This is a genomic window from Paenibacillus sp. sptzw28 (assembly GCF_019550795.1).
Taxonomy (GTDB): domain Bacteria; phylum Bacillota; class Bacilli; order Paenibacillales; family Paenibacillaceae; genus Paenibacillus_Z.
Genome location: NZ_CP080545.1, coordinates 2,444,632 through 2,675,317, shown reverse-complemented (window position 1 = coordinate 2,675,317; position 230,686 = coordinate 2,444,632). Strand labels below are relative to the sequence as shown.

222 protein-coding genes, 4 tRNA genes, 1 pseudogene and 1 other annotated feature (2 of these 228 running past the window's edge) are annotated in these 230,686 nt (G+C 50.6%); of the genes and pseudogenes, 35 read left to right on the top strand and 192 right to left on the bottom strand.

The genetic code is table 11. From position 1 onward, the window contains the following. Together KZ483_RS11915 and KZ483_RS11910 are read left to right on the top strand one after the other, a co-directional pair. Positions 1–633, top strand: partial view of a YqhG family protein gene (locus KZ483_RS11915; protein WP_220352849.1) — the 3' portion only. 363 nt of this gene lie to the left of the window's left edge; only the last 633 of its 996 coding nucleotides appear in the window; the start codon falls outside the window, past its left edge; its stop codon occupies positions 631–633. 165 nt (positions 634–798) lie between these two features. Next, the gene (locus tag KZ483_RS11910; RefSeq protein ID WP_220352848.1) at positions 799–1,695 is read left to right on the top strand and encodes a hypothetical protein; all 897 of its coding nucleotides are present in this window, start codon (positions 799–801) and stop codon (positions 1,693–1,695) included. Positions 1,696–1,707: 12 nt separating this feature from the next. Here KZ483_RS11910 and KZ483_RS11905 read toward each other — a convergent pair whose 3' ends face one another. After that, positions 1,708–1,905, bottom strand: coding sequence for a YqzE family protein (locus KZ483_RS11905; RefSeq protein WP_220352847.1), 198 nt, complete (start codon positions 1,903–1,905; stop codon positions 1,708–1,710). A gap of 140 nt (positions 1,906–2,045) precedes the next feature. Here KZ483_RS11905 and KZ483_RS11900 point away from each other — a divergent pair, with 140 nt between their 5' ends. Continuing rightward, positions 2,046–2,807 (top strand): N-acetylmuramoyl-L-alanine amidase family protein, encoded by a 762-nt coding sequence (locus tag KZ483_RS11900; RefSeq protein WP_220352846.1) that lies wholly within the window; start codon positions 2,046–2,048, stop codon positions 2,805–2,807. A gap of 67 nt (positions 2,808–2,874) precedes the next feature. Here KZ483_RS11900 and KZ483_RS11895 read toward each other — a convergent pair. The 8 genes from KZ483_RS11895 to KZ483_RS11860 all read right to left on the bottom strand — a co-directional run bounded on the left by KZ483_RS11895 (position 2,875) and on the right by KZ483_RS11860 (position 13,999). Further along, positions 2,875–2,961, bottom strand: a tRNA-Leu gene (locus KZ483_RS11895). Between the two features lie 88 nt (positions 2,962–3,049). Next, positions 3,050–4,012, bottom strand: a complete 963-nt coding sequence (locus KZ483_RS11890; RefSeq protein ID WP_220352845.1) for an MraY family glycosyltransferase — start codon at positions 4,010–4,012, stop codon at positions 3,050–3,052. A 205-nt stretch (positions 4,013–4,217) separates the two neighbouring features. Next, positions 4,218–4,895 carry a DUF1961 family protein gene (locus KZ483_RS11885; protein WP_220352844.1) on the bottom strand — a complete coding sequence of 226 codons (678 nt, stop codon included), beginning with the start codon at positions 4,893–4,895 and terminating at the stop codon, positions 4,218–4,220. 62 nt (positions 4,896–4,957) lie between these two features. Further along, entirely contained in the window at positions 4,958–7,579 is a 2,622-nt protein-coding gene (locus KZ483_RS11880; protein ID WP_258881663.1) for an exo-rhamnogalacturonan lyase family protein, read from the bottom strand. A 197-nt stretch (positions 7,580–7,776) separates the two neighbouring features. Continuing rightward, positions 7,777–10,095, bottom strand: a complete 2,319-nt coding sequence (locus KZ483_RS11875) for a helix-turn-helix domain-containing protein (RefSeq protein ID WP_220352842.1) — start codon at positions 10,093–10,095, stop codon at positions 7,777–7,779. Positions 10,096–10,414: 319 nt separating this feature from the next. Continuing rightward, complete coding sequence (locus KZ483_RS11870; protein ID WP_220352841.1) at positions 10,415–12,028, bottom strand: extracellular solute-binding protein; 1,614 nt, start codon at positions 12,026–12,028, stop codon at positions 10,415–10,417. 101 nt (positions 12,029–12,129) lie between these two features. Further along, positions 12,130–13,014 (bottom strand): carbohydrate ABC transporter permease, encoded by an 885-nt coding sequence (locus tag KZ483_RS11865; protein WP_220352840.1) that lies wholly within the window; start codon positions 13,012–13,014, stop codon positions 12,130–12,132. A gap of 19 nt (positions 13,015–13,033) precedes the next feature. Further along, positions 13,034–13,999: an ABC transporter permease gene (locus KZ483_RS11860; RefSeq protein ID WP_220352839.1), complete on the bottom strand. Its 966-nt coding sequence runs from the start codon at positions 13,997–13,999 to the stop codon at positions 13,034–13,036. Positions 14,000–14,418: 419 nt separating this feature from the next. Here KZ483_RS11860 and KZ483_RS11855 point away from each other — a divergent pair, with 419 nt between their 5' ends. The 5 genes from KZ483_RS11855 to KZ483_RS11835 all read left to right on the top strand — a co-directional run bounded on the left by KZ483_RS11855 (position 14,419) and on the right by KZ483_RS11835 (position 20,407). Then, positions 14,419–16,020, top strand: a complete 1,602-nt coding sequence (locus KZ483_RS11855; RefSeq protein WP_258881662.1) for a spore germination protein — start codon at positions 14,419–14,421, stop codon at positions 16,018–16,020. 18 nt (positions 16,021–16,038) lie between these two features. After that, positions 16,039–17,190, top strand: a complete 1,152-nt coding sequence (locus tag KZ483_RS11850) for a Ger(x)C family spore germination protein (RefSeq protein ID WP_220352838.1) — start codon at positions 16,039–16,041, stop codon at positions 17,188–17,190. A gap of 36 nt (positions 17,191–17,226) precedes the next feature. Next, positions 17,227–17,472: a hypothetical protein gene (locus KZ483_RS11845; protein WP_220352837.1), complete on the top strand. Its 246-nt coding sequence runs from the start codon at positions 17,227–17,229 to the stop codon at positions 17,470–17,472. Further along, complete coding sequence (locus KZ483_RS11840; RefSeq protein WP_220352836.1) at positions 17,469–18,617, top strand: GerAB/ArcD/ProY family transporter; 1,149 nt, start codon at positions 17,469–17,471, stop codon at positions 18,615–18,617. The genes KZ483_RS11845 and KZ483_RS11840 overlap by 4 nt, the downstream gene beginning before the upstream one ends. A gap of 101 nt (positions 18,618–18,718) precedes the next feature. Then, positions 18,719–20,407, top strand: coding sequence for a GMC oxidoreductase (locus tag KZ483_RS11835; RefSeq protein WP_397376170.1), 1,689 nt, complete (start codon positions 18,719–18,721; stop codon positions 20,405–20,407). A 150-nt stretch (positions 20,408–20,557) separates the two neighbouring features. Here KZ483_RS11835 and KZ483_RS11830 read toward each other — a convergent pair. The 5 genes from KZ483_RS11830 to KZ483_RS11810 form a co-directional block, all read right to left on the bottom strand. Next, positions 20,558–20,644 (bottom strand) — tRNA-Leu (locus KZ483_RS11830). A 124-nt stretch (positions 20,645–20,768) separates the two neighbouring features. Beyond that, complete coding sequence (locus KZ483_RS11825) at positions 20,769–21,152, bottom strand: TFIIB-type zinc ribbon-containing protein (RefSeq protein ID WP_220352834.1); 384 nt, start codon at positions 21,150–21,152, stop codon at positions 20,769–20,771. Between the two features lie 90 nt (positions 21,153–21,242). Next, complete coding sequence (locus KZ483_RS11820) at positions 21,243–21,485, bottom strand: hypothetical protein (RefSeq protein WP_220352833.1); 243 nt, start codon at positions 21,483–21,485, stop codon at positions 21,243–21,245. Between the two features lie 94 nt (positions 21,486–21,579). Further along, complete coding sequence (locus tag KZ483_RS11815; protein WP_220352832.1) at positions 21,580–21,900, bottom strand: hypothetical protein; 321 nt, start codon at positions 21,898–21,900, stop codon at positions 21,580–21,582. Between the two features lie 125 nt (positions 21,901–22,025). Then, on the bottom strand, positions 22,026–22,595 hold the full coding sequence (locus KZ483_RS11810; protein WP_220352831.1) for a xanthine phosphoribosyltransferase: 570 nt from the start codon (positions 22,593–22,595) through the stop codon (positions 22,026–22,028). A 182-nt stretch (positions 22,596–22,777) separates the two neighbouring features. On the opposite strand from KZ483_RS11810, the gene KZ483_RS11805 reads away from it, so the two are divergent. Next, positions 22,778–23,488, top strand: coding sequence for a hypothetical protein (locus KZ483_RS11805; RefSeq protein ID WP_220352830.1), 711 nt, complete (start codon positions 22,778–22,780; stop codon positions 23,486–23,488). On the opposite strand, the gene KZ483_RS11800 is transcribed toward KZ483_RS11805, so the two are convergent. Beyond that, the gene (locus KZ483_RS11800; RefSeq protein WP_220352829.1) at positions 23,462–24,754 is read right to left on the bottom strand and encodes an ArsB/NhaD family transporter; all 1,293 of its coding nucleotides are present in this window, start codon (positions 24,752–24,754) and stop codon (positions 23,462–23,464) included. The genes KZ483_RS11805 and KZ483_RS11800 overlap by 27 nt on opposite strands. Before the next feature lie 102 nt (positions 24,755–24,856). Between KZ483_RS11800 and KZ483_RS11795 the strand changes: the two genes are divergently transcribed. Further along, on the top strand, positions 24,857–25,900 hold the full coding sequence (locus KZ483_RS11795; protein ID WP_220352828.1) for a YkvI family membrane protein: 1,044 nt from the start codon (positions 24,857–24,859) through the stop codon (positions 25,898–25,900). Between the two features lie 5 nt (positions 25,901–25,905). Here KZ483_RS11795 and KZ483_RS11790 read toward each other — a convergent pair whose 3' ends face one another. From KZ483_RS11790 to KZ483_RS11775, 4 genes are all read right to left on the bottom strand, one after another. Next, positions 25,906–27,504 (bottom strand): ATP-binding protein, encoded by a 1,599-nt coding sequence (locus KZ483_RS11790; RefSeq protein ID WP_220352827.1) that lies wholly within the window; start codon positions 27,502–27,504, stop codon positions 25,906–25,908. Next, positions 27,480–29,366 (bottom strand): AAA family ATPase, encoded by a 1,887-nt coding sequence (locus tag KZ483_RS11785; RefSeq protein WP_220352826.1) that lies wholly within the window; start codon positions 29,364–29,366, stop codon positions 27,480–27,482. Before KZ483_RS11785 ends, KZ483_RS11790 begins: the two co-directional genes overlap by 25 nt. A 1-nt stretch (position 29,367) precedes the next feature. Further along, the gene (locus KZ483_RS11780) at positions 29,368–30,702 is read right to left on the bottom strand and encodes a metallophosphoesterase family protein (RefSeq protein ID WP_220352825.1); all 1,335 of its coding nucleotides are present in this window, start codon (positions 30,700–30,702) and stop codon (positions 29,368–29,370) included. A 269-nt stretch (positions 30,703–30,971) separates the two neighbouring features. Then, complete coding sequence (locus tag KZ483_RS11775; protein ID WP_220352824.1) at positions 30,972–32,114, bottom strand: glycosyltransferase family 4 protein; 1,143 nt, start codon at positions 32,112–32,114, stop codon at positions 30,972–30,974. Between the two features lie 151 nt (positions 32,115–32,265). On the opposite strand from KZ483_RS11775, the gene KZ483_RS11770 reads away from it, so the two are divergent. After that, positions 32,266–33,468 (top strand): GGDEF domain-containing protein, encoded by a 1,203-nt coding sequence (locus KZ483_RS11770; protein WP_220352823.1) that lies wholly within the window; start codon positions 32,266–32,268, stop codon positions 33,466–33,468. Between the two features lie 74 nt (positions 33,469–33,542). On the opposite strand, the gene queC is transcribed toward KZ483_RS11770, so the two are convergent. The 54 genes from queC to KZ483_RS11500 form a co-directional block, all read right to left on the bottom strand. After that, positions 33,543–34,250 carry a 7-cyano-7-deazaguanine synthase QueC gene (queC, locus tag KZ483_RS11765; protein ID WP_220352822.1) on the bottom strand — a complete coding sequence of 236 codons (708 nt, stop codon included), beginning with the start codon at positions 34,248–34,250 and terminating at the stop codon, positions 33,543–33,545. 16 nt (positions 34,251–34,266) lie between these two features. Then, entirely contained in the window at positions 34,267–34,983 is a 717-nt protein-coding gene (locus KZ483_RS11760; protein WP_220352821.1) for a 7-carboxy-7-deazaguanine synthase QueE, read from the bottom strand. Next, positions 34,973–35,455, bottom strand: coding sequence for a 6-carboxytetrahydropterin synthase QueD (gene queD / locus KZ483_RS11755; protein WP_220352820.1), 483 nt, complete (start codon positions 35,453–35,455; stop codon positions 34,973–34,975). The genes KZ483_RS11760 and queD overlap by 11 nt, the downstream gene beginning before the upstream one ends. Positions 35,456–35,526: 71 nt before the next feature. Next, positions 35,527–37,299 (bottom strand): SulP family inorganic anion transporter, encoded by a 1,773-nt coding sequence (locus KZ483_RS11750; RefSeq protein ID WP_220352819.1) that lies wholly within the window; start codon positions 37,297–37,299, stop codon positions 35,527–35,529. Then, the gene (locus tag KZ483_RS11745; RefSeq protein ID WP_220352818.1) at positions 37,296–37,895 is read right to left on the bottom strand and encodes a beta-class carbonic anhydrase; all 600 of its coding nucleotides are present in this window, start codon (positions 37,893–37,895) and stop codon (positions 37,296–37,298) included. Before KZ483_RS11745 ends, KZ483_RS11750 begins: the two co-directional genes overlap by 4 nt. A gap of 138 nt (positions 37,896–38,033) precedes the next feature. After that, positions 38,034–38,753 (bottom strand): LytR/AlgR family response regulator transcription factor, encoded by a 720-nt coding sequence (locus tag KZ483_RS11740; RefSeq protein WP_220352817.1) that lies wholly within the window; start codon positions 38,751–38,753, stop codon positions 38,034–38,036. After that, entirely contained in the window at positions 38,738–40,075 is a 1,338-nt protein-coding gene (locus KZ483_RS11735; protein ID WP_220352816.1) for a sensor histidine kinase, read from the bottom strand. The genes KZ483_RS11740 and KZ483_RS11735 overlap by 16 nt, the downstream gene beginning before the upstream one ends. A 198-nt stretch (positions 40,076–40,273) precedes the next feature. Further along, positions 40,274–40,990: a metallophosphoesterase family protein gene (locus KZ483_RS11730; protein ID WP_220352815.1), complete on the bottom strand. Its 717-nt coding sequence runs from the start codon at positions 40,988–40,990 to the stop codon at positions 40,274–40,276. A 79-nt stretch (positions 40,991–41,069) separates the two neighbouring features. Next, positions 41,070–41,873 carry a PhzF family phenazine biosynthesis protein gene (locus tag KZ483_RS11725; protein ID WP_220352814.1) on the bottom strand — a complete coding sequence of 268 codons (804 nt, stop codon included), beginning with the start codon at positions 41,871–41,873 and terminating at the stop codon, positions 41,070–41,072. A 51-nt stretch (positions 41,874–41,924) separates the two neighbouring features. Further along, on the bottom strand, positions 41,925–42,890 hold the full coding sequence (locus tag KZ483_RS11720; RefSeq protein ID WP_220352813.1) for a DMT family transporter: 966 nt from the start codon (positions 42,888–42,890) through the stop codon (positions 41,925–41,927). 45 nt (positions 42,891–42,935) lie between these two features. Further along, positions 42,936–43,388 carry a GyrI-like domain-containing protein gene (locus KZ483_RS11715; protein WP_220352812.1) on the bottom strand — a complete coding sequence of 151 codons (453 nt, stop codon included), beginning with the start codon at positions 43,386–43,388 and terminating at the stop codon, positions 42,936–42,938. Positions 43,389–43,510: 122 nt separating this feature from the next. Beyond that, positions 43,511–44,509, bottom strand: a complete 999-nt coding sequence (locus KZ483_RS11710; RefSeq protein ID WP_220352811.1) for a phosphotransferase enzyme family protein — start codon at positions 44,507–44,509, stop codon at positions 43,511–43,513. Between the two features lie 127 nt (positions 44,510–44,636). Then, the gene (locus KZ483_RS11705; RefSeq protein ID WP_220352810.1) at positions 44,637–45,296 is read right to left on the bottom strand and encodes an HAD family hydrolase; all 660 of its coding nucleotides are present in this window, start codon (positions 45,294–45,296) and stop codon (positions 44,637–44,639) included. A 17-nt stretch (positions 45,297–45,313) separates the two neighbouring features. Then, positions 45,314–45,610 (bottom strand): antibiotic biosynthesis monooxygenase family protein, encoded by a 297-nt coding sequence (locus tag KZ483_RS11700; protein WP_220352809.1) that lies wholly within the window; start codon positions 45,608–45,610, stop codon positions 45,314–45,316. A gap of 11 nt (positions 45,611–45,621) precedes the next feature. Beyond that, positions 45,622–45,864, bottom strand: a complete 243-nt coding sequence (locus tag KZ483_RS11695; RefSeq protein ID WP_220352808.1) for a DUF2164 domain-containing protein — start codon at positions 45,862–45,864, stop codon at positions 45,622–45,624. Positions 45,865–45,904: 40 nt separating this feature from the next. Beyond that, on the bottom strand, positions 45,905–46,393 hold the full coding sequence (locus KZ483_RS11690; protein WP_220352807.1) for an NUDIX domain-containing protein: 489 nt from the start codon (positions 46,391–46,393) through the stop codon (positions 45,905–45,907). A 135-nt stretch (positions 46,394–46,528) separates the two neighbouring features. Next, positions 46,529–46,897, bottom strand: coding sequence for a VOC family protein (locus tag KZ483_RS11685; protein WP_220352806.1), 369 nt, complete (start codon positions 46,895–46,897; stop codon positions 46,529–46,531). 136 nt (positions 46,898–47,033) lie between these two features. Continuing rightward, positions 47,034–47,795 carry a phosphoribosylformimino-5-aminoimidazole carboxamide ribotide isomerase gene (gene hisA / locus KZ483_RS11680; protein ID WP_220352805.1) on the bottom strand — a complete coding sequence of 254 codons (762 nt, stop codon included), beginning with the start codon at positions 47,793–47,795 and terminating at the stop codon, positions 47,034–47,036. 146 nt (positions 47,796–47,941) lie between these two features. Continuing rightward, positions 47,942–48,637: a YjjG family noncanonical pyrimidine nucleotidase gene (locus KZ483_RS11675; RefSeq protein WP_220352804.1), complete on the bottom strand. Its 696-nt coding sequence runs from the start codon at positions 48,635–48,637 to the stop codon at positions 47,942–47,944. A 25-nt stretch (positions 48,638–48,662) separates the two neighbouring features. Further along, positions 48,663–48,842, bottom strand: a complete 180-nt coding sequence (locus KZ483_RS28475; protein WP_258881661.1) for a VanZ family protein — start codon at positions 48,840–48,842, stop codon at positions 48,663–48,665. Beyond that, positions 48,820–49,536: an HAD family hydrolase gene (locus KZ483_RS11665; protein WP_220352803.1), complete on the bottom strand. Its 717-nt coding sequence runs from the start codon at positions 49,534–49,536 to the stop codon at positions 48,820–48,822. Before KZ483_RS11665 ends, KZ483_RS28475 begins: the two co-directional genes overlap by 23 nt. Further along, positions 49,514–50,332 carry a GNAT family N-acetyltransferase gene (locus tag KZ483_RS11660; protein ID WP_220352802.1) on the bottom strand — a complete coding sequence of 273 codons (819 nt, stop codon included), beginning with the start codon at positions 50,330–50,332 and terminating at the stop codon, positions 49,514–49,516. Before KZ483_RS11660 ends, KZ483_RS11665 begins: the two co-directional genes overlap by 23 nt. A 71-nt stretch (positions 50,333–50,403) precedes the next feature. Further along, on the bottom strand, positions 50,404–50,910 hold the full coding sequence (locus tag KZ483_RS11655; protein WP_220352801.1) for a GNAT family N-acetyltransferase: 507 nt from the start codon (positions 50,908–50,910) through the stop codon (positions 50,404–50,406). After that, the gene (locus KZ483_RS11650; RefSeq protein WP_220352800.1) at positions 50,907–51,722 is read right to left on the bottom strand and encodes a DUF817 domain-containing protein; all 816 of its coding nucleotides are present in this window, start codon (positions 51,720–51,722) and stop codon (positions 50,907–50,909) included. Before KZ483_RS11650 ends, KZ483_RS11655 begins: the two co-directional genes overlap by 4 nt. Next, the gene (locus KZ483_RS11645; RefSeq protein ID WP_220352799.1) at positions 51,719–53,695 is read right to left on the bottom strand and encodes a dihydroorotate dehydrogenase; all 1,977 of its coding nucleotides are present in this window, start codon (positions 53,693–53,695) and stop codon (positions 51,719–51,721) included. The genes KZ483_RS11650 and KZ483_RS11645 overlap by 4 nt, the downstream gene beginning before the upstream one ends. Positions 53,696–53,737: 42 nt before the next feature. Beyond that, positions 53,738–54,223 (bottom strand): TcaA NTF2-like domain-containing protein, encoded by a 486-nt coding sequence (locus KZ483_RS11640; RefSeq protein WP_220352798.1) that lies wholly within the window; start codon positions 54,221–54,223, stop codon positions 53,738–53,740. A gap of 146 nt (positions 54,224–54,369) precedes the next feature. Beyond that, complete coding sequence (locus KZ483_RS11635; protein ID WP_220352797.1) at positions 54,370–55,092, bottom strand: IMP cyclohydrolase; 723 nt, start codon at positions 55,090–55,092, stop codon at positions 54,370–54,372. Positions 55,093–55,100: 8 nt separating this feature from the next. After that, the gene (locus tag KZ483_RS11630) at positions 55,101–55,832 is read right to left on the bottom strand and encodes an alpha/beta fold hydrolase (protein WP_220352796.1); all 732 of its coding nucleotides are present in this window, start codon (positions 55,830–55,832) and stop codon (positions 55,101–55,103) included. 37 nt (positions 55,833–55,869) lie between these two features. After that, positions 55,870–56,430, bottom strand: coding sequence for a nucleotidyltransferase family protein (locus KZ483_RS11625; protein ID WP_309568663.1), 561 nt, complete (start codon positions 56,428–56,430; stop codon positions 55,870–55,872). Next, positions 56,430–56,888 carry a GNAT family N-acetyltransferase gene (locus tag KZ483_RS11620; RefSeq protein ID WP_220352795.1) on the bottom strand — a complete coding sequence of 153 codons (459 nt, stop codon included), beginning with the start codon at positions 56,886–56,888 and terminating at the stop codon, positions 56,430–56,432. The genes KZ483_RS11625 and KZ483_RS11620 overlap by 1 nt, the downstream gene beginning before the upstream one ends. 25 nt (positions 56,889–56,913) lie before the next feature. Continuing rightward, positions 56,914–57,570, bottom strand: coding sequence for an HAD family hydrolase (locus KZ483_RS11615; RefSeq protein WP_220352794.1), 657 nt, complete (start codon positions 57,568–57,570; stop codon positions 56,914–56,916). A gap of 19 nt (positions 57,571–57,589) precedes the next feature. Further along, a complete protein-coding gene (locus KZ483_RS11610) occupies positions 57,590–57,928 on the bottom strand; it encodes a hypothetical protein (protein WP_220352793.1) in 339 nt (112 codons plus the stop codon). A gap of 47 nt (positions 57,929–57,975) precedes the next feature. Next, on the bottom strand, positions 57,976–58,767 hold the full coding sequence (locus tag KZ483_RS11605) for a lipid II flippase Amj family protein (RefSeq protein ID WP_220353398.1): 792 nt from the start codon (positions 58,765–58,767) through the stop codon (positions 57,976–57,978). 14 nt (positions 58,768–58,781) lie between these two features. Then, positions 58,782–59,267: a GyrI-like domain-containing protein gene (locus tag KZ483_RS11600; RefSeq protein ID WP_220352792.1), complete on the bottom strand. Its 486-nt coding sequence runs from the start codon at positions 59,265–59,267 to the stop codon at positions 58,782–58,784. A gap of 310 nt (positions 59,268–59,577) precedes the next feature. Then, entirely contained in the window at positions 59,578–61,041 is a 1,464-nt protein-coding gene (locus KZ483_RS11595; protein WP_220352791.1) for an ATP-grasp domain-containing protein, read from the bottom strand. A 43-nt stretch (positions 61,042–61,084) separates the two neighbouring features. Beyond that, positions 61,085–62,344, bottom strand: coding sequence for an ATP-grasp domain-containing protein (locus KZ483_RS11590; protein ID WP_220352790.1), 1,260 nt, complete (start codon positions 62,342–62,344; stop codon positions 61,085–61,087). A gap of 39 nt (positions 62,345–62,383) precedes the next feature. Then, on the bottom strand, positions 62,384–63,319 hold the full coding sequence (locus tag KZ483_RS11585) for a DMT family transporter (protein ID WP_220352789.1): 936 nt from the start codon (positions 63,317–63,319) through the stop codon (positions 62,384–62,386). A 43-nt stretch (positions 63,320–63,362) separates the two neighbouring features. Beyond that, positions 63,363–64,634, bottom strand: a complete 1,272-nt coding sequence (locus KZ483_RS11580; protein ID WP_220352788.1) for an MDR family MFS transporter — start codon at positions 64,632–64,634, stop codon at positions 63,363–63,365. Between the two features lie 30 nt (positions 64,635–64,664). After that, positions 64,665–65,342, bottom strand: coding sequence for a B3/B4 domain-containing protein (locus KZ483_RS11575; protein WP_220352787.1), 678 nt, complete (start codon positions 65,340–65,342; stop codon positions 64,665–64,667). A 53-nt stretch (positions 65,343–65,395) separates the two neighbouring features. After that, the gene (locus KZ483_RS11570; protein WP_220353397.1) at positions 65,396–66,724 is read right to left on the bottom strand and encodes a nucleotide sugar dehydrogenase; all 1,329 of its coding nucleotides are present in this window, start codon (positions 66,722–66,724) and stop codon (positions 65,396–65,398) included. 46 nt (positions 66,725–66,770) lie between these two features. Continuing rightward, on the bottom strand, positions 66,771–67,160 hold the full coding sequence (locus tag KZ483_RS11565) for a DUF6917 domain-containing protein (protein ID WP_220352786.1): 390 nt from the start codon (positions 67,158–67,160) through the stop codon (positions 66,771–66,773). Continuing rightward, positions 67,157–68,077, bottom strand: a complete 921-nt coding sequence (locus KZ483_RS11560; RefSeq protein ID WP_220352785.1) for a Gfo/Idh/MocA family protein — start codon at positions 68,075–68,077, stop codon at positions 67,157–67,159. Before KZ483_RS11560 ends, KZ483_RS11565 begins: the two co-directional genes overlap by 4 nt. Positions 68,078–68,114: 37 nt before the next feature. Beyond that, positions 68,115–69,224 (bottom strand): Ldh family oxidoreductase, encoded by a 1,110-nt coding sequence (locus KZ483_RS11555; RefSeq protein WP_220352784.1) that lies wholly within the window; start codon positions 69,222–69,224, stop codon positions 68,115–68,117. Next, a complete protein-coding gene (locus KZ483_RS11550; protein WP_220352783.1) occupies positions 69,208–70,542 on the bottom strand; it encodes a M20/M25/M40 family metallo-hydrolase in 1,335 nt (444 codons plus the stop codon). The genes KZ483_RS11555 and KZ483_RS11550 overlap by 17 nt, the downstream gene beginning before the upstream one ends. Continuing rightward, positions 70,539–71,444 carry a sugar phosphate isomerase/epimerase family protein gene (locus KZ483_RS11545; RefSeq protein ID WP_220352782.1) on the bottom strand — a complete coding sequence of 302 codons (906 nt, stop codon included), beginning with the start codon at positions 71,442–71,444 and terminating at the stop codon, positions 70,539–70,541. Before KZ483_RS11545 ends, KZ483_RS11550 begins: the two co-directional genes overlap by 4 nt. Next, on the bottom strand, positions 71,437–72,564 hold the full coding sequence (locus KZ483_RS11540; protein WP_220352781.1) for a DegT/DnrJ/EryC1/StrS family aminotransferase: 1,128 nt from the start codon (positions 72,562–72,564) through the stop codon (positions 71,437–71,439). The genes KZ483_RS11545 and KZ483_RS11540 overlap by 8 nt, the downstream gene beginning before the upstream one ends. 3 nt (positions 72,565–72,567) lie before the next feature. Then, positions 72,568–73,629: a DegT/DnrJ/EryC1/StrS family aminotransferase gene (locus KZ483_RS11535; RefSeq protein ID WP_258881660.1), complete on the bottom strand. Its 1,062-nt coding sequence runs from the start codon at positions 73,627–73,629 to the stop codon at positions 72,568–72,570. Positions 73,630–73,700: 71 nt separating this feature from the next. Further along, positions 73,701–74,756 (bottom strand): Gfo/Idh/MocA family oxidoreductase, encoded by a 1,056-nt coding sequence (locus KZ483_RS11530; protein WP_220352779.1) that lies wholly within the window; start codon positions 74,754–74,756, stop codon positions 73,701–73,703. Between the two features lie 92 nt (positions 74,757–74,848). Continuing rightward, positions 74,849–75,667, bottom strand: coding sequence for a tryptophan synthase subunit alpha (gene trpA, locus KZ483_RS11525; protein ID WP_220352778.1), 819 nt, complete (start codon positions 75,665–75,667; stop codon positions 74,849–74,851). Beyond that, positions 75,664–76,857: a tryptophan synthase subunit beta gene (gene trpB / locus KZ483_RS11520; protein ID WP_220352777.1), complete on the bottom strand. Its 1,194-nt coding sequence runs from the start codon at positions 76,855–76,857 to the stop codon at positions 75,664–75,666. The genes trpA and trpB overlap by 4 nt, the downstream gene beginning before the upstream one ends. A 16-nt stretch (positions 76,858–76,873) precedes the next feature. Continuing rightward, a complete protein-coding gene (gene trpC / locus KZ483_RS11515; RefSeq protein ID WP_220352776.1) occupies positions 76,874–77,698 on the bottom strand; it encodes an indole-3-glycerol phosphate synthase TrpC in 825 nt (274 codons plus the stop codon). Positions 77,699–77,862: 164 nt separating this feature from the next. Beyond that, positions 77,863–78,675, bottom strand: coding sequence for a helix-turn-helix transcriptional regulator (locus KZ483_RS11510; RefSeq protein WP_220352775.1), 813 nt, complete (start codon positions 78,673–78,675; stop codon positions 77,863–77,865). 393 nt (positions 78,676–79,068) lie between these two features. Continuing rightward, on the bottom strand, positions 79,069–80,709 hold the full coding sequence (locus tag KZ483_RS11505; protein WP_220352774.1) for a sensor histidine kinase: 1,641 nt from the start codon (positions 80,707–80,709) through the stop codon (positions 79,069–79,071). Then, on the bottom strand, positions 80,658–81,353 hold the full coding sequence (locus KZ483_RS11500) for a response regulator transcription factor (RefSeq protein WP_220352773.1): 696 nt from the start codon (positions 81,351–81,353) through the stop codon (positions 80,658–80,660). The genes KZ483_RS11505 and KZ483_RS11500 overlap by 52 nt, the downstream gene beginning before the upstream one ends. A gap of 253 nt (positions 81,354–81,606) precedes the next feature. Here KZ483_RS11500 and KZ483_RS11495 point away from each other — a divergent pair, with 253 nt between their 5' ends. The 4 genes from KZ483_RS11495 (at position 81,607) to KZ483_RS11480 (ending at position 85,912) form a co-directional block, all read left to right on the top strand. Further along, on the top strand, positions 81,607–82,404 hold the full coding sequence (locus tag KZ483_RS11495) for a carbohydrate ABC transporter permease (protein WP_258881659.1): 798 nt from the start codon (positions 81,607–81,609) through the stop codon (positions 82,402–82,404). Continuing rightward, positions 82,401–83,273, top strand: coding sequence for a carbohydrate ABC transporter permease (locus tag KZ483_RS11490; RefSeq protein ID WP_258881658.1), 873 nt, complete (start codon positions 82,401–82,403; stop codon positions 83,271–83,273). Before KZ483_RS11495 ends, KZ483_RS11490 begins: the two co-directional genes overlap by 4 nt. Before the next feature lie 85 nt (positions 83,274–83,358). Further along, positions 83,359–84,447: an efflux RND transporter periplasmic adaptor subunit gene (locus tag KZ483_RS11485; RefSeq protein ID WP_220352772.1), complete on the top strand. Its 1,089-nt coding sequence runs from the start codon at positions 83,359–83,361 to the stop codon at positions 84,445–84,447. Positions 84,448–84,478: 31 nt separating this feature from the next. Next, positions 84,479–85,912, top strand: a complete 1,434-nt coding sequence (locus tag KZ483_RS11480; protein WP_220352771.1) for an ABC transporter substrate-binding protein — start codon at positions 84,479–84,481, stop codon at positions 85,910–85,912. A gap of 59 nt (positions 85,913–85,971) precedes the next feature. On the opposite strand, the gene KZ483_RS11475 is transcribed toward KZ483_RS11480, so the two are convergent. From KZ483_RS11475 to KZ483_RS11460, 4 genes are all read right to left on the bottom strand, one after another. Continuing rightward, a complete protein-coding gene (locus KZ483_RS11475) occupies positions 85,972–86,427 on the bottom strand; it encodes an NUDIX domain-containing protein (protein WP_220352770.1) in 456 nt (151 codons plus the stop codon). Beyond that, entirely contained in the window at positions 86,424–87,002 is a 579-nt protein-coding gene (locus tag KZ483_RS11470; protein ID WP_220352769.1) for a hypothetical protein, read from the bottom strand. The genes KZ483_RS11475 and KZ483_RS11470 overlap by 4 nt, the downstream gene beginning before the upstream one ends. Positions 87,003–87,047: 45 nt before the next feature. Continuing rightward, positions 87,048–87,521, bottom strand: coding sequence for a VOC family protein (locus KZ483_RS11465; RefSeq protein WP_220352768.1), 474 nt, complete (start codon positions 87,519–87,521; stop codon positions 87,048–87,050). A gap of 153 nt (positions 87,522–87,674) precedes the next feature. After that, positions 87,675–88,235 (bottom strand): TetR/AcrR family transcriptional regulator, encoded by a 561-nt coding sequence (locus tag KZ483_RS11460; protein ID WP_220352767.1) that lies wholly within the window; start codon positions 88,233–88,235, stop codon positions 87,675–87,677. Between the two features lie 311 nt (positions 88,236–88,546). On the opposite strand from KZ483_RS11460, the gene KZ483_RS11455 reads away from it, so the two are divergent. Both KZ483_RS11455 and KZ483_RS11450 read left to right on the top strand, forming a co-directional pair. Beyond that, positions 88,547–89,119 carry a cysteine hydrolase family protein gene (locus tag KZ483_RS11455; protein WP_220352766.1) on the top strand — a complete coding sequence of 191 codons (573 nt, stop codon included), beginning with the start codon at positions 88,547–88,549 and terminating at the stop codon, positions 89,117–89,119. 35 nt (positions 89,120–89,154) lie between these two features. Further along, positions 89,155–90,246 (top strand): MFS transporter, encoded by a 1,092-nt coding sequence (locus KZ483_RS11450; RefSeq protein WP_258881657.1) that lies wholly within the window; start codon positions 89,155–89,157, stop codon positions 90,244–90,246. A gap of 480 nt (positions 90,247–90,726) precedes the next feature. Here the strand turns inward: KZ483_RS11450 and KZ483_RS11445 are convergent, their stop codons facing one another. From KZ483_RS11445 to KZ483_RS11415, 7 genes are all read right to left on the bottom strand, one after another. Further along, positions 90,727–91,194: a GNAT family N-acetyltransferase gene (locus KZ483_RS11445; protein WP_220352765.1), complete on the bottom strand. Its 468-nt coding sequence runs from the start codon at positions 91,192–91,194 to the stop codon at positions 90,727–90,729. 19 nt (positions 91,195–91,213) lie between these two features. Continuing rightward, the gene (locus tag KZ483_RS11440; protein WP_220352764.1) at positions 91,214–91,699 is read right to left on the bottom strand and encodes an NUDIX domain-containing protein; all 486 of its coding nucleotides are present in this window, start codon (positions 91,697–91,699) and stop codon (positions 91,214–91,216) included. Between the two features lie 36 nt (positions 91,700–91,735). Further along, on the bottom strand, positions 91,736–92,203 hold the full coding sequence (locus tag KZ483_RS11435; RefSeq protein ID WP_258881656.1) for a GNAT family N-acetyltransferase: 468 nt from the start codon (positions 92,201–92,203) through the stop codon (positions 91,736–91,738). A 29-nt stretch (positions 92,204–92,232) separates the two neighbouring features. After that, positions 92,233–92,547 (bottom strand): hypothetical protein, encoded by a 315-nt coding sequence (locus tag KZ483_RS11430; protein ID WP_220352763.1) that lies wholly within the window; start codon positions 92,545–92,547, stop codon positions 92,233–92,235. Positions 92,548–92,985: 438 nt separating this feature from the next. After that, the gene (locus tag KZ483_RS11425) at positions 92,986–93,540 is read right to left on the bottom strand and encodes an NUDIX hydrolase (protein WP_220352762.1); all 555 of its coding nucleotides are present in this window, start codon (positions 93,538–93,540) and stop codon (positions 92,986–92,988) included. Between the two features lie 97 nt (positions 93,541–93,637). Then, positions 93,638–94,195 (bottom strand): GNAT family N-acetyltransferase, encoded by a 558-nt coding sequence (locus KZ483_RS11420; protein WP_220352761.1) that lies wholly within the window; start codon positions 94,193–94,195, stop codon positions 93,638–93,640. 228 nt (positions 94,196–94,423) lie between these two features. Further along, the gene (locus tag KZ483_RS11415; protein ID WP_220352760.1) at positions 94,424–94,822 is read right to left on the bottom strand and encodes a hypothetical protein; all 399 of its coding nucleotides are present in this window, start codon (positions 94,820–94,822) and stop codon (positions 94,424–94,426) included. A gap of 72 nt (positions 94,823–94,894) precedes the next feature. On the opposite strand from KZ483_RS11415, the pseudogene KZ483_RS11410 reads away from it, so the two are divergent. Continuing rightward, positions 94,895–95,396: pseudogene (locus KZ483_RS11410) on the top strand (IS630 family transposase); the annotation flags it as partial. On the opposite strand, the gene KZ483_RS11405 reads toward KZ483_RS11410, so the two are convergent. The 4 genes from KZ483_RS11405 to KZ483_RS11390 all read right to left on the bottom strand — a co-directional run bounded on the left by KZ483_RS11405 (position 95,393) and on the right by KZ483_RS11390 (position 98,589). Then, complete coding sequence (locus KZ483_RS11405) at positions 95,393–96,127, bottom strand: class I SAM-dependent methyltransferase (RefSeq protein ID WP_220352758.1); 735 nt, start codon at positions 96,125–96,127, stop codon at positions 95,393–95,395. The pseudogene KZ483_RS11410 and the gene KZ483_RS11405 overlap by 4 nt on opposite strands. Positions 96,128–96,359: 232 nt before the next feature. Then, positions 96,360–96,902, bottom strand: a complete 543-nt coding sequence (locus tag KZ483_RS11400) for a hypothetical protein (protein ID WP_220352757.1) — start codon at positions 96,900–96,902, stop codon at positions 96,360–96,362. Positions 96,903–97,462: 560 nt separating this feature from the next. Then, a complete protein-coding gene (locus tag KZ483_RS11395) occupies positions 97,463–97,930 on the bottom strand; it encodes a tyrosine-type recombinase/integrase (RefSeq protein ID WP_258881655.1) in 468 nt (155 codons plus the stop codon). Beyond that, on the bottom strand, positions 97,915–98,589 hold the full coding sequence (locus tag KZ483_RS11390) for a tyrosine-type recombinase/integrase (RefSeq protein WP_220352756.1): 675 nt from the start codon (positions 98,587–98,589) through the stop codon (positions 97,915–97,917). Before KZ483_RS11390 ends, KZ483_RS11395 begins: the two co-directional genes overlap by 16 nt. Before the next feature lie 242 nt (positions 98,590–98,831). Between KZ483_RS11390 and KZ483_RS11385 the strand changes: the two genes are divergently transcribed. Together KZ483_RS11385 and KZ483_RS11380 are read left to right on the top strand one after the other, a co-directional pair. Further along, the gene (locus KZ483_RS11385) at positions 98,832–100,250 is read left to right on the top strand and encodes an RsmB/NOP family class I SAM-dependent RNA methyltransferase (RefSeq protein ID WP_220352755.1); all 1,419 of its coding nucleotides are present in this window, start codon (positions 98,832–98,834) and stop codon (positions 100,248–100,250) included. 222 nt (positions 100,251–100,472) lie between these two features. After that, positions 100,473–100,571 carry a dihydroorotate dehydrogenase gene (locus KZ483_RS11380; RefSeq protein WP_220352754.1) on the top strand — a complete coding sequence of 33 codons (99 nt, stop codon included), beginning with the start codon at positions 100,473–100,475 and terminating at the stop codon, positions 100,569–100,571. Between the two features lie 160 nt (positions 100,572–100,731). Here KZ483_RS11380 and KZ483_RS11375 read toward each other — a convergent pair whose 3' ends face one another. The 12 genes from KZ483_RS11375 to KZ483_RS11320 all read right to left on the bottom strand — a co-directional run bounded on the left by KZ483_RS11375 (position 100,732) and on the right by KZ483_RS11320 (position 114,076). After that, positions 100,732–101,526, bottom strand: coding sequence for a Cof-type HAD-IIB family hydrolase (locus KZ483_RS11375; RefSeq protein ID WP_220352753.1), 795 nt, complete (start codon positions 101,524–101,526; stop codon positions 100,732–100,734). Further along, positions 101,516–102,367: a pseudouridine synthase gene (locus KZ483_RS11370; protein WP_220352752.1), complete on the bottom strand. Its 852-nt coding sequence runs from the start codon at positions 102,365–102,367 to the stop codon at positions 101,516–101,518. The genes KZ483_RS11375 and KZ483_RS11370 overlap by 11 nt, the downstream gene beginning before the upstream one ends. Before the next feature lie 31 nt (positions 102,368–102,398). Then, positions 102,399–102,905, bottom strand: coding sequence for a DUF309 domain-containing protein (locus tag KZ483_RS11365; RefSeq protein ID WP_220352751.1), 507 nt, complete (start codon positions 102,903–102,905; stop codon positions 102,399–102,401). Continuing rightward, the gene (locus KZ483_RS11360; RefSeq protein ID WP_220352750.1) at positions 102,906–103,709 is read right to left on the bottom strand and encodes a GTP diphosphokinase; all 804 of its coding nucleotides are present in this window, start codon (positions 103,707–103,709) and stop codon (positions 102,906–102,908) included. It lies immediately after the preceding gene. A gap of 18 nt (positions 103,710–103,727) precedes the next feature. Further along, a complete protein-coding gene (locus KZ483_RS11355; protein ID WP_220352749.1) occupies positions 103,728–104,825 on the bottom strand; it encodes a quinone-dependent dihydroorotate dehydrogenase in 1,098 nt (365 codons plus the stop codon). Positions 104,826–105,158: 333 nt separating this feature from the next. After that, positions 105,159–106,562, bottom strand: coding sequence for a L,D-transpeptidase (locus KZ483_RS11350; protein WP_220352748.1), 1,404 nt, complete (start codon positions 106,560–106,562; stop codon positions 105,159–105,161). Positions 106,563–106,645: 83 nt separating this feature from the next. Next, a complete protein-coding gene (locus tag KZ483_RS11345; protein ID WP_220352747.1) occupies positions 106,646–108,238 on the bottom strand; it encodes a stalk domain-containing protein in 1,593 nt (530 codons plus the stop codon). Between the two features lie 15 nt (positions 108,239–108,253). After that, complete coding sequence (locus KZ483_RS11340; protein ID WP_220352746.1) at positions 108,254–110,152, bottom strand: FecR domain-containing protein; 1,899 nt, start codon at positions 110,150–110,152, stop codon at positions 108,254–108,256. Next, on the bottom strand, positions 110,152–112,050 hold the full coding sequence (locus KZ483_RS11335) for a CHASE2 domain-containing protein (RefSeq protein ID WP_220352745.1): 1,899 nt from the start codon (positions 112,048–112,050) through the stop codon (positions 110,152–110,154). The genes KZ483_RS11340 and KZ483_RS11335 overlap by 1 nt, the downstream gene beginning before the upstream one ends. Positions 112,051–112,224: 174 nt before the next feature. Further along, entirely contained in the window at positions 112,225–112,461 is a 237-nt protein-coding gene (locus tag KZ483_RS11330) for a ferredoxin (protein WP_220352744.1), read from the bottom strand. Positions 112,462–112,529: 68 nt separating this feature from the next. Next, positions 112,530–113,834: a DNA polymerase IV gene (locus KZ483_RS11325; protein ID WP_258881654.1), complete on the bottom strand. Its 1,305-nt coding sequence runs from the start codon at positions 113,832–113,834 to the stop codon at positions 112,530–112,532. Further along, positions 113,810–114,076, bottom strand: a complete 267-nt coding sequence (locus tag KZ483_RS11320) for a hypothetical protein (RefSeq protein ID WP_220352743.1) — start codon at positions 114,074–114,076, stop codon at positions 113,810–113,812. The genes KZ483_RS11325 and KZ483_RS11320 overlap by 25 nt, the downstream gene beginning before the upstream one ends. Positions 114,077–114,096: 20 nt before the next feature. On the opposite strand from KZ483_RS11320, the gene cimA reads away from it, so the two are divergent. After that, on the top strand, positions 114,097–115,713 hold the full coding sequence (gene cimA, locus KZ483_RS11315; RefSeq protein WP_220352742.1) for a citramalate synthase: 1,617 nt from the start codon (positions 114,097–114,099) through the stop codon (positions 115,711–115,713). Positions 115,714–115,789: 76 nt separating this feature from the next. On the opposite strand, the gene KZ483_RS11310 is transcribed toward cimA, so the two are convergent. After that, on the bottom strand, positions 115,790–116,353 hold the full coding sequence (locus tag KZ483_RS11310) for a TlpA family protein disulfide reductase (protein ID WP_220352741.1): 564 nt from the start codon (positions 116,351–116,353) through the stop codon (positions 115,790–115,792). A gap of 131 nt (positions 116,354–116,484) precedes the next feature. Between KZ483_RS11310 and KZ483_RS11305 the strand changes: the two genes are divergently transcribed. Together KZ483_RS11305 and KZ483_RS11300 are read left to right on the top strand one after the other, a co-directional pair. Continuing rightward, positions 116,485–117,789 carry an MFS transporter gene (locus KZ483_RS11305; protein ID WP_220352740.1) on the top strand — a complete coding sequence of 435 codons (1,305 nt, stop codon included), beginning with the start codon at positions 116,485–116,487 and terminating at the stop codon, positions 117,787–117,789. Between the two features lie 84 nt (positions 117,790–117,873). Then, complete coding sequence (locus KZ483_RS11300) at positions 117,874–118,374, top strand: M67 family metallopeptidase (protein ID WP_220352739.1); 501 nt, start codon at positions 117,874–117,876, stop codon at positions 118,372–118,374. Here the strand turns inward: KZ483_RS11300 and KZ483_RS11295 are convergent. The 3 genes from KZ483_RS11295 to KZ483_RS11285 are packed head-to-tail and all read right to left on the bottom strand — an operon-like array spanning position 118,348 to position 121,587. After that, a complete protein-coding gene (locus tag KZ483_RS11295) occupies positions 118,348–119,082 on the bottom strand; it encodes a 3'-5' exonuclease (RefSeq protein WP_220352738.1) in 735 nt (244 codons plus the stop codon). The two genes, KZ483_RS11300 and KZ483_RS11295, sit on opposite strands and share 27 nt — an antisense overlap. 20 nt (positions 119,083–119,102) lie before the next feature. Further along, positions 119,103–120,173 carry a DUF294 nucleotidyltransferase-like domain-containing protein gene (locus KZ483_RS11290; protein ID WP_220352737.1) on the bottom strand — a complete coding sequence of 357 codons (1,071 nt, stop codon included), beginning with the start codon at positions 120,171–120,173 and terminating at the stop codon, positions 119,103–119,105. Between the two features lie 43 nt (positions 120,174–120,216). Further along, positions 120,217–121,587: an ammonium transporter gene (locus KZ483_RS11285; RefSeq protein ID WP_258881653.1), complete on the bottom strand. Its 1,371-nt coding sequence runs from the start codon at positions 121,585–121,587 to the stop codon at positions 120,217–120,219. 396 nt (positions 121,588–121,983) lie between these two features. Between KZ483_RS11285 and KZ483_RS11280 the strand changes: the two genes are divergently transcribed. Then, complete coding sequence (locus KZ483_RS11280; protein ID WP_220352736.1) at positions 121,984–122,424, top strand: MerR family transcriptional regulator; 441 nt, start codon at positions 121,984–121,986, stop codon at positions 122,422–122,424. 24 nt (positions 122,425–122,448) lie between these two features. Next, a complete protein-coding gene (locus KZ483_RS11275; protein ID WP_220352735.1) occupies positions 122,449–123,132 on the top strand; it encodes a zinc metallopeptidase in 684 nt (227 codons plus the stop codon). Positions 123,133–123,327: 195 nt separating this feature from the next. On the opposite strand, the gene KZ483_RS11270 is transcribed toward KZ483_RS11275, so the two are convergent. From KZ483_RS11270 to cymR, 14 genes are all read right to left on the bottom strand, one after another. Further along, on the bottom strand, positions 123,328–125,481 hold the full coding sequence (locus KZ483_RS11270; protein WP_258881652.1) for a methyl-accepting chemotaxis protein: 2,154 nt from the start codon (positions 125,479–125,481) through the stop codon (positions 123,328–123,330). Positions 125,482–125,699: 218 nt separating this feature from the next. Next, positions 125,700–126,953 carry a peptidase U32 family protein gene (locus KZ483_RS11265; RefSeq protein WP_220352734.1) on the bottom strand — a complete coding sequence of 418 codons (1,254 nt, stop codon included), beginning with the start codon at positions 126,951–126,953 and terminating at the stop codon, positions 125,700–125,702. 38 nt (positions 126,954–126,991) lie between these two features. Further along, complete coding sequence (locus tag KZ483_RS11260; protein ID WP_220352733.1) at positions 126,992–127,948, bottom strand: peptidase U32 family protein; 957 nt, start codon at positions 127,946–127,948, stop codon at positions 126,992–126,994. Next, entirely contained in the window at positions 127,938–129,089 is a 1,152-nt protein-coding gene (gene mltG / locus KZ483_RS11255; RefSeq protein WP_258881651.1) for an endolytic transglycosylase MltG, read from the bottom strand. The genes KZ483_RS11260 and mltG overlap by 11 nt, the downstream gene beginning before the upstream one ends. A gap of 118 nt (positions 129,090–129,207) precedes the next feature. Then, a complete protein-coding gene (locus tag KZ483_RS11250; RefSeq protein ID WP_258881650.1) occupies positions 129,208–129,591 on the bottom strand; it encodes a DUF1292 domain-containing protein in 384 nt (127 codons plus the stop codon). Continuing rightward, positions 129,536–129,850 carry a DUF1292 domain-containing protein gene (locus tag KZ483_RS11245; RefSeq protein ID WP_220352731.1) on the bottom strand — a complete coding sequence of 105 codons (315 nt, stop codon included), beginning with the start codon at positions 129,848–129,850 and terminating at the stop codon, positions 129,536–129,538. Before KZ483_RS11245 ends, KZ483_RS11250 begins: the two co-directional genes overlap by 56 nt. Before the next feature lie 8 nt (positions 129,851–129,858). Continuing rightward, entirely contained in the window at positions 129,859–130,275 is a 417-nt protein-coding gene (ruvX, locus tag KZ483_RS11240) for a Holliday junction resolvase RuvX (protein ID WP_220353387.1), read from the bottom strand. Between the two features lie 31 nt (positions 130,276–130,306). Further along, positions 130,307–130,570, bottom strand: coding sequence for an IreB family regulatory phosphoprotein (locus KZ483_RS11235; RefSeq protein WP_220352730.1), 264 nt, complete (start codon positions 130,568–130,570; stop codon positions 130,307–130,309). A 49-nt stretch (positions 130,571–130,619) separates the two neighbouring features. Next, positions 130,620–133,256 carry an alanine--tRNA ligase gene (gene alaS, locus KZ483_RS11230; protein ID WP_220352729.1) on the bottom strand — a complete coding sequence of 879 codons (2,637 nt, stop codon included), beginning with the start codon at positions 133,254–133,256 and terminating at the stop codon, positions 130,620–130,622. Positions 133,257–133,617: 361 nt separating this feature from the next. After that, the gene (locus KZ483_RS11225; protein WP_220352728.1) at positions 133,618–134,688 is read right to left on the bottom strand and encodes an AI-2E family transporter; all 1,071 of its coding nucleotides are present in this window, start codon (positions 134,686–134,688) and stop codon (positions 133,618–133,620) included. Positions 134,689–134,879: 191 nt separating this feature from the next. Continuing rightward, positions 134,880–135,074 carry a hypothetical protein gene (locus KZ483_RS11220; RefSeq protein ID WP_220352727.1) on the bottom strand — a complete coding sequence of 65 codons (195 nt, stop codon included), beginning with the start codon at positions 135,072–135,074 and terminating at the stop codon, positions 134,880–134,882. Then, positions 135,071–135,622, bottom strand: a complete 552-nt coding sequence (locus KZ483_RS11215; protein ID WP_220352726.1) for a PRC-barrel domain-containing protein — start codon at positions 135,620–135,622, stop codon at positions 135,071–135,073. The genes KZ483_RS11220 and KZ483_RS11215 overlap by 4 nt, the downstream gene beginning before the upstream one ends. Before the next feature lie 16 nt (positions 135,623–135,638). Beyond that, complete coding sequence (locus tag KZ483_RS11210) at positions 135,639–136,796, bottom strand: cysteine desulfurase family protein (RefSeq protein ID WP_220352725.1); 1,158 nt, start codon at positions 136,794–136,796, stop codon at positions 135,639–135,641. A 56-nt stretch (positions 136,797–136,852) separates the two neighbouring features. Further along, positions 136,853–137,272: a cysteine metabolism transcriptional regulator CymR gene (cymR, locus tag KZ483_RS11205; RefSeq protein ID WP_220352724.1), complete on the bottom strand. Its 420-nt coding sequence runs from the start codon at positions 137,270–137,272 to the stop codon at positions 136,853–136,855. Between the two features lie 219 nt (positions 137,273–137,491). Between cymR and mnmA the strand changes: the two genes are divergently transcribed. Beyond that, on the top strand, positions 137,492–138,625 hold the full coding sequence (gene mnmA / locus KZ483_RS11200) for a tRNA 2-thiouridine(34) synthase MnmA (RefSeq protein ID WP_309568662.1): 1,134 nt from the start codon (positions 137,492–137,494) through the stop codon (positions 138,623–138,625). Between the two features lie 106 nt (positions 138,626–138,731). Here mnmA and KZ483_RS11195 read toward each other — a convergent pair whose 3' ends face one another. The 17 genes from KZ483_RS11195 to KZ483_RS11115 form a co-directional block, all read right to left on the bottom strand. Continuing rightward, the gene (locus tag KZ483_RS11195; protein ID WP_397376196.1) at positions 138,732–140,015 is read right to left on the bottom strand and encodes a hemolysin family protein; all 1,284 of its coding nucleotides are present in this window, start codon (positions 140,013–140,015) and stop codon (positions 138,732–138,734) included. Between the two features lie 308 nt (positions 140,016–140,323). Continuing rightward, positions 140,324–141,634: a replication-associated recombination protein A gene (locus KZ483_RS11190; RefSeq protein ID WP_220352722.1), complete on the bottom strand. Its 1,311-nt coding sequence runs from the start codon at positions 141,632–141,634 to the stop codon at positions 140,324–140,326. Between the two features lie 176 nt (positions 141,635–141,810). After that, positions 141,811–143,154: an Nramp family divalent metal transporter gene (locus KZ483_RS11185; RefSeq protein ID WP_220352721.1), complete on the bottom strand. Its 1,344-nt coding sequence runs from the start codon at positions 143,152–143,154 to the stop codon at positions 141,811–141,813. Between the two features lie 210 nt (positions 143,155–143,364). Next, positions 143,365–144,033 (bottom strand): YdeI/OmpD-associated family protein, encoded by a 669-nt coding sequence (locus KZ483_RS11180; RefSeq protein WP_220352720.1) that lies wholly within the window; start codon positions 144,031–144,033, stop codon positions 143,365–143,367. Then, positions 144,030–144,785, bottom strand: a complete 756-nt coding sequence (locus KZ483_RS11175) for a tRNA threonylcarbamoyladenosine dehydratase (protein ID WP_220352719.1) — start codon at positions 144,783–144,785, stop codon at positions 144,030–144,032. The genes KZ483_RS11180 and KZ483_RS11175 overlap by 4 nt, the downstream gene beginning before the upstream one ends. A gap of 229 nt (positions 144,786–145,014) precedes the next feature. Then, the gene (gene aspS, locus KZ483_RS11170; protein WP_220352718.1) at positions 145,015–146,829 is read right to left on the bottom strand and encodes an aspartate--tRNA ligase; all 1,815 of its coding nucleotides are present in this window, start codon (positions 146,827–146,829) and stop codon (positions 145,015–145,017) included. Between the two features lie 43 nt (positions 146,830–146,872). Further along, on the bottom strand, positions 146,873–148,120 hold the full coding sequence (gene hisS / locus KZ483_RS11165) for a histidine--tRNA ligase (protein ID WP_220352717.1): 1,248 nt from the start codon (positions 148,118–148,120) through the stop codon (positions 146,873–146,875). Between the two features lie 1,229 nt (positions 148,121–149,349). Then, entirely contained in the window at positions 149,350–150,888 is a 1,539-nt protein-coding gene (locus KZ483_RS11160) for a coproporphyrinogen III oxidase (RefSeq protein ID WP_220353385.1), read from the bottom strand. A gap of 81 nt (positions 150,889–150,969) precedes the next feature. Then, positions 150,970–151,146: a hypothetical protein gene (locus KZ483_RS11155; RefSeq protein ID WP_220352716.1), complete on the bottom strand. Its 177-nt coding sequence runs from the start codon at positions 151,144–151,146 to the stop codon at positions 150,970–150,972. Positions 151,147–151,285: 139 nt separating this feature from the next. After that, on the bottom strand, positions 151,286–151,729 hold the full coding sequence (dtd, locus tag KZ483_RS11150; protein ID WP_220352715.1) for a D-aminoacyl-tRNA deacylase: 444 nt from the start codon (positions 151,727–151,729) through the stop codon (positions 151,286–151,288). 27 nt (positions 151,730–151,756) lie between these two features. Continuing rightward, on the bottom strand, positions 151,757–153,943 hold the full coding sequence (locus KZ483_RS11145) for a RelA/SpoT family protein (RefSeq protein WP_220352714.1): 2,187 nt from the start codon (positions 153,941–153,943) through the stop codon (positions 151,757–151,759). A gap of 287 nt (positions 153,944–154,230) precedes the next feature. Beyond that, the gene (locus KZ483_RS11140) at positions 154,231–154,743 is read right to left on the bottom strand and encodes an adenine phosphoribosyltransferase (protein ID WP_220352713.1); all 513 of its coding nucleotides are present in this window, start codon (positions 154,741–154,743) and stop codon (positions 154,231–154,233) included. After that, a complete protein-coding gene (recJ, locus tag KZ483_RS11135) occupies positions 154,740–157,226 on the bottom strand; it encodes a single-stranded-DNA-specific exonuclease RecJ (protein WP_220352712.1) in 2,487 nt (828 codons plus the stop codon). Before recJ ends, KZ483_RS11140 begins: the two co-directional genes overlap by 4 nt. Positions 157,227–157,267: 41 nt before the next feature. Next, the gene (locus KZ483_RS11130; protein ID WP_220352711.1) at positions 157,268–158,179 is read right to left on the bottom strand and encodes a cation diffusion facilitator family transporter; all 912 of its coding nucleotides are present in this window, start codon (positions 158,177–158,179) and stop codon (positions 157,268–157,270) included. 40 nt (positions 158,180–158,219) lie between these two features. Next, on the bottom strand, positions 158,220–159,143 hold the full coding sequence (gene secF, locus KZ483_RS11125) for a protein translocase subunit SecF (RefSeq protein WP_220352710.1): 924 nt from the start codon (positions 159,141–159,143) through the stop codon (positions 158,220–158,222). Continuing rightward, on the bottom strand, positions 159,133–160,395 hold the full coding sequence (gene secD / locus KZ483_RS11120) for a protein translocase subunit SecD (protein ID WP_220352709.1): 1,263 nt from the start codon (positions 160,393–160,395) through the stop codon (positions 159,133–159,135). The genes secF and secD overlap by 11 nt, the downstream gene beginning before the upstream one ends. Before the next feature lie 88 nt (positions 160,396–160,483). After that, positions 160,484–160,744 (bottom strand): post-transcriptional regulator, encoded by a 261-nt coding sequence (locus KZ483_RS11115; RefSeq protein WP_258881649.1) that lies wholly within the window; start codon positions 160,742–160,744, stop codon positions 160,484–160,486. Positions 160,745–160,934: 190 nt separating this feature from the next. Between KZ483_RS11115 and spoVB the strand changes: the two genes are divergently transcribed. Further along, on the top strand, positions 160,935–162,524 hold the full coding sequence (gene spoVB, locus KZ483_RS11110) for a stage V sporulation protein B (RefSeq protein ID WP_220352708.1): 1,590 nt from the start codon (positions 160,935–160,937) through the stop codon (positions 162,522–162,524). Positions 162,525–162,576: 52 nt separating this feature from the next. Here spoVB and KZ483_RS11105 read toward each other — a convergent pair whose 3' ends face one another. After that, complete coding sequence (locus KZ483_RS11105) at positions 162,577–163,284, bottom strand: DUF421 domain-containing protein (RefSeq protein WP_258881648.1); 708 nt, start codon at positions 163,282–163,284, stop codon at positions 162,577–162,579. A gap of 267 nt (positions 163,285–163,551) precedes the next feature. Here KZ483_RS11105 and KZ483_RS11100 point away from each other — a divergent pair, with 267 nt between their 5' ends. Together KZ483_RS11100 and KZ483_RS11095 are read left to right on the top strand one after the other, a co-directional pair. Then, positions 163,552–163,962, top strand: coding sequence for a TIGR04086 family membrane protein (locus KZ483_RS11100; protein WP_258881647.1), 411 nt, complete (start codon positions 163,552–163,554; stop codon positions 163,960–163,962). A 109-nt stretch (positions 163,963–164,071) separates the two neighbouring features. Further along, a complete protein-coding gene (locus KZ483_RS11095) occupies positions 164,072–164,941 on the top strand; it encodes a phosphatase PAP2 family protein (protein ID WP_220352706.1) in 870 nt (289 codons plus the stop codon). A 332-nt stretch (positions 164,942–165,273) separates the two neighbouring features. On the opposite strand, the gene yajC is transcribed toward KZ483_RS11095, so the two are convergent. The 20 genes from yajC to rplU all read right to left on the bottom strand — a co-directional run bounded on the left by yajC (position 165,274) and on the right by rplU (position 183,969). Then, positions 165,274–165,585, bottom strand: coding sequence for a preprotein translocase subunit YajC (gene yajC, locus KZ483_RS11090; protein WP_220352705.1), 312 nt, complete (start codon positions 165,583–165,585; stop codon positions 165,274–165,276). Positions 165,586–165,603: 18 nt separating this feature from the next. After that, on the bottom strand, positions 165,604–166,737 hold the full coding sequence (gene tgt / locus KZ483_RS11085) for a tRNA guanosine(34) transglycosylase Tgt (RefSeq protein ID WP_220352704.1): 1,134 nt from the start codon (positions 166,735–166,737) through the stop codon (positions 165,604–165,606). Between the two features lie 17 nt (positions 166,738–166,754). Continuing rightward, the gene (gene queA / locus KZ483_RS11080) at positions 166,755–167,801 is read right to left on the bottom strand and encodes a tRNA preQ1(34) S-adenosylmethionine ribosyltransferase-isomerase QueA (RefSeq protein WP_220352703.1); all 1,047 of its coding nucleotides are present in this window, start codon (positions 167,799–167,801) and stop codon (positions 166,755–166,757) included. 10 nt (positions 167,802–167,811) lie between these two features. Continuing rightward, positions 167,812–169,866, bottom strand: a complete 2,055-nt coding sequence (locus KZ483_RS11075; RefSeq protein WP_258881646.1) for a SpoIID/LytB domain-containing protein — start codon at positions 169,864–169,866, stop codon at positions 167,812–167,814. Positions 169,867–170,004: 138 nt separating this feature from the next. Further along, positions 170,005–170,451, bottom strand: a complete 447-nt coding sequence (locus KZ483_RS11070; protein ID WP_220352701.1) for a thiol-disulfide oxidoreductase DCC family protein — start codon at positions 170,449–170,451, stop codon at positions 170,005–170,007. Between the two features lie 53 nt (positions 170,452–170,504). Beyond that, complete coding sequence (gene ruvB / locus KZ483_RS11065) at positions 170,505–171,548, bottom strand: Holliday junction branch migration DNA helicase RuvB (protein WP_220352700.1); 1,044 nt, start codon at positions 171,546–171,548, stop codon at positions 170,505–170,507. A 20-nt stretch (positions 171,549–171,568) separates the two neighbouring features. Beyond that, positions 171,569–172,204, bottom strand: a complete 636-nt coding sequence (gene ruvA / locus KZ483_RS11060) for a Holliday junction branch migration protein RuvA (RefSeq protein WP_220352699.1) — start codon at positions 172,202–172,204, stop codon at positions 171,569–171,571. Next, a complete protein-coding gene (gene ruvC / locus KZ483_RS11055) occupies positions 172,201–172,704 on the bottom strand; it encodes a crossover junction endodeoxyribonuclease RuvC (protein WP_220352698.1) in 504 nt (167 codons plus the stop codon). Before ruvC ends, ruvA begins: the two co-directional genes overlap by 4 nt. Before the next feature lie 221 nt (positions 172,705–172,925). Continuing rightward, complete coding sequence (locus tag KZ483_RS11050; RefSeq protein WP_220352697.1) at positions 172,926–173,615, bottom strand: BofC C-terminal domain-containing protein; 690 nt, start codon at positions 173,613–173,615, stop codon at positions 172,926–172,928. Positions 173,616–173,758: 143 nt separating this feature from the next. Further along, the gene (locus tag KZ483_RS28900; RefSeq protein ID WP_220352696.1) at positions 173,759–175,720 is read right to left on the bottom strand and encodes a LysM peptidoglycan-binding domain-containing protein; all 1,962 of its coding nucleotides are present in this window, start codon (positions 175,718–175,720) and stop codon (positions 173,759–173,761) included. Between the two features lie 199 nt (positions 175,721–175,919). Further along, on the bottom strand, positions 175,920–176,801 hold the full coding sequence (ilvE, locus tag KZ483_RS11040) for a branched-chain-amino-acid transaminase (protein ID WP_220352695.1): 882 nt from the start codon (positions 176,799–176,801) through the stop codon (positions 175,920–175,922). A gap of 30 nt (positions 176,802–176,831) precedes the next feature. Beyond that, on the bottom strand, positions 176,832–177,701 hold the full coding sequence (gene pheA, locus KZ483_RS11035) for a prephenate dehydratase (protein ID WP_220352694.1): 870 nt from the start codon (positions 177,699–177,701) through the stop codon (positions 176,832–176,834). After that, on the bottom strand, positions 177,698–178,678 hold the full coding sequence (gene thrB, locus KZ483_RS11030) for a homoserine kinase (RefSeq protein ID WP_220352693.1): 981 nt from the start codon (positions 178,676–178,678) through the stop codon (positions 177,698–177,700). Before thrB ends, pheA begins: the two co-directional genes overlap by 4 nt. 130 nt (positions 178,679–178,808) lie before the next feature. Further along, positions 178,809–180,095 (bottom strand): homoserine dehydrogenase, encoded by a 1,287-nt coding sequence (locus KZ483_RS11025; protein ID WP_220352692.1) that lies wholly within the window; start codon positions 180,093–180,095, stop codon positions 178,809–178,811. Between the two features lie 22 nt (positions 180,096–180,117). Beyond that, entirely contained in the window at positions 180,118–180,555 is a 438-nt protein-coding gene (locus KZ483_RS11020; protein WP_220352691.1) for an ACT domain-containing protein, read from the bottom strand. 206 nt (positions 180,556–180,761) lie between these two features. Next, positions 180,762–182,084, bottom strand: a complete 1,323-nt coding sequence (obgE, locus tag KZ483_RS11015; protein WP_220352690.1) for a GTPase ObgE — start codon at positions 182,082–182,084, stop codon at positions 180,762–180,764. Between the two features lie 15 nt (positions 182,085–182,099). Further along, a complete protein-coding gene (locus KZ483_RS11010; protein ID WP_220352689.1) occupies positions 182,100–182,837 on the bottom strand; it encodes a Spo0B domain-containing protein in 738 nt (245 codons plus the stop codon). A 141-nt stretch (positions 182,838–182,978) separates the two neighbouring features. Then, a complete protein-coding gene (gene rpmA / locus KZ483_RS11005; RefSeq protein WP_220352688.1) occupies positions 182,979–183,290 on the bottom strand; it encodes a 50S ribosomal protein L27 in 312 nt (103 codons plus the stop codon). Between the two features lie 14 nt (positions 183,291–183,304). Continuing rightward, on the bottom strand, positions 183,305–183,646 hold the full coding sequence (locus tag KZ483_RS11000; RefSeq protein WP_220352687.1) for a ribosomal-processing cysteine protease Prp: 342 nt from the start codon (positions 183,644–183,646) through the stop codon (positions 183,305–183,307). A gap of 11 nt (positions 183,647–183,657) precedes the next feature. Then, a complete protein-coding gene (gene rplU, locus KZ483_RS10995) occupies positions 183,658–183,969 on the bottom strand; it encodes a 50S ribosomal protein L21 (RefSeq protein ID WP_220352686.1) in 312 nt (103 codons plus the stop codon). A gap of 293 nt (positions 183,970–184,262) precedes the next feature. Between rplU and KZ483_RS10990 the strand changes: the two genes are divergently transcribed. The 3 genes from KZ483_RS10990 to KZ483_RS10980 are packed head-to-tail and all read left to right on the top strand — an operon-like array spanning position 184,263 to position 186,481. Beyond that, positions 184,263–184,412: a hypothetical protein gene (locus KZ483_RS10990; RefSeq protein WP_220352685.1), complete on the top strand. Its 150-nt coding sequence runs from the start codon at positions 184,263–184,265 to the stop codon at positions 184,410–184,412. A gap of 36 nt (positions 184,413–184,448) precedes the next feature. Next, positions 184,449–185,819 carry an arsenic transporter gene (locus KZ483_RS10985; protein ID WP_220352684.1) on the top strand — a complete coding sequence of 457 codons (1,371 nt, stop codon included), beginning with the start codon at positions 184,449–184,451 and terminating at the stop codon, positions 185,817–185,819. Between the two features lie 20 nt (positions 185,820–185,839). Further along, positions 185,840–186,481 (top strand): DUF2642 domain-containing protein, encoded by a 642-nt coding sequence (locus tag KZ483_RS10980; RefSeq protein ID WP_220352683.1) that lies wholly within the window; start codon positions 185,840–185,842, stop codon positions 186,479–186,481. 31 nt (positions 186,482–186,512) lie between these two features. Here the strand turns inward: KZ483_RS10980 and KZ483_RS10975 are convergent, their stop codons facing one another. From KZ483_RS10975 to KZ483_RS10805, 35 genes are all read right to left on the bottom strand, one after another. After that, the gene (locus KZ483_RS10975; protein ID WP_220352682.1) at positions 186,513–187,757 is read right to left on the bottom strand and encodes an Rne/Rng family ribonuclease; all 1,245 of its coding nucleotides are present in this window, start codon (positions 187,755–187,757) and stop codon (positions 186,513–186,515) included. Between the two features lie 42 nt (positions 187,758–187,799). Further along, a complete protein-coding gene (locus KZ483_RS10970) occupies positions 187,800–188,684 on the bottom strand; it encodes a site-2 protease family protein (RefSeq protein WP_220352681.1) in 885 nt (294 codons plus the stop codon). Further along, on the bottom strand, positions 188,677–189,639 hold the full coding sequence (locus KZ483_RS10965; RefSeq protein WP_220352680.1) for a M23 family metallopeptidase: 963 nt from the start codon (positions 189,637–189,639) through the stop codon (positions 188,677–188,679). Before KZ483_RS10965 ends, KZ483_RS10970 begins: the two co-directional genes overlap by 8 nt. 187 nt (positions 189,640–189,826) lie before the next feature. Beyond that, entirely contained in the window at positions 189,827–190,975 is a 1,149-nt protein-coding gene (locus KZ483_RS10960; protein ID WP_220352679.1) for an FtsW/RodA/SpoVE family cell cycle protein, read from the bottom strand. Positions 190,976–190,982: 7 nt separating this feature from the next. Next, positions 190,983–191,774 carry a septum site-determining protein MinD gene (gene minD, locus KZ483_RS10955; protein WP_220352678.1) on the bottom strand — a complete coding sequence of 264 codons (792 nt, stop codon included), beginning with the start codon at positions 191,772–191,774 and terminating at the stop codon, positions 190,983–190,985. A gap of 81 nt (positions 191,775–191,855) precedes the next feature. Further along, complete coding sequence (locus tag KZ483_RS10950) at positions 191,856–192,515, bottom strand: septum site-determining protein MinC (RefSeq protein ID WP_220352677.1); 660 nt, start codon at positions 192,513–192,515, stop codon at positions 191,856–191,858. A 63-nt stretch (positions 192,516–192,578) separates the two neighbouring features. Beyond that, the gene (gene mreD, locus KZ483_RS10945; protein ID WP_220352676.1) at positions 192,579–193,103 is read right to left on the bottom strand and encodes a rod shape-determining protein MreD; all 525 of its coding nucleotides are present in this window, start codon (positions 193,101–193,103) and stop codon (positions 192,579–192,581) included. After that, positions 193,100–193,963, bottom strand: a complete 864-nt coding sequence (gene mreC / locus KZ483_RS10940) for a rod shape-determining protein MreC (protein WP_258881645.1) — start codon at positions 193,961–193,963, stop codon at positions 193,100–193,102. Before mreC ends, mreD begins: the two co-directional genes overlap by 4 nt. A 56-nt stretch (positions 193,964–194,019) precedes the next feature. Next, complete coding sequence (locus tag KZ483_RS10935; protein WP_220352674.1) at positions 194,020–195,051, bottom strand: rod shape-determining protein; 1,032 nt, start codon at positions 195,049–195,051, stop codon at positions 194,020–194,022. Between the two features lie 43 nt (positions 195,052–195,094). Next, on the bottom strand, positions 195,095–195,784 hold the full coding sequence (gene radC, locus KZ483_RS10930) for a RadC family protein (protein ID WP_220352673.1): 690 nt from the start codon (positions 195,782–195,784) through the stop codon (positions 195,095–195,097). Positions 195,785–195,820: 36 nt separating this feature from the next. Beyond that, on the bottom strand, positions 195,821–196,450 hold the full coding sequence (locus KZ483_RS10925) for a Maf family protein (RefSeq protein ID WP_220352672.1): 630 nt from the start codon (positions 196,448–196,450) through the stop codon (positions 195,821–195,823). A gap of 78 nt (positions 196,451–196,528) precedes the next feature. Beyond that, positions 196,529–196,771 (bottom strand): DUF4321 domain-containing protein, encoded by a 243-nt coding sequence (locus KZ483_RS10920; protein ID WP_220352671.1) that lies wholly within the window; start codon positions 196,769–196,771, stop codon positions 196,529–196,531. Positions 196,772–196,833: 62 nt separating this feature from the next. Next, a complete protein-coding gene (locus KZ483_RS10915) occupies positions 196,834–198,234 on the bottom strand; it encodes an SPOR domain-containing protein (RefSeq protein ID WP_220352670.1) in 1,401 nt (466 codons plus the stop codon). Between the two features lie 752 nt (positions 198,235–198,986). Continuing rightward, entirely contained in the window at positions 198,987–200,375 is a 1,389-nt protein-coding gene (murC, locus tag KZ483_RS10910; RefSeq protein ID WP_220352669.1) for a UDP-N-acetylmuramate--L-alanine ligase, read from the bottom strand. Positions 200,376–200,382: 7 nt separating this feature from the next. Further along, complete coding sequence (locus KZ483_RS10905; RefSeq protein WP_220352668.1) at positions 200,383–201,759, bottom strand: bifunctional folylpolyglutamate synthase/dihydrofolate synthase; 1,377 nt, start codon at positions 201,757–201,759, stop codon at positions 200,383–200,385. A gap of 45 nt (positions 201,760–201,804) precedes the next feature. Next, positions 201,805–204,465 (bottom strand): valine--tRNA ligase, encoded by a 2,661-nt coding sequence (locus tag KZ483_RS10900; RefSeq protein WP_220352667.1) that lies wholly within the window; start codon positions 204,463–204,465, stop codon positions 201,805–201,807. Positions 204,466–204,584: 119 nt separating this feature from the next. Continuing rightward, positions 204,585–204,825, bottom strand: a binding site (T-box leader). Between the two features lie 149 nt (positions 204,826–204,974). Continuing rightward, positions 204,975–206,669, bottom strand: coding sequence for a LysM peptidoglycan-binding domain-containing protein (locus KZ483_RS10895; protein WP_220352666.1), 1,695 nt, complete (start codon positions 206,667–206,669; stop codon positions 204,975–204,977). A 94-nt stretch (positions 206,670–206,763) separates the two neighbouring features. Further along, positions 206,764–207,756, bottom strand: coding sequence for an RluA family pseudouridine synthase (locus KZ483_RS10890; RefSeq protein ID WP_220352665.1), 993 nt, complete (start codon positions 207,754–207,756; stop codon positions 206,764–206,766). Positions 207,757–207,766: 10 nt separating this feature from the next. Further along, the gene (hemL, locus tag KZ483_RS10885) at positions 207,767–209,068 is read right to left on the bottom strand and encodes a glutamate-1-semialdehyde 2,1-aminomutase (protein WP_258881644.1); all 1,302 of its coding nucleotides are present in this window, start codon (positions 209,066–209,068) and stop codon (positions 207,767–207,769) included. Positions 209,069–209,137: 69 nt separating this feature from the next. Next, complete coding sequence (hemB, locus tag KZ483_RS10880; protein ID WP_220352663.1) at positions 209,138–210,133, bottom strand: porphobilinogen synthase; 996 nt, start codon at positions 210,131–210,133, stop codon at positions 209,138–209,140. A 41-nt stretch (positions 210,134–210,174) separates the two neighbouring features. Next, positions 210,175–211,749, bottom strand: coding sequence for a uroporphyrinogen-III C-methyltransferase (gene cobA, locus KZ483_RS10875; protein ID WP_258881643.1), 1,575 nt, complete (start codon positions 211,747–211,749; stop codon positions 210,175–210,177). A gap of 5 nt (positions 211,750–211,754) precedes the next feature. After that, entirely contained in the window at positions 211,755–212,726 is a 972-nt protein-coding gene (hemC, locus tag KZ483_RS10870; RefSeq protein WP_220352662.1) for a hydroxymethylbilane synthase, read from the bottom strand. Next, positions 212,726–213,388 carry a precorrin-2 dehydrogenase/sirohydrochlorin ferrochelatase family protein gene (locus KZ483_RS10865; protein ID WP_220352661.1) on the bottom strand — a complete coding sequence of 221 codons (663 nt, stop codon included), beginning with the start codon at positions 213,386–213,388 and terminating at the stop codon, positions 212,726–212,728. Before KZ483_RS10865 ends, hemC begins: the two co-directional genes overlap by 1 nt. Positions 213,389–213,440: 52 nt before the next feature. Further along, on the bottom strand, positions 213,441–214,259 hold the full coding sequence (locus KZ483_RS10860; RefSeq protein ID WP_220352660.1) for a cytochrome C assembly family protein: 819 nt from the start codon (positions 214,257–214,259) through the stop codon (positions 213,441–213,443). 102 nt (positions 214,260–214,361) lie between these two features. Then, complete coding sequence (gene hemA / locus KZ483_RS10855; protein ID WP_220352659.1) at positions 214,362–215,768, bottom strand: glutamyl-tRNA reductase; 1,407 nt, start codon at positions 215,766–215,768, stop codon at positions 214,362–214,364. A 160-nt stretch (positions 215,769–215,928) separates the two neighbouring features. After that, complete coding sequence (speD, locus tag KZ483_RS10850) at positions 215,929–216,327, bottom strand: adenosylmethionine decarboxylase (RefSeq protein WP_220352658.1); 399 nt, start codon at positions 216,325–216,327, stop codon at positions 215,929–215,931. Positions 216,328–216,662: 335 nt separating this feature from the next. Next, a complete protein-coding gene (locus tag KZ483_RS10845) occupies positions 216,663–217,253 on the bottom strand; it encodes a non-ribosomal peptide synthetase module (protein ID WP_220352657.1) in 591 nt (196 codons plus the stop codon). 183 nt (positions 217,254–217,436) lie between these two features. Further along, on the bottom strand, positions 217,437–218,039 hold the full coding sequence (yihA, locus tag KZ483_RS10840; RefSeq protein ID WP_220352656.1) for a ribosome biogenesis GTP-binding protein YihA/YsxC: 603 nt from the start codon (positions 218,037–218,039) through the stop codon (positions 217,437–217,439). A 15-nt stretch (positions 218,040–218,054) separates the two neighbouring features. After that, positions 218,055–220,397: an endopeptidase La gene (gene lon / locus KZ483_RS10835; protein ID WP_220352655.1), complete on the bottom strand. Its 2,343-nt coding sequence runs from the start codon at positions 220,395–220,397 to the stop codon at positions 218,055–218,057. 86 nt (positions 220,398–220,483) lie between these two features. After that, a complete protein-coding gene (lonB, locus tag KZ483_RS10830; RefSeq protein WP_220352654.1) occupies positions 220,484–222,187 on the bottom strand; it encodes an ATP-dependent protease LonB in 1,704 nt (567 codons plus the stop codon). A gap of 136 nt (positions 222,188–222,323) precedes the next feature. Further along, positions 222,324–223,442 (bottom strand): flavodoxin-dependent (E)-4-hydroxy-3-methylbut-2-enyl-diphosphate synthase, encoded by a 1,119-nt coding sequence (gene ispG / locus KZ483_RS10825; RefSeq protein ID WP_220352653.1) that lies wholly within the window; start codon positions 223,440–223,442, stop codon positions 222,324–222,326. 98 nt (positions 223,443–223,540) lie between these two features. Beyond that, positions 223,541–224,797, bottom strand: coding sequence for an ATP-dependent protease ATP-binding subunit ClpX (gene clpX, locus KZ483_RS10820; RefSeq protein ID WP_220352652.1), 1,257 nt, complete (start codon positions 224,795–224,797; stop codon positions 223,541–223,543). Positions 224,798–224,822: 25 nt separating this feature from the next. Further along, positions 224,823–225,443: an ATP-dependent Clp endopeptidase proteolytic subunit ClpP gene (gene clpP, locus KZ483_RS10815; RefSeq protein WP_258881729.1), complete on the bottom strand. Its 621-nt coding sequence runs from the start codon at positions 225,441–225,443 to the stop codon at positions 224,823–224,825. 203 nt (positions 225,444–225,646) lie between these two features. Further along, entirely contained in the window at positions 225,647–226,948 is a 1,302-nt protein-coding gene (gene tig, locus KZ483_RS10810; RefSeq protein ID WP_220352650.1) for a trigger factor, read from the bottom strand. A 93-nt stretch (positions 226,949–227,041) separates the two neighbouring features. Continuing rightward, positions 227,042–227,941: a hypothetical protein gene (locus KZ483_RS10805; RefSeq protein WP_220352649.1), complete on the bottom strand. Its 900-nt coding sequence runs from the start codon at positions 227,939–227,941 to the stop codon at positions 227,042–227,044. 194 nt (positions 227,942–228,135) lie between these two features. Between KZ483_RS10805 and KZ483_RS10800 the strand changes: the two genes are divergently transcribed. Both KZ483_RS10800 and KZ483_RS10795 read left to right on the top strand, forming a co-directional pair. After that, positions 228,136–228,209 (top strand) — tRNA-Gly (locus KZ483_RS10800). 249 nt (positions 228,210–228,458) lie between these two features. Continuing rightward, positions 228,459–228,535 (top strand) — tRNA-Arg (locus KZ483_RS10795). A 67-nt stretch (positions 228,536–228,602) separates the two neighbouring features. Here KZ483_RS10795 and KZ483_RS10790 read toward each other — a convergent pair. Then, positions 228,603–230,057 carry an aminotransferase-like domain-containing protein gene (locus tag KZ483_RS10790; RefSeq protein ID WP_220352648.1) on the bottom strand — a complete coding sequence of 485 codons (1,455 nt, stop codon included), beginning with the start codon at positions 230,055–230,057 and terminating at the stop codon, positions 228,603–228,605. Positions 230,058–230,361: 304 nt separating this feature from the next. Here KZ483_RS10790 and KZ483_RS10785 point away from each other — a divergent pair, with 304 nt between their 5' ends. After that, positions 230,362–230,686, top strand: partial view of a DJ-1/PfpI family protein gene (locus tag KZ483_RS10785; protein WP_220352647.1) — the 5' portion only. The gene runs 263 nt beyond the window's last position; the window shows 325 of its 588 coding nt (coding positions 1–325); it begins with the start codon at positions 230,362–230,364; its stop codon lies beyond the right edge, outside the window.

The following is a 230,686-nucleotide window of genomic DNA, read 5'->3' as shown; positions in this document are numbered from 1 at the left end:
GTTCATGGCAAATTGAACGCCGTCGGCCGCGTCCCCCGGGAAGACCTCTACTTCGGCTCACGCAGACTTGAGCAGCTGTTCGAGTCTTCCAAGCTGGGCGGAAGCTATGTCTGCCTCTTTCAGGAACCGGAGAAGCGCAGCGCTCATCCGCTTCAGTCCACGGCATATACAGCTTGGCTTGGAGTGAATATGAAAGTTGAATTCGTTTGCGATATGAAGCGCGAGGAAATCCATTCCTTCGGCGTGTCGCTGGCGACCGGCCAATGCGTCGAACGATTCTACGACTCGTTAACTCAGTGCCGTATGACGCCGAAATTGCCGCCCAACATCCATACCGCAAAAAACGCCCTCTCGCTCAATAAAGCGGCAACAATCGCCGAGCAAACGCTTGAGAGGAAGCTTAGGACATACGATTATTCATGGGCGCAAGCGGCAGCAGCACGCCTCGCGGATGAGCTGGCGACCATCCGGCATTACTATGAACCGCTGATTTCATCGCTGGAAGATGAGAACCGCACTCTGATCATCGAGCAATTCGAGCGCCGGCAGGAGGAAATACGCTGGCAGTATGAACCGCGCGTGACGGCTTCCGCCATAAACTGCGGTATCTTTTATTTGGAAGGTATCGGATAGCGATAAAGCGACACGAACAATAATTTCGCACGTTGGTTCGCATCGATACGGCAAAATTAGAACGGACTTGTCCGCTTAATCGCGACAGGTTCTTACACCCTTTTCGGAGCATCTTCGTTACAATGGCGTTACGACAACAATAAGAAGAAGAAGGTGAGAAGCCTTATGCGCAAATGGGTTCCGCTATATGCGGCTGTGCTGTTATTGCTCGCCGGCAGTCAGGTTTCAGCCGCAGCCGGGACAAGCCCGGCAATCCCTCAGGAATTGAAATCGAAACTTGAGATACACGTTCAGTCTTGGATCGAGATGCTGTCCGCACAGCCTCAGTTCCAGACGTGGAAGAAAGCAGCGCCGGTTATTGTGCCGATCGGTCCCGGTCAGCATGGTTGGTTGGTTTCATTGTCGGTTGACCGTAAGCCGGTCGGCTATATGATTGTTAACGCATTGGAGAATGGAGGCTTCTCACTCGGGGAATATGGGGTAGGAAGTCACCCGGCCTTTGATCCGAATACTCTGTACCAGTCGCTGGTACGGCAGGGCTTATTCGATACTTATTCAGACGCGCTGAAGAAACCGCTCAAGCTGGAGCGGTTATATGTTCACCCTTTGCTGGCGGTATGGAAATGGTCGGCGCCTGACGGGCAGATCCGTTATTTGGACGCGTGGTCTGGTGAAGCGCTGCCAATTAACAATGAGTTATGGGAGCGCCAGCTGACTAAGCAATCCTTTGGGCCGACACAGTCTACAAGCGGTGAAGAGGAAACAAAGCTTTCCTCATCCCATCTCAATAAAGCTTTCGACCCGTATGAAAGGATGCCATGGTTGACTAAGTCCCCGCTCACTCATACACAGCTGAGCCGTCTCCCCGAGCTTCTTGACAGCAAAGCGGAAATTCGGTTTACGGCCGAGCTCTACGATGGGACCGTGCTGTTCGTTTGGCCGACAATCGGCTATCACCGGTGGAATAATCAAACCGACTATGTTGCGTTCGAGCAAGACCAAGGCGGTACCCGTTTCGTGCCGTTCAATACGATCTCCGGGGGCGGACGCTTCTACCGCTAAGCGCAGATCCGATTATCGTTGTCTCCGTCCCCGGGTTCGCCACCATAAAGCAACCCCGAAAGGCGCAATACCGAACCATCTCGTCAGCCAGGGCTCTTTAGCCGCCTTGGCTGTTTCGCGTTTTTGCTTTCTGACCTCCTGAGGCATCTCCATGAAATTGACAAACCGCTCCGTCATGTATTTAACCCATTCATCGCCCTTCTCAGCCATCCGAAGCTTCCCCCTTTCTCCATTGCCTGTAACCCGCTCTTAATCAGTGTCCCCGGAATTATTTTTGTTCAAACATGAATGAGTTTCCTTGGTGCAAGCAACGATAAAGAGAAGAATGTTCAGACGGAGGGATATTGCAGATGTTCTATCGTTTACCCGCAGGGAATCGTTATTATTGTTCAGCTCTGCTAATATTCGCTTGTATTGCAATCAGCGGGGCCGGCAGTTCTCCCATACATGCTTCCCCAAATGACGTATCGGTTTCGTCTTTTCATAAGCTGAACGCAACAACGGCTCCCCTTGATTACAAGAGGTCGCTGCCTGCGTCTGATGTCATCATAGATGTAGGACACGGGGGCATAGACGGCGGTTCCCATCATAACGAGCTTCTTGAGAAGGATATCAATCTTGCGATTGGCAAGAAACTGTATCTTCTGCTTAACAGCAAAGGAATCAGCTCGATTCTTAACCGTAACAGCGATTATGCACTGAGCGATGACAACCGCTGGGCCCGGACCCGTTCAAGACATCAACGCGACTTGTCGCAGCGCGGCGGGTTGCCTGACGAAATTCAGACCCAGGTTCTGGTTAGCCTTCATGTCAACTGGGCGAAGGACGAGAAGCACCGCGGTCCGCTCGTCCTTCATCAGCAGGAAGGGGAAAGCGCGCTGCTTGCCTTCCTGATCCAAGATGCACTGAACCGTCAGCAGCATATATTTCGTTTGCCGAAAGTAGGAAAACCGTATTACTTGCTCAATGTCGTGAAACAGCCGTCAGTCATTGTCGAGATAGGTTTTATAAGTAATGAAGGGGACAGGCAGATGATGACCGATCCCCGTAAACAGCTTGAAATTGCCGACGCCATCGCTTCCGGGGTGAGAAATTACATTCTGCTCCGTTGAAGCCGCGGCCGAAATACTACAACAAAAAAGGAAAGCCGGTTCGGCTTTCCTCTGTCATGTGTATGGTTGGTGCGGTCGAGAGGACTCGAACCTCCACGGCTGTTACACCACTAGAACCTGAATCTAGCGCGTCTGCCAATTCCGCCACGACCGCACATTTAGCGTCAAAATCATTTAGAAAGTGATTTTGTGCTCAATATCCAATACTATACCGTTTTGATCGCTATAAGTCAATATTAAATTTATCCATTACTAATCAATAACAAAATAATCGAGAAAAGACCTGTGCAAATATTGATAAGATATAGAAATGAAACGACCTGAACAGGCTTCATGCCGGTTTTCAGCAGCACGTAGTGCGCCTGGGAAGCATCGGCCTTGTACACCGGAACACCCTTTATAAGACGGCTTATAACGACGCGGACATTGTCAAGGATCGGCACGCTTAGCGCTAAGACCGGGATAAATAACGAAATAACCGTCGCCTGTTTGAAGGCCCCGTCAAGTGCGATGACCGCCAGGATAAAGCCAAGGAAGGTCGCCCCCGCATCACCCATAAACACCTTGGCGGGCGGTTTGTTGAACTTCAGATACCCGAGCGCTGCGCCAACCAGTATTGTCGCCATCATCGCGGATTCGGTCTGGCCCATAACAAGTGCGACGACGAGCAGCGTTCCGCCCGATATCGCAGAGAGGCCGCTTGCAAGGCCGTCTATGCCGTCTGTGAAATTAATGACGGTAGTTACGCCGAATATCCAGAGCACCGTGAAGAGAAACTGCAGCGCTTCGGGAAGCGCGTAATAACTGCCTGTTATCGGATTCTCGAACCCGCTGAACACAATGCCCGAAGCATAAACAAGTACGGCGGCGCCCATCTGCACAACAAACTTCGGCAGCGCAGGAAACTCCTTGCCGTGCGTTTTGTACCAATCGTCGACGAGGCCGATTACAAGAATCAATAAGCCTCCTCCAAGGATTGCACCCGATTTCGCCCAGTTATCGTGCACAAAAATCAAGTACAAGACGACAAATGCCGCAAAGATCGCAATACCTGCCGTCAATGGGATCGGCTCCCGATGAATCTTTCGTTCATTGCTGGACTGGGGCTTGTCTACAAAACCTATTTTAAGCGCCAGCGTCCGAAGCGGCGGAATAAGTACTATGACAATAACAATTGCGGAGATAAACGCTGCTATATAACTCATACATCCTCCTTGTAAACGGGTTTGAGGTTCCGTACGTCCTGCGTCCTGTGAATTCAATAAAAAGCCGCAACTATTGGAAATTATAATCATGTAAAAGCTTAATTGCAATGCCTGGCGCTCGCTGAACGACAAAGAGGCCCCGGCATCTAAGCCGGGAGCCCAGTAAGCAAAGCGAACTCGCGCGTTAATTAAAATTTCTACAGAATTATCGTCCATATACCTTCAGGTTAGCGTATTCGGCGATGAGCGGCGACATTTGGCGGAAGCCGAGCTTCCCTTCGGCCAGAGGCGGACCGAACGATCTGTCGTTGTCCTCCCATGAGAATATCGGCAGGTCGTTTATCTGGAGGCCGATCCGCCGTCCGAGCTTTACGATGAGGAGCTTGTATGATTCAGCCGAATCGGATACGTCCGGGATCGGATCGCCGCCCTGCGCCACAAGATGAAACCCATGACTTTTGCGCAAATTGCAGGTGTGAAACTGCCGTTCCTCTGTCCACCGCCTGCGAAAATACGACATATGAAACGCATTCATATCGCCCGAATGATACTGCCCGTACTCACCGGTTCTCAGAGACAGCCCCGAGTCAAACAAATCCTGCCCGCCTATCCCCGCCGCAGCGAAGAACAACATGGCCAGACCGGGTTCCTGGAGAGCCCTGAACTCCCACTCGATCGCCAGATCTGAAGGGAAGGTCTCGGAACACCAGAATACGAAATTGGACATGCCTTCTTCTCCCGGCCGAAGTTTGCTCTCAAGCCGCATTCGGCCAAGCGGAAACGAAACCGCTGCATCTCCTTCCATTCGGAACGAACTAACATCCTCGGGACATGCGAGCGGGTTATTATAAATGAGCGTCCACCCTTCCCCTTCTAGGCTCATCCGTTTTCCTCCACTTCGCCTGTAATGATAATGAATAATTGCACAACGGATTTCCCCTTAGGTTAGCCCTGCCTTTCCGCCGCCGCGGGTATCGCAGCAAGGTCATCCTGCTCCAGCCGTTCGGGGATGAAGCCCCCTATCAATTCAAGGCTTATAATCGTATTTAGCGACCACTGCGCCGCCTCATTTGTATTTATCCAAGGTATCTCCTTAAGGGGAGCCATATAGCGCCGATCTGCAGCCTCTTCCTGTAAATTGATCCGGGCATATGCGTTTTCCAGCAGAATCGACCATACCAGCTCGGCCGTCCGCTTATCGTTCTTGTAATAAGCTCCAAATGCGGCAATTCCAGTTGAAAGAACGGGGTGGTGGAAGCTGTCGTGGCTGATCGCTCCGCCGGTCGCCTTCTCCTTCTCTTCCCGGGGCAAATTATAGAACACGCCGAATTCGGCCAGCATATCCTCCCACTCCGGGTCCCTCAGCATCATTGCAAGCTCAAACCACACCTGTGGACCGCCCATGCAGATTGCCAAATGCCGTCCCCAATTGTCATCTCCCATCGGTGAGAGCTTGCCGCTTGTTGGGTCGTAACCATAAGTTGGCCCCGATAATAGCCTGAACCGCGCCCTCTTGATGCAGTCCAGGCCAACCAGTATTTTGTCGCGGTAAACCTTGTCTTCGAAGCGCTCCCAACGCGTCATCCAGTTCGAGCTGAAAGCCGCCCAATCGGGACCTACACGAATATGAGTCGGGTGCTCGTCTTTGGGAAAATAAGCCCGCATCGGATCGATATTTACCGTTGTGAAGTCCGAGTCCTTGACCTCATCCATGATATCGCCGATTCTCTCGTCGGCCGTCAAATAATAATAGTACCGGTGAAGCCCCGCCATTCCGATGCGCGCCTCCTTGCAGCCGCAGCCCCAATGGACCACGTTATGCCGGGAGCCCAGTCCCGCATATTCGCCGAAATGATAGACGTCCACCTCGCTCGTGTGCCGGGTCATCGCTTCAGCCAAACGGAAGATATCCGCTCGGCCGGAACGCAGGAACATGTACCACAGCCACATATTCGGTGCAAGCTCCGTATTTTGCCATGCACAGCCGCCCAAATCGTAGTTCCATACGTGTCGGACCGGGTCGTAACTGTGCATAAAGTCGCCGTAATCCCAGAAGCCGTACCAGTCCCTCTGCTCTACCTCGCTTTGGTAAAAGGCGATAATGCCTTCCAGCCTATCTTCCAAATAGGCTTTTACCGGTGTGTTCCTCTCGGGCAGGCTCCAGTATCCGAATGCCCGCGTCTTATAATAATGCTCCGGTTCGCAAACAAGGAGGGCCGGCTCCTGCGTCCGCCGCACCATTTCGTTCAGTGCGTCTAAATCCGGCGTTCGGGGCTCGCACCAAATACTGATCTCGCTGGTGTTAGCGACGCCATAAGGTGTCGCACGCATTTCCACCGCGCCTTCATAGGCCGATTCCACATGCGTCAACGTATCGTAATGGCGCATGTCCATCGCCTGGCAGTCCGGCGACCAGAACCACACTGTCAGATCCGCCTGATTCTGTGCCGCACCTGTGATATTAATGGATGCGGGATGCTTCTGCCAGAAATTCCTTAGACCGGCGGCAAGACCTCCTCCTTCGCCGCCCACATAACCGAGGCCGCCCGCTCTGCGTCCCGAAGCGGCCTTCAGCCAGCAGCATTCCTGCTTCGTACGCTTGGAGACCCGGAACTGCCCCGATGATTCCTGTACGAGCTTGAAATCGTCCCATACTGCCGATTCCTCCAGCAGACTGAGAAACGAAGAGTCCTCATCCCGGTTAAAGGCCACCTTCCCGCCGTCTGCCTGCCGGGTATGGAGATCGGAATACCGGCCCTTAGTTCTCCGCGTTTGCAGCGATTTGGGTGATTCCGTGAAAAAACCATCGTCCCCGGCAAACCGTACGTGACGGTTGTACAAGCTCCCCCTCATCGGAACGGTAAAGGCGATCCCGACTCCCTTGATAAAATCCTCATGCGGATTGCCGTCATAGAATAGCGTGTGAACGGCCTTGATCCGCCCTTCTCCCGCATAGAAATACAGACGCAGCGAGAAAGGCAGCCATTCCGCCCCGGAGCCTTCCGAAGCAGCATGTCTCCCGTCGAATTTGATTACACTGCGCACCGGACCGCTCTGCTCGACCTTGACAGAGTGAATCCTGCTCCGAAAAGAGGTTTCCTTAAGCGTCCTGCCTCCGCTGGTTATGAACTGCTCCTCCTTGACGGCGACGAGCCGGCCGCCGCTGCAGATCTCGGTGCCGCCGCAGGTTATAGCGGCAATGAGATCAGCGCCTTGCTTATTAAGCGTGCACACAATACGTCCCGTATCGACGACTATCTGATATGCGGTCTCCACGACGGAAACAGGTGCAGCACTCTGCGCAGGGTCGCCCTTGGATAGGCGGTAATCGGATGCACCGGCTTCCGGACAAACCGCCGCATGGGCCGACCATTTGACGCTGCCGTCAGGCCAATAAGCCGCGGGCCAGCTCTGCAGCGGAACAGCGGCGCCCGAGCCGCTTATCATTGTAAGCGAATCGCTCCGCTGCAGCACGCCTTCCTCCCATGGCACTCCCCAGGTGATTCCGCCTGCAAGCGGCTTATCAAGCGTAAGTCCGCGCAGGCTGATGACGGGAAAATCAGTCATTTGAAAGCCCACTCCCCTATAATGAGACTTGATCAATCTCATGATAGAAGAGCGGCCTTTTGCCCGCAATTGCACATTTTTGCCGCATCTGCATCCATCTATTGTCATTTTTTGATTTGTTCGCACTTTTTTGCAGCTCCCGAATCAATCCGGCGGGACACGTCAAACCACGACGCTGCTCCGCGCCATGAGCTTCTTCAATTGGCCCGGCTGAGCTCACGGTACTGGGTTGGCGTCATGCCCTCCTGCTTGCGGAATATCCGATTGAAATAGCTGTGCTGGTAGCCGACCGTTACCGCAACGTCATTGATCTTCAGCTCCGATTCACGAAGGAGCTCCTTCGCCCGCTCCATGCGAAGCTCGGTCAAATAGTCGATAAAATTTTTGCCGGTTACCTGCTTGAACGTCTTGCTGAGAAAATACGGATTTGTCCCGGTAAGGTCGGCGCAGTTATCCAAAGAGATATCCCGCATGAAATTTTGCTGTATATAGATCATCGTCTCCTCGACCATCCGCTTCACCTGAGCGCCTGAGCGCTCATCAAGCTCGCGCATGAAGGGACGGATAACTTTATCCCTGAACCAGGCGAGGATCCGTTCGGGCTCCCTGATCTGGGACAGAAGCTCATACATATTCGCCCCTTTGAACAAACGGTTCGGATTGATGCCGGAGATGAGTATCGCATGCTGGATGCTCCCGAGCAGGTGAAGCATCCCCTGCTGGACGTCGATCTCCTTCGCGCCGTTTACCGACAGCGCTTTCAGAAATTCGCAAAGATGGGATTCGGTCTCTGCCATTCTGCCCACCCGCATCGATTGAATGATATCGCGTTCCTGAGCAAACGGATATCGGGGCTCCTGCGCATCCTCGGCGGAATTCACCCGATCCATATCGATCAGCTGATTGTCATTGTCGAAAATGCGGTAGCTGACCGCCAGCTTCGCTTCCTCGAACAGCAGCGGAATGCGTGAGATTGAAGGCGTGGGATTACTGACAGCTATCGTCACATGCATGTGCAGGATATGATTGATCGCCTGTGTTATCCGATCGCATAAATCGCGAAGTGGCTGCAAATAGGAATCGTCTTTCCGCGTGGTTATCAGCAGTCCTGCCGACAAGTCGTGGAAATTGAGCACATTGGACTGATTGAACCTCTCGGCTGCAAGCTCTTCGATAATATTAACCGCTGCGAAGGTTGCCAGCCCTTCGTCTCCCTGCGAAAACCGGCCGTCAGGCAGGGTAAAGCCCGTAAACCGGATATATAGAATAACAAACTGCCTCTCATCCACTTCCCACCTGTAAAGCCTCATCCGGTCGATTAAATCCTGCTCGGAATAGGCGTAAAGATAGCCTTGAATGAGCTGCAGCAGAAAGCTCTCCTTGACGTGGGGAAGCTGATGCTCCAAACGGTTGTGAAGCTCGAGGCTTTCCCGGTTCAAATGCGTCCATTCCCGCTCGATCAGCATAAATTCGTCTTCATGGCGGTGCCCGCCGCCCAGTCTGCTTACGAGCCGCTCGATCGGATAGTATATGCTTCGCGAGGCGAGCCACGCCAAGACCAGCGCGAGCAGCAGAACGGCCGTGCTGACGAACAAAATCACTTTGGATATAATGAGGACCGGTGCGGTAATTGCCGTTATCGGCGCAGCCGAGACGTACATCCAGTCGCTTCCGATTCTGGTAAACGTACCATAAGAGACCGAGTAGGTCACATGATTCCAATCGAAATAAAACAATCCTTGGCCTTTTCCGTATGAGGCAATTTGTGCTTGAAGGCTTCGCATAAACTCGCTGCTGCCGTTCTCGGATGCAATCAGGCTTCCCGACTCGTGGAAAAGAAACGTTTTCCCGTCATCGTAAGGCGACATCGATTTGAGAAGTCCGCTCATCTTTGCCTGATCAAGCCGGATGATTATGGCCCCCGCCGCCGGCATGCTCCCGCCCGGAATCTTATGTACAAGCGTTAAATCCTTACTTTCGGGGCGGCTCGGATCGAACGCCCACAAGCGCCAATACATCGAGGAGCCGGAATTCAGCAATTCCTCGTAACGCTTCACCGCACCAGGCTGCTCCACCACACCGTACTCCGGATTAAACAAAATATGACGGCCATCCTGAACATACATCTCGACACGTTTGGTCAGCGTGTTAGAACCCTGCATCACAAGCAGTGTTTTCGTTAAATCCCGCGATTTCTCGTAACCGGCGATAAAGTCGAACCCGCTGAGGCTGTAATCGAACTGCGGATCGAATGCCCAGTGGGCAGCCGTCATTTCCAGGTTGGTCAGCTGCACATCGAAATCATGAGCCCGCTGCTCGATTTGCCGGTTGTGCAGCTGGTGCAGCTCGCTTTCAATTCGGCCGCCCGCCCAAAAGTATACAATGGCGCCTATGATAAGACCCGGAATGCCTGAGACGAATAAAATCAAGATCAGGCTTTTCCGGTAATGCTTGCCGCGGCTTCCCGATGCAGGCCGGAAGCGGCCGCCCCATTTGAATTTCAATTCGCTTATCATCTTCTCACCAACCGAATCAAAAAATTAAATTCACGGCTTGCTCTCCATACGGGCTTACATTTGTCGATTTACTCGGACAAATAAGAAGTGGTTACTAAGCAGCCTACACTCACCTTAACCCAGCAGTTCCCTGCAAAACAAGTGCTTTATGAACCTTAATGCGGTTGGACTTTTTTACGTTCCTAGTATTTTTTTGATTGCAGCCCGCTAAATCACCGGATTCTGAACGTTAAGAGCGGTTACCTGCGTTCATTGGGCGAAAACAGCACAAAAAAACACCCGCTTGCTCTCAGCGGGTGTTCCGGTCAACGGCTGTTCATTATTTATTATTGGAAGCTGCGTACAACTCATTCATTTCCTTGATCAGATCGTCTCCGCCGGTCTTTCGCCAAACATCGATCGCCGACCGGAAGGCTGCCTCGTCGATTTGACCGACGACATATTTAATTCTAGCATCGTTGATTATATTATCAAGCTGCGCACCTTTTTGCGAATAAACGGTTGACAGGAGCGGTTCAGCCGGATTGGCGACTACGATCGCCTCATTAGCCTTCATAGCTTCCGTCTGCTTGACGCGAATCGGCGTCTGGACGACCTTGAGTCCATGGTCCTCCGGAATAAACGTGAGCATCTGGTTCAGACCTTCCACTTCGGATTCGAGCAGCGTAGGGTTCTTGACAGGCTCGATACCTCCTTCCACTTTCGTATAATGCTTGCCTTCGATACCATAGCCGGCCAGCGTCTGCAGCTCCGGTTCGCTCATCTGATCGATGAATGTCAATATGCGGCGCAGCTCATCCTCCGTCTTGACGGAGGTTTTGGAAATCGCAAGCATTCCGGCATAACCGCTGGTTGGCCGGGCACGAAGGCCTTTGGGCCCTTCCAGCGAATTCACGACGTCCGTGTACATCTTATTCGGCTCATCATTACCCGTCTGCTTGAGCGCCGCTTGAATTTTGTCATTAATCCGGGCCGCGTTATCAAGCACATCCACGATTGCGCCAGACTGGCCGTTTACGATCGGATCAGTCCATTTCGCAGAATCCATGACTGCAAAATCGGCGTTGATCAGCTTCTCGTCATACAGCTTCTTCATAAACTTAAGCGCTTCGAAATATTCCGGTGTCAGGAAGGCCGGCATCAGCTTGCCGCTCGCGTCCTCGCCCCACCCGGTCGGCGCGCCGAACCAAGTGGAAATAATATCGAAGCCGCTTGCCCAGCCGCCCGTCCATTTGACGAGCGTCATTCCATACGTATCCTTCTTTCCGTCCTTGTCAGGGTCATCGTTCGTAAACGCTTTCAGCATGTTGTAGAAATCGTCGATCGTCTTCGGCTCCTGAAGGCCCAAATTCTCAAGCCAATCCTTTCGGTAAACGAGGCCGTTGCGGCCGAGCGCCCGTCCCCGGTAAATGCCGTACACCTTGCCGTCGATTGTCGTGTTATTGAGTATGATCGGATTCGCTTTGCTGAGATTCGGATAATCCTTCAAATACGGACCTACCTCCCAGAATGCTCCCGCTTTCACCGCATTGACGAAGCTTGGCGACTTGACATCGGGCACGTACATCACCGTAGGGAGCTTTCCCGAAGCGAGCGTTATATTAAATTTATCTCCGTAAGAGGAGTTCGGAACCCATTCCAAATGGAGGTTCGAGTTCGTTTTCTTCTCGATTTCCGCTGCGACGGGGCTGTCGTCCTTCGGATAATTTGTTTTGAATATAGGGAGCATGATGTCAATGTTGACCGGCCCTTCCTTAGCAGCCCCTCCCGCATTGCCTTCTTTATCCGTTCCGGTTTCGGATACGGCGGGCTTCGTTCCCTGATTATTGCCGCCGCTTTGCGGCGAGCATCCGGCGACCGACGTTAAGGCGAGCGCACCGGCCAACAGTATGTAAGTCCACCGCTTCGTCTGTTTCTGTGTACTGAGCACCATAATAAAACCTCCCTTAAAATGATGGAATTTGTATAATATACGACCGCACCGCCTTCTTGACTGCTCTCTTATCCCTCCTTCCAGGCGCTGCGAACAATAACCTACCCTTTGATCGAACCGATCATGACCCCCTTGGCAAAATGCTTCTGCAAGAAAGGGTAGACAAGCAGAATGGGCACGGTTCCCACAACGATAACAGCCATCTTGATCGATTGCTCCGGCGGCTGCACAAAGTTCGGATCCATCTCGTTCATGTTACCTGCCGCAGCTTGAGAGAGCAAGACGATCTGCCGAAGCATCACCTGCAAAGGCCATTTGGCCGGATCGTTAATATATAGCAGAGCCGAGAAGAAATTGTTCCAATGCCCTACCGCATAGAATAAAGCGAATGTCGCAAGCACCGGCTTCGACAGCGGCAGAACGATTCGCCAGAGCAGCCCGAGCTCCGTACAGCCGTCAATCCGGGCCGCTTCCTCCAGACCCGGAGGCAGTTCCTGGAAAAAATTTTTGACGATGATCAAGTTGAAGGCGCTGATCGCTCCGGGAAGGATGAGCGCCCAATAGGAATCGAGCAGTCCGAGCTCCCTCACCACCAGATAGGTTGGGATCATTCCCCCGCCGAACAGCATCGAGAATACGACCAGATTGAGGATCGTATTGCGGCCCATCAGGCTGCGCCTTGCAAGCGGGTAAGCCATTGTCACTGTGAAGAACAGGTTGACGATCGTACCGACGGTCGTTACATACATTGAGACACCAATGCTGCGTATAATCGTATCGGTCGAGAATATGAATGTGTACGCATTGATCGAGAATGTCTTCGGAATGAGGAAGAACGAGCGCTGTGTCAGTTCCACATCGGTCGCGAAGGATCCGGAAATGACGTACACGAACGGGATAATCGCGCAAACGGCAAACCCCGCAAGAAAGACGTAATTGAACATGTCGAACACCGTTCCCGAGACGCTTCGGTATCGTTTGCCCATCGATAATCTGCTCCCTTCTTCAATAAATGCCGGATTGACCAAACCTTTTGGCCAAATAGTTTGCCGAGAGTACGAGAATGACGCCCACTATAGCTTTGAACAGTCCTACGGCGGTGCTGTAGCTGAACGCTCCCTGCGTAATCCCCATTATATAGACATAAGTATCAAAGACCTCGGAGACTTCCCGGTTCAGCGCGTTTTGCATCAAATAAATTTGCTCAAAGCCGTTCTCCAGAATATCCCCCATCCGCAGGATGAGCAGAATGACGATCGTGCTTCGAACCGCCGGAAGCGTGATATGCCATAACTGCCTCCACCGCCTGGCGCCGTCGACGGTTGCCGCTTCATACTGCTCAACATCGACACCCGACAATGCGGCCAGGAAAATGATCGTGCCCCAGCCGGACTCCTTCCATATAGTCTGCAGAATAATCATCGGCCTGAACCATTCCGGACTGCCGAGGAAATTGATTTTCTGCCCGGTATATTGGAAGAGCAGCTCGTTAATCACTCCGCCCTCCGTTGTCAGAAACACATAGCTGATACTGGCCACAATAACCATCGAAATAAAATGCGGCACATAAATTAGCGTTTGGACGGTTCGTTTAAACAGAGCCAACCGGATTTCATTCAAAAGCAGAGCCAGTATGATCGGAGTGGGAAAGAAAAAGACCAGATTGTAAAAGGACAGCACCAGTGTGTTTCTGAGCAAATTGTAGAAATCGGGATTCTGGAAGAACACCTGAAAGTGTTCCAATCCGACCCATTCACTCTTCCAGAAGCCAGTAAACGGCTGGTAATTTTTGAAGGCAAGCAGAATGCCCCACATCGGGACATATTTGAATATGATAAAATACAAAATCCCCGGCATGAGCAGCAGATACATCCATTTATCCCGCTTCAGCCTCCCGAACGCGCTCGTCCGAAACACCTGCCGCTGCTCATTCGGAATCCGCGTTTTACTTCCCGTTGTCAGGTACCTCATAGCCCGTTCACCTCCGATTTGGATAACACCGCCCCCAAAGCGGTATAAACCAATTGTGGAGGAACCGCTATTTTCCATCAATCAGACATTTTTGAATGCACCTTAATGCGTGGCCCGCATGTTTTGCCGGATTTGCACTTTGTTGCAATCCGCGGGAAAAGTGCTCATGGCCATGCTTTCCTTCAAGCTCCAGACAACAAAAAAAAGCCCCAGCCGCCAGCTGAAGCTTAAAAAACATTACAAGGGCGATCCTCTGACTCGCCGAATAATATGGTCAGCTGTACGAATGGCCAGGGCGACCATCGTGAGCCGCGCCCGATTTCCATTTGCACATGAACGTTTCACCCTTCGGCTGAAGGCGCGGACTCCGCATAAATGTTACCAAGCTTCCGCATACTAGTTTACAGGAGGTGATAATCTTGCCTAATAATACCACATCCTCAAATGACAGCGGCAGCATGGGAGCGGCACCTAATAATACCGCACAAAGTACAGAAGGAACTGACCAGAATTCCGGTGAGGATTCGCCTCCTAAAACGCCCATATCGACGAAGCTCGAAGATAATAAACAGCGTCTTGAAGAGATTTTCCGCAACTGTACCGACATGACTTTTTTACCCTGGAAATTTGGTCCCGACATGTCGAGGCAGGCTATGTCTATTTATTTCGACACGATCATTCAGAGAAAGAAAGTCAATTATATGAAGTCCGTGCTCCAGGACCTTGTCACGCATGAGGTGGGACCGGGGACGGAAGTAACGACGGAGAGCCTCATCCAGTATTTCGAAGAGAGCGGGGTTTCGGAAGAGTCGGCAATAATGGTCTACGATTTCGAATCGGTCGTGGATAAGGTACTGAGTGGATATTTGGCTATATTCTACGACGGTTGGGACAAAGCGCTTGTTTTCGAAGCATCCGGAGTGGAAACGAGACAGATTAGTGAACCGACCAATGAAGTAGTGGTGCAAGGTCCAAGAGAGAGCACAGTAGAGAATTTAAAGAAAAACATTGGTCTTCTGCGCAATCGGCTGAAAAGCACGAAGTTTAAATTGGAAAAGACAAACGGCGGCGGCGAAACCAAAACGACTGTTGTTTACGGTTATCTGGAAGGCATCGTCGATGATGAGCTGTTGGCGGAGTTCAAACGCCGCATTACGAATGTGAAAGAAATAGAAGTGCTGGAGACATCTTATGTAGAAGAGATACTTCAGGATTCGATATACTCACCGTTTCCCCAGTTTCGTGTTACAGAGCGTCCGGATGTAGCGGTCGCCGCGCTGCTGGATGGAAAAATCGTTGTATTGGTGCAGGGAACCGGAACTATGCTCATTTGTCCGGGTTTGTTCGTAGAGCTTCTCCAGTCGAGCGAAGATTATTATCAGCGCACGGTATACTCCACGATGATACGTTGGCTTCGAATCGTAGCCTTTTTCCTTGCCTTGACGCTCCCCAGTATTTACATAGCGCTGACAACGTTTCATTCTGAAATGATCCCTACGGTATTACTTCTCACCATCCTGGATACTCGTGAAGGTATACCGTTTCCGGCATTTGTCGAAGCGCTGGTTATGGATTTCTTCTTCGAGCTGCTTCGGGAAGCCGGGATCAGGCTCCCGCGCCCCATCGGTTCAGCCGTGAGCATCGTAGGTGCTCTCGTTATAGGGGAAGCGGCGATCAATGCGGGACTCACTTCGCCGATTATGGTTATTATCGTGTCATTGACGGGAATTGCATCATTCGCAATCCCTCAATATAACATGGCGATCGCCCTGCGTATTCTGCGGTTTCCGCTGATGGCGTTATCGGCCGCACTGGGAGGTTTCGGACTTATGTTCGGACTATTGGCGATATTATGGCATATGTCGAACATGCGCTCGCTTGGCCAGCCATATCTGGCTCCGCTCCAGCCGCTGCGTCCTCTCCAGATTCTTGATGTTTTCGTTCGCATACCGCTGAAATATACAAATCGAACACTTCGCCGAGAACATAAATCCAAAACGACGCCACAACATTCCGAATGAAGAAGGAATGATATCCTGATGAAACGGCTTCAGCTGTCTCTCATTCTTCTGATTCTCTCGATAACGCAAACCGGCTGCTGGAACAGAGTGGAATTACCTGACAAAGGGTTCATTATGGGGGTCGCGATTGACCAACAGAGTCCCGGAACACTGAAGCTTAGTGTCCAATTGTATAGGCCTGGACAAAAGGCCGGCGGTCAGGGCGGTAAACAAGGGACATCCTTTGTCAACATAAATACCAGAAGCCAATCGGTATTTGATGCCGTCCGCGATATAACGCTGCATCTCGGACGAAAGGCGCAATGGAGTCATATGCGCGTCATCATTATCGATGATAAAACAGCAAAGAGGGAAAACCTGATTTCCCTGCTCGAATTTTTTTACCGTGATCATGAACCGCGCTTGAATACAAAGATACTGATCTCGGAAGGTGCTGCAAGCAAATTCCTGAACATTAAGCCTTTAATCGAACAAACGGTCACTCACCAGCTAAACAGAATGCAGGAAAGCGGAGAATATGTAACGGGAAAAGTCCCCAGCATTAACCTGCTTCAATTAGCTCACGCCCTCAAAAGCCAGGTTCCCAATATCGGCCTTCCTTTAGCATCCATAAAGAAGGACATCGTGATATTACCCGGCATGGCGATGATCAAAAAAGGCAAAATGATTGGAACGTTATCGGGTAAACAAACAGAAAATGTGCTTATGCTCTCGGGCGTGTACAAATCAGGGATCCTTCAAGTCCCCTGCGCGAAACGAGCCAAGGATGCCGAAAACTACGAATCCATCGAAATCCAATCGGTCTCGACCAAATTAAAACCGGAGCTGAAATCAGCGCCTCTTACAGTGAAAGCTTTCGTGAGGATTAGAGGTAATATTGGGGAATTAAAATGCACGAAGCTTGAGAAACGTGAGGATCTGGCGAAATTCGATAAGAAAGTCAGAAAACTGGTGGAAAAACAGCTTCAGGAGACGATTAAACTTACCCAGAAAGAAAAAATTGATTTGATCGGACTTGGAAATCAAATATACCGAAATGATCCAAAGTTATGGAAGGTCTGGAAGAAAGATTGGGACAAACGCTACTCGGAAGCCAAGTTTGAGATCAAGGTCGATATTATTATCGGCAATACATTGACCGTTGTTGGAAAACCGGTATCCGCCAAGTAGTCCATAAAGCAGCCCCGTTCTGTGAGGAGGAAAAACATGCTGGAGAAAATAATTGTTTTGCTAATCATGTACACCCTTGCCTTTTCCACGGATGTTAAGATATTAAGGGATGCTATGGTACGTGGAAAGAGGCTCTATTTCGGGATCATGTTCTTTACACTGTATCTGAGCGCCGATTATATCATGAAGGCCGAGCTGCCGGATTTACATTCGATTATCGATATTGTCTTCACCAAACCATCTAGGATGATCGTCGAATATTTGACTGTGAAGCCGACATGAAGGATCAGGAAACGGTCAGCATCACCCAAATGGGCACACTGTATTTTGCTTATGTAACCGGTTCAGCCTTGATTATCATACCCGGACCGCTTGTCACCATGGCATTGAACGCCGCATGGGTGTCGATTCTGATTTCGCTCTCCGTCGGCCTTCTACTGCTAAATATCATGTTTTACCTGCATCGTCTCCATCCAGGATTAACCTTTATCGGATACAGCAACAAGACGATCGGGCGATGGCCTACCGTTATTCTTGCCTGCTTGATTTTAACTATGGCGTTTCATATGGCTTCGGGCATTATTATCGACGTTTCCGCTTTTATGACCAGCATGATGCTGCCGGAAACGCCCGACTACGTGTTCATGGGGCTGCTTTACCTGCTTGTCGCATTTCTGATTCGCGGTGGTATCGAGTCCATGGCTCGCATGTTCAGCATGTTAGTTATAGTCGTAATGATCTTTTGGGCGTTGGTATTGCTTCTATTGCTTCCTCAGTACCATCCTGAATTTCTGCGTCCTGTGTTTCCAGAAGGCTTAAAGCCGGCTCTATTGGGAAGTTATCTGACGTTCGGCTTTCCATACGGAGAAGTGGTATTGTTCACGATGCTGCTGCCATTCGCCCGGGCCAAGCAGTCAAAGCCGCTCAAAAAGGCTCTCATCTGGGCGATGCTGGCAAACGGCGCCGTTCTGATCATTTCGACTCTGTGTACGATTATGGAGCTGGGTCCGATGGCCTCGGAAAAGAAGTACTCCATATTCGTGACCGCGCAAATGGTCGAGGTCGGCGATATTATTGAAAGGATCGAAGCCGTTGTCGGGATGGCCATGATTGCGGGTTCTCTTATGAAAGCAACGATTACGGTTTACATTATTCAACTGATCATTACGGAAGTGTTCAAGCTTCGCAACGATCGTTTACTTACAAATCCGCTTTGTGTAACTACCTTTTTACTGGCGCTAACCTTACCTGATTCGCTGCAGGAATGGGAGGAGATGGTTCTCGTCGTCCATCCGCTCTGGGTGGCCGGGGTTTATGTTCTCCCGCTTCTTATCGTGGCAGCAGCCGCGTTCTACAAAGATATGTTCACCGACCCCGATAAGGAAGCGGTTGCTTCCAAGAACATACCTGAAGGAGGCGGCGCATAACGGGAGCGCATATCCGGCTGTCATTAACGCGGAATGTTTGAAATATAAATAATTGTTCAAACAAACTGCGGCAAGCACAATTCGGATGAGGAGTGAATGCCTTGAGAATATGGATCGCTCACGAGAAGGAGACACTCCGAAGCATCGCGCTCAATTTACTCATACCCCCTCAGAACCTGGTCAGGCTCAATCCACACATCGAAGACCCCGATCAGGTCATCGCAGGTTCGCAAGTCATTCTGCCGGATTCAGTTGGATCCGACAGGATATTCAATCCATTCGTACAATTGAACAATACGATCCCGATATGCCCGACAGGGCCCAGCCCCATACTAACGAACTGGATCCCGCTTACGCCGATTGAACAAATGGCGAGGACCGAATACGACGTACTCATTGTAGGCTCCGGTGCAGGAGGGGGAGCGGTGCTGTGGAGATTGTGCGAGCAATGGAAGCGTGAGAGAAAACGGATTGGAATCATCGAGCGTGGAGGGCAGGTCCTGCAAATGCATGCACGGAACCTGCCGACCATGAATCAGGATCGTCTTACCGCCTACTTCAATTACATCTCCAGCCCGTTACCCGGAGCAATCCCGGAATATCCCGACGCAAGACAGGTATTTGCGCTCGGCGGGAGAACGCTGTTCTGGTATGCGTTCTCACCACGGATGCATGAATGGGATTTGGCAAAATGGCCTATTCCTCTACAGGAGTTGGAAAGCTATTACGGCGTAGCGGAGCTGGTTATGAACGTCACCCCTTCTTTCGCCGAGGGCTCTTCGTTTACTGAGATTCTGCTGGAGAGACTCTGGATGCGCGGCTACTCCAAAGCCTCGCCGCTTCCGGTCGCTGCCGATATTGAGCCCCACTCGTTCGGGCGGATTCATACCGACATGTTTACCAGTTCCATCTCTTTATTGGCCAGAGCGCTGAATGAGCGGCCGTTCGATTTGGCGGTGAACGCGCGTGCCGTTCAAATTCTGCACAGCCAAGGGAGAGTCGCCGGCGTCAAAGTGATGACTCCGGATAAACAGGCTTACAATTTGCGGGCAAAAACTGTTGTTGTATGTGCGAGTACTTTTGAAACACCCCGCCTTCTGCTCTCTTCCGGAATTCAAACCGGGGCTATCGGGCACTATCTGACGAATCAGACGTTTATTCAGGCGACGGGACGAATAAACACGAATCAGTTCCCTGTCCCGCTCGGGCCATTGAACATTATGATCCCGCAAACGCCAGTCAATCGCTACTCCGTCCTGCTTACGGGACCGGAAGCGTTTTATTGGTACCCGGTAGCCATGGAAAGGCCACCCGAGACGGAAACGGACGCCAACATGTATGGATACGGTAAAATTCAATCCCGTTATGAGAACCGGATCGAGCTTGATTATGCTAATATCGACGAATATGGCGTGCCCCAGATAAAGGTGCATTTCTCATTAAGCCCGGACGACTGGAGTGTGGTTCGGGAAATGGCGGACGGGATCCGTCGCTTAGCCGCGGACGCAGGTATTCGTTTGGCTTCACGGGACAATAGGCCGGCAATATGCCTTACTCCATTCGGCAATTTGCATCATGACGCAGGCACGTGCAGAATCGGGAACGACCCTTCCGTATCAGGCGCGGATCCTTATGGGCAAATCCATGGAATTTCCGGGTTGTTTGTGGCCGATAACAGCGCCCTGCCCGACACCGGCGCCGAAAATCAGACATTAACGACGATTGCCCTTGCCATAAGAACGGCGGACTACATTGCCCGTTGTAATGCGGCCATTCCCAATATAGTTTGATTTATATTAATATCATGAAGGATGTGTTTCGGCGGACACCCTACACCCCGATAAAGAATGTCAGTCTCAGAGTAATAGCGTTCCGGTTTATGTAGAAGCGCCCGCAAAAATAAAAAATCCAGCCCGAAGGCTGGAATCCGTTAATAAGTATGGTGCGGTCGAGAGGACTCGAACCTCCACGGCTGTTACACCACTAGAACCTGAATCTAGCGCGTCTGCCAATTCCGCCACGACCGCATATGCTATTGCTGTAGAAGGTTCCTTCCCGCAATCACGTTTCTTATCTTAGCATCGCGTCAATTTGTAGTCAATAATGACCGGTAAAGTTCTAATTTTCTAATAATATGTCCGAAGTATGAAGTTACTCAAAGAGATCGCCCAACACGTCGAACATCGTTTTCTTCTTCTTATACGGCCTGCCGTGTTTGTCGTACCCGCTGTTTCCGTGAGAATAATCGCCGGCGCGATATTCCCACTGTCTGTCGTCGCTGCCGACATGCCGCTCCACACGGTCATATCTGTCATCGCTGCCGACATGCCGCTCCATTCGGTTATACGTGTCATCGCTGCTGACATGCCGCTCCATACGGTCATATTGGGCCTGCATTTCGCGCATTCCCTGCATTAACTTGTCGAGTTCTCCCCGGTCCAACCACACTCCTTTACAAGAGGGGCAAACATCAATGAGCACGCCGTCCTTCTCCACTTCCCGCATACGGCTGTCTTCACATACCGGACATTTCAAAGTCATCATTCTCCTTTCGGGTTACGGCGTCAGCTTAACCGCACCTTATGCTATACGAATAATCGCACGGCCGGTTTCATGGAACCTTGGTTAACCGGGCTGCCCATTGCTGCCGCCGTCTTCCAGGATGTTGGTCCGGGGCTGTGAAGCCGGCTCATACACATACCTGCGGCTAAGCTTTACGACTCGTCGGTTAGGCCTGCGAATAACTACGCTTTCCTCATCCCAGGCAACGACGATACCGACGATATCGTTCGTTTCCATCGCGTCGCGCACAACACGCACTTGTATTCCTTCCACGCGGTAATCGTCCAATTGCTGCTCAGAAATCACGCTCGTCTCTTCCTCCTGCTCCAACAGCTATATACAAAAGACCTCAATGCTGCAGCCTGCACATTCATTGAGGTCTTTATGCCTGGTATATTTATTAGCTTACATGCTCTTTCGAATCATTTGTTTCATACCATTCGTCGAGTACGCGTGAAGACATAACACGGCTTGTAATGTACTCAGCCTGTTTCTGTGAAAATTGCGGCTTCCAGTCCATTTCAAGCTCCTCGGACAATTTGACGATTGTTAATAATTCTGACCAGGCAACATACCGTTTATACCAGAAAAATTGCGGATGCTCGATCATATAAGGATATAAGTCATCAAATTCCGTATGCTTGCAATCGAGCGCGCGCTCAAAATGAGTTTTAGCGTCTGACAATTTGCTTTGTAAAAAATCTGCCGATAGATTCCCCATGCTCTTGTGCCTCCTCTCGGTCACTATGAACATTATAAGTCAAAACAAGGTGCTCGAAAAGATGCTGATTGTGGAACATTTTGTTGATTGTGAAGATATCGACTGACACTGCGCAAGTGACGAAGTTAAAGAAAGCGAATCTGACCGCCTTCTAGCGATGCGATTTGTACGAGTGATTCGACGCGGATTCCCTGTTCGCGTATAGTCCTGGCACCGGCTTGAAACGATTTTTCCACAACGATGCCAAGCCCCGCAAGCTTCGCGCCTGAGCGTTCAATGATCTTAATAAGACCCCGGGCGGCGTCGCCGTTGGCAATGATATCGTCAATAAACAATACGGTATCATCCGGCGTCAAGAATTGACGGGATACCATAATGTCGGTTACAATCCCTTTCGTAAACGACGGTACACGCTCGGTCAACGCGTCCGGGTCGGCGATCAACGTTTTCTTGCGGCGCGCGAAGAGAAGCGGGACCCCCATGGACAAGGCGGTTGTGAATGCTACCGGAATACCGGACGATTCTACAGTTATAACCTTCGTTATGGCCTGCTCGGCGAACCGGCGTGCAAACTCCTTACCCATCTCTGACGTCAGCATCGGATCAACCTGATGATTCAACAAAGCATCAAGCTTCAGCACATCGTTGTTTATAACGGTAGCTTCGCGTAAAATGCGTTCTTTTAACAGTTCCATCGCTTTCCCTCCACCGAGTACCCTTTTCCGTTAACGTACCATAAGCGGGGCAGGCTTCGCAACCTGACCCAAAAAATGAAACGAAATTTAACTTAAACTGCAACTTTTTACCATCCTTTGCGTCTAATTGTATATTGGATGCCCAAGGGCCACTTTGGCATCACTCCGCAGGAGGTGTGTTTATGTCGCAATCTTACTCCAACAGCCGTCTGGCTGCCCGCTGGGCTGCCATCGCTTTGTTATCCGTTATTATAGCCGGTTGCCAGATTGAGGCCCATACTCCGTCTTCGGTAACCGTCAGCGGCAATTCACAGCCGGGACAAGCAGACAGCGATTCCGGCAACCGAGCCGAAAGTCCTCAGCAAACCTTCAATAACAACAAGAACACAGGTGACATTCCCGTCGTCAACGCAATTGCCAATGAAGAAAAAACCGGTATCGCAGACGCCAAAATGGAGTCTTCTCCGGGTAAAGCTTCCCAGAAAGAAGAAAAGAAATGGAACCCGGAGGCGCCAAAGCTTCACGGCATATCCATCGGCGACGCGCAATCGGGCCTTGCAGAGAAACTTGGGAAACCAATCGACAGCTACTCGTTCGAGGATGAAGATGAAACGCTGATCGTGAATGAGTACAGCGGATTTTCCGTGGGACTTGGGCAAAACAAGAAAGTGAAGTTCGTCGAGGTCTTCGATAGCGGCGCGATGACCGGCTTGAACGGATTGCGCGTAGGGCAAGATGTGAACTCAGCCGTCAAATTACTCGGAAAGCCGGATACCCATACCGCCAGCCTGCTCGCATACAATGCATCGGGAGCACTTCTCAAGCTTGATCTGGACCCCGATGATAATACAATTGTCTCGATAAAATTATTCTTGAATTCCGATCAGCCATAAAGCGACAAGAGCGCAAGCCAAGATGGGAAACGTAAATAGCAGCCCGTACTTCATATATTCACGCCATGTCATTGTTATTCCACCCCTGTACAGAAGCTGTAGCCATAGCAGCGTAGCAAGCGACCCGATCGGCGACAGTTTGGCTCCGACGGACGTTCCTAGAAGACTGGCAAACGGTAAATACGCCTGTCCGTGAATCTGCTCAATCGCAAGAGACGAGACGAGCACAGCAGGTAAATTATTGACTCCGGCAGCCAATAACGAGAATAATATTCCTGAACCGAGAATACCGGCAAGCTGACCATGCGACACCACCGATTCCAGAACGCGCGGAAACCAGTCGACCGCACCGTGAATGTACATACTGTAAACAATTAATTTCATCGAAAGCGCGAATACGATAATCAGCCAAGGAGCCCTGGCAGCGGTCTTGCGGAAATCCGTCTGTCCCGCCCAGGCGCTTGCCGCCCACTGAACGGCTGCCGATGCCAGCGCTATAGCGGAAACCGGAATATGCACTTTACTCGAGAATAAATATCCCGCCATCATCATCCCGATAATCATCCACGAAATCTTGAACAAACGGCGGTCTACGATTGCCGACGCCCCATCCGGAAATGTTTGTGGCGCTGCATCCCGCCTCTCCTCCGCACGAATTCTTCTTCCGAAAAACATGACCGTCACTGCTATGGTCGCCGCAATGGCGGTCATGCCGGGTATGAGCATGTGACGCGCGTACTCTCCGAATGAAATATGAAAGAATTCCGCCGTAATAATGTTTGTTAAATTGCTCATCATCAGCGGCGCGCTTGCCGTGTCCGCCATAAGCCCGATACCCAGAAGAAAAGCGATTTTCGCTGTACGGGAAAGCTGGAGCAGCGCCGTCACTTCCAGCACGATCGGAATCATAATAAGAATTGTACCATCGTTGTTAAAGAAAATGGTGGTACAGGCCGTTAACAATAAAAGTCCTATAAGAAGCCTCACCTGCTTGTGGTGGAACCGGTTAACTATATGCAGCGCCGCCCAGCGAAAAAAACCGTTACGGTCAAGCAGCGAGGTAAACAGCATAATGCCGATCAACGAGAAGGTGGCATTCCAAACGAAACCCCATATGTAAGCCGCGTCTTCAGGTGTGAGCAGCCGGGCGGCAAATAACAGTAAGGCACCGGCCAGAGCGGTAATCGCTTCGTGAATGCCTTTGGGCTTCCATACTATTAAAGCAAGCGACACCGAGAAAACGCCAAGCGTAATATAAATCGCCATGAGTTCGAATCAACCGCTTTCTGTCTATGTTGTCATGCCTGTCCATCTTCGCACATACCTTAGTACTATTAAGTGCGAACGAAAGGCAGGTTTGACGCCCTCATGAAAAGATTCGGTAAAGTTCTTCAAGTCGCATTTACTTATATGGGCACCGTCGTCGGGGCCGGTTTTGCGACAGGACAAGAGATTTTGCAGTTTTTCACCCGTTTCGGATACTGGGGGGCCCTCACCATTGTCCTGTCAACCGTACTGTTTGTTTGGCTCGGTGCGAAAATGATGCTCATCGCAAGCGATATTTCCGCCAAATCGTATGAAGATGTAAACAAAGCGCTGTTCGGTGAGCGCTTCGGTCGCTGGGTCAGCCATTTTATGATTATTGTCCTCTTCGGCGTGAATGCCGTTATGCTTGCCGGCGCGGGATCGATTTTCAACGAGAACTGGAACATATCGTATCAGTCGGGCCTATTGATTACACTGGTCGGCTGCTTCTTCCTGGTGCGTAAAGGGATGAGTGCGATATTGACCATCAATTCGATTGTCGTGCCGGTGATGCTTTTGTTCACGGTCATTATTATTATGGATACGATAAATACGCCGGGCTCAAACAGGTGGATGCTGCTCACAAGCGAATATTCCCCTTTCGCCGCCTGGGCATCGCCATTCCTGTACGCGGCCTTCAATCTGTCCATGTCGCAGGCCGTGCTTGTGCCTCTGGGAGCGGAAATCCGCGACCGCAAAATAATTGTCGCCGGAGCCTGGGTTGGCGGCATCGGAATCGGATTTATGCTTCTTGTCGGACATATCGCATTGTCGCTCTATATGCCGGGCATACAGCAATTTGCGATTCCAATGGGCGGCATCGCCCGAGAGCTTGGCCAAGGAGTTCAATTGATTTACGTTTTCCTAATTTTCTCCGAAATCTTCACGACGCTGGTCGCCGACATTTACGGCTTGACACTGCAGCTTCAGGAACGGTTGAAAGTGTCGCGGACGCTGATCACGCTCGCCGTGCTTGCGGTTTGTTACCTTGCCAGCCAAATCGGGTTTGGGCCGCTGTTGTCAACGCTGTACCCCCTGTTCGGACTGTTCAGTCTCGGCTGGCTTGTGCTTCTGATGCAAAAGAGGCCGCCGATCGGGCAGCAATAAACCATTTAAGACAGCCGGACAAGCTCGGCACCCGGCAGCTTCTCCGCCAGCAGGTCGCACACATGATCGTGGCAGGTGAGCAGTACAAGCTGTCTGCGTGACGAGAGCTCCTTCAGAACATGAATGGCCCCTTCCAGGCGGGGGCGGTCGAAGTTGACAAACAGGTCATCGAGAATCATCGGCAAATCCGCCGTTGCCGCCGCTTCATCCGCCAAGGCGAACCGCATGGAGAGGTACAGCTGCTCTGCCGTTCCGCGGCTTAGAAAGATGCTGTCGACACTCTGGCCGTCCGCCGTTTCAAGACGAATCCGTTGTTCGCCATGCTGCACGGAAATTCGGATGTATTTACCTCCGGAAATAGAATTCAAATAACGCGACGCTTCCCGCAGCACCGCCGGCTGCCGTTGTTCTTCCATAATCCGTTTCGTTCTTTTGATCATAGTCATTGCAACCGACATTACCGCATATCGGTGCATGAGCTGCTCAAGCGCCGCCGTTGTTTGTTCCCGCTCGCCGATGAGTCTCCGCCTGTCGTTATCGCGCATCAGCTGCTCAAGCCTTTGCCGCTGTCTTCCGCTCTGCTCAAGGAGGACGCTTCTTCGTTCCTCCTCTGCCGAATAAGCTATTTCCGCTTCCGACTTCATCAGCTCCAGTTGATGTGCGTCGAACTCTTCATACCACTGCGTGATCCGTTCTCTTTGCAGGGCGGATACTCCGGCTGTCAGCTGGGCATCAAGCTTATACAATTTGGAATCGATGAGGCAGAGGCGCTCCGACTGTTCTATCGCTTCAAGCCATCGCGTCTCGCCCTCCGCCTCCACTATATCAAACCACTGCTGCTGACGGCTGTATAGACGATCAAGCGCGGCTTCCTGCGTCAGCGCCTGCAGGTTTAATTGAGCAAGCTTTTCATTCAGCTCTTCCGATCGGCTGCGGGCCGCTGTATGCTTTAGCAATTCGGCTTTAAACAGCTTAAGTGCAACCGCCATATCGCCGCTGCCGCTGCCGCCGTGAGCGGCCGGAAAAGAAGCATGAAGCGATTTGACCGCAGTTTCGAACAAGCCTACCTCGCTGCCGAGAACTGCGGATTTCTCCGCTATGCGATCGCGAGCCTGCAGTCGCATCATACCTTGCTCGGCCAGATCGAACGTCTCCATCGCCGCCTCGGGCGATAGCGAGGTCGGCAGAGCTCTGTCGGCAAGCCAGCCGCGCCACCTCACCGCGACAGCATCGGCCCGCCCGGCTGCTTCCGCTGCCGCTGCTTGCCGCTCGGCTTCCAATGAGCGAAATCGCATAAGCCTGCGTGAAAGCTCCTGTCTTGCATTCAGCCGGTGTTCGCTGAAAAGCAGCTCGTCAAGACGTGCGTCAATTAAAGCGCGAAGCCAGTGGATGAAAGCCGGCTTTCTGTCGGCCGACGAGGTGGCCGCCGCTTCTTGCATATATGCTTGCATGGCTGCCTGCTGTGCGGCGTGAGCTTTGCTCCCGCCCTCCGGGTGGAATACCGCCGGGCGGCCTGAGCGGCTGCCCGGCGCGTCAAGCAGCCCTGGGCCCGCCGCAGGGTTGGCCGCGAGCAGCGCGGCTAGCGCCGCCTCCGGCTCGCGCACAAGCGCGCTAAGCGCAGCCGCGACGCGGCGCTCGGCGGCGGCAAGCCGCGCTGCCGCGGCTGCGGCCGCTTCAGCGCCGGCTGCGCTGCGCGGCGGCTGGCCGCGCCGGCCGGCGATTGCGCCGCCGGCCCCGGCGCAGCCGGTCGCGCTGCGCGCCGGCGCAGGCGCGACAGCAGCGCCGGCGCGGCTAGCGCCGCTGCGGCTGCGCCGGCAGCGACCGCTGCAGTGCGCCAGCCGGCCGCGCCAAGCAATACCGCTGCCGCGGCCATTGCTCCCGCGGCCAACCACAGCGCGGCGCGGCCTCGTCGGTTCGCCGACTCTGAGCCGCTATCGACAACTGCCGTCTGCGGCGGCGTATCGCGCTCGGTACGCAGCCGCTCAAGCTCAAGCTCCCGCCAGGCGTCCTCGAATGCCCGCGCGGCGAGCCGCAGCGCCTCAGGCGTCTCCGGCAGCAGCTCCAGCCGTTCCGCCGCCGCTCGGCGGTCGTCTTCTTGCGCGCTAGCCGGCCGCACCGACTCATCACCATTCCAACGGCTGTCGACCGTTCCGGCTGCGGCCTCAAGCTCCGCAATCTGCGCCGCCGTCTCGCTTGCCTGCTCGCGAACCTTGCGAAGCTCCGCTTCAGCGCGTTCAAGCCCTCTGTCCGCCTCCAGCATTGCAGCCCTTGTCTCTCGAACCGTTTCGCGATCGGCAACGGTTACACGCAGCGAGCGAAGCTGCTCTTCCGTCCAATCCGGCGAAATGCGCATCGTCAGACGTGCAAGGGCATCGTTGTGCTCGCGAAGCTCAGCCTCCATTTCCTTGCGTTCAAGCCGAATAGAGCTTATCCGATCAACGGACATTAGAAGCGTTTCAATTTCATCGGCACGCGCTATAACCTTATCATCATAAGAAAGTAAGGCGATTTCCCGTTCGATGCTTTCTATCGACAGCCGTAAGCCTTGAAGCTCTCCCTGCAGCCTCTCCCGATCAGCAGTGTGCAGGTCCCATCTCACACGAATATCCGCCGGAAGCCGTGCCGCCATTGCAAGGGTTTCTTTCTCCTTCATCATAGCAAGCCGCTCAACCCAAAGCGGCCAATTGTCACAGGCGCGTGCAAGCAGCATCGCACTCTCGCGAAGCCCGGGAAGCCGCCCTTCCGCCTCCTGCAGCTGAGATTCGGTAGCTGAGAGCGCCTGAGTCAGTTCATTGTATTTACTGATTCCGTCTTCCAGTCCGCGCAGCTCCGTCTCCGTTTTCTCGAGAGATTTAAGCAGCCGGTTAATTTGCTGGTTGCTCCCCCTCGGCCGAAACAGATCGTCAAGGCTGCTCCCTAGCTGCTTCTCCGTCCTGGCGATTGCCGCGCCTCCGCCCCATCCGGCGTGGTAAAGCTGTTTACCCAGCTCATCCCCTTCCAGCATTCCGATCGCCTGCAGCTCGGTAAGCGTAATTGCAAAAAGCTGCCGAAACACCCTCTCGCTCACGCCTCCAAGAAATCTTTGTTCCCAGGCCGTCTGTGGAAGCGTCTCTGTCGAGGACGAGTATTCAAGCCGGCTATCGGTTCCAGCTGCCTCATGGGCTCCGAAAAATGGACGCACGATCACCCTACCCGGCGCGTTTGCATAACGTTCCAGTACATACGATTCGCCTTCAGAGCCGCGAAAGAACAACCGCCCGCCGTGTCGTCCGCTTGCAGCAGGCTCCAGCCGCTCCGAAGGATTGGCCCGGGTCGCAAAACCGTACAGCATAGTTCGTATAAAGCTTAAAGTCGTGCTTTTTCCAGCCTCATTCCGACCGTAAATGACAGTAATCGGCGCATCAAAGCTGCACCGAAAATCACTCAGCTTGCCGAAGCCGTCCACATGCAGCCCAATCAATCTCACGTTATGTCTCTCCCTCTCCGGTATTCTGTTTGCCGGCGGATATTTCCATCTCTTCCGTCAGCAGACCGGCGGCGAGCTCCCGCGCCTGCTCAAGCCAGGACAGCGAGTACTGGTCCATATGTAATTTAATTATGCTCCGCATGCGCGGATTTGTCAGAAGAGGCGCCATCGCTTCCTCCATCAATTGCAGCCGCAGCGACTCGTCGCTTTCCATAATTTCGCTGCCGCGGATAAGCTCGCCCGAGAAGCTGTCCTCAGAGGCAATCATGCGCAGATCAAGCTCGGCGCCTGTCATCGTTTCAACCGCATAAATCCAGCACCACTGACGCCCTTCCGACTCGGCGCGCCAAGAAACGTGATTGAGCCGTTCCCGCACGCCTTCCAGCAGCTCCCGGACAACTGCGGCATCCGTAAGCTTGCCGTGCAGCCGGCCTCTGCCTTCCAGCCGTATTTTCACCATCGCCGGTCTGCCGCTGGTGCCCGAGAGTACAGCCAGCGCCGCCGCTTCCATCGAATCGATCAGCTCCTGCTCGGACTCAAGACCTCCGATAGGGACGTCCGCTGCTTCCCACCTTACTGTATCAAGGGGAACAAAGGTAAGCTCAGTTGCCTTGGACGGTTTTACGTCAACCACATAGCAGCCCTTCGCGCCGGTTTCGCGTGAATGTCTGCCCTGAGTATTGCCCGGATAGACCACATGCGGATATGTATGCAGTACAGTCCGGTTGTGGATATGTCCAAGCGCCCAATAATCAAACCCTGCTGAGGCCAGCTCCGTCAGCGTGCATGGAGCGTACGGGTCGTATGAGGGGTCTCCGTCCACATTTGCGTGAAGCAGCGCAATATGGTATGGCCCGTCCGGTTTCGGTTTATATTTGGCCGCTATATTGTCCGTTATCGCACGCGCGCCGTAAGATAGTCCGTAAACGTAAGCCGCAAGCTCGCCGTCTCTCCGGTAAGCGGGCATACTTTCTACCTGCTCAGCGCCAAAAGTAACCACGGACTCCGGCCACGACAAATTCGCCCGGCTCCCTGATAAATGATCGTGATTGCCGTGAATAACAAACAACTGCACACCATGGGCGTGCAGCTGCTGCCATTCCCGCTGCAGCGCAAGCTGAGCGCGCAGCGACCGGTCGGAGGAATCATATAAATCTCCGGCAATAACGACAAAATCCACTTTCATGTTAATAGCGGTTTCCACCAGCCGGCTGACCGCGTCAAAGGTCGAAGACATAAGCGCATCTCGCACATATGCAGGCGTATCCGTAAGCCCCCGGAACGGACTGTCTACATGCAGATCCGCTGCATGAATAAAGCGAAACGGGACGCTCATTTTTTTCCTCCTAAAATTTTTCGCCAGAAAAATACTTCGAAAGCCAATGCTGAGTTATTCGTGATCTTCTCCGGTAAGCTTCTCCGAATTAACGAATAACTCACCTCGGAAGCATAACCATAATTTTTCGCCAGAAAAATACTTCGAAAGCCAATGCTGAGTTATTCGTGATCTTCTCCGGTAAGCTTCTCCGAATTAACGAATAACTCACCTCGGAAGCATAACCATAATTTTTCGCAAGAAAAATACCGGCATTTCTGAAGCATTCTTCACGGCGACTCCTGCGCTGCCGGATTAGTTTCGGTATAAACCTGCTTCAGCTGAGCGATAACCCGCTGCAGAGAATATACTTTCTTTGCCTTATTCCATGCAGCCCGTGCGAGATTGTACCGGAAGCTCGGATCCGTTACAACTTTCTCCAAAGCGTCGCATAGCGCCGCCGGATCCTCCGAAGGCACCAACAAACCGTTAACTCCGTCATCGATCTGCTCCGCGATACCGCCGACATTCGTTCCGACTAATGCAAGCCAGCATAAGGCCGCTTCGGCAAACACCGATCCGAACGCCTCGGCACGCGACGGCAGTACGAATACATCGAAGAACGGCATAAATTCCTCGGGATGGAGCATGTAACCGTAGAAAATGATATCATCATATAAGTTCAACTGAAGCGCAAGCTGCTCAAGCTCCTGACGAATCGGTCCGTCTCCGATGATATGAAGCACGAACGTATGGCCGCGCGCATTTAATTCCGCACATGCATGCAGCAGTATATCAAGCCCTTTCGCTGGGACAAGGCGGCAAACGGTGATCAGCTGTACAACTTCATTCTCATGCGAGATGGGCTTGAAGCGTTTCTCATCGAACCCGTTCGGGATTACCTGAATCGCGTCTGCCTTCTTCACATAAGGGCTCATATACTGCCGAAAGGACTCCGAGACCGTCAAGAGACGGTCCGCTTTGGCTTCCAGCTCGCCATATACAGACGTAAGGAAGCGGTGCTCGAGCCCGTCTTCGGCAATTCTGCCATTCAGCATGAGCTCCCGCTCATAGCTTGAATGAATGGTCATAATAAGCGGGGTATCCGGATAAAGCCGCTTCATAACAAGCGCTGCGATCGGGTGGTGCGCGTGAATCAGATCGTACGTTTTGTTGATACGCAGCTTTGTCCACCACACATAATCGCGATATGTTTGCAAATATTTATCGACAACCGGGTTTCCTTCATATAACCGAACGTCAAATGTGTCAAAGGTCACCTCTTCCTGACCTTTTCCCCGGACACGCTTGGGCAAGGAAAATAGTTCCATGTGCCAACCGATTCTATTAAATCTCTCCTGTACATAAGGAATCATAGAGGACACCCCGCCCGGCTGTTCCGGCGGAAAAAACAAAGCTTGCAATATATTCATGTCCTGCCCTCCTCGGCAAACACGCTTCTGACTCTTCTTTTCGACCTGCCAAAAACATGATATACTAGAACGTATGTTTCTGTAAAGCTGCTCTCTAGAGGCATTGAAACCTTACCAAGTAAAATGACACTCTCATCCAGGTGGTTAAAACATGACGATAATCCAATGGCTCGCCGGCTCAACCGGGCAAACTTTCGCTTCCGCTTGCGTGATGACGATTCTCGTCCTTATGCTGTTTGTTTCCATCCGGCTGTATAAAAGCTACCGAAGAAACAAAACGCACCGCTTACTTATAATCGCGCTCCCTATCGTCATTTTACAACAAGCGGCGCTTGTCAGTCTCTCCTTCCCGGGATTATCGCGATCGCCATATTTGCATTTGACTTATCCGGTAACGGGACTTCTTTCATTTATTATTATAAACTTTGTTTTCATGAAATTGTATACTCAGCCGTCATCCCGGCTCAAAGGCATGCCGTTTCTGTTCATGATTGCCGGACTTATCGCCGTTACGGCGGGACAGATTACACTGACGCCGGACATGATGAACCATGCCGTGGATGAGAACGGGCTGCCGATTCTCGCTTTGGATTTCTACGGGCTGGTGCTGAATTTGGCTATCCTGCTTAATTCCCGCGGCATTCAGCAGCGCCTGAGTTACTCTGCGAGCCTGATCGTTTATTTTTTATATCAGCTCTCCGACCTTGCCGATAATTATGTCTTTCACAACAGCGTCCCGATGCTTGTTATCTTGGGCAATCTGCTGCCTGTCATCTATTATACGCTGTTATTCCTGCTCCTGTTCGACTGGGTGCTGGAGCGGCTGCTGATGACGTTCCAATCGTCTATCACGGACGGGCTGACGAGCTTATATAACCGCCGTTATTTCAATAAGAAAGCCGAGCAAATGCTTCGGGAAACGAAACGAATTGCGATTATCTTCTGCGATATCGATAATTTCAAGAAGCTTAACGATACACAGGGCCACCATAAAGCTGACGGCGTGCTTAAGCAGATTGCCGATATCATTAGAGAAGAAACCTCCGGTATTGGCAGTGCCGGACGTTACGGAGGCGAAGAGCTTCTCGGGCTTGTGGCCGCTCCCGGGGTGAAGGCCGAGGAAGTGGCCGAAACGATACGAAGCCGCGTAGAGAAGGAGAGCCCTGTAACGATCAGCGTCGGCGTAAGCATTTCAAGAGAAGGGTCGGGAGTCGAGGAGGTCGTCAAACAAGCTGACGAAGCCATGTACCAATCCAAAATATCCGGAAAAAATAAAGTGACCCTGCATCAATCCATGCAGCGCAGCCGCTCACGCGGTGGCGACGGCTCCTCTAAAAAGAATATACAGTCCTAGATATTCGATTATCGTTCCTTCCATTAAAAAAAGCTGCTCACCGCCGGAACTAAATACGGGAGAGCAGCTTTATATTATTTTCTCTTATAAGCAATCGGATCTTCCAGACCCGCCTCGGCAAATCCTTTAAGCCGCAAGCGGCAGCTGTCGCATTCTCCGCAGGCTTCAGCTTCGCCGTTATAACAAGAGGTTGTCAGGCGGTAAGGTACTTTCATTCTCGTCCCCTCGCGGATAATATCCGCCTTCGTTAATCTTATGAGCGGAGTCTCAATAGTAATCGGCTTCCCTTCAACCCCGACCTTCGTTGCGGTCGCAATCACCTCTTCGACTTTGGCGATGAACTCCGGACGGCAGTCCGGGTATCCGCTGTAATCAAGTGCGTTCACACCGATGTAAATCGCTTCCGCTCCTACCGCTTCCGCATAGGAAGTAGCGATCGAGAGGAAGAGCAGATTCCTCCCAGGAACGTAAGTAACCGGAATTTCACCTACCTGCTCTACCTCAGGCAATTCGCCAGTCAGCGGAACGTCAATAGAATCATCGGTAAGCGCGCTGCCTCCGAAGTCGCGTAAAAAGCCAAGCTCAATCAGCTTTAGCCGGTCTAGGACACCATAATGCTCCGCTACGCTTCTCGCGTTATTCAGCTCAATCCGGTGCCGCTGACCATAGTCGAAGGTAATCGGGTACAGCTCGAACCCTTCTTCCCTCGCATAACCCATACATGTCGTGCTGTCTAATCCGCCGCTTAATATAATGACCGCTTTCTTTGTCGTACCGTTCATTGATGAAACTCCTTTCCTATACACCGCGCTTCGCCGGGTCCCAAATGATTTTATGCAGCTGCATGTTCAGCTTTACTCCTGATAAACCGCCGGCAAGCATCTTCTCGACAAGCCGCGCCGGGGGCATCGTCTCCCACACGGGACTGAAAAGCGGCAGTGCCGCGGTCGGATAAGCGCGCAGCGTTTCCACCGCCGCATCGAAGTCGCGATCGCTTGCAATGACGAATTTAACTTCGTCCCGGGCTCGCAGCAGCGCGAAATTGCCATGCAGCATGGCTTCGTTCTCACCGGAATCCGGCAGCTTATAATCCATTATATATCTCGCCTTCTCAGACTCTACTTCAGAGAGAAAAGGCTTCAGATCAATCGCTCCGTTCGTCTCCACATGCACATCCTTCACACGGTCGATCGCACAGAGCGCCTTCAGAAGCGATGCCGAGCGCTCGCCGTATAGAAGCGGTTCCCCGCCTGTCAGGCAAATATGCTCGGAACGGTACTGTTCTTCCACCTGCCGTACGATATCTCCGATCTGCATCGTAAACTCCGCTTCCGCAGGCGGATAGCTGTACTTCGTATCGCACCAGACACAGCGCAGATTACAGCCGAATAAACGTACAAAAACGGTCGGAAACCCGGCACGCGTGCCTTCGCCCTCGACCGTTTCGAATATCTCCACCATTGGCAGCCGGATTGACATCGGATCGCGGCTTTCCCGCTCATTGTCAGTCTTCATGGTCATACGCCTCCATCATCGACCTTGTGACTGCCGCATAGCTGGTCGGCGTTTCCCACAAACGAATTTCTTCAATGCGAATATTCGGGTAATGGCCCTCCTCAAGCAATGCCGCATCGAGCTGTTCGTACATCCATACGACCATATTCTCGGCGGAAGTGTTCATCGGAGGCAAAGCTTCGTTCAAATAACGATGATCGAGTTGATCAAGAATCCGCTCCTTGGCGATCCGCTTCATATCGGCAAAATCTATCGTAATGCCCCGCGCATCCGTTTTGCCGGAGAGAATCGTCTGCAGCTTGTACGTATGTCCGTGCAGGCTCTTGCATTTGCCCTCGTATAAATGAAGGTGGTGCGCGCTGTCAAAAGTAAATTCCTTGGAAACCAGGACCCGCTTGTTATGATAGCGGAGCTGATGTTCTTCAATATCTTCGCCGAACCGTTGTATGCGTTTCGAAATATCGTACGTCACGTTTCACACCTCACCCTATGCAATAAGGCCATTATAGCATGGGAGATAAGCAGCGACAATGAGAGGGGCATTCAGGTTTGACTTAAAGCGCGTACGGGTTCTTTCTTCCGTGCGTCAGCATTCGTTTTGTTGATTGGCTGGCATAACTCCGCGCATTCCCGAAATGCGAAATGTCTGCAGCCCTTACATAGATCCTTATCCAGCCGGTTTAACGCATAATTGAGTCCTTGGCCGGTATGTTCAAAGTAATTCCCTGCGCCGATTTTATCATACAGTCCGGATTTGATCATCATGTCCTTCGGCTGCTGCCGGATACCGGTTACCAGTAGCTTACCGCCATTCTTCTTAATCCGTTCCGTAATCCCGGCCAATATGTCATTACCGCTTGTATCCAGGTAAGGAACCTTACTCATGCGAAGGATCACTGTCTTGGAACCGGATTTCAATTCGTGATCGATCGATTCTTCGATCGCTTGAGTCGTGGCGAAGAAAAGGGGACCTTCCAACGTGAGCATGCTGATTTGCGGGCATCCCCTGCCATTAGCAATCCGTGCAGGTACAACCTTCTCTTTTACCGGATCCGGCGATACTTTGACAACAGCATGTACCGAAATCATTTGCTTGATAAACAGAATGATAGCAATGGCCAGTCCGAATTCAACTGCGGTCACCAAATCGACGAGCACCGTCAATACAAACGTCAGCACCAATACTATCGAATCGTAAGATTTCACTTTTAAAATGTGCGCAAATTCCTTGCGCTCGCTCATATTCCATGCTACAACCATCAAGATCGGCGCCATGCTTGCCATAGGAATGCTTGATGCGAGTGGTGCGAACAGCAGAAGCACCGCCAGCACGACCAAGCTGTGCACCATTCCCGCTACCGGAGACACACCGCCGTTCTTAATATTGGTGGCCGTCCGGGCTATTGCTCCAGTTGCTGCAATTCCGCCAAATAGCGGTGTAATCATATTGGCAATGCCTTGACCGATCAGCTCGCGATTGCTGTTATGCTTCTTTCCCGTCATCCCATCTGCAACCACTGCGCAAAGCAGCGATTCAATCGCTCCGAGCATCGCAATAACAAAAGCCGGAGGAATCAAATAAATGATCGTGTCCAAGGTTAAATGCGGAATCTGAAGGGTTGGCAATGAACTCGGGATACCGCCGAATTTGCTTCCGATAGTCGCTACTTGCTCCGGATAGAAGAATGCTGCGATCAGTGTGGAAACGAGAAGTCCGAGAAGCGCCCCCGGAACCTTTGGCAGAAACCGCATCGATAGAAGAATTACCCCGAGACAAACCCCTGCAGTCAGGAGACTGTACCCGTTAACGGTACCGATATGCCTGAAGATCTCGACTATATTCTGATGAAAATATTCATGCTTCTTTACGCCTTCCAGACCAAAAAAATCCGATATCTGCCCGGAAAAAATGATGACGGCGATACCGGTCGTAAAACCGACTGTCACCGGTTTAGGAAAGAATTTAATGATCGTTCCGATTCTGAGCAGCCCCATAAGGACAAGCATAACTCCTGCCATAAAACCGGCTATGATCAAATTCACATATCCGTATTGCATTACTATACCAAATAATACCGGAACAAATGCACCGGTCGGCCCGCTGATGGAAAACCTCGAACCGCCCAGTAATGAGGTCAGAAACCCGGCGATAATCGCCGTATAGATGCCATATTCCGGTTTCACTCCGCTGGCGATGGCGAATGCCATAGCGAGCGGAATTGCAATGATTCCCACAATCAAACCGGCCAGGAGATCTTTCCGCAGATGAACGTACGAGTAGTTTTTGAACCTGTCGCCCAGCAGTAACTTAATCATAAGACCCCATCCAGCTTAAACCTATATTGATATCCGTTCACGACTTGTTCCAATTTTCCGTTATGGGGGTTGATAACCAGCCCGTGCACAGGAATGCCGCATTCTGCCAAAAGGGGGTGATTGGCGATCGTATTTGCAGAGGCCACCACGTTGTCATATACATTATCGAAATTATCCAGCCACCGGTTAAATTTGATTCCGGTTCTCTCGGCCAATTGTATCGAGTGTTCGGAAACCCCGCGCTCCTTAAGCTTTTCTATAAACGCATCCTGATGCAGACATTGCATTCCGCAGTCATGGTGTGCGACTACTACGACTTCATCAGCCTGCAGCATATGAACCGCGACAAGAATGGATTGCATGACGGAGCCGAAGGGATCACGCACTTGCCCGCCGGCTACCTTGATCATAATGGCTTGTCCCTGTTCGATTCCCATCGCCTGCTCAAGAAGGCCGACCAGCCGGGTATCCATACAAGAGAGGATGACTAACCTTTTGTCGGGGAATTTGGTAGTTTGATACTTTTCGTACTCTTTGGCGTCAATGAAGTTACCATTTACTTGCAATATTTCATCTAACCTATTGTTTCTATCCACTCCTAATTCCTCCCATTCATAGTTATTCGCTTATACGTTATCAACCCCTGAACCCACTGTCTATCGTTTCAGGACGACTGGCTGCTTGTAACGGATAAACAAAAGGATTGAGCGGACGAGCGGATCGATCGCTGACGCCTAGTGGATCTGCAGCCTCTTATATAAGCTGGATAAATGATTCCGGCTTACAAAGGCCATTTTCGAGGTATTTTTAAAAAACACCACATAGGTTTGGCCCGAAGGCTCAATGCGGCTGATGTGCTTGATATTGATAATGTAGCTCTTGTGGGTACGCAAAAAAATGGACGGGTCAAGTCTTGCTTCGAGAGTTTTAAGCGGCTCCAACGTCCTGATTTCTACCGTCGGTTTTCTCCCTAACATAATTTGTGTAGATTTATTCTGCGCACTGACGAAGATGATTTCTTCCTGGTCTATGACTTCCACGATGTTCCGGTTTCGTATGCTTAACCGGGGAAGGGACTGCGTTTGCGCGGCAGTAAAGGATTTGTCAATAAGCTTTAGGCATTGGTATAACCGCTCTTCAGAAAAGGGTTTTACAACATAATCAACAGCTTCGATGTCATAGGCAAGAGACGCAAAATCAGAAGTGCCTGTAATAAACACGATACGCAATTCAGGAAATTGCAAACGCAGCTCCTTGGCAGCCGTGTAGCCGTCTCCACCCGGCATATCAATATCCGCAAACAAAACTTGGGGCCGCAGGCTTTGGACCTGCGTTTTCGTTTCTTTTCCCGACTCAGTTTCGGCGAGGATATTAAATCCGTTTTCATCCAGGAAAGCAGCCAATTGTTTACGTATTTTCTCGTTGTCTTCGGCAATCACTACGTTGTAGGACATTTCTTCTCCTCCTTAAATCTCTTCTTTTCCGAAAAAGGAATAAAAATGGAAAATGTTGTGCCACAGCTCCGGTCGCTTTCAATTTCGATATGTCCCTGGTATTTGGAAACGATACGTTTAACGGTAAGCAGACCAAGACCTTGATGACCTTCCTTAGTTGTATAGCCTTCCTGAAACACTTTATCGGTGCTGTTTTCCTCAATCCAGGAATTAGGGTTAAGTATACGAAACACAAGGAACGAGTTAAGCATTCGGTCTATCGTGACATGAATGATTCGCCTGCCGGGTGGAGCTTTCATTTCCTCCTCGATCGCGTTATCAAGCAGATTTCCCAAAATTTGAACCAATTCGAAAGAGATCATCTCAATGGCGGGGATTGATGTAAATGCCTGAACATTTATCGTGACGTGATGAACCTGTGCGATTTCTTTTTTTGCCTGCAACAGCGCGGCAACCGGAGCGTGATTTAGATGCAGCATTGCCTGCTGGGATTGCAGTTCGATATTCAATTCTTTCAGATACCCGGATACCTCCTCATATTCCTTCCGATGAACTAATCCGGAGATAACCTGCAGATGGTTGTGGTGATCATGCCGCTGAGCACGGACCGAGGAAATTAATTCCTCTATATTCTTCAAATAAACACCTTCCGTTTGTTCGGTGGTTTGAAGTTCAAGTCTTTTTCCAAATGAATTAAGCAAATATATGGTTATTGCCATAATTCCGATCGAAATGAGCGACACGACAAGAAAATAATCGTCAAAATGTTCTTCTAAATTTGAATTTCGAATGCTGGTCAGGTTGATCAGATTTTGTATGACGAACATAATCATGAGCGCGACTACGTAATTCGTGTACTCTGTATGACGGGCTGTAAACCATTTTAGAAAGGTAATTTTTTTCACATAGAAGTAAAATCCGATTGCAAACAGCAAAAAGTCTGCGCCTAACGTGATTAACAGTTCTCGTATCGAATATTCTAATAACTCCTCTCGGTAATGAGGCGAAGTAATATCTCTGAAATGGATCATCATGCTCTCCATCATGGTATGAACGGCCGACTGGGAGAGGCTCATAAGAGCAGCGACACTCCAAGAGAAGGGAAAAAGATTTTTGAATAAGAACATATTGAAAACGATGGTGGCTATCACTGACAATTCAATTGGAACTTTGAAGATGAGCATTGAATGCGTGAATAGAGAGACAAGAAAAATAAACCAGACGATCTGCTTCTTGAATCGGGTCCAATCGATGCCAAATAAGGAAAAACTCAAAAACAAATAAACAAACACTTCGGGTATGGAGAGCAAAAACGCCGTCAATCCGGTTCCTCCTACTGCACATGAAAATGGCCTACTACTCATTACATACCAAAAATTCACATGATAATAGGTATTTTAGTCCTAAATATCTTACATTTTCATTACATTATGTCTGATTCCACTTGAGTATTTTCCCGCTTGAACGAAAAAAGCGGGCTCCACTTGACGTGAAAGCCCGCATGTATGAGTAGAAAAAAATTACTTTCCAATGTTGTAACTCCGATATTGTCCGTCTATACCGATTTCCAAAGCGTTAAGCTGCATACCAAAGGCGCATCCGCCGTCGATCCCGATTTTACCGTTGCCGAACCAAATATCCGGTACCCCGTGAATGTCTTTTGTTCTCGTATGTCCGAATATAACCGTTTTACCCACTACCGTAGGTTTGCTGAGGAAAGGCTCTTTCAAATACAAAAAATCATGCGTTGGCTGCCGCTTCCAGTCGGGATACTCGGGGTTTATTCCGGCATGCACGTAAATATGATTGCAATCCTCTTCGTAATAGGGAAGGCTGTTCAAAAATTCGATATGGTGTCTATAATGTTTGTTAATAGCAGCAATCGCTTCCTTAACCATTGCGGCATCCACTTCATTCTCGTCGTAATCGCAGTCCAAATAACTTAAGACCGTCGCCTTTCCTCCATGGGCGAGAAACTTCTCAGTGATGGACGAGCTTCCGTCCCTCACGAGGTCGACAAGTCTCTGATCGTGATTCCCTTTCAGTACAATCGCTCCATGCCCGTCCCTAAGCGAAATAAGCCGCTCGACAACCTCCTTACTGTGAGGGCCGCGATCGACGTAATCGCCGATAATGAGGAGTTGATCCTCCAGGGAATTATATTCCACCTTCTCCAACAGGTTGACAAACTCCTTAAAGCATCCATGTATATCGCTAATGACCAGCTTCCGTTTCATCAATAATTCCGCCTTTCACTCACGACAGTGACCGGATCCACCAACTATGCCCTGAGTTCAATCGTTGAAAAAATAATCGTTAGATCGTAAGCCGTCCGTCTAAGACTGTCACGGCTTGGCCGGTAATGTATACGCGATCGGCAGAGGCGCGAATAAGGAGGGTGCCTCCTCTTGCAGAGGCTTGAAACGCTCTCAGCACATCCTTGTGCAGCCGGCGCTGCCAATAGGGGGCGAGAGCACAGTGGGCTGATCCCGTCACCGGATCTTCGTTAATTCCAACGGCAGGGAAAAAAGCGCGGGAGACGAAGTCGCAGCTCTCACGCGAACCGGCGTCGGACCGGCTTGTTACGATCACGCCGCGCGAATCAACCTTTGAGAGCAGCGTATAATCAGGCCGAAGCGTCCTTACCGTATTCTCGCTATCCACTTCGACCAGGTAATCCATTCGGTTCCGTCCTACGAAACGCGGAATGAGACCGAGCGCTTCCACAAGCTCTTCCGGCGCTGTCGTCTGTTCCACCGGCTCAGACGGGAAATTCATCGTTATTCCATCATTCGAACGCTCCGCGGTCAGCAGCCCGCTCTTGGTGTGGAAGGCAGCTTGCTCATCGTACTTGAGATGACCATTCTCCCACAAATAATGCGCGCTGGCGAGCGTCGCATGGCCGCACAAATCGACTTCGGAGATAGGCGTAAACCATCGAAGATCGTACCCTCCATTCTTGCTCAGAACAAGAAAGGCCGTTTCTGAAAGGTTCATTTCCGCGGCAACCTGCTGCATCCATCCGTCCTCCGGCTCGTTCTCAAGCAAACAGACCGCGGCCGGATTGCCTTTAAATTTCTCAGACGTAAAAGCATCGATAATGGCAAGTGGTATGGACATTGGCTGAAACCTCCTATATTAGCCGGGATATGGACGTAAGCGCCCGAATTGCTATGATTTAATTGTTGCGCCTGACTCACGGGCGCCGGCCGACCGGCTTCCTCCGATTTTTCGGTTTACGATGATAATGCCTAAACTGACGAGCGTTAATGCTGCCAGCACTACCGCATGGAGCGGCTCCGACAGCAGCATCGCCGATTCCAATACGCCGAAAACCGGGATAAGAAAGAGATACATCGATACGCTGCCTACACGGTTATACTTCATGACATTATTCCAAAGCATGAACCCCGCCGCGGATACGAAGGATAAGTGAAGGAGCATAAGAGACGAGCGCCAATCGAAATCGAACGGCGCGAGTCCGGTTTTCCATGCCGGAATCGCGCACAATATTATTCCGCCTATGATCATTTGATAGCCGTTCAGGTAGGAGATGCTGTAAGTCGCCGCACCCCGCCTCGAGAGCAAATTCGCACACGCATTGAACAGTGCCGAACCCATAAGCAGCAGCTCTCCCGGTGAGAAGGCCCACCCGCTGCCGGCCTCCCTCGAGATGCCAAGCACCGACAGGCCTGCAAAACCAACAAGAAGTCCAACTCCTTTATATCCGTTCAACCGGTCATCACGATAAAAAAAATGGGCCAGCACGATTTGAAAGAACGAAATCGTTCCCGCAATCACTGCACCCACCACACCTGCGCTCATCGACATGCCCGTATAAAAAAACGTGTACTGCAGCACCGTTTGAAGCAGTGCGATGGCAGTAAGCATCTTCCAGCTCCCCGGCAGGTAACTCAGACTTTCACGCCTGAAGAACATGTACACAAAAATAAGAATGCCTGCCAAGGTAAACCTGTAGCCCGCAAACATTAACAGCTTCAGCGTTTCACCGGCCTTAATATCGAGTGCCGCATAGCTTAATTTAAGAAAAGGATACGCGCTGCCCCACAGCAGCGTCGCGCTCACGGAAGCCGCGATGATGCCAAGGGGATGCGTAAAAAACCGGGCTGCAGTCATTGATGTCTGTTTCTCCTTCTGTTAGCGCGGAAGGCCGCTCGCTCATTACTGCTCTTCAATCGGAATGAGCAGATCGACCGGTTCCTCCTCCAAATGCTCGTCAATATAAAATATTTCGATCGCAACGGCGTTGTCCCGTTTAACCAGCTTCTGCTCCTGCATCCAGGCCGACAAGGTTTCGTAGCCTTCGCCGATTCGTTTATTGGTGCATGTAATCATGGCATATGTCCGTTCAGGAATTGTAAACTGAACCATGCCCTTCGGAATAATCTCCATACGGGCGATCTCAAAGCTGGCCCAATAGGTAGCGAAAACCTCGTTACCGAAGTAAGGACTGTACAGCGCGGTAGATCTCACTTCTCCGTTTAACTCGTGTTTTCTAGAGAGAAACTCGCTATGCAAAAGGATCGCTTCATCCGGAAACGTCGAATACGGACCGCAATAACTGATACCGACCAGGTTTAACGCTGGTTTAGTAACTACCGTGCAATTGTCCATCGCGAATTACCTCCCACTTGGATTGGTGAAGATAAAGGCACGCTGACATTGGCCTACGCTTATACATACCCTTTTTTAGTGTACCATGACCATGCCCTTTTATGGTATATTTTTTCTTTTCGTCAATAGACCAGATGAATCAGAGTTTGCTTAAGATTATCTTTGTTCTCCTTCAGCCAATAATCTCTGGCTGACATTTGTGCGATAATAAAGGTAAAATGATCCTTCACGGCTTTTCCTGAGTAATACTGTCCAATATAAATACATAACAAAGAAAGATAATATAAACGTATCAGATTCGGAATCATGTCGATTTCCGCCATAGATAATTTCATATATGCAGAATAGGCTTTTAAAAAAATCTCCAGATAATCTAACGTACGGTCTTCAAACTGCAGCAGATGATTGATACAGATTGCAGGCTCGAACGCCCGGATATCGATAGAAGCAAAATCAAAATCCAGTACTCCGTTCATTTTACCATTATTACCGATGAGTAAATTAAAAATCAGCAAGTCATGATGAACGATTTGATGAGGTAGATGAGACAGAAGAATATGTTCAGGCTGGAATTGATCGAGGAGATTTCTGAATAGTGCCATATGAGAGTCATCAACAACAAACGGCGGGTTCAGAAGAAATTGTGCAACTGTCTCCTCGCTGCTCAGCGGATGAAGATCATAGAACCGGCTGAACTGAATCGCCGGTGTGTGCAAATCCGTTTGAAACTCCTCAAACGCTTTGGAGATTTCACCGACTGTCCTTCCCATTTCCTTGACATCATTCGAAGAATTTATATCGGGTATAACCCCTTCAATGAACGGAACGACCGAACCTAACCGGTTACCCTGCAACTCCACATATTTATGTCCACTTCGAGTTGGTAGAAAGCCCGGTACTTTAAACGATAAATCACAGTTTTCCAGAAATGTAACAAGCTCGATCTCAAAAAGCAGATTTTCCAGGTTTTTTGTATGCCTGTCATATATTCTCGCTATGTATTTGCGGTCTTTTACCGTGATGATTCGGGAGAAATTCGTTAATCCAAAAGGCACGGGTTCAGTACTGTAATCAAGATCGCCAAAATATTTGGAGATAAGTTCCCGAAACAAAGATTCCACAGTTAGTTCCTCTTTCTACCGTCTGTTAATAAGAGATTCTACTTCAAGATTCAAATCGCGGTCAGCAACTGAATCACTATTCATTCTATTGACCGCTCTCATAAATGCCACTTTTTTGCAAACGTTATTAATTGATACACGCCGTATGCAGCGCTGATACTGTCGGTACGTAGTAAGCGGCTCCTGCGCCTCTTAGCTCCTGTTCGTCTCCATATCCATAGCCGACACCGATTGCCGGAATCCCATTGTTCACGGCCCCGATCACATCGTGCTTACGGTCGCCGACCATTATCGCCTGCGAACAGTCAATGTTATGATTTTTGACAAGATAAGCGATAAGTTCAGACTTATCCGAACGTACACCGTCCAGCTCACTGCCGCCAATATATTCGAAATAAGTATCGATTTTGAAATGCTCGACGATTTTCTTGGCGAAAACCTCCGGTTTCGATGTTGCCACCAGCAGACGCTTTCCTTGACCTTTCAACAACGTCAACAAATCCGTAATCCCCGCGTAAAGTTCGTTCTCATACATTCCATGTTCTACAAAATACTCGCGGTAATACGCTACAGCCTGCTGCGCTTGACCTTCAGTAAAACGATAAAACTCTTGAAAAGACCCCAAAAGCGGAGGTCCGATAAAAGGCTTCAATACGTTTAAATCCCCTACCTCAATGTCAAATCTCCGCAGGGCGTATTGAATGGATTTGGTAATTCCAACCATAGGGTCCGTCAGTGTTCCGTCCAGATCAAACAGCCATGTCGAATAATGCGATAATGGTTTCATTTTGCGAAAGCTGCCCCCTAAATCAAATCAATATTCTCGTAGTGCTCGACAACTGGAAAAGGTTCGTAATAATGGTGCAGCAGCTTCTTCCATTCTTGATACTCCGCAGAAGTGCGAAAACCGACGACATGATCGTCGAGCGTCTCCCACCATACAAGCAGCGCATACTGGTTATCCCGCTCAAGGCACCGCTGAAGCTCATGCTTCACATAGCCTTTCATTGAGGAAATGATGGCTGAGGCTTGTTTAAAGCTGGAAACGAAGGTGGAATCAAGCTCAGGCTTTACATGTAAAATGGCTATTTCCAAGACCAATGGTTGTCCTCCTAAACTTTGCGTTCCAACGCGTACAGTTCTTCCTCAAGCGAAGCGCTCTTCTCGAGAACGACCTGTCTCGCGTCATGAATCGCCCGGTTATATACATACGGCGCAATCTCGCGCAGCATGAAATCAACAATCTGCTCGGCTCCAATACTTCCAAGCTCCTCGGACCGCTCCAATTGATAATAACTGATAAGACTTTCAATAATGCGTTCCTTCTCTTCACGAGGCAATTTGATCGGAATCATCGTTATATCTCCCTCCCGGTTTAACTTTATTAACTCCTTCTCAACGTGCATGTATATAACAATCCAGACTGTGGTCTTCAATAAGGTCAATCGATTGAGGCCGCTTCGCGTATTGCTTGATATGCTCCTTGATATTCGGAAACAATATAATATCATCAAGCCCGGAAAGGGGAATCCATTTCACAGCCGACTGTTCGGGATCGGGATGATCCGGCATCCGGGGTACTGATCCAGCCTTTAACCTGCAATGGAAAATAAGGTTTAGCGAATGCGGCGTATCCGGCGGATACTGTCCGGACTGATTGTGCGGCGCGCACTCATAAACGAAAGCCAGCGGACCGACTACAGCTTCCGCCATCGCCTCTTCCATCAACTCGCGCTTGACGCCTTCAATAATCGTCTCGCCCGGTTCAGCTCCGCCGCCCGGCAGGTTGTAGTGGATGCCGTCCGCATCTTCGTACTCGACAAGCAGTACCGCGTTATTTTCAATAATAAGCGCAGTTGGCCGGACCCGAATATGATAGTTCATAGCAACCTCCTTATCACTTGAAAACCCTGTGCGTAGCTAATAATTTAGCATGGTTTCAACTTGCTGTAAATTGAATCAGGAATATAAATATGATAAAGAGAGCGGAGTATTTCCGCTCTCTCAGATAAATCTCAGTTACATATTCGGTGTGTCTATTTTCTTGGGTTGAATAAGCCCGAAACCGATCCCCACCGGATCGATCATATAAGCCAAATAAAATTCGGCGAAGTCCATTTTCGGCCGTAGTACATTAGCGCCATTCTGCTTGGCGTTCTCGATCGCCGCATCGATGTCATCGACTTCAATCGTGATTCGGGTCCCATGCGGGAAGTCCGTCGGTCCTACTGAAATGCCTCCATCGATGCCGGCACTCTCTGTACCGGTAATGACCGGGTGATATCCCCAGTTGGGTTCTCCAACCTTCCAACCGAAAACACTCGAGTAAAATTTCGCCGCAAGGTCCGGGTTTTGACTGCTTAGTTCAAAGGATACCATTCGTCCCATTATTCCACCAACCAATCTTTCTGATTTATTGCTCCAGACCATCATACCAAACACATGTTCTTATTGTAAACAAAAAAATGGCTAGTCCTGGAACTAGACCATGGTCATCGCATTTTTGTCAGATATAGCCTTGTAATTACGCCAAGCGGCTGCAGTAGGCGACAACAGCTTCATAAGATAAATTCCCGCCGAAGATATCAAGCGCACTGCCGATCGTTATGTCCAGCTTTCCGCCTGTAAGCTTATAAAACAGCTCCAAATCTTCAAACGACCTCGCTCCGCCCGCATATGTGGTCGGCAGAGACACCCAACCGGCAAGCTGTTCGACCAAGCTCTCCAGAATTCCTGTGCGTTTCCCTTCCACATCGACCGCATGAACGAGAAATTCGCTGCAGTAGCCCGCCAGCTCAATCAGATTAGCCTCATTCACTTCAAATTCGCTGAATGTCTTCCATTGGTTCGTTACAACAAACCACCGGCCGTCACGCTGCTTGCAGCTTAAGTCGATAACGAGCTTGTCCTTCCCGACTTCCGAGACGATCCGGTTTAAATGATCCATATCGAGCCGGCCATCGCGAAAAATATACGAGGTAACAATCACCTGCGATGCCCCCGCTTCCAGATAACGGGCCGCATTGTCAGCGTTGATGCCTCCGCCGATCTGCAGGCCGCCGGGGTACTCGCGAAGAGCTTTAAGAGCTGCTTCCTCATTGCCGCCGCCCAGCATAATGACATGGCCGCCGGTCAGCTTGTCCCTTTTAAACATTGATGCATAATATGCAGAGTCGTGCTCGGATACGAAATTTTCGATTACATTTTGCTCATTGGCATCGAGCGTCTCGCCGACGATTTGTTTAACTTTGCCGTTATGCAGGTCGATACAAGGTCTGAATTTCATGGTATCTCCTCATCTTTCCGAGAGCTGGTGATTCCTATTGTAGCAGAATTTGATTGCGAAACGGAACCGAGTATGCTCCGGACAAACTCTGTCTTTGCGTTCGTATAGGCTTCCCGGTCATGTAAGGGATCGCCTTCCAGATCAAATTAAACAATTGCTGTAAGTTCCGTCAAAGCTCGAATCGAATATTTTGGCGGCAGTAGCGAATGGTCCAGCGGTTCCCCGGACGGATTGTAATAGCAAAAATCAATTCCCGCCCCCGCCGCGCCATGGTAATCATCCTGCAGTGAATCGCCTACGAAGAGAGCCTCCGAGCGGTCGACCCCGAGCGTAAGGACGGCGGTATCGAAAATTTCGCGGCGGGGCTTCCAGAACCCAACTTCATCCGAAATGAAAAGATGGTCGAAGAAATGTTCTAATCCTCCCGTCTTTAAGCGGCTGCGCTGCGCTTCCCCTATACCGTTGGAGATAATCCCCATTCGGTAACGCTCATGCAGCTTGCCGAGCAAGTCGACGGCCCCGTCCATCAGATGGCAGGTTGAGCAAAACATACGCCAATAAGTGTCCGCCAGCATCGCGGATATCGTATGATCATGCCCCATCCTCTCAAGCGTGTCCCGGAATGAGTAGTGCAGCACTTGCCCGATATGAAGGTTGCGTTCAACCCGTTCGATCCAATAGGTCCAGTTAATAGGAGCGAATATCGTTCTGAACGTCTCCCATTCGAAGCCGACTGCCTCCGGCAGCCGGTGATGTTCGATCGCTCTGCGCATCGCATCCTGCTCGCTGAAGGTATAATCCAGAAGCGTATTATCAAGGTCGAACAGAATTGCTTTGTACATCGCGTTCAACGCCCTTTCTATATTCCTAGTGCAATCTCTTCCCGATACGGTAAACGGTATAACCGATCACTGCGCCAATTGTATTAAGCAGCACATCGTCGATATCAAAGCTGCCCCGGCGCAGTATGAGCTGCATCAGCTCCAGAATCAACAGAGCGACGATACTAAACGTCTCCTTGTGTTCAATCTCCGCGCAGAATATCAAGCAGCTCGCGAAGCGTCTCCACCGTGACAAGCGGTACTGCCGTTACCGACTCCGTCCATGGCTGATTGCGGCGCAGCCAAATCGTCTGCATACCGACAGCAGCAGCGCCGCCTATGTCGTTAACCGGATGGTCCCCTATGTAGACGGCCTCTTCCGGATTCACTCCAAGGCTTTCCAGCGAGTGCTCATATATGCGCCGATCGGGTTTTTTGACGCCCACCTCTTCCGATACGGCGATATGATCGAAGCTGGTACGCAGCGACAGAAGTTCGATTTTGCCGTACTGAATTTCAATAAGACCGTTGGTGATCAGCCCAACCTTATAATGCTTCCGGCAGTAAGCGAGCAGTTCGGCAGCAGTCTCCATCAATTGGGCGCTCTTTACATATTCTCGCTTGTAGAAAGCCAGGAGCTCTTCCGGAGCCGGCTTCGGGTCCCAGGCAAACAGTTTGTGCTCACTAAGCTCGGCGAACAGATCCGGCTTGTTCTTATAGCCGTCCTGATCGGCAACCCGGATATATTCGATTCTCGCTTCACGCTCTTGGCCCGACAAACCTTTGAAATATCGGTCAACCAGCTTCTCGGAAAATCTGCGGAATGTTGCGGTACGGTCCAGCAGCGTATTATCCAGATCGAAAATAACCGCTTTCGCATGTAAACGTTTAGCCTGTTCATGTACGGTTTCGTTGTTCAAAAATATTCTCCTCCGATTGTTCGTGCAGCTCAGGCTGAGCGGCGCAAATCTCTTCTTTACTTTTGGTGCGGTACCAGTACGTATAAATTTCTTTAAAGCCTAGCTTCTCATATAGTCGAACAGCCGGAATATTGTCAGCGGCGACCAACAAGTAACAGTTTCCGGCTCCGTTCGCCCGTCCCCATTGCAGCAAATGAAGAATGAGCTGTTCACCGAAACCCCGGTTGCGAAAGGCGGGATCTACAACGATGTCATACAGCCCGATAAATCCGCGCTCAATCACTCCAACACCGCAGCAGGCCGGTACGCCATTCAGGTACAGTGTAATAAAGCTTTGCCTTAGCCTCGAGACCGAGAGCATTTTGCGGGTCGTATTCACAGCTGAATCCGTCAGCTGCTTCATGCCTGCCATCATCTTCAGCCAATCCTCGGAAAGCGACTCCTCCACTTTGGCATCCTTCAGCTTCGGCTCCGGTAAACCGTCCAGAGAGCGCAGCAATACCTTGGATAGATCGCACCTTCGGTAGCCGCTATGCGCCAAGGTATCATCCAGCGACACCGGGTGCACGAACGGCGTTATTTTAAAAATAACATCCTGTCCTGCCGCCAAATAATAACGCTCCGCTTCCCGGATTTGATCGTTAACGGTCCACGAATAAACACCTGGATAGATCGGATTAACGGAATTCGCACGGGATGTGTACCCGTCAGCAGTCCGCAGCAGCCATCCGTCCATCACGGTTGTCTGTAAAGCCGGCCAACCGTTCAAAGCAAGTTCCTCAACTAATTTGTACATTTATTCTATCCTCCCTGATCGGTTCGATATGAATAAATATACGGCCAAATATGTTTTTATACAACACTCTATTATTCAAGAGTCTTTATTATCTTCTGGTACGAGACGATGTCAAGCCATCGCCCGAATTTATACCCTACCTCTTTGAAGTGGGAGACGCGCTCATATCCTAGTCTCTCGAATAACCGGATACTTCCCTCATTCTCCTCGCAGATCGTGGCAACAAGCGAATGGAAGCGAAGCTTCCGGGCAACGTCTTCCATGAAAGAGACGGCGCGGGGACCGATCCCTCGTCCCGTCTGGTCAAGCTCGAGATACAATGTCAGTTCACCGGTAACGTTATAAGCGGGCTTCTTCTTGTGCTGGGTGATAAGCACATAGCCTGTATATATTCCCTCCACGAGTATCACGAATGACCGGTAGCTCTCATTCAAAGGAATGATAACCTGCCGCATTTGGTCTGGTGTAAAGGGCTCCAAATCGAAAGAAAAAGTCGTATGCTCGATATAATAGTTGTAAGTCCGGAGAACAGCATCCAAATAATCCTCGGTATACTCCACAAATGCTAGTTCGCTCATAATTGCCGCACCCCTTCTTTGGAATCATATTCATGCTGCTGCAGCTTGTACTTGACATGCTTAAGCTGTACAACAATCATAATGCTGATGATAACAAGCATAAACCATGAAGTGACTTTCCCCCAGTGTACGAGCCGCCATGCTCCCTCCTGATCCGGATATGTCCAGGCGCCAAAAAGGGTCAAAATATTTTCCGCTACCCAGATAAAGAATGCAATAAGCAGGAATGAGATCAATATCGGCTGCTTTAATTGGACCGTGCCGACTTTGAACGTGACAGAGGTTCTTATAAACACCACCGCCAAAGCAGCCATAATGACATATCGAAAATCGTATATGTAATGATGGGTGAAGAAGTTGGCGTATATGAGAACGGCCAAGGTCACTGTGATTGCCGCTCCCGGCCATCCGTGAAATTGAAGATGGAAACGGCGCCATGCCTGGCATATATAACTGGCGATACTCGCATACATGAAGCCGCTGTACAGCGGAGCTCCCCAGAACTTGGTCCACGCCGGCTCCAGATAGGCCCATGATCCCATGTTCACCTTGAACACCTCAAGACCAAGGCCGATAATGTGGAACAGCGTGATGACTTTAAGCTCATCCACCGTCTCCAGCTTATACCTAACCATGAGAATTTGAGTGATGATGCAAATAATCAATATGAGATCATAGCGGGGAATAAAGGGAATCGTCACCACCTTGGTAATCGCCATAGAGGCGAAAATAACAACGGCGAACACGCAGCAAAGCGCTTGATTCCATGTGAACAACAGTAATGTTCGCAAGAATTTTCGTAAAAGTGTCATCTGTCTGCTCCCTCTGCCACGAATGTCCGGTACCGCTGCATAGCAGCCGGCGAACGCATTAGATACGGATAAAGCCAAATTAAACCAAGCGTATAAAGCAGCAGCGCAAATACTGCCGGTGACAAATGCCACAAATCCGTATAGCCGATATGGAAATGAACGCTGAAACCGGCGATAAACGCAGGCAGGCCGCCAGCGAGAAAGGTCCACCAAACCCAGCGCTGGCCCTGCTGAATTCCCCAAAGCGCCATTGCCAGAAGTGCAATCGCATCAGATAACAGTGCGCCGCCAAACCCGGCGCGGTCATGAGCAATGAGTGCCAGAAGATTGCCGTTTGCAGCATCCAGCGCAGCAGGACTCGTCATAAGAAACGATAAATCTTCAGGGACAAAGACCTCCGTCACCCCGATGTAAGAGATTATAATACCTCCGACAGCCAGTGCAAAACCGAGAGCAACCATCATGAACTGGCCGCGCTGCGCCATTAGCCACACCCGGTCGTTACTTGTATTCGGCGGCTCCCGAAGCGGCCAATCGGTCCGGTCACGCATGGCGAGTACAAACATCGGGAGAAGGATCGCAGCAGCCGCTGCATGGAGAGGATCGAAAAATCCGTATCCCAGGTAGAGCAGAAAGCTGCTGAAGCCGAAGACACCGGACGTCATGAGCGCGGTTCGCGCCCAATGCAGCCGCCGCCGGAGCCCATACCGGCCAAGCTGGGTATATATAATGCCGATTGAAATCATCGTACCGGCAAGAGTGATTCGGTCGTGCGACATGAAAGGCAGCAGCCGCTCATTGATCCGGTTGATTTGCTCCGGGCTTGCGCAGAGGAAAGCGATATCGTATGGAAGCACCACCGAGGTAGCGGCAATGATCCATGCCATTATACCGCCGATGATCATTCCGATGCCAAGAAGACACATCCCTCCCCACCCTGACCAAAATGAGAGCGGAACAGGCGTCTGAGTATCCTTAATGATGCGGTAAAGGATGGCCTCGTTTATCCGTTTAGGCAGCCCTGGACCTGAATAAACCAGTCCGCTGTGGAGCTGCACGAAGTCCGCACCCTCTTCGATGCAATCAAGGGCATTCTGCGGTTCATGAATACCACCGGACACAATTAGTGTGAACCGATTGCAATATAACTGTTTCAGCCGCTGTAATTTTCCGATGGTAAACGATAAGCCGTTTCGGCCGATCTCATATCCTCTATCCGTTCGAACAGCATCGCCGATTACAATGCCGTCTACTTCCGCGTTATTCCGGTCAAGCTCTTTGGTAAGGGTAAGAAGCCGTTCATTGTCCATATCAAGCGGAACATAAAGAAACAGCGGCTTGCGCGGCGCCGCCTCACGGGCCGCTGTAATCGATTGAACAACAAGGTACAATGCTTCGATCTCGGTTAGATCCGGATGCTGATCAATGATATCGAGGTAAAAACCAGCTGCACCAGGCTCAAGACTTTGCAGTAGATTTCTTATTTCAGCCAACGCTGCTGGCGGCTTCGTCTTCGGCATATGCCGTATGCGGAAGAAGACAGGCAGTTGATGTCCCTGCCTGCACCTGGTTCTCTTCAAAATGGCATCCAGGCCATCATTTGCATACAGACCTGGATAAATCAGTGCTTCTTGGTTGATATCTCTCTGGACAGGCTCTTCGGAAACAACCGGCTGAATCGTAACCGGTCCAATTTCCACAAAACCGAACCCGAATTGGGCAAGTGCCTGTTGCGCGGTTCCATGAGGATCGACTCCGCCGCTAATGCCGACCGGGTATGTAAAATTCACACCGTGCCGTTCTTGCCTTAGCAGCGGTGATACTTCCATATGGCCAAGTGTCCGAATAAGCAGAGACCCGCCGGGAATTTTGCTGAGTCCGCCCATTGCATGAAGAGTTATGCCCCGTGCAGCTTTTGCCGGCAGCCGAAAGAGCAGCGGTCGGAATAGGGTGTGGTAAGACCAATCCGGCATGCAGCGACCTCCTCCCATCAGCTTTAACTGCCGGATTCCGGTTTATCGATCCCATTTCTCGATACTATGGACCTTTGCTTCCTTCTTCTCCGGATTCTCAATTACGGTATAGATCCAATAATATTCATTTACTTCTGGCTCTCTGTCCGGATGGTACAGTTCAGTGTTCTCAACAACATAAAATTTGTACACTCCGTTTGTTTTCTGAATGCTGCGGATTTGGTAGCGAATCAGCTTTTCTTTTATTTTCTTCTCATTTAAATGTTTGACAAGTTTTTGCTGATCTTGATACAGGGGGCCGTCCTCATCGAGCAGCCCTTCAACAAGCGAAAACTTATTTTGATTAATTGCTTCTATGATGGACTGCTCGTAAGCAATCATAACTTCCTTCGCGTAATACCCGTCAGGTTTACCATATCCGTCCTTATAATCATCGACCATTGTGCCGCTGCCGCCTTTCACATAGGAACAGGCCGTTACGATTTGAAGGCAGCCGGCGAATAAACAGAGGATAATGAATCTGCGCATCTATGAATTCTCCAGTCTTGGTCATTTAAAGCCCTTATTTATTATAAATCCTGAAACCTTGATTAAGCCAATAAATAATTCCTTAATCTTTAAAATCAGTAAAAGCCATCTCTCATGAGATGGCCCCGGCGTCGATGCCGCTAAACCTAATAATTCTTATTAACGATCGTTATGCTCGTTTCACAATCGGTTGTCCGAATGAATTTTACCAATAGCGATATTCTGTTAGCCGGGTTAAGCAAATTCCAGTAATACTCCTTGACTTCCTGTAACCCGTCGAACAATGGAAGAATGAACGGCTCTCCATTAAATGAGATCAGCCTCCCATTAAGCTCACCGTCATAAGTATGGATGCAGTGACCTTCACCCGGTATGAATGCATTGTAGCTGTAGAAATTTCTTACGCACACCTGCGGACGGCCTTGGGCACTCTTCAAAATCGATAATTTGTAACCCCGTTGTTCCGTGTTTATAATCCCGGATATCCTTGGTGTAAAATGCGGGGGATCCGGCTCGTATTCCCGTTTGAATAAGGAACTCTCAAATGTTTCATTATCGTTCAGTCCGTTATATATCGTATCGGTCTGGTCCCCGTTGGTAATAATATGCATCCCGCTTGTACTCTTTAAGGGATAGTAGATGATTAAGGAAGGATCGGTCATTTTGGCTTCGTCATAGGCCTTGTTTTTCACAAAATCCCCTTCGAGCTCGAAGATCCGGTTTCTGCTGTTCTCGCTTCTCCCCATGATCCAGTAAACTTGGACATAATGCTCCCCGGAGGGCGTCATGCCAATAATTATCCCTCTGCCCGGGTAGCTGTTGGCTTGAAGCTTCTCCTTGTTTGCCTGCAATATTTCATTCATATTCATCGCTTTTACTAACCACCTTTCTCCGAACTGCTCAGAAAATCAGCTATTGACTTTTCGAGCTGCTCTTTCTCTGAGGTCCTTATATTGTGGCCGGAGTTTGCAAATTCGTGTACGGTAAGGTTTCGGAAGATTTCCTTATATTTGTTCAGATCGTGGTCCGATATCAGGGAGCCCTCGAGCAGCCCTCTGATAACAAGCGCTGGAAGCTTCATTTTATGATCCAATGCTATTTGGGCCGAATCTCGTTGAATTCCCCATACGGCTTCCGCACGAATGTTGCCTAGCCTGTCAAAAGGAATCAAATAATTGTTTATGTAATCCTCAGCCCATCCCGGCGGCATCTGTCTATGCTCAGGCGGATAATCAATTAAAGTGAGCGAAAGCACATGATTAGCCTGTTCTCGCTCTTGTGCGAACTTCAAAGCATAAGAAGCTCCTCTGGAGTTCCCGAGCAAGTGGTATTTAGTCAGGCCCGCGTGTTGAATGACCCTGCCTATATCTGTAATATGATCCTGGAGGTCGTAACCTTCTAATGGTGTATCGCTCTTCCCCCTACCACGGAACGAGAGAACTACACCTCTTCTCGGAAGCAAATACTCAAGCAGATCCAAATATTCCTCCGCCGTTTCCGATAAGCCGGGGCAAATCAGTACGGGAGCCAGAGATTGGCCCGAACCAACCGAATCATAATAGTTGATGTTTATCCCATTGTTGTTTGCTGCTCCTGATAAAAACGCCATCTATTATCACTCCCAGAAGAAATGGACAGACCCGGACTCACTCTTCCACTATGGTTATCAAAGGCCAATTCTTCTTCCAATCTTTTTTAGCTATTCGTTCCAGATAATGATGTCTATTCTTGAATAACGGGCTTCGCCTTACAATCATATTAAACAGATCGTCCAACCCATAGGGAGCGCATATCTCAATATTGCCCTCTTCATTAATTCTTGCTCCTATAGCAGTGACCGTTTCCGGCCATCTGCTTATCGCATCTTCCGTTGATCCATATGGATTCTCATCATTTCTAACATGCATTCTGGCTTGGTTCTTCACCGACCATTTAGGATTCCCGGTTTGCCTGATAAGCTCGAGCTCCAATTCCTTCTCGCGGTCTTCCGATCGAACAGCGGTATCGTAATAGACAACATCGATATCATTATGTATCTCCCGGTGCGTAATCCCGTGCAGTCGATCCCAGATATAACTTCTTATATAACCTGCCCCGATAAAGCATTGAGGTAAATTCATACCCCTTACCAGTCGTAAGTCCCTCAAGATAGCTTCATTCTCCGACAAATATTGTTTCAACCTGTTTTCCAGCATGATGTCTCCCACTATATCCGTTTCTCGTAACAAAGACTCGATTCACATTCTATGTATTCACCGAATTTATCTATTTCATAGTAGCCGTGCTTGATATAAAAACTTAGAGCTTCCGGCTGTTTCGTCCCCGCTTCCAGCCGTATGCAGTTAAACCCCAGTCCTTTGGCTTTTGCTTCTAATGCGGATAATATCTGCTTTGCTATTCCTTTGTTTCGATATTCCCGTTCAACGAAAAACCTCTTTAATTCAGTGCTGTCATCGTCAATCGGCCGAATCGCACCGCACCCGACAGGAATTTCACCGGAATAAGCAATTATGAAGGCAACTTCATTAATATTCGGATCGTCAAAGTCTACCCCGAATATCTCATCCGCCGGGTATCTCTGCAGGAGATCCTCATCAAGCTTCTTGATCAACCGAGCCAAATCGGTGTTGTCCGGGGCTGCATCGACTAATTTCAGCTCTCTCATGGGCTATTCCTCCGTTCAACAAATCCTATATCATTTCCCTTGAAATAATTGAGACATTCAAATCTCTGACCGATCTTATAATTAAATCCGCCCCCGATAGATCTTGATTTCCGGAATTCGGATTAATATAACCTACACAGCGCATTCCGGCAGCCTTTGCAGCCGCAACTCCATTCCTGGAGTCCTCGAGGACCATACAATTTCTTGGGCCGGCACCTAAAAGTTTGGCAGCTTCAAGATATATATCCGGCGCAGGCTTACCCTTGTTCACTTCTTCCCCACTGATTATGCAATCAAAGAATTCGGAAATGGTAAATTTCTTTAGCACTGCTTCAATAAATACTCTAGGTGAAGACGAGGCAAGCCCTATAGGGATATTATTTTGCTTGAGCTCAATAATCAACTCCCAGATTCCATCGATCGGCTCGATATTCAATGTTTGCAATATGGTGATTTTATTCGCTAATTGATACTCAATAATTTCATCGACAGACTGCATGATATTGTATTCCTGCCTGATCAACCCCCACATCTCCGGGTTAGTCATCCCCACGTATTTCTCCAATGCCTCTTTCTTAATAGTCGTTCCAAAGTAATCTAAAGTCTGTACATCAACGTCAAAATGGATAGGTTCACTGTCGATAATGACGCCGTCCATATCAAATATAAAAGCTTCAATCATATGGATGCTCCTTGTTTCTTTAATTGTGCGTCAGAATACCAATAATGTAAAACACGATTAGAAATAGTACCGTTCCGATGATAAGCGATTTTATGATTCCTAGCACAAATTGTTTAATACTATATTCACCTTTTGGCAGACTTTTATAATATTCAACCAAGGCCGCGACTATTATAGAAGCAAAACAGATCTTGATCGCAGTACGTAATACTTTAAACATATACTCTCTCATTGGCACAACATAACCCGAATAAGCACCATTATTATTAAGACTTATGATGTCCGGGTGGTATATTATTGAAAATAAAAGGCCGAGAAGTAAACCGTATATTCCTGCTTTAACTAACTTTCTTTCCATGCGTTACCTCCGGTAAATGACTTCTGCGTTTTTCTTGTTTGTATTATTCAAATAAGCTTCACAACCATGCTAATAAAGTAAGCTGCAGGGATCAATATAAATTGTGCCAGCAACGTCCCAAGAAATCTGGAAACCATTAACAATATGTATATTCTGCCTAGCTGATCCCGGTATTGTTCGTTATTGATTGCTTTATCTGTAATTAGGCCTAACTGAGGATCAATAAAGATGGTTAACAGAATCGTTGCAATCCCATTGATGATCCCTGACGCTTGCGAAGCCGTTGTGCTGAACTGCGGTAATAAATGCGCGGCATACAGAGAGGATAATACTCCTACCGTATAAAATGCGGTTGCAAATATATTGAATGCAAGGAATCTCTTAGGGATGTCCAGATACCTGAAATAATGAAGTTTAAATGATGGCCGCTTTATATAATGTTTGGTTTTAATCAGTTGGCCGATGGTGACACCCGTTATTAATTTAGGAATGGAACCTGCAACTTCCAACCTTGAAATTATTCTTCCAAACACACTTATAAACGTTGGAAACAGAACGATGGCAAGCAATGTTCCCACAGATGAAGCCAATATAATGAATCTCAGATGGCTGATTAAATGAAACGATGGATCGACTTTTGCATGGTCAACAAATTTTGCCGTTAATGGAGCTTGGATGAGGTTTGCCGTTCTTGAAACCAGGACAATGATGCCTGTAAGTGATAAAGCAACAGCAATTTTGTTTAGCTTTACCCCGGCAAAACGTACGGAATAAGACAATGTTTCGGCAGTGTGGATGACCATCGTTAGAATAAATACGACAATTAGACTATAAGTCATATTAGCTAGCAAATTTATGAAATCTTAATTGGCGCATAGACATCAAAATCAAAACGATCAATCTCATCTGCCGGAATGAGAAACGGATTGGTTGGTTTAAGCCGATTCACCTCTAGGCTGAATGATCCCTCCGCCACATCTCTTTCACACCCATTGTCCTTAAACCATTCATTCAAATAGTTGTAAGCGGAATTCATCTCTTCACGTCCACCATTGACAGTAAGTTTGGCGTATTTTCTTGAAGGAATGATAAATCTCTCGACTTCAATTGGAACATATTCAAAAGAGTCCACCTCAACGCCGACCCAAAGTGTATGAACTCCCGTAGACCACTGCCATTCCGGAATAAAAACATAACCGTACTCTTTATTATATCTGGTCGGATAACCAATTAATAATTCCTGGATTTGCTTCCAGGCTTGTCTTACATCACGGCCGTTCTGATTTGATTTTAACACAATGGCTTTAACCTCAGGCTTTTCGATAATTGCGACGTTCATACAAACTACCTCCTGATTTTAATCGTCTTTTGTGTTTATTTATACAAAAATGAGCCTTAGGCAAATCCGTCCCCGCCTTCAGCTCACACCTACTTCTAACTATATCACACTATACAATTGTTGGTGATAATTCCAGTCGGATTTATGACGCTAAAATCACCAAGAAGGGGCGCTCAAGCCGAAAACACCCCATGGTGACGGCTCGCCCCTTATTCTGCTCCAAGTATTATCCCATGATCAACAAGACGAACTATTAACGCATAAAATAACCAACGTTCCCACTCATGGCGGGAACGTTGGAATGTTGTTGTTATTTGGCCAGCTGCGTTACCTTCTCTCCTTGCTGCTTCGACGAATCTGTCAGAGCCTCTTCGGATTCCAGTTCGGTGACTTTCAACTTGATACCGCGGCGGATATTACGGACCGTCCTGCTGAGAGACCACGTGTCCGGTGCCTCCAGATCCAGAGTGGAAACAAAGCTCATTGCATTCTGCTGCGGGATGCAGCTAACAACTGTACCCATGGGAATTTCGACTTCGGTGCTGACCTTAACATCAGGCTCAAGTAAACTGTCCAACCTTTCATGTCCAAAGTATCGATATTTCTTCCGGTTATCGGTAAATGGATCGTCCTCCAGATAGATACGGACATTGCAGCGGGATTTATCGGCATAGGTCAACAGCTTGTCCGGCATCTCCGATGTGCTGCCATGAAGAAGCGTTTCGGCCCATGCCTTTGTCAGGTCAAGACCAAAAACGTCATTAATTTGAGGAATAATATTCCAGCCACCGAAGCGGGCAGCGGTTTCAATAATGCCTACTTGCCTGTTTTTCATCAGTTTGATCTCCGTATGGGTCGGGCAAAATCGAAGACCGAGACTCTCATTCGCTTTGCGGCAAGCATCCACGATGATCGCTTGGGCTTCAGCATCCAACACGCTGGGCACGATATGCGCAGCTTCCGTAAACGACGAAAGCAAAGGAGTCTTGTCCGTAATCGCAATAGGGTAGTAACGACCGTCAATCATCATCCCCTCCACTGAGACGTAATCAGCAAAGTTGGGATTGTCGTACCAATCCTCATTGCAGCCTTCCATGTATTCTTCGACAAGAAACAGGCATTCTTCGTTGAACAACAGCAAGTCGCAGGTGTTTGCCCGAATACTCTGCTGTACCTCGCGGAACACTTCGACCGGGTCGCGACTACCGTCAAGCAGCGTCACGCCGATGGAGCAGGCCAAGTAGGTCGGCTTCAGTATCAGAGGATAACCAAGCTCCAGTACGGCGGCAGCCAAATCCTCTTCATCGTATATGGGGCGAAATGCCGGTGACGGTACGCCCGCATGACGGAACGCCTCCCGCATAGAAAACTTGCTCCTTGCCCTCTGGGCCGCACTGGCATCTGCAGAGCGAAAACCGAGCTCATCCGCCGCGCGTGCCGCGGAGAGTACCATATTTTCCGCACCGCCGAAGATGATGCCTTCCGCATCAAAAATCATTGCGGCTCTGATAATCGCTTCCACCATTTGGTCATCGGATAACGAATAAGGCTGAGCCCCGGTGAAAGTGACGCGATCAGGATGGTTATATCCGCCGGAAGCATAGGCCGTGCTTTCTTTCAGAACCCCGTGGGCATATCGGTTGATTGTTTCTAAATATGGTTTGGTTACGGCACTGGGACGAGGAATATAGACATAAACATTCGCCAGCTTCGATAATGATTCCAGTGACGGGGGAAATCCTCCCAGATCGCTAACAAGCAAAATATTTTTCAAACCGCTTCCTCTCCTCTTCGGTATGAAGTGAAGCAACGGGCTCTTAGGCCTTCATGGGTTCCAAGGGCCTCGCTTCAATTCGGAATAGCTCAATTGCCCAATGAATGGCCTGTTCGACCTTGGCTTCGCTCTCACCGCGGAACATATACCTGCCGCTGATATGGTAGTAGGAGCCGCTGCCGTCCATAATCTCACCAGGTTCTGGAATGCGTTCATGAAAAATTTCCGGGACGCGGTCTATGATGCTTGTCACACTGATCACTTCCGCCGGAACACACGGAGGCTCGGGGAACTGCAGCAGCCCGCCATGTATACCGGTTTGCGGGACATCCAATTCAGTGAAGGTGCCCAGCTCAATCTTAATCCATTCTTCACACAGGTTGACGCCATAAAGTTCCAATGTAAGGAAAGGGGTTTCGGCACCTCCCATGCGGGCTCCGATTTCCAGGAAGACGGCTTCGACACCTTCCCGATCGATTACTTCCAAGTGAAAGCAGCCGTCCCGCAGCTCTAGTGCCCGGAGAACGTCTTCGGTGAACAGCGTCATCCGGTTTTTTAATTCCGTCCGGTCCGTTATGATGAAAGAACCGTTTGGAAGACCTTGAGAGAAAGCCAAGCAGCCGTTCACATACTGCGACACCGTAATAAACTTCAATTGACCATGCCGGACTAATCCGTCAATATGAAAAATCGGTCCGTTAACGAATTCTTCACACTGGTAATTTGCAGTTTCGTTTGCCCTTTCAATGGCTGTGAGTGACTGAATCAGTTCCTCCCAGTTGGAGACACGCAGCACGCCTTTACTGGCTGCGCCAAGCTTTGGCTTCAAAATAAGTGGAAAACCGGCCTTCTCGGCAAAGGATATGGCATCCTCCACCGTTTCATAATCCAGAAAATTCGGTACCCGAAGCCCGTCTGATTGGAGACGTTCCTTCATAACGATTTTGTTCCGGTATAAGGCGATTTTCTGTTCCGATGTTCCAGGTATGCCGAATTTCGTTCGCAGTTTGGCCGCTTGAATTAAATCATATTCCGACATGGCGATAATATAATCGATGATGCCGTACGACTCTATTACTTCCTTCGCTGCATCTTCCAAAGCTGCATAGTCTTCCAAGTCGGGGAACTCGTATATCGCAGCCGCCTGATCCTTATACGCATTGATATCCTGATGCCCCCTGGCGTTGACGAAATAAACCACTCGATGCTCCGAATGATCGATCACTCGGTTGTAGTTGACGAAACCGCCGAGAATATAATCCCCGAAACGATGGATAACGACGATCACCTTATCTTGTGCCATCCTTTATACCTCCTGTGAACTCTTAATTAATTTTTGTTCTCAATTAGAGACGCTGGAACCGGGATCCATGCTGCTCGATCTTTGTTCCGCCCGGGCGCTATATAATATGGCGGCTACAACTAGTGCCATCCCCACTCCATGACCCAAACGGATCGGTTCCTCAAGGAGCCAATACGAAAACATTAGCGAAGAGACAGCGATGATTCCGGTGAACGCGGCGGATGTGCCTGTCGAAACAATGGAAACACCGTAATACCAGAGCATAAATCCGACTACGGTCACGATAATGGCCAGGTACACGACCCAGAGCCAGTCTGAAGAGGAAGGTTGTGAAAAGTCGAAAGTGACAGCTTCATAAGCAGCCAACGGCATAAACAGAACAAATCCCCACACGGAAACAAAAGTCGTGATCGCAAGCGGAGATAATTGTCTGGAGAGTCTTTTGCCGATCAGTGTAAACAACGATTCCCCGACCACAGCGCACATCAGAAGCGCATTACCGAGCCAAGGAAAACCTCCGCCGGATATACCCCCATCAGCAATAGCAGAGTCAAACAAGTGGATCGCTGCAATACCGAATACGGCCATGACCACCCCAAGCCACTGTCGAATCGAAATCCGTTCCTTGAAAAGTAAAAACGAAAGCAGTGAAATCACCAATGGACTTGTGCTCGTTATGATGCCGCCTTCTACGACGGTTGTCATTTGTAATCCGTACAGAACACAGACGTTAAAGAGAACGACACCTGTCAGCGACTGAAGAAAAAGCAGAATACATGCATTACGTTCGAGCTTGGGAAATCCTTCTTTCAAATACAGGAGCAGGAGAAGAAGCGCAGAAGCGATCCCGAATCGTAAGAACGAAGCGAGAAATACGGGAATTGCATTCGTTACCCACTTGCCTACGATAAGCGAACTTCCTACAAGGGTCATGGCGATTATCATGGCTGCGTACGCGTTCGTGTTTCGTATCAAGTGCTGTACTCCCCTCTTCTCCGACGCTGCTCCTGGCTATTCCTTAATGAATTGAAACACTTTCACCGCTTCCTTTTCCGATTAACCGACGGTTACTTTCTTGAAGAGCTTCATTCCGCCGCTTCAACCAACGGATTAACATGACCTGTGCAGCACCTGACAGAAGGAACAGTATACCGACCAGTGAGAACAAAACTTTTCCATCGTAAGCCGTGTACAGCAGACCGCCGATCACAGGACCGAAGGCAAGTGGCAATTGCAGGTGGAGCCCAAAGATTGAAAAATAAAAACCGCGCTTATCAGGTGGAGCAAGCTGAGAGACAGCTTTCTGCAAATGCGGCCCTACCAGCATTTCGCCGATAGAGAATATGAATTCAAAGAAAAACAAAAGGGCCACATAGTGAGAAAATCCATACCCGAATGATACCGCGGCGTACATCGCATAGGAAAGTCCTATAATCCGGTATGCCGCAAAATGCTCTGTCCGTTTAATCAACCATAACTGCAACGCGATGACAAAGACGCCGTTAAAGGTCATTAGAGAAGCCAGAAGATCTTCCGGCCTGGCAAAATGGTCCCCTAAATGAAACGGTAAAATGGAAATGACCAGAGCATAGATAAGCCCTAGAGGCATCGCCAATAGCGTCAACCCATACAATGCTTTATGCGCAAACCATCGGTGATATGTTGGATTATCCGGAATTGTCCCAGCATGCGATTGCACTTGCGCCAGCGATTCCGGCACCTTCCAGAGAACGAGCGTCAAATAAGCCAACAGCATAACCGAACCTGCCAAGAAAACGATGTTTGAGTTCCATTGGAACAGGAGTATTCCAATAACAGGACCGAACGCAGCGCCGACGTTGGATGCTGTATGCAGCAGAGCGAATACCTCTGCCTGCCGGTCGGAATGAACCACGTCTGAAACCATCGCGTTGGCCGCCGGGGTGAATAAGGCTGTACCGACGCCGAGCACTGCGGTGATGATGGCAAAGAGCCATACACTGTTCGCCATTGAATAAGCGCCAAGACTGAATACTTGGATTAGAAGCGCTGCAATCATGACGGGTTTACGTCCGAAGCGGTCGCTCAGACTTCCCGCGAATACCCCGGTAATCATACTCGCGAAGGGCTGAAGACCGATGACCATCATGGTGTATAGTATGGAACCTTCCAGCTTGTCAAACAGATACAGGGCGAGAAACGGCCGAATAATAAAGGTCGTCATCGCATTCAGCGCATTTCCTAATACACGGATCCAAATGGCAGTATCGTAACGGCGTAAGAACACCGTGAATCTGTTTGCGGTTACCATACGGGTGGATGCCCCCTTCCAGGCATGCGATTAAGAGACAAGCTCATAACGGTAACGCCGTCCCAATAGTTCGAGTGCCGTCAGGAGCGAAAGCTTTACTGTCTCTTCTTCCACGCCTGGGACCTGGCAGCCTAACAGCCATATATTGCGTGTCGCTTCCGTTACTTTCTGGGCTTCGCTATCCCGGTAACAAAACCGTGAAAGTGTTTTTTCCTCATCAGCCAGCACCAGCAGGCCCTCCGGCAGCAGTTCCGATTGAGACTCTCCAAGCCCCTGAAAAGGCTCCCCTCCCCGGGTAAAGGCAAGATGAATTCGCCCACGGACGCATTCCGCATCGAATACACCCAGCGGAATAAGGTGCCGAAGGGCCGCTACATTAACAGCGTCAACAATAGGATGAATGAGAGGGACTCGATCCAGCTCCTCCTTAATGAAGAACCTTTGGATCAAATTTTGAACGGATGGCGGATTTTTCTTCGGATTCAGCCCGATTCGGGTATAAAACGTATGGTATGCTGCGACAACCGGGGCTTCCGCAACGTCCGCTTTACTTTTTCCCCGCCAATCGGAGTGGATTTGCCGCCAATCCTCCGCATAGTCCGGATTCGAATCCGCTCCCTTCGGATTAAGCTGGAGACGGCAGCCATATACTTCAACTCCGTCAAGATGGGCTTGAACCTGCCCGATCATATCGATTCGACTGAACATGACTTTTCCTCCTGTAAGGTTGTAATAACTTATCAAACTGGCGGGCTTCCTGCTCAAACGACGATAAGCGTTCGTTCATCGAAGGAGGGCATTACGTCGCCGATTCGAATCACGCTTGGAGTATCAATTCCGGCAAACGCATTGCGAGTGTCGAGAACCGGCACGCTCGAGGAGGCAACCATCTGCAAATCGTAGCAGGAATGTGCCGTGAGCAGCACGATGCAGTCATAGGATGTGAGTGCTTTCTTGTCAATCGCACGCTCAATATGAACCAAATCTCCTGTTTCTGTGCGAATGTAGTCGCAGAACGGATCGTTGGCGGTCAGCATCGCCCCTTTCTCTTCTAGTAAATCATAGATTTCCAGGCTTGGCGATTCACGCCAATCATTTACATTCGGCTTATATGCCATGCCCAGCAGCAGAATCCGTGAGCCGTTGATACACTTGCCCTTGAGGTTCAATATATCTCCGATCTTCTGGACGATATACCGCGGCATGTTCCGGTTTAAATCTTGGGAAAGCTCGATGAACCGGCTAAAGAAGTTTTCGCCCTTCGCCTTCCAGGACAAATACATCGGGTCGAGCGGGATGCAGTGACCGCCGATTCCCGGTCCGGGGTAGAAGGGCATAAACCCGAATGGCTTCGTTGACGCGGCCTGAATGACTTCCCAGACACTTACGCCGAGCCTGTCGCACAATAGCGCAATTTCATTAACAAAGGCAATATTAATACTTCTGAAAGTATTTTCCAATAACTTCGACATTTCGGCCGCCCGGGTCGTAGACACTTTTACGGTTCGTTCAACGACGGCACCGTATAACAGTTCCCCGTACTTAAGACACTTCGGTGTCATGCCGCCGATCACCTTCGGTGTATTTCGAATCGTGTACGTTGTGTTACCCGGATCGACGCGTTCCGGTGAATAACATAGGTGGTAATCGACTCCTGCGTGCATGCCCTGCAGCGCGAGCTCACCTCCGATTAATTCCTCAGTCGTACCCGGGTATGTCGTACTTTCTAAAACAACCAGCGTATTGGGCTGTAGATACTTCTTCAATTCATCAACAACGGCCCGGATACAGGACAGATCGGGATCGTGATTTTTACTGAGCGGTGTCGGTACGCAGATACAAACGGCGTCCAGTTCTCTAATAACCGAAAAATCAGTCGTGGCGCGGAACAATCCTCTAGCCACAATATCCTGGATGCCATCGATTCCCGAAATATAACAAACCCCATTATTTAACGCGAGGACCTTTTCCTCGCTCAGGTCGATTCCCGTCACAGAAAAGTTCGCCCGGGCAAACTCGATGCCGAGCGGCAAGCCGACATATCCCATGCCGATAACGCCAATTCGGGCCTGTCGATTGTTGATTTTCATTTCGAGGTTCAAACGATTCCCTCCTCCATCCTCATTCACACTGATTTCATCCAAATGCGATTCCCATTTCAGCGGCCAATTCCAGGTCACCGGCAGCAAGTACTTCCGCGGTAGCAATCAGAATATTGTAATGATTGGGATAATGGCATTCGTCGAATCCAAGCACGGTCCCTATTGTTTTCCCGCCCACCTTAACCGCATCTCCCCGTTCGATAACGCCTCCGCAGCGCATCTCTGCAAATCCCAGAAAACCTACGCGGTCAATTCGATCTCCACTCTTTGCGTCATGATGGGTCGTTGTAACGATTTCGTGAATTTCCCCCTGTCTGACGCAGCGGGTTTCAAACTCAATCAATCGCATGCCCCGCTGTTCCTGTTTGTGAAATAGAAGCTTGACGAATACCCCTTCCACAAAACGTTTTTCGTTATGGTTCATGCTTTTATCGCTTCTGCCTGATAGGTCTCATACACAAGTCGAACGGCATCGAATCCGTCCTCGCCATGGCAACCTCCCGTCTTAATACGGGTGGTAAAGTCTTTTAAAATCTCTTCATACTCGTGATAGAGGGAAGATTTGAATGCCGTGAATCCCGCAAGCATATCCGCTTCAATCGTATGACCGTTCTTCAAATGAATGCGAATATCTTTTTTCTCGCCATGGAGGTAAGCCCAATCCAGATGAACGGATACCGGAATGCCGGAACCGGTCAACAGCTTTACGCGGGCTTCAATGTCCACATTGCGCTCGTTTCTTGTAATGTCGGCGGAGATGACACGCATTTTACCCAGAAAGAAAGCAAGCGTATCGAAGACATTGGGTCCGTTGTCTGCAACGCAGCCGCCGCCGCAGCGCTCGGGCTGCAAATACCAGCGGTCTTCTCCGGCGTGTTCTTCAATTTTTTCCAAGTAACCGGCCGAAACGGAATGGATATCTTCAATAGAATTCAACTGCTCCAGAGCATTCACGAAATGAACGTTGTAACGTCGGTGGAAGGCGGTAAACATCGTCCGTCCGGTAGTCCGGGATACGGAGACCAGCTCTTCCGCTTCCTGGAGAGTCAACGTCATCGGTTTTTCGCAGCAAACGTGCTTTCCTGCAAGCAAGGCGTCCCGGCAGATCTCGAAATGCTTATCGTTCGGCACATTGACGATGACCGCATCAATATCGTCACGCTTCAGAAGTTCCTTATAATCCTTAAAACCAGGAAGCCCGTCCTCCGTAAAAGGAACCATTCGTGCGTCGCTTAAATCGCATACTGCCGCAAGCACCGGGTTGTCCAGTCGCTGCTGAAGCGCATGGACGTAGAACTTCGAAATGACGCCTAAACCGATCATGCCCGCTCGTAATTTCATAACATCATTCACTTCCTCCCATTTCATAGAACGTAAGTCATGCCCATTCCATCACTAGGACAGGCGCAGGAACGTTCAATCGTTCCGCCAATTGTTCAAGCTGATTGAATACCGCTTGATCGAGCGCTACCGTATCACCGGTCCGCTGCTTAAGTGCTTCCGGGTAACCGGGGTACTGCACTTTGTTCGCCGAAGAATTTGGGGGACAATGGAGCAAGGTTTGCAGCATCCGGTCCATACCCGAGACGAATTCGCCGTAAGGGCGGAACGCTTCCACGTTGATCGCCAGAAAGAAGTGCCCGATGTTCTGGTCTTCCTGCGCGTATTGTACGCCACCCGGCTGCAGTACACGCGGGTCCGGCCCGACATTCGCACCGGATAGCATGCCGCAAAGAATATCAACCATGAGCGCAAGTCCATATCCCTTCGCTCCGCCCGTTTCATAAGAACCTCCAAGCATAAGCAGATGCCCTGTACCTTCATCATAGGCTTCGGGATCCGTTACGGCCTTTCCGTTATCGTCAATTAACCAACCTTCCGGAATCGATTCCCCTTTACGCTGAGCGGCACGGATTTTGCCTGTGGCAACGACGCTCGTACTCATATCAAGGACGAATGGTGGAAGTACACCGGCCGGTGAACTCATTGCTATGGGATTGGTGCCCAGCATGTTGACCGTTCCGTTCAAGGGCCGGGCAACGGTTTGGGACCCGAGGTTGGTCATCGCGATTCCGATCATCCCGGCCTGCAATGCTTGACTTGTATAATAGCCGGCGCTGCCAAAGTGGGATGATTGACGGACGACGACACACCCGATCCCGGTTCCGCGTGCTTTCGTAATCGCCATATCCATTGCCTCTGCACCGGCTGCCAAGCCAAGACCATGATCGGCATCAAGAACGGCAGTAGACGCCGTCTCAGCTTTAACGATAAATTCCGCAGCAGGGTTGATACGGCCGTCCTGAAGCCGGGCTACATAAAGCCGCTCCAAATTTATTACACCGTGCGTGTCAAATCCGTTCTCATCCGCGTAACAGAGCACATCGGCGGCGGTACGGCTGTTGTCTTCGCTGACACCGCAGGCGTTAAACACCTCGGCGACAAATCGGCGGAGATCCTCTCGCTTGACTTCATACGACTGATTCATCTCTTATTCCCGCTTCCTTTCCCTTCTGGTTTCGCCGATGGGCACCGTATCCAGTCAGAAGTGTCATGATGTCACCTGCATACCGTTCCAATTCCTGCAGCCTGATGAACTCTCCTTCGGCATGCGCCAAATTACCTCCGAGACTACCGGGGCCGTATACAATCGTATAGCTTCCTGGCCGCTGCGCCCACATCGCGTCACAGGTGAACGCCTGCTCGACATGATCATCCGGATTTCGAACCCACCCTATATGTTCAAGGAAGGCTTCCCATTCCGGATCGCGGTTGCCTAGCACGGGTAGTCCCTCCTTGACCCAGGTCAAGCTGCAAATTTCTGCTGCCGCCTCCGCTGTAAACCGGGCAGCTGCCGCTTCCCGGAATTCATCGCTAAACTTTCCGATCAACCGGATGAAGGCTTCATCCATCAAACTGCGAATTGTTCTTCCGGAATCGGTTGATCCATATGCAAAGTTCAAAAGCAGAGTACCGCTGCCGTATACTTTGTTATGCATATATCCGGTATGGATACCGGCAAGGCACATTTTGCCCCCGTCTTTTTCAATGGGACCCGACAGTTCCGCCAGCAGCCGCTCTGCCAGATAACCGAGGAGGAGGGTTGCATTATGACCTTGATGCGGAGCATCATCGGTCGCGTCCTGTCCATTAACCTCGATCCGTGCCGTCATGGAGGTGGTCGATCTATCAAAATAGATGCTCCCCGACGGCTCTGCAAAAATATTCAGACGGCCCAGCCACCCCTGCTCTGCCAACAGCTTGGTTCCGTAAACGCCCATGGCACCGCCTTCTTCCCCCGACACGCACTGGATCAGCACACTGAACTCGTCCAACCAAGACGGATCGTTACGTAGTGCCCCTTCTATGCCGGCCAGCAGTGCGACACCGGGTCCTTTCATGTCCGCGGCGCCGCGGCCCACAAACGTCTCCCCGTCATAGGATACCGGAAACGTACCGTCCACGGTGTCCATATGGAAATTGAACATTACAGTGTCATCAGACGGCCGCTCCGGTCCAAGCCGCAGTACCAGGTTCGGCTGGCATGCCCAGAAGTCCGACCCCATTCTGTCAGCACGTTCGTGCACGCTTAGCGGCACAACGGCGCCTTCCAGGTTATCCGGTATCGGCGGGGCGTGAAATACTACTTCGCAGTCGAGCCGCTCCGTCGCGAAGCGGGCGTAATTATCCTGTGCGTCAGCAATATCGGCAGGTCGACCCGTCTCCATTGGCGTGACCGTGTTTAATTGAAGCAAGCTCAACAGCAGATCGATGTGATCCGACGTAAAGAGGGTACGTTTCATCATAGGCTGCTCATCCTTTGCGCCGGTTCTCTACAGTCCTTTTCCGGGCGGGAATCTACGGTCATTTCTTCCAACAGGGTACCCAGATGACGCCCATAGTCGATATAAGAGTCAGTCAGGTTCTTCCTGTCACCGGCTTTTCTAAGATGCGGAATCAGGTGAAGGTGAGGTTCAATCGCCAATATACCCTTATAGTCGTGATCGAGCAGCCAACGCAGACATTCCCGGACTTTTGATTCCCCTTTACCGGGAAGTGTGTATACCGCTTCACCGTTCAGCAGCACACCATCCTTAACGTGGACGTGCGCCACATAAGGCCAAACCTGCTGCAAATATTCATACGTATCGTAGCGGTAAGCAATTCCGTTCCCCGTATCGAACAACAGGCGTAAGTTCGGGCTGTCGATCTCCTTCAACAGGTCAATCGCGCGTTCCGGCCGTGTTCCGGCCCAACCGGAGCAATTTTCGTGAAGCAGCACAATACCCGCTTCAGCAGCCGTTTCGGTCAACCGGTGAAATCGTTCGAGCACCCTGTCGCGCCACTCATTATCGGACAAACCATCGTTTGGATATGACATGATACGTACATATTTGGCTCCGAGCAGCTGCATTCGTTCGGCAACCCGCAACAATTCCTCAAGATCAAGTTGAAAGGAGCCGGTTATGGGCCGCTCCCAATTGCCGATTCGCGATGCAACGACGGTCACCAGCAACCCTGCTCTCACAACGGCGCGTCTAATCTTATGGAAAAATTCCGGCTCCCAATCGGCTATCGCTTGACCTTCTACAGAACGCAACTCGATTTCTTGCCACCCCAGTGACAGATGGGCTTGCAGCTGCGTCTCTAACAATGGCCCGGCCTCATCGCTCAAGCCGGACAGCATAACACCAAGCGGATCAGACATGAACGTTCACCTTCGCGTAAAAGGATGTCACCGCTTCGATTACCTGTTCCACATGATCATCCGGTATTTCCGCGTACAGCGGCAGCGCCAGCGCCTTCCGGGTAATCAGTTCCGCGTTCCGGAAATCGCCCTGTCGATGGCCTAAGTACGCAAATGCAGGCTGCAGCGGAAGCGCTAACGGATAATAGATCTGCGTCTCTACCCCCCGATCGGTGAGATATTGCCGCAATGCTTCCCGATTCTCCGCTTGTACGACGTAGGTGTAGTAAACCCGCTCGTCATGATGATCGGTCACGATCTTCATCATCGGGGCCAATCCGGCGAAAGCATCGTTGTACAGGGCAGCGATCCGACGCCGCTGAAGCAGCAGTTCATCGTAGCGCTTCAGCTTGTGCTGCAGGTAGGCCGCCACGATCTCGTCCATCCGATTGTTGTACCCCACATGGTGATGGAGGAACCGGGTAATACCGTCCTGTCCGTGATTGCGGAGCATTCTGCACATTCGGCCCAGTTCGTCATCATCCGTTACGATAATTCCTCCGTCCCCGATGCCGCCCAAAGGCTTGGCCGGAAAAAAGGAGTAAAGTCCTGCATGGCCCAGCATGCCGGCAGGTCTGCCGTTCTGGATGGCGCCAAGGGCAACCGCGCTATCTTCAAGCACAAGAAGCTGATGCCGCTTCGCAACTTGATTAATTGCCTCCATATCAGCCATGACGGAAAACAGATGGGTCGGGATAATAACCTTACTGGAAGGCGTCACCCGACTTTCCAGGTCCACCGGGTCCATCATCGCGTTATCCGGGTCTACATCCACGAACACAGGCCTTGCGCCAAGCAGCGCAATAGCGCTGGCTGTCGAAATAAATGAAAAGGCCGGCGTCAAGACATCAACTCCAGGTCCGACGCCCATCGCCCGCAGCAGAATCGACAACGCGGTTGTGCCGTTGGCCACGGCTACCGTATGCTTTGCTCCAATATAAGAACAAATCGATTGCTCGAATTCGGCTACCCGTTCTTTCAAAATAAAATGGTTTGACATTCCTACCCGATAAACGATCTCCTTGATCATCTTCCGGTCTTCCTCGAATCGGGCCTCATAATTAAAAAAGGGTACCTTCATCCTTCAGCCCCCGCTTTCATAAAACTGATGGATCCAGCGACACACTTCATCGACCTGATCCTCCGTCAAATCAGGGTACATCGGCAAGCCTATCGCCCGCTCTGCAGCCCGTTCGGCATGCGGCATATCTCCCGGCCGATATCCAAGATGGGCAAAGCAAGGCTGAGTATGTAAAGGATATGGGTAGTAGATTTCTGTTCCGATACCCTGACGCGTCAGATAAGCAGCCAAGTCGTCCCTTCGTTCCGCCTCGATTAGGTAGACATAGTAGACGGAATTGGCGGCGTCCGCCCTCTCCCTGATTGTAGGAGTGCGCACCTGGGACAGATCCGACAAGCCGCGGTCGTAACAAGCTGCCAAGTGAGCGCGGCGCGCGATCTCCTGCTGGAGGAAACCGAAACGGACGAGCAGTACAGCCGCTTGTATATCATCCATTCGGCTGTTATAACCGGCCATATGATGAATATATGGCGTATGTTCGTCCTGACCGTGAATTCGAAGACGACGCGCTTGGGCGGCAATATGGCCATCATTCGTCAGCACAAGACCCCCGTCACCGATGGCACCCAGCGTCTTGGTCGGGAAAAAGGAAATGACGCCGGCATCCCCGAGTAATCCGGCGTGTTTGCCTTCGCAAAACATGCTGATCGCCTCGGCGCTGTCCTCCAACACCATAAGACTGTGCCGGTCAGCAATCTCTCTAATGGCAGCCATATCCGCCAACTGGGTAAACAGATGGACGGGCATAATCGCCTTCGTCCGTTTCGTAATCTTTGCTTCAATATCAGTTGCGTTCAGGCTGTAAGTCACGGGATCAATGTCGCTAAATACAGGCCGCGCACCGACATGGTCGACGCATGAAGCCGTGGCAAAGAAGGAATAGCAAGGCACGATCACTTCGTCGCCCGGTCCGATTCCGGCAGCTCGAAGCATGATTATTAGGGCATCCGTCGCATTTCCCACTGCGATGCAATGCTTGGCGCCTGTGAATATCTCCAGAGCAGCTTCCAACTCTTTGACCGCCGGTCCGTTCGTAAACATGCCCTTATCTACGATTTGGTCCAACCTTTCGGCGATAAAGGGCCATTGCCGTTCGAATGACTTTGACCCGGAAAAGAAGGCAACATTCAACTCAATCACCTCATCTTAGCCATGTTCAATATATTGTGGACGCCAGTCGTCTCCTGTTTAGGTAACAGCAAGCCGCATTTTTCTTTAGCCTCGTAAATCGTGCTGACCACACGGTCATTGAAGTCCAGATCGCTGACCGGCTTCTTGGCGCGTCCATCAAAGAAACTGTAAAAGTCCGTAAATACGGCTGTTAGCGGATCGTCTTCAATAATTCGCTCGTCCAGCAGCCGGCCATCCACCGAATGAATTTGCAGCCAGGAATAGCTGTCGTCACTGCCCGATGGATAATAGCCGGTCACAAAATGACGGTCGAAATGCAGCCGGATACATCGTTTCCGGATCGGAGACGATAAATTTGAACTTAGTTGGGATGTAAGTCCGCCAGCGTGCATCAACGTCATACTTGCATATCCCATGCGGGGTATGACCCGATTCCCGATGCACATATCCGCAATTTCCGCATCAATGATCTCGGAATCCGTTCCTCCAAGCGCTAATGCCAGTGCAACCAAGTGCGGAATCTCTACATCAAAGGCATTGCCATGGCTCGGATTAGCCAGTGTACGTGATAAACGCGGCTTATTCTGTTCTGCCTCCAGGAAGCGAAGCGGCCCGTAATCACCCGTTTGGAGCAGCCCGGATAACGCAGTTGTCAGAACGCTGGACAACCAGTTGGCTACGACCAAAAGCTCGAACTGGTAGAGGTTTTGCAGCTCATGAATCGTCTGTAATTCGCGAAGGGAGGTCGTCAACGGTTTTTCCATCACGATCATGCGGTAGCCAAGCGCAGCTGCCTGGTGCAGCGTTTCACTGTGCAGCTCCGGCGGAGTACAGATGTGTACTACCGTGCTGGACGGATCGAAGCCGGCCACTTGATCCAATTGTGAGAACACCTGAAGATTCGGTTGTTCAATATTGGTTTCCGCTATCCTGGGGTCTACAACGCCGATGTAAGGGTGAAACAAATCGGAATAGCTTTCCGACTTCTGCGCTTTCTGTAAGCAGGGGTAGTGCAGTCCCCTGCCTGCTCTTCCAAATCCGATAATGAGTGATTGCAGCAATCAATGAACCTCCTCCGTGGTCCCTGTTAAATCAGTGACAGCGCTTTCTGCACATTTTTATACGAGTCATGTTCAGTATATTAATCCGTTCCTTAGACCCGGGTTTCCGACAAGCAAGTGGCTTGTTTAAGCTCGCGAATAAATCGGCGAACCTCCGATTCCAGCTTGTCCGGTGACGATTGCCGTATGACGTTGATCAGCGCGCTTCCTACGATGGCGCCGTCGGCGTACTGAATCACTTCTCTCACATGCTTTTCATTCGAAATTCCGAAGCCGACGGCAAGCGGTAGATTTGTAACGGTTCGAACCTGCTTAAGAAATGCCGGAAGTTCATCGGGCAGCGTATCCCGTTCACCTGTGACCCCGGTTACCGAAATACAGTAAAGGAAGCCTTTGCCCTGCTGCACGACAGCGGCGGCCCGCTCTTCGCTGGTCGTTGGGGCAAGAAAGAAAATAACATCCAATCCGTGCGGTTCAAATATATCCACCCATGATTTTGCCATGGTCGAAGGCAGGTCCGGAATAATTAACCCGTCTACACCAGCCGCATTTGCGTCGCACGCCAGCCTCTCCAGTCCGTACGCAAGGAATGAGTTGCAGTAGCCCATGAGCACGATCGGAAGATTTAAACCGGAATCTCGGAGCGACTTGACGGTAGTCAGACAGGTAGACAGCTTCGCTCCGCCCGCGACGGCAATTTGACTAGCTTCCTGAATAGTCGGTCCGTCGGCCAGCGGGTCCGAGTAGGGAACTCCAAGCTCGATAAGGTCTGCTCCGGATTCCGCTATTACCCGGATCAGTGCTTCCGACCGTTCTGCCGTCGGATATCCGACGGGAATGTAAGGGATTAGAGCGCCTTCCCCCTTCTCCTGTAATCGGGCAAACATTTGTTCAATCCGGCTAAAGCTCATACCGACACCTCCGATTGTTTCATCTTGTCCAGAGCAGCGATCGCTTGGTCCAAATCTTTGTCCCCCCGACCGGACAGATTCACCAATACCACCGCGTCTTTTGGCAGCGTCGGGGCAACCTTTAATGCATGGGCGACGGCATGCGAAGATTCAAGAGCAGGCAGAATGCCTTCTGTTCGGCATAAATACTCAAAAGCCTGCAGCGCATCCCGGTTGCTAATCGCGGTGTATTGTACACGTCCGCTGTCTTTCAAATAACTATGCTGCGGTCCGACGCCCGGGTAATCCAGTCCTGGTGCAATACTGTGAGTTTCCAGTATTTGTCCGTCTTCGTCCTGCAGCATATAGGTAAGGCTGCCTTGTACGATTCCAACGGTTCCTTTCACAAGCGGGGCGGCATGCTTGTCCGTATCCAGTCCGTCTCCGGCTGCCTGAACACCAATCAATTTGACATCCTCATCATTCAAGAACGCACTGAACATGCCGATCGCGTTGCTTCCGCCGCCAACGCAGGCAATGATACAGTCCGGCAGACGGCCTTCCGCTTCCATGATCTGGCTTCTCGCTTCTTCGCCGATAACCGACTGGAAGTCGCGGACCATATTCGGAAACGGATGCGGACCGACCGCCGAACCGAGCAGGTAATGCGTGTCGCCGACATTGGTAATCCAGTCACGGATCGCTTCGTTGATGGCGTCTTTAAGCGTTTTTTGACCGCTGTGAACGAGCCGCAAATCGGCTCCAAGGAGCTTCATACGCTGTACGTTTGGAGCTTGCCGCTGCGCATCCACCGCCCCCATGTAAACCACGCATTTCATTCCGAGCAGGCTGCAAGCCGTCGCCACGGCCACGCCGTGCTGCCCTGCTCCGGTTTCCGCAACAATCCGGCGTTTGCCCATCTTTTTCGCCAGGACTGCTTGTGCGAGAGCGTTGTTGATTTTGTGAGCACCCGTGTGGGTTAAGTCCTCGCGTTTCAGATACACCTTCGCGCCGCCCAGCTGCTCCGTCATACGATGAAGCGGCGTAACCGGTGTCGGTCTGCCTACAAATACTTTCAGCAGCTTAGAAATTTCCGCACGAAACATCGGATCGGCTTTGACTCGTATATATTCCTTGTTCAGCTCTTCCAAATTACGAATTAACGTTTCGGCTACGAAGGCACCGCCGTATTGACCGAAAAAACCATCCATTCCCGGTTCTCCTCTCCTAAACGTTTTTGTGCTCCAACACGTCCATTTCCAACTCGCCCAGCCCGGCGAACTCCCTGACTCGGCTGACAATCGAATCCGACTTTAGAAGCGCCTCTCCTACCAGCATGGCGTCAAACCCATTCTCCTGGGCCAGAAGCGCATCAGATCGTGATGAAAGACCGCTTTCACTTACAGTGACCGCCGAATCCGGAAGGACGGAACGAATTTCTTCAGAGCGCTTCAAATCAACATCAAACGTTTGCAGATCGCGGTTATTAATCCCGATGATCCGGGCACCGGATTCAACGGCACGAACCGCTTCATTGGCTGCAAAGCATTCAACCAATGCCTGCATGCCTAGGCTGTGAATGATTTCAATCATTTCTGAGAGCAAACTTGGTTGTTCGATACAGCGAACAATGAGCAATACTGCGTCCGCTCCTACAGACCTGGCTTCGTAAATTTGATAGGGATCGATAACGAATTCCTTGTACATGACCGGTAATCGGACAAACGGGTCGTTTGCCACTTTCTCCACCACATGCGCGCCACCGCCAAAAAATTTCTCGTCGGCTAATACCGATATCGCCCTGGCGCCATGCTCCGAATAAATTCGGGCCAGTTCAATCGCATCAAAGCCCGGGCGCAGTTCCCCCTTTGAAGGTGATTTACGTTTTATTTCGGCAATCAAGGATATACCCGGCATCGTTAGAGCATGATGAAAATCTCTTACCTGCCTGGCTCCTGATAGTTTCGCCATTAATTCTTCAAGGGGACAGTTTCTCTTCTTATTCTCGATTTCCAGTCTTTTGTTGGCGACTATTTCATTTAACATGAACATTCGCAGCTTCTCCTTTACGATCGTATTAATTCTTAATGACTAACGTCCCGCCTGTTGTCAGATAGGTAACGCTGTGATTCGTGCCGGTTTGTCATTACGGTACGGAGAACTTACTTTTATAGTAACCAAATACTAAAAATAAAAAAATACCCAAAATTGGGTATTTAAGAGGTTATAAGCTTTATGGTAAACTCACCTTTGTGGCACACCTTTGTTTTTTTATAGATTTTTTTAATATGCGTCCGGACTGTCAGTTCCGATATCCCCATCATCATGGCAATCTCGGGCACACATTTGTTGCAGAACCATTCATAAGCGACTTGCATCTCTCGATAGGTAAGCTGATATTGTTCAAATTGCTTAAAAATGCTCTCTCGGATTTGATCCGGGGTTCTTCGTGATAAGGCTTTTTCAATATTGCGCACAATTTGCTCGATTAACGGGATGCAGAATGTAACTTCTTCGTCGCGGCTGAACAATAAAACGAGGTAACCTATTTCCCGTTCGTCCACATGAATTGGTGCACAAATACAGGAACACGTCTTGAAAACCTCATTGGTATGCTCCGATCCGGAAACAATCGATAATTTTCCGGTGTGCATGGCGAGTGATACAGCGTTTTGGCCCAAATGCTCAAGCGTAAAGGATGTCCCTATTCCGATGTGGTGTTGTTCCAAAACTTGCACAATTTCCATAAATCCGTTCATCAGTAAGGCGACCCCTCGGACATTCGTATATATAAACAGATGGGGTTTCACAATCTGAATGAGCGAAATCTCTTTTTTCACGAGAGATATAGAGAACTGCTCTTCCAATGAGAATGTCGATTGTTCAAACGATTCCGCACGTACTGGTTCATGCAATTTTGACTTACTAAGTTGTTTATCAAACCGGGCTGCAAGCTTCATATCGTCTATTGTAGACCAATATTTGCTTCGTATCACAGTACTTGTAAACAAATTTAGCGATTCTTCCATAATTTCCTCCTTATCAAAAAAGGATTCGAATTTAGTTACGCTTATGTTCAGTGCTCACCCCTTCCCCATACAGTATATCAGGTAACTATTAACCTTAATGAAGAAATACGATAAGAAAAAGTAAAAAAATAGGATACGATTAAAAACCTCCTTCAACGTAAAGAATGGTCTAGCAGATGGTTATTTTAGAAGGTTTCAAGCAAACCGGCGTGGAATGCGAAAAGATTAACGATGAAATGGCGAAGGTTTACGAAGAATTGAAATCATTAGGCATTAAATGCAAACGAAGCCCGGTTCGTCCTCCCCGTTGAAACATTTTATTGACGGATAACCGGCTGCCGCATTAGATCACCGCCCGAAACAGCAAGATGCCGGAGCTCCCGCTCCAGCACCTCAGTTAACTATTTCCGCTGCGGGAAGCGTGAAAGCGAATGTCACGCCTCCCCTCTCGTTCCTGGCTTCGTACCGGCTGCCATGCAGCTCGAGAATTTGCTTCACAATGGCGAGTCCGATACCGGTACCGCCGCTTTCCCGGGTACGCGCTTTGTCTACACGGTAAAATTGGCCCCAGATGCGCGGGATCTCCACCTGCGGAATGGGCTCTCCCTCATTATGGACGGAGAAGAGCCATCCTCCGGCCTCCCGGATCGTCGATAACGTGATCGTTCCCCCTTCCGGGGCATGCCGTACGGCGTTGGTCACCAGATTGGTCAGTACTTGGCCGATCCGGAACCGGTCGGCCGCCACTTCGACGTTTCCATTCTCTTCTTCCGGAATGGACAATTCCACTCGGACGTGTCTTCCCGCTCCAAGAGCTTCCGCACGCTCAGCCGATTCCCTCAGCAGCTCCGCCGCATCGAATGGCTCCAGGTTCAGCCGGTATTGTCCGGCTTCAAGATGGGACAGGTCGAGCATATCACCGACAATGGCGGACATGCGACGCGTCTCGTCCAGGATAACCTCCGCGTACCTCTCCCGCTTGGCTCCGGCACCGATGTTGTCCTGCAAGCCTTCCGCATACCCTCCGATCAGGCTTAGCGGCGTTTTGAGCTCATGCGACACCCCGGCCACAAAATCGCGACGCATCCGCTCAAGCGCTTTTCCCCTCTCGATATCCTCCCTCAGCTTGTCGTTTGCTTCGTGGAGCTCCGCCAGCGCCCCCTGCAGGTTATCCGCCAGAAAATCGAAGGTCTGCGCCAGCTTGCCGATCTCGTCCTTGCGGCGCCAACGGATGCGGACGGAAAAGTCCAGCGATGCCAATCTGCCGGCAAGTTCGTTCAAGGATCGGAGAGGTCTGGTAAGAATACCGGCATAAAGGAATGCGAGAACGGGCACCAGAACGAGCGCGATTCCAAACGCATACCAGGAAAAATCACGGATGACGCTCGCTGCGCCTATAACCGGCTGCAGTGAGGAAATGGCAAACAATAAGGTTCCGTTTCGGTTCCCGTCGGATTTGACCGGAGAGACGACGATAAGTTGATCGCCACCGAAATTAACCGAACCGATCCCATGAGAACGATACACAAGTGTCTTGCCCTGCTTCATTACCAGGTCAACCGCCTGCCCATCCTGGTGCCATTCCGCAAGTGCCAACATAAACTTGCCTTCTTCGTCTGAGCCGGGTTGCACCAACCGCGGCAATTCTAAATAGTCGGAGATATTATTCTGCTTGCTCATTAAGCCTCTCTGGACAAGTATTCTACCGTTGTCCAGCTTCAACAGCGAAATCATCGCATAAAAGTCATTTTCAAATTCATAGAAGTAAGGAGGGAACCCTCCCTCGGTTGAGGAGTGCCATCCTTCCCTCGCATATTTATCCCGAATAAGATTGATTTGCGACGTAATATCCTTGATTTGCCGACGCTCATAGAACGAGGTGAAACTCCCTGCAAGCACCGACAAAAGTCCCCCGAGAAAGAGCATAATAACGAGAAAGGTGATGGCGAAGAGCCGGAATGCGACCGAATGTCTCCATGGGGTCACGGCATCACCTTCATCCGGTACCCGTTCCCCCTCAAGGTAACGATCCACCCGGCACGGTCACCAAGTTTTTGCCGAAGACGTTTCACATGAGTATCGACCGTCCGGATATCTCCCTCATAATCATAACCCCAAACGGCGTCAAGCAGCATATCGCGGCTGAGTACGCGATTGCGATTGCGGATGAAATGGAGCAGCAAATCGAATTCTTTCGGAGAGAGGACTAGAGGAGAGCCTCCGAGCTCCGCTTCCCTCGCCGTCACATTCAACATCAGCTCCTCCAATTCCATCCGTTCTCCGTCATTGCCGCTGGACAGCGCCTTTCTCACCGTCTCCGACCGTTTCAGCAAAGCCTTCACTTTCGCCGCGAGTACTTTGGGGCTAAACGGCTTCGTCATGTAATCGTCGGCGCCAAGATCATATCCGAGCAGTTCATCGTCTTCTTCGGATTTAGCCGTCAGAAATATGATCGGTACATCCGATTTGGCCCGGATCGCTTCGCACACGTCATAGCCGTCCAGACCCGGCATCAAAATATCGAGAATTACAAGCTGTGGCGTATGCTGCAGGAAACTTTCCAAGGCGATGTCACCCCGATCGCATTCACACCAGTCCAGGCCCTCTTCCTCCAAATAATCGGCGATTAATTCGCGGATACGCCATTCGTCCTCGACAATCAACACCTTCGGTTTCACACGGATCCGTCCTTTCAGGTTGCCGTTCCAATGTTATCATCCTTATTTTAGGCGAATCACTGCCTCCTTGTCACGCTGTGATCTGTCACACTCATGTCACACAGTACGGATATGATGGGGGACATGATGACGACTGAACGCGAAGCAATTCGCTGGAAAGGAGGGGATTTATCTGTTACGTATTAGGCGGCAATACCTGCGGGATGCTCCGTTCACGCTGCTGTTCCTGGCACCGAGCCTCGCCGGTTTTCTTTTGTTTTTCATTATCCCGTTTGGGGCCGTTGTCTATTACTCGCTCATCGACAACCCGGTAAACGGTAATTTTCTTGGCCTCAATAATTACCAAGCATTATGGGCCAGCGGTTCGTTCCGCAAAGCGTTCGTCAATTCCCTGGTGTTTGCAGGCGTCAGTGTTCCTCTGCTCTTCGCGGTATCTCTGGGACTTGCTTTGCTTCTCAAAGGGGAGATACCTTTTCGCGGGCCGCTGCGGACGATGTTCCTGCTTCCGTTGGTTGTACCTGTCGCTTCCGTAATTCTGGTATGGCAGACGTTGTTTCAATGGAACGGAGCGATCAACGGTGTTTTCTTGAAATGGGGGCTGATTCCCGTCGATTGGATGAACACAAGCTGGGCATTTGCCGTCATGCTGGCCGCATTCCTTTGGAAAAACGCCGGTTATAACCTGATCATTTTCCTTGCCGGCTTGTCTAACATCCCGACGGAACAATACGAATCGGCGTCCATAGACGGTGCGGGAAACTTTCGTACGTTCCTGCACATTACATGGCCGGGACTCGCACCGACTTCCTTTTTCGTCATCGTCATCAGCATCGTCCAATCGTTCAAGGTATTCCGGGAAGCTTATTTGGTGGCCGGCGCCTACCCGCACGACTCCATTTATACGCTGCAGCATTTCATGAACAACATGTTCCAGTCGCTGGACTATCCAAAGCTGACTGCTGCTGCCGTCTTGCTGTCGCTCGTGATCGGTGTTACGGTGTACTTCCTTTTCCGGGCGGAAAGACGATCAAGGGAGGCGCTCGATCAATGACAACTGCCCTGCGTAATACCCTGATCTCCATGAAGCTGGCGTTCCTTGTTCTGATCGCGCTAGCAATCTTGTTTCCCGTTGTACTGACGGTCAGCAACTCGTTCATGTCCGAGGACGAAATCGGCCGCCATTATGATTCTTTGGGCGGCTCGGATTCCACAGATGCCCGCAAGAATACAGCCATCCGCCTCATTCCGGAAAGCGTCACGCTCTCCCAATTCGGCGAACTGCTGCTTAAGCGGCCGAAATTCCTGCTGCACTTCTGGAATTCAGTTAAGCTGACGCTCCCCATTATTGTCGGTCAGGCGATTATTGGCACGTTAGCCGGATTTGCGTTCGCAAAATTGGCTTTCCCGGGCAGAGACAAGCTCTTCTTTATATATTTGCTCACAATGCTCATGCCGTTTCAGGTTACGCTCGTACCCAATTACCTGGTGGCGGATAAGCTTGGTCTCTTAAACAGTTATGGTGCAATTGTACTGCCCGGTATCTTTGCTTCGTTCGGAGTGTTCCTGATGCGGCAGTTTATGTCAGGCATTCCGGACGCTTATATGGAAGCAGTGAAAATCGACGGCGCAGGTGGGCTGCGGGCATTTATTCATATTGCGCTGCCGCTCGCCAAACCGGGCATCGCCGCGCTTATCCTCTTATCATTTGTCGATAACTGGAACATGGTCGAGCAGCCGATCTTGTTTCTGACCGAGCCAATTCGCCAGCCCTTGTCCGTCTACTTGACGAATATCGCTGAAGGAGCGCGGGGGGTTGCATTCGCCGCATCTGTCCTGTACATGACGCCGATGGTGCTTATATTCCTCTACGGCGAAGAGCATCTCGTCGAAGGCATTCAAATGTCGGGAATCAAAGGATAACCCTAAAGCGCAAGCTTCCGAAGTTGGATCGTTTGCTCTCATTTCTCATTAAAAACCGTCTCTGGTTAGGAGGTTTACACCGCACATGCAGCGAAGAAAAAAGACGCTTGGCTGGATGATCGGCCTTTTTTTCGCCATTCTTCTCGTTCTTACGTTTTTATCCAACACGATTCAGGGAATGTCCCTGCCCAAAGTGACGGTCTCGAAGCCCGAAATGGGCGGTCTTGACCTTACCGTATCGGGCGAAGGATTCCTGCAGCCGGCACACACTGCGCAGCTTTATGCGGAAGGGGAATGGAAGGTCGACAAAGTCCTCAAACGCAAGAACGACCGCGTTAATCGAGGCGATCCGCTTGTCACTTTCGATACGGCTTCGACGGAAAGAACGCTTCTGGATGAGGAGACCCGCTACGAGCAGCTTAAGCTGCAGCTAGACAAGATGGCGGATCAGATGAAAACAATGCTGAGGAGTGACAATTCATCCGATATCGCGAACCTGAAGCGCGACATCGAAAAACAACAGCTCGATATGGAGATGCAGCAGCGTAAAATCAACGACCTGCGGAAACAAATCTCCGAAGGCCGGACGCTGAAAGCTCCCGTCGACGGTATCATTACTTCACTGAACGCCTCCGAAGGCGCCTTTTCCAGCCGGGGACAGCCAATCATCGAAATCGCAGACGATGCTTCCGGCTATCAGTTCTCCCTTAACGCGAACAGCGATAATGCTTCTCCGCTTCGCATTGGCGACAAGGTCACAGTGATTCTCGATGAAGTTCCACTTAGGAGAGTAGACGGTATTATCTCCGAAATCGAGGATGCTTCAGGCGCATCGGCTAACGACAACAGCGACAATAAAAAAATTACATTCGAAGTCCAGGACCCCAAGCTGCAGCCTGGTTTGAAAGCTTCCGTCAGCATTTCTAACCAGAGCAAATCTTTCGGGATGCAGATCCCGAAGTCTGTTCTCAAAAGCGACAATGATGGTGACTACGTATTCACTGTGACCGAGAAAGACGGTCCGCTCGGTGCCGCCTATTACGCCAGTAAAACATACGTAACGGTCAAAGACGAGAACGGAGATACCGTAGTTACGGAAGGGCTGATGCCTGATGAGAAATTCGTTACGGAATCCAGCGAACCGCTCAGCGATGGAGACCGCGTCCGTTATTAAAATAATCGAATGAATTCGGGAGGAAACGAAAATGAAAAAGCAAGCGAAAGTTTGGAAAATGGGAGTATTAATCCTGCTGTGCGCAGCATTGACTGCATGCTCGGGAGGCAAGAATAACAACGCTCCGGAAGGGACGCCGACTCCAACCGACAGTAAGCCTGAAACGTCGAATGGCAAAACAGTCGTGACGATGTCCGTGCTGACCAAGGACCGTTTTCTCGCAGAAGCGGAGCAGAAATTCGAAGCTGCGAATCCCAATATCGACGTTCAAGTCAATGAACTTGTTCCCGCTGACACGAGCAGCGGCGACAAAGTCATCATGAGGCAGGGTTCGGGAGAGAATTCGGGAGAGGATTCGGGTACAAAAACTGAAGAATTGGAAAAATACGCAAACAGCGTCAATACCGCGCTCATGTCGGGTAACGCGTCAGACATTATCTCTGTGGAGAATCTGCCTGTCGGTAAGTATGCGGACAAAGAGCTGCTGATGGATTGGAACGAACTGGCCGGCAAAGATAGCAGCTTCAATAAATCGGATTATTATGAGAACATCTTTGACGGCGTTTCGAAAGGCAGCGGCTTGTACGGCATCCCTACTTCATTTTCGCTGGATGTTATGCTCGGGGACGACTCCTTGCTCAAGCAAAATAGTCTGGACCACAAAACCTGGACATGGGATCAATTCGTCGACCTATTGATAAAAACGAAAACTGACGGCAAATACGGCATTGCTAGCGTGACGCCCGCCAAGATGCTCGGATTTCTCGTCCAATCGGTTTATGGGGAGCTGGTGAAGAAAGACGGCGATTCCACAGTCTTCGATGCAGACGCCTTTCGAGCGTATATGGAAAATGTCAAGAAGCTCTATGATAGCGGTGTTGCAACCGAGGAAAATATGGCACCGAACAATACAAGTTTTAACAAGATAAGCATGAGTAATCCGATGGATTTAGTTCTGATGCCGAAGTTGGGTGGGAAATCACAGGCCATGCTTCGTCCGCCGGGAACCGGTAAGGATGAGGGCATTCCGTTCAAATCAAATCTGGTGCTTGGACTGAATGCAAAATCGAAGGTGAAGGATGCGGCTTGGTCGTTCGTCAAATTCTTGCTTTCTGAAGAAATGCAGAGTGCGAGGTCCATGATGAACTTTGCTGTTAACAAGGCAGCGCTCAAAAACAAGCTTGTAGAGACGCAGCAAATGCTTGATGGTACAGGAACCGAGGGAAGAAAGCCACAAATCTCAATTAAGAATCCGGACGGTGTAGTAACCCACCCCACCCTGAGTGACGAGGATATCGACAAAGTGCTTGACTTAGTGCCGTCCGTTGGCAAGTACAGTAATCAAGATCCGAAAGTGATCAGTATGATCATCCAGGAATCCGCAGCTTATTTCTCCGGCAGCAAATCGGCGGATGCTGTTGCCAAATCGATCGCCAACCGTATCAACACTTATTTGAACGAATAACGCAGGTTAAGTAAAAGCTGATCCCGCAGCCGATGCCCGGCATCTGCGGGACAGCCTTTTCAATTTATATCTCCAATATAGATTTCTTTAGGATTCTCAAGGTTGTCTTTCTTAAGAAGTTTAATAAGCTCCTTCGGATAGAAGTTGTAGTCCTTTAATTCTTCTATGTTTATCCACTCCATTCCAACTTGGTCATCGTCTGGTTCCAGTGGGTATTTACCTTCTTCATCAAGGTCGCATGTGAAAATATGGCTTATAACATGTATTTCTTTATCACGTATTGAATGTTCATGATTCTTGCCAATATACTCCCGCACAAATAACAATCTTATGTTATTAATGCTTGCACCCACCTCTTCTCTGACTTCTCTGCGGAGAGCATCTGCCAGAGTTTCCCCGAACTCTTGCCCTCCACCTGGGAGTATATATTCAGATATGTCCTTATCGTGTTTCTTAATGGTCAAGACATGGTTATCTCTAATAATCAAGGCGCAGACAGAACTTCTCATCTTCATCGTATGTCCTCCCAAGAATCTTGCTTCATATAATCAATAATAGGTTTGTACGCATTATATTCGCATACAAATTTATGATAATCACCATTAGACAAAATTGCCGAAACTGCTAAACGGAAAATAATAGCCCTTATAATCATCTCACTGTACAGTTCATCATTAGGAAGCAGCTCTATCTCAGAAATCTCGCTTCCCTGCCACGCGATACAATCACATACTAAAATTGCTTCCGCATATTCTACAGGGGCAATTGTTGGGGAAAAGTCAATTATCAAAGGGCTCAATACTTCGTCAAAAAGAATATTTCCCGACAAATCGCCATGAACAATTTGAACTTTATAATCCTCTTTCAGGTTTACCCTTTGAAGTAAATTATTAATAATCTCTTGAGCCTCCACAGGTATTTCCGCCGGAAATCCATCAGTTTGCCATGCTATCCGATGCCCCTTTGACCAAGGATTTTCAGTAAGGGGGGCATCCTGAACATGAATAGCAGCCAGATCGTGGTGAATTAGCCTCGAGACCATCTTCGCTTGATATTGTATGTGCTCAATCGTATTAGTCCGCGATCTCATAATTCTTGTTCTTCAGTATGTATTCATTCGCTGATCTGCGGATTTTCAAATGCTTTCTTCCAGTGTTCCTGCCGTCGATCCCCACTGAGAGGCTGTTACATGTCGATAATCGGTATTCCATATATCTATTTTATTACCATCGGGGTCATATAATCTAAAATTATCCCCGCAGATACCACGATTCTCGATATTTTCCACTCTTACTCCCAAAGCAACAACGCGTCGGTGAAACTCTTCAAATAATTCCTTTTTTTTAATATTCAAAGTGAGAATAAACATTTCATAACTGCCTTTTGAGATGAAATTTAAATGCGGTTTTTCGTGATTCTTTGTTTCGACTAAAAATAAAGTTGTTTCATTGTCTTCAAAATGAAAACAATGGCCTCCCCATTTTAAATCGAGGACTTCTTCATACCATGTCTTGGATGTCCAAAAATCACTAACCGGAACATAGACTGCTCCTATTCCGCCTACAAAATGATTAGTGCCCGTCTTCTTTTCTTTAAGTTGTTCGCTCATAGACGATTTCCTCCATTAATATGCGCTTTGGCGATTGATGTTAAGAACCATACGGCCCCTAAAAAGCTCCCCAATTCCTGAAATCCGTCTGCTGCTTTAATCAGCACTAAACGATATCTACCCATATTCGATTCAATTAAACCAGATTATCCGCTACAACTTAATAGCCTTCCAACATGCCTCAAGAATTTGCTGCTCCTGCAGTTCATCCAGCGGATACCTCTGAATGAAATAACCTTTAACGACTGAGGCGACGATGCCATGAATAAGCTGATGGCACAGGTGGGGATCCATCTCTTTAATCAATCCCTGTTTCTGGCCCTGAATAATAACGGATAACGTTTCGGCAGCAGAGCCGGTTTCATCCAGGTTTCGTAATTCCGGCAAAATATATGGAGAATAGGAGTAGCTGTCGATAAACAGAAACTCCTTAGGAAATGTCATTCCAAAGCGAAGCCTGTTCAGTTGAAGATGTTTCAACCTCTCATACACACTTAAACTGGAATCGTAGTTAGCTAGAAGGCTCCGACCCATCCTTCTTCTTGCCTCACTGTACGTCTCGTTTACAAGGTCTTCCTTCGTGCTGAAGTAATTAAATAAGGTGCCCGAGCCCACATTTGCTTTTTTCAATATTTGCGCAATCGTGACTGACTGCAACCCAATTTCATCAATAAGATCAAGAGTTGCGTTTATAATATCCTGTCGCTTGCTCATATCATACACCTCAAATAAACTTTAATCTCACCATTGTTTCCTGTCAAGGAAATCAGTCGACTATATGAACAATTATTAGATTGTACACTCCAATCCATACTTGACTCCCAATCGGCGCCGCGTTAAATTTGGATTAAATACTCCTATATTTTATAGTTAAAATGCGTAATTTGTTACTTATTTCAGGTTATTCCTTGTTTTATGGATCAAACGTTCTACATATTTAAGGAAAAGTTCGAATCGTGGATTATACAGTCTAAAACTTTGACTATATTAGCATGAACACTTCTTTAGTTGGGAGGAATGATAACATGCAATCGAATCATACAGCGCTCTTGGTGATGGATGTTCAAAATGGCATAGTGTCACGCTTTGCAGATGATCCGGAAGTGCTGGTTCCTTTACAAAACGCGGTAAAAGCGGCCCGTGAAGCCGGTACTCCGGTCATTTTCGTTCGTGTCGCGTTCCGTGACGGTTTTCCTGAAATCAGTACCCGTAACAAGTCGTTTTCCACTATCGCACAACGCGGTGGTATGACTTCTGCGGATTGGTCAACACAAATTCACGATTCCGTGGGACCTCGTATGGATGAACCGATCGTGACGAAGCTTCGCGTGAGCGGATTTGCAGGGAGTGACCTTGAGGTCATTTTAAGGGCATACCGGGTCGACAAGCTTGTACTTACAGGGATTGCCACGAGTGGAGTGGTGTTGTCAACCTTGCGGGAAGCTGCAGATAAGGATTTTGAACTGACCGTCCTGTCCGATGCATGTCTGGATGCGGACCCGGAAGTTCATCGTGTTCTGTTAGAGAAAGTGTTTCCCCGTCAAGCAGATGTAATGACGGTAAATGAGTGGATTTCCTCTCTTGGAGTAAACGGCTGACTTTAAGAGAAGAAATTCCATGGGAGATGGATTAGGTGAGCTGGAAACGTACCCTGTGGATCTTATGGGCGGCTAACTTCTCCGTTACAGCCGGCATGAGTTTAGTGATCCCGTTCCTTCCACTATACATTGAAAAACTTGGTATATATCAATTGCAGGATATTGAACGATGGTCGGGCTGGGTGTTCTCCGCTCAATTCATCACGGCTGTTATCTGCCAACCGATTTGGGGAGCACTTGCCGATAGACATGGACGCAAGGTAATGCTTATTCGTGCCAGCTTGGGGATGGGGATCGTAACCGTCTTGATGGGCGCTGTAGGTGCGGTGTGGCAATTGCTTTTGCTTCGGTTCTTGAACGGAATTTTCTCCGGCTTTATCTCGATGGCGATCTCTCTTCAGGCATCAATAACGCCCAATGATCAATCGGGCCGTGCCCTTGGCACCCTTCAAACCGGCGCAATTGCGGGAAGTCTTATCGGTCCCCTGATTGGCGGCGTGCTGTCGGAATTAATTGGATTTCGCGGCGTTTTCTATTGCACGGGCGCATTGCTCATTGCCGCTGCCGTTATCGTCATCTTCTTCGTACACGAACAGCATCAGCCCAGAGTGGACGCCAGAAGCCGTCCGAAAGCGGGACTCATGCAATTAAAGCCGCTATTCCCCGTTTTTGCGGCCTCCACGTTCATCCAGGTTGGCATGATGAGCATTGAACCCATTGTTACCATTTATGCGAAGACACTCTATACCGGCGCACATTTAGCTTTGATTGCGGGACTTGTCGTGGCGATGAGCGGTATGGCCAATCTTATTGGAGCGCCGACGCTCGGAAGACTTGGCGATCGTATCGGCCAACGCAAAATTCTCGTTCTCGCGCTATGTGCAGCGGCGTTTATGTATATTCCTCAGGCTTTAGCCACAGGAATAGGCGTATTGCTTGTGGGAAGATTTCTTCTCGGGCTATTTATCGGCGGGATGCTGCCATCGCTCAATGTGCTTGTGAAAAAGATGGCTCCCGAAGAACTGCAGGCTACAACGTTCGGCTTTAACTCCGCTTGGGGCTATTTTTCAATTAAGCCATGTCCATTATCGGATGCAATTAACCTCGTAATTTCTTCAAATGTATAGTTTGACTGCTTTTGCATTTACGATTCATATCATACTCAAGTTTGATGACACCTGCTTCAATAATTTTACTTCTTCTAGGTGTGAAATCTTCATAACAATACTTCATCGCTTCAAGTGCTTTCTCCGAGGATAACCGCAGCGCCAATGTACAGTGAGGGTCCCAACTTTTTGGTATATAATAAGGGTTTGCGAGTTCGATTAATTCCTCAAAATGACCATGATAATCTTTGTGAATTCCGATTAACTCTTCAGTCACTGTGGGGGTTTAGAAAAAGTGTGCCCGAGCTCGGGAACAACGCTAGTACTTCAAACTTCAAACCAATTTCTTGAACATTGTCAAAATAATGTGTAAACCGTTCCAAAGACGAATCCAGGTCCGGAATATCATTATATACGGCTAAAGTTATATGCGGCCTTAAACCCAAAATATCTTGCATCTCGGAGCTGATACATCTGTATGGACCTCTATTCATCAAATTTCTATAGATTCTTCTGCATTACATACCAGCTGTCCGTTCCTTCAGGATAAAAAATATGGTTTAACACTTGATAACCAAGCCTCTGATAAAAAATTACATTTTGAGGAATTGATAATCTCACTCCGACTCTCGTTGTTTTAAGTTGACGTTCCCGAGCTAGTGCCTCTAGATATAAAATAAGTTCTTTTCCAATTCCTTGTCCCCTACTATCCGGTACAACCGAAACCCGACCTATATACATATATTCACCGGTGAAATCGTAAAGTGCCGTCCCAATAGGCATTGTGTCTTCCCAAACGATTATGGCCCCGCCAAGCTCTGATATTTTTTTACTTATACTTTCTTCCGACTCCCTCAAAGCACCTGATGGGGGATCAAGTTTACCGTCATATTCTTGAAATGCTTCCTGAATTAATTGATATACGAGACCGATTTCATTCTTCTGTGCTAACTTAATGTGTCGACTCAAACTCCATCACCCGCTCCTCTTAAAAAACGATTGGGTCCTTAAGCTCCGACCATTGAATTTCGGGTAATTGTTCTTTATTAACTGTCATTGTCCCAACCAATGTGCCGACTAATTTCGGATGGTTCAAATCATGCTTTATCATATATTTGATTATGCTGGACATATGCAAACTCAACAATTCTTTCTTATCAATCCAAAACAAATCCCCTTCTTCGGATTGTAATAAATCAACTTTATCTGTGTAACCGAAGTAAACAAATTGTTGTCTGATTTCATCTTCCTTGATCCTCAGCAGTATATATTTCAGCTTTAATTCCTTGATTTCGGTGTCTCGTATCCCTGACTCTTCAAAGATCTCCCTCAGACAAGCTTCCATCGGACTGTTTAGTTCGGCAGGTTCTATATGTCCGCCAAGACCAGTCCAAAATTCGGAGTTATAAAATCTATTTCCGGTTTTCCTCATCATCAGTATTTTATTGCCGTTAATCAGAAAAGCGGTAGCCATTAGCCGGAGTTCCATCGTATCATCCTTGCTCAGGTGTCATAAACTCAAATAATAATGGAAAAATTCATTATCTCTCTCGTATCCATTTCGTTCATATATTCTTTGAGCCCTTTCATTGTCAATTGCCGTTGACAGTCCTATTCCTTTAGCTTTTGTTTGTTTTGCGTATGTTTTTACCGCATCCAATAACAATTGGGCAGCACCGCGTCTTCTGTACGCATCAATTACATACAAATCATTCAAAATCCATGATCTCTTCATTGAAATTGATGAAAACGACGGATACAGTTGAGTAAATCCAATTGCTTTGTTCAAGACGGTATCTTTGGCTATGAATAGAATCGATTCACTGTGCTCAAAGCGGTCAGATAAAAAACTTCTGGCTGCCACCAAATCAGATTCCTGATTATAGAAAATTCTATACTCATTAAATAAATGTGCTATATCTTCCACATCTTCTATTGTAGCTTGTGTAACATGTAAGGGACTAATCAATTCTGTCAATCCTTTTCAATAGATTTGTTTACTCCTTATCATCTTCCGTAGAATTCATTCAGTATCCCTAATGATTTAATAATCACTATGTTTCCTTCTTCATCCTTATACTCATCTTTAATCGTCAAGTAAAGACCGTTATTAGTCTTAGCTCTTGAAAGCCAATCAATTGATTGGTCTTGACCGTTAATTCTCAGCGTGCAATTAATAGTAATATTTGTATTGACACATGAAATGTTATGTTTTTCCAATAACCAATTGACATACTTTTGTTCACTAGGGATACTTCGATTCAAAATTATTGCTGCAAATAAAATTGCACATAAAGCTGTCAAGATATACTTTTTGTGCATACCTTCTCCTTATCTTTTCCCAGTTATTTCAAGCAGTATTTCACAAACAAAGTAGATTAAGGATATATATAGTGTTGAAATAACCAGCAGCCCATAGTAGTGGTCAAAATACGCCAATGCGATTGATGGAACTAGAACCTGAAATACTAATCGAATTAAAATTGTTACCAACCTGTTTTTGAAGGGAACTCGGCTTATAACTAGAGATAATGGGAAAACGATAAAAAAGAGTACCGGTATTGCCATTATCACGATTTCTAATAAATCGAACAAGAATATAACTATTGTAATCGTAAAGATGCCGCTAGCTATAATGGCTATATAAAATTTCCCTAGAACCTTACGCTCAGCCTCCTTTCCATGTCTGCAGCAGGTGCATAACTGATTACAATCCCGATCTGTTCATCTTCGTTTTGTTCCATTAATTGCTTCCTGCCTTTAATCGACGGATGTTAATTCATTTTTGTATTTTCTGGTAATGTGTGCCAGATGATATAATTCTGCTATGTCTTGCCTTCCAATCTGTTGTAATCTAGTAACAGCCTCTTCAATGTCAACTAATTCTACCGCAATTACTTGCTCTCCACCCTCAGGATTCAGCGGTTTACCAACTAGTTTCACTTCGCCATAACCAACAATTCTTACAAATTTCGGATGTGGGATATGAGGTTTATACGGTTTTACCGCACCTGATTCACAGTTAAATTGACCAAATACTTCATATGTAATTAATTCTCCTCCAAGCTCCTCCATAACCTCACGTCTTAAAGCTTCGAGATATCTTTCTCCAGCCTCTAAGGTTCCTCCTGGAAGTTCCCACATTCCATTATCGATTTGAAAGATAACATATTTGTTGCCTACATAAGGTATTATACTGACGTTGCTTACCAAGTCCTCATTTATTGTTTTGTTTAAAGTAAAGCTGGCCTTCACAATTCCCCAATCAATAATGTTGGATAAAACGGGAAATTCTTTGGTGTTAACATTCTCCATAAATTGGATTTCCTTTCCGCTTATACGATAGAACCTTATCCGCTTTCCTTAACGGGTCCTCAGTCGATAGATAGTTGTCCTCTGTATTTCGACTACCTCATACATTTTTCTTCTTCCAATTTTCTCTTGTCAATTTCATATTAATAGAATCTATCCATTCTCCTTCAAACTCTAATTCATTTTTATCAACATTATCTATAACAAATCCCACTTTTTCATATACTTTTTTTGCTCTAGGATTGAAAGCAAAAACACTCAAAGTTAGTTTGTTAAGGTCAGTATTCTTAAAAACATACTCGACAATTAGTTGAGTTGCTTCCGTTCCTATTCCACGATTTCTACCATTGGGTCCAATGAGTATTCTAAAATTCATGCTTTGACTTTTTTCATCATATAAATTGATCACAACTTCTCCAACTAAGATATCTTGAAATTTATCAACAATAGCGAGATCCAATCGGTCAGTTTGTTCATTTCTTGTATTATACCAATTAACAACCTCTTCTCTATTATAATCAGATGAGCTTCCTGTTAATTTTAAAACCTCAGGATCCATTAAACATTGTTCTAAGTGTGGAAAATCTTCAATTACTTTAAAAGGTCTCAGAATAATTTTTTCCCCCACAATTGTTGGCTTATATTTCAAATCTATCATTTGTCTCACTCCATAAATTAAAATTGATTAATAAGTATCTTAATTTGATTTTGTCAAGTGTTTTTAGCATTGATTTCTTCTAACGTTCTTGTGTTCCTGACGTCGATCCCCATTAGATAGCTCTTATCTTAGGGAATCGATGTGTCTGCCTGAATCCGCTTCCTTGAAATGCCTCGGGCAGACCGAGCGGCGACAGCCGCGAAGCTGGAACACTTTGTTAACTGAAGTTCAACTCTTCTTCGAATTGCACACAAAAATTAATTCTGGACCGTCTTGAATCGGACGATAATCGTAATAACCATACTCTTCTTTGATTGTAAAACCACTTGTCTCTACCAATTCCCGTAATTGATCTTCGTAGTAATACTTCATGGCTAACTTCTCAATATGCTTATTGACTGTTCCATCCGACTCCTCAACATAATAAATGAGTTCTGGATATGTAACCTGCTTTTTTATATCAATACTTCTTCGAATATGAGTTCTTCTAACTCTACTATTTGTTTTAGGATCTTCAATTACCCAATCTTCTGTTTCATCCTGTACCCAAGATTCATCCAGTATGCCGTATGGTCGATATGTATTAATAATAAAAACACCTTCATCAGACAATTGGTTAAGAACCAACTCTAAAAATCTCCTCTGTTGACTCTCTTCAGTTAGTAACTGGAATGCTCTAAATGGAATAATAATTAACGTGAAGATGAATCCATGATCCGTGATTACCAAGCCATAGCCAATACCTGGTTTCCCAAAGGGCATCAACGAAAGATTAAAACTTATGGTAAGCACCATGGCGTCAAGCTGCTTGACGAACTCGATTATGCCAGCGGTGAAGTATTTTGTGTCGAAGAAGAGCACTATGATGCTCACGTTTTTCTATCGTTTTTAAAGCGAATTGTTGCCCGATTTCCAGGTGAAAGACTCGTCATCATTCTGGGTAATGCCCGCATCCATCACGCAAAACTGATTCAACCCTTTTTACAAGCTCACGCCGAATCTCTCCAGTTGATGTTTCTGCCACCGTACAGTTCCCGATCTCAATCCCATTGAAGGATTATGGGGATGGCTGAAAAAATCTGTCATATACAATGTCTTCTATGCCAGTTTGGCTGAAAATCGAAGTGCAGTTCAAACGTTCATCTCAGAGATCAGCAAAGATCATTCTCGAATCGTTTCTCGACTTTGCAACCGAATTTAAAAATCTTTTGTGCCATCTATATAGCAAGGTTTCTTCAGTTCTACTAGTCTTAAATAACCCGATCCCCCATAGTTTTCATCACTTTCAAATCGGGTTACCTCAAATTTTGTATTTCTGATCTCTTCCAGCAATTCATAACTAGTAAACCAATGTACATAACCAATCCCTAATGGAAAATTATCTCCCGGTTCAAGAATACTAAATCTGGATGCTGGACTATTTATAAAGTGTTCATCCTTAGCTTCATCAATGAATTCATCTGGAACGATATTCTGCGTTAATACGCAGCTACCACCGGGCTTAAGGACCCGATATAAATCACTTAATAAAAACATTCTTAGATCTTTGGTTGGCAAATAACACAAGACCTTAAATGCAACAACTATATCAAACTGGCTATCATCAAAAGCTAAACCTTGGCTTTCGGTATGGCAAAAGCGAATATCTAAATTATTCTCTATTGCAACCTCACGAGCCACATTAATTAACTTTCCACTCACATCAATGCCCGTTACTGTATATCCAAGTCGTGCAAGTTCCAAACTTATTCTTCCAGCTCCGCACCCAACATCTAGTACAGTACCTTCTTTTGGTAGTGAACTTAATAGAAATGATTCGGCTTGGTTTGGACCAGAGTATACTTCCTCGGTGTAATGCGAAACTTGTTCATTCTGGTTAAACCAATTAACTACAGATTTAAGTAAAAAAGAATGTTCTTCCGACAATGCCATACCATCACCCCAGGTAATGAGTAAAAATCAAGTCTTTCAATAATTTCACCTAACGTTCTTGCATTCACGAACCCTCACTGGCTTAAGGTGATTAGCGGGAGCCGGGTCCGACGGACTTAGCCAGATGTGTCTGGAGCGGCTAGCGACAGACCAAGGGGACAACATGCCGTCCCCGATGCGTGAATACGGTGTTATATGATGTAGGGGGACCTCCAGAGTTACCCTCATAGTTCTATTCGAAGTTTTCAACTGTTACTTTATACTCATTTGGATTCTCTAGAACATACGGATCTATAAAGAATTGATTAGAAGGAAAAATAACTTGAGTTTTAATTGTCCCTGATTGAATAGTGAATTTATTTGGCTTTCCTTTTTGAACTATTCCATAAAATACAAGGTACTTATCAAAACTAAAGTTCTCTATCCCAATATTATCTTTATTTACCGAATCTTTGAGTTTAAATGTTAGTCCCATACTCATATCGAATTTGTATTTTTGGTTACCGACTCGTTGATAAACTGCGCTGGATAGTCTATTGTAATCCTTGTATCTATAAGTAAAAACATAAAACATATAGTCACCTATTTCTTTTTCACTTCTAATCTGAAAGTTCGATAAATTATTACTGTCTGAGATCTTCTCGAGTCTTCTTTCAATATCGTTGTGAATCTCTTCTGTATTAAGTACGTTATTTGATTTATTAACCATTAAGATAATGAATATTTCCAATATGATAAGAACCGCACCTATTGGTTTAGGTTTAATGTATTTCATGCTCTCCCGATTTAATTTAACGTTGTTGTATTCACGAACCCTCACCACCTTAAGGGACGCTAGTCCCGGCCGTGACGCGGTTAGGTGGTGCAGGGTTGTCTGCTGAATTCACATCTCTGCTATTGCCTCTGCAGACCAAGGGGCACAGCTCCACAGCGTGAAACTGTGTTATATGCTGTTGGGGCCATCCTTGATTTACTTACTAACTTCCTTTCTTGATAAAACATATTTGCCTATCTCATCTACAATGTAGTAACATACTGATCCTATTATCCCATATACATAAATTTTCCAACTCATACCGGAATCATTAAATATTCTTCCTTCTGTTATGAAAATTAAAAATAGTAAAAATACTACTACTCCGCCTACTCCATATATAATAATACTAATAATAAAATCCATTGTTTTATATGTAGAAAACCAATTTTGCTTCAACCTCTCAAAAAAATTGCCCCAATTGCATATAACTACCATTCAACGAATTTCCAATAATCAGTCTCATCGTCCCAATAGATGAACTTCAGTAAACGCCGTGTGTTTTGCTGATAGGCGAAGCTTTATAGTCGATTAAGAGGACTTTGGATTCGCCTGACGTCGCGCACGGAGACGTGCGTGTATATTTGTGTCGTTTTGCTGCTTTGATGGCCAAGGAGTTCCTGGATATAGCGCAAATCGGTGCCATTTTCAAGCAGATGGGTGGCGAATGAATGCCGCAAGCTGTGAATGCTGACCTTTTTCACAATCCCAGCCTTGCTTCTCGCTCGTTCAAAAATCATCTGGGCGCTACGCTCCGTCAGATGCTTCCCTGGCTGACCTCCCGGGAAAAGCCATGCATCCGGATGTACGTCATGAACGTAACTGCCCAGAATGTCAACCATTCTCTGTGATAAAAGTGTAAGCCTGTCCTTGCGCCCTTTTCCCTGTCGGAAATAAACAACCTGACGCGCAGCATCGATATCCTTTACTCGAATCCGAACCGCTTCGCCGACACGCAAACCGGCGGAATAGGTCAAGTATAGCAGCACGCTAGAATCGCTCCTACCTCGTCGGCGCTCAGAACATCAGGCAGCTTTTGATCGCGCTTGGGACGGGGGAAGTCCCAGTTAAATGTAATTGGACATACCTCCATATAGAAAAATTTTAATGCGCTGAGCATCTGGTTGATAAAGGAGCGGGAACAACCGCGATCGATCAAATGAATTAAATAACTCGTTATGTTTTCTTTATCTACATCTTTCAGCGTCTTAGGGATATATCGGCGAAAATGTTCGACATGAAGAACATATGCTTTTAGAGTCTTCGGACTATACCCTCTCAGCTTCAACCGCTCTCTCAATCTCCGCAAGTGTGCATCATCGAGAACATCCGTCATTTCGGCCTTATTCGGCCTTTCTTTCTCCGCGTTATCTCCTTTAAGCCATCGTTCGACCAGTTCTTTTACCCAAGGAATATGGAGTGCAGACGGATGATACTGCACAGCTTCCCCTTTAAACTGAGACAAAAATAATTCAATTGATCTGACATCACACGGTATCTTCCATTCGCGGGAGGCTGTTAACCACTTATTAGGGAATATCGAAATCATTGTTTTCCAAATCGTTTTATCGTGCGAATGCTGAATGCGCCAATAACCATCTTCATCTCCTCGAACCTGAATGTAAACCATTTTCCCATTTCTTTTCACTGATTCGACATCCCCCTTTAATTTCCTTTTCTTCAAAAATCAAAAAAGAGACAGCAAGCCTGCGCATAAATTACGCAGCCCAGGCTGTCTCTGATGCTTTCAGAGCATGATCCATTATCAGCATTAAAGTTAGTATATTGGGAAGAGGCTGGATTGGCCGATCGCCGAGATGTGATATAATGGTCAGCAATAAAATACATATTTCTTGAGATATCTTCTCGCTAAAAAGGAGCTATTAAGACGTGCGCCAGCTACTGCCTGAAGCTTACATTCACAATATGCAATCGATGCTCGGTCCCGATGCAGAACGATTTCTGGAAAGCTATGATGCCCCCCGGGCATATGGCTTACGATTGAATCCGCTCAAGTATACCTCCAATAAGGAGCTGCTGAGCATATTGGAGAAGCAGTTCAGACTCGAACCGATTCCCTGGTGTTCGACAGGCTTCTATTATGATGAATCGACCAGCCCTGGCAAGCACCCGTACTATGCCGCGGGGCTGTACTATATCCAGGAACCTTCAGCGATGACCTCTGCCGAGCTGTTGGACCCTCAGCCGGGGGAGGTTATTCTCGATCTGGCTGCAGCCCCGGGCGGCAAAACAACGCAAATTGCCGGGAAAATGGCAGGTCAAGGCGTCCTCGTCGCCAATGAAATCCATCCCGCTCGCGCACAAATCTTAAGTGAAAACGTGGAACGCGCCGGCATTGCCAACGCAATTGTAACAAATGCCCCGCCGGATGAGCTATCGCGCAGATTCCCGTCGATGTTCGACCGCATTATGCTCGATGCTCCTTGTTCGGGCGAGGGCATGTTCCGTAAGGATGAAGGAGCTATCGCGGAATGGTCGGAATCACATGTAGTGATGTGCGCAGCCAGGCAAGCGGATATTCTGGACCATGCCGCCATCATGCTGAAGCCCGGCGGCCGGCTCGTTTATTCGACCTGCACCTTCAACCGTGCCGAAAATGAAAACACAATAGAGGCATTTTGTCAGCGTCATCCGCAGTTCTCGGTTGTACAGACCGAGCGGGTTTGGCCGCATATATCCCGCGGCGAAGGGCATTTCGTCGCTGTGCTGTCCAAGGCTGGTGAAGTCCCGGATACCGTCTCTGCCGGGAACAATGCTCGGGTCCATGAATCAGACGGCGCTCGTCTTGGCGGACGGCGCCGTACGCAAGCAGGCGCACCCGGCCGCCCAAGCGCCAGCCTTGCAGCCGACATGGCGCTGCTGCGAGGCTTCACTGACGCGACGCTGCCCGGCGGCATCGCTCTCGGGCCGGGCGAGCCGCTGCGCTTCGGCGACGCGCTCTACTGGCTGCCGCATACAATCGGCGGCGGACCAATCCAAGCGGGCGACCTAACCGGTCTCAAGGTCGCCCGCCCCGGTCTGCACCTCGGCGACGTCCGCAAGAACCGCATCGAGCCCGCTCACGCGCTGGCCCTCTCCGTACACGCGGACGCCGCCGCATGGGTGCAGACCTACCGGCCCGAGGCCCCGGAAATCGCCGCCTTCCTGCGCGGGGAGACCCTCCCCGCAGAGGAAGGCTCCGCCGGTTGGGGCCTCGTCGCCGTAGACGGCCTACCGCTCGGATGGGGCAAAGCGAGCGGCGGCCAAATCAAGAACCACCTGCCCAAAGGGCTCAGGCGGTTTAAATAACCGACGGCCGCTGTCACTCCATGGCGGCCGTACGCGGCACATCCGACCCGAATTGCTGCTTCGCCGGGCTGGACAAACGCCCAATTGAATAAGTATAGGGACATTCGTCCAATCCTCTTCAGGCCGGATTCATACAATACTGTATACCGAACGCCGAAACACAACATGATGGCAACCAGATCGTTTACGGCGACGGAAATACCTACTCAGGGAGGAATTTGCATGTCCGGTGTGGCAGGTTACGGCGGATTTACGACGGCTGGTGTGATTCTTGTTTTGTTCATTCTGCTGGTCATCGTATCCCGCGGAATCTTGTACTAATCTCTCGCTTAGCCGATAACAAGAAGAAACTTCGCCGGCATAGCCCGTCGAAGTTCTTCCCCAAAAAAACTATAGAGAATCTTCCTATAGTTCAAAAACAACCGCCGACGGGAGTCCCCTTCGGCGGTTTTTCGTTTTTGAGATTATGAGGTTCTGTTTGTTACCAGGCATATGTCCGCAGCGCATGGGCAACGCCATCCTCTTCATTCGATAACGTGATCGCATCTGAAGCCGACTTTACTGCTTCCGGCGAATTGGCTACGGCCACTCCTAGCCCTGCATAGGTCAGCATCCCGATATCGTTATAATAATTTCCGATCGCCATCACTCTGTTCATCTCGACTCCGCGTACTAACGCAAGCCGCCGAAGTGCGGTCCCTTTGCTCGCTTCCGGATGCTGTACATCGATAAAATAATCCCCGCTCCTGATCGGCTGCAGCCCGCCCTTCCAACCGCTCCAATCCGCTTCAATCGCATCCATTTCCGCCTTGCCGCCGAACACTGTGAATTTTACAAGCCCTTCCGGAAGCGGCGAGGCTGCGTCCCGCCAAATCGGCTTCACTTCATAACGGCCGTACATCGCTTCCGCGTCCGGTGTTATACCTTCAATCATCAATTCAAAGGCTGTATTCACATCAAAATGATACCCATGACTCAGGCAATATTCCCGAAATCTGGCGACATCCGCACCCTCGATCCCGTACTGGTGCAGCACCTCACGCCGTGCCGCATCGACCGTTGCAGCGCCGTTATGTGTTATCAGCGTACCCGACAGGCCAAGCGCATCCAGCACAGGCAGCGCATTGATCGGCCCGCGGCCGGTACACAGCACAATCTCCGCTCCGCGGGAGGCTGCTTCCCTGACGGCATCACGAACAGCCGGCGTAAGCACATGCGCATCCGTTATAAGCGTTCCGTCGACATCCAATGCGATAATATCATAGTTAAGCGCCATCCTGTTCCCCGCTTTCCAACAGCTGTGCCTTCCCCGCCAAGCCAAAATTAATCGATTCGCCGCTCCCTGAACCGTCATCGTCAGCAGCTCCAGTGCTGCGGACGGAAATAAGCATTTCGATCTCCGCTTCCGTCAATGGACGGTATTCCCCCAGCTGCAGCGAAGGATCGAGCAGTAACGGTCCCATTGAAACCCGGCGCAAATAAACGACCTTCTTGCCAACGGCCTCAAACATCCTTTTTACCTGATGAAACTTACCTTCGTGAATGGTGAGCGTAATCCGGCTAATCACTGCTCCGTCCCCAGCGCCCGCTTCCTTACCGTCGACAACGAGCCGCGCGGGCATCGTCACATAGCCATCGTCAAGTTTAACACCTGCGCCGAACGCCCTTGCATCCGCCTCACCGACATCGCCGTCCACAACTGCCTCATACGTCTTGGGTACATGCTTGCGCGGCGAAAGAAGCTCGTGTGCAAGATGACCGTCGTTTGTAAGCAGCAGCAAGCCTTCCGTATCCTTGTCGAGGCGTCCAACCGGAAAAGGCTGCAGCACACGGTCCTGCGGCTCAAGCAGGTCGATCACCGTCCGGTCGCGCGTATCTTCCGTGGCGGATACGACACCATTCGGCTTGTTGAGCATGAAATAAATCACATCACGGTAAATAACGCGTTCGCCGTCGAACAGTACAACGGCCGATTCAGGATCCAGAGTAATCCCGCTGTCCTTCGCCCGCAGACCGTCCACAGAAACTCGTCCCTGTTTGACGGCTCTCTTCACTTCGCTTCTCGTACCGAAGCCCATATTCGCAAGCAGCTTGTCCAGCCGCATTCGTTTAGTCATATTATTTCCGCCTCCAATACCAGCGTCTTCGTCAATCCTCTTTATGGAGCCGCTGCTCCAGCGGAATGTCCGCAAGCGCCTTCGCAAGTGCACGCAGCTCGTCATCGGTTACAATAAGCCGGAACGCGGCAAAAGCCGGCGGTCCTTCCGTCGGCTTGCCACCACCATCGGTTTTCCCTGCTTCCCCGCTCTCTCCGCTTTTACCTGTTTCCGCGAGCTTCAACCAACCTGATAAAGGCTCAAGACAGCGCGCGATATCGCTGCGCAGCTGCCTGAGGTCAAGCCCCATCATCTCGTCCGGGTAATGGGCGAGTTTATTTTCCGCTTGCGTGAACAGCTTCACCGCGCCGGAGAAGTTGTCGTTGCGCCAATGGTGGAGACCGACCGCCGCCTGCAGCAGGCCTTGATACAAGGTGTTGCGGCCTTCCTCCAGCCACAGCTCCTCCATGACCTCGTGGCATTCGAAGTAGTCCTCGTCCACATTGAACAGCACGACAAAGTGGACGAACTTCTCGTCATAACGCGCACCCGCCGGCACTTAGGAGCCACCGCTTTTCTTTACCCGAACCAGCGCAGTGCGGATTTCATCTGCGAGCATCCGGATCCCGTAAGCATCCTCCTGCTCCCACAGCTCGTTAAAGCGCAGCTGAAACTGAACGGCTTCCCTCACGCGGTGGAAGAAATACAGATCCTGTATGTCGCTCAGCACACTCGAAACCATGTTCGACTTCTCCTCGAATTCCCGCTGTGCATCAAGAATTTCCTTCCTGATGCTGGACATTTCCGCATCGAGGACGGACGCGGCCTCGGCCGCCTTCTTGAGCCTCAGGCGCACTTCGTCGGGCAGGCTTTCCTTATACTTATAGTTAAGCGAATGCTCGATCGTCGCCCAGAAATTCATCGCAAGCGTGCGGATTTGCACCTCCGCAAGCACAATTTTCAGACCAATCGCGGTTTGAACCGGGTATTCTACAATCATATGAAAGCTGCGATAGCCGCTGTCCTTGAAATTCGTGATATAATCTTTCTCGAATACAAGCGTGAGATCCTTACGCGTTCGGATCAGCTCCGCAACGCGGTGGATATCATCGACAAACTGGCACATGATGCGAATGCCCGCAATGTCTTCGATGCCGGTTTCGATTCGCTCCATCGGTACCTGCAGCCGTTTGGCTTTCTCCAATATGCTCGATATCCGTTTCACACGCCCGGTGACAAACTCGATCGGCGCATAGGCCTCTCTTGTCTTCAACTCCGTCCGCAGCGTCTTGAATTTGACTTTAAGCTCTTCCACCGCTTGCTCGTAAGGCTGTAGAAACAGCCCCCAATCCCTACCGTCCATCCAGCCGCCTCCTGACTGTTACCTGTGATCTGCGCCTACAGCTTCCGTAATACTGCCGAATCCGTCACGGCGAAGACGCTCCTTAATACCGGCCGCAAGCTCCCTCAGAAGCCCGGGTCCGCGATATATCAGCGCCGTATAGATTTCGATTAAGCTTGCGCCGGCGCGAATTTTATCGTATGCGTCGTCAGCCGTAAAAATGCCGCCGGAGCCAATAATGGGCAGTCTGCCGCCTGTCTGGCTGTATATTTGGCGCACCACCTCTGTCGAACGCTCCTTCAGGGGCTTGCCGCTTAAACCGCCCGTTTCCCTCGCATGCGGATGCTTTAACCCTTCGCGGCTGACAGTTGTATTCGTGGCAATAATCCCGTTTACCCCGCTGGCCGTGATCGTCTCGACCATATAGCCGAGCTGCTCGCTCGTCATATCCGGCGCGACCTTCACAAGCACCGGTTTACGCCCGCTACCGCTTGCCTGTGCCTGGACGCCCATTTCCTCCATTACAGTGGAAAGCAGCAGCCGAAGCTCGTCGCCATGCTGCAGAGCACGCAGGTCTGGAGTATTCGGGGAACTGATATTGATGACAAAGAAATCTCCGTAGGGATATAACGCCTTCATACATGCACGGTAATCCTCATGCGCGAGCTCATTTGGCGTGGATTTATTCTTTCCTATATTTACTGCTATCGGAATACGGCGTTGATGATTCTGAGCGAGCCGCCTTGCCATCGCTTCCGTTCCTTCATTATTGAAGCCCATCCGATTGACGAGCGCATCGTCCGTCGGCAGCCGGAACAACCGCGGCAGCTCGTTGCCCGCTTGTCCCTTCGGCGTTACTGTGCCGACCTCGGCGAACCCGAAGCCGATATTGGCGAACATACCGACCGCTTTTGCGTTTTTATCCAAGCCGGCCGCCAAACCGATAGGGTGCGGAAAATGAAGTCCGAACAAATCGACAGCAAGCTCCCGGCTCTCGGGTACGCCGTACATGGCGCGCATCATTGCCGGGATACCCGGTATCCGCGTCGCTGAATGAAGTCCGTCTATCACAACATGATGGGCTTTCTCCGGATCCATCCGAAATAAGATGGGCTTGGCCAATGTGGTATACAACAACTTGCTTCACTCCGTTCTTGATGTTAGCTATACGGAACATTTTAACTTGTTCGACTGGAAAAAGAAAGAGCCCGCCATGCATATAGCGGCGGGACCGTCGATCACCAGCTGCGGTTGATTATTGCGGGCTATTGCGGAAACGGTTACAATGAGGGTATATTACCATACCCGTAAGAGAAAGGTTGGTCCGCATGAGCCAAGCAAAGAAAAAACCGCCAATAATGAAAACCAAACAGAAAGAGCAAGTGAACAAAAAGGCGATGGTGTGGATCGGATCGGCAATCGGCGTTATCGTCGTCGCAATGGCGTTATTGCTCATCTTTGACAAGTAATTTAATGAAGCCACCGGTAAACCACAGCGGGGTTCGTCTCGTTCTCCATCGGCGTCAGCTTGAATCTTGCAGCGGGCGGCTGGACGGTAAAGGGAAGAACCCCGCTTTTAATATCCACTTGAGTGCCGAGCGGCACGAGATCGTACAGCTCTTCCACATCTTCCTTACGCATCCGTATGCACCCGTGCGATTCATCCCCTCCAATGCTGCCTGGTTCATTCGTTCCATGAATGGCATAGCGCGTCCCGGACAATGTCATCCCTCTGCTTCCAAATTCGCCGTCTTCCCGGCCGTTCGGGTTTTTCACCTTTTCGCTTATATAGAAGCTGCCTGAAGGTGTCTTTGACCCGCCCAATCCAACCGTATAGCTGCGGATAATTACATCTCCGCTGACAACTGCAAGCTGGTGCCGGTCTTTATCGACGATGATCGCGACAGGTTTATCCGTTAGCGGCACAGCACTGCCACTACCTTCGTCCTTCCCCTTGTTTACGGCCGAACCGCCTCCCCCGCCTGCCGGCACAACGGATGCTCCAGCCGAATCGGAAGCTTTCAGCGATTCCAGGACATCAGGGAATATCGAGCGCATTTGTTTCGTTTCCCCAGCAAGGACATTATTCGGATACGGCCTCACCATATCTTCCAGCGCCTTGGGCCATCGGTCGAACAGACTGCGGTACTGGATGATGGCGCTCGATAAAGTCCAACGCTCCTCCTGCTCCCGGCTCCAGCTGTTATAGGTTTTATAAGCGTCCGCAGCATCCGCAGGCTGGCAATCGCACGTCGTCGCATCCAGCAGCGTCACATCGAAGGCTTCGCCCATCCCTTGACGGCGCATGGAAAGAATCATACGGGTGTCGCCCGTCCATTTGCGCCACGAATCCTCCTGCTGCAGCATTGCTGCAAGACCAAGGCGGGGCGCCTTTCCGCCGCCGGCGTCCATCAAATCACCTATCGCCGTGCCAACTGCACTGCTTTCAGAAGGCTCCACGAAAACCACCCGGACAAGCTGCGCAGCTTCTGCATTACCGGATGCCTCTTTCCCGGACGAAATAATGCTCGCTTCGTTCTCATTAATATATCCGCCGTCCTGATGCCCGGCGAACGGATCCGCCAGTACAGCCGCCAGCAAGAGCATCATCGCAGCGGCCGAGCGAACGGCCAGCATCTTAAGACGGCGTTTGCGATTCCACTGTGCAATCATTTGCTGCGGCTCGCTTGCGAGAGGATGCCTCTTACGCTCGTACGCTTCGTATATACTGCCAGCCTGCAGAAAGCAGTAATTGGCTTTAGCTTCTTTCCCTTCCAACATATATTGTTTGCCGAGTAAATACCATGCCATCCGGTTATTGGGGTGGTTTTGAACGTAACGCTTGAGGTATGACATATCGTCCCGCTGTTCCATCCTGATCCCTCCCAAGACAACTTATTAGTTACTATATCGGCAAAAAAGCCGCCCGATTTCGCATCGGACGGCTAAATTTTTTATTAAAATCGTTTATCACGCAGCAGGACCGCGTGAATTTCAGGCAGCCACTGGACGTCTAGTCCCATCTCTTCAGCGAAAAATCTAACCGGCAGAAAAATTCGATTCTTCTTGTTGAACGGAGCGGAAGTCAGCTTGATGCTTTGCTTCGCTTCGCCCTCCGACGATTTTACAACATTCACCGAACCCGTTTGAACTGTATATGTATCGGATCCGCGTGTTAACTTCGTTTTACCGCCCGAGTATTCCACCTTGAATCCCAGCTTTTCGGTAAGGACCCGCAAAGGAACGAATATCGAATTATTAATCGTAACGGGTGCGACATCCGGCTGCAATAAGCTCGAATTGTACAACAGCTGTGGTGATTTACTGTCTTTCACGCCCGGAGGCACAGTATACGGAGAGATGATGAGAATCCTGTTGCTTCCGGAGTCGGCTACACCGATCCGCCCGTTCCCCATCCACGCGACATCAATCGGCTTATTGAATTGTGCAGCCATAGCCAAACCATCGGCTTTTCCGGTTTCACCGGGAAAGCCGGCAACAGTGCTTACTCGGCCATCCTTCAAGTAACGGATTACGTGGTTGAGCGAGTCGGCGATTAACAGGCCGCCGTCCGGTGTGACGGTCAAGCCCCTTGGTGAATAAAATCGGGCGTCTGGAGCGTTGCCGTCGGCGTATCCGCCTTGTGCGTATGGAGAGTCCGCGGCATAAACGACCGCTTGACCGCTCTTTCCTCCGGCCGCAGTCGTTACGGTACCTTTCGCGAAATCCACATATCGTATCCGCTGGTTTCCCGTATCGCTAACGTATAAATTGCCTTGCACATCCAGTGCCAAGCCACTAGGCTCATTGAATTTTGCTTCGCTGAACGAACCGTCTGCAAAATCGCCGGCAGCTTCCACTGCTCCCGGAGTATATTGAACCGAACGCGTAGAGGCAGTCCCAATTGTCTTCACATTGCCGCCTTCGATGATTCTAATGACATGATTCAGCGTATCAGCCACATAGACAATGCCATTCTTCGTTACGGCTACATCAAGAGGATGATAGAGCTGCGCGAATTTGGCCGCGCCGTCCTTCAAACCGATCTCACCGGTTCCGGCAATTGTCGTTACCTTTCCGTCCCGGTCGATCATGCGAACAGCATTGTTTTCCGAATCAGCGATATATACGTTTCCAGCGTTATCGATAGCCAGGCCTGCCGGACTGTTGAACGCCGCTTTATCCACGGGACCGTCGGCTAACGCTCCCTGCGGAGCATTGAATTCATCATAACCAATATCCATACCGGCCACAGCCTTGGTCTCGCCTAGAGAAACGGACCGCAGCCGTTGATTAAGCGTATCCGCAACGAGGAAACTCCCCTCTTCGGGAACATACAGCAGGGACGACGGCTGGCGGAAAGCCGCATTTAACGACTTGCCGTCCCGAAGGTTGAACTCACCGGTTCCCGCGGCCGTACGCACTTCATAGAGCGGTTTATTATTCAGAACGGTGTCGCTTCCGGCAAATGCCACAGCGGTACTGCCGAAAGCGGTCAGCGTTATAGCCGCCGCTAAAGACAACGATGCGTTTCTTGTCCAATGCTTCATTTCAGCGCAGCTCCTTTATGTCGTTGGTTTGTATGTTACATTGAGGGTCAAATCCCGGCCCGCTGCCGTCCCGATTTTATTACCGTTGGCGTCGACGGCCGTAATCGATTTAATGTGATACGTTACGGGAACCGTCGCTGGCCCGGAGTCCGGAATGGATGCCAGTCGGTAGATTACAAACGGAAGCTTAAGCACAGTTGTTTCGCCTTTCACTTCCACTTCGCCGCCGCTGAATTTCGTTACCGAATAAATGACAGACGATTTTGTCTCCCCGGTAATTTGCCGAACATGATCTACACTGTCAGCCCCGCTGACCGCAGCACCCACTGGCTCAACCTTGAACACACCACCGCCGCTGCGGTAATTGAGCAGCTGCTGTGCAGCCGAGAATTTCTCCGAATCGAAGTTAGTCCGGCTGCTGTCGTATTCCACTTCAATCTGATAGCCATAGATTTGGCTGGAGCCTGTAAATCCGCTCAACACCAAATTCAGTTCTACCGGCATAGAAGTGCCGGTTAGTACAGCGCTCCCTGAGATATATGCCGGGTCGCTAAACTGCAAGCTTGCCATTGGCGTAGTTACAGGAGACGTGTTCACGCTTCCTGTTGCAGAATCCGGCTGAGCCGTCTCGTTACCTTCATTGCTCTTTTTGTTTTCGTCAAAAGTCTTCTTCTGGGCATCGCTCAGCTGGTTGTAGAATCGTTCTTCGGCTGCTTTTCTCGCTGCTTCGGCTGCCTCTTTATTGAATGCATCCAATTTGCTTTTCATTTGTTTGAGCTTATCGATGAGGTCTTTATCAAGCTGATCCGATGCGGCTTTTCTTTCCTTCTCGATCTCTGCGCGCCGCTTCTCTGCCGCGATAAGCTGTGCGGCTTCCTGCAGCTTCCGCTGCTCCTCAACCGTCAGCCTCAGTTCATGCGGCGAGGTAATATCCACCAGCTTCTCTCCCGCTTCTTTGTTCACCTGATCAATCAGGTTTTGCATGTCTTTTTCCGATACTTTACCTTCATCGACAGCTTTTTCGGCTACCAGGCTTACAAAATTAAACAAATTATTCGTCAAACGGTCCAAATCTTCCCGGTTTCTGACCATCCCGCCGGTGAGTTGATCCATATTGTTATCCAACTTGCCTTTATCTATCAACTCTTGTTTCAATTTATCGATCGTTTCCTGCTGCTCTTCTTTAATAGAACGAGAATCCTTGATGATAGCCTCGATGACGTTGGATGAAGCATTTTGGATAATCGAATTCGGGTCGAAAACCGACACTGCGGTCTTTATGCCTTCATCTACATTCGTCTCTACGAGCTGCTGCGACGGATACAAGAGAAGCTGTTGAGTCAACTCCCGATTGAGCTCCGAATCCCGCCGGGTTCGTTCCGCCTCAATCTGGATAAGCCCTGCTGCCAGCACAGCGTAGCTCAGACCGGTCTCAGGGTCGACCCCGACAAAGAAATGCGTTCCGCGCACTCCCATAATCGATGTCGGCGTCTCAACCTCGAACCGGTCATTTGCATTGGAAACGGATTTCACCTTCAGCCATAGCGATCCAGCCCAGACGCTCATTTTCGTCTTCTGGCCGCCGCTCTCCTTCAACTTCGTGAACGTAACCTGCGAGCTTGCTCCGATCGTGACGCTGTCTTTAGCCGCGTCCTCGCTTGCCAGCTCCAGCTCTACGCCGCCGTCCTTACCCGTAACAATTTGATCCCCTTCATTCAAGCTCATTTTATTAAAAGCCGCGAACGGCTTTGAACCGCCGGATTTAAGAACCTGTACAGTACCCTTCTTCGACTTCACGATTGCGACTCGCATCACCTGAGCGGACGCTTGTCCGGCTCCCGCAAACAAAGCGGCCGGCCCGGCGAGCAGCATCAGACACAGCGCCATAAGCAGAATCCGATTTCTTGTATTCATTATTCTCCTTCTCTCCCCTCAATCTCTGCTTGTGCGGATACCCGCTTAGTGCCCGCTTCTTCCAGAACCTCCGTTACAAGAACAGGCTTTTCCTTGCCTTTGACCATAATTTCGCCAATTGCCGATGTTTCAAATATGCCATCCACCCGCTTCAGCGTTTCTTCACTGACCAGAATTTGCCCGGGCTTGGCGTTAGACTCAAGTCTGGCTGCCAGGTTGACCGTATCGCCAATAGCGGTATAGTCAAGCCGAAGCATCTGCGAACCGATATTCCCGACTACTGCCGGCCCACTGTTAACGCCGACGCCAAACCGGACGGGAACGCCGATTTCCCGAAGGCAGCGCTCCTCCAGTTCCGCCGATTGCCGCTTCATCTCAAGAGCTGCACGTACGGCAAGCTCCGGATGATTGGACTGCGTGACCGGAGCACCGAATATTGCCATGACTCCGTCTCCGATAAATTTATCCAGCGTACCGTTCCATTTGAATACCGCCTTGGTGCAAATATCCAAATATTCGTTCAGTATCTGAATAACCTGCTCTGGCTGCAGCTTCTCGGACATAGAGGTAAAACCGCGGATGTCGACGAAAATTACGCTGATGTCTCTCCGCTCGCCGCCAACCTTTGCGTCTTCTCCCGAGGCGAGAATTTCATCGACTACCGTCCTCGGCACAAATCGACCGAAAATGCTCGTTACACGGCTGCGTTCACGGCGCTCCGTCACATAATGTCTGCCTACGGACCATATAAAAGTCGACGTCATCACCAGGAAAGGATAAGTAAACGTGATGAAAGTCTGGGCAAAATAATAAATGCATATCCACATTCCGAAGAAGAAGACAGAAAGACCGCCGTAGAGGATGAATGCACGCCCCCCGGTTATTCGCTCAAACAATATAAGCGATAACAAGGCCAGAGCGATAATAAGCGTATATGTAACCGTTTGGCCGGTTTTTATGTAAAATTTGCCCGCAGCGAGCGACTGCGCCATATTGGCATGAATCTCGACCCCGTACATTTTGAGCGAGGTGCTGAGCGGCGTTAAGTATTCGTCCTGCAGACCAGGCGCATAGGGTCCGATCAGAACTACACTGTTCTCATAATATTCCGGCGGTATGTTCCCTGAGAGAACATCGAAGAACGATTGCGAGTCGTAGCCGGTCGCGGCACTCATTTCCTCGCGGGGATGCGTATAGAATTCCGTGGCGATCTGGTTGCGGGAATCTGCCGGAATCCGCTCGGAGCCGCGATACCATCTTCCCTTCTCCACATCCCAGTGAATCTGGTGGTCACGGTCCAGCAAATAGTTCGCAAGTCTTACGCTGAAGGCCGGGACTAGCTTGTCATTATCCCGCAACCCTACAGTAAGCTTACGCACCGTCCCGTCCGTGTCCTGCAGGACGTTGATATGCCCCTCCTGGCCGGCGCTTGCGCCGATTGTACTCGCCGGATAAGAAATCGATTCGGTCTCCAGCTCGCCCGGCTTGTCCTGCCTGGCTTTGAAATTAAAGACCACCGGCAGCACGACGTTCGGATATTTCTTCATGACCGCCGCCATCGCCGCATCACTCTCCGGGTCTTGTCCGGGCTCGGCCAGAACGACGTCGAGAGCGATCGCCTTCGCTCCCGCATCCGCAAGCATTGTGATCAGCTGTGCGTAAAGCGCCCGGTCCCATGGAAATTGTCCTAGCTGATCAAGCGAGCCCTGATCGATTTTAATGATTTTGATGTCATCATAAGGCGCCCTCTCGGCATCGCTCTGCTGCATCATTAAATCCTGGAGCGCCGATTCCAGACGATTTAGCGAGCCGCCTGTACCGAGACTGGCGATATACGACCAGAAGATACAAATCAGCATCCCGGCGGCTACCGTAAGCGGCCATCTGCGCTTAAGCATAAAGTCCCCCGATTCTCTTAATAATCTGCACTATCAATCCATTTCTCTATTCTAGTTCACTGTTACAGTTAGTGGCAATATAAACCTGCCCTAAAAACAAAGAAAAATCCCACCTCTTGTCGAAACAAGAAATGGGACTTTCATGTGAACGCCTTTCGGCATTTCATCGCTTAATTAATTGTTAAAAGGACCATCGGCGATTTTGATGGAATCGGTCGGGCAGCCATCAGCAGCATCCTGCAGATCGTCGTACAGATCCTCCGGAATTTCCGTGTTTCCTTTGTTCGCGTCTCCGCCGTAGATTACTTCAGCAAGACCTTCATCGTCGTAATCGTAAATGTCCGGTGCCGTTGCTCCGCAAGCTCCGCAAGCTATGCACGTATCTTTTTCAACCCAAGTAAACTTCGACATCGTTTTCCCTCCTATTGGTTTGTAAGCGCTGAGAGCTTACCTTCTGGCAGAATAAATATGAACAATCCTCACTCATCACTATATAACAAATGCTCATCGATTTGCAAGGATGTCCCGCGAATTCGCTTGTTTCTGATCAGCGTTGAAGGATCGTCTCCAAGCATGCCGGCCGTGAGAACCGCATCCTCCCCGAATTTGTCGCGCAGCATATCCATCGTTTTGGTCAGCGCAGCCTTGCGGGGCTGCTGCTCGTAATCAAACAAATCAAGCTGCATGGCGGTTTCGCTTTGCTTCGTTAAATTTTGCAGCGTCACGCCCAGCAGCCTGACCGGCTCGCCCTCGCGCCAATGCTTGTCGAACAATTTGCATGCTTCCCGGTGAATCTCGTTTGTGGTATCCGTAGGCACGCCAAGAGTAGACGAGCGGCTTACCGTTGACATGTCCGGTTTACGGATTACGATCTGAACCGTGGCCGCCACAAGCTTCTGCCGCCGCATTCTCCTGCCGGTCTGATCCGCCAAATTCAGCAAAATGCGGTGCGCCTCCTCCCGCTTGGTGACGTCCCTCGGAAGCGTAGTCGTATGCCCGATAGATTTGTTGCGCTCTCTAGCGCTGCTGACGGGCGAGTGATCAATTCCGTGCGCTGCCGATTTCATCCAGGAGCCCACAACGCCGAAATGCTTGACCAGCATCGCTTCTTCCGCTGCCGCGAGCTGACCGATCGTGCGAATATTGAGACGCCGCAGCTTCTCCGCCGTTTTATGTCCGACTCCGAAGAGCGAATCGCACGGCTTATCCCAAAGCAGCCGGGGTACATCGCGAATGCGCAGAACCGTAAACCCGTTTGGCTTCTGCATATCAGAGGCCATCTTGGCCAGAAGCTTGTTTGGCGCAACCCCGATTGAACAGGGCAGGTTCCATTCCCCTTGAATCCGTTCCTGAATCGCGCTGGCGATATCAAGCGGCTCGCCGAATGTGGAAGAACCGGTAATATCAAGATAGCATTCATCAATTGAAGTGGCTTCTACCAGCGGTGTATATTGACTCGCGATCGACATGAAGCCGCGCGAATATTTCCGGTATAAATCAAAGTCCGGACGAATAAGTATTAACTCCGGACAAACCTTTAAGCCCTGACGTACGGTCATTCCCGTCCTGACGCCCGCTTTGCGTGCCGTATAAGACGATGTCACGATGACGCCCTTACGGAGCTCCACGCTCCCGGCAACCGCGGTCGGCTTTCCTTTATAAGCACTCGGCTCCTCTGCTTCGTGAACGGAGCAGTAGAATGCATTCATATCCAGATGGATAATGACCCGGCTGTTGCCTGCAGACTTTCGCTCTTCCTTCATACTAGAATTCCAGCCGCGCATTCATGGAGGGCAACCGTATTCGCAGCTTGCTCGAGCCTAATCAATGATAATCTTTTCACAGCTTCCGCACCTCCTGCATGAATGAGAATAGGTACTTTATCAGGATACAATTGCTCCGCAAAGCCGTCAATATGAACCGCTCCGCATGCCGTCTCGGAAGGCATTCGCGCCGGATTGGCAACATTTACGCCCTGCACAAGTAATGTTATAATAGAACTTATGACTTTGCATCGAATATTCATGAAGGAGGCGCGTCCAGGCAATGGCAAACACAATCTCGGTTTTCGACACGACGCTGCGAGATGGCACGCAAGGAGAAGGAATCAGCCTGTCGGCCGACGACAAAATCAAAATCGCCCAGAAGCTCGACTCACTAGGCGTTCATTATATTGAAGGCGGAAATCCCGGTAGCAACAGCAAGGATATCGAATTCTTCCAGCGTGTGAAGAGTTTCAATTTTAATGCCAAAGTTACCGCCTTTGGCAGTACGAGAAGGAAAAACAGCATCGCCGAGCATGACAGCAGTCTTATTCGTATTGTCGAATCCGGCGTACCCGCTGCCACGCTGGTCGGGAAGTCATGGGACTTTCATGTTCATACTGCGCTCCAAACATCGCTGGAGGAAAATCTGGCGATGATATATGATTCCTTTGCCTTCCTGAAAAGAAGCGAAGTTGAAGCAATTTTCGACGCCGAGCATTTCTTCGACGGATACAAGCATAATCCGGAGTATGCGCTCTCCGTTCTGCGCAAAGCCCAGGACGCTGGAGCGGATTGGATCGTGCTCTGCGACACGAACGGGGGTACGCTCCCGACGGAAATTCACGACATCGTTTCGCGCATCCGCGCAGAACTTACCGCACCACTTGGGATTCACACACATAACGACTGCGAGCTCGCAGTGGCCAATACGTTAGCAGCCGTACAAGCCGGCGCACGCCAGATTCAAGGGACTATCAACGGCTACGGTGAACGGTGCGGCAACGCTAACCTGTGCTCTATTATACCGAATTTGCAGCTTAAGATGAATTATCCCTGTATCAACAGCGAACAGCTGCAATCACTTACAGGTGCCGCGCGATACATCAGCGAAATCGCAAATGCGCATATGCCTGTCGGCCAGCCTTATGTCGGCAATGCGGCGTTCGCTCACAAAGGCGGCATTCATGTCTCCGCAATTATGAAAGATTCAAAGACATATGAGCATATTCGCCCGGAATTGGTAGGTAACAAGCAGCGCATCTTGGTTTCCGAGCTTGCCGGACAGAGCAATATCATTTCGAAGGCGCAGGAGCTCGGGCTCGATGTGAATGCCAACAACGAGAAGACGAAGCAAATCATGGAGCGCATCAAGGAGCTCGAACACCAAGGCTACCAGTTCGAAGGCGCAGACGCCTCGCTCGAACTCCTTCTGCGTGAAGCTTTCGGCGGAATGAAAGAGCTGTTTCAGCTGGAATCGCTAAAATTGCTCGTAGAGAAATCGAACGGCGACAGCATGAACGCTGAGGCGATCGTGAAAGTAAACGTTGACGGTCAATCCGTTTATACGGCGGCAGAAGGCAACGGTCCGGTCAATGCGCTCGATAACGCGCTCCGCAAGTCGTTGGTGCAATTTTTTCCGAGCATCAACAATATTCACTTATCCGACTATAAAGTGCGTGTAATCGATGAGAAGGATGCAACGGCCGCCAAGGTTCGCGTGCTGATGGAATCGACCGATTTCAACAACACCTGGAGCACCGTCGGCGTCTCCGGCAACGTCATAGAAGCAAGCTTCGAAGCGCTCGTTGACAGCTTCCGCTACGCACTTCTCAATATGTCCAAAGTAAACGGCGTCCAAAGCGAGAGCCGTTTAAGGCTTGGACTTGTGAATCATTAATCTCTGATTCTCGCTCATATACAAGGAAACGCCAAGACATTCGCGGTTATCCCGCGCTGTGCCTTGGCGTTTTGCATTAGCCGACGCTGCCGCCGGCCTGTTCCTCGGCCTGCAGCCACTTGTCAATGATCTCCTCCCATTGATCCTTCGAGATAATGCCCGGAATTCGCTCTCTGACAATTCCTTTGCTGTCTATAAGCAGACTGGTCGGGAACGAGCTAACCTTATAGAGCTCCGTCGCCTTCCCATCGCGGTCCATAAGAATCGGGAATGTCAGATTTTGCTGAATGACAAACTCCCTTGCCTGACGCTCCCTGTCATAGCTGGTCGCATTGATCCCATACAGATCGAGCCGGTCTCCGTATTTCTGCGACAATGCTTGCAAATCCGGAGCCTCCGTCTCACAAGGGCCGCACCATGAAGCCCAGAAATTAATAATGGTCGGTTTGTCCCGTTTGCCGCCGATTGCGACGTCCTTATCATTCAAATCAGGAAGCATCAGCGTAGGTGCCGAATATCCCGGTTTCGGTTTCATTTCCGCCGAAGCACTGAGCGCCTCGCTTTGCTTATCATTATTTACATAAATCGCGGCGCCCGCAAGTACGAGCACGATTGCTATCAAAAAAATGGTTCGTTTCATCCTGCGCCTTCTTTCCTTCTTCTTATTAGGGTCGCACTTCCTACATGTTACCACGATAAAGAATGGATCCTCAAGTCGGAGGACACATTAACACTAAAGCCAGAATACACCTTAACAGGAGAACTTAGACGATGGACAAAGTAAAGCCAGGGTGGGCAATAGGGAAACAACAGAAACTGCGTACCGTGGAGGGTGATGATTCCACTCAAGAAGCCCGCGGGAACAAGAAGAAGACAAGCGGCGGTACCAAATGGAAAGAATACATTGCGCTCTCGTCCGTTCCGCTGGTGCTTGTACTCGGAAATTCCATGCTTGTGCCGATACTTCCCGAAATGGAACGTAAACTCGACATCTCAGGTTTCCAGGCAAGCTTGGTTATTACCTTGTTTTCCCTCGCAGCGGGCATTGTCATACCCATTGCCGGGTTTTTATCGGACCGTTTCTCGCGCAAAGCGATTATCCTTCCCTCGCTTGCCTTATACGGGATCGCAGGAATATCGGCAGGTATCGGAGCTGTAATGCATTCGTACTGGCTTCTCATCGCTTCCAGGGCTTTGCAAGGTGTTGGAGCTGCAGGCACCTCCCCGATCGCGATGGCACTCGTCGGTGATATGTATAAGGGCGGTGATGAGAGTGAAGCGCTTGGACTTATTGAGGCTTCCAACGGAGCAGGTAAAGTCTTGAGCCCTATCCTCGGTTCACTGCTGGCCCTAATCGTATGGTATGCCCCCTTATTCGGGTTCCCGCTCTTCTGTGCCGCTTCATTCGCAGCCATGCTGCTGATGATTAAAGAGCCCCCGAACGATAAGGAGAAACAAACCGTCAAACAATACGTATCCGATGGCGTCAAAATATTCCGGGAGAAAGGCCGCTGGCTCATCTCCGCCTTCGTCTGCGGTTCGCTCGGATTGTTCATTCTGTTCGGCATACTCTTTCGGTTGTCCGACCTGTTGGAGAAAGCTCCATATAACATCGACGGTGTCCCCAAAGGCGGGATTCTAGCCATACCACTTCTGGGACTCGTGGCAACCGCCTACCTCACAGGGCGTAAAATCAAGAACAATGGAACGCTCATGCGAGTGCTTATGTTAGTTGGTTTGGGGCTTATGAGCGGAGCGCTTACAGCGGCAGCTTTTCTGAACGGCAATATATATGCGCTTATCGGATTTACGACACTGAGCAGCATTGGCACGGGTCTTCTGCTGCCCTGCTTGAACACGCTGATTACAGCTTCAGTAGACCGTTCTCACCGGGGTATGGTTACCTCGCTGTACAGCAGCCTGCGCTTCTTCGGGGTAGCCTTTGGCCCGCCCTTGTTCGGATGGATGGCAGATCGCTCGGATAGGCTTTTGTTCGGTGTCGTGGCGGGTTTGTCGCTGATGGGTTTAATCATAATACTTCTATTGATTCATCCGCCCAAGAAGGTTGGAGGCTGACACAACAGGCCAGCCACTTCTGAAGAAGAGGCCGATAAGGTATAATGAAGCCTGAATCCTTCGTGGCGAAAGAGAGAATGGTTTATGGATACCAAGAAACCTAAGACACCGGACTTTAAATGGCTGCACTCCGGACATCCTGTGCGGGCCGAAATCACTGCCGCCGCCGCTCAATCACTTGTTACCGAATGCAGGCAAGCACTACCCTTGGAAGCATGCGGTGTACTTGCATGCGGTGAACAAGACACCGATTCGCTGCCCGGGAATATCCCGAGAGTCAGCTCCGTATATCCAATCCGCAATATTGCCGGCTGGCCTTTGCAATCGTTCATGTTCGATCCGCAAGCTTGGATTGAAACGCTTTACCGCATAGAAAAAAACCGACAAAAGCTTGTCGGTTTATATCATTCCCATCCCAATGCCCCTGCAGTTCCCTCTAGGGCGGATTATAATGGACTCCAGTATGCAGCAGTCGCTTCTTACTGGATCATATCCTTTTCAGAACCTGAACGTCCCTCAATCAGGCCATACTTTTGGAACGGTACATCATTCACTCCCTTAGTGCTTGCTGAGATAGGCGTATAGATCGCCAAGAGTCACAATATTCCGGTTCAAAATTCGTTTCAAATACAACAGCCACAGCTTCGCCGTCATGAAAGAATCCTCAAGCGCATGATGCCGCTGCGTGATGGGAATACCGCTGTCTTCCAGCAGTTGATCGAGCCCATACCCGTCCCGCTTCGGCTCCAGCCATTTGGCCACCATCATCGTATCCAATACCCGGTGAGTAAGATTGATCTTGGAGGTCCGCCAAAGCGCCGCATTTAAAAACTGTTTGTCATGACTGCTGGCATGAGCGATCAGCATCCGTTTTCCGGTAAACTCCATGAAATCATGCAGCACCTGCATCAGATCCGGCGCATCCTCCGCCATCTCGTTCGTTATTCCCGTCAGCTCCGTAATGTGCTTGGGCACTTTCCGCTTTGGGTTGACAAGGCTGTAGAATGAACGGTTCTCGAGCAGCTCCTCACCCTTTAAGGTGACAGCCCCAACCGATAGGATTTCATCGCCGTTATACGGATAAAACCCCGTCGTCTCCAAATCAAATACGACAACCTCCAGCTCGGAAAGCGGCTGATCGAGTATTGATTCCTTGCGCTGCTCCTTCGACATCGAACGGATGAACGCCATTTGCTGCGCATTCTGCGCGCCCATCATTGAAGCAATCGCCGGGGTGATGCCGCCCATTTTATACAGGTGCCACATCCGCCCGACGCCTTTTTGCTCTTTCATGGTTCTCCCCTCCGCCTAGCCTAAAGCCTGCCCATTGTTTCTTTATTGACGTGTCGCTGCAGCCTTTTGCCGAGCCTTAGACCATTCTTCAGCTCATCGACTAATTCTCTGGTAAGCTTGCTGCCGGCCAGCTTGCCGTTATTGGCATACAGACCGTCGTCCTTGCGCTCGGTCGTCATGAGCCGGAGCCTAAGAAACAAACGAAACGCACCGGCATAAGATGCTGCATCATGGGCTGTAAGTTTCCCTTTTAAAAGCAAGCCGCGAATTCGGCTCAGTGTTGATGTTTCCCGCAGACCTGCTTGTATGCTCATCAATCGAATAGAGTTGACCATTGGAATGTAAGCACCATATTTAACGTCCAGACTTCCGGCATCCTGACCGTATTGCTCCTTTAGAAGCTGCCCGAACACACCGATCAGCATCTTATGACGCATTGTATTATTGAGCATGTGCCGTACGATGACCGGGTTTTCCAGCGTATCGGTATAATAGTGATCCTTAAGCTCTTTCAATAAAGTGCTGTCACCGCAAATCAGCCTGCAGTCTGCTACAATCAGCAGGTATCTCACCCGTTCCCAATCAGGCTCCTCAAACCAAAGGTTGAGCTTTGTCTTCCATTCGGTTATTGATAGACACCATTCCGGGTTTGAGCTGATGACATTGCCGTCGCAGGGCGGGTAACCGACCTGCTGCAGCTTCTCGACGACCGTATTCGCGAATGTACGAAAATATAGTGATACCGATTCACGGTCTGATTCTTCTTCGGGAGAACCGTATACAATTCCGCTGTCCTGATCGCTTGATAACGTCTGCTCCTCCCTACCCCCGCTGCCGAACAACAAATATGCGTAAGGCACGGGTGGGGAGCCATTCCCCATCCGTGCCATTTGCGCTTCCGAGAGGGCAATGGTCCGCCTTATTAATGCGTCATGCGCCTCGTTCAGATCGATATAGAATTGTTCGACAGGTTGTTCAGAGAGCATAGCTTCCATTTGCTCGTGGATTTGATCCCGCAAGCCGCGCAGCGTCTTAACGTCATCGGCGGTTCCGATGAGCGCCAGAAGCTGTGCATAAACCGGATCGCTCATGCAGCCTTCTCCCCCTGGTCAGTATGAAAGTATTGTGTTTGGATTACAGGTTTTGCTGAGCTTTCTTCATTTGCTCCGGATAACCGTATACGCCATGCTCGGCCAAGTCGAGACCGATGATTTCCTGTTCCTCAGTAACGCGGAAGCCCATTACCAGCTTCATAATGCCGAGGAGAAGGAAGGATGCGCCAAGCGCGTAAGCGCCGCACACAACGACGGATTCGAGCTGAACCCAGAATTGATGCCAGCTTCCAGTGTCGATTATGCCGCCTTTACCGATACCGACTTGCTCTGCCAATGCTTGCGTAGCGAAGATACCATTTGCAAGAGTACCCCAGACGCCTGCTGCGCCGTGTACGGACAATGCATAAATCGGATCGTCCACTTTGATTTTCTCAAAGAATTTGGTGCTGAAGAATACAAGGACGCCTGCCACAAGACCGATAACTACAGCAGCCCAAGGATCAACGAATGCGCAGGAAGCGGTGATGGCAACCAGACCCGCAAGAGCGCCGTTGAGCATTGTTCCAATATCGGCTTTACCATTGACCAGCCATGAGATAAGCAGAGCCGCAACCGCGCCTCCTGCAGCGCCGAGCTGTGTGTTGAACGCTACATACCCAAAGAATCCTGTGCCGATCGTAAGTGCAGAACCAGCGTTGAAGCCGAACCAGCCTACCCACAGAAGAAGAACGGACAGGGAGCTGAATACCTGGTTGTGACCAAGAATTTCGTTTGCCGAGCCGTCTTTATTGAATTTACCGATACGCGGTTTGAGCAATACCGTTGCCGCGAATGCCGCGAGTGCACCGGTTAAGTGAACGACGGTGGAACCTGCATAGTCCTGCGCGCCGTCTTTGGCAAGCCAGCCTCCGCCCCAAATCCAGTGAGCGATGACAGGATAAATAAGAGCCGTGAAGAGAATGGTGAAAATAAGGTACGATGACAATTTTGCCCGTTCTGCGAATCCGCCCCACGCAATCGTCAGCGAGATGGCTGCGAAAGCAAGCTGGAACAGAAAGAATACGGTGGTGGGATAAGCTTCGCTGGCAGGATCCCCTACCGGAGACGGGTTAAAGAAAAAGCTGCCCGATCCGATAAATTTGTTCATAGCCGAAGCAGCATTGTCAGTACCGAACGAAAGTCCGTACCCGACTGCCCAATAAACCAGGGAACAAAGACCTAGTGTGAAAATCGTTTTACCTGCAACATGACCTGCATTCTTCATTCTTGTAGATCCGGCTTCAAGAAGAATAAAGCCGCCTTGCATCAAGATTACCAACACTGCTGCCACCAGGATCCAAACTGAGTTCAGCCCCAGGTTTAGCTGTGCAGGAGACGGGTCCTCCGCGAACGCCATTGCGGGAAATACAAGAGATAATGCCCCTACTGATAGTAATAACTTTTTGACCACTGCTGACCACTCCCTAATGTGATGTTTCTTGACATATGAGGAAAGACTTAATGTCATTATAGTCAGAAGTGCTTAGTTTGACAATATGGTTTTTTCAATTTATATAAGAAAATCAAACATTAAGTTATTTCCAACAGCCGAATGTTAAGTTTTTTTGCAGTTTCTGAACAAAAAACCTCGAATGAGCGTCTGATTCTTCGCCTTTTGCTTCGGATTTTCATTTTTGAGAGACATTTTATGTCGATTTTTATATAATAGAACGGTGGTATTGTCTTATGTAAGGTTTTTTCGCAATTTCTCATAAAAAAAGCATAACGTTTGACTGTATAGTTGCGGATTCGGTATCATATAATATAGTAAAGCATGAATGTGCACAGATGAAAGAAGGTGAAAATATTGGCGGAGAAACCTTTATACCGTATCGGCGAACTGTCTAAGCTGGCCGGCGTAAGCCCCCGTACAATCGATTTCTATACGTCGATGGGCTTGCTCGAACCCGAATGCCGTTCTGCGAAAAATTACCGCTTATACAGTGATGAAACTTTACTTCGACTCAAACGTATTGTACAAATGAAGAAAGACAAATATACGCTTGATGAAATCAAGGCAAACATCAACGTTTGGCGCAAAGTCTCGTCCGAAGAGCAGGTATCCAGCAAATTGACAGACCTTCAGCTGCATTTGGAGCAGCTTCAGCGCGAAGTAAAGGAGCTGGAGCCGGTTCTAAGCCAGTTGAAGCCTCAACAGGCCAAGCAGCTGTTTAAACGGCTTGTACCTCAAACAGCAGCCTGTGTCGAGGCGCTCGTCCTTCTGCTGAATAAGGGCGGACTTATGTAGCACGAAAAATGGAGGGAACGACAAATGTTGCTTTTTCATCCGATGGACTTTCTGATTATTATCGCATTCGGCCTGTCGATCTGGGCACAATTTCGCGTGCGCGGCAGCTTTAAACGTTGGTCCGAGGTTCATACGATGAGCGGTATGACCGGATATGACGCTGCAAGACGGATGCTTGACTTAAACGGTCTGCATGACGTTCCCGTCGAACCGGTGCCAGGCACGCTCTCGGACCATTATGACCCAATCCACCGCGTCGTACGTTTATCGGAACCGGTATACTACGAGAACTCGATCTCGGCGATTTCAGTAGCCTGCCACGAGGTAGGACATGCGATCCAGCACCAACAGCACTACCCGATGCTGACACTTCGCCATCGCATATTCCCGGTTGTTAACTTCGCTTCCGGAGTCGCGCCGTTCCTGTTGATCGCCGGTTTTCTGTTTCAAGCGACAGGGCTGCTCGGACTTGGCATTCTATTCTTCTCTTGCGCGGTTACGTTCCAATTGGTCACACTGCCCGTTGAATTCAATGCGAGCAGCAGAGCGCGCGAGCTAATGGTATCCGAAGGCTTTATTACAAACGAAGAAGAGCGCGGCGTCGCCAAAGTACTCAATGCCGCCGCACTGACATATGTCGCAGCTGCTCTGATCTCACTTCTAGAACTACTGAAATACATCATGATCTTCACCCAGAGCCGCGACTAATTCAATCGCATATATAAAGAAACAGAGGCGGGAGCAGCTCCCGCCTCTTTCTATTTCCTCCCCAGGGCGGCCTGCCTAAATTATCCCCTTATGGGCAGACCAAGTTCTTCAAGTCCACTTACACTCCACACAGGACCGCGTTTGCAAATCTTAAAGACGGCCGAGCACTTAGTACCCGGCCGTCGCTCTTCTAACCTATTCGGTTCGGAAACGTGACAGCGTCTCTTTCAGCCCCATAGAGACTGTTTCCAGCTTGTCTGAAAGCTTGACAAGCCCTTCGCTGATATTGGTTTGTTCATTGCTAAGCGATGCGACTTCTTGCGAGGTAGCGGATGATTCTTCGGCCACTGCGCTGACATTCGCCATTGCATCAGACAATACAAGCTGCGACCGATCAAGTGCGCTGATGGAATCCGTAACCGAGTTTAAACGCTGAACAAAGTCACCCATTTGACTTTGGACCGTCAAGAAAATCTGATTCGCCTCTTTTACGGATCCGATTTGTTCCTGGAAAATCGGATAAGCGTTGGAAAGCACATTCACCGTTTCATCAATTTCTCTCTGAATCGTCTCCGTGATTTGACCTACGACATCGATCGATTGCCGCGATTGATCCGCCAGCTTTCGAATTTCATCGGCTACGACCATAAAGCCCTTTCCTGCTGCGCCGGCGCGTGCTGCCTCAATCGTAGCGTTCAAGGATAAAATATTTGTTTGCTTGGTCATATTGTTAAGAACATCGAGAATTTTTCGGATCGAACGAGTGCTTTCCTTAAGCCGGTCAACCTTTTCAACCATTGAACGGGTCATTTCTTCGGTAAGCCCTGTTTTTTCAATCAGACTGTTCATATAGACCGTACCTTGTCTGCTTGCCTTCTCCACTTCAGCCGCCGAAGAGCCCATCTGATGATTAGCTTGCATAACCTCTTTCATCTGTTCACTGATTTCCGTGGTCAAATCGCTGCCTTTTTCCGCTTCCATCGCCAGGCTGGTTGCCCCATTGGCGATTTCTTCGGTAGCGACCGCAATCTCTTTCGCAGAAACGGCTGTTTTCTTCGAGGCATCGGTTAGTTCTCCTGCAGTTGTAAGAACGTCCTGTGCCGACTGATTCGTTTGTGTGACAAGTGCGGTAATTTGAGTCATCATCTGATTGAAACTTTGGGAAAGCTGGCCGATCTCGTCCTTCTTGCCTACCTTGGAACGAACATACAGATTGCCCCGCTCCCCCTCATTCATTAAATTGCGCAGCTGGATAAGAGGAAGGGCAACCATCCGAATCACGAGGATGCCAATGCCGATTGCGATTACAGCTGCTATACCTGCAATAATCCAGGTCAAATCGCGTATCTTGGCGGCGTCTCTCACCAGTTCTTTAACCGGTACCGAACCAAGCAGACGCCAGTTCATCGAATCGAATTTATCATACATGGCCAGCACTTGTTGGCCTTGTGAATCCTTCGTCTGGGTTGAACCATGAACCTGTTTGTCGGCGTCTGCCGGAAGAACAATATCTGATGGTTTGCCGAGCTTGGAAAAATCCTTTGAGTAGATAATCGTGTTATCACTGTTGATAATGGTCACTTCACTATTCTGTCCCAGGCTAAGGTCCTGAAGCTGTTTACCAACTTGTTTCAAATAAATCTCAAGTACAAGTACATAATTCCCTTGATTTGTAACGGTATTTTTCAATACCCGTCCGAGAGCGATCGTCGGTTCCGACATGGTCCCGCTGTACCCTTTGGCTTTGGAAGGCAGCCAAGATATTTTTCCGCCTCCGTCTACGATCGTTTTCATCCAATCCGACTTCTGAGCTGCGTCGGAAGAGATGGTGCTTCCCCCAACGGAAACGCTTGGATCGCCGCTTTTGATCGGGATGATGGTGGCACCGACAATTGTGCTGTTTCCGATCACATAAGTTTGTAGAATGTCACTCAACTTCTTCATGGAGCTGAATTTTTCATAGGAATCCGTAGTCGATTCAAGCGTAAGAAGTTCACTTTGGACATTTTTATCGAGCATAATCTGCATTGTCAAATCCACATAGTTGCCGAACATAAGATCCAGCTTGCCTTTGGATTGAGTAATAGCGACTGAGCTTGATTGTGAAATTTTATCCTTGATAATAGATTTCGACGTTGAATAAGAAAAAAGACCTACAACAAGGACACATATCAATATCGCGCTAAAAATGATCAAAAACAGCATCAAGCCGACTGACTTGGAAGGGTTCTCCAGCTTAATTCCCTTCAATCCGTTGACGGAGGATGAGTAAAGTGATTTAACATCCACGTTAATGCCTTTTTTATCTGATTCCGTTTTCATATTGTTCCCCTTATTCGTCCATTTCATCGTCAGACACCACCTGATATAATGTTAATTTTTCATCCTGCATGAAGTATGTGCGGGTATGTGTCACCTATGTACAACCTCTATTTGGCTTACTCCTATATATCGGTAATGAAGGTCATGTTTGTTATAACGCTCACCTAAATTGTTCATAAAAAAAACCTTTTCGAACGAAAATTCGTTCGAAAAGGTCTAGTTCCGTCGGCCTACGTAAGGATAAATTAGTGACGCACTCTCTTGCGCATCATATCCATCGGGTTCACCGGTTGTTCGGTTCGCATAACTATGGACTGCAGGGGATGACGCGCGGCATCAAGCTCCGTTCCGCTTTCATCCGTAATTTGACCTACTATCTGATTGAAGAACGTGCCATTCGGGCCGAAAAACTCGACCTCCTGACCGGGCTTGAAATGATTGCGCTGTTGTATGACGGCAAGCCCAGTGGACGAGTCATATGACAGCACTACGCCGGCAAAATCATAAGGCGCCTGTTTCTCCTCCGGTTCATATATATGATCCTCCGCACCGGGCGTATCATAGAAGAAGCCGGTATTAAGCGGACGGTTCGCGGCTTTCTGAATTTCCTCCAGCCATTCCCGTTTCAATTCGTAATGCTCCGGATCCGCCATATAGGAATCGATTGCTTGGCGGTACGCATTGACTACCGTCGCTACATAATGAAGACTCTTCATTCTGCCCTCGATTTTGAAGCTGTCAACCCCGGCTTCAATTAAATCCGGAATATTTTCAAGCATACACAGATCTTTCGACCCCATTGTAAACTTGTCGCTTTCCGGGGCAAACATCGCCGCATCTTCTTCAAAGATATCGTATTTCCAACGACAGGATTGCGAACAACCGCCACGGTTGGAGTCTCTGTCCGTGAAATGATTGGATAGGACACAGCGGCCCGAGAATGACGAGCACATGGCACCGTGAATAAAAGCTTCGATCTCAATATCGACATGAGACTTGATCTCCGCAATTTCTTCAAGGCTCGCCTCCCTGGCGAGTACGACACGAGGAAGCCCCTCTTCCTTCCAAAATTGAACCGCCTGCCAATTGAGCGTCGATTGCTGTGTGCTTAAGTGAACCTCAAGCTTTGGTGCAACCCGCTGGGCGGTCTCAATAATAACGGGGTCCGCAGCAATAATAGCGCTTATACCCGCATCCTGCAGCCCGCGCAAATAGTCTTCCAGACCGGCGATATCCTCATTGTGCGCATAAATGTTCGTGGCGACAAACACTTTTGCCCCATAACGGCTCGCGAACTCGACGCCTTCCTTCATCTCTTCAAAGCTGAAGTTATCGGCATTTGAACGGAGGCCGTATTTCTGTCCGCCGATGTAAACGGCATCCGCACCGTAATGTACGGCAAACTTTAGCTTCTCGAGGTTACCCGCCGGAGCGAGCAGTTCCGGTTTGGCCAGCCGATGGCGCTTGCCTGTGAAACGAGGCGAAGTTTTGGTTGTCATGATTGTCACCTCCCGTATTATTTTATATAAGGCACTGATTAATACACCTGTTCTTTATAGAAAAAGCCGTATGACAGCTCGCGGTCCGGGGACTGAAGTTTCGAGATGTCCTCAAGCCATTTTTCCTGAAAGGAATAGCCATCCGGATTGGAGAAATAAGCATCAATGGCCGCCCGGTAGCTGCGAACCACCATCTCATTATATTCGATTGACTTCAAGAGCCCTTCGATCCTGAAACTGTCGATGCCGGCTTCCATTAGCTCATGCAAATTTTCAATCATGCATAGATCGTCGGAACTCATTATATGTGTTCCGTTGGCATCTTCGTAGATCGGGAACCTTTCGTCCGGTCTTTCCGTTTCGATCAAGTATAAGCCATCTTCGATTTTTCCTCGCGGAAATGAATCGGATAAACAATCGCCGGCATCTTCTCTTTGCGATTGATGCTCCAGATAATTGTGCACAAGCGGCCTTTTGGAGTGGTAAATATTGGTTAATCCATGCACCTGAACCTGAACCTCAAGAGCGGTATGAGCTTTCGCTTCGATTACCTGTTCCATATTCAGCTCGCGCGCCAGGACAACGCGGGTCGCTCCGCGGCGTCCCCAATAATTAGCCGTTTCATAATTGGTCGACGTCATTTCCGCATTCCAATGCAATTTCATTCCCGGGGCGGCTGTTCGCACCGTCATCAGGACCGCAGGATCGCCGAACACGATTGCGTCAACGCCGGCATCTGCCAGCTGACGGACGTAATCGGGCAATGTTTTGACCGTATCATTATCCATAACGTTGTTAAGGGCCGCATATACCCGAACATTCCGTGAATGCGCAAGCTCGGCAGCCTGCGCTATAGCCGCCGCATCGAAGTCGCCGGATAAACGCAAGCCGTAGCGGGACTCTCCAATAATGAACGCATCGGCGCCTGCTTCTATAAGCCGTTCCATTTCGTTAATTGATGCCGCTCCAGTCAGCAGCTCCGGCTTAATTAGCACCGGTTTCACCTCCTTGCTTTGCAGTCTCAAGACTTTGGGCGATATTGCGGTTATGCTCCTGAAGGGTCCTGGCAAACAAATGCTCGTGGCTGCCATCCTTTTTCGTGACATAAAACAAATAATCCGTTTTCGCCGGATAGAGAGCCGCTTCGATCGATTTCAGGCTCGGCGAGGCGATCGGCCCTGGCGGAAGACCTTTGATTTTGTACGTATTATATGGACTGTCCACTTTCAAATCCCCTTCGAACAGCCTCTCCTTGGGCTTATCAAGCGAGTACTGTACGGTTGCATCGATTTGCAGGGGCATGCCCTTAGCGAGCCGGTTATAGATGATGCCGGCTACTAACGGCCTTTCATCATCAACCACCACTTCCCGTTCAATAAGCGATGCAATTGTCAAAAGCTGATGAAAATCGATTTTTCGCTCGGCCATCGTTTCTTCCCAGTTTTCCGGAAGCGTGTCAAGCTTACGGTCGAGTTCCTCAAGCATCCGAATTATGATATCCTCAGGCTTACTGTCCCTGCTCAGTTCATACGTTTCAGGGAACAGATAACCTTCGAGACGATGACGGAGCTTGGCATTCTTGGGAATGCTGCGGACCGCTTGGGCGTCTCCCCAAGTACGATCGGTGTCAGCAAGCTTGATAAAGGCAGTGCGATCCACATAGCCGGCCTTACTTAAGGTGTCGGCGATTTGTTCAACGGTAAAGCCTTCCGGGATCGTGAAGCGCATTGATTCTCTTTTCACGGTTTCCCCGGCATTGAGGTTGGCGATAATAGCATCCTTGTCCATACCGGGCTTCAGCTCATACACGCCAGCTTGAAAACGGGGTCCCTCGTGCTTATAGCGCAGGTAATATTTGAAAATAAATGCATTTCGGATAATCCCCTGTTTCTCGAGTGCTTCGGCAAACTGAAAAGGAGACATTCCATTCTTCAGTTCGATTTGTTTCGCTTCACCTGAAGGAGCAGGCCGCAGGCCGTTCCATATATAGAACGCAATTCCGGCTGCACATATTAAAATAAAGGCAAGCAGAATGAGGATAACCCATAGTGTAATTTTGCGTCGTGTCGGTCCAGTCCGGCGAATTTCGCCGGCCACCGGCTTTTCGCCACCTGGATGCTGCTCTGAACGATCCAAAGGTTGTATCCTCCAAGTATTAGAGTCGCGGAAAAAGGGCGGTCGGCGCCGCCCCATCCATGCCATATTGATTGCGTTGTCTGTACACCGGGAACCATGAAACGAGCGGGCAATCCATTTATGGCCGCTCGTCCCCGGTAAACATTAAATCGTCGAATGCCTCAGCAGCCGTCTCCCATTCGTCCTCATCGTCGATTGACTCCAGCTCCGGTTCGGCGCCTTCATTCTCAACAATTCGGAAAAAAGCGACGTCGTCTTCTTTTCGCATTGCGGCAGATTGCAGTCCCGCATAGGCTTTGCCGCCAATACGGAATTCAGCGACTATGCGAAATTGTTCCGAGCCACTCGCATCCCCGATCAACTCGACTTCGGCACCGTAAACAGACTTTAAAAGCGTTATTTGCTCCACATCGGACACGCCATGCACTCCTTCCGCACGGATAATCCTAATCGTTGCCGTTATCGTCGATTTCTGCAAGGAGCGTGTTGAACGTTTCTTCAACCATATTCCACTCTTCTTCGTCCTCGATCGTGTACAGCTTCAGATCGTCTCCGTCTTCCTCGTACCGAAATGCATATACTTCATCCGCATCTTCATCTTCACCCTCGGACTCGGAGTTCAGCGGAACGACCATCATATATTTCTGATCGGAACCGTCTACCTCAAACTTCATGACAACCTCGAACTCTTCTTCGTTGCCGTCTTCATCCGGAATGTAGATGATTTCCGGCTCTTCGTACTGCATGTCGTCCTTTGTCATCGTTACCCTCACCTTTTCGTTTTAGAATCGAGATAATTTTGCAAAATGAGCGCTGCCGCCATTTTGTCCACCACTAACTTTCGCTTCTTCCGGCTTACATCCGCTTCGAGCAGCGTTCGTTCTGCCGCAACGGTTGTCAGTCGTTCGTCCCAAAGGTGAACGGGTACATTTAGTTTTTGCTGCAATTCCTGTGCGAATTCGATGCAAATTTCGCCACGCGGACCGATGGTTCCATTCATGTTTTTGGGTAGTCCGACCACGATCTCGCTTACTTCATGTTCATTAACCAGCTTGGCAATGGCCTCAAACTCGCCATTATCGCGCCTTTTCTCGACGGTACCGACACCTTGTGCGGTCCAGCCGAATGCGTCGCTGACGGCAACCCCGATCCTTCGGTCGCCATAGTCCAATCCCATGAGACGCATACGGCTCATTACCCCATTTCCATAGAAAGGTTCATTTACGGTGCTGACTTAAATAGGACCGCACGAGCTCCTCAATAAGCTCGTCTCGCTCTTTTCTTCGTATTAAGCTTCTTGCGTTGTTATGCCGCGGAATGTATGCGGGATCTCCGGACAGCAGATAGCCGACAATCTGGTTGATCGGATTGTAATCCTTCTCCTGCAGCGCATTGTAAACCGTCAGCAAAATTTCTTTCGAAGAAGTTTCGGGTCCTTCCGCCTTCACGTCGAATTTCATTGTGTTGTCCATGGAACTCATCGCCAGCACCTCGCTTTCCAAGCCGCTTAATAGCCGTAATATACCAGTATCATATCACATTTGCCTGTGAGAGAACCAGTTCTTCGGCAATTTGCAAAGCCTGGCCCAATTTGGACGGATCTTTGCCGCCTGCTTGGGCCATATCCGGCCGGCCTCCGCCCCCGCCGCCGCAGGCTGCAGCGGCTTCTTTAATAATTTTCCCGGCATTAAAGCCCTGTTTTACCAGATCCGGCGACACGGCCGCCACCAGGTTGACTTTGTCGTCCGCAGCCGCGCCGAGAACGATAACGGCACTGCCCAGCTTCGTTTTGAGCTCGTCGACAATGCCGCGCAGCGCTTCCATCGTAGGCGCCTCAACTTGGGCCGCCAGTACGGTAATGCTTCCTGCGGTTTTTGCTTTCGATTCGAGCGAGCCTGCTTCAATACGGCTCAGCTTGCCCTGAAGCGATTCATTATCGCGGCTAAGCTCCTTTACCTGGACGTGAAGCGCTTCAATACGTCTTGGCACATCATTCACATTGGACTTGAGAAGCACGGCTGACTGCTTGAGCAAGTCAAGCTGGCTTTCCATATATAGATAAGCATTGCGGCCGGTAACCGCTTCGATCCGGCGAACCCCTGAACCGATGCCGCTCTCGCCCAGAAGCTTGAACAAGCCGATCTGAGCGGTATTGGCAACATGACAACCGCCGCAAAGCTCCAGGCTGTAATCTCCGATACGAACGACACGGACGATATCGCCGTATTTCTCGCCGAACAGAGCCATCGCTCCCATCGTTTTCGCTTCGGCGAGCGACTTATAATCGATTTGCAGCGGCGTGCCAAGCCAAATTTGTTCATTGACACGTCTTTCAATATCGGCAAGTTCTTCAGGGCTTATACTTCCAAAGTGCGAGAAATCGAAACGCAGCCGATCTGCCTCGACAAGCGAACCAGCCTGATTGACATGCTCGCCAAGCACGTCTTTAAGTGCGCGGTGAAGCAAATGTGTAGCCGTATGATTCTTGATTACCGCATCCCGGGCTTGAGCGCTTACGGCTGCTTGAACGCGGTCGCCTACTCGGACGATCCCGCTTGTTACCACGGCATGATGAACCGGTTGTCCATGCGGCGCTTTCGTCACATCTTCAACCGATAGAATAAAGTCTGTTCCGGCGATTAGACCGCGGTCGCCGATCTGTCCACCGCTTTCGGCGTAAAACGGCGTTCGATCCAGCAGCAATAATACGCGGCTGCCTTCTCCGGCTTCTTCGACCAGCGTATTCTCAAGAACTATTGCGACAACCGCTGCGCCTTCGGTAGTCAAGGCTTCATAGCCGATAAACTCGGATTTATCCGTGAAATCGGCAAGCGGTCCGCCCTGGACGTTCATTCCGCCCGTATCCTGCCTTGCGGCCCGGGCACGGTCCCTCTGCTGTTCCATTGCCCGGTCGAATCCCGTGCGGTCGACAGTCATCCCGCGCTCAGACGCATAATCCTCGGTTAAGTCGAAGGGGAAGCCATACGTATCGTAGAGTTTGAACGCGTCCTCTCCGCCGATTTCCCCCTGTCCCGCAGCACGTGCTGCCGACACGATATCTGCAAGCAGCGTAAGCCCTTCCGAAAGCGTTTCGTGAAAGCGTTCTTCTTCGGTTCGAATCACCTTCTCGATAAATTCCCGTTTCTCGACTACTTCCGGGTAATAAACGCCCATGATGTCACCGACGATCTTAACCAGCTCGTGCAAGAAAGGCCGGTCGACTCCCAGCGATTTACCATAGCGGACTGCACGCCGAAGCAAACGGCGAATGACGTAGCCGCGGCCTTCATTCGAAGGCAGTACCCCGTCGCCAACGGCAAACGATACGGTGCGGATATGATCCGCAATAACTTTCAACGCAATGTCATATTCCTCGCTCGCATGATAGCGCACACCGGCAATTTCACATGTCCGGTCTATGATCGGGCGAAACAAATCCGTATCGAAGTTGGAGTCCACATCCTGCAGGATCGACGCAAACCGTTCAAGACCCGCCCCGGTATCGATATTTTTATTGGGCAAAGGCGTATAGCTGCCATCTTTATTATGATTATATTGCGAAAACACAAGGTTCCATACTTCCAGGAATCGTTCGTTCTCTCCGCCCGGCCAGCATTCCGGATCGCTCAGGTCGCCGTATTTGTCGCCGCGGTCGTAGAAAATCTCCGTACATGGACCGCAAGGTCCTTCCCCGATATCCCAGAAGTTATCCTGCAGCTTGTAAATCCGCTCAGCCGGCAGACCGATTTTCTCATTCCAGTACCGGAATGCTTCCTCATCCTCCGGATAGACCGTAACCGATAAACGCTCCGGATCGAACCCGATCCACTGCGGGCTTGTGAGAAATTCCCAGGCCCATGTTATAACCTCTTCCTTGAAATAATCTCCGATCGAGAAATTGCCGAGCATTTCAAAGAAAGTGTGGTGACGGCGCGTTTTGCCGACATTTTCGATATCGTTGGTACGTATGCACTTTTGTGAATTCGCAATACGCGGATTATCGGGAATAACCCGGCCGTCAAAATACGACTTGAGCGGCGCCATTCCTGCGTTGATCCAGAGCAGAGAAGGATCGTTGTGCGGCACGAGCGAAGCGCTCGGTTCGATTTTATGGCCTTTGCTTTCGAAGAAAGCAAGCCACTTGGAACGGATTTCACTAGCTTTCATAACGTTCTCGCCTCCATTTTCAATAAATAAAAAAAACGCCCCTGTAAAACAGGGACGAATCATTCGCGGTACCACCCTGGTTATTGCTGTTTGCACCCGAACAAAGATCTTTCGGCGGCATTCGGCAATCTCCTTGAACGGACGCTAACGGGTCCACCCGGTGAAGTTCATTCACTCTCCGAAACCAGCTTTCGGCCATCCTTCGCCACTTGGAATTTTCGCAGCCGACGCAGCGCTATGCGCTTACGAAGAAACTCCTTCTCTGGTTGGCGGACTATGGCTTACTAAAGTTTCATCTTCGATTTAATAGTCATGGAATTGACGCATTTGTCATTAGTATATATACACAGCAGGTCTGCTGTCAAATGGTCTTTCGCCTCACATAATAAGAGAAGATATGTTGAAGCACTACCTTTAACGCGGCAAATATCGGAACCGCCAAAATCATACCGATCATCCCGGCAATTTCGCCGCCGACCAGGAGCGCAAATATAATGGAGAGCGGGTGCATATGGAGCGTTCTGCCCACTACCTGCGGTGATACGACGTTGCTTTCAAGGATTTGGCAGGCCGTATTGACAACCACGACCAACACCATCATCTTGAGTGAGATGGTTGATGCCATCACAAGCGCCGGCGCGGCGCCGAAGAATGGTCCCAGATACGGGATGATATTGGTCACAGCAACCACGCTTGCCAGCAGCAGCGGGTATGGCATTCCGATTATCACGTAGCCGATATACGCCAGTATGCCCACAATCAAGCAGACGAGAAACTGGCCGCGGATGTAGCTGCCAAGCGCATTATCTATATCTTTAAACAGACGGATGGCGTGTTTTCGATGCGGTCTGGGCACATAAGTCAGCACTGTACGCTCAAATACGTCGAAATCTTTTAATATGTAGAACGCCAGAAAAGGGATAATGAACGCGATAAACACGACGTTTAGCATTGCACCAATGTTGTTGACAAAGCTGAAAATCGCATCGGAGGCTTGCTTTTCCAGCTTGTATAACGAATTGTTAACGCCGCCGCGGATGCTCTCGGGCAGAAACGACGAATTGTTGAGGTCGTTTACCAGGCTTTGCGCCTTCATCGTGAAATCCGGCATATGACGATTCAGCTCCTGCAGCTGCTCCAAAAACATCGGAATCGCATTTACGAGTACCACTGTCAGCGAAGCACAGAATACAGCGTAAATGAGCAGCACGGCCATCGTGCGTGGCACCTTCCGTTCGTTCAGGAGATTCACGATCGGATTTAGCACATAAGCTATAATCATTGCGATGAGAAACGGTGCCAGCACCGCTTTGAGAAAATTGTATACATTGATTATGATCGGTTTGATCAGCAGCAGCAGATATAGCGCGATCAGCCCCAGAATCAAATAAACCAGCCACGCAAACAGACGGTTGTTCGTAAACCGCTCCACGGTGCGCACCTCCTTCAAACCCGTTTAACCTCTAATAAAAACGATGCTGACAGCCGATATAATGTTTTGTAACAGTATATGTACAAGTTGGACAAATCATCCCGAAACGGCATATCCCCGTTCAGGCGCTCAGGAATTGGCAAGCAAAAAAAAAGACGACCCTTGGCAAGGGCCGTCTTTCCAAATACCGACTAGTTTGCGTGAACTTGCGGCATTTCATCTTCAAAAAACAAATCGTCGAGCGAGCTTAATGTACCGTCTTCTTCAACTTGAAAGACGGACATTTTTTCTCCATTGACAGTTAGTTCAATGAAGCAACCCCAGCAGTAATACTGGTGGGATCCGATTTTCCCGATATCTTTCGAATTGCAATTGGGGCATCTCATGGTTCATTTCTCCCTATATTCAAATCAGAAGCGGCGACCGGCTCCAAAAGTAATTCGCTGCCGGCCGGAACGATAATCGCGTTTTCCCCGAGCAGGACTGAATCGGAGTCTAGCGGCGCGGGCAGCCATTTACGGCCTCCCATCAAATCCGCTATAAAACCGTCGGTTAGCTCATAGCCTACTATTTGTGTACCCTGTAAATCATCAAAATAAACATCCGACACTCGGCCTAACTGTTCACCGTATGATGTTACCACCGGTAAATCTTTCAGTCGGATGATACCGGAATGAAAAGAACGCTGTACTTCGGCCGCTTCCGTCTTGCGGACGGACGCCTCGTTCATTATAAGAACGGCATCTTCGCCGCAAATAAGAACTTCATTCCAAAGGACCGCTTTCATTGCCGATAGAAATCGTCTGCCCGCATCGAGCACGATTCCAGCCAGCTGCCAATGTTCGTCAAACCAGGCGTCTTTCACATGTCCTACATGTTTGCCTGCACTCATTTCAATAACAGGAAGTCCGATCATGTGCTGCAGTCGTATCACAGTGTTTGGAGTCCTCCTAGGCATTAGTACGAATGCGGTTTAGAAAAGTTTCAACTTTTTTCGCCGCATTTTCGAGTTCCTCTAAAGTATTCCCCAAACCGAAGCTGAAACGAACAGCAGACGACAAACGCTCTTCAGGAAGCCCCATGGCACGCAAAACATGAGAAGTCTCCAAAGCTCCTGCCGTACATGCCGAGCCGCTGGAAGCGGCAATGCCTTCCATGTCGAGATTCATCAGCAGCGTCTCCGTATCCATGCCAATAAAACTCAAATTGATAATATGCGGAACACACTGCGTATCATGTCCGTTAATCGCCAGACATGATTCACCGACAATCCCGCGCATACTCTCTACCCATTTAAGACGAAGCTTGTCCAGAAAAAGTTTCTTGATATCAATTGAATTCACAGAAAGTTCAATCGATTTGGCAAAACCGGCTATTCCGGCGACATTTTCTGTACCTGCCCGCCGTTTTCGCTCCTGCGAGCCTCCATGAAGCAGCGGATCAAATGGGGTCTTCCGGGCTACATATAAAGCGCCGACACCTTGGGGTCCATTGACCTTATGCGCTGAGAAGCTCATGAGATCAACGGGAAGCGTGCGTAAATCAATTGGAAGCATACCCAGTGCCTGGACGGCATCAACATGAAAGAGCACCCCGCGGGAACGGGCAATATCACCGATTTCAACGATCGGCTGAACTGTTCCGGTCTCGTTATTGGCATACATGATGCTGATTAGCGCCGTATCGTCCCCGATCGCCGATTCAACATCGGCTGGATTAACCCGCCCATATTGGTCGACCGGCAGAACTGTCAGCCGAAACCCCTCGCGTTCTAGGGACCTGCATGTATCAAGGACGGCGTGATGTTCGACCCCCGAGGTAATAATATGGTTTTTCCCTCTGCTGCGGCATGCTTTGGCAGCGCCGGTAATCGCCATATTGTCGCTTTCCGTACCCCCTGATGTAAATACAAGCTCGGAAGGCAAACATCCGATTGCTTCGGAGACCGTATCGCGAGCCCGATTCAAATGCTGCCGCGCGGCCCGCCCGAACCGGTGGACGCTTGAAGCGTTTCCGGCCGGTCCGCTGTATATATCCATCATCATACGGGCGGCTTCGGGATGCAGCGGCGAGGAGGCCGCATGATCAAAATAAAATTGTGAGCTCATTTCTCTTCTTCATCCTTACATAGTCCGTAATATGACATTACCGGGCTTGAATCAATTTAAATATAGAACATATAGGAATCCAGTTCTCCCGCGTCCTTGTAAGTTATGAGATCGGCAAGAGTTGTCGAATCCAGCACCTCTGCAATGCTGTCGCGTATACGCAGCCACAGATCTCTCTTGGCCGGGTCGTCTTCCTCGGTGAAGTCGACCGGTGAAATCGGTCCTTCCAGTATGCGTATAACATCCCCGGACGTGATGGATTCCGGCTCTTTGGACAGCACATACCCGCCGTAAGCTCCCCGAATGCTCTTGACGAGCCCGGCGTTTCTCAGCGGTGCGATAAGCTGCTCCAAATAATGCTCCGATAATTGATTGCGTTCGGCTATGCTTTTAAGTGACGTCGGACCTTCTCCGAATTTTGCCGCAAGCTCCATCATAATCGTCAAACCGTAACGGCCTTTTGTTGATATTTTCAAGCACGACACCTCTTCTCCGGCAAACATGTATCTAATGGTAAATTTAAGTTTTGAATACGGCTTTAAATCATGGTATTCCCATAACATATATATGTTAACATAACGAACAACGATTTGGTGAAAAAAGCGTGTCATCTTCATGAAAAAGTTGCATGAATTGTGCTACAATAGAGAAACTTATGCGACGAACGCCTTGTCAGGATAACTACGGGGCATTCAATGCAGCAGAAACCAAGGTGGTGGAATGGTGAAATGGGCAATAAGGATATTCGCGTAGTAATCGGAATGTCAGGAGGAGTCGATTCATCGGTTTCGGCACTGCTCCTTAAGCAGCAAGGTTATGACGTTATCGGCATTTTCATGAAAAACTGGGATGATACTGACGAATTCGGTCATTGCACCGCTGAAGAAGACGCCGAAGATGTCAGGCGCGTCTGCGACCAAATCGGTATTCCCTATTATACAGTCAATTTCGAGCAAGCTTACCAGGAAAAGGTGTTCGCCTATTTCCTCGATGAGTACCGACGCGGCCGTACGCCTAATCCGGACGTCATGTGCAACCGTGAAATCAAATTCGGCGAATTTCTGCAGAAAGCTGTAGATCTCGGTGCCGATTACCTTGCCACCGGCCACTATGCACGCCTGGAGAGAACCGGCGGAGGCGAAACGAGGCTGCTGCGCGGCGTGGACAGCAACAAGGATCAGACCTACTTTCTTCACGCACTCAGGCAAAACCAACTGGCCAAAGCGATGTTCCCGATCGGACATCTGCCCAAGCCGGAGGTCAGGCGGATTGCGGAGGAGGCCGGACTTGCTACAGCGAAGAAGAAGGATAGTACAGGCGTTTGTTTCATAGGGGAGCGTAATTTCAAGGAATTTCTGAGCGGCTACTTGCCTGCGATGCCCGGCGCCATGGTCGATATTGAAACCGGCGAGTCGAAAGGACGCCACGACGGCCTTATGTATTACACTCTAGGCCAGCGTCAGGGACTGGGCATTGGAGGCTCCGGGAGCGGTGAACCCTGGTTCGTTGCAGCAAAGGATCTGAAGGAAAATGTGCTCTATGTCGTTCAAGGCGACAAGCATCCAAGCCTTTACTCAGAGAGCTTAAGAGCGACAGGCATGAATTGGATTGCACCGCATAAGCCTGCGGGAACTCTGCACTGCACGGCGAAATTCCGCTACCGGCAGCCCGATCAAGGTGTAAGATTGACGTTAAGCGAAGACGGAACTGAAGCTGAGGTTGTCTTCGATTCATCACAGAAGGCGATTACGCCCGGTCAAGCTGTCGTGTTCTATGACGGGGACGTTTGCTTGGGCGGAGGCACGATCGATCAAGTGCGCCAAGCGTAGCACCGATGGCGATTGACGCGCGCGCGAGGGAAATGCGTGACAGGTGCTTTTATAAAAAATAAAAAGGCTCGCTGCAAGAATGCTGCGAACCTTTTTTCTTTGAAATCTATCCGGTTTCCGCTTGCAGTTCTTCCACTTGCTCCTCATCGTTTCCCCGTTTTCTTAACGTAATCCGGGAAATCCGCAAATGGTCGGTTTCCTCTATGATGAATTCGAAGCCCCGTTCATACACCCTTTGCTGCCTAGTCGGAGGAATTTCGATCTGGGCATACATCCATCCGCCGATCGTATCGTAATCGTCGCTGCCGATATCAAGACCGAAATAACTGTTCACTTCCTCAATTAACATAAGGCCGTTAATGGAGTAGGAGTCTTCGTCCTTACGCTCGATATCGGGACGCTCTTCATCAAATTCGTCCTGAATCTCACCGACAATTTCCTCCATAATATCCTCAAGAGTGACAAGTCCCGACGTGCCGCCGTATTCGTCAATCAGAATGGCAATTTGCGTTTTCTTCTTCTGCATCAGCTTAAGCAGCGTGCTGATCTGCATCGACTCGGGTACGGTGGTCATCGGACGTGTAATCTCGCGAAGGTCAGGCAAGCTTTGCCCCGAGACCTTGAGAATATCCTTAATATGAACAAAGCCGATAATGTTATCCTTATCGCCGTCGCACACCGGGTAGCGCGTATGCATTTCCTTCAGCGCGACCGCTTTGTTCTCTTCGAAAGAGAGATTGGCATACAGGCAAACCATCTCTGTCCGTGGAATCATTATCTCTCTTGCATTGGTTTCCGCAAAGTCGAAGATATTATCCATGAGCGTTAATTCCGTATTATCAATAAGACCGGATCTATGGCTTTCTTTCATCAAAATACGGATCTCTTCCTCTGTATGAGCGGATTCATGCTCAGAGGCCGGCTCGATGCCGATTCGTTTCAGCAACCAGTTGGCTGTGCCGTTCAGTAACCAGATAAACGGATACATGATTATACGAAAGACAATGAGCGGCATCGCTGTCCATATCGTGACCGCCTCCGATTTGCGGATGGCGAGTGATTTCGGCGCGAGTTCGCCGAGCACGATGTGGAGCAGAGTAATGATGGAGAATGCGATAATGAATGAAATCGTGGAGATGAACGCTTCATTCGAACCAAACCTCAAGAGCCAAGGTTCAATTAAATGCTTAATGGCAGGTTCACCTATCCAACCAAGGCCGAGCGAGGCAAGCGTAATACCGAGCTGACACGCTGACAAATAGGCATCCAGATTGTTTGTCAGCATGGAAGCGAAACGCGCGCGGCGGTTGCCGTCTTGAACGAGCGTATCGATCCGGCTGCTTCTCACTTTCACCATCGCAAATTCTGCTGCTACGAAAAAGCCGTTCATAAATACAAGCAGTAAAATCAATATACCATTCAAAATTATGGGTAACGGGTCACTATTCAACGATTCCCTGTCTGCCGCAGCCGTTCTTCTGAGAACGACGTTATGCAGCGACAGGTGCACCTCCTTCTGGGCACTAAAATTATAAAAAAAGTTTATAATATAAGATTAGTCGATGCGACATCCTACGTCAAACTCTCTAGAGCCGACGAGCGGTCATTTTGGAGTCTATAGTTATGTTTATTCGGTAAAGGTTGCCCTTTATGCACGTTTTGCTGGCTCCTGCTGTTGTTTTTGAGGTCTAACGGCGTTTACCGGCCGTTTCGCCGCTGTTGATTCAGCCTAATTTTATCCTCCATCCCCTGCTGGGTCGCTTGATAAAATGTTTTATTACGGATTTTGTCAGGCAAGTACTGCTGCTTAATATAATGTTCAGGGTAATCGTGCGGATATTTGTAGCCTACATGTCCGAGTTCCCGGGCGCCGCTGTAATGGGCGTCCCTGAGATGGAGCGGTACATCCGCCGAGCCTGCGGCATTGATTGCCTCCATCACATTGCCGATGGCTATTGCCGCCGCATTGGACTTCGGGCTTTCCACCGCGAACAGGATCGCCTGCGTAATGTTGTACTTCGCTTCCGGCCATCCGATTTTATGATAAGCGTCCATTGCAGTAACGGCCTGTACCATCGCCTGAGGATTCGCGAGACCGATATCCTCGCTGCAGGCGACAATAAGCCTTCTGATAAAGGTCATTGGATCCATTCCAAGCTTCTCTACCGCGTACAGAAACCAGAACAGCGCGGCATCGCTCGAACCCCGAACACTTTTATGAAATGCCGAGAGGACATCGTACTGCGTTGATTCATCCGCACGGATGGTAGGCTTGCGGATCGATTCCTCAGCTACTTCCAGGGTAATCAGCACCGAACCGTCCGGAGCGGAAGGTGTAGTAACCGCCGCCAGTTCAAGCGCATTGAGAGCTCTTCTGATGTCTCCGCCGGCCATATTCGCAATATGGCGGAGCGCTTCTTCGTCCACCTGCAGATCCATAAAACCCAGTCCCCGCTCCTTGTCGGAGAGAGCGCGCCTCATCGCTTCCAGAGCATCCTCCCGTGTAAGCGCTTCGAGCTGGAACAGCGTCGAGCGCGACAGAAGTGCCCCGTTCACATAGTGAAACGGATTTTCAGTCGTTGCCCCGATGAAAATGATAACTCCCTGCTCAACCGCCGGCAGCAAAGCATCCTGCCTTGAGGAATTGAACCTGTGCACCTCGTCGAGAAACAGTATCGTTTTACGGCCGTACATCGACTTGTTTATCCGCGCTTCGTCAATGACGGCGCGAACATCTTTCACGGAAGCGTCAACCGCATTCAACTTGATGAACTCGCCCTTCGTGCGCTTGGAGATAATGTGCGCAAGCGTTGTTTTACCACAGCCGGGAGGACCGTACAACAGAATCGAAGACACCTGGTCAGCTTCGATGGCGCGACGCAGGAGCTTGCCGGGTCCGACAATATGCGATTGTCCGATATAATCGTCGATCGTCTCGGGACGCATCCGGTCGGCGAGCAGCTTCGCCCTTGTCGAGTCGGCCGAATCCTGATAGGAAAATAAGTCCATCTATACAACACTACCTTTATTGTCAGTGGTTTGAAACAGAGCATACATAAAGAATACAGCCATCATAACATACAAGCACACACGTTCGCCAGCCGGCCTCCGCCGCTTAGGGCGGTAAAGCCCCTATCCGTATGGAAGGGGCTTCATTAAGGCTTTGTTTCGATTACATTGGAACGTCAAATGAAGGTTTGCACCAGAAGCACAATATTCAAACCTGCGATAACGACAGCAACTGTCCATGCAAGAATCTTCATCCAGAGCGGATTTGCGAATGAGCCCATCTTGTTCTTGTCACTTGTGAACTTCACAAGCGGGATAACGGCGAACGACAGCTGCAGCGATAATATCACCTGGCTCAATATAAGCAGGTCCGCGGTACCCTCCGAGCCGTACAGAGCCGTGACAATGACCGCGGGAATAATGGCGATCAACCGGGTCACAAGGCGCCGCAGCCAGGCCGGAAGCCGGATATTGAGAAAGCCCTCCATCACGATTTGACCTGCGAGCGTGCCCGTTAAGGTAGAATTTTGCCCTGAAGCCAGAAGGGCGACACCGAATAAAATGCTGGCAGCGGCGGTTCCCAGAAGAGGCGTCAACAGATTGTAAGCATCCTGGATTTCCGCAACATCTGTATGACCTGATGTGTGGAACGTGGCCGCGGCGATAATAAGAATAGCCGCATTAATGAATAGGGCGAAAAATAAGGCGATCGTCGAATCCCAGGTGCTATATTTGATCGCTTGCCGCTTTCCTAGAATCGTCTGTTCAAACTGTCTGGTCTGTACAATAGATGAGTGCAAATATAAATTATGCGGCATGACCGTTGCGCCTAGAATTCCAATCGCGATGTACAGCATTTTCGGGTCCGATATGATTTCACCGCTTGGAACGAATCCTCTCAGGACGCTGCCGAGCTCCGGCTTCGTTAAGAATATTTCGATTAAAAAGCAGCCGCCGATCGTAACAATGAGCGTTATTACCAGCGCTTCAATTTTTCGAAAGCCTTTATTTTGCAGAAGTAATATAAGCAATACGTCTACAACGGTAATAATGATGCCGTATATCAAAGGAAGGCCGAATAATAAATTCAGTGCGATCGCAGAGCCGATAACCTCAGCCAGATCGCAGGCGGCGATAGCAAGCTCGCAGAGCACCCACAGTCCCATGGCCACAGGCTTGCTGTAGTGATCGCGGCATGCCTGCGCCAAGTCGCGTCCTGTCACGATCCCAAGCTTGCCGGCAAGCGCCTGCAGCAGAATAGCCATCAAGTTCGACAGCAGTATGACCGAAAGCAGCGTGTACCCGAACATCGATCCGCCTGCCAAATCAGTTGCCCAATTACCGGGATCCATATATCCGACGGCTACGAGGTAGCCGGGACCGGCAAAAGCGAGAAATTTTCGAAACCAGGAGCCGTTTTTTGGAATTTTCATTGAACGGAATACTTCCGGAAGCGACGGGTTACTACTGGCCTTCCGCCAACCGGTTTCTTTCACGAGTGTTGTAGGCTGATCACTCATAATTCTTCACCTCTCGCTAACTTGCAATGTCTGCTTATCTAATCACTGCGTTTATGCAAAGTATAATGATTGCCGCTAGATTTCATTGTACACCTACAAAAAAGTTTGTCAAAGGCAACTTTTGTTGATTTAAACAAAAAACCGCTGAAACGTCGGCAATATCTCATGCTTTCGCTTCCACGGTTCTTTATTCATTGACTTTCTGTTCTATTACTTGTCCGAAGGACGTTTGTGTTTCTGTAATAGCTTCTCGACAGCGCCGGATATTCGAGCCGATCGCGTCTCATCCCTCTTCGCCTCTTCGACCCAGCGAATGTATTCCTTGCGATGTGACGGTGCAAGCCCCGTGAAATAACCTTCCGCCTCAGGCGATTCTGCCAGCGCAGCCCTCAGATCGCCCGGTACGACGAGCTCCTCCGGAGTGGACGAAGCTCTGCTGCCGGCAGCTTTGTTGGGATCCGGTGTGCGGTTCGACCGTACCCTGCTCTTGACGCCGCCGACCGGACGAAACCGCATTGCCGACCATGTGTCATCAAGAGAAACCAGAGAGACACCTTCCCATCCTTCGGTAGTAACCACCTTCCAGCCTCGGTCGCGATTGAGGTCGGTTCTTATCTTGGAGGTCCCTTTCGGATAACAAATCCAGAGCAGACCTTCCTTCTTCACTGCTTCGAGAGCGTCCGGCGCATGCTCATCCAAACTGGCAATGTCCTTGGCAAACAGCAACACAAAATCATACGTCCCCGCTTTCGAGGAATCGTAGGCGGGTTGCTCTATGCCTGCTCCAAGCTCCTCCAGATAGGAGGGAGCAGGAGGCTGCAGCACTAATACGTTCATATCCAGCGACAACCGAAGCTTATTGACGAGCGCTGCATTCATGTGGTTTGTCCTCCCTTGTGCAGCAGATCGCGAACGACCACACTCACCATGATTAAGCCTGCAACCGGCGGCACAAAAGCGTTGCTTGCCGGCGGCTGCTGGGCTTTGCGAATCTCAGGTGCATTCTCGGGCACAATACGCTGCGTGACATCCTCACGCGGTTTCTGCGGCTCTTCAGTGGAGAATACAACCTTGACGCCTTTCTTAATCCCGTCCTTGCGGAGCCTCTGACGGACGACTCGGGCAATCGGGTCCATCGATGTCTTGGAGATGTCGGCTACCTGAAATTTCGTCGGATCCATTTTGTTGGCAGCGCCCATACTGGAAATAATCGGTATTTTACGCTCCAGGCATTGTTTAATCAGATGGATTTTGTACGAAATCGTATCGGAAGCGTCAACCACATAATCTAGGTCGTATTCAAAAAGCTTCTCATACGTTTCCTCGGTATAGAACATGCGAAGCGATATTGCTTCGCAATCCGGATTGATCAGCTTGATCCGGTCGCGCATCAAATCAGCCTTAGGCTGGCCGACCGTCGTCGTTAGGGCATGGATTTGCCGGTTTATATTTGTGATATCGACGACATCCTTATCGATCAATATAATACGGCCGACTCCGGTCCTTGCCAGCGCCTCGGCGGCGATCGAACCGACACCGCCTATGCCGAGAACGGCGATCGTACTCCCCTTCATAATATCAAGCCCTTCAGGGCCGATCGCCAGCTCCGTGCGGGAAAATTGATGAAGCATCTTGATCAACGCCTCCTTAAAAACAAATTACGCGTGCATCACATGTGCCAAACTATAACAACCAAAAATCACTTCCGGCTCGCATCGCGCCACTCACCGCTCGCGTATCCGCCACTCACCGCCGGGCATCAACTACCCGGCAGGGATAGGTGCCACTTACCGCTGACATTAACTGCCCAGCGCGTAGGTGCTCATACCCGGCGGTCGACAGCGGCTGCCGCTGCGCCGCCTACTCAGCCTTCGTTCCGCTGACAGCCGCTGCCGTCTCAGGCTGTTTGCCCGGCTTCGGGATCGTGCGAATGTGAAGCTGCTGCAGCTGTGATATATCGACTTCGGAAGGCGCATCGCATAACAGATCGGTCGCACTAGCCGTTTTCGGAAATGCAATCGTCTCGCGAAGGTTCGTGCGGCCTGCAAGAAGCATGACAAGCCGGTCGAAGCCGAATGCGATACCGCCATGCGGTGGTGTTCCATATTCGAATGCGTCGAGCAGGAAGCCAAACTTCTCATGCGCTTCTTCGCTGGAGAAGCCAAGTGCCTTAAACATCTGCTCCTGCACGTCACGCTTGTAAATACGCATCGAGCCGCCGCCGACTTCGTACCCGTTCAGAACAAGGTCGTAAGCTTGCGCGCGGATTTGACCCGGGTCGGTATCAAACAGCGCAATGTCATCTTCGTTCGGGCGAGTGAACGGGTGATGCTCGGCAACAAATCGCTTGGCGTCCTCATCCCACCCAAGAAGCGGAAAGTCGACTACCCAGGCGAACTTGAATTTGGACTCGTCGATCAGCCCCAGATCCTTGCCGATTTTGAGCCTCAGATTACCCAGAACATCAGCTACGACTTTTTTCTTGTCGGCCGAGAAGAGAAGCAGATCGCCTTCTTCTACTCCAAGTCGTTCGGTCAAGGAGGCGATTTCTTCAGGCTTGAAGAATTTCACGATCGGACCGCGCCATTCGCCTTCCTTTACCGTTACCCAGGCAAGTCCTTTGCCGCCGTATCTAGCCGCAAACGGCTGCAGGTCGTCAAGCTCCTTGCGGCTCCAGCTCGCGCAGCCTTTGGCATTCAATGCTTTAATTACGCCGCCGCCCGATGCAACTGAAGCAAACACCTTGACTTCGCTGCCGGCAACGATGTCAGTAATATCTTCCATCTCCAATCCGAAGCGGAGGTCCGGCTTGTCGGAGCCGTATTTGTTCATCGCATCCGCATAAGTGATTCGCTGGAACGGAGTCGGGATCTCGACGTTGACCGTTTCCCGGAACAGCTTGACGACGAGGCTTTCCATCAGACCGAGCAGCTGATCCTGCGAGAGAAACGACGTCTCGATGTCCACCTGCGTGAACTCCGGCTGACGGTCCGCGCGAAGATCCTCGTCACGGAAGCAGCGGGCGATTTGGTAGTAGCGTTCCAGACCGCTAACCATCAGCAGCTGCTTGAATATTTGAGGCGATTGCGGAAGCGCGAAGAACTCTCCTGGGTGAACCCGGCTCGGAACAAGATAATCACGCGCTCCTTCAGGCGTGCTTTTGGTAAGGATCGGCGTTTCCACGTCAATAAACCCTTCTGCGTCGAGGAAGTCGCGGAATACTTTAGCAGCTTTGGAACGAAGAAGAAGCGTCTTCTGCATTTCCGGACGGCGCAAATCCAGATAACGGTATTTCAAGCGCAGCGGCTCATCGACTTCAACACCGTCTTCAATCGGAAACGGCGGTGTTTTGGCAGCATTCATAATTTCGATTTCCGTCACACGGATCTCGATCTCACCTGTGGAAATGTTGGCATTGACTGTCTCGGGATCACGCTCCACAACTTGGCCGCGGACAGCAAGCACATATTCGTTACGCGCACGGTCGGCAACCGCAAGGGCATCTCCGGAGAAATCCGGGTTAAATACGATTTGGACAATTCCTGTGCGATCGCGCAAATCGATAAACAACACGCCGCCAAGGTCGCGGCGCCGCTGGACCCAGCCGTTCAAGGTCACGGTTTGGCCTACCTCGGATTTCGTCAGTAAACCGCAAGAATGAGTTTTCAACATCATGATTCAAGTCGACTCCTTTTAATGTTTGTTATTGATAATTTATTTACCCGGCAATTTCATCCGCAAGCTTCTCAAGAGGAACGAGCTTTTGTTCACCGGTCGCCATATCCTTCAGAGTTATTTCACCGCGCTCCAGCTCATCATCGCCGAGAATAGCCGTGTAACGAACCTGCAGACGGTCGGCGGATTTCATCTGAGCCTTCATCTTGCGTCCCTGATAATCCCGCTCGGCTGCAATGCCGCGCATCCGCAGTCCATAAATAATCTTGGTCAACTCCCGCTCGGCCGCATCTCCCAGCCCAACGAGATAGACATCCACATTATGCAGGCTGCCAAGCTCAACGCCCTGGCTCTCGAGGAGCATCACGGTGCGTTCGAGTCCCAGTCCAAGTCCGATACCAGGCTGATCCGGTCCGCCGATTTCCGCCACAAGCCCGTTATAGCGGCCTCCGCCCCCGATTGTATCGATGGCGCCGATCCCTTCCGCTTTGTATTCAAAAGCGGTGTGTGTGTAGTAATCAAGGCCGCGAACGAGCCTTGGATTAATCGAGAACGGGATGTTCATGTTGGTCAGGTGCAGCTTCAGCGACTCAAAGTGCGTCCTGCATTCCTCGTCCAAACTGTCCAGAATGGAAGGTGCGCCTTCAAAATGCTTCTGGTCGGTCTTGCAATCGAGTACCCGCAGCGGATTGCGCTCAATCCTGGATTGACAGTCCTTGCAGAGCAGCTCCCGCTTCGGGAGAAGAAAGCTCAGCAGCTGCTCGCGGAATGCGGCACGTACGGCCGGCGTACCGACCGAATTGACCTCAACGTTTACGCCCGTAAGTCCAACCTCTTGGTAGAAGGTATAGCCGAGCGCAATTACTTCCGCATCCAGTGCCGCATCGACAGCGCCGAGCGCTTCAACCCCAAACTGATGAAACTGACGGTACCGTCCCGCTTGCTGGCGTTCATAACGAAACATGGGACCGATATAATAAAGCTTCGTCAGATCAGGCTCGCCGTAGAGCTTATTCTCGACGAAAGCCCGCACCGCTCCTGCGGTTCCCTCCGGACGAAGCGTGAGGCTGCGGTCGCCGCGATCCGTGAACGTGTACATCTCTTTCTCGACAATGTCCGTCGTCTCTCCGACTCCCCTTCGAAACAAATCGGTCGCTTCAAAAATAGGCGTCCGAATTTCCCGAAAATTAAACCGGCGGCAAATATCACGCGCCTTGCTCTCGACGAATTGCCATTTCTCTACTGCACCAGGCAGGAAATCCTGTGTCCCCGGCGGCTTTTGAAACGCCATTGCAAACCCTCCTTTAGAACTGGACTGTTAATCTTAATTTGCCAATGTTACCTCTGCATCGCAATCGGAATCAAAAAAGCTCCCGCCCTCCGCCTTATCGATAAGGCAAAAAGGGACGAGAGCTGCGCGAACGAAGCTGCCGTGGTACCACCCACATTTCGAATTAAAACGCAATATCGCGCTGTTAATTCGCTTTTTCGGTTAACGCCCGATTACGCAAATCAGCTACTGAGGGCGGGAGAATTCCGTCTTCCTGTTCACCGAATGTCCTCCGGGAAGTCTGTTCGTTCAGGCACGCCGAGGATTCTTTCAGCCGGTGGAATCCCTCTCTGCATTGGTGCGGATTGAACGACGCGGTCCCATCACTGGATCGACACAATATAACACCAATTGTAACCATGCGGAATATTCCTGTCAAGTGGTTGACTCACCCCCTAAGTGTGGCCACCCCCTAAATCCCCCTGAGCATATGCTTCCGATGCAAGCTTTCCTCCGGAAAGCTCTTAGGGGACCCCCAAGGGCCCCGGCCCTCTGGACACCCGGAAAGGTATAACGTTGGAGGGGCAGAGACAGCACCCGTTCAACATTGTGCAAGGCTCGCTTTCGTCCTCCTGGACACGCTCCAATATGGCGCTCCTGTGCCGCCTGATGCCCCGTTCGGGGCTTGAAAAACGTTGGCGCCACAGAGACGGTTAAAAGGCGCACCGTAGACGCTTCGATCGACGACATAAGCGTTCCATACTCCTTAATGTCCAACAAGGGACACCAGGGCGCTCGGGAGCTCCAACCGTAAAGCGCGTCCCGATGGGACGAAGCGAGCCTAGCACACACCGATGCAGCTGCGGCTCTTACGCTCATACGTTCTTCAAGTCCCGCAAGGGACATAGGGCGCCCGGGAGCGCCGACCGTAAAGCGTGTCCCGAACGGGACGAAAGCGAGCCTAGCACGCAGCAATGCAGGCGCGGCTCTGTAACTCCCACGTTATACCTTTCCGGGTGTCCAGAGGGATGGGAATCCCTCGGGGTCCCCCTCAGGGGGATTTAGGGGGTGTCTTCAAGACAGAAAAAAACCTACAAACGAGTTGTAGGTCCATCAATAATATATTCAAAAAAGGGGGTCGACTTTTATTATAGGTTCGGGATGTTATAGGAACATTGAAAATAGATTACAGTTTCATTACAAAAATAAAAACGTTTTCCTGCCACTGCTTCCTCTCGGTCTTTCATTTCTTACAATACAACGGGATCCGGCTGCGTTTCGACTCTGAACAGCTTATTCAGGGCCTCGATTTTGGCCTCCGTATACGCCTGAAAAGTCTCGTTATAAGCCTTCGGCTCCTTCGGATTGGCAAGCCGGCCGATCGAACCCGTTACCGGGTCGACCCATTTGCTTGATGCGCCGCAGCCGAGGCCGATAATGGTTTGCATCTCTTCGATGATGAGGATGTTGTATAAGCTTTCGATGCCGGGCTTTGAATAGCCTACATTCTCCAGATTGCCGAGAATATTTTTTTGCCGGTACAAATAATAGGGGATATAACCGAATTGATCCGTCCATTCGACGGCCCGGTTCATCATTCGGTTAATTTCGTCACGGCCTGCAACTTTATACTTGGCATCGCCTTTATGCTGTGTCATCTCCGACGCCCGTTTGAAAGAGAGCGTATGGACGGTAAGAGACTCCGGCATTAATTTGGCTGTTTCCGATAAGGTGTGGTTAAATTCCTCTTCGCCTTCTCCCGGCAAGCCGATAATCAGATCCATATTAATGTTTTCCATTCCCGAGATCCGGGCAAGTTCGAACTTCTGGGTCGTCTCCTGAACTGTATGATGCCGGCCGATCAGGTCCAGCGTCTCTTGCGTATAGGATTGCGGATTGATACTGATCCGGTCGATGCCCCATTTGTGCAGCACGGCAAGCTTCTCCGGCGTTATGGTATCCGGTCTTCCCGCTTCCACGGTAATTTCACGCACATGGCGGACATTCGGAAAATAATCGTACATCACCGCATACATCTCGTCCATCTCTTCCGCCGTTATGCTTGTCGGAGTTCCGCCGCCAAAGTAAATGGTCGTGATGGCAATCCCGTTACGCTTTAGCCAGTTTCCGATTTCACGCATTTCATAGTGCAGGCCGGCGAGAAAACCGTTGACGGAGCCTTGACTGCCTTTGATATCGTAAGCGGGGAATGTGCAGTAAGCGCACTTCGTAGGGCAAAAAGGAATCCCGATATAAATACTGACTTCTCCGCTCAAACGGTACAAATCCGGCAGCGCGCTGAGCTGGCTCTCCACAATGCGCTGCATGAGGGCCACCTTCTCGGCGGAAATAAGATAATCTTCCTGAAGTTCACGGTGGGCCTGCTCCATCGGAATACCCCTTTGAAGCCTTTCGTGCAGCAGCTTCGTCGGCCGTACGCCCGTAAGAATGCCCCAAGGCTGGATGATCCCTGTATCCTGCTGCAGCACATCAAGCAGCACGAAGCAAAGCGCCTGCTTCAGCGTCCTGCGGCGTTCCTCGTGCGATGCTCCAGAAGGATACTGCCGCTGGTGCTGTGCAAGTCGTTCCCTATCTGCTCGATGCTCAGTAAGCCGCGCAGAAGCCCGCATAGTAAGCCCGTCTTCCTCCGCCTGGAGCACAACGGTCATATCGGCTTCGTTATTTCGTTCCGGGCCGTAAGAGGTCTTCACCGATTCATAGAAAAGCGGCACAATGTGCGACAAGGATCTTTCAAATGAAGGGTCAACCGCTTGTAAATGGACATGCATCTTCTTCATAACTCCTTCCGAATACAAGGGGAAGGGCGGACAGCTGCCGATTAATCGCCGCTCTCCGCCCCTGCTCCCCCTTTAAACACCGCGTTCACCGTTAGAATCGCGCCTCGGTGACGAGCCTCCTACAGCCCATTCCGCCGCAGTTTCAATATCTTCCTCAAGCTCCGAGAATATAAGCGCTTCCCGGCGGTCGGGATTAAGCAATCTTCGTGACGACCGCTCCATCCCCTGCTCCTTGCGTGACTGATGCATCGTGAGCAATTCTCCTTCCACCGATAATCAGGCTGTAAAGGCACCGTAAGCCGGTGCTGATACAGATTGTTCGGTTTTAGTGTTGCCCACTATGCAGTAACTAACACCTCACAGGTAACCAAATACAAATGCTAATTCCTTAGGACTTACTATCCAAAATTAGCGTCACCGGTCCCCAGTTCACCAGTGAAACGTCCATCATCGCTCCGAAACGTCCGGTCTCCACCCGCAGCTCCAAAGAACGAAGCGCTTCGTTAAATGTATCGTACACCGTCTCCGCCTGCTCCGGCCGGGCGGCTGCGATGAAATTCGGTCTTCTTCCTTTGCGGCAATCTCCGTATAAGGTAAACTGGGAAACTGATAAAATATCACCGCCGATATCCCGGACGCAAAGGTTCATTTTGCCGTCCTCGTCTTCAAAAATCCTCAGCCCCGCTATTTTATCGGCCATCCAGCGGATATCCGCTTCCGTGTCGTCATGAGTAATACCGACAAGCAGGACGAGCCCCTTCTCTATAGACCCGACGCACTCGCCGTTCACGGTTACGGAAGCTTGTTTACTGCGCTGCACAACTACCTTCATCTGTGCTTGTATCCCTCTTTCGAACGCTTATTGCTGCATAATCCGTTGAACCGAATATACATCTTTCACGCGTTTGATTTTCTCCACCACCGACTGCAAATGATCGATGTTGCGTATCAGAATCGTCATATGAATCATGGCCAGCCTGTTCTTGTCGGAGCGTCCGGAAACCGCTGAAATATTAGTCTTGGTCTCAGCTACGGCCTGCAGCACTTCGTTTAACAAACCGTTCCGGTTATGACCGGTAATTTCAATATCGACACTGTAATTCGCCTCGACCGATTGCTCCCACTCTACTTCGATCACACGGGCGGTCTCTTCACCGTCTTCACCAATTGGAATGTTCTGGCAATCTGCACGATGTACGGAAACGCCCCGCCCCCGTGTAATATAACCTACGATTTCATCGCCCGGAACCGGATTGCAGCACCGTGCAAAACGGACAAGCAGGTTGTCGACTCCTTTAACTGAAACACCAAGTGTTGGCCGTGTTTTACGAAGCGTCGGCGCCGTCTTGACTTCCTTCTTCTCGTTGGTGAGCTCGATTTGACTCGCTTCTTCAGCCTCTTTGCGCAGCTTTTCCGTCAGCTTGGTACAAATCTGTGCAGCTGTGATGCCTCCGAATCCGATAGCCGACAGCATGTCGTCGATATCGTTGAACGTAAACTTATAAGCCGCTTCCTGCAGCTGAGAATCGGTTAGCCATGCGGAGGGCTCGAGGCCAAGACGCTTAAGCTCTCTTTCGAGCAGATCACGGCCTTTCTCGACGTTCTCCTCGCGCTTTTCTTTCTTGAACCACTGCTTGATTTTGCTGCGGGCATGGGAGGATTGAGCGATCTTAACCCAGTCCTGGCTTGGCCCGTAGGAATGCTTCGAGGTCAGAATCTCTACGATATCACCGGTTTTCAGCTTATAATCGAGCGGCACGATACGGCCGTTGACCTTGGCTCCAATCGTCCGGTTGCCTACTTCAGTGTGGATGCGATACGCAAAATCCAGCGGAACGGCTCCTGCGGGAAGCTCGAAAACCTCGCCCTTAGGCGTAAAAACGAATACGAGATCCGAGAAAAAATCCATCTTGAGCGATTCGACGAACTCAGAAGCATCGCTCGCCTCATGCTGCAGCTCGATTATTTCACGGAAAAGCGTCATTTTATCCTCGAAATATCCGCCCGGTACGACACTGCCTTCTTTGTAAGCCCAGTGTGCAGCAATCCCGAACTCGGAGGTGCGGTGCATGTCCCATGTCCGGATTTGAACTTCAGTCGGCTCACCGGTAGGCCCAATGACAGTCGTATGCAGCGACTGGTACATATTCGCCTTCGGCATGGCGATATAGTCCTTGAACCGCCCCGGCATCGGCTTCCATAACGTATGGATAATACCGAGCGTGGCATAGCAATCTTTAATATTGTCTACTATGATGCGGATCGCGAGCAGATCGTATATTTCGTTGAACTGCTTGCTGCGCGTCGTCATTTTCTTATAAATGCTGTAGATATGCTTCGGCCGGCCGGATATGTCTCCTTCGATGCCCATTTCCTCCAGCTTCTCTGTGATGCGTCCGATTACATCGGAGATATACTGTTCGCGCTCGGTGCGCTTCTTCTTCATGAGATTGGCGATCCGGTAGTACTGCTGCGGGTTCAAATAGCGGAGAGCGATATCTTCCATCTCCCATTTGATTGCGGAAATACCGAGCCTATGAGCAATCGGGCAAAAGATTTCCAGCGTTTCGTAAGCGATCCGCCGCTGCGCTTCCTCCGACTGATATTTCAGCGTGCGCATATTATGAAGCCGGTCTGCAAGTTTAATAAGAATGACCCGGATATCTTGAGCCATTGCCACAAACATTTTCCGGTAGTTCTCGTTCTGCTGCTCTTCCTTGGAGCGGAATTGAATTTTCTCAAGCTTCGTCAATCCATCTACAACGGCGGCGCAAGGTTCTCCGAACCGGGTTCTGACTTCTTCAAGCGGGACGGTCGTATCTTCGACCACATCATGAAGGAGCGCTGCAATAATCGACAATACATCCATCTGCATATTGACGAGAATTTCCGCAACGGCAACCGGATGCAGGATATATGGCTCTCCCGACTTGCGCACTTGCCCGTGGTGGGCTTGCTCGGCAAATTCGTAGGCTTCCCTGATTCGGTTTAAATCTTGTTCCTTCATATAGGTCGATGCTATGTCAATTAACTGCTCAATGCCCATGAATGTCCCTTTCCGGAAAATTGCGCATGCCGCGCGTTTCGCTTTCCAATCATCATTGCTGCGGAAGCAAAGTACAGCGAAATAACTCCTGCTTGCTTTCTTAAGAAAAACAACCGCATATGCGGCCGCGAAATTTGTATCCCGTCGTTTTCCTCCTATTATGCCTGTTTCTCATGCTTTCCGTCAACCCGAAGCTGCTTGAGCAAGATCGCCTGCAGGGTACAAAAAAAACCGGACAGATGAGCTCAGCTGCTCCTGCCCGGTTGGAATGCCTCATTGTCATGGATTTAATAGGTCACAAGCGAGAAAATATCGATGCCGCCCAGCTTCCCTCGCCCATCGAGATATCCGAGTTCAATTAGAAAAGCGGCTCCCACCACCTCGCCGCCCAGCTGGTTGATGAGGTTGACCGTGGTGGCTATTGTGCCGCCTGTCGCCAGCAAATCATCAGCGATCAATATGCGCTGGCCGGGTTTAATCGCATCTTTATGGATCGCAAGCCTGTCTTTGCCATATTCCAGATCGTAACTTGCTTCGACAACTTCGCCTGGAAGCTTGCCGCTTTTACGGATAGGCACAAAGCCTATTCCAAGGGAAACCGCGAGCGGAGCTCCAACGATAAACCCGCGGGCTTCAGGTCCTGCTATAAGATCGATTTGTTTATCCGCAACTGCTTGCTTGATCGTTTCGATAGCCGAGCCGTAAACCGGCCCGTTGTTTATCAATGTCGTGATATCCTTAAACCGGATTCCCGGCTGTGGAAAATCCGGTATAACGCGAATGTAATCTTTAAAATTCATGAAACGAACACTCCTTCTTTTATCGTTGCCGGTAATTGATCCATCTGCCGCATAATCCAGGCCGCAAGCTCCTTCGTCTCGGCGAATAAAACGCTGTCCGTTTCCACTCGCCGCAACGCTTCCCGATAAGCGGTAGAGTGTGCCAGTTCTTTCTTATCGGGGTTCGCGGCAAGCTGCAGCTGCCCTTCCCGATACATGATGAAGCCAAGCTCCTCGAACACGGTAAGCATGAAGGCTACCGTATCTTGGTTCCACCCCAACATAACTGCGATTCTTCCGGCGCAATCCTCTTGACCGAAGGGAGCGAGGCGGCGGAGCGTCTGGTAAAGCCGTCCGAAATTATCCCTGTCTGTTGCCGCTGTCCAATCCGGGTCAGTGTGCTCATTTCCTGCCGTTATACGTGGGTATGAAGCTTTGCTAAAAGCATCTGAGCCGCCCTTGCGGTGCTCGCCATACAAAGCGTAGACCGCTTCCAGACCTTCACAAGCTCTAATTGCAGCAGCCAGCTTGGCTGCGGAAGGGGGTCTGCCGAGTACAAACAATCTAGAGCAGGATAACGCCCGGATTTCAAGCTCCTCATAGGTAACGACCCTGAGCCCCCCGGGGAGTGCTGCCTTCTGGGACGCTTTCGCCGCTTCCAGCCAAATCGGGGTCGGCACAAGGACCGCGCTGCGGCCGACGTCACTTTCCTTTACCAGCTTACCAAGTACGGAGAAAGAATCTCCCCCGCTGTCCCCTCTTCGGTCGAAAAGCTGGATGTGAGGGATTCGCATATCGCTTACAACAAATTGCGCGCTGCGCCGCCCGTTCCACTCATTAACGGTGAGTTCGCCGACCATCTCGATGGCAGCGCCCTCCGAGAGATCCTCGGCAATCGGACCAAAGCCGAAGCCGATCGCATCCAGCAGTTTCCCTTCGCCGCTAAGCGAAAGCTTCAGATGCTTCTTTTCCTTTCCGATCGTGCGCCGATCGGCGAGAACAACGTCCTTGAGAAGCAATTTTGGCGCCGCATTGCCCGCGCCGTATGGCTCAAGCTGCGACAACTGCTCCAGTATATGCAGCGAGGCGTCATTCATCCCGCATTCCATATCGATTGCAGTCTTTGGCACCCAATCCTCCGCTTTTAACCAATGGTCTGCAAACTCACCCATTCGTGCTTCCAGAAGCCCGAGCTTATCCTGGTGGAGGCTCATTCCTGCCGCGGCCTGATGGCCGCCGTAGTGTTCCAGCAGCTCGCTGCAGCCGGTGAGCGCTTCATAAAGGTTGAAGCCTTCAATCGACCGAGCGGAGCCTTTACACATACCTGTCTCGGGGTCAATGCCGAGTATAAGTGTCGGCTTATAATACTTATCGATAAGCTTGGAGGCGACGATCCCGACAACGCCGACATTCCACCCTTCAGCTGCAAGTACGATTACAGAAGGGTCAGGTGTACCTGCCTCGGCAGCCTGACTGCACTTGTCAGCCCACATCCGCTCGGCTTCCTTCACTATAGCGTCCACAATCCGCTGACGTTCCCGGTTCAGCGTATCAAGCGCAACCGCGGCTTCCGATGCGGCTTCGTCGGTTGCAGCAGTCAGAAGCTTCAAGGCGCCTTCCGCATGATCGAGCCGGCCTGCGGCGTTAATGCGCGGAGCCATGCCGAACGCTACAGCGGTTGCATCGATTTGGTGCGGCTCAATGCCCGCAACCTCGGCCAGCGCTCGGAAACCGGGCTTTTCTCCCTTACGAAGCTGTTCAAGGCCAAGCCTTACGATTATCCGATTCTCGTCTGTCAGAGGCATCAAGTCGGCAATCGTTCCAAGCGCCGCAATATCCGTCCATTCTACCGGGGGCTTGCCTAGCAGCGCATGGGCCAGCTTGAACGCGACGCCGACACCGGCCAGACCTTTAAACGGATAGGAACAATCCTCTTGCTTCGGATTGATCAATGCCAGTGCATCCGGCAAGACGCTCGGCGGTTCATGGTGGTCCGTGACGATAACATCGATGCCAAGAGTGTTGGCATAGGCGATCTGCGGCACGGCGCTTACGCCGGTATCAACTGTCACAATAAGCGTTATGCCTGCTTCTGCAGCGCTGTCGATCGCTTTCTCGTTTAAACCGTAGCCTTCCCTCGTGCGGTGCGGTATGTATGCGTCAAACTTCAATTCAAGTCGATTGAACAAACAGATCATAAGCGCTGTGGAAGAAACCCCATCCGCATCGTAGTCGCCGTAAATAAGCAGCCGCTCGCCGCGCTCTCCCGCCAGCTTGATGCGGCTCACGGCCTCATTCATTCCCTTAAGCAAAAAGGGATCGTGCAAGCATTCAATACCGCCGTATAAGAAGCGGCGCGCCGAATCAACTTCCCCGAATCCCCGCTGTACGAGTATTTTGGCCACTAGCGGCGGTATGGATAACGCGTTGGCTAATTCAGCGGCGCGTTCCTCCCCGCCGGAATCGACAGATGCGATCATCCAGCGTGTTTTCGACCGGATCAATATGGCACCTCCCTTATAATAAAAAAAACAAAACGCTGCTGCTACTGCAGCAGCGTAGGTATATGCTCCTGATTCGGATCGTGATTCGATTTGTACGGATAACCGGGATCGTAAGGCTCGACATGAACAGATACATCCATGACATGGCTGAACCGCTTCATTAGGAAGTATTTGACCCGTTTCGCTATCTCATTGCCTTCCAGCACCGTAATACGCGGATTCACGCTTATAACGACATCCGCAACCACGTAGTGGCCATGCTCGCGTGCACGAAGCTCCTCTACCGTAATAACGCCTTCAATTCGCTGTACCGCAGCTTTGAACTCATTCATGTCAGCAGGCTCCACCTGGTATGAACGGCTTCTCAAGACCGATGCCGAGGCGACGCGGTAGCTGCTGGTAAACACAATCACAACGATGATAAGCGATGCTGCCGGGTCAAAATAGTACAGAACCGGTAAACCAAGAGGTTTGCCCAGCGCAGCTCCCCCCGTTCCGACAATGGCTGCAAGGGAGGCATAAAGGTCCGTTCTCCTTTCCTTCACCGGAAAGAATAGCTCCTTCAAGGCAATGGCGAGCACGACAACCGCAGCCGCTTGCCACGACGGACCTTTGTCGATTCCTTCTGCAATTGATCTGATTGCGGATATGCCGATTTCCAGACCGACGATCATTAACAGAATCGATGCCATTACACCCGCTGCAGCCTCCGTACGACCACGCACGGCCGGTGCCGGAGCGTCAGGCGCACCAAGCTTGCGGCTGCGCCTGATGCCGGTCAAAGAGACAAACGATGACGCCGCATCGGAAGCGGAACGGCACGCATCGGCTAGCAGCGTTTTGCTGCCTGCCTGTAAACCGATTCCGCCTTTCACCGCTGCAATGCAGACATTGCCGAGAAGCCCGGTCCATGCTGCAGACTCCGCCTTGGAGTAACGCTGTTTCGCTGACATGGACGCCTCCTTATTACTGATTTACAACCGGTTGTTTATTCTATGAAGCTGCCTGTGATTTGACTGCGGGTTTCATGTTCTGCTTTTTTTTCAAAAACAGCCAGAGCGGGCTTGCGATAAAGATCGACGAATATGCGCCGCTCACAAGACCGAACAAGATCGCAAGCGAGAACAATTTGATCGAGGCGCTTCCGAAAATAAGCAGGCACACCGCAGCGAGGACAACCGTAAGGACGGTATTGATCGACCGGGTAAACGTCTGCCCTACGCTTGCGTTGACCAGCTTGTCCAGATCTTCCGGCTTTTTGATTTTCGCAAAACGCAGATTCTCGCGGATACGGTCGAAGATAACGATCGTATCGTTAATGGAGTAACCGATAATGGTCAGGACCGCTACGATAAACGGCAGATCTACTTCAAGCCTTAGTATGGAGAAGAGACTGATTACAATAAAAGCGTCATGCAGCAGCGCCACAATCGCCGCGACCGCAAATCGCCACTCGAACCGGATACTGACATAGATGACAATACCGATACTCGCGATAAGGACCGCTTTTATTGCATTCCACTGCAGCTCTTTTGCGATTTCCACATCGACGGTATTCACCTCCGCAGAGGCATCCTTATCGAAATTAGTGGCAAACCCTTGCTTCAGCGTATTCTCCTGATCAGTCGTAAGGATGTTGGGAAAGCGCATCGTTACGCGGTCAGGGACGACCGTCATTTGCGGGCTTCCAAGTCCGTTATCGGCAAGGAATTTCTCAATCTCGCCTTTCTGGCCGGTCAAGTCTTTATTTACCGCTATATCGACACTGGAACCTGCGCGGAAATCAACGCCATAATTCAGGCCGAATATACCAAGAGCAAGAATGCCGAGTACGGTAATGATTAGTGAAAAGATGAAGAAATAACGGGCCTTCTTGACAAAGTCGAATTTTAGGTTGGATGCATAATTAAAGCGCACGAATTTCTTCCTCCTTTACTCCGAAGTATGCCGGTTTCTTCACAGCATTGCTTCGTATTAGCATCGAAAGGAGCATGCGTGAAATAAACACGTTGGTCAGAATACTGACTATAATAGTGAGAATGAGAATAACCGCAAAGCCCCTGACGGAGCCTGTCCCGATAAAGAACATCACAAGGCCTGCGATAGCCGTAGTCACATGAGCGTCGATAATGGTCCGGAACGAGTTTTTGGAACCGGCTTTTTGCGACGACATGATGCTCTTGCCGCTGCGCATCTCCTCTTTGATCCGCTCTGCCATAATGATGTTGGCGTCGACAGCCATCCCTATACCAAGAATAAATGCGGCTATACCCGGCAGCGTGAGGGTTGCGTCGATCAGGTTAAAGCCAAGCAGCAGCAGCCAGATGAAGATAATGATCGATACGCTGGCGATGATCCCCGGCAATCTGTAAAAAAAGATCATAAACAGCAGGATGACCACAGTGGCCAGTAAGCCGGCAAACAGTGTTTCCTGTAATGACTGCAACCCCAGCGTAGCGCCTACGCTTTGGGTATATTTCTCTGTCAGTTTAAGCGGCAGGGCGCCCAGGTTTATCGTGTTTTTGAGTTCCGTAGCTTCATCCCGCGTAAAATTCCCGGTGATTACAGCTTCATTGCTGTTAATCTCCCTCGAAACGTTAGGTGCGGAAAGCTCGCGGTCGTCGAGGAAAATGGCAAGCTGGTTATTCGGGGCCAGTTTGGCAACCTCCCGTGTGACCTCGGCAAACTTGCTGGCGCTCTTCAACTTAATCGAAATTTCATACTCATTGAGATTTGTTTGGCGGACGTCTGCGCCGTTCTGCACGAAGTCGTTCCCGCGAAGTTCGATTTTACAATAGCCCTTGTCCGGAGCGCAGCCTTGCGCGCTTCGGAATGTCAAGTCGGCCGGCTTCTTGAGAATATCGCGTACCTTGGCTTCGTCGCTTACTCCGGCGATCTTAACGCGAATCCTGTTCGTGCCTTCGGTGGTAACGTCCGGCTCGGCGACACCTGTAGCGTTGGCCCGTTCTTCGAGACTTCTGGCCGTTTCAATAAGCGATTCCTTGGTTACTTTGCCGCCCGCTTCAAGAGGCTGCGCTTCGTACAAAATTTCAAATCCACCCTTCAAATCGAGGCCAAGCTTGACCTTGTCCAAGATATACGGGCTTGTTGCACCAACGACGCCGAGTGATACGACGACGATGAGAACGAACGCTAGCAGACGATTCATAATACCCTTAGTTCCCCCTTAAGTTCGCTTGTCAATATTCCTATTATAACGATGGCGCAAAATCGAGTCAAAAAAAAAGGCCCATCTATTAAAAATGGGTACCTCTATACGCGTTTAGCGTCATGAAATTCATAAATCTGGTTACCTTGAGCGACAAAATATCGTTCACCACTTGGTGCATGGCCGGCTCTCCGGTTTTTGCATATTTATCGCTTACGCACTCCCAAATTTCTTTCCCTGTCACATGCTCGTAGCCGACCAGCCTAAACTCCGCCGCCTTGCTGTCGCACAACGATTCAATGGTCGCGTTCCACTCTTCGGTAGTCATCGGCGTGTCTTCGTCCGCCATCGCATGGCCTCCTTACGTATTCTCTTTGCTTATGAATTCGCTATCGCCGGCCGCAATTCCTGCACCCTCATTAAAAAATGGCTGCATGATTATGGACATGCTCCGCATAAACATGGAGATAGGACATGTTGGTCCTGCATGCAATCCGGATACGACCGCCATTCGATAGCAGAAGAAAGAGGGAACGACCGTGACCAAGCAAACATTTATTAAAGGAGCGCTCATCTTACTCACTGCAGGCGTCATAAACCGCATTCTCGCTTTCATTCCACGTATTGCGCTGCCGCGGATCATCGGAGCCGAGGGGGTTGGACTCTACCAGCTTGGCTATCCGTTCTTGATCGTACTCCTTACTTTCTTGACCGGAGGAATCCCGCTTGCCGTCGCCAAATGGATTGCAGAAGCCGAATCCAAGGGCGATCAGGCGCGGGTCAAACAAATTTTCCGAACGGCTATGGCACTTACTGTCGTGCTTTCTTCGCTACTCACGGTCATATTTCTGCTTCTGATTCCCTGGATCACAAGGCATCTCATGACCGATTCCAGGGTTCACCAAACCCTGCTGGTAATGAGTCCCCTGCTCATTATCATCGGCATATCCTCCGTATACCGGGGGTATTTTCAAGGCAAACAAAATATGGTTCCGACCGCAATATCTCAAACGGTGGAGACAATTATCCGGATCATCTTTGCGCTCCTCTTCGCCAGTTGGCTCCTGCCGCTCGGCATTGCCTGGGCTGCCGCAGGTGCCATGATCGGAGTCGTTGCCGGGGAAATCGCCGGGTTTACCGTGCTGCTCTGGCAGTATGTAAGGGAGAAGCGGCGCCAGCCTGCCGACAGGCCGCCGTCTTCCGGAACTGATTCTTTAAACCCAAGCGGCTCGTCCTCGCGCCCGGTTAAGCCCGAGCCGGTGCTGCGCCGGCTTATTAGCCTCTCCGTGCCTGTAACGGCCAGCAGAATGATCGGGTCATTCTCTTATTTACTCGAATCCATCCTTACGGCCCGCGCTTTGGCGGCCGCGGGAATCGCCACCGGAATTGCTACCGCGCAATACGGTGCGCTGCAAGGCATGATAATCCCGATCCTTCTGCTTCCGACAGCGCTCACATATTCACTCGCCGTCTCGCTCGTCCCCTCCCTTTCCGAAGCCGCGGCAAGAGGTGACCGGTCAACGATTCACAAACGGCTTCACCAATCGATGCGGCTCGCACTTGTCAGCGGGGCCCCGTTTATCGTCGTCATGGCTTTGTTCGCAGAACCGATCTGCCGCATATTGTACAATCATGCGGAGATTGCTCCCATGTTGAAATGGATGGCTCCTATCGGTCTTTTTATTTATTTGCAAGCTCCCCTGCAGGCGGCTTTGCAAGCGCTCGATAAGCCTTCAACCGCCCTGATGAACACGTTTATCGGGGCGGTCGTAAAGCTGCTGCTTATCGTGAAATTGGCTTCCGACCCCGATCTCGGCATTTATGGCGCGCTTATTGCCATTAATATCAATATCGTGCTCGTTACCGTGCTGCATTGGATCAGTGTTATGCGCTTCATCGGATTTCGAATGCATATGCTCGACTTTGTCAAAGTGGGAGCAGCTATGGTCATCATGGGCGCCGTGTCTTTATGGATGATGAATCGTCAGGCGCTTCCTGCCTTGTGGCAAAATATGTCTCTCGCCTGTCTGATAGGTCTTGTTATTTACATGTTTCTAATGGTTCGGCTGCGAATCATTGACCGGCATGACATTGCCCGTATCCCTCTGGTCGGAAAATGGTTTCAGTGAAGACGCAAATAGACGGTTCCGGCGCTCTCCAGCAAAGAGATCCGGACCCGTTTCAGCGCCAGTCGATATACAAATTCCCTCTATGGTCAACCGTGCACAAATATACTTGTTTAAAATCGGTCACTCCTCTTTGGCGAAGCGCTTTGTTAAGCCAGAACCGATCTTTACCAAGCTTCTCCAAATTATTTCTCAGCAGTTTTCCATCCATGATAAGAGCCACCGGAAGCGACTCGAAGCGAAACCGCTCCGGGAGCGCATCTGTCTGCGATTTATGCGATCTTTGCTGCAGGCCCTCGGCCCCCGTATGAACATTGTCTTTTCTTATAACCGAAAGTTTGCCGCTCGTCTCCAATATCGCGAAATCGACGTCGGCAATCGATGAAACCTGATTTTCGCGAAGCTGCATCATAAGATCGTCAAGGCTGTACCGCTGCTTTCGCATTTCTTGCCTGTTTAACTTGCCCCGCTCTACGAGCACTACAGGTTTCCCTTCAAACAATAACCGCAGCCGGCGGTTTTTTAACATGACAATGGCCATTCCGATTTGTATAAGCATCAGCAGCGCCATTGGCAGTATCCCGTCAATAATCGGCCGCTTCGTATCCTCGATGACGATTACCGCGATTTCGGCAATCATGACGGAGATTACAAGATCGAATACCGACAGCTTGCCGATCTCCCTTTTCCCCATAAAACGCATAATAAAAAACACGATTACATAGATCAAAGCCGTACGGATCAACAGATTCCATATTTCCAACGGAAACCGACACCTCCTTATCCGCAAAGGCCGCCGCTTTGAGGGCCAGCCGGTCGTGCTGTTATTGTCACCTGCTGGACGTTCACTCATACGGAAGGCTGCCGGCGCAATTTCTGGCAAGAGAGCCAAGCGAGCAGCAGAAAGGCACTTTTTGAATTTGGCAAAAAAGAAGACGTGCATCGAAGCTCGCTTGTACTATTTCGGGCTGCTTGACCATATGTTGTACTAACCGAACCCGTGAATAAACGATAAGAGAGGATGAATCCGATGAGTTCGATCAATCCGATGAAATCAATGAAAAATGTTCCTAAGGCGCAAATTACATCACCGATGCTTTCCGGGATATTATATTCGGCCATTTGGCTGGCCGTGGGGGCGCTCCTGCTTGCATCGCTGCTGCGCTGGGGAAGTATGCATGAGAGTGAGCTTCCTCTCTACAGCTTGGCCGTACACGGCTTGGCAGCTCTTGCAGGAGGTTTTGTAGCCGGTAAACGCGCCGGCCAACGCGGCTGGTACTACGGCGCTTTGCTGGGCATTGTGTATGGCCTTCTTGTGCTTCTTATCAGCTTTCTGGCGTCAAATTCAGGCGTCAGCCTTCGAACGCTCACTATGCTCGGAGAGACCCTGGCATGCGGTTCATTCGGCGGCATTATCGGCGTTAACGCTAAGCGGTCATAAACTGCATACATCTTAGGAACACCATCAAGTTGTAATCGCCCCTTAAAAATGTGCTATACTAAGTCGAGTTGAATCGGGCGATTTTGGTTTTAGGGGGAAAGACACCACCATGAACTTATTTCATAATATGACAACCGTTGGAATTTATACGATGATTGCTGTCGTTGTTCTTCTTGCATATGGCGCACGGACAAATCCATTTCGCATCGGCGGATTGTTTGTTCGGGAGATGGCTGTAAATCGTAAGTACCTTTTCCATTTTGCAGCTCTGATGCTCATCTTGTTTTGTAACAAATTAGAGCTTTCGATTGAGGCAAACATGAGTGGAACTCACGATTTCACCTCTTTATTTCAGTCGATCGAAGGCCATTTCGTGGCGAATTTGCAGCATACCTTCCACAACGATATTTTGACTGCGGTTCTGGCAGTGATGTATGTGGTTGTTTTTCAGGCGCTCCTTATTGCATCCGTCGGAATTTATACGTATCAGGAGAAAAGCCGAAGAATGTATTATGCAATCTGCTACGCCATCATGGTTAATTATCTTGTCGCGATTCCGTTCTATCTGTTCTTTCCAGTCAATGAAGTATGGGCTCACGATTCAAGCGTGCGCTTTCTTATGCTTGATGTTTTCCCTAATTTCGAAACCGAATACCGTTCTTTATCCGGAATCAACAACTGCTTCCCCAGCCTGCATACTTCAATTTCCGTAACACTTGCCGTCCTCGCGATCCGTTCAGGCAATAAACGATGGGCCTGGTTATGCAGTATTAGCGCAGTAATGATCATTTTTGCAATATTTTATCTCGGTATTCACTGGTTGATTGATATGGGCGGCGGTCTGATTCTTGGAGTATTTGCATCGACAGTAGGAATGAGGTTAAGCGCCTTGAACATGAGCCTAAGGAGCCGCCGGCCTAACCATTCGCTTAAAGGAACCCCGGCAAACATAAGTTTTGCGCACGACGATGCGAAGTAATTCCCGGCCGCATAAGCTCGGCCAAGCCAATACCGTTTCGGCTGCATGCCGGAGCGGTTTTTTTCTGTGCGGCAATCTTATAAGCGGAGAGTACAGGTTCATAACTCCAAATAAAATGAACAATTAAAATTCATGACAATACTTGTCTTATTTTTAAAATATGATCTCTATATCGACAGTACGGAAATCCAGAAAGGAGGGCGGTTCTCCATGCGAGGTGACAGGCTGCTTACTATTCTTCTTCTACTGCCGGTAATAATGCCGAAGGCCGGGGTCGGAGGATTTCATCCCCCGGCCCCGGCCTTCTCGTTCTTATGTACCCGGAAGAAAGACTACGCTTTAACTTCTTCCGTCTTTTCTTCCTTCTTCTCTGCAGGGGCCGGTGCGCTTGTCGTTACGTTGTTTACCGCGCTGCGGTCAAACGTAATTTTGGTAGCGTCGTTGACTCGAAGGACGACAATATCGTCGGTGATCTCCAGAATCGTGCCGTGCATTCCGCCAATCGTGACGACTTTATCGCCTTTTTTCAATTGGCTGAGCATTTGATTTCGTTGTTTCGATTTGCGCTGCTGCGGTCGAATAAGCAGAAAATAGAAAACCGCAAACATCAGCACAAACGGGAGAATCGATGCTACTCCTGTCATGGTGTTTCACCCCTTTCCTTAAAATCCCTTATCCGACTCAAACAAGCCGTATTTCTCGAAGAAGGAATTCCGGAAGTCAAGCAGCCGGTCTTCCATAATCGCCTGGCGCACGTCTCTCATAAGCTGCAGTAAAAAATGCAAATTATGATACGTCGTCAGCCGGATTCCGAACGTCTCTTCCGCCTTTATGAGATGGCGAATGTAGGCCCGGGAGTAGTTCTTGCATGTGTAACAGCCGCATTCCGGGTCGAGTGGTCCGAAGTCCTCAGCAAACTTTGCATTGCGGATAACGAGTCTGCCGGTACTTGTCATCGTTGTCCCGTTGCGGGCAATACGAGTCGGCAGCACGCAGTCGAACATATCTATACCGCGGATGGAGCCGTCAATCAGCGCATCGGGCGATCCGACCCCCATCAGGTACCTTGGCTTCCCGGCCGGCAGCAGCGGAACCGTACATTCAAGTACATTGTACATCAGATTCTTAGGTTCGCCGACGCTCAGTCCACCAATAGCATACCCCGGGAAATCCATGGAAGTCAACTCGGTTGCGCTTTGGCGGCGTAAATCTTCAAACATCCCTCCCTGCACAATCGCGAACAATCCCTGATCGCGGGGACGCGCATGAGCCTCTAAGCAGCGCTCGGCCCAACGGGTAGTTCTCTCTAATGACTTCTTCACATAATCATATTCCGCAGGATATGGGGCGCATTCATCAAAAGCCATCATGATATCGGACCCGAGAGCGTTTTGGATCTCCATCGCCTTCTCAGGTGAAAGAAACAGTTTATCGCCGTTCAAGTGGGAGCGGAATTCCACGCCCTCTTCTTTTATTTTGCGCATCTCGCTCAAGCTGAACACTTGAAAGCCGCCGCTATCCGTCAGTATAGCGCGGTCCCAGTTCATAAATTTGTGCAGCCCGCCGGCATCTCGTATGAGTTCGTGACCCGGGCGGATGAACAAATGGTAAGTATTGCTCAGAATAACGTGAGCATCGAGTGTTTTTAGCTCCTCGGGACTCATCGTCTTTACTGTCGCCTGCGTGCCGACCGGCATAAAAGCCGGTGTCTCGATTACACCATGCGGGGTATGCACGCGGCCGAGTCTTGCACCGGACTGTTTACATGTTTTGATCAGTTCATATTTAATCGCCAATTTGCTCTCGTCCAATCCTAGTAGATAAACATTGCATCTCCAAAGCTGAAGAATCGATATTCTCTTTCAATTGCTTCCCGATAGGCATTCATAATCGCCTCGCGGCCGGCCAGTGCGCTGACAAGCATCACCAGCGTCGATTTCGGTAAGTGGAAATTCGTGAGCAGCGCGTCGACAAGCTTGAAAGTATAGCCCGGGAATATAAATATATTGGTCCATCCGCTGCATGCCTTCAGTTCTCCGCCCGGAAACTGCCCGGCCGCCGTTTCAAGCGTTCTCGCCGATGTCGTGCCAACCGCGATAATACGGCCGCCCCGCTCCCGGGTCGATCGCAGCAAAGCTGCGGTCTGCTCATTCAATTCGTAATATTCTGAGTGCATTGCATGTTCTTCGACAAGTTCCACAGACATTGGACGAAAAGTGCCGAGGCCTACGTGCAGAGTGACATAAGCAATATCCACACCTTTGTCCCTTAGTTGCCCCAGAAATGATTGGGTAAAATGCAGCCCCGCAGTAGGGGCAGCGGCTGAACCCTCGTGCTTCGCGTAGACGGTTTGGTATCTTTCGCGGTCTTCAAGTCTTTCTTTGATATAAGGAGGCAGCGGCATCTCGCCAAGGCGGTCAAGCAGCTGCTGAAATATGCCGTTATACTGGAATTCCACAACTCGCTCTCCCATTTCTCCTTCTGCGACCACGGTTGCGCGAAGCAGAGGATTACCGCTTCCGTCGTCGCCAAACGCGAGCTCGGCTCCGGTTTTCAAGCGTTTCCCCGGTTTAGCCAGCGTCTCCCAACGGTCGCCGCCTAACTGCTTTAGCAGCAGAAGCTCGACTTTGGCTCCGGTATCCGGCTTTATTCCGAGCAGCCTTGCCGGCAGCACCCGTGTGTCGTTCAACACAAGCGTATCCCCCGGCTTCAGCATATTTTCAAGCTCGATGAACCTGTGGTGAGCGACATCGCCAGTATGGCGGTTTAGTGACAGCAGACGGGATCCGGTGCGGTCCGCCAGCGGAGTTTGCGCTATCAAGCGCTCCGGTAATTCAAAATCGAATTCATTCACATTCATAGACTGATTCTCATTCCTTAACAATCGTTACGTCTTTGTAGTAGTATTGCAAAATGTACTTGTAGTCATACCCCTGTTCTGCCAAGCCTCGGGCGCCGTATTGGGACAGACCGACTCCATGCCCATAGCCGCTGCCCACAAACCGGAACGCCGTATCTGTCGTCGCGGCTCTCATGTTTCCTTGACCGTCCATTATAAACAAGCTGCCCTTATTCAGTTCTGTTGTTTGGCCTTCGCCCCCGGTCACAGCAAGGGCGCCGCCTGTGTCAGGCCGAGAGCTTATACGGCCACCCGAACCGGCAATCGTCATTCTTGCCATTTCATCAATGTTGAAACGCGTGCTTGGCAAACCGCCGAGAATCGAACGGAATAAGTCCGGATATTTGATATTAAGCCTCTGTCCGTTGACTTGCAGCTCCGTAGGACGGCCGGATGTCCCCGACTGGCTTACCTCAAGGGTTTGAATCGGGGCGGTGACGGGTGACTGAAGTTTCCCCTGCATAAGTGAAAGCAAAGCTCCGGGTGTGAACGGCCCTCTTACCCAGGACATTTCGTTGGATTGCACGACCGTTTCAAGCGACACAACTATGGTTCCCCTGTTTGCAAGCGCGACAGGCTCAACATTGTCCTGAATGAGCGGGATCGGCCGCACCTTGACCCCGTCGCCTTTCACCCGCATCAAAGGCTTGCCGACGGGTGATTTCTGCCCGGTATCCTCAAGCAGATCCTCCCTTATATACCCCACCTCGCCTGTGGGCAGCACTACTCGCTGCCAGTGATACAGACCCAGCTCGGACGATTGGTCCGGACTCTGCACGCTCTTCAAGTAGGGAATGTCGGTACCCCAAATTTCCTTCGCATCGGCTGTCTGGCCGCCGGCGCTGGAAGAAAAGACGCTCTCGATCACCTTGCCGTTATACATCGCCACTTCACCCTTTGTGGCATCCACGGCGACGATCGTAGCCGGCTTCTCGGAACCGATACCGCCATAAGCTTGGCTAAGAGTCGTATCTACCACATGCGCCACTTGAAAACCGAAGCCTTGATAAAGGGCATACGTGCGTGCCGCGACAGCCTGGGACTTAAGAGCCTCAGTCGGCCATGAAGCCGGCATTTCCGCACCGACAACGGAGTACAAGTATTGTTCGAACGGTACTTCGTTGACAACCGTAAGCTTATTGTTAAGTCCGCTTACCTCAAACTGCCCCCGGTAACTGCGGTTATACCGCTCCATCAGCTTAATTCCGGCAGCTCCGGCTGTGGAGAGCCATACCTTTGCTCCGGTCATTGGAACCGAATATAGCGATGTGGGCGAATTCGGCGATTCGGTGAAGGTGTAGTCACTGCGTATCGGTAAGTATACGCACTGTGGATCGGTCTGGTTCAATGTAACTCCGTTACCGGATTTAGCAGCCTGCGCTCTCACATTGTCTAGAGCAGCGATGTCCGGTGCGGCTCCGACGAGTACAGTGAACGATGTGGCACCATCCGCTGTCTGCTTTAAAGCGGGAAACGCGTCGATGCCTGCACTTCCAAGGGATGCGGCCGATTGCTGCGCTTCCGCTTGTGAAGCAAATGTTCCCGTTTCCAAATGGAGTGGGCCTGTGATGTCAGCCTTTGTTTTTCCTGCTGACAGACCTGCTATCGTACCATCCCTTAGCCACCGGTCACCTGCCGCGCTTGCTTCCGCCGCAGAGCTGTATGTACCTTCCAATACTTGATAGACGATTCCATTCGCTTTGGTGAGGGAAGTCAATAATCCGGAGCCCCCAAGAGCTTTCAATCGTTTGACGACGGTAAGCGCCGTCTGGAAATCCGGAGTTTCCAGCAGCTTTGGCTTGTAATCATCAAGCGTAAACCGAATCGTCGCTCCCGCGTTGGTCTGAAACATGGACTTAACGCCCGATGGTTGACGTAAGCCGACCTGCAAGCCGGCCGCAGATGAGAAAGTGGCTGTCGTCGTATTCAGCTTGTATTTTCCGGGAATCTCCATAAAGATGCCCACCCTTATCGTATCCAGATTCGGTACGGCGCCAAGCGAGGGGCGGGCGGTGACAATAGACATAACTGTCATTATCGCTATCATAACAGCAATCAACCGTTTTAAGCGGGGGACCTTCTTGTATAACCTCAAGTGTGACCCTTGCGCTCCTGCTTTATTGTCCGAATATGCGCCTATGGCACGCATCTGCCGCTCATCCCCTTATACTTGATCACGCTTCGGCAGGGTACAAACCCCGTTGTCGCAGCTTTCTTCCGTCTTTCCGAACCAATCATATCTTCTGGCGGCAATATACCTGTATAAAGCGTCCGCAGACCCTCTCATTCCGGGTATCCGGTATAGCGGCGCCAGCCATTTGAAACCCGCTGAAGTACGCAGTATGCGAACGATGCCGTCAGCTCCGGCATATAGCGCTCCCGACCGTTCTACGACATGAAGCTTAGCCAACAGTTGTTCGAGGGGGATTGCTTCGATACCCGGAATTGTCTCCTTATTCTCCTCAAGGGATTGAATGGAAACAAACCGCAGGTCAGCAGACGAATGAAGCTCCTTTATGCGCCGTACTGTGGCGATGCACAAATTGCAGGTTCCGTCGTACAAGATATAAAGCCTCTCGCGCTCGCTCCCGTCAATATTTGATTCCGTCATAACAGCTGGCCGCCTCCTTCAGGCTGCTTATGCGGTAATTTCCCGGCCGCATCCTAATCGTCATTCATCCCGTTCGCAGCTTCCGTTCCACCGCCAAGCTGCTGGGGAACGGGCAAGCCCAGATGCCGGTAAGCAAGCGGAGCGACGACCCGTCCTCGCGGAGTGCGTTGGAGAAAGCCGATTTGCATCAAGTAGGGCTCATAGACATCCTCGATCGTTTGGCTTTCCTCGCCGATCGTTGCGGCGATCGTATCCAGTCCCACCGGACCGCCGCGATAGCTTGTAATCATCGCACGCAGCATTTTGTGATCGATTTGATCGAGTCCGAGCGGATCAACCTGAATCAGCCCGAGAGCTGAACGCGCCAGTTCATGCGTGACGATGCCGTCCCCGCGTACCTGAGCGAAATCGCGGACGCGCTTCAGCAGGCGGTTTGCGATCCGAGGCGTTCCACGCGAGCGCATCGCGATTTCGCGAGCCGCTTCTCCGATTACGCTTACGCCCAATATTTCGGAGGCGCGCGTTACGATGAAAGCCAGCTCGTCAACGTTATAGAATTCGAGCCGGCTCACGACACCGAAGCGGTCGCGAAGCGGCGCCGACAAGAGCCCCGCTCTGGTGGTCGCGCCGATCAGCGTGAATGGCGGCAGTTCGAGCCGCACGGAGCGCGCGCTCGGTCCTTTACCGATCATGATGTCCAGCGCAAAATCCTCCATCGCCGGATAAAGCACCTCCTCCACCGTCCGGTGAAGACGGTGGATCTCGTCGATGAACAAAACATCGCCTTCCTGCAAGTTCGTGAGCAGCGCGGCAAGATCGCCAGGCCGTTCAATGGCGGGACCGCTTGTCGTCCGCAAATTAACGCCAAGCTCGTTGGCGATTATGTTTGAAAGCGTCGTTTTGCCGAGGCCGGGAGGGCCGTACAGCAGAACGTGATCAAGAGCTTCCTTGCGCAGCTTCGCGGCTTCAATGAATACCTTCAAATTATCCTTCACTTGCGATTGGCCGATATATTCGGACAAATAGCGGGGACGCAAACTAAGCTCCACCGCTTGGTCTTCCATCATGAGGTTGGCGGAAATTATCCGGTCGTCCATCCACGCTTGCCCCTCTCCACTCAACCTTTAAACAGCTGCTGCAGCGCCCGCTTCATAAGCGCATCCACCGTCTCGCCGGGCGCGGCCGTGCCTTGAAGTTCATGCCAAGCGCGATCAAGCTCAGCTGCCGTATATCCGAGCGCTGCGAGAGCCTCGCGCGCTTCCTGCCAGACAGTCCCGCCTTCAGCTGCCGGGTCGGCAACGGCTAGTGAACCGTCAACCGATAATCCTGCGGCAGCCGTACTGAAACCGGCTGACACCGCTGCCAGCTTATCTTTCAAATCAAGAATCATCCGCTGAGCCGTCTTCTTGCCGATGCCCGGAAGCTTCATAAGGAACGCGACATTCTCCTGCCGGATCGCAGCGGCAATCGTTTCGGGCTTGCCGCCGGCAAGAATGCCAAGTGCGACTCGCGGTCCGATGCCCGATACGTCCAGCAGCTTACGGAACATCGACTGTTCCTCCCGGCTTTCGAAACCGAATAGAAGTGCGGCATCCTCACGTACATGATGATGCGTATAAATGGTTACAATGTCGTCGGTTTTGGCAAATGCATATGGATTGGGCGTAAATACGCGATACCCGATATCCCGCACATCCACAATGACGTATTCGCTTTCCCAGTGGATGATACGGCCCCTAACATAATCGATCATCGACGCGTCACCTCGTTAATTTTTTGCGTAAGTACGGAGGAATGGGCATGGCAAATCGCAACCGCCAGCGCATCCGCCACGTCGTCGGGCTTCGGAACCGCACTCAGTTTCAAAAACATCCGCACCATCTCCTGCACTTGCCGTTTCTCCGCTTTGCCGTAGCCGACAACCGCCTGCTTGACCTGAAGTGGCGTATACTCCGTAACCGGAAGCCCGCGCTGGGCAGCCGCCAAAATGATTACGCCGCGGGCTTGACCGACGGCAAAAGCCGTCGTAACGTTCTTGTTAAAGAAAAGCTTTTCGACTGCCACTGTGTCCGGCTTATATTTATCGATAAGCGCGCAAGCGGAATCGTAAACCTGCTTCAGCCTCTCCTCTTGAGGAGTATGAGCTGCCGTTTCGATTGAACCGTATTGGACGGGAACGAGCTTGCTCCCGATTTTGTCAATGAATCCGAACCCTGCGATGGCAATGCCCGGATCGATTCCTAATACCCGCAAAACGATTCTCCCCTTCAAGCCAATCAGGTGGACAAAATTGGCTTCTACCCATTATAGCAAATGATAGGCGAAATGAGAACGCGCGTTTTGTCCCTTATTCCCTATCCCCTGTTCCTCCCCCAAGAAAACGGGATTACCGTCCTTGCGCGGTGCAAGAATACGTTGGACGCAAAAAAAGGGCGTGCGTATTTTCGCACGTCCACTTCTTTGTTTCATATCCTTTAGTAGGTGGGTTTCATCACTTTCTCGCTCTTGTCCACCGCAAAATCGCTGAAGCTCGATAATACGCTGTTATAATCATCTATATCGCTGATGCGAATGCCGTTTACCAGTTCATTGAACCGTTCCTTCGGCAGGCTGCTCTCCATATAGTTCACGTCAAGCTGGAAAAAGGTGCGAAGCACCTTTTCTTTCTTCGGGGGACCTTCAAAGAGGGATAAATTCCCTGCCTTATCCAGGCTCATATAAGCATTTTCCTTGCAGGCGTCCGACAAATCCTGAATTCGCTGCTCCATGATCACCGCGCCGGCCTGGTCCATTACCGCCGTCCAGTCCGAATGCCGCTTCAGCAATCCTAGGACCGACTTTGCGTCCATTCTGCCAAGCCGTTTTGTTTCGTCCCCGCATAGGTAAATTCGATGAAGCTTTACGGTGATAGGCCCTTTATGGCTGGCAAGAACCTGAATAACGCTGCCTTTGTTCCTTTCAGGCGAATGAACGTCCGCGCCGGCATGTCCTTCTTTGGAAGACAACAGTATATGCGACGTACTTGATACCATCAATTTGGCGTTAACGGCGGCCGGTTCGGCAAGCAAAGCCAGTAAGCCGAGCAGACAGCCAAGCGTCCAGAGCGGACGCCGGCCTCGGCGAAGCCGCTTTTTCAGTTGCTTCCACAGGCTGAATTCCATCATGGAGGAACTCCCCTTTTTACCTTTTTTGCTAGTGTTTCTCCTCGGATGGGGAAATATGCACGGATCAAATCAAAATTAAACGAGGCTCTACCTCCGGCCAATCAGAAGTAGAGCCCCTTGTATTGGTTAAAGCAAATCCGTTTTTATCGGTTAATCCACGGGAGACTGTTCCGCCGCTTGTTCTCAGTCTGACGAGCTGTGCGAATTGACGCTTTTGCCGCTGTCTTTCGGGATTTAACCGGCTTGCTGCTTTTAGGCTGTTCGACTTTGTCAACCCGCACATCTGCATTTTCCACCCGATCCTTACATCCGCAATCGCATGGTTTCTTAACGACTCCGGCTGTTTGAAGCGGGGAAACTTGGCCGTAGCCGACATAATTATACGATTGAAATGGCGCTTCCATACCACCTGCGGCTGCCGGAGATACAGCAGAGGGATAGCCTCCATAGCCGTGGCCGCCGCCAAATGGACTGACGCCTGCCGGCGAGACCATTTGATGCCCGAAGCCATAGCTTCCTCCGCCTCCGCCTAACCCCCCGACGCCTGCCGGCGAAACCGTTTGAGGCCCGAAGCCGTAGGATCCTCCTCCACCGTGAACCCCTCCGACACCTGACGGTGAGCCCATGGCCGGACTGCAGCCATAGTCTCCCCCGCTTCCGTCGCCGAACCCGCCGACGCCTGCCGGCGAAACCATATGATGACCGAAGCCGTAGCTTCCTCCCCCTCCATCGCCGAACCCGCCGACGCCTGCCGGAGAGACCATTTGATGACCGAAGCCGTAGCCTCCTCCCCCTCCATCGCCGAATCCACCGACGCCTGCCGGAGAGACCATTTGATGACCGAAGCCGTAGCTTCCTCCGCCTCCACCGAACCCTCCGACACCTGACGGGGAGACCATAGCCGGTTCGTAGCCGTAGCTTCCTCCGCCTCCACCGCCGAAGCCGCCGATCGCCGGTGAACCCAAGTCCGCACCATGGCCATAGCTTTGTTGCTCGCAATAAGGGTCCGCACTAAAAGGGGATACCATTTGGTGGTCATACCCATACCCACCGCCGTACGGATGCATTCCTGCAGGTGAAACAAGCTCCGGTCCGCAATCGTCTTGCGTCTGATACGGGCCCGTCATCTGTTGCCCCCAAGAACCAAAATGAACTTTTGAAGGCGCACCCCAAGGCAGAGTGGCAGCTCCCATAACACTTTCCGGCGGACACCAATCCGGTGCAGCAGCCGAAGCCGGACTCACCATCCCCGCCGACATCGGTTGCGGATAACCGTATCCGCCCGTCGTTCCTGGATATACCGACGGGTATGTCGCCGGGTAACCGTAACCATGGCCATAACCAGGCATTTGCGCCGCGGGAGAGACCGCTCCCTGAACTTGCGGCATATCATACATTGACATCACTTCAGTTGCGGGCATGCCATACTGCTTGAATAAATCAATATGCTGCTCATATTCGATATGCATCGGGTATGCTTTCTTCTGGGCCGGCTGCTGGACAATCGGCATGGTTATAGGGGCCGGCAGCGGCGCGGGTACCGCCGCGGGTAGCGGCATGGGTACGGGCGCCGGCATTGGAGCCGTGTCCGCGATCGGAGCGGTAAACGGTTTTTCTCCGGTCGGCTTTTTCCCGATCAACGGCGCAGTCGGAATTTTGCCCATCAAACCTTGTACTCCCTGAAGCATCGACATCGGATGAAGCGGTGTATGCGACGAATGCGACGAACCGCCAAAGGGATGCTGCGTGGTATGCATTTCAGGCGGCATACCGCTTGGCGTCCCCGACTTCGGAATGTTGACCAGCTCCCCCGTCAGCAGAGCGTTCGGATTCTTGAGCTGCGGATTCGCCTTTATCATGTCGCTTAAAGGAACGCCCCACGCTTTCGAAAGCTTCCAAAGGGTATCGCCCTGTTTGACGGCATGCTGGTGCATAATTTCCATGTTCGATGCCATGCTTGTCGGGATCTTGACTTTCATCCCCACATCGATCATATCCGGATTCGCTATGTTCGGGTTAAGCTTGAGTACCTCTTCAAGCGAAACATTATACTTCTGGGCTATCATGTATAACGTATCGCCTTTTTTAACAATATGAATTTTCACTCGACACTTACCTCCTGTCACGGACTGTTTGTTTGCGGGCAGTCGCGGCAAACGCCCGTTATCAATCACTACATCCTATGCAGGAGATAGGCGACTGTCACCCTCCCGGGCAAAAAAAAGTTGGGGCCAATCACCCGGAATTGCCGGAGATGGTCCCAACTTCACCTCAAACCATGACAGCCGTGCGGCCATGTTTTGACTATTCGAATACTTTTACGCCATCAACCTCAACGATTTTACGGAATTCAGCAAGCAGATGAGTAGTTATCGGACCCGCCTTGCCTGCTCCTATCTTACGGCCGTCCACCTCGCGTACAGCAATAACCTCGGCTGCCGTGCCGGTAAAGAACACTTCGTCGGCCACATACACATCGTGAAGCGTGAACGGCTCTTCCTTCAGCTTGTAACCAAGCTTGTCGCACAGGTCGATAATTGCCGCGCGTGTAATGCCTTCCAGCGCTCCGATGTAGCAAGGAGGCGTGTACACGACCCCTTTCTTAATAATAAAAATATTATCGCTTGAGCCTTCCGCTACATAACCCTGCGCGTTAAGCATAATTGCCTCGCCGACACCGGCAAGATTAGCCTGGATTTTCACGAGAATATTATTCAGGTAGTTCAGCGACTTGATCTTCGGGTTAAGCGCATCGGGAATGTTGCGGCGCTGCGTTACGGACACCGACACGAGTCCGTCCCGGTAAGCTTCCGGCGGGTAAATAGCCAGCTGTTCAACGATAATGATAATCCAAGCCTGCGGACAGCGCGTAGGGTCGAGGCCAAGATTGCCGGGACCGCGTGAGACGACGAGTCGTATGTAACCTTCTCGAAGCCCGTTGCGCCGAATCGTTTCGACTAGCGCTTGTTCCATTTCCTCATAGGTCAGCGGAATGTCAAGCATAATGGATTTCGCCGAGTCGTACAGCCTGTCGAGGTGCTCCTTGCATTTGAAAATATTACCGTTGTAAATACGGATACCCTCGAAGATCCCGTCCCCATAAAGGAACCCGTGATCGTAAACCGATACTTTCGCATTTTCTTTAGTAACATAATCTCCATTTAAATATATCACTTGCTCTGCCATGACTGTGGAACACCTCCGGAAAATGTTTGCTTATGCTTCGTTGTAAGTAAAGCTGGGATAGCTCCCCAGTATTCGAGCCTGACAACCGATTGCCTCGATTTCGGCGATGGCCGAAGGCAGCAGTACAGAGTCAAGCGACATTTCAACGTCGATAAGAAAATAGTAATTGCCGAGCTTCTTCTTTGTCGGACGTGACTCGATTCGAGAAAGGTTGATTCTCCGCCAGGCGAAGGCCGACAGCACTTGATGCAGCGCCCCCGGATAGTCTTCCGGCAGCGTAATCAGAAGACTTGTTTTATGGACCCCCGACTCTCTGCTGCCAAACGGCTTCGCCCCGACAAGCAGAAATCTGGTGAAATTGTTGTCATGGTCCGTTACGCCCCGCTCCAGCACATCAAGTCCGTTATTAACCGCTGCCGTCGTTTGTCCGATCGCGACCCACCCGCTGTGCGGGTTATTCCGTACAATGCGCACCGCTTCTGATGTGCTGCCGACATGCTCCAGCTCGGCATGCGGTATATGCTTGCGCAAGTATTGGAGGCACTGCGCCATAGCAACGGGATGGCTGAGCACTTTTACGATTCTGCTGTAATCGAGCTTGCCGTCTTCACCGGACAATTCACGAAGGGGACCGATCAGATTTTGAATCGATGGATATATCCATTCCGCCTGAATCGGCAGATCCACCTCATCGATCAGCCAGTCGGTATGCAGGTTGACGGAGCCGTCAATCGTATTTTCAATCGGAATGATGCTGTAATCGGTTCGGCCATCGGCTGTGGAAAGAAAGACATCCGCAATGATTCGGTGATATTTGTAGTCGACCTCAACACCGGAAAATAAGTATCTCGCCGCTTCGTCCGATGTCGAACCTTGCGGCAAACACGCTACGCTTATCATGCCCTGACTTCTCCTTTAATCCGCTTCAGTAACGAGGAGCCTGAATCTTCGAGGCGCAGCAGCGTCAGCTCCGGGCCGTTGCTGCAGGGCTTCAGCCACATCGTCATCGCTTCTATGCCTTCATTATGGAGTGTATCGATCAAGAACCGCTCGAGCTCCTCCTTGCGCGGGCTGTTTCGTTCGACAAGCGCAAGCAGCGTAGGGCCGGCGCCGCTCAAAGCGGCTCCAAGCGCCCCGTGTTCTGTCGCTTGTTCAAGTATTTCGCTCATCCCGGGGATTAGCGCCGCCCGGTAAGGCTGATGCAGCCGGTCGCGCATCGCATGCTTGATGAGATCAAGCCGTCCGCTTGCCAGCGCGGCTACGAGCAGCGAGCTGCTGCCGACGTTAAACACGGCGTCCGCCAGCGCGATTTGCGAAGGCAAAGCGTGGCGCGCTTTTTCCGTCGCTAACTGAAACGCGGGAATCGCTACCAGAACCTCGAGTTCCGAATGCGGCTCGAGCCGCACCTTCTCGGCACGACTGCCATCCCATGCGGACACGACAATGCCGCCGAACAATGAGGCGCCGACGTTGTCGGGATGCCCTTCAAGCTCTGTTGCCATTTGAAACAGCCTGTCATCATCAAGGGGGCTGCCGATCAGAGCGTTAGCCGCGACAAGCGCCCCAACGATAGCGGAAGCGCTGCTTCCGAGCCCGCGAGTAAGCGGAATGTCGCTGTACATGGCAATATGCAGCTCAGGAACCGATATACCCGCTTTCTCGAACACCATCTGAGCTACTTTATAAATAAGATTGGACTTGTCCCGCGCGATACCGTCCAATCCGTCTCCGTATAGGTCGATTATCGTGCGGCCGTCTTTGGATGCGGACATTTCGATCCAAGCATAGAGTGATAACGCCATTCCCAGCGTATCGAAGCCAGGGCCAAGATTGGCGGTACTGGCCGGAACTTTTACGATCACCCGGCGGTCAGTCATAACGGATCACCTTCCGGCCTGGAGAACCGCCTGCTTTCGTAATGAAATTTAAAAACAAGTGTCTGAAGCAAACCGAGGTATCTCATAATGACCTGAAAGGACTCCTTCATATAAAAAAATGATGTTCTGCTTAACCTTCTACGCGGTAAACGCTCTTGACTATTTTCACGACATCCATCGCCTCAAATCGCTGCAGCACCTTTTGGACCGCCGCCTTGTTTGCATCATGCGTAATGATGATGATCTCCGCTTCCGGGTTGCTTGCATTCGGCTGCTGAAGCACCGACTCGAGGCTGACCTCGAATTCGGCGAATGCCTGTGTAATGCGGGCCAGAACACCTGCCCGGTCATCCACATGCAGCAGCATAAAATATTTCGAAGCGATCTGCTCGTCGGTTTTGAGCTTCTTCTCTTTGTATGAGAGCAGCGCCTGTTTGCCGTTAACGCCAAGCTTCAGGTTCTTCACGACAGCGACAAGGTCCGCCACAATGGATGTGGCCGTCGGAAGCTCCCCGGCTCCTGCGCCGTAAAACATCGTCTCGCCTACTGCTTCGCCATATACGTATACCGCATTATAAATACCATTAACGGATGCGATCGGGTGTGTCTGCTTCACCATTGTCGGCTGTACGCTTACACTGATGTAGTCGTCCTGACGCTCTGCGATTCCGAGAAGCTTAACCTCATAACCCAGCCGCTTTGCATAAAGTATGTCCTCACGGCTTACCGACGAAATCCCCTTCACAGTGACATCCTCGAGCGCAATATTCGCGCGGAAGCCGAGCGTCGCAAGAATCGTCATTTTGCGCGCAGCGTCGAGTCCTTCGACATCGGAGGTTGGGTCGGCTTCGGCGTAGCCGAGCTGCTGTGCTTCTTTGAGCACATCGGCGTATTCTGCACCTTCCTGGCTCATTTTCGTCAAAATATAATTCGTCGTACCGTTAACGATACCCATAATTTTCGTAATGCGGTCTGATGAAAAGCCTTCGATCAGCGTTCGGATAATCGGAATGCCGCCCGCAACACTTGCTTCGTAGAGGACGTCGCAGTGCTGCTCCTGCGCTTTTGCCAATATTTCCGGACCATGCAGAGCCATCAGATCTTTATTCGCGGTCACCACATGCTTCCCACGGGCAAGAGCCTCTAATATATAGCCTTTCGTCAGCTCGATACCACCCATTACTTCAACGATGACATCTATATCCGGGTTATGAATGATATCCCACGGGTCTTCAGTCAGCTTATCTTGATCGATGTTGACCGAGCGGATTTTACTTTTGTTTTGAACGAGTATCTTCTCAATAACGATCGGCGAGCCGACCTGACTTTTCAAATCTTCCTGATGGCCTTCAACGATCCGGACGACTCCCGTTCCAACTGTTCCGAGGCCCAGCAGCCCAACTTTTACCGGTTTCATAGTTTCTCCTCCGTCATCTGTTCTATCCTTGTCCGATAACCGACGCCTTGTGCACGCCGTCTTGCCTGCGAATTGCCTCGATAAGCTCCGATAACTCTCCGCCCATCAGCGACGTATCGACGGAAATGACGACATTCGCCATTCCCTGCAGCGGTATGGTTTGATGAATCGTGAGCACGTTTCCTTCATAACCGGCGACAAGCCCGAGAACCTTGGACAGCACGCCGGAACGGTGCACCAAATCCATGGATATCGTGACAATCCTCTCTCGCTCGAGCTGATTCAGCAAATGAACTCCGTCTTTATACTTGTAGAAGGCACTCCGGCTTAAGCCTACCCTCTCCGCCGCTTCATGAACGGTAGCGGCTTCGCCGCGCTGAAGCATTTCTTTCACCTGGATCGTCTTGACGATCCCTTCCGGTAAAATATCCTCGCGGACGACAAAGTATCGTTCCATCACCGGTCGTCCTCCTATAAAAGACATTTGTTCGTGTATAGTGGACATTATAGCGGATATTACGTGCGGCGGCAATAGGCAAAGCAGATGAACACAATATTTCCATTATAACCGATTTTAACGGTCCGTGGGAAAAGCAAAAAAGATGAGCCGGCTTTGAGCCGTCCCATCCTTCCGACTGACCATATGATTGGCCGCAGAGCTGCGGTTTATTGATAAAAATAGTCGCTGCCTTCGAAAAACTCGAAGGAAAAATCGCCGATTCTGACCGTATCCCCGTCCTTCGCGCCGATTTTGCGAAGCTCCGCATCCACGCCCATCTTACGCAGCGTACGGGCAAACCTCATCACCGCATCATGAGTGTTCAGATTAACGCGCTTCATAAATTTCTCGATCGACGCGCTTTCGACGACGAAGCCTTCATTCTCTTTGCGAACGGTGAACGATTGGTCTTCCTGCTTGTCCAGCGTATATACTTTACGCTCCGCGACATCTTTAACCTCTTCAATGAGCGGCATCTCAGGGACGGTCTCAAGCAGGTCTGCGGCCTTGTAAAGCAGCTCTTGAACGCCCTGTTTCGTAAGCGAGGACATCGGAATTATCTCATGCTTCTTACCGCCCTCGGACGCCTCCAGTTGTTCGCGGAACAGCTCCAGCTGCTCATCCGTGCCCGGCATGTCCATTTTGTTGGCAGCAATAATTTGCGGCCGCTCCGCAAGCAGCGGGTTGTACAGCTTAAGCTCTTCGTTGATTTTTACCCAATCCTCGAACGGGTCCCGCCCTTCCGAGCCGGCCATGTCCACTACGTGCACAATTACGCGAGTACGCTCGACATGCCTCAGGAAGTCGTGTCCCAGACCGACGCCTTCATGCGCGCCCTCAATCAATCCGGGCAGATCCGCCATAACAAAGCTGCGGCCATCCCCGACTTCAACTACCCCGAGATTAGGCGATAGAGTCGTGAAATGGTAAGCGCCGATCTTTGGTCTTGCGCCGGATACAACCGACAGCAGCGTTGACTTGCCTACGCTCGGAAATCCGACGAGCCCTACATCCGCCATCACCTTCAGCTCAAGAACAATCCATCGTTCTTCGCCCTCTTCGCCGTTCTCCGCGAAATCCGGCGCCGGATTGCTTACCGTTGCGAACCGGCAGTTACCCCTGCCGCCACGACCTCCACGGGCAACAATAACCTGCTGCCCGTGCTGCGTCATATCGGCGATAACCTCCTGGGTATCATCGTCAATAATGACGGTGCCGGGCGGAATACGAACGACCATATTATCCGCGTTGGCCCCGTGCATCGTCTTCACCTTGCCGCGTTCGCCTCGTTCCCCTTTAAAATGCTTCTGGTAACGAAAATCCATAAGCGTACGCAGCCCTTCATCCACGCGAAAAATAACATCCGCGCCTTTACCTCCGTCTCCTCCGGCCGGGCCGCCCTCCGGGACGTATTTCTCACGCCGGTAGGATACGATACCGTTACCGCCGTCTCCACCTTTTACAAATATCTTTGCTTTATCGACAAACATTCCCTAGCCTCCGTTTTAGTTCCAAAACTCTACCTGAAGCGCCATATTGTCCGGCTGCAAACCGGAGCCGGACAGCTTCAGCGGCGATCCCTTTAACGCTCGCTTGCATTTCTGTTTCCACTCATTCATATCTTTCAGCCCGCCGTCGTAATGAAACGAAACGGTCATGGTCTTCTCGTCATACGATAAATCAAGCAGCAGCTTGGCTGCTTCGCCCGTACCCTGCTTGACTGCGAAGCGATAGGCGTTAATGATCTCCACAACCGTTTCCGCGGCACGCTCCCCATTAATAGGCAGTTCCGCAATATTCAGGTCACCGTCAATCTCAATATCGAGCTCTACCGAGTGCGTAAGCGTACGGAACGATTGTAAGAACGTTACAAGAGACGGAATCCCGAGCTTCGCAATTTTGCTCTCGGTCATCATCCGCTCCCTTATCTGTTCCACGTACTGCACCGTCTTATCCGCCTTCTGCATTCTGATATATCCGTACAGCACCTGGAGGTCGTTCATCCAGTCATGACGATGATGATTTAACGTTTGAACCGACACAGTTTGTAATGCATGGATGGTACGAGCCATGCGCACCGCCTGTTCTTTCCTTTCACACCATACCCAAAGCGCAGCCGCAGCAATGATCCATACCGTAAATACCGCAAAGAACCAAAACTCGGAACGCCAGATGAAAGCCGCTGCCGCAGGAAGCAGTACGGAAACGGCACCATATTGCTTTGTTGTTCTAAAGCGATTCATGAACCGATCCTACTTTCCTGTTCTTTCATTGCCTTAATCAGTATAGCATGAGAAGCAGGCAATATCACAAGCCTCGGAAACGCTTTTTTTCAAAAAAAAAGGAAGCCCCGGCCTGCATGCAGACCGGGGCGAACTTTGTTATTACATTTCGACTGCCGCAGCAACGGGAGCCGCTTCGACCGGATAGACGCTCACTTTCTTGCGCTCGCGTCCATAACGCTCGAACTTAACCACGCCTTCGACTTTTGCGAAAAGTGTATCGTCTTTACCGATCCCGACGTTATTGCCTGGGTGGATTTTCGTTCCGCGTTGACGGAAGAGAATGCTGCCTGCCGTTACCAATTGGCCGTCAGCGCGTTTTGCGCCGAGACGTTTGGATTGGCTGTCCCGTCCGTTCTTTGTGGAACCGACACCTTTCTTCGAAGCGAAAAGCTGAAGATTCAGTTTCAACATGGTAATTCCCTCCTTTATGACCGAAATTGTTGACGAATTTGAACGTAGTTGCCGTAGGAGGCTGCGATTGCGTTCAGCATCACAATCATCGATTCCAGAAGCAGCTGGACCCGTTCGTTCGCCGAAGGGTCCGAATGCTCCGGAATTTCCGAGTGGAGCCAGCCGTTGTTCATGGAAGCCGGAAGCTCGATGCCTGCCAGCTCCTCAATAGCGTTGACGGTGCCGACGGAAACCGCCGATACCCCGGCGCAAACAATGTCTTTGCCCGGTTTCGCGTACTTGGCGTGTCCCTCAATCGCAAACGATACGATCCGCCGATCAGAGGCGGATTGCCGCACAATGGTGATCGTGATCATCGATTGTCCTCTTAAGCTTGGATTTTGCCAATCGTAACTTTCGTGTACGGCTGACGATGACCTTGCTTACGGCGGTAGTTTTTCTTCGCCTTGTATTTGTAAACGATAATTTTTTGACCTTTGCCGTGTTTTTCGACTGTAGCCGTTACTGTTGCGCCGGCAACAACCGGAGTACCCGTAACGAAACCGTCGCCATTGGAAACAGCCAATACGCGGTCGAACGTTACGTTCTCACCGTCTCCAGCGTCCAATTTCTCGATGTAAAGAACATCGCCCTCTTGAACTTTGTACTGTTTGCCGCCCGTTTCAATAATTGCGAACATGTAGTGCACCTCCTTATTCTCGAAGACTCGCCTGATTCAGGTGCCGGACTTAAGATCTTGCGCCGTACTTGTTAACCTGTTCTGTGCGGTATATGCATGCGCGGGAAAAGCCCGCTTTTACAGGCACCATAATATATTAACACGAGTGATATCTAAATAGCAATACTCGATTATTGTTCTCAATCGCCCTCCATGTCTATCGCCGTGTCAATATCTATCATTCAACAATATGCTATGAATATCCATCAGAGACATCTGGTAGTTTTATATATTTGCCGGGAGGTGATTACCCAATGGTTGTGTTGTTTATTATCGCTGTCGCCGGGGCAGTTCTGTACTATTTGCTTCGACCGCCGGTTCCCGAAGTTTCCTGGACCCGAGAGCATGATCAAAAGCAGCTTGTACAGAAGGAACTGCCAACATACTCGCATATTCAATTGTAAATATCACCAAGCTCAGCCCGGGAGTGATTATTATTCATGTATGGGTCTGCCGCAATAACCATAACGATTTTCTCATTTATAATGACCGTTGTCCTCATCTTATGGAGGCCAAGGGAACTAAATGAGGCAATACCTTCCACCATCGGCGCAGTACTTGTTTTGTTAAGCGGAACTGTTTCTTTATCTGATTTTGGAGAGATCAGCTCTAAAGTGAGCGGTGCCGCCATTACGATTATGGCAACAATCGTCATGGCAGTTGTTTTGGAAAGCTTCGGTTTCTTTAATTGGGCTGCACAAGGTCTGGCTGCCAGAGCAAAGGGATCGGGTATACGATTGTTTTGGTATGTTAACCTGATTTGTTTTCTGATGACCCTGTTTTTCAATAACGACGGCAGCATTCTCATCACAACGCCGATATTGCTCATCCTATTGAACAATCTGGGACTTAAAAATCATCAAAAAATACCTTATTTACTTTCCGGAGCGCTTGTTGCAACGGCGTCCAGTGCCCCGATCGGGGTAAGTAACATCGTAAATTTAATAGCTCTTAAAATCGTTCATATGAGCTTGTACATGCATACGATCATGATGTTCGTTCCTGCCACCCTTGGTCTGTTATTTCTGGTGTTGCTCCTTTTTTTATGCAGCTATCGGGTGATCCCAAAGAAGATCCCGACCTTAAGCGGTAACCACTGGATCATCGGCCCCGGCGCGCTGCATCATCCGTTAAAGGAGCGGCCAATTTCTCGGCTCGGTAACTTGAACCCAGAGCAGTTAACGAGGTTCATGCAAAAAATATTGCTGTTTGTGTTTTGCGTTCGCATCAGTTTGTTTGTCGCCTCGTATTTTGCCTTATCGATTGAACTTGTTTCCGTCATTGGCTCATCTCTGCTGCTTGGATGGAGATGGTATTACTTAAAAATGACACCTGTAGATATGTTAAAGAAGACGCCATGGCATATTCTTGTATTCGCATTTGGCATGTACGTTATTATTTACGGTCTGCATAATATCGGTCTTACTCAGCTGCTGGTTTCCTACTTCAATCCCATTGTCAGCGGGAGTCTGCTGAATGCAAGTTTGATAATGGGAGCCATCCAAAGCATCATGTCCACGTTGTTTAATAACCATCCTGCCTTAATGATCGGTACACTTACCTTAACGGAAATGAACCTTGATCCGCTGTCTCTGAAAATCGCTTATTTAGCCAACGTTATCGGAAGTGATATCGGCTCGCTGCTGCTGCCCATCGGCACATTGGCATCCTTAATCTGGATGCACATTTTAAGAAAAAACAAAGTAAAGATTCATTGGAAAGATTACACCAAGGTTACGATAATTGTAATTCCACCAACCGTGTTATTTACCCTTATCGTTTTATACTACTGGGTAAGCTGGATCTATTGATGCCGGAAGGAGAGAACATAATGAAATTAATCAAACCTTATTTCGGTAATTTCGTAGAAATAGAAGTCATTTCCGATAAAAAAATATCCGGTTTGCTAATCGATAGCGGACCGGATTATATAGTTATGAATAAAGAAAATAAATATTACTATTTGCCAGTAAATCATGTTGTGTTAATTGAATCTACTCGGGAACCGCAATATTCCGTATCCGTGTCACCTGACTGGAAGGCCGACGGGAAACCTTTCAAAACCTTGCTGCAGCTTGCGAAAAACGGCTTAATCGAGCTGTATGTTACCGGTCATCTGCCGTTATACGGACAAATTGTAGACGTTATGGACGATTACATCGTTTTTAACGCTGTGCGGCACGGCATCTCGTATATTCCCATTTTCCATATCAAATGGGTTTCTCCTGCTTTCGACAGTGGGTTTATGCCGGACAAAAAACCTGCTCCGGAAGCTTCCGCTCCGTTTAAAGCAACTTGGCGGGAACAACTCGAAACTTGCTTGGGCCACATTGTCGTCATCGATTTGGGACTCCGCCAGAATCAATCCGGCTGCCTTAAAACGATAGAGAACAATATGGTAGAAATTGTTACACCGGATAACATATCCAGGTGCTGGAATATCACACACATCAAATCCATTCATTTCCCATGACTGCCAGCGACGATGATTTAGCACTATCAACCTAGACTTTACCCCTGCCTTTGCACACACTGCACGTTTGAAGCAATTGATGCATGGCATGCTCGCGTACTTTCTTGCGTGTCAGTTCAAGCAATCCAAGCCTTGTCCAGCCAACAACCTGGCACTTGGTCCGATCCCGCCGCACCAGCGTTTCCAGGCGATGCATAATTTGTTCGCGGTGTTCTTCCTGTTCCATGTCGATAAAGTCAACGATAATAATGCCGCCGACATCCCGAAGTCGAAGCAGCCTTGCAATTTGATCCGCCGCTTCCATATTCGTCCGGAATACCGTATCCTCCAAATCGCTGGTACCGACAAATTTACCGGTATTAACGTCTATAACCGTCAGCGCCTCCGTCTGATCCCACACCAAATCGCCGCCGCAGTCCAGAAGGATTCGCCGCTCAAACGCTTGCTTCAACTGATCGCTGACACGATAACGGCTTAACAGTTTGCCTGAATCGGAAGCCGGATCCGCATAAAGCCGCAGACGAGAGAGGAATGTCGGCGCCATTTGCTTCATTAAAGCTTCCGTCTCCTCATAGCTCTCAGGGTGATCAATCCATACCTCGTCCATCTCGGAGGAAAGCAGATCCCTTACGAGCCGCCGGACCAAGCCAGCCTCCCGGTGAAGCAGTGCGGGCGCAGGCTCATGCTTCGCACGATCATTTATACCCTGCCACAGCTCGCGGAGAAAGCAGACATCGGACTGCAGGGCGTCGAAACTCTCGCCCTCAGCCGCTGTGCGCATAATGACACCCTCACCTGGATCGCGGATCGATTCGCCGATCGAACGAAGCTTGGAGCGTTCATGCTCGCTTGTCACTTTCTTCGAGACGCCGACATAATCCGCGACCGGCATATAGACCAGAAAGCGGCCTGGCAGCGAGACGTGAGTCGTCACACGGGCGCCTTTGCTTCCGAACGGTTCTTTCATCACTTGAACAACAACTTCTTGTCCTGCTTTGAGAAGCTGCGCGATCGCCGGTTTCTCCTTCGGCTGCCGCTCCAAATGCGGATGCAGAACGTCATCTATATAAAGAAAAGCGTTCTTGGCAAGTCCGATATCGACGAATGCGGCCTGCATCCCGGGAAGCACATTCACGACACGGCCTTTATAGATACTTCCGACAAGCTGTCCCGCGCCTTCTTCGGATTTCTCCATAAAAAATTCGACTAGACGGCCATCTTCGAGGATCGCCGTTTGCAGCATATTCCCTTGTCCTTGCACAAGCATTTGCTTCATCTTTACCGACCACCTGCCCAGTAGGTCATTCTGGGTCTTATTTTACATGAAAAGCTCCAATACTGCACGGTCTGGCTTCCCATCAGCCAAAAACCCGTTGACCAGCCGCTGCTCGGGAAGTACGGCCATTATCCGTCCTCCCTCTTCCATAACGACGATTAAATGATAGCTGTCCCTTTTGAATAGGCGCAGCGCGGCAGACACGGTGTGGCGTTTGGAAACAACGATGGGCAGAGCCCATGCGCCTTGGGTCACCGCACGAGATGAGGCTGTGCCGCGATTCGTCAGAAAGCGTAAAAACAAGAAGGGTATATGCCGGTGCGCCGTCCAATTGGTGAGCAATAAAAAAAAACCAACCGCGAGCAGATTGGCCTGAATCCCGCCGCTCCCCGCGTGAAATGCCGGAACCGCCGCATATCCGATCATTGAGGCGCTTAATGCCAGACTTATTCTTGTACCCCAGATGAGCGTTTGGTGAAACGTCAATATCCGGCTTAAAGCGGCCTGCATCAGCTTCCCTCCGTCAAGCGGCAATATCGGGAGCAGATTGAACAGACCAATCATCAGATTGGCGCGCCACACATAATCCGACCAATCGCCGTTCCACCACCCCAACTGCCCGAGTGACCAAGCGAGCGCCCCCATCCAAACATTTTGCAGCGGACCTGCAATGGCGACAATGGCTTCCTCCTTCGCCGGAAGACTTCCCGCCTGCTCGACCTCAGCCACTCCTCCGAAAGGCAGCAGTTTCACCTCGCGCACTGTCCAACCGTAGCCTGAAGCAACGACAACATGCCCGAGCTCATGCACCAATACGATCGCAAATAGAGTGAGCAGTTCCGTGAAATAGCCTGTTGCGACTGAAGCGAGCATCACCAGCACAAACAACGGATGAACCGACCACGTAATGCCGCCAAGCTTAATCAAACGGAATAACGTCGGCGGGATCGACGTACCGGCCTTTCTCCTTCACCGCAAAAAATAACAAGCTTTGTTCGCCTTCTTTGGCCGTTTGCAGCTTGCCAAGCAATTGTCCGGCTTCAACCCAGTCGTTCGCGGAGACCTGAGCTTCTCCAAGATTACCGTACACTGTAACCCTTTCGTTGGCATGCTGTACGACGACAGTTTTCCCTGTGTTCTTATCGTCCGTCACAAGCTGAACGCGGCCCGTCTCCGCCGCAAGCACCGACTCTCCGGATTCTCCGGCTATTTCAACCCCGCTTAAGGTTTCGGCAAATGACCGTACGACCGACCCTTTATCGATCGGCGACATAACAGGCAGATCCACGCTCCCTCCGGCCAGCTTAGCCTGCTCGTCATCGCCGCCGCCAAACAAAGGAATGAACGAAGGCGCCCCGGCGAACATCCGATTATACCACGACGCTGCCCGGTCAAAATCCATTTTTTCAGTCAGCGCGGCTGTTACAATCTGCTGGCCTTTTTTCGCTATAGGCGTATTGACCTTAAACATGGCGAATATAATCGCAAACAGCGCGGCAGCTATCGCGGTTTGTATAAACAGCCCTCGGACGATATAGCTCGTATTGCGTCCCCCGCTGCCATCCTGTCCGCGCTGTGGGTTCATTTTCTTGCTGTTTAAATTATTAGCGATCCGCCATCCGGAATTATCCCACGGATTGGTCTGGGATTTCCACAAACGCTCGGGATCCCTTTCGAGGGGGCTTGCAGCAAAATCCGTGTCAGCTCTGTAAGCCTCTCCGCCGGCAGGAACGGACGAAGGCGCGTGCAGCGAAGGCGGTGGTTGCAGATGATTAACACTATGGCCTTTCCGTGGTACAGGCATGATCGTTGCTTGATTTTGTTCCATGATCCGGCGAATCCGTTCTTGACGGCGTTGTCGGTTACCGCTCTTCGTATCCATGGCATACCCTCCATTCATACAGCTTGTTCGCTCTATGTATATGTGGGAGAGGGCTTGTTTATGTTGTAAACCGGGTATGGCTTATGATCGTATGGCTCAACTTCAATGTAAGCTATAGTGAAATACTTGATTTCTTAGATCACACTTAAAAAACCGCTTCAGCGGATGATGCGCTGAAGCGGCAATCTCAATTATCCAGTTCATATTTTTCCTGATGCGCCTTGACGCTGAATACGAGACCGATACATAGCATGTTCAGAAGCAGCGAAGTACCCCCGTAACTGACGAACGGGAGCGTAATGCCGGTAATCGGCATGAGTCCGATCATCATCCCGATATTCTGAAACACCTGAAACACGTACATGGTTACGATTCCGATTATAATAAACGAGCCGCGCGTGTCATAGCATTGGAATGCGATGATAATCATCCTGTAGACAAGCAGGAAATACAGCATCAGGACTACGGCGGCGCCTTGAAACCCGAACTCTTCCCCGATGACCACAAAGATGGAATCCGAATATGGATAAGGAATAAATCTGCGGTTTTTGGAATCGCCCTTCATATAGCCATCGCCCGTCAGACCGCCGGAGCCGATCGCAATTTTCGCTTTCTCCGCTTGGTACACTTCTTTCTCTGATGCGTTCTTGGGATCGATAAACCCGTTGATTCTTTCGAACCAATGCGTTTTATTATGATCATGCAGATAAGTGTAGATCTGTTTGTTATAGGTGTTGAAGAGGAAAACGAACAACACAAGTCCCGCAATGATAATCGCCAGTCCAATGAGAACATGCGTGTATTTAACGTTCCCGATCCAGAGCATGCCAAGTACAATAACCAAATAAATAATGGCATTGCCAAGGTCCGGCTGAATCATCACCAGCATGAAAGGCACGAATGAAAATACCGCAATAACAAGCAAATCCTTGCGAATAAGCAGCGGATCCCCTTGGCGTCTGCCCATTAGAAAAGCAATCGTGATAATCAGGATGATCTTCACCATCTCGGCGGGCTGGAACTGCAGTCCTCCCGGAAGCACGAACCAGCTCTTGGCGCCGTTAATTTCGGGTGCCGTAAGATAGACCACAACCAGCAGCACTATGCCTATGCCATATAAATAGATCCAACCTTTAAGCAAGATTCTATAATCAATCATTGTGGCTACCATTGCTACTATGAAGCCGATTATATAGAAAATGACGGTCTTCACATCGTAATTGGCATACTCACTATTGCCGCTCGTTGCGCTGTGCACAAGCAGAGTGCTTATAACCATAAAAACGACCAGAATGAGCAGCATGCCCAAGTCCATTTTTTTCAGTTTACCTACCACGATGAAATCATCCTATTCCAAGAAACTTGCGGAACCGTTTGAGAACGCCTGTTTTCTCCTCAAGCGGCATAAGCGGAACCATATCTCCCAGCATCCTGCGGGCGATATTGCGGTAGGCGATGGCAGCCCGGGAGGATGGATCCATGACGGTTGGTTCACCGGCATTCGCCGCTTTGATAACCTTCTCGTCGTCCGGTACGATACCAAGCAAATCGATGGCAAGCACCTGGCATATTTCATCGATATCCAGCATCTCGCCGGAGCGTACCATGTTCGCGCGAATCCGGTTGATAATGAGCCGTGAAGGCACATGTGTCTGCTCCAGCAGCCCGATAACACGATCGGCATCGCGGACTGCGGCATTCTCCGGTGTAGTAACGACGATCGCCCTGTCAGCTCCGGCAACCGCATTGCGGAAGCCCTGCTCGATACCGGCAGGACAATCGATGACGACATAATCGAAATCGCGCTTTAGCTCAAGCACCATATCGCGGACCTGCTCGGGAGTTACATCATGCTTGTCTTTGGTCTGGGCGGCGGGGAGCATGTAAAGCTCTTCGAACCGTTTGTCCTTCACAAGCGCTTGATTAAGCCGGCAGCGCCCTTCGGCAACATCGACCAAGTCATAAATAATCCGGTTTTCCAGCCCCATGACCACGTCCAAATTGCGTAAGCCAATATCCGTATCGACCATACACACCTTTTTTCCGAGCAGTGCGAGCGCGGTTCCCAAATTAGCTGAAGTCGTCGTTTTCCCCACTCCGCCTTTACCCGATGTTACTACTATCGCTTCTCCCATGACTTAACACTCCCCGCTGCAACCATTGGTTCTTTTTCCTACAGCCCCAATCGGCAGTCATAATAGCCTGTAACGCAACAACTAAGCTTTGAACACGATCGGCAGTTTACGAAGACGATGCAATTGGGTGATTTTATCGATTTTCATTACGCTCTCGATCAGATAAGCAAATTCCATCGCAGCGTCTCCCGTCATCCATTCATCAGGGGGACGGCTTATCACCTCGGCTATTCGCAGCTGCGTAGGCCGCAAAAGGGAGGCCGCAATAACCGCATCCTCCCGTCCCTTTACTCCCGCATGTGCAAGTCCCCGAAGCGCGCCAAGAACATAAATGTCTCCTGTGCAAAGCAGGGACCCTCCAGGGTTCAGATCGCCCATTAACAATAGATTGCCATCGTGCTCGATGGTTTGCCCCGACCGGATTATACCTGTGAGTACTTTCAAATTCTGTCCGTCATCGTCTTTGGGCTCTTCAGGTATATCGCTTTCAATGGATTGTATAATGAGGTTTCCCTGTTGGCGAATAGCGGACTTGATGAGATCCTTCTCGTCTTCGCCCACCTGCCGTCCTCCAAGCTTAACATGAACATGAACGATCGGACCGGTCAGCAGCTGTTGGTGCGACTTTTCCAGTTTATATTGCAGTTCATCGAGAAGTGTGGAAAATTCGCATTGGTCGTCGAGAAGAAATACGAGTCCTTCTTTGACGCCTTTTATTGTAATATGCTGCTTGTCGGTCACGCTCGTCCCTCCCTCTCTTATATACGATTCTGTTCGACGCGTGCCTATTCCTGCATAAAGAGCCTACTCTTCCTGATCTTCGCTCTTCTTTTTTATACTTCCCGCAAACCATCGTCTTGCCGGAACATAAAGAACCAGCGCGAATAAAACCTGGAGGAACAAGCTCGGCAATATGTGATGGAGAAGAGCCCACCTGTAGGAAAGATCGGTCAGACGGAAAACCCTGTATATGTAATGAACAACGGTATCGTATACAAGGGTCGATATGCCGATCATCGTTAAAGCCATAAACAACGTGCTTCTCTTGCGCTCCATCAAAAGGCCGGTCAAATATCCGACAAGTCCCATTGCAAACGAGTGCACCCCGATTATTCTTCCGTAAAATACAACATCCTGGAGCAGCCCGAACGCAAGTCCAAGTACAAGTGCAGTATGGCGGCCGCGGTAAAGTGAGGCGAAAAGGACGAACGCCAGCGTAAAATGAGGTACAACTCGCCCGACCAGACTATCCGGGAGCAGCCAATAGAAGAGAGTTCCCTCCGACAGGAAGAACAGCAGCATCACACCAATAATCCTTTGGATGCTCATTGCCCGTCTGCCCCGGATTCCGGCACTTTTACGACAAACACATCAGTCAAATGGTCAAAATCGGCGGCCGGTGTTATCGTCGCCGTATTGGTCAAACCAAAATCGCCTACCTGCCTTGAATCTACAGTGCCTATTACAATCCCTTTCGGAAACACATTTCCAAGGCCCGAAGTAATGACGGTATCGCCTTTGGCTAACGGATCATTCTCCGCAATTTTGCTCATCGTCAATTTGCCGGTGTCTTTATCATAGCTCTCGATCATGCCGAACGAATTGTTCTCCTTGCCGAGCACTGTTGCAGCAATAGCCTTCGTGTCGGGAGCATTGACATCCAAATCGGTAATCGGCATCACGGACGAAAAGAACGGATCCACGCGGCTGGTCAGTCCGACTAAGCCTTTATCCGTGACAACCGCCATATTCGGTTTTATTCCGTCCTTGGAACCAAGGTTGATACGGATCGTCGTGTTATAAGGGTCATTGCTGGCCGCAACAACCTGAGCGATTATATATTGATAATTATCAAGTTCTTTTTGCCGTTGCGTAAATTTTAATTCCTCTTTCAGACGTGCGTTATCTTCTTCTATGCGGTTATACGTAATACTTGCCCGCGCATATTCCGCGGCCGTCTTGCGAAGGATCTCGTTCTCTTCGTAAACATTCCGCAAATTGGACAAATCTTTAAACAAGCCCGCTACATAACCAGCGGGCCTGTATATCCATTGCTGCACGAAAGCGGACGAGTCAAGGATAAAATTTTCGGGCCACGAAAGATTTTTCCGCTCTCTGATGGAGAAGCCCATTACGGCCACGAAAACAATAAACACGAGCATAAGCACGAACATTCTTTTATTTCGCATCCAATTAAACATGAATCACCCGTCCATTCCGCTCATACGCGTTCCCCATACGGATATTATCGTTTGGAACGAGAAACCGGGCCGCCCCGAGTTTTGAATAAATCGATGTTATCCAGAGCGCGTCCTGTTCCGATCGCAACACAATCAAGCGGATTGTCTGCCACAATGACAGGCATCCCCGTTTCTCGGGCAAGCAGCTTGTCAAGATTGCGCAGCAAAGCGCCTCCCCCGGTCAGCACGATACCGCGGTCCATAATGTCCGAGGAGAGCTCCGGCGGGCATTTCTCAAGTGTAACCTTCACCGCGTCGACGATTGCATTCACCGTATCGGTGAGCGCTTCGGTTATTTCTTCCGACGAGATCGGAAGCGTCTTCGGCAAGCCGGATACGAGATCGCGGCCGCGGATTTCAATCGTTTCCGGCTGCTCCATGGACAGTGCCGAGCCGATTTCCATCTTCAGCTGCTCCGATGTCCGCTCGCCGATCATCAAATTATACATCCGTTTGATATACTGGATGATCGCTTCATCCATTTCATCTCCGGCAATCCGGATAGAACGGCTTGTTACAATACCGCCCAGCGATATAACGGCCACTTCAGTCGTGCCTCCGCCGATATCGACGACCATGCTTCCCGTAGGCTCCCAAACCGGAAGATCGGCGCCGATTGCCGCTGCGAACGGTTCTTCAATCGTAAACGCTTCTCTGGCGCCTGCCTGCTCCGTTGCCTCTTTAACCGCTCTCTGCTCGACGGCCGTTATGCCGGATGGCACACACACCATGACATTTGGGTGACGGGGGAATAGGGAACGCTGCTTCTGCGCCTGCCGAATGAAATATTTGATCATCGTAGCCGTCGTTTCAAAATCGGCGATAACGCCGTCCTTCATCGGTCGGATAGCGCGAATGTTGCCCGGAGTACGGCCGATCATTTTCTTCGCCGCTTCTCCGACAGCCTCAATCGTTTTTGTATCAGTACGAAGAGCAACCACAGACGGTTCTCTAACGACAATGCCTTTGCCTCTTACATATACGAGCGTGTTTGCAGTACCGAGGTCGATACCGAGATCTTTGGAGCCACCAAACATGTTTAATCTTCCTTTCTCTTTTAAGGCAATCTCTCATATTATATTACATGTAACCTTGCTCCTTCAAACTGATAAAGCGATTGTCACCAATTACCAAATGGTCAAGCACATCAATACCGACCAGCTCGCCGGCTTCCAGCAATCGTCGGGTCAGAGTCACATCCTCAGGGGATGGTGTAGGATCTCCGCTCGGATGGTTATGTAAGCATATGATCGAGGCGCTGCTGCACTTGATCGCCGCCCGAAACACCTCGCGCGGGTGAACCAGCGAAGCGTTCAACGTCCCTACAGACAACGTCTCCTTGTGAATGACATGATTCTTCGTGTTCAGAAACAAACAGACGAAGTGCTCCTTCTTCAAATAACGAAGCTCCTCCATCATGAAATTTGCCGCATCGGACGGCTTGCGTATCGTGAGCGTCTCTCCCTGCTGGCTTCTAGCAAGGCGGCGTCCAAGCTCGATACCGGCGCGAAGCTGCACAGCTTTCGCCGGACCGATACCGCGAATGGATGTCAGCTCTTCAATGCTTAAATCGACAATGCCGCGCAGACTGCCGCATTCCTTGAGGACACGGGACGCGAGCAGAACCGCGGATTCGCGCTTTGTTCCCGTTCTGAGCAATATCGCGAGCAGCTCCGCGTGGCTTAACGCCTCGGCCCCAACTGCCATCAAGCGCTCCCGCGGCCGGTCTTCGCTTGGAATATCCTTGAGCACGTAATTCTGCGCTTCCATTTCATTCCTGCTTTCTGAGAAGTTATATGCTGCATCTCAAAATACATCTATTCCAAACGTAGAAAGCATATCCGAAAGAAGCGAGAGCGGCAGGCCGACAACATTGAAATAACAGCCGTCGATGCCGTTCACAAGCGTCGCCCCAAGCCCTTGGATCGCATAGCTGCCAGCCTTATCCATAGGCTCGCCCGTAGCGACATAACGCTTGATGCGGTCCAACTCAAGCGGCTTCATAGAGACAAGAGTCATTCGGTGAGCGACCTGCTCCAGACCGTCTTGCGTCCTAATACAAGCAACCCCTGAGTAAACCTGATGCTGACGGCCTTGAATTTTCAAGAGCATGTCCGCCGCATCGGCCTCATCCTTCGGTTTGCCCAAAACCTCTCCATCGACAACGACGATCGTATCGGCCCCAATAATCACTGAATGGGATGCTAGTTCCCCTTCAAGCATCGAAATGGCAGCGTGCGCCTTACGCAGCGCCAGCTGTTCGACGATATGAGATGGGGCCCATTCCGGCGGAGTTCGTTCATCCGTATCCGTGGACAAAATGAGAACCGGCAGGGAAAGGTCGAGAGAAGAGACCAGTTCCCGCCGGCGCGGCGAGGATGAAGCCAGAACAAGCTGGCGAACCTTCAACGAGTTTGGTGACAAGGGCAATTCCATTGTATGTAGCTCCTAAAGTTTTCTTCGGAAGGGTTCCTGCCCGGCAATCCGGATCAGCATTTCCGGGGATAAGGTTGTTTACATTTTGCGGTAAAGCCAAATCGCAATAATGACTCCGAGAATGCCAAGCAAGCTTAAATTGAGATGAATCGTAATATTGTAACTGAACACAAGCAGATCAGCAGAGGGCGACCAGACGATCTGTGTCGATTTCGTTAAAAACGAAAGTCCCGGGACGGGAGCGAGCCAACGCGAAACGAGTGCGCCGGCAAGTAAACCGATTACGATAAATAGAAGCAATATCCATATATTTTTCTTCATCTTCCAACGTCCCTCGCCATTTTATGACACGTTCAATTTATTATACGCTCCAGAAGAACGGTTTACAATCCACCCATAGACACAAACCATTCCTGCTCGGCGAATACGGCCTTCATTAAAGCGGTCTGTATGGTCCATAAATGCGCTTCCGACTGATTCTTGGCATATTCCTGAGCCGCTACCGCTGCGGTATTCACCTGCTGTACAAGACTAAGCAGAGCCGCTTTTTCTTCCTTGCCGACTATACCGCTCTCCATAATGGAAGCCGATTTGGTCCACTGCTGATGAAGCTCGCTCCAGCTGCCATCGACTTTAACAGCCGTTTGGCCGAGCTTGCCGATCGTCATGCCATTCATTAATCGTAAGAGCTGATCGGTTTGTTTGAAAAATGATTCCACAACGGCAGCGTCTCCCTTAAATGGAATCGCCGAAAGCGAGGGAACTTCGACCTGCTTGATATAAACATCCATACCGGCAAGCGTTTGACTCAAAGCAAACGCATTATCCCGATCGGCAGCCATACCGACATAGACTCGGTAGCCTTCCGGAGTGGATAATGCTGCGGCGGCCAAACCCTTGCCTTTCAGTTCGGCCACTGCGGCATCGGAACCTTCTTTATTGCTGAAAACACCGAATTGAAGCATATAATAAGAGGTTTCCGGGACATCGACTTTAATAGCAGACGTTGAAACGGGATTAGTGCCGGATTGAATATTATTATCCGCCTTTCCGCCTGCTGTCTGCTGCCCGGTGTTGGCGATAGCCGCCGTATTCGATACGGGGCTGCCAACAGCCGGCAAATCGCCACTTTCATCCGCAGGCTCTCCCGTAAACAGTGCCAGGACGAAATAGCCGAACAACGCGCCGGTCACGATCGCCCCTGTTACCGATGCAAATACTTTATACCAGGAAGGACCGCGTGACGGACCATAGGTTTTCGCGGTTTTGAAAGGCGACACTGCCCCCGAATGAAGCTTGCCTTTGTCCCGGTTGTCGAACTCGTCCAGCTCAATCACCGGATAAGCCTCCGGCTCCCGAGCCGCTGAATTTCCGGCTAATTCATCGCCAAGCGGCACATGATCCACCCATTCATAATGATAATGCTGCGGCGGATTCAAGGAGGTCTCATATTGGGCTGACTGCTGCTTCGTCGTAAGCTTCGTCGTAAGCTTCGGCGCCGCTTGAGCCCGGTGAATTCGTTCCTCGGAAGCAGTCCGGGAGGTATGTGGCGGTAACGGAGCACTCGGTCTATTGTCAGTTTCCCGAATGAGCTGCTCCAGCGCGGAGGAATCGTCCTGGAACGGGCTGTTCCACGTACCGGCATCCGAGGAAAATTTCAGCTCCTCTTGGAAAAACGGTACGACATTCGATTTGATAGGACGCTCCTTCTCTTCCGGTTTTCGCTCAACACGTGCGCCATTCTCTTTATCGAAACGAAACGTTATACGCGCTTTCGAGTTCATATCACACTCTCCTTGTCCACATTCTCTAATAGAGTGTATGAAGAGATTAAGAGGAATATTCCCTCCCTAAATCCCTCCCGAGGAGGGACCCCAAGGGCCCCGGCCCTCTGGACACCCGGAATGGTATAACGTCGGAGTTAGAGAGAAGCGGGATTATGCAGCTGTCTGCGTAACCCCGCTTTCGTCCCTGACGGGACACGCTCTAATGATGCGCTCACGTGCGGCCTGGTGGACTTCGTCCCATACTAACGTTGGCGCCACAGAGACTGATTACACAAACTGTATTGGTAAGATTCTCACTCCGCCGGGTGTTCTACAATTGAGATTCCGGCTTCGCGAATCTCTCTGTAGAACGTAAAGTGAAGTTTCTCCCATAGGGACAACCGGGGAGTTGTTGGCATGGTATTGCAACCGTGCCCGGAACACAAACATTATACCTCTTCGAGAGTCGGCCTCGCTGGCCCTCTCAGAGATTTAGGAAGGCTCACAGAGCCGGGTGTTCTACATTCGAAATTCCGGCTTCGCGAATTCTCTCTGTAGCACGTAAAGTGAAGTTTGTCCCAAAGGGACAATCGGAAACTCGCTGGCATGGGTCTTGCAACCGTCTCTGGAGCACAAACGTTATACCTTTCCGGGTGTCCAGAGGGCCGGAGGCCCTTGGGGTCCCCCTCCGGGGGATTTAGGGGGGATCCAAAAAAAACACCCGGATATTGAATATCCAGGTGTCCAGAGGGCCGAGGCCCTTGGAAGCGTTATTCGCGAAGCATTCTGGCAAGACCGTCCGCTGCTTTCCAAATGTCTCCCGCACCCATTGTAATGACGAGATCGCCGGGAACTACACTTTTAGACAGCTCCGCCAGCACTTCTTCCTTCGTTGGAATGTAGCGCGTGTTGGCATTGCTGTTTTTCACGATGAGCTCAACAAGCTTCTTTGAATGAACGCCTTCAATTTGCTGCTCGCCGGCCGGGGAGAAAATGTCGGTGATGATCACCTCATCCGCTTCCGTGAAAGCCCTGCTGAACTGCTCGAGCAGAAAGAATGTTCTTGTGTATCGCTGCGGCTGAAAGACAGCAATAATGCGCTTACCAGTCGATTTCGCAGCGCTGATTGTCGCCTGGATTTCGGTAGGATGATGAGCGTAATCGTCAATTACGAGTATGTCGTTGATTTCGCCGAGCACCTGGAAACGGCGTTTGGCACCGCGGAAATCCACAATCGCCTTTGCGATTGCTGCGAAAGGCACTCCCGCTTCCAAACAGGTTATGACGGTAGCCATAGCATTGTAAACATTGTGCAGGCCGGGAACGGAAAGCTCTATAGTCCCTAGCGTCTTCCCGTGACGGGTCATGTCAAATGAAACTTTGCGATCGCCGAGTACAATGTTCTTTGCCATATAAACGGCTTCCCGTTCAATCGCATACGTTATCACTCCGGAATTTCCGAGCGGCCCGGCTTCCAACTGCGGCTGCATCTCACGAATATTTTCGTCATCGGTGCAAACAATCGCCTTACCTTCCCGCTTCACTTGATTCAGGAATTGAACATATGCCGCTTTTAGTTTGGTGAAGTCGCCGTCATAGTTTTCGAGATGATCCGGCTCGATGTTCGTTACGATGGCGATTGTCGGATGGTATTGCAGGAAGGAGCCGTCGCTTTCATCGGCTTCCGCCACCACATACTCACCTTTTCCCGCTTTCGCGTTCGTGCCGACGTTTACGATTTCACCGCCGATAATATAGGTTGGGTCAAGCTCGCATGTTTCCATGACGAGCGCAATCATGGAAGAAGTCGTCGTTTTGCCGTGTGCGCCTGCAACCGCCACGCCTTTTCCGTTATTCATCAGTTTCGCAAGCATTTGCGCACGGTGCAGAATCGGTATGTTTAAATCCTCCGCCGCTTTCCGCTCCACATTGTCCCGGGACAATGCCGTCGAGTAGACGACGAGGTCTGCACCCCTTACATGGTCGGGCTCGTGACCGATATAGATCCGGGCTCCTTTCGCTGCGAGCTTCTCTGTAAGTTCCTGTCCTGCAACGTCGGAGCCGGTCACCTTATAACCCATTTCCAGCATGACCCGGGCTATCGCGCTCATACCGTAACCGCCGATACCGATGAAATGAACGTGTTCTGCCGTATTCAAAGACGGTTCACCAACCTTTTTCGGATTCCTTATTGTATAGCAACTGAGAGCGGACGTCGGCAATCAGATAGAGCGTCCCGGTCACGACCGCCAAATCGGCTTCTCCGGTCAATGTCTGCAGCCTTTCAAGCGCCTGCTTCCAATTCGGTTCAACGATGAGCTCAAAGTGACGGCCGAGCTGCTCCCGCATGCCTTGAACGATTTCCGCCAGCACTCCTGCAGACATCGCCTTGCGAAAATCCGGCTCGGTTACCACGAGCGTATCCACTAGAGGTAGTATATGCCGTAAAGTATCAGGATGATTCTTGTTCGACAGCATCCCTATCATCAAGTGAAGCCGTTCATACCGGTACGTATCCCGCAAAGCCGCTGCCAACGTCTCCGCACCTTCCGGATTGTGCGCGCCATCCACCAGGACACGCGGCGACTGCGTAACCATTTCCAAGCGTCCGGGCCATGCGGCATCGCGCAAGCCTTCGCGTAAATCGTCATCTTCCATGATCAGCGCGTAATACTGCCGCATAATCTCCAGTGTCATAACGGCAACCGCGGCGTTGGTCCGCTGATGCGCGCCATTCAGCGTAATGGTAAGCGGTTCAATGGGTCGAAACAACCCGTTGAAACGGAATGTCTGCTCATTCTCCCGTACTTCAATCGCCGTTTCGCTGAATTTATCGCCAAGAAGATAAAGCGAGCTGTTTCTTGATTTCGCAGTCGAAGCGATGATATCAATTGCTTCCGACTGGCTTACTGCGCTGATGACGGGAACGCCGGGCTTGATAATGCCGGCCTTCTCGCGCGTCACATCCGCGATTGTATCGCCAAGGATATCCATATGATCATGGCCGACGTTGGTAATGACCGATACGATCGGCGTCACGATATTCGTGACATCAAGGCGGCCGCCGAGACCGGTCTCCCAGACGACGAAATCCGGATAAGAGACTGTTGCATAATACAAAATCGCCAGCGCCGTCGATACCTCGAACATGGATGGCGATCCAAGCTCTGTCGCCGCAATCGCTTCTACATGAGGCTTGAGCTCATTTGAAAGCTGAAGCAGCGTTTCCTCCGGGATATCCGATCCGTTATATCGGAACCGGTTCGTAAATTTTGTGATGTACGGAGAAGTATACGTTCCTACGTCATAGCCGCATCGCAGCAGTACGCTGGTCAGATAGGCGCAGACGGAGCCCTTCCCGTTCGTACCGGCAACGTGAATAAACTTCAGCCGCCGCTCCGGATGATTAAAGGCGGACATCAGCCGGTTGATTCTTTCCATTCCGGGCCGGATGCCGAATGGGACAAGCCCCTCAATCCACTCTCTGGCTTCCTCATATGTCGCAAGCCGGCCATTGCCGGTCTTTTGAAGCTGTTCTGTCATGATTCCGTCCTTCTTCCTATTAACCTTCTTGCCGCAAGCTGAACGTTAGCCGCGCAGGTCAGCAAGTCTTGCCTTCACTTTATCGCGTTTATCCGCGTAATCGGCCATTTTGGCCCGCTCTTCTTCTATGACCTTCGCAGGCGCTTTGGAAACGAAGCCCTCGTTACCCAACTTCTTCTCCACGCGCTGCACTTCACCGGTCAAATGCTGAATTTCCTTCTCCAGCCGCGTTATTTCCTGCTCGATATCAATTAGGCCGGCAAGCGGCAAGTACAGCTCCGCCCCCGTTACAACAGCGGTCATGGCTTTGTCCGGTGCAGCTGCCTTCAGATCGATTGCGAGACTGGACGTGCCGCAGAATCGGCTGACGAACTCTTCGTTTCGGCCGAGTATCGCGGCTTCCGCTTCGCCGGAAGGCTTGATCAGCAGCTCGACTTTCTTGCTCATCGGAACATTTACTTCAGCGCGAATATTACGGACCGAACGAATGATTTCCATAAGCAGCTCCATCTCGCGAACTGCATCCGGCGCTTCCAGCCCTTTATCGTACTCAGGCCATGCAGCGAGCGTAATCGTGTCGCCTTCGTGAGGCAGGTGCTGCCAGATTTCTTCGCTGATGAACGGCATGAACGGATGAATCAGCCGCTGCGTCCGGTCAAGCACATAAGCGAGAACAGACTGCGTAGCCCTTTTCGCTTGCGCATCGCCGCCATACAAATTCAGCTTGGCAAACTCGATATACCAATCGCACAGATCGTCCCAGATAAAATTGTATAGCAGCCGTCCGGTTTCCCCGAACTCGTAGCCATCAATCAGACGAGAAATGTCGCGGGATGTATCATTAAGACGGTGCAGAATCCAGCGGTCGGCAGTACCCAATTTCCCCCTGATGTCTATATCGGCGGCGGTGACGCCTTCGAGGTTCATCAACGCAAACCGCGACGCGTTCCATATCTTGTTCGCAAAGTTGCGCGCCTGCTCGACCTTCTCCCACCGAAAGCGCAAATCCTGGCCTGGCGTACTGCTCGTCGAGATCATGAAGCGCATTGCATCTGCGCCATATTTATCAATCACTTCCAGCGGATCGACGCCGTTGCCAAGCGACTTGGACATCTTGCGTCCATGCTCGTCGCGGACAAGGCCGTGCATAAGGACGTCCTTAAACGGAATTTCTCCGGTAAATTCCAAAGCGGTGAATATCATCCGGGCGACCCAGAAGTAGATGATATCATAGCCGGTTACAAGCAAATCGGTCGGATAATACCGTTTCAGATCTTCGGTTTGCTCCGGCCAGCCCAGTGTCGAGAAAGGCCATAACGCCGAGCTGAACCATGTGTCAAGTACATCTTCGTCCTGCCGCAGTGATGAGCCGCCGCATTTATCGCAAGCCGCAACATCTTCCCGCGCCACATGCATCGCTCCGCAATCGTTGCAGTACCATGCCGGAATGCGATGTCCCCACCAAAGCTGACGGGAGATGCACCAATCGCGAACATTTTCGATCCAGTTTAGATATATTTTCTCGAACCGGTCCGGCACGAAGTTAACGCCACTGCCTGATTTCTGCGCGTCGATAGCCGTTTTGGCAAGCGGCTTCATCGATACAAACCACTGTGTCGACAAATAGGGCTCGACAACCGCACCGCTCCGTTCGCTGTGGCCGACCTGGTGTATATGGTCTTCGATTTTAACGCAAACGCCTGCAGCCTGGAGATCCGCAACGATTCGTTTACGGCATTCTGCCCGGTCAAGCCCATTGTATGGACCCGCTTCGTCGTTCATGACGCCGCTCTCGTCCATCACGACGATTTGCGGAAGATTGTGGCGCTGTCCGACCTCAAAATCATTCGGGTCGTGCGCCGGCGTAATTTTAACGGCTCCGGATCCGAAATCCTTCTCGACATAGTCATCTGCGATGACCGGGATTTCCCTGCCAAGAATGGGAAGCACGAGCATTTGCCCGATCAGATGCTTATATCTCTCATCCTCGGGATGGACGGCAACGGCGGTATCGCCTAGCATGGTTTCCGGCCGGGTGGTCGCTACGGTCAAGTAACCGCCGCCTTCTTTCAGCGGATATTGCAGATGGTAGAGATGGCCGTTAACTTCCTTATATTCAACCTCGATGTCCGAAAGCGCCGTACGCGCCGCCGGATCCCAGTTTATAATTTTTTTGCCCCGGTAAATAAGATCCTTCTCATACAGACGGACGAAAACTTCACGAACTGCGCGGGAGAGTCCTTCATCAAGCGTGAACCGTTCGCGTGAGAAGTCAAGCGAGAAACCCATTTTCGCCCACTGCTCGCGGATTGTTCCTCCATAATGCTCTTTCCATTCCCAAACTTTCCCCAGAAACTTCTCTCGCCCAAGATCGTAGCGGGAAAGTCCGTCTTCTCTGAGCTTCTGTTCGACTTTCGTCTGGGTGGCGATACCTGCATGGTCGCTTCCGGGCAGCCAGAGCGCGTCAAATCCCTGCATCCTCTTGGTACGGATCATAATATCCTGCAGCGTGAAATCCAGCGCATGCCCGATATGAAGCATCCCTGTCACATTTGGCGGCGGGATTACGATCGTATAAGGGGAAGCGGAAGGGCGTTTGCCGGCTTCAAAATAATTTCCTTTCATCCAATACTCGTACCACTTGGCCTCCGACGCCTTCGGGTCGTAAGTCGTCGGCATCTCGGTCGTCATTTGTTTATCAGACATGATTTCCTACCTCCAATAATTTTGCAAACCGGTATCGGCGCCGCTTAAACGCTCATCCGGATGTTTTTGGTGTCCATATACATCTGCAGAAAAATAAAATAAACCTTCCGCCCCTTATTGCAAAGGACGAAAGGTTTTGCTTCCGCGGTACCACCTTTGTTTCGCTTAACGGAATGGACACGTTAAAAACGACACCTCGAGCAGATAACGGCTGCGGCCGGCTGGAACTAACGAATCCGTTCGTTTCATTCAAGCGACTCCGGGGCGACAAGTTGCAGCAAAGATCCTGCAGAACCTCTCAGCGCAGCGGTTCCGCTCTCTGAAGGCATTGATGCCACTCTTCCCCTTCAATGTCGTTACTTTAAAGTATAACCCTATATTTTCTATCATACACGTTATCATTTGTTTACGTCAATCCCGGCGAGCCGCCCGTGGCGAGAAGGCCGCGCGAAAACGAAAATCCCCTGACGGCTAAGGTACCGTCAGGGGGAGTTCGATGTTGCTTTGATCTATGGGATATACAGCACTTGGCCTTCGCTGATACTCTGGTCCGACAGGCGGTTATAGAGCGCGATTTCCCGCGGCTGAAGCTGGTACCGCCCGGCAATAAGCTCAAGCGTTTCCTCGCGCTGCACAATGCACATACGCACTTTCCGGAATGATTGCTCTTCGGACGCACGGCCAAAAAAGAGATTCTTCCATTCGATCTCGTCTTCTGCCGGCTTGTTTGCTTCCTCTTCCGCCAATAGCGCGATTTGCTCGGCAGCTGCCTTTGCTTCCTGTTCTCTGCGGCTGGTTTGCAGAAGCGAACGAAAACTTACACTGCCGATCGACGGCTCGGCCCCTTCTTGCGAGGGCTTGCTGCTCAGCGCCACCTTCATTTCTTTTCGGCCCGGATCGGCCTCCGGTTCCGCCGAGCCGTCAAAATTCTGGGGGGTCTGAAACAAGTTGACAGGAGTAACATCCACGGTAGGTTCCTCACCCGATTGTAGCTCCTGCTCCTGTTGATTTAAAGGTCGTTCGGACTGCTCTGCTTCCCGGCTTTCTTGCGGCTGGGCGTGCTCCTGGTTAAACGACTCCTGCTGGGTGGCTTGAGTCGCCTCCGTTTCCCGCTGCTGGGCTTCGCGCTGGAAAGTTTCACCCTGGAACGCTCCCAGCTGCTGGGCTTCGCGCTGGAAAGTTTCACGCTGGAACGCCTCACGCCTCTGAAGGGCCTCACGCTCGATCGTCGCCTTTAGAGCTGCCTCTCGCTGCGCTTCCTGTCGAAGCACCGCTTCCAGCTCCGACGATTCCCGTTCCGCAGCTTCGCGATAGATGGCCTCCCGACCGGCGTCTTCTTGTTGGTGCTTCTCCAGCAGCACGGCTTCAGCCGCTCGCTGTGCCTCTCTGTGCTGAAGAGCCACTTGTTCATGCACAGCCGCTCCGTGCTGCTGCGCCTCCAAGAGAGCAGCTTCACGCTCTTGCTCGGCTGCCTGACGCTGCTCCGCCGCTTGGCGTTCACGCTCCGCCGCTTGACGCAGTTCCGCCGCTTGGCGCTCGCGCTCCGCCGCCTCCCGCAGTTCGGCCGCCTGGCGTTCACGCTCCACCGCCTGATGCAGTTCGGCCTCTTGACGTTCCCGCTCGGCGACTTCTTGCTGCGCCGTTTCACGGCTAAACGTGTCTCTGAACGATTGGGTGGAAGGGGCCGCCCACCCCTCAAAACCTGTGGAATCTTCGACATGAGACTGAGCAGCCCCGGCCGCACCTGCAGCCGGACTGTGTTTGTCTTCCACCGCGTCTCTTTTGTGAACAACGGTGAACGGCTCCTCTGCCTGCCATTCTTCTTGCGGGCGCGGCTGGTCGATCTCGATCCCCAGAAGAGATAAAACGCCTGTTATATTGAGCGTTCTGGCCGATAGCAGGTCGACATCAAAGTTATCGATCTCAACCGAGATGTCGTCAAGCCGGTGAACCCGATTCATCGGAAGCGTAATTTCCACTGGAATCCAGTGCTCTAATGCCTGCTCGGTTTGCGGCTCGCTGGCTGCACGGTATACGCCCGTCAGCAGCAGATGCCCTTTGAGCAGTACTTGCTCGCCTTGATGCAGGATTTCGATGCGGGGAACGAGCTCAATTTCTTCCAGCTCGTGAATTGCCGCCACATCTTCCGGTAAATGCACGCGTTCATAAACGTCAAAGCGTAAGCCGCTCGATCGATTGGACACGCTTGTCGTCCTCCTTTCCCCTCTCATAGCTTGGTTATAGCTATCTTCCCTATTTATCTATATGGCAGGAGGCAAACGGGCATGACTACGATTTTCACAGAGCGCTCAAACGAATACGGACCTCCCTGAACCAGACCGGCTCAGGGGAAACAACTGTAAGAGGTACTCCGGTAAAAGGATGCTCAAACGTCAGCCGCTCGCCGCGCAGCGCCTGATGCCTCAGCAAGGCACCGCTGCCCCCGTACAGAACATCGCCAATTAACGGATATCCGATATAGCTCATATGTACGCGTATTTGGTGAGTTCGCCCGGTTTCCAGGCACAGACGGACCAGCGAAGCGTTTTTATAAGTCTCGATCCGCTCATAACGTGTTACAGCGGCATCGCCTGTCGGTGAAACGCGCCTGCGGGCGCTGTGGTGCCGGTCTTTACCGATCGGCTCATCGATAACACCCTTCGCTTGCTTTATCCGCCCTTGAACGAGCGCCAGATATTCGCGCTCAATCAGTTTGCCGCGCATGGCCTCGTCCAGCCGCTGCTGGGACAGCTCGTTTTTGGCATAAAGCACCGGTCCGGCGGTATCGTCATCAAGCCTGTGTATATGTTTGACCGGAAGCGGGTCATTCAAGGACAAGCATCTGTAGGCGGCGGCTTCATCCAATGTCCCTCTCTGCCCGGGCGCCGAAGGATGCACAGGCATACCTGACGGTTTGTCCAGTACGAGGCACCAGTCGTCCTCAAACAATACGGGGACGCGCTCTATGCCACCAGACGCTTGTCCGGACTGCATTGCCAAACGGTATATTGTATCGGTATTCGGGTCAACCGGAGCAAATGCCCGCAGCCTGACCGTATCTCTCTCCAACCGGATGCCGCCGACCGAGAACAGCCGATTCACCCATTTTTCCGGAAATAAAGCAAGGGCCAGCAGCCACTGCCGCACTTGGTGCGGGTGGCTGCCGGCCTGTAATGGAGTTATACCTGTGACCCCGGCTTCGGCTAAGCTGTCAATAGACTTGACGGACAGCTCCAACCATTCTCCGTTTCTTCCATGCGCGATCCGTTCAATTGCCGCCCGCTTGTTCATCAAGCGCCACCTACAGCCTTCGCAGCGCTTCGTCATGCGCCGCAATCGTCGCGTCGATCGTCGATTCGTCGTGCAGTGCCGATACGAACATTCCCTCGAATTGGGATGGAGCAACGCTGACGCCAAGGTCGAGCATAGCGGCAAAATAAGCTTTAAAACGCTCCAAGTCCGCTTCTTTCGCGGTATCGTAGTTAATGACGTGAGTTTCCGTAAAAAATGGGCATACCATGGAGCCGACCCGGTTTATGGTACTCGGAATGCCGTGTTTCGAGGCGTTGGCTTCAAAACCAAGCTGCAGCCGCACCGACATGCGCTCCAGCTGCTCGTACGTTTCCGGTGTAAGCAGGCTTAGCGTCGTATAACCGGCTGCCATCGCCAGTGGATTTCCGGATAAGGTGCCTGCTTGGTAGATCGGACCGCTCGGAGCCATCATCTCCATAAGCTCGCGCTTACCGCCGTATGCCCCGACAGGAAGACCTCCGCCGATAACTTTGCCAAGGCAGGTCAAGTCCGGGGTAATGCCGTATAAGCCCTGCGCACAGTTATAATGAACGCGGAAGCCGGTCATCACTTCGTCGAAAATAAGCAGGCTGCCGTATTGCTGCGTCAGCTCCCGCAAGCCTTCGAGGAAACCGGGGAGAGGAGGAACGACGCCCATATTTCCAGCGACAGGTTCTACGATGATACATGCAATCTGCTCTCCGAATTTCTCGAACGCAAGTTTAACCGAAGATAAATCGTTGTAAGGAACAGTAATGGTTTGCGAGGCTACGCTCTCAGGAACGCCCGGGCTGTCCGGCAGACCGAGCGTGGCAACACCGGAGCCGGCCTTGATCAGCAGACTGTCGGCATGTCCGTGATAGGAGCCTTCAAACTTCAATATTTTGCTGCGTTTGGTATAACCGCGGGCAAGGCGAAGGGCGCTCATCGTCGCTTCCGTCCCGGAGTTGACCATCCTTACCACTTCTACGGAAGGAACACGCTCGCAGACAAGCTCGGCCATCATCGTTTCAAGCTCCGTAGGCGCGCCGAAGCTCGTCCCTTTTTCCGCCGTCCGCTTTATCGCTTCGACAACTTCAGGATGCGCATGCCCCATAATGAGAGGTCCCCAGGACGCCACATAATCGATATAGCTGTTGCCGTCTATATCATAAACGCGGCAGCCCTCGCCTCGTTCCATGAAAACCGGAGTAAGTCCAACAGACCGAAAAGCCCGAACCGGAGAGTTTACGCCGCCGGGTATAACCTTCTTCGCCTGCGCGAAAGCCGTTTTGGAACGCTCATCCTGCCTTTTTCGATTATATTCGTTCAAATTTGACACACCTGCCTGTCTGTTAATGGCATTTCTTTCGGTACCTGCTGGTTTGTATTGCAGCCCTTTTTATTCACCCTTCAACCAACGGGCTGCATCAAGCGCATGATACGTAATGATCAAATCCGCACCGGCTCTCTTCATCCCTGTCAACGTTTCAAGCACGATAGCGCGTTCGTCGATCCATCCGTTTGCAGCTGCGGCTTTAACCATGGAATACTCCGCGCTCACGTTATATGTGACGACCGGCAGGTCGAAATGTTCTTTAAGCTCACGGATGATATCCAAATAAGCAAGCGCAGGCTTAACCATCAGCATATCAGCACCCTCGACGACATCCGATTCCGCTTCCCGCAGAGCCTCGCGCGCATTTGCCGGATCCATCTGGTACGTCTTCCGGTCCCCGAACTGCGGCGCCGAATGCGCCGCATCGCGGAAAGGTCCGTAGAAAGCCGATGCGTATTTTACTGAGTAGGACATGATCGGAACCATCTCATAGCCCGCTGCATCGAGTCCGTCGCGAATCGCACTGACAAAACCGTCCATCATGTTGGAAGGAGCGATTATATCAGCCCCTGCCTCCGCTTGCGCAACCGCCGTCTTTACAAGCAGCTCCAGCGAGGAATCGTTGTCCACTTCCGCGACTCCTGAGCGTTCGTCGTGGTGGATGACTCCGCAATGCCCGTGATCTGTAAATTGGCATAAGCATGTATCGGCTATCACGACTAATTGCGGCGCCCACTCCTTCACCTTGCGTGTCGCTTGCTGCACGATCCCGTTCGCCTCGTATGCCGAAATGCCGGCAGCATCTTTATGCTCCGGAATTCCAAAAAGCAGCACAGCTTGAACGCCTGAAGCGGCAACCGCTTCGATTTCTTGCTGCAGCAAGTCGAGCGAGTAATGATACACACCGGGCATTGAAGGAATTTCGTCCTTGATGCCGCTGCCATGCGTCACAAAGATCGGATATATGAAATCATTCACAGATAGCTGCGTTTCGCGCACAAGACTGCGAAGTGCCGCAGTCCGCCGCATCCGGCGGTGTCTGGTAATAGGAAAAGTCATAGAGAAAACCTCCTGAGAAGTACTTCCTGGAATATCAACCGTTAGTTTACTTTGCGCTCTGCACGGGAAACCGAGATCGCTTCAACGAGACCATCGATCGTCGCATCATTTGGTTGAATGGTAACCTTCAGTCCAGCTTCTGCTGCCGTGGCCGCCGTGACCGGACCGATGCAGGCAATGTCCACTTGCTGCAGCAGTTCCTCCGGCTGATCGACTCCCATTCTTCGCATAACGGCCAGCAAATTAGTTACCGTCGACGAACTTGCGAACGTAACGACATCCACCTTGCCCTGCTTCAGAAGTTCAAGCGTTTCTTCGTCCTGATCCTCCGCGATTACCGTTTCATAGACATCGATTTCGACAGGTATAAGCCCTTTAGCCATAAGCTGCCTCGGCAATACTTCCCTGGCCAGGTCGCCACGCGGAAGAAGTACCGTTTGTCCGGCTTCCAAGGCTTCGGCGAGACTGTCCAGCAGCCCCTCCGCCTGGAATTTGACTGGAAGAACATCGACTATCAGGCCTCGCTGCTCCAACGCAGCAGCTGTCTTTGGCCCGACTGCTGCTATTCGCGCATTGTGAAATCGCCTTATGTCTATGCGAAGCTTCGCGAGCCAATTGAAAAAATAATCGACTCCGTTCACACTGGTGAACATAATCCAGTCGTACCGTTCTGCCTCACGCAGCGATTCTTCAAGATGGCTAACCGCTGCCGTTTCGGACGATTCCCGGGTTTCAATAACAGGAAACTCGCAGGGCTCGCCGCCCAGCTCCTCGATGCGATCGGCCAGCTCGCTGCTTTGCGTTCTCGCCCGCGTCACCAGCACCCGTGTTCCGAATAGAGGCTTTCGTTCATACCACTGCAGCTTTTCCCTCTGCCTGACGACCTCGCCGACGACGATGACAGCCGGAGGCTGGAAATCAGCAGCCTTTACGATCGCTTCGATTGTCTCTAGAGTCCCAGTAATCGTACGCTGCTCAACGCGTGTTCCCCAGCGTATGAGGGCAACAGGGGTATCCGGTGCTTTCCCGTGCTTCATCAGCTGTTCTGCAATGTAGCCGATTTTTGCGACACCCATTAGAAAAACAAGCGTTCCGGTCGCATTGGTCACCTTATCCCAATGAATCGATTGGTCAAGCTTATCGGGGCTTTCATGCCCCGTAATGATCGAGAGGGATGACGCAAGATCGCGGTGGGTGATCGGTATCCCCGCATAAGCGGGTACGGCGATTGCCGAGGTGATGCCCGGCACGATTTCAAATTCAACTCCGTTACGCTGAAGCAGCTCCGCTTCTTCGCCGACACGGCCGAAAATCGTAGGGTCGCCGCCCTTTAAACGGGTCACTATTTTCCCCTCAAGCGATAAATCTACAAGAAGCTGATTAATTTCCTCCTGCTTCATCGTGTGCCGGTCCGGCAGTTTGCCGACATAAACCTTTTCCGCTCCGGGCTTCAAAAACTTCAGCAGACGCGGACTTGCCAGTCTGTCGTATACGACCACGTCGCACGCTTTTATACATTCCATTCCTCGAACCGTAATGAGCTTAGGATCTCCCGGACCCGCCCCGACGAGGTAAACTTTACCCGTTTCTTTCGCTCTTGCGTTCCCCTTGTCCAAACTGTTCACTCCTCCAGTTCCGCCAAAATGCGGTCCGCACCTTTCGCCTTCAGCGCAGCGGCCGCTTCCTGGCCTAGCGCTTCAGGGTCGCGTCCCCTAAGCGTTTCCTTCAGCAGTACGGATCCGTCCGGCGAGCCTACGATCCCTGTAATTTCCAGTAATGCAGAGCTTTCTTCATTGGCAGGCTCAACAATCGTAGCATAAGCGCCGATCGGAATTTGGCAGCCGCCGTTCAGCGCGCCAAGGAAGCTTCTTTCAGCCCGCACGGTAAGGGAACTCACCGGATCGTTCAGCAGAGAGAGCAAATGGCGTACCTGGCTGTCATCTACACGGCATTCGATGCCAAGGGCACCTTGTCCGACAGCGGGAACCGACACCTCTACAGGGACATACGACGAAATTCTGTCTTCCCAGCCCATCCGTTGCAGCCCTGCCGCCGCAAGAACGATCGCGTCGAATCCTTCCGTTTCCAGCTTGCGGATTCGCGAATCAATATTACCCCTGATCGATTCCAGCTGTAAATCCGGACGCGCATGCTTGAGCTGACAAGCCCGCCGCAGACTGCTGGTGCCGACACGCGCGCCGTGAGGAAGCTGCTCCAGCGGCAGCCCTCCCTTGGTCACGAGGCAATCCCGAGGATCGATCCTCTTCGGCACGGCGGCGTTCATCAATCCATCCGGCAGTTCATACGGCATATCCTTCATGCTGTGTACCGCCAGATCGATTTCCCCGTCGAACAACGCCTGTTCGATTTCTTTGACAAAAAGACCTTTACCCCCGACCTTGGATAGCGTAACGTCGAGAATACGATCTCCTTTAGTAACTATTTTGCGGATTTCAAAATCGTACTCAAGTTTATGTAATTCGCACAGCTCTTTAAGCTGGTCGATCACCTGTCCCGTTTGGGTCAAAGCAAGAGCACTCTGCCTTGTCCCGACGACGATAACCCGTCGTCCGCCGCTGCTCGCATGTGCCATTATGTCTGCCTCCCATCGACTGCGCATTGCAGCCTCTTCATCCATTCGTCAATGCTTTCTTCCTTGAACGGCCCGCCGGACCCGTCAATTCTCTGCTCCGCCTCTTCGGCCGCCAATCGAAGAACGGCATGTCTGCGCTTCTCATCAGATTCGTCAGCCAGCATCCGCTCGCGCAGCTGCCCGAGGCGCGCTACCAGAACTCCATATTCCTCGCTGAAGCTCACGGCGAGCTTGCGTTTGATTCGGGCCGCCAGCGCAGGGCTGGCGCCTCCCGTCGTTACCGTGAGCAGCAAGTCTCCCCGGCGTACGGCAGAAGGCGTGATGAAATCGCCGCCTGCCGCATCATCTGCAGCATTCACAAGCGCTCCGAAGCGGACAGCTGCCTCCGATACAGATCGATTGGTCTCCCGCTCGTCCGTAGCGGCGAAGACCAGAAATGCCCCGGCCACATCCTCTTCTTGGTATTCCCTTTGTTCAAGCGCGATAGACCCGTCCTCCACCAGCCGCTTAAGGCCCTCCGAAGCTGCAGGGCTAATGACAACCACATGATCAGCACCTGCTTCAAGCAGCCCCTGCACCTTTCTTTCGGCCACAACGCCGCCGCCGATAACGATACATTGCTTACCTGCCAGACTCACCATCAGAGGGTAATAACGGGCCATCAAGACCGCTCTCCTTCCAGCACTCCTTGGCTGCGCAGCCGGGTTAATCTCATTATGACCAACCGTGAAACGACGAAATCTTATTAATCAACAAATTGAACAACAGAACAATGAAGCTGATCACATTAAACCGTGCGGCTTTCCAGGCAGGCCCGTCAAACCAGCGGTACTGAAGAATATTTCCAATGTAGAGCGCTAATGCGGCAAAAGATGTTAGAACCTTCGGGTCAAGCAGCAAGCCGTACCGTCCTTCGGTCAGTATCGATGTAACCGCAACTGCGAGCGACAGCGTAAGCAGCGGAGTTCCGATCAGCGATGCCCGGAACATAAAACGGTCGATCATATCAAGGCTGGGCAATCGCTGGACCGTCTTTGACCAGTGCCTGCCTTTTAATTGACCGTGAAGAAATAAATACATTCCCGAGAAGATCGCACAAATGGTCAATGCGGCAAAAGCGCAGATCATGAGTCCTACGTGAACCACGAGCATGTCGCGTGCCAGCTCCCAACGAGCAAGCGAGGCGCCCGATCCTATTCCGAACAAGTTAAGCGTCAGAACCGCGAAGCCGATAACATTAACGAAAAAGACGATGAATTCGATTCGGAAAAATCGGCTTATAACCAATGAAGCTGTCACCAGCAGCCAGGAGAATATTAGCAAATATTCGAATAACGTCATAAACGTCATATCCAGATGAGAGACGATCCGCTCTACAAGGAATACCGTTTGCAGCATCCAGACGAAAATAAGGAGCCCTGTTCCCATCTGTTTCGCCTTCCGATTCCGGTCAAGGAAATCGGAGAAGTAAAACAGAAGGCTCAGGGCGTAAATATAAAGCATGCCGTCATAAAGCCAATTTTGCGTAACCATAGGCGCCTCCACAAGTACGGCATGAAATCGCCGATAGCGAAACGGCGGCATATCGCCGCCAGTCTGCCTGTTTATTGCATCTAGTTACTCAGCGGGAAAGAGTCAAGTCGTTGCTGCTGCAATCGTGTTCACGGCCGCGTTAACATTGAGCCCCTTCTCGAATAAGGAAGACGCAGATCCGCTTTCGGAAGACAATTCTTCTTTTGCCACCACTGTCCGTTCCTGCTGTTTCGCCTGGGCGAGCGTCTCCTCCAAAGCGAATAATTTCACAAACATGTCCATTGCATCATCGGCATGCTTCTCGGAAGCCAGTTCCTTAATGCGTAGAATTGGGTCATGCATCATTTGATTGACGATGCTCTTTGTCAGCTTGCGAATGATTTTTCTCTCCCGATCGTCAAGGTCGGGCAGCTTATTGGTCAAGCTATCCATCGTCTCTTCGTGGATGGCGGCCGCTTTATCCTGCAGCGCCCGGATAAGCGGAGCCACGCCAAGAGTTTTGTACCATTGCCGGAACAAATCGAGCTCCGCTGTTATAAACGTTTCGATTTTGGCCGCTTCAACGCGGCGCTGTTCCAAATTGCTCTCGACTATGCCTTCCAAATCATCGATGTCGTAGAGAAACACATTTTCCACCGAGGCAATGGCAGGATCCAGGTCGCGCGGCACGGCAATGTCAATCATAAACAATGGCCGCGATTTACGGCGCCCTATAGCTTCGGCTGCCTGTTCGCGACTCAGCACATAACCGTCCGATCCCGTCGAGCTGATAACAATATCAGTCTCGTGCAAGCGATGAATCGCCTCCTCCATCGAGAGAGGAATGCCGTTAAATTTATCGGCCAGCTGCGCCGCCCGTTCGTAGGTGCGGTTTACGACAAAAACACGGTTGACTCCGTTCGCATATAAATGTTTAGCCGTAAGCTCGCTCATTTTGCCTGCGCCGATAATCATAACGGTTTTCCCGCCGAAATGTCCGAAAATCCTTTTTCCGAGCTCAACGGCAGCATAGCTGACGGAGACAGCCGTCTCGCCGATTGAAGTTTCCGAGTGTGCGCGCTTGGCCAGCGTCACTGCTTGTTTGAACAGCATATTAAACATCGTGCCGGTCGTTTTGTGCTCTTGCGCCAGCATAAAGGCGTTCTTGATTTGACCGAGAATTTGCGTTTCTCCGATGACCATCGAATCCAGTCCGCATGTCACGCGGAACAAATGCTCTATTGCTTTATCATCCTCGTACATGTATAAATCATTTGTAAATTGTTGTCTTGGCAGTCCAAACCATTGTTCCATAAAATGGCGTATATAGTGGCCGCACAAGTGTGGACGATCCACCACCGCGTACAGCTCCGTACGGTTGCAGGTCGCCACAATGACACATTCCATAATGCTTTTCGTATGCTGCAGTTGTTTTAGAGCCTCCGGCAAATCCCGCTCCGAGAAAGTAAATCGTTCTCTGACTTCGACGGGAGCCGTCCGATAGTTTAGCCCAACAACGACAATGTGCATGCGCGTTCACCTGCCTTTACGATCAATTAATCATCATTTATTATAGCACAGTTCGACAACCTGTACCCCTGCAATTATGAAAATTATTTGAAAACAATAATTAAAAAATGACCACGGAGGAGAGCTCCATGGCCATGAGTAATTTCATTATGAGAAACTGTTACACAAGTTCGACTTGCTTAATTTCCGGTTCGACAACTTTCAGCTCTCCCATACCGCGAATAAGCTTCTTGGCATGTGTAGTGGCCGGTTTCAAAACAGACAGCATGTAGTCGATCGCAAGCTGCGGATCCACTGTTTCTCCGCACGTATAACAGTCGAGGGCGGCAAAACCTCTCTCAGGATACGTGTGTATGGAGAGATGACTTTCAGAGAGCAGTACGAGCACGGTTGCGCCTTGTGGCTCAAATTGTTTGGCCTGAACAGAGAGTACGGTAGCGCCACAGCTTTCGGCAGCCTCCACCATTTGGGCTTGTAAAAATTCCGCGTTGTTGAGTAGGTCGAAATCTACACCCCAAGTATCAACAGCAACGTGTCTTCCGAAAGTTGAGTATTCCATCTTTCGGTTCCCCCTTCCTAGGAATAAAATGTTTGAAAACTTTCATCCGCTAGGACCTACGTCATTCACTGCCCGAGGGAATAATCTCTCGCAACATTACTATGTCCTGAGTGAATCCTGGTTCCTAATATTCTTTTCAACGAAAATAAAAATAACATCTATCGCGGAGAATTGCAACTGTTTTTTTTGCTGAGGCCGGAATTGGTTACTGCTGTTACTACAGTATTCAACGTATGTGGCGCGGTCCCGTTTCGTGAACGCCGATTCGGAAATTTCACAATAAAAAAAGCCGCAAAAAAGCGGCTTTAAAAATATCGGTAATACCCGTCGAAATTCTAAGCCTCCAGCACGAATAATTCCCGCGTGTGAAGCTTCAACCTTTCGTCAATTACGGCAATTTGCCCGGGATCCGAGCATTGATTCCGCAGATCGAGCAGCTGGTTGATAACATTCTGCAGGACATCGATTTGTTGTTCGATATCCGTGTTTAAGAACTGAGCCAGAAGCTGGCCGACAGTGTCCTTATATTCAAAGACGACTCTCGTTTCCCCGTTCGTATTTTCGACAATTTTGCGAACGGCACCCTGTTCATAATGATAAATCATCGTATAGTTCGGATAAATGCGGTTTACGACTGCATTACCGCGAAAAGCCGAAACCGCTTTGCGCATTACATTCGTTAATTTGGGTTTAATCAAACGGCAGGAAAGCACGCACACGTACCGATCCTGTTGACGTTCGAAAGTTAAGCGGACTTCTTCACGTCCTGCTTCGTCCTCGAGAACCATCTCGTGATTGCCGTTATCAAGCACCCGAACCTGCTGTTTAACATGGTGCTCTTCCAAAAAACGGACGAATCCCGCCATCTCTTCAGCCGTTAATTGCAGAGAAGCTTTGACATACTCTGTGGCTATCCGCTGAGCCATAAAAATCTCCTCAATTCTTTAAACTTACACCTTTATAACCTACCGCTTAAGTATATTATACTCGATCATTGCGGTTTATTCCTGCCGGCTGGTCGTGATATTCTCGCATATTTCTGAAAAATCACGGAGAAATTACGAAGAGCCCCCGATTTTATGCGTTATCCTCGCTATTCGAACGAAACATCACAGACTTTCTGCCTGTTCCGTAATCGCTTCAAGAATAACCGCCCAAAGCTCGTCACGGCCAAGCCCGGTCTCGGAGGAGAAGAGAACGAACCGGTGACGCGGATCGGCACCGAGCGTTTCTCTTACCATCTTGATATGTTTCTCCCACTTGCTTCGCGGAATTTTGTCGGCCTTGGTAATGACGATACAGGTCGGTATATCATAATATTTGAGCCAGTCGAACATAAGACGGTCGTCCTTTGAAGGCTCGTGGCGTACATCGATAATGAGGAGCACCATCTTCAGCGGTTCCCGGTCTTTGAGGAAAGTCTCGATCATCTGGCCCCATTGCTCGCGCTGCGTCTTGGAGACCTTCGCATAGCCGTACCCGGGAAAATCGACAAAATAGAGCTTCTCGTTGATTCGATAATAATTCAATTGCTGCGTCTTACCGGGCTGAGAGCTTGTTCGAGCCAGGTTTTTCCGCTGTATCAATTTGTTGATCAGTGACGACTTGCCGACATTGGAACGCCCTGCCAGAGCGATTTCCGGCAAGGCGTCCTCAGGATATTGGTGAGGCTTTACAGCGCTAATTACAAATTCGGCCTGCGTGACATTCATATCTTTACCTGCTTTCTAGTGCGTCTGAACCGGCGATTGGGCAAGGGCATGCTTCAGCACCTCGTCCATATGGCTGACCGGGATGAAATCCAGGTCGCCGCGGACACTTTCCGGAATATCCCTTAGGTCCCGCTCATTCTCCTTTGGAAGGAGCACCTTCTTGATGCCCGCCCTGTGCGCGGCCAGCGATTTCTCTTTCAATCCGCCGATCGGCAGGACGCGTCCGCGCAGCGTAATTTCTCCGGTCATCGCCACTTCTTTGGAAACCAGGCGTCCGGTGAGCGCGGATATAAGCGCCGTTGCCATTGTTATGCCGGCGGAAGGGCCGTCCTTCGGTATGGCACCCTCGGGTATATGAATATGAATATCGTTTTTCTCGTGAAAATCGGGATCGATGCCCAGCTCAACCGCTTTGGAGCGCGTGTAGCTGAACGCCGCTTGAGCCGATTCCTTCATGACGTCTCCGAGTTTACCCGTCAGCGTCAGCTTCCCGCTTCCAGGCAGCACCGTGACCTCGATAACCAAGGTATCTCCTCCGACTTCAGTCCAGGCAAGGCCTGTAACCGCGCCGACCTGATCCTCGACCTCGGCCATGCCGTAACGGAATTTCGGAGGTCCCAACCATTCTTTTACCTGTACCGTGTCCACTTCTATCGGTCCATTATCGGCGTTTGAGACAAGAGCCTTCGCAGCCTTACGGCAAATAGCTGCGATCTGCTGCTCCAGATTACGGACACCCGACTCGCGGGTATATTCCCGGATGACCTGCATCATCGCTTTATCGTCAAGCTTAAGCTGCTCATCTTTCAGTCCATGCTCACGCTTCTGCTTGGGAAGCAAATACCGTTCGGCGATTTGCAATTTCTCAAGCTCCGTATAGCCGGGTATATAGAGCATCTCCATCCTGTCCAGAAGCGGCCTTGGAATGTTGTGAACGGCATTGGCCGTCGTTACGAACATGACATTGGAGAGATCGAACGGCACCTCGATGAAATGATCGCTGAACGTGTTGTTCTGCTCCGGATCAAGCACCTCCAGAAGCGCCGATGCAGGGTCGCCGCGGAAGTCCATCGCCATTTTATCGATTTCATCCAGCAGAAATACCGGATTTAGCGTGCCTGCCGTCTTCATTCCTTGGATAATGCGCCCGGGCATAGCGCCGACATAGGTACGGCGGTGGCCGCGTATTTCGGCTTCGTCCCGAACGCCGCCAAGTGAAATGCGTACGAATTGGCGTCCCAGCGATTTGGCGATCGAACGGGCCAGCGAGGTTTTACCCACCCCGGGAGGGCCGACGAGGCACAGAATCGGGCCTTTCAGTTTCTTGACCAGCTGCTGAACAGCCAGATATTCAAGGACGCGTTCCTTCGGTTTTTCCAGCCCGTAGTGATCCTCATTTAAAACATCTTCAGCTTTGGATACGTTCAAATCGTCTTCGGTTCTTTTATTCCAAGGCAACGACAAAAGCCAATCGATATAATTGCGGATCACGCCGCCTTCCGCTGACGTTGACGGCATCTTTTCAAGCCGGTCGATCTCTTTCTCGACCTTCTCTTTGACCTTGTCCGGCAAGCCGGATTCAGCCATCTGGGTCCGTAGCTCTTCCACTTCCCCGGCGCGCCCCTCTTTTTCGCCGAGTTCCTTCTGGATCGCTTTCATTTGCTCACGAAGATAATATTCTTTTTGAGTCTTCTCCATCTGCTTTTTGACGCGCTGGCTTATTTTACGTTCGAGCTCGAGCACTTCCCGCTCGTTGTTCAAAATATCCAGCAGCTTCTCCAAGCGGTCGCGGACATCGATGGTTTCCAGAATTTCCTGCTTATCTTTAATCTTGAGTGTCAGGTGGCTTGTAATAACATCCGCGAGCCGGCCCGGCTCATCGATGTCGGAAACCGCTGCGAGCGTCTCCGGCGTTACCTTCTTCGACAGGTTAATATAATGCTCGAATTGGTTCAATACCGTTCGCATGAGCGCATCTATCTCGGGATCCGTCGACTCCGCTTCCGGCATTTCCTTAACCGTCACTTCATAAAAATCTTCATTCGGTAAATAATCCATAATCTCCGCCCGGACGACACCTTCGACCAGTACCCTTATGGTACCGTTAGGCAATTTAAGCATCTGCCTCACGCGGGCGATGGTGCCGACGCGGTAGATATCCTCCTGAGTCGGTTCTTCGATGTTGACCTCCGACTGGGAGCATAACAAAATCATATGATCGTCAAGCATAGCGCGGTCAAGCGCTCGCACCGATTTCTCCCTGCCCACATCTAAGTGGAGCACCATGCTGGGGTATACGAGCAATCCCCTGAGCGGCAGCAGGGGCAGCCGTCTACCTTTCCATTTAGCAGGTCCCATACCAGCACCTCCGTCTTGAAGCTATTTTAACACCTGTCGTGCGCCTGGATAAATTGAGCTTTAACTTACGCCTTCATCTTATTTTATCACTCAACGGAATCCGCCTGCAAATAGGGGAGTCCCGTGGCGATATAAACATCGCCCGACAGAGCGGATTGAGCCGCCGGAACCGTTGCTTCACCCGGGCCAAATACAAGGCTGAGCACCTCGTCGATCCTGTCTACCGGAATGACCTTCAGACCTTGCAAATCGGCGAAAATCTCCTGCCAGTTCTCACGCGGGATAACCACCGTCTCCGCCCCCGCCTGGAAAGCGGCCTCAACCTTGGCAAGCACGCCGCCGACCGGCTTAACGTCGCCATGAATCCCTACCTCGCCTGTCATAGCCAGCTTATTATCAACGGGCTCACCCTTGATAGCCGATGCAATAGCAGTCGCCATGGCAATACCTGCGGAAGGCCCGTCTATCGGCGTACCGCCGGGAAAATTGATATGCAGGTCGAAATTTTCAGGCTTCAGCCCGATGCGCCTGAGTACGGTCAGCACATTCTCGACCGAGCCTTTCGCCATACTTTTGCGCCGCAGGGTTCTGCTTCCTCCGCCAAGCTCTTCTTCGTCGACGACTCCCGTAATCGTGAAGCTGCCTTTTCCGCTGCGAGCCGGTATTGCGCTTACTTCGATCTCCAGCAGCGTTCCCATATTAGGACCATACACAGCCAGACCGTTCACGAAACCAACCTGGGGTAGTGCAGGCACTTTCCGGTTGGGGCGCGGCGGAATCTGACTGCTGTTTACGACCCACTCGACGTCAGCAGCGGTAATTTCTTCCCGTTTCTCGGATAAAGCAAGTCCCGCAGCCAATTGGATTACGTTAACGGCTTCACGGCCGTTCGTTGCGTAGCGCATCACCACTTCAACCGCCGCCTGGCAGGGCGGCAGCCCAATTTTCTTGAGCGCGTTAATTGCAATCTCAGCAATTTCACCCGGAAGCAGGGGCCGGAAATAAATTTCCATGCAGCGTGAGCGAAGCGCGGGCGGCAGCTCCTGCGGCGATCTTGTCGTCGCACCCACAAGACGGAAATCAGCCGGCAGGCCGTTCTGGAAAATATCGTGTATATACATCGGTATGTTGGTATCTTCCGAATTGTAATAGGCGCTCTCCAGATAAACTTTACGATCCTCCAGCACCTTTAACAATTTGTTCATTTGAATCGGATGCAGTTCGCCGATCTCATCGATGAACAGCATCCCTCCGTGCGCTTTCGTTACCGCACCGGGTTTGGGCTGCGGTATTCCGGCTACGCCCATAGCGCCCGCGCCTTGATATATCGGGTCATGGACGGAACCGATAAGCGGGTCGGCAATCCCGCGTTCGTCGAAACGGGCGGTTGTCGCGTCGATTTCGGTAAACCTGGCATCTTGAAGAAATGGCGAGGCCGGATTTTTCTTCGCCTCTTCCAGGACGACGCGAGCGGCGGCAGTCTTCCCCACGCCCGGGGGGCCGTAGATAATGACATGCTGGGGATTGGCGCTGCACAGCGCCGCCTTAAGCGCCTTCAGGCCGTCCTTCTGACCGATAATATCGTTTATCGTTTGAGGACGGGTTTTCTCGGATAAAGGCTTTGTAAGCGAGACGGAACGCAGCTTGCGCAGCTTGTCCATTTCCTTGCGGGACTCCCGGTCAACTGCGGTACGGTTCGTCTTCTGGTTGCGCAGCAAATTCCAAAAGTACAGACCAATGACAATCGCGAAAAAAACTTGGATCAGCATCAAAATCATACTTAAACTCATAGCGATTAAACACTCCTCTCATGTAAGAAGAAACAACAAAAACATCCGGCTTATCGGGAACTCATACTTGTCAGTATTGCCCCCGGCCGGATGGAATAATCGCTATGCGGATGTAAAGTTTAACCGAATTTCTAAGTTATCCGGATGAAACGGGAGAGTGCTGCTTACGTCCCGGAATTTCACCCGTCGCCTCATAGACGCGAACGATTTCATCGATTTCCTTCTTCAGTTCCGCAAGAAGGTCATTCTCCGGAACTTTACGGATCATTTCGCCATATCTGAACAGCATGCCTTCGCCGCGTGCCCCGGCAATGCCGATGTCCGCCTCGCGCGCTTCCCCGGGCCCATTCACCGCACAGCCAAGGACGGAAACTTTGATCGGTACTTTAATCTTACTGATATACTCTTCCACCTCATTGGCGATCGAGAACAAATCGATATCCAGACGCCCGCAGGTCGGACATGAGACAAGCGTAGCCGCGTTGGTAATCAGACCGAAGCATTTGAGCAGCTCGCGGGCCACCTTGACCTCTTCTACCGGATCCGCGCTCAGACTGATTCGAACCGTATTCCCGATTCCCATCGCCAGCAGTGCTCCGATACCCGCCGAGCTCTTAATCGTGCCGGAATGAAGCGTGCCCGCCTCGGTAATCCCAAGATGGAGCGGGTAGCGGATTTGTTCGGCCGCCATCCGGTAAGCTGCGATAGCCATTGGTACGTCCGATGCTTTCAGGGACACGATAATATCGTAGAAGTCCAATTCTTCCAGTATGCCGATATGAAATAAAGCGCTCTCGACCATCGCCTCAGGCGTGGGGTAGCCGTACTTTTCCAACAAATGGTTCTCAAGCGAGCCTGCATTTACGCCGATTCGAATTGGAATGCCGCGTTCCTTGCATGCTTTGACGACGGCTTCCACCTTTTCTCTGCGGCCGATATTCCCCGGATTGATCCGTACTTTATCGACACCGTTCTCAATAGCGGCAAGCGCAAGGCGGTGATCGAAATGAATATCCGCCACCAGCGGAATATGAATGCGCTTCTTGATTTCTTTGATAGCTGCCGCGGCTTCCTTGTTATTCACCGTTACACGGACGATTTGACAGCCGGCTTCTTCCAGACGCAGTATTTCCGCTACCGTAGCTTCCACGTCCGCCGTCTTCGTCGTGCACATACTTTGAATGACTACTTCATCGCTTCCGCCAATTGTCAGGGGTCCTACTTTGACCGGTATGGTTTCTTTTCGTGAATACATCAGGTAACCTCTCCCGTGAACGTCAAAGTCCACCCCTGCGGGGAGCGGCTTTATGGCCGCTTAGGCAGAGGTGGATACTTTGAACGGTGCTTATTGAATCAGGCGCTTTCTTCCTTCTTCTTGCCTTTCTTGGAGACCAGCTCAGGCATATTCCGGTCCTGAACAACCTTCTCCGTTATGAGGCAGGTGCTGACGTCGTCGCGCGAAGGCACTTCATACATGACGTCGAGCATCAAGCCTTCTATTATCGCCCGCAAGCCGCGCGCGCCGGTGTTCCGTTTGATCGCTTCTTTGGCAATAGCCTCCAAAGCCGCCTGCTCGAAATCGAGTTTGACGTTATCCATTTCGAGCAGCTTCTGATACTGCTTCACGAGCGCATTCTTCGGCTCGGAAAGGATACGCACAAGCGCTTGCTCATCAAGAGGCTCAAGTGTCGAGATGACCGGCAAACGGCCTACAAACTCCGGTATGAGACCGAATTTGAGCAGATCCTCCGGAAGCACCATCGACAAGTATTCGCCTGCTTTCAAGTCCTTCTGTCCGTCGCCGGCTGTATTAAAACCGATGACCTTCTTGCCGATACGGCGTTTAATAAGCTGCTCCAGACCGTCAAAGGCACCGCCGCAGATGAACAAAATGTTCGTCGTATCGATTTGGATAAACTCTTGGTGGGGGTGCTTGCGTCCGCCTTGCGGTGGAACCGATGCAACCGTACCCTCCAATATTTTCAGAAGCGCCTGCTGCACGCCTTCGCCCGAAACGTCACGGGTAATCGAAGGATTCTCCGATTTGCGCGCAACTTTATCGATCTCATCGATGTAAATAATGCCGCGTTCGGCTTTTTCAACATCGTAGTCTGCAGCCTGGATCAGCTTGAGCAAAATATTCTCTACGTCTTCACCGACATAGCCGGCTTCCGTAAGAGATGTGGCATCCGCGATTGCAAACGGCACATTCAAGATCTTCGCCATCGTCTGGGCTAGAAGCGTCTTCCCGGAGCCGGTCGGTCCAACCAGCAGGATGTTGCTCTTCTGAAGCTCGACATCCTCAAGTTTACTTTGCGAATTGACCCGTTTGTAATGGTTATATACCGCTACAGACAGCGATTTCTTCGCTTGCTCTTGCCCGATTACGTATTGATCGAGAATATTGCGGATATCTCTTGGTTTCGGAATATCCTTCAGATCAAGCTCTTCCTCGTGGCCGAGCTCCTCTTCGACGATTTCCGTACACAACTCGATACATTCATCGCATATATAGACGCCAGGACCGGCGACAAGCTTTCGCACCTGATCTTGCGACTTGCCGCAAAACGAGCATTTCAATTGGCCCTTCTCGTCATTAAATTTAAACATGGGATCACCCCTTCGTTTCGATATTTTACAGGATGGAAGATGTGACGACCTTGTCGATGAGGCCGTAATTAAGCGCCTCTTCCGCACTCATGAAGAAGTCGCGGTCGGTATCCCGGTCGACTTTCTCATAAGGCTGTCCCGTACGGTCCACATAGATTTGGTTCAATTTCTGTTTCGTCTTCAAAATCCAATCCGCGTGGATTTTGATATCAGACGCTTGCCCGCGAACGCCGCCAAGCGGCTGGTGTATCATAACTTCGCTGTTCGGCAGTGCAAAGCGTTTCCCCTTGGCGCCGGCCGTCAACAGCAGTGAACCCATACTCGCTGCCAAGCCTACGCAAATGGTCGATACGTCCGGCTTTATAAACTGCATCGTATCAAATATCCCCATCCCGGCGGTAACTGATCCGCCCGGAGAGTTAATATACAGGTGGATGTCCTTTTCCGGGTCGTCCGCTGCCAGAAAAAGCAGCTGAGCAATGATGGAATTCGCAACATCATCGTCGATCGCACTTCCCAAAAAGATAATCCGATCCTTTAAAAGGCGGGAGTAAATATCGTAAGAGCGTTCTCCCCTGTTTGTCTGCTCAACGACAATAGGTACCAGATTCATGCGATCAACCTTCTTTCCTTCTTTGGCTTGGATTCCGATCTTATTTTATCATGTTCAGGAAGCAATGTCATTTTTCTGAATACTACATTATACGATACCGGCGGTCCGTTATGTACGGGGCAAAGCCCCAAGTTACAAACAGATAGTGCCGATTAGGGAAAAATAAGGCACGTATGTACGTGCCTTATCTGAATCCGATGATCAAGCGAGCCGCCCTGCGGACGGCTTCGGTCTCCTTATGCCACTTCGCTCGCTGCCTTGCTGTTTTCCAGCAGGAATTTAATCGTTTTGCGAAGCACGAGATCTTCTTTGATGTTTTCGAGGTTGCCGTTGCTCGTGAACAAAGTGCGGAGCTCTTCGACCGAACGGCTGTATTGTTTGGACAGATTCTCCAATTCTTCGTTCAGGTCAGCCTCTCCCGCTTCGATGCCTTCAAGCTTGGCAATTTGCTCGAGAACGAGGTTGTTGCGGACCCGCTTCTCCGCATCGGCGCGCATCTGGCTGCGAAGCGCAGCTTCATCTTGCCCGGAGAACTGATAGTACAGCTCGAGATTCATCCCCTGCATGCGCAGGCGGTTCTCGAAATCGCGAAGCATGTAGCCTGTTTCGGAATCGATCATAGCTTCCGGAATATCGATTACAGCAGCATCAGCAGCTTTCTCGACCACAGCCGCTTCGCGCGCCTGCTCGTTTTCCTTCTGTTTGCGTTCCGCCAATTTGCTTACGAGATCCTGCTTGAATTCCTCAAGCGTATCGAATTCACTCACGTCTTTGGCAAATTCATCGTCAAGTGCGGGAAGATTTTTACGTTTGATTTCGTGCAGCTTCACTTTGAACACGGCTAATTTGCCTGCCAGGTTCTCCGCATGGTAGCTCTCAGGGAAGGTAACTTCGACATCTTTGAAGTCGCCTGTCTGCATGCCGATCACTTGTTCTTCAAAGCCCGGGATGAAGGAACCGGAACCGAGTTCAAGGGAATAACGCTCGCTTTTGCCGCCTTCGAACGCTTCGCCGTCCACGTACCCGTCGAAATCAATAACGGCAACGTCGCCCTTCTCGGCTGCGCCTTCCTCGATAACCGTCAATTCAGCATGACGCTGCTGCAGGCGATCGAGTTCCTCCGTGATTTCTTCCTCGCTTACGTTGACTTCCTCTGCCGGCACTTCCAGGCCTTTATATTCACCAAGCTGAACTTCAGGTTTAACCGTAACTTTTGCTTTGAATTTGAATGCTTGACCTTTGGCGAACTGATCCACTTCGATGTCCGGGCGGTCAACCGGAACGATACCTGTTTCTTTAACTGCTTCGGAATAAGCGTCCGGGAGCAAAATGTCGATTGCATCCTGATACAGGCTTTCCACGCCGAAACGGGATTCAAAAATGCCCCGCGGCACTTTACCTTTACGGAAGCCTGGCACGTTTACTTTCACAACAACCTTCTTAAACGCTTTGTCAAGCGCCTCGTTCACTTGTCCGGCTTCGACTTCTACGTCGAGCGCGACAAGGTTCTTGTCTATTTTTTCCCATGTTGCTTTCATGTTATGCTTTCCCCTCCAAATTAAATAACGCGAGCTGCGTTTATGTTTCACGCTTAATAAACCATTCTATTATAATCAACATCCAGCCGAATATCAAGGCTCGTCGCCATCATCCCTATCTTGCAGCTGAGCGACCAGCCGGAGCGAACGGCAAATTTGTTCATACCGGAATCTGAGAGATTCCGTTATTCCGTATGTATCTCTTAAATCGTCGTCGCTGACTCTGCCGTATAAGGACAGCTGCACGATCTGGTGCAGCGCCGCCGCGAAACAGTCCACGGTATCGTCATCGCCGGCAAGCAGGCGTTCGTATGCGGATGTTCCGTAGAAACATTGCAGAAATTCTTTCCACATCTCGCGGGCGAAATGAGGCATGGTGGCGTCGAGAACCTCCGTTACCGATTCCACCCGTTCAACGACTCTCGTAACCGTCTCCGGAAATTCGTCCATGGATAGCGGTGTCTGTTCGATCTCCACCTCTACGTGTTCGCCGAGCCGGACAATCGGGAGCTTTCCCGATACCCCTCGCCGGCGCAGGCATTGGAGCGCTTTAAACTGCAGGGCCGGATGCAGCTCCTCTCCGGTCAACCAGGTCACAATCGTCTGATCCACGTCCGGATGATCGAGATGGGCGGCCCTTTCGAGAGCGAGGACCTGTTGGTCCGCAATCGGATGGTGCTGCATAATGTACAGGACCTGCTTCACATAATCGTCGTCATACTCATCCGCTGCAAGCGCTTCGCGCCGCAGCGATTCTTCATCTGCCTCCTCCTCTTCTTGATGCTTGGCATGCGCCAGCGGACCTGCGCCTTGTTCTTCCATTTCGTGTGACGGAAATGCCATATCCAGCCACCTCAGCAGACTGCCCCATTCCTCATAATGGCGCTTCTCCTCGCCCTGGCACTGCAGCAAAAAGCGGAGCAGACGTTTCGCCGCCCCGTATTGTTCGGCCTCCAGCATGCGGGTAAGCTGCAGCTGATATTGATCAAGCATGTTTGGAAACAAGTATACGTTTTCTTTTCCGTCGCCGTGCGGAGTATTTGAAGTTGTAATAGTCTCACCGCCTTGTCTGTGGAACCGCGCCGCGAACCGGACATCGCTTTCGATTGAGTACGATTATAACATTGTCTGCTGTTGATTTCCATTTATGCGTGTGCTATCATAATTAATCATTGTCACGGTTTGCTGCGGGTGTAGTTCAATGGCAGAACGCCAGCTTCCCAAGCTTGAGGCGAGGGTTCGATTCCCTTCACCCGCTCCATTATGAATAACCATCCTGAAGGGTCCCGAATCCTGAAGGATATAAATAGTCTTCTTCAAATCAAGGACTGCCCGGCGTCACTTGTGTGATGCAGGCAGTCCTTTCCATTCTTTTCCCTTTATTGAGCGAAGCTGCAACAGGTCATGCGAGGACTTCCGTAAGGATGGACACTCGGAATTGCAGTCGAAGAAATCCATTTTTTTGACTCTTGCACATTTTTAACACCACATGTTATAATACTCATTACGTGTCCCGGTAGCTCAGCTGGATAGAGCAACGGCCTTCTAAGCCGTCGGTCAGGGGTTCGAATCCCTTCCGGGACGCCACTTCAACTATGAATATGAGCAAAGCCGCTTATCAGATTAACTGAAAGCGGCTTTTTTAATGTCTTAATTATGTTATCCCGAGGAGTGCCCTGCCCAAACGGCGGACACCTTCCTGTATTTGTTCCTCGCCGATTGCCGCGAATGAGAGCCGCAGAAAGCCGTCGTCGGCACCGAATACCCGGCCGGGCAAGCAAAGAACGCCTTCGCTGATCGCTGCTTCGAGCATATCCCTGTCCAGGATGTTTTTTTTCAGCTTTAGCCATACATAATAACCGCCTGGGCGGCTGTTTGACAATACCGGAACTGCCAATGGTTCGATATGCTCCCGAATCGCTCCCAGCATGCAGTCTCTTCTCGTCCTTAAACGTCCTCGAATATACGATAGATGAGCCTCATACCCCCCTGTATTCAAGAAACGGTCCGCCAATCTTTCACCGATATGGCTCGTGCTGTAGCCCATCCGGCTTTTGGCCTCGGCAAGCTTGGCCGTCACAGTCAGAGGCGCAATTATCCATCCGATACGCATGCCCGGCGTGGCGATTTTGGACATCGTTCCGAGGTATATAACGGTCCGGTCTCCCCCAGGCAAAGCTCTCAAAGGGGGCAGGGATCGCCCCGCTTCGTCTAAAAACAGCAGCGAGTACGGATCATCCTCAATGATGGGTATTCTTAGCTGCGCGCATATATCAAGCAAGGTAATCCGTCGGGCGAGAGAAAGCGTAGTGCCGGTCGGATTTTGGTAAGTCGGGTTGGTCAATACCATTTTCACCCGATGTTTGCGGGCAAGCTCGGGCAACTGCTCCGGATTTAGACCCTGACTGTCAATCGGCAGCTTCACAAGACGCAGTCCTGCCGAAGACAGGACGTTCATGCTGTATAAATAGGAAGGTCCTTCGACCGCAATAGCGTCGCCCGGTTGAAGAAGAGTATGGCAGATTAGATGAAGTGAGTGCTTCACTCCCGCGCTAATTAAGAGATGCTCAGGATCTGTAAGTATGCCGGCTTCAGCCTGAAGCCGCTGCGATATTGTCCTTCTGAGACCTGCATCGCCTTTAAAACTGCAATAATAGCTGAACGGTTCCGATAGATTTAACTCGGGAAGCCGCTGCTCCAACAGCTCCAGGGGCATCAAATCCGGAGACAGCTCGCCTTTGACAAAATTAATAATATTCGGCTTGCCGAACGATCCGTAAACCTGGCTCTGCAAAGCAGCCGTGGGGTCGAATAATTGGCGGACGGCTGTATAACGCTGCCAGTTCGGCGTCCGCACCTCTGCAGCCTCCCACAACGAATCGCTCACTCGGGTACCGCTTCCTTGCACGGAGGTGACAAGGCCCGATGCCCGCAGCTCCTCATAAGCGGCTGAGATCGTGCTGCGGTTGACGCAAAGCTGCAAGGCAAGCTCCCGTTCCGTCGGAAGCTTGGCGCCTGGAGGCAGGTCGCCTTTTAATATCTGCTTTTCAAAGTATCCGGCTATTTGCGCAAAAACCGGTCGTTCTCCGCTTGGTTCAGGTTTCCACATCGAATCCCCCTCCTCCACCTATTATACAAACATTATCAATTGGCTGAGCAAATAAAATGCCAATTGGCTGATGCGGCAACCATGTTTCGGCCCTATACTCGGGATATGTCCTATATTCGCTTATAAACAATCGGCAGGCGGAGACTACGATATTCAGGGAGAATACGTATGCGTGGCTTCAGCCTGGATTTATTTCGGATATTTGGATTTGCCGATGGTTCGTTAACAGCAGGATATTCAGAATAGAGCTTGAGCCGGCAGAACAAGCAATCCAACATTGATGGATAAGAGGAGTGTGGGTTCCATGAAAATTGCCTTTGTACTGTTCGACGGCCTTACTACACTTGATTTTACCGGTTTTTTCGATCCTGTTACCAGATTGGCGCTATATCCGGCAGGCAAGGATTTGACCTGGGATATATGTGCGAAGGGAGAGTATGTAACAGACGACCGGGGCGTTGTGATCAAGGTTCAGAAGGTAGATCCCGACCTCTCCGCATACGATATGGTATTTGTGCCTGGAGGCTTTGCGACGAGAGCTTTGCGGAATGATCGCGATTTTATCGCTTGGCTTCGTACAGCTGAGCATACCCGTTATAAAGTATCGGTGTGCACAGGTGCTCTACTGC

Bases quoted from the DNA above. Each gene is read 5' to 3' on its own strand.
- KZ483_RS11910 (WP_220352848.1), top strand. From the start codon at position 799: ATGCGCAAATGGGTTCCGCTATATGCGGCTGTGCTGTTATTGCTCGCC.
- KZ483_RS11905 (WP_220352847.1), bottom strand. From the start codon at position 1,905: ATGGCTGAGAAGGGCGATGAATGGGTTAAATACATGACGGAGCGGTTT.
- KZ483_RS11900 (WP_220352846.1), top strand. From the start codon at position 2,046: ATGTTCTATCGTTTACCCGCAGGGAATCGTTATTATTGTTCAGCTCTG.
- KZ483_RS11890 (WP_220352845.1), bottom strand. From the start codon at position 4,012: ATGAGTTATATAGCAGCGTTTATCTCCGCAATTGTTATTGTCATAGTA.
- KZ483_RS11885 (WP_220352844.1), bottom strand. From the start codon at position 4,895: ATGAGCCTAGAAGGGGAAGGGTGGACGCTCATTTATAATAACCCGCTC.
- KZ483_RS11880 (WP_258881663.1), bottom strand. From the start codon at position 7,579: ATGACTGATTTTCCCGTCATCAGCCTGCGCGGACTTACGCTTGATAAG.
- KZ483_RS11875 (WP_220352842.1), bottom strand. From the start codon at position 10,095: ATGATAAGCGAATTGAAATTCAAATGGGGCGGCCGCTTCCGGCCTGCA.
- KZ483_RS11870 (WP_220352841.1), bottom strand. From the start codon at position 12,028: ATGGTGCTCAGTACACAGAAACAGACGAAGCGGTGGACTTACATACTG.
- KZ483_RS11865 (WP_220352840.1), bottom strand. From the start codon at position 13,014: ATGGGCAAACGATACCGAAGCGTCTCGGGAACGGTGTTCGACATGTTC.
- KZ483_RS11860 (WP_220352839.1), bottom strand. From the start codon at position 13,999: ATGAGGTACCTGACAACGGGAAGTAAAACGCGGATTCCGAATGAGCAG.
- KZ483_RS11850 (WP_220352838.1), top strand. From the start codon at position 16,039: ATGAAACGGCTTCAGCTGTCTCTCATTCTTCTGATTCTCTCGATAACG.
- KZ483_RS11845 (WP_220352837.1), top strand. From the start codon at position 17,227: ATGCTGGAGAAAATAATTGTTTTGCTAATCATGTACACCCTTGCCTTT.
- KZ483_RS11840 (WP_220352836.1), top strand. From the start codon at position 17,469: ATGAAGGATCAGGAAACGGTCAGCATCACCCAAATGGGCACACTGTAT.
- KZ483_RS11815 (WP_220352832.1), bottom strand. From the start codon at position 21,900: ATGGGGAATCTATCGGCAGATTTTTTACAAAGCAAATTGTCAGACGCT.
- KZ483_RS11810 (WP_220352831.1), bottom strand. From the start codon at position 22,595: ATGGAACTGTTAAAAGAACGCATTTTACGCGAAGCTACCGTTATAAAC.
- KZ483_RS11805 (WP_220352830.1), top strand. From the start codon at position 22,778: ATGTCGCAATCTTACTCCAACAGCCGTCTGGCTGCCCGCTGGGCTGCC.
- KZ483_RS11800 (WP_220352829.1), bottom strand. From the start codon at position 24,754: ATGGCGATTTATATTACGCTTGGCGTTTTCTCGGTGTCGCTTGCTTTA.
- KZ483_RS11795 (WP_220352828.1), top strand. From the start codon at position 24,857: ATGAAAAGATTCGGTAAAGTTCTTCAAGTCGCATTTACTTATATGGGC.
- KZ483_RS11780 (WP_220352825.1), bottom strand. From the start codon at position 30,702: ATGAGCGTCCCGTTTCGCTTTATTCATGCAGCGGATCTGCATGTAGAC.
- KZ483_RS11775 (WP_220352824.1), bottom strand. From the start codon at position 32,114: ATGAATATATTGCAAGCTTTGTTTTTTCCGCCGGAACAGCCGGGCGGG.
- KZ483_RS11770 (WP_220352823.1), top strand. From the start codon at position 32,266: ATGACGATAATCCAATGGCTCGCCGGCTCAACCGGGCAAACTTTCGCT.
- queC (WP_220352822.1), bottom strand. From the start codon at position 34,250: ATGAACGGTACGACAAAGAAAGCGGTCATTATATTAAGCGGCGGATTA.
- KZ483_RS11760 (WP_220352821.1), bottom strand. From the start codon at position 34,983: ATGAAGACTGACAATGAGCGGGAAAGCCGCGATCCGATGTCAATCCGG.
- KZ483_RS11750 (WP_220352819.1), bottom strand. From the start codon at position 37,299: ATGATTAAGTTACTGCTGGGCGACAGGTTCAAAAACTACTCGTACGTT.
- KZ483_RS11740 (WP_220352817.1), bottom strand. From the start codon at position 38,753: ATGTCCTACAACGTAGTGATTGCCGAAGACAACGAGAAAATACGTAAA.
- KZ483_RS11730 (WP_220352815.1), bottom strand. From the start codon at position 40,990: ATGAAACGGAAGCTGGTCATTAGCGATATACATGGATGCTTTAAGGAG.
- KZ483_RS11725 (WP_220352814.1), bottom strand. From the start codon at position 41,873: ATGTCCATACCACTTGCCATTATCGATGCTTTTACGTCTGAGAAATTT.
- KZ483_RS11720 (WP_220352813.1), bottom strand. From the start codon at position 42,890: ATGACTGCAGCCCGGTTTTTTACGCATCCCCTTGGCATCATCGCGGCT.
- KZ483_RS11715 (WP_220352812.1), bottom strand. From the start codon at position 43,388: ATGGACAATTGCACGGTAGTTACTAAACCAGCGTTAAACCTGGTCGGT.
- KZ483_RS11705 (WP_220352810.1), bottom strand. From the start codon at position 45,296: ATGAAACCATTATCGCATTATTCGACATGGCTGTTTGATCTGGACGGA.
- KZ483_RS11695 (WP_220352808.1), bottom strand. From the start codon at position 45,864: ATGATTCCGATCAAATTGCCTCGTGAAGAGAAGGAACGCATTATTGAA.
- KZ483_RS11690 (WP_220352807.1), bottom strand. From the start codon at position 46,393: ATGAACTATCATATTCGGGTCCGGCCAACTGCGCTTATTATTGAAAAT.
- KZ483_RS11685 (WP_220352806.1), bottom strand. From the start codon at position 46,897: ATGGGACGAATGGTATCCTTTGAACTAAGCAGTCAAAACCCGGACCTT.
- hisA (WP_220352805.1), bottom strand. From the start codon at position 47,795: ATGAAATTCAGACCTTGTATCGACCTGCATAACGGCAAAGTTAAACAA.
- KZ483_RS11675 (WP_220352804.1), bottom strand. From the start codon at position 48,637: ATGTACAAAGCAATTCTGTTCGACCTTGATAATACGCTTCTGGATTAT.
- KZ483_RS11660 (WP_220352802.1), bottom strand. From the start codon at position 50,332: ATGTACAAATTAGTTGAGGAACTTGCTTTGAACGGTTGGCCGGCTTTA.
- KZ483_RS11655 (WP_220352801.1), bottom strand. From the start codon at position 50,910: ATGAGCGAACTAGCATTTGTGGAGTATACCGAGGATTATTTGGATGCT.
- KZ483_RS11650 (WP_220352800.1), bottom strand. From the start codon at position 51,722: ATGACACTTTTACGAAAATTCTTGCGAACATTACTGTTGTTCACATGG.
- KZ483_RS11645 (WP_220352799.1), bottom strand. From the start codon at position 53,695: ATGCCGGATTGGTCTTACCACACCCTATTCCGACCGCTGCTCTTTCGG.
- KZ483_RS11640 (WP_220352798.1), bottom strand. From the start codon at position 54,223: ATGCGCAGATTCATTATCCTCTGTTTATTCGCCGGCTGCCTTCAAATC.
- KZ483_RS11635 (WP_220352797.1), bottom strand. From the start codon at position 55,092: ATGAATATGAATGAAATATTGCAGGCAAACAAGGAGAAGCTTCAAGCC.
- KZ483_RS11630 (WP_220352796.1), bottom strand. From the start codon at position 55,832: ATGGCGTTTTTATCAGGAGCAGCAAACAACAATGGGATAAACATCAAC.
- KZ483_RS11620 (WP_220352795.1), bottom strand. From the start codon at position 56,888: ATGAGAGAGCTGAAATTAGTCGATGCAGCCCCGGACAACACCGATTTG.
- KZ483_RS11615 (WP_220352794.1), bottom strand. From the start codon at position 57,570: ATGATTGAAGCTTTTATATTTGATATGGACGGCGTCATTATCGACAGT.
- KZ483_RS11610 (WP_220352793.1), bottom strand. From the start codon at position 57,928: ATGGAAAGAAAGTTAGTTAAAGCAGGAATATACGGTTTACTTCTCGGC.
- KZ483_RS11605 (WP_220353398.1), bottom strand. From the start codon at position 58,767: ATGACTTATAGTCTAATTGTCGTATTTATTCTAACGATGGTCATCCAC.
- KZ483_RS11600 (WP_220352792.1), bottom strand. From the start codon at position 59,267: ATGAACGTCGCAATTATCGAAAAGCCTGAGGTTAAAGCCATTGTGTTA.
- KZ483_RS11590 (WP_220352790.1), bottom strand. From the start codon at position 62,344: ATGGCACAAGATAAGGTGATCGTCGTTATCCATCGTTTCGGGGATTAT.
- KZ483_RS11580 (WP_220352788.1), bottom strand. From the start codon at position 64,634: ATGGTAACCGCAAACAGATTCACGGTGTTCTTACGCCGTTACGATACT.
- KZ483_RS11575 (WP_220352787.1), bottom strand. From the start codon at position 65,342: ATGTTCAGTCGAATCGATATGATCGGGCAGGTTCAAGCCCATCTTGAC.
- KZ483_RS11570 (WP_220353397.1), bottom strand. From the start codon at position 66,724: ATGAAAATCAACAATCGACAGGCCCGAATTGGCGTTATCGGCATGGGA.
- KZ483_RS11565 (WP_220352786.1), bottom strand. From the start codon at position 67,160: ATGAACCATAACGAAAAACGTTTTGTGGAAGGGGTATTCGTCAAGCTT.
- KZ483_RS11560 (WP_220352785.1), bottom strand. From the start codon at position 68,077: ATGAAATTACGAGCGGGCATGATCGGTTTAGGCGTCATTTCGAAGTTC.
- KZ483_RS11555 (WP_220352784.1), bottom strand. From the start codon at position 69,224: ATGAATCAGTCGTATGAAGTCAAGCGAGAGGATCTCCGCCGATTTGTC.
- KZ483_RS11550 (WP_220352783.1), bottom strand. From the start codon at position 70,542: ATGATGAAACGTACCCTCTTTACGTCGGATCACATCGATCTGCTGTTG.
- KZ483_RS11545 (WP_220352782.1), bottom strand. From the start codon at position 71,444: ATGTCTGATCCGCTTGGTGTTATGCTGTCCGGCTTGAGCGATGAGGCC.
- KZ483_RS11540 (WP_220352781.1), bottom strand. From the start codon at position 72,564: ATGAAGGTACCCTTTTTTAATTATGAGGCCCGATTCGAGGAAGACCGG.
- trpA (WP_220352778.1), bottom strand. From the start codon at position 75,667: ATGAGCTTTAGCCGGATTGAACAAATGTTTGCCCGATTACAGGAGAAG.
- trpB (WP_220352777.1), bottom strand. From the start codon at position 76,857: ATGGATGGTTTTTTCGGTCAATACGGCGGTGCCTTCGTAGCCGAAACG.
- trpC (WP_220352776.1), bottom strand. From the start codon at position 77,698: ATGTTCATGTTAAATGAAATAGTCGCCAACAAAAGACTGGAAATCGAG.
- KZ483_RS11510 (WP_220352775.1), bottom strand. From the start codon at position 78,675: ATGGAAGAATCGCTAAATTTGTTTACAAGTACTGTGATACGAAGCAAA.
- KZ483_RS11490 (WP_258881658.1), top strand. From the start codon at position 82,401: ATGACAACTGCCCTGCGTAATACCCTGATCTCCATGAAGCTGGCGTTC.
- KZ483_RS11485 (WP_220352772.1), top strand. From the start codon at position 83,359: ATGCAGCGAAGAAAAAAGACGCTTGGCTGGATGATCGGCCTTTTTTTC.
- KZ483_RS11480 (WP_220352771.1), top strand. From the start codon at position 84,479: ATGAAAAAGCAAGCGAAAGTTTGGAAAATGGGAGTATTAATCCTGCTG.
- KZ483_RS11475 (WP_220352770.1), bottom strand. From the start codon at position 86,427: ATGAAGATGAGAAGTTCTGTCTGCGCCTTGATTATTAGAGATAACCAT.
- KZ483_RS11470 (WP_220352769.1), bottom strand. From the start codon at position 87,002: ATGAGATCGCGGACTAATACGATTGAGCACATACAATATCAAGCGAAG.
- KZ483_RS11465 (WP_220352768.1), bottom strand. From the start codon at position 87,521: ATGAGCGAACAACTTAAAGAAAAGAAGACGGGCACTAATCATTTTGTA.
- KZ483_RS11460 (WP_220352767.1), bottom strand. From the start codon at position 88,235: ATGAGCAAGCGACAGGATATTATAAACGCAACTCTTGATCTTATTGAT.
- KZ483_RS11455 (WP_220352766.1), top strand. From the start codon at position 88,547: ATGCAATCGAATCATACAGCGCTCTTGGTGATGGATGTTCAAAATGGC.
- KZ483_RS11440 (WP_220352764.1), bottom strand. From the start codon at position 91,699: ATGGCTACCGCTTTTCTGATTAACGGCAATAAAATACTGATGATGAGG.
- KZ483_RS11430 (WP_220352763.1), bottom strand. From the start codon at position 92,547: ATGCACAAAAAGTATATCTTGACAGCTTTATGTGCAATTTTATTTGCA.
- KZ483_RS11425 (WP_220352762.1), bottom strand. From the start codon at position 93,540: ATGGAGAATGTTAACACCAAAGAATTTCCCGTTTTATCCAACATTATT.
- KZ483_RS11420 (WP_220352761.1), bottom strand. From the start codon at position 94,195: ATGATAGATTTGAAATATAAGCCAACAATTGTGGGGGAAAAAATTATT.
- KZ483_RS11405 (WP_220352758.1), bottom strand. From the start codon at position 96,127: ATGGCATTGTCGGAAGAACATTCTTTTTTACTTAAATCTGTAGTTAAT.
- KZ483_RS11400 (WP_220352757.1), bottom strand. From the start codon at position 96,902: ATGAAATACATTAAACCTAAACCAATAGGTGCGGTTCTTATCATATTG.
- KZ483_RS11380 (WP_220352754.1), top strand. From the start codon at position 100,473: ATGTCCGGTGTGGCAGGTTACGGCGGATTTACGACGGCTGGTGTGATT.
- KZ483_RS11375 (WP_220352753.1), bottom strand. From the start codon at position 101,526: ATGGCGCTTAACTATGATATTATCGCATTGGATGTCGACGGAACGCTT.
- KZ483_RS11370 (WP_220352752.1), bottom strand. From the start codon at position 102,367: ATGACTAAACGAATGCGGCTGGACAAGCTGCTTGCGAATATGGGCTTC.
- KZ483_RS11360 (WP_220352750.1), bottom strand. From the start codon at position 103,709: ATGGACGGTAGGGATTGGGGGCTGTTTCTACAGCCTTACGAGCAAGCG.
- KZ483_RS11350 (WP_220352748.1), bottom strand. From the start codon at position 106,562: ATGGAACAGCGGGACGATATGTCATACCTCAAGCGTTACGTTCAAAAC.
- KZ483_RS11345 (WP_220352747.1), bottom strand. From the start codon at position 108,238: ATGAAGCATTGGACAAGAAACGCATCGTTGTCTTTAGCGGCGGCTATA.
- KZ483_RS11340 (WP_220352746.1), bottom strand. From the start codon at position 110,152: ATGAATACAAGAAATCGGATTCTGCTTATGGCGCTGTGTCTGATGCTG.
- KZ483_RS11335 (WP_220352745.1), bottom strand. From the start codon at position 112,050: ATGCTTAAGCGCAGATGGCCGCTTACGGTAGCCGCCGGGATGCTGATT.
- KZ483_RS11330 (WP_220352744.1), bottom strand. From the start codon at position 112,461: ATGTCGAAGTTTACTTGGGTTGAAAAAGATACGTGCATAGCTTGCGGA.
- KZ483_RS11325 (WP_258881654.1), bottom strand. From the start codon at position 113,834: ATGCGCGGCTGGAATTCTAGTATGAAGGAAGAGCGAAAGTCTGCAGGC.
- KZ483_RS11320 (WP_220352743.1), bottom strand. From the start codon at position 114,076: ATGAATATTCGATGCAAAGTCATAAGTTCTATTATAACATTACTTGTG.
- cimA (WP_220352742.1), top strand. From the start codon at position 114,097: ATGGCAAACACAATCTCGGTTTTCGACACGACGCTGCGAGATGGCACG.
- KZ483_RS11310 (WP_220352741.1), bottom strand. From the start codon at position 116,353: ATGAAACGAACCATTTTTTTGATAGCAATCGTGCTCGTACTTGCGGGC.
- KZ483_RS11305 (WP_220352740.1), top strand. From the start codon at position 116,485: ATGGACAAAGTAAAGCCAGGGTGGGCAATAGGGAAACAACAGAAACTG.
- KZ483_RS11300 (WP_220352739.1), top strand. From the start codon at position 117,874: ATGGATACCAAGAAACCTAAGACACCGGACTTTAAATGGCTGCACTCC.
- KZ483_RS11295 (WP_220352738.1), bottom strand. From the start codon at position 119,082: ATGAAAGAGCAAAAAGGCGTCGGGCGGATGTGGCACCTGTATAAAATG.
- KZ483_RS11290 (WP_220352737.1), bottom strand. From the start codon at position 120,173: ATGAGCGATCCGGTTTATGCACAGCTTCTGGCGCTCATCGGAACCGCC.
- KZ483_RS11275 (WP_220352735.1), top strand. From the start codon at position 122,449: ATGTTGCTTTTTCATCCGATGGACTTTCTGATTATTATCGCATTCGGC.
- KZ483_RS11270 (WP_258881652.1), bottom strand. From the start codon at position 125,481: ATGAAATGGACGAATAAGGGGAACAATATGAAAACGGAATCAGATAAA.
- KZ483_RS11265 (WP_220352734.1), bottom strand. From the start codon at position 126,953: ATGACAACCAAAACTTCGCCTCGTTTCACAGGCAAGCGCCATCGGCTG.
- KZ483_RS11245 (WP_220352731.1), bottom strand. From the start codon at position 129,850: ATGACAAAGGACGACATGCAGTACGAAGAGCCGGAAATCATCTACATT.
- ruvX (WP_220353387.1), bottom strand. From the start codon at position 130,275: ATGCGTCTCATGGGATTGGACTATGGCGACCGAAGGATCGGGGTTGCC.
- KZ483_RS11235 (WP_220352730.1), bottom strand. From the start codon at position 130,570: ATGAGTTCCATGGACAACACAATGAAATTCGACGTGAAGGCGGAAGGA.
- alaS (WP_220352729.1), bottom strand. From the start codon at position 133,256: ATGAAAGCTAGTGAAATCCGTTCCAAGTGGCTTGCTTTCTTCGAAAGC.
- KZ483_RS11220 (WP_220352727.1), bottom strand. From the start codon at position 135,074: ATGAGATGCCCCAATTGCAATTCGAAAGATATCGGGAAAATCGGATCC.
- KZ483_RS11210 (WP_220352725.1), bottom strand. From the start codon at position 136,796: ATGAGCTCACAATTTTATTTTGATCATGCGGCCTCCTCGCCGCTGCAT.
- mnmA (WP_309568662.1), top strand. From the start codon at position 137,492: ATGCAGCAGAAACCAAGGTGGTGGAATGGTGAAATGGGCAATAAGGAT.
- KZ483_RS11195 (WP_397376196.1), bottom strand. From the start codon at position 140,015: ATGAACGGCTTTTTCGTAGCAGCAGAATTTGCGATGGTGAAAGTGAGA.
- KZ483_RS11190 (WP_220352722.1), bottom strand. From the start codon at position 141,634: ATGGACTTATTTTCCTATCAGGATTCGGCCGACTCGACAAGGGCGAAG.
- KZ483_RS11185 (WP_220352721.1), bottom strand. From the start codon at position 143,154: ATGAGTGATCAGCCTACAACACTCGTGAAAGAAACCGGTTGGCGGAAG.
- KZ483_RS11180 (WP_220352720.1), bottom strand. From the start codon at position 144,033: ATGAATGCAGCGCTCGTCAATAAGCTTCGGTTGTCGCTGGATATGAAC.
- KZ483_RS11175 (WP_220352719.1), bottom strand. From the start codon at position 144,785: ATGCTTCATCAATTTTCCCGCACGGAGCTGGCGATCGGCCCTGAAGGG.
- aspS (WP_220352718.1), bottom strand. From the start codon at position 146,829: ATGATGTTGAAAACTCATTCTTGCGGTTTACTGACGAAATCCGAGGTA.
- hisS (WP_220352717.1), bottom strand. From the start codon at position 148,120: ATGGCGTTTCAAAAGCCGCCGGGGACACAGGATTTCCTGCCTGGTGCA.
- KZ483_RS11160 (WP_220353385.1), bottom strand. From the start codon at position 150,888: ATGCATGTCCATTTACAAGCGGTTGACCCTTCATTTGAAAGATCCTTG.
- KZ483_RS11155 (WP_220352716.1), bottom strand. From the start codon at position 151,146: ATGCATCAGTCACGCAAGGAGCAGGGGATGGAGCGGTCGTCACGAAGA.
- dtd (WP_220352715.1), bottom strand. From the start codon at position 151,729: ATGAAGGTAGTTGTGCAGCGCAGTAAACAAGCTTCCGTAACCGTGAAC.
- KZ483_RS11145 (WP_220352714.1), bottom strand. From the start codon at position 153,943: ATGGGCATTGAGCAGTTAATTGACATAGCATCGACCTATATGAAGGAA.
- KZ483_RS11140 (WP_220352713.1), bottom strand. From the start codon at position 154,743: ATGAATTTTAAAGATTACATTCGCGTTATACCGGATTTTCCACAGCCG.
- KZ483_RS11130 (WP_220352711.1), bottom strand. From the start codon at position 158,179: ATGTCAGCGAAACAGCGTTACTCCAAGGCGGAGTCTGCAGCATGGACC.
- secD (WP_220352709.1), bottom strand. From the start codon at position 160,395: ATGAATCGTCTGCTAGCGTTCGTTCTCATCGTCGTCGTATCACTCGGC.
- KZ483_RS11115 (WP_258881649.1), bottom strand. From the start codon at position 160,744: ATGGCGGACGAAGACACGCCGATGACTACCGAAGAGTGGAACGCGACC.
- KZ483_RS11100 (WP_258881647.1), top strand. From the start codon at position 163,552: ATGAGTTCGATCAATCCGATGAAATCAATGAAAAATGTTCCTAAGGCG.
- KZ483_RS11095 (WP_220352706.1), top strand. From the start codon at position 164,072: ATGAACTTATTTCATAATATGACAACCGTTGGAATTTATACGATGATT.
- yajC (WP_220352705.1), bottom strand. From the start codon at position 165,585: ATGACAGGAGTAGCATCGATTCTCCCGTTTGTGCTGATGTTTGCGGTT.
- queA (WP_220352703.1), bottom strand. From the start codon at position 167,801: ATGAATGTGAATGAATTCGATTTTGAATTACCGGAGCGCTTGATAGCG.
- KZ483_RS11075 (WP_258881646.1), bottom strand. From the start codon at position 169,866: ATGTCTATTGTCACCGCCCGCCCCTCGCTTGGCGCCGTACCGAATCTG.
- KZ483_RS11070 (WP_220352701.1), bottom strand. From the start codon at position 170,451: ATGACGGAATCAAATATTGACGGGAGCGAGCGCGAGAGGCTTTATATC.
- ruvB (WP_220352700.1), bottom strand. From the start codon at position 171,548: ATGGACGACCGGATAATTTCCGCCAACCTCATGATGGAAGACCAAGCG.
- ruvA (WP_220352699.1), bottom strand. From the start codon at position 172,204: ATGATCGATTATGTTAGGGGCCGTATCATCCACTGGGAAAGCGAATAC.
- KZ483_RS11050 (WP_220352697.1), bottom strand. From the start codon at position 173,615: ATGATGGAATTCAGCCTGTGGAAGCAACTGAAAAAGCGGCTTCGCCGA.
- ilvE (WP_220352695.1), bottom strand. From the start codon at position 176,801: ATGGCAGAGCAAGTGATATATTTAAATGGAGATTATGTTACTAAAGAA.
- pheA (WP_220352694.1), bottom strand. From the start codon at position 177,701: ATGATAAGCGTAGCGTGTTTGCCGCAAGGTTCGACATCGGACGAAGCG.
- thrB (WP_220352693.1), bottom strand. From the start codon at position 178,678: ATGACTGACCGCCGGGTGATCGTAAAAGTTCCGGCCAGTACCGCCAAT.
- KZ483_RS11025 (WP_220352692.1), bottom strand. From the start codon at position 180,095: ATGAAACCGGTAAAAGTTGGGCTGCTGGGCCTCGGAACAGTTGGAACG.
- obgE (WP_220352690.1), bottom strand. From the start codon at position 182,084: ATGTTTGTCGATAAAGCAAAGATATTTGTAAAAGGTGGAGACGGCGGT.
- KZ483_RS11010 (WP_220352689.1), bottom strand. From the start codon at position 182,837: ATGAATCGCTTTAGAACAACAAAGCAATATGGTGCCGTTTCCGTACTG.
- rpmA (WP_220352688.1), bottom strand. From the start codon at position 183,290: ATGTTGAAACTGAATCTTCAGCTTTTCGCTTCGAAGAAAGGTGTCGGT.
- KZ483_RS11000 (WP_220352687.1), bottom strand. From the start codon at position 183,646: ATGATCACGATCACCATTGTGCGGCAATCCGCCTCTGATCGGCGGATC.
- rplU (WP_220352686.1), bottom strand. From the start codon at position 183,969: ATGTTCGCAATTATTGAAACGGGCGGCAAACAGTACAAAGTTCAAGAG.
- KZ483_RS10990 (WP_220352685.1), top strand. From the start codon at position 184,263: ATGGTTGTGTTGTTTATTATCGCTGTCGCCGGGGCAGTTCTGTACTAT.
- KZ483_RS10985 (WP_220352684.1), top strand. From the start codon at position 184,449: ATGTATGGGTCTGCCGCAATAACCATAACGATTTTCTCATTTATAATG.
- KZ483_RS10980 (WP_220352683.1), top strand. From the start codon at position 185,840: ATGAAATTAATCAAACCTTATTTCGGTAATTTCGTAGAAATAGAAGTC.
- KZ483_RS10975 (WP_220352682.1), bottom strand. From the start codon at position 187,757: ATGAAGCAAATGCTTGTGCAAGGACAAGGGAATATGCTGCAAACGGCG.
- KZ483_RS10965 (WP_220352680.1), bottom strand. From the start codon at position 189,639: ATGGATACGAAGAGCGGTAACCGACAACGCCGTCAAGAACGGATTCGC.
- minD (WP_220352678.1), bottom strand. From the start codon at position 191,774: ATGGGAGAAGCGATAGTAGTAACATCGGGTAAAGGCGGAGTGGGGAAA.
- mreD (WP_220352676.1), bottom strand. From the start codon at position 193,103: ATGAGCATCCAAAGGATTATTGGTGTGATGCTGCTGTTCTTCCTGTCG.
- mreC (WP_258881645.1), bottom strand. From the start codon at position 193,963: ATGCGAAATAAAAGAATGTTCGTGCTTATGCTCGTGTTTATTGTTTTC.
- KZ483_RS10935 (WP_220352674.1), bottom strand. From the start codon at position 195,051: ATGTTTGGTGGCTCCAAAGATCTCGGTATCGACCTCGGTACTGCAAAC.
- radC (WP_220352673.1), bottom strand. From the start codon at position 195,784: ATGGAAGCGCAGAATTACGTGCTCAAGGATATTCCAAGCGAAGACCGG.
- KZ483_RS10925 (WP_220352672.1), bottom strand. From the start codon at position 196,450: ATGGAATTGCCCTTGTCACCAAACTCGTTGAAGGTTCGCCAGCTTGTT.
- KZ483_RS10920 (WP_220352671.1), bottom strand. From the start codon at position 196,771: ATGAAGAAAAATATATGGATATTGCTTCTATTTATCGTAATCGGTTTA.
- KZ483_RS10915 (WP_220352670.1), bottom strand. From the start codon at position 198,234: ATGAACTCGAAAGCGCGTATAACGTTTCGTTTCGATAAAGAGAATGGC.
- KZ483_RS10905 (WP_220352668.1), bottom strand. From the start codon at position 201,759: ATGACAGAACAGCTTCAAAAGACCGGCAATGGCCGGCTTGCGACATAT.
- KZ483_RS10900 (WP_220352667.1), bottom strand. From the start codon at position 204,465: ATGTCTGATAAACAAATGACGACCGAGATGCCGACGACTTACGACCCG.
- KZ483_RS10890 (WP_220352665.1), bottom strand. From the start codon at position 207,756: ATGAACAAGCGGGCGGCAATTGAACGGATCGCGCATGGAAGAAACGGA.
- hemB (WP_220352663.1), bottom strand. From the start codon at position 210,133: ATGACTTTTCCTATTACCAGACACCGCCGGATGCGGCGGACTGCGGCA.
- hemC (WP_220352662.1), bottom strand. From the start codon at position 212,726: ATGGCACATGCGAGCAGCGGCGGACGACGGGTTATCGTCGTCGGGACA.
- KZ483_RS10865 (WP_220352661.1), bottom strand. From the start codon at position 213,388: ATGGCCCGTTATTACCCTCTGATGGTGAGTCTGGCAGGTAAGCAATGT.
- KZ483_RS10860 (WP_220352660.1), bottom strand. From the start codon at position 214,259: ATGGTTACGCAAAATTGGCTTTATGACGGCATGCTTTATATTTACGCC.
- hemA (WP_220352659.1), bottom strand. From the start codon at position 215,768: ATGCACATTGTCGTTGTTGGGCTAAACTATCGGACGGCTCCCGTCGAA.
- speD (WP_220352658.1), bottom strand. From the start codon at position 216,327: ATGGAATACTCAACTTTCGGAAGACACGTTGCTGTTGATACTTGGGGT.
- KZ483_RS10845 (WP_220352657.1), bottom strand. From the start codon at position 217,253: ATGGCTCAGCGGATAGCCACAGAGTATGTCAAAGCTTCTCTGCAATTA.
- yihA (WP_220352656.1), bottom strand. From the start codon at position 218,039: ATGAATGTCACGCAGGCCGAATTTGTAATTAGCGCTGTAAAGCCTCAC.
- lon (WP_220352655.1), bottom strand. From the start codon at position 220,397: ATGGGACCTGCTAAATGGAAAGGTAGACGGCTGCCCCTGCTGCCGCTC.
- lonB (WP_220352654.1), bottom strand. From the start codon at position 222,187: ATGAGTTTAAGTATGATTTTGATGCTGATCCAAGTTTTTTTCGCGATT.
- ispG (WP_220352653.1), bottom strand. From the start codon at position 223,442: ATGTATTCACGAAAAGAAACCATACCGGTCAAAGTAGGACCCCTGACA.
- clpX (WP_220352652.1), bottom strand. From the start codon at position 224,797: ATGTTTAAATTTAATGACGAGAAGGGCCAATTGAAATGCTCGTTTTGC.
- tig (WP_220352650.1), bottom strand. From the start codon at position 226,948: ATGAAAGCAACATGGGAAAAAATAGACAAGAACCTTGTCGCGCTCGAC.
- KZ483_RS10805 (WP_220352649.1), bottom strand. From the start codon at position 227,941: ATGCTTGATCAATATCAGCTGCAGCTTACCCGCATGCTGGAGGCCGAA.
- KZ483_RS10790 (WP_220352648.1), bottom strand. From the start codon at position 230,057: ATGTGGAAACCTGAACCAAGCGGAGAACGACCGGTTTTTGCGCAAATA.